Here is a 226,151-nt window from a genome sequence, read left to right on the forward strand (position 1 = left end):
CCGTGCTGGCCATGGCCGACGTGCGGGAGAAGTTCGATGCTTTCGGTGTGGAGGACGGCGGCGGGTCACCGGAGAAATTTGCCGAGCTGGTGCGAAGTGAAATCGCCAAATGGGCCAAGGTGGCCCAGGAGGCCAACGTACGGGTCGACGGCTGACCTGCCCGCCGCTGTGCCGCAGGGCCGGGCGGCGGCGTTGAAACCCTGTTCTCGGTACTGGAAGTATTAGAGCTGAACCGACGCCTCACCCACGCCGTCGAAGCTCGCCTGCACCAGTTCACCCGGCGCGGCGGGCAATATGCCGCACCAGGTGCCCGTGGTCACCACCGTGCCGGCCGGCACCGTCTGCCCGTCACGCGTGGCATGCCGCAGCCATGCCGGCAAGACCCAGGCCGGGTCCTGCATGGAGTGCGTGCCGCGCCGCTCGACCACCGGCCGCGCGCCAATCCGGATGGTGCAGGACTGCGCGTCCCAGTCACGTGGCGCAAAAGGCACCCATTCGCCCAGCACCAGGGCGCTGTGCGATTGCAGGTCCGCCAGTTTCAGCAGGGCCGGCGCGTCCAGGGCCTGGCGCCAGCGCGAATCGACCAGCTCAATCGACACGGCCATCGCATCGACCAGCGCGGCTGCTTGCGCATGCGTCAAGCCGGCGGCTTCGGTAGCGGTCACGTCGCGGCCGATGCGCAAGGCAATCTCGACCTCGATCAGGCAGATATTGAAATGCCATGCGCCCGCCTGGGCCGGGCTGGGCCACACGCCTTCAGGCGGCAGCGGCGCGTGCGTGAGTGTCGCGTCGCGGGACGGGCCGCCCGATTTCCAGTAGCGGGGGAAGGGCGCAGCCGGCCCCTGCATGGCCCGGGCCACCAGGGCTTGCACCGCATAGGCGTCATCGGCTGTGGTCAGGTGATCGGCGAGCGCTTGCGCGTCAACGGGTTGGTGGCTGCGGCGTGCCTGCAGGATGGCTTCGGCTACTGCGGCCTGGTTTGGTTTGGACATGGGGTTTCTCGTGGTAAGTCGTGGCTTGGGGTGGCTTGGGTATTGTCGCTTTGCCCGGGCGCCTGGCAATGCGCAGAAAGCAATAACAGTTGTGACATCAATGATGCGAAATGCGGCGCTCCACAGGCCTTTCGCATCAACCTCAGGGCTCGCAACCCGGCGGCTTGCATCTACCTGCATGCAGTTTCCCGCGACCTTGTTCCCGCCAAAGCCGGGGCGGGAACCCTGGGGGCGATGGGCAGGCCTGAGTGGCGCCCGGGTTGTGCTGCAACTCTGTGATTCTTTCGCCGCGCAGTGCTGACCGGCATGAGGCAGGAGAGCTGCCCTCATGGGACGACTGGCGTACGGATCACACGGTATTCCCCAGGAGGGCTGGAGGCATGCCGCAGACACTGCAGCAAAAGACTTTCAGCGAAAAGGCCCCGGTTCAGGCGACATGCGCGGTGGCCAGTGCCGCCGCTGCGGCTCGCGTCTCAACCCCCAGCTTCTCGAAGATGTGCTCCAGATGCTTGTTCACCGTGCGGTGGCTCATGCCAAGAATGTCTCCAATATCTTTGTTGGTTTTTCCCTTGGCCAGCCATGACAGGACTTCGGTTTCACGCGGTGTCAAGGCGGCATTGGCCAGGCGTGAGGGGGCCATGCCGTTGGCGCCACGCTGTTCCAGAAGCAGCATGGTCTCCCCGATGCCGACCCTGCCCATGTTGCGCACGGACAGTTGCCTGCCGGCCAGGGTCATCAGTACCTGATCAGTTTTGCCGCCCAGCGCGGCATGCACCGGATCGGGCAACTCACCAGCTGCCGCCAAACCTTCGGGCGTTTGAAGCCACAGGGCGGCCTGCGGTGAGCGCCATGCGACACGTCCCTTGGCATCCACCAGCACCACACCGAATCCGGCCACGTCCACAGCCTCGCGGGCCAGCCGGGTCATGCGGGCGTTGCGGGTATGGGTGTGCAGGCGCGCCACGACTTCCTGCGCGCGCAGGGGCTTGACCACGTAGTCCACACCGCCGCAGGCAAAGCCTTCCAGCACATGAGGCGTTTCAGACAGGCCTGTCATGAAGATCACGGGAATGTGTGCCAGTGCCGGGTTTGCCTTGATGCGCCGGCAGGTGTCAAAGCCGGACAGGCCGGGCATGACGGCATCGAGCAGGATGGCGTCGGGCGCCACCAATTCAAGACGCTGCAGCGCAGCGTCGCCGTCCCTGGCCACCAGCACGGTGTAGCCCTCGCCTTCCAGCGAATCGCAGAGCATGCCCAGGCTGCTGGGGGCATCGTCGACCACCAGGACGACGGGGCGCTGCGGGTCAGGGTTCGCAGGCATCTTCCTCCTCCGTCAAATGATCCAGCAGGGCTTCAAGCTCGCAGCGGCTGACGAAGCCGCGCAGCCTGGCGCAACTGGCGGCGAGTGTGGGGTCTTCGGCCGTAAATCGGTCCAACAAGCGGTGCAGGCCATGAACATGGCCAAGCCGTACCAGCCGGATGAGTTCGGCACGGGCGTCATCCGGAAGGTGGAGGACTTCCCCGGCAGGGCTGCTGGAGAGCAGGACCGGCAGCACGCCAGAAGTCATCCACTCCAGTCCCAGGTGGCGCTGCAAGGCGTCCATCAGCTCCGACTCCAGCACCGGCTTGCCCACAAACGCCTGGCATCCCGCGGCCTTCAGCAGTGCCGCCTGGTTCTCGAACACATTGGCTGACACCACAATAATGGGCACGGTGTCATAGCCCTGGTCGCGGATCTGTGCCGCTGTTTGCCAGCCGTCCATGTCATCCATGCTGATGTCGAGCAGGATCGCATCGGGCAGCTCATCCTTGAGGCTATCTATGCACTCCATGCCGCTGGCAGCCTCATGGACTTCAAATCCCAGGGGGGTGAGCATGCCTGCCAGCATCTGGCGCTGCACCGGCTGGTCGTCGACGACCAGCAGGGTTCTTCGTTTGCCGAAGAAGCCTGCGATCTGGTGGGGTGGATCCGCCAGCGGGCCGGGGTCATCAATCTCTCGCAGGTACAGGCGCACGCTAAAGGTACTGCCTTTGCCTTGCTCGCTTTGCAGTGAAAGGTCACCGCCCATCAGTGCGGTGAGCAAGCCCGTGATGGTCAGTCCCAGGCCGGTTCCCGGCTCGCCCCGGCGGCGGCCGGCAGCCCCGCGCTCAAACGGCAGGAAGATACGCTGTTGGTCCTGCGGCGCAATGCCGATGCCGGTATCCACCACGTCAAACCGGATCACTTCACGCCGGCAATCCACATGCAGGGTCACGCTGCCTGTATCGGTGAAGTGAACCGCATTGCTGAGCAGGTTGATGATGATTTGACGCAGACGCTTGGCATCAGCCTGCACCCAGGCTGGCATGCGGCCGCTGTGGGTGTAAATGAAATCCACGTCTTTGGCCTCGGCCTGGGGGCGCACCATGTTCACCAACCCGTCAAGAAAATCCGGCAGGGGCAGGGGCGTTGGCTCAAGCCGCAGCCGGCCCGCCTCAATGCGGGCCAGATCCAGCAGCCCGTCCACCAGGGCCAGCAGGTGCTCTCCGCTGCGCTGGATGGTTTGCACCGCTTCGCGCGGGGTGTTGGCCAGCGCCTCGCTTTTGAGCAGGATCTGCGAATACCCCAGGATGCTGTTGAGCGGCGTGCGCAGTTCGTGCGTCATGCCTGCCACGTAGCGCGTCTTGGCCTGGTTGGCGGCCTCGGCAAGTTCCTTGGCGGTTTGCAGGGCGGCATCCGTGCGTTGATGCGCCTCGATCTCGCGCGAGAGCAACTGGTTCTGCCGGTTGGACTCGTCTTGCGCCATGCGCCGGCTTTCGCTGCCCAACACCACCCACCAGCTGCAGACCGCCGCGATCAGCAGCAACACGGCGAACACCTTGACGAATGCCGACCGCAACATGTCAAAAGCGTCAGTGGAGGCGGATAGCGCTGTTTCCTGCAAGTACACCATGCCCATGACCGTGGCAATCAGGGCGCACAGGGACAGCGTGACGACCGTGAAGTGGCCCACGCGGAAGTTGACCCGGCTCGATAACGACTTCGGCAGCAGTGAACCGAGAAACTGCTCGGCCTGCTCGGCGGCCCGTGACCGGGTCTTGCAGCGGTCGTGGCAGCGGGACTCCAGTGTGCAGCACAGGGAGCAGATGGGCGCTCCATAGGCCGGGCAAGTGGCCATGTCTTCCGCTTCGAAGGAGTTTTCACACACATGGCAATTCACCATTTGGCCCGATATGCCCGAGGCCTGCGGCTGGCGGGCGATGTAGTAACGCCCATTGGTGAGCCAGGCCAGCAGAGGTGACAAAACCAGCGCGGTACCGAGTGCAATGAACGGTGAAAAGGCCTCTGCCTGCCGGCCCATGGCGCCGGTGTAGGCCACCACTGCGACCACGGCAGCCAGCAGCATGGAGCCCAGACCCACCGGGTTGATATCGTATAAATGCGCCCGCTTGAACTCGATGCCCCGTGGGCTGAGCCCCAGGGGTTTGTTGATGACCAGGTCAGCCACCAGCGCGCCCACCCACGCAATGGCCACATTGCTGTAAAGCCCCAGAACTTTTTCCAGCGCAGAGAAGACTCCCAGCGTCATCAACAGCAGTGCAATGGCCACGTTGAACACCAGCCACACCACACGGCCTGGATGGCTGTTGGTCAAGCGCGCAAAAAAATTGGACCAGGCGAGCGACCCGGCATACGCATTGGTGAGGTTGATCTTGAGTTGGGACACCACGACGAACACCACCGTGGCAGCAAGCACCCAGGTCGGGTCTGTGAACACATACGCGAAGCCGGCCAGGTACATCTGTGTGGGCTCCACCGCGCTGGACGCCGGCAGCTCATGCTGCAGCACCAAAAAGGCCAGGAACGCACCACCCAGCATCTTGAGCATGCCCGGCACGATCCAGCCCGGCCCCGCCACCAGCACGGCGGTCCACCAGCGTTTTCGGTTGAGGTGGGTTTTCTCGGGCAAAAAGCGCAGGAAGTCCACCTGTTCACCGATCTGCACCACAAGCGAGAAAGCCACGGTCGCTGCCGCACCAAACATGAGCGGATCGAACTCGCTGCTGCCCGATGTGCGGCCGGCCAGACCCGTGAAATCAGAAAATGCCTGGGGGTTTTTCCAGAACACCGCGAGGTAGGGCAGCAACAGCAGCACGCCCCACAGCGGTTGTGTCCACATCTGCAGCCTGGAAATCAGCGTGATGCCGCGAACCACCAGGGGCACGATCAGCAAGGCGCTGATCACATAGCACCAGACGATCGGAATCTCCAGGTACATCTGCAGCGCCAGCGCCATGATGGCCGCCTCCAGCGCGAAGAAGATGAAGGTGAAGCTCGCGTAGATCAGCGAGGTGATGGTCGAGCCCAGGTAGCCAAAACCGGCTCCCCGGGTCAGCAGGTCCATGTCGACCCCGTAACGGGCGGCGTAGTAACTGATGGGCAAACCCGTGAGGAAGGTGATCAGCCCCACCAGCACGATGGCCCACAGCGCATTGGTGAAACCATAGTTCAATGCAATGGCGCCACCAATGGCTTCCAGCGCGAGAAATGACACGGCACCGAAGGCCGTGTTGCCGACCCGCCATTCTGACCACTTGCGAAAGCCGCGCGGTGTGTAGCGCAGCGCGTAGTCCTCGATCGATTCGTCAGCGACCCAGGCGTTGTACTCGCGGCGAATGCGAAATATTTTCTGCGTGGCAAGGGTCAAGGGTGAACTCCGTCGAACGGATGAGATATCCGCAACAAGTGGGCAAGCAGTGCGCAAGAAGTGTGCCCGTCACTGGCGAGACCAGGCAAGGCCGGCGACTACGTTGATTGACGTATGGGGCCCCGGCGCCTTTGTGCACATGATCCATTCACCCCTGACCCTTCAACCCGTTCCATTCAACTCTTTCCATCAACCGCAGGAGCTCACCATGTCCAAAGACGATCGCGATACACCTTCCCTCATCAACCGCCGCCGCCTGGTGCAGGGCATGGCGGCCGCGCTGCCGCTGACAGGCCTGCCCCTGTGGGCGCAGGCTCAGCAGTTCCCTACGGCCAAGGTGAATACGACGAAGCTGGCCATCACTGACACGGAAGTCACGGTGGGGCAGCTGCATTCGTCCTCCGGCACCATGGCGATTTCGGAGACGGGATCCATCCAGGCCGAGCAGCTTGCGATTGACCAGATCAATGCCATGGGCGGTGTGCTGGGCCGAAAGATCAAGGTGATCAAGGAAGACGGCGCGTCTGACTGGCCCACGTTTGCCGAGAAGTCCAAGAAGCTGCTGGTGAACGACAAGGTCGCCGCCGTCTTCGGCTGCTGGACATCGGCCTCCCGCAAGGCTGTGCTGCCGATCTTCGAGAAGGAAAACGGCATGCTGTACTACCCGACGTTCTACGAAGGCCTGGAGCAGAGCAAGAACGTGATCTACACCGGCCAGGAGGCCACGCAGCAGATTCTTTACGGCCTGGACTGGGCGGCCAAGGAGAAAAAGGCCAAGACCTTTTTCCTCGTCGGCTCCGACTACATCTGGCCGCGCACCTCGATGAAGATCGGGCGCAAGCACATCGAGGGGCATCTCGCCGGCAGCAAGGTGGTGGGCGAGGAGTACTACCCGCTGGGCCACACCAACTTCAACTCGCTGATCAACAAGATCAAGGTGGCCAAGCCCGACTGCATCTTCATCGCCGTGGTCGGTGGCTCCAACGTGGCGTTCTACAAGCAGCTCAAGGCCGCCGGCGTCACCGCCGACAAGCAGTTCCTGCTGACTATCTCGGTGACTGAAGATGAAGTGCTGGGCATCGGCGGCGAGAACATGAACGGCTTTTACGCCTCGATGAAGTACTTCCAGTCGCTGGACAACGCCAACAACAAGGCCTTTGTGTCGGCCTTCAAGGCCAAGTACGGCAAGGACGCGGTGATCGGCGACGTGACGCAGGCCGGCTACCTGGGCCCCTGGCTGTGGAAGGCCACGGTCGAGAAGGCCGGCAGCTTCGATGTGGACAAGATCGCCGCCGCGTCCACGGGCATTGAGCTCAAGACCGCGCCCGAAGGCTACGTGAAGCTGCACGACAACCACCACCTGTGGAGCAAGGCACGCATCGGCCAGGCGCAGACCGACGGGCAGTTCAAGGTGGTGGCCGAGTCTTCGGCACTGATCGAGCCCAACCCCTTCCCCAAGGGCTATCAGTAAAAACCTGACTTCTGACCGGTTCGTTCCCGCCATCCGCGGGTGCGGGCCGGCAGGGGTATTCAAGAGCGCGCACTGTCACTGCGCCACGCCACGCCACGCCAGCCGAATTGGAGTTCACCATGACACTTTCTGAAATGCTCAACATTGGCCTGATGCAGGGCTTTGCCGGTTTGAGCCTGTTTTCCGTGCTGTTGCTGATGGGTCTGGGACTGGCCATCATCTTTGGGCAGATGGGTGTCATCAACATGGCGCATGGCGAGTTCATGACCATAGGCGCTTACACCATCTACCTGTTTTCGCACCTGGCCGAGGCCTACGCGCCCAGGCTCGTGCAGTCCTACTTCCTGTTCGCCATCGTCGCGGCCTTCCTGCTGGCCTTCGCCGTCGGCTGGCTGGCCGAATGGGCCTTCATCCGGCATCTCTATAAACGCCCGCTCGACACCCTGCTCGCCACCTGGGGCCTGTCGCTGGGCATGCAGCAGATCTTTCGCTCGTCGTTCGGCGCCAAGGAAGTCAGCCCCACGCTGCCCGACTGGCTGATGGGCTCCTGGGCCCCGGCCCCGGGCCTGGACATTCCCATCAACGGCATGTTCGTGATGGCGCTCACCCTGGTGGTGACCTGTGGCGTGCTGCTGGCGCTTTACAGGTCGCGCTGGGGCCTGCGGGTGCGTGCCACGGTGGCCAACCGCGTGATGGCCAATGCCACGGGCATCAACACCCGCAAGACGGACCGCCTGACCTTTGCGATTGGCTGCGGCATTGCCGGTGTGGCCGGCGCGGCCTTCACCACCATCGGGTCAACCGGCCCTACCAGCGGTTCGCTGTACATCGTGGACGCGTTCCTGGTGGTCACCTTTGGTGGCGCTGCCAGCCTGCTCGGAACCGTGGTCTCCGCCTTTGGCATCGCACAAACCCAGTCCATCGCCGAGTTTTTCATGACCGGCTCCATGGCCAAGGTACTGACCCTGATGACCATCGTGACCATTCTGATGCTGCGCCCCCAAGGCTTGTTTGCGGCCAAGGTGCGGCGCTGATGGCGTCCCAGCAACTGATATTCAACCGGAGTTTCCTATGAACAGCCTCAAGCAGTGGGTGGAACGAAACAGGATGGGCAGCGTGCTGTTGCTGGCGGTGGTTCTGCTGGTGATATTTCCATTGAGTCTTGACCTGTTTCGCCTGAACCTGGTGGGCAAGTATTTGAGCTACTCATTTGTAGCCCTGGGTCTCGTGATGCTCTGGGGCTATGGCGGCGTGCTGAGCCTGGGGCAGGGAGTTTTCTTTGGGCTGGGCGGTTACGGCATGGCCATGTTTCTCAAGCTCGAAGCCAGCGATCCCGTCACCACCAAGATTCAGTCCACGCCCGGCATTCCCGATTTCATGGACTGGAACCAGATCACCGCACTGCCGCTGTGGTGGGAACCGTTCCGCTCCTTTCCCCTGACCCTGTTGCTGATCCTGGTTGTGCCTACTTTTTTGGCTTTTATCATCGGCTATGCCATGTTCAAGCGGCGTGTGGGCGGGGTCTACTTCGCCATCATCACGCAGGCCGTGGCCCTGATCCTCACGGTGCTCATCATCGGCCAGCAGGGCTACACCGGCGGCGTCAACGGCATGACGGACCTCAAGACCATACTGGGCTGGGATACCCGCACCGACAGCGCCAAATACATCCTGTACTTCGTCACGGCCGGCCTGCTGCTGGGTGCCATCGTACTGTGCACCTGGATCCAGAAGAGCAAGCTTGGCACGCTGCTGCTGGCCATGCGGGACAAGGAGGACCGGGTGCGTTTCTCCGGCTACGACGTGGCCATGTTCCGGGTGTTTGCCTTCTGCTTTGCCGCCATGCTGTCTGCTGTTGGGGGCGCCATGTTCACGCTGCAGGTGGGGTTCATGTCGCCTTCGCTGGTGGGCATTGTGCCGTCGATCGAGATGGTGATTTTTGCCGCGGTCGGCGGGCGGATGTCGCTGGTGGGCGCGGTGTACGGCGCCTTGCTGGTGAATTTTGGCAAGACCTATTTTTCCGAGAGCTTTCCCGACCTGTGGCTGTTCCTGATGGCCGCCATGTTCCTCGGCGTGGTGCTGGCTTTTCCGGACGGGCTGGCCGGCGTCTACAACAACCGCATCAAGCCCTGGTTGGCCAGGCGCTGGGCGGCGCGCCAGAGCATCCAGGCCCCACCCGCAGGACCCACCGAATCGCCAGCCATGCCCGTGACCGCAGCAGGCTTGAGTCAGCCCAGCCCGGCAGCCGTGAGCATGGCCCAGCCGCTGCCAGTCATGCCTTCGGGCCTGAGCGGCCAGCAAACCTGAATCCGCGGAGCCTGCGATGAAAAATACTGATTTCGTGCTGTCGGTAGAAGACCTGACCGTATCGTTCGACGGCTTCAAGGCCATCGACAGCCTGAACCTCTACGTCGACCAGAACGAGCTGCGCGTGATCATCGGCCCTAACGGGGCCGGCAAGACCACGCTGCTGGATCTGATTTGCGGCAAGACCCGCGCCAGCGCCGGCCGCATCAAGTTCAAGAACGACGAGATGACCAGGCTGCCCGAGTACCAGATTGTCCGCTCGGGCATTGGCCGCAAGTTCCAGACGCCTTCCATCTACGAAAACCTCAGTGTGTTCCAGAACCTGGAGGTCTCGTTCCCCCGCGGGCGCGGCGTGTTTGGCGCCTTGTTCTTCAAGTGCAGCGAGGAAGTCAAGAGCCGTGTGCAGGCCGTGGCCATGGAGATTGGCCTTGCAGCTCAGTTGGACACGGAAGCCGGTTTGCTGTCGCACGGTCAGAAGCAGTGGCTGGAGATCGGCATGCTGCTGATGCAGGACCCCGAGCTGCTGATGCTGGACGAGCCCATCGCCGGCATGAGCGTGCGCGAGCGGGAACTCACGGCCGAACTGCTCAAGCGCATCTGCAAGGGGCGCGCCATGATCGTCATCGAGCATGACATGGAGTTCGTCAAACGGATCGCCGACAAGGTGACCGTCATGCACCAGGGAAAGATCCTGGCCGAAGGTTCGATGGAAAAAGTGCAGGCCGATCCGCGCGTGATCGACGTCTACCTGGGCCACTGAGGAATCAAGGGGAATCACCATGCTGAACGTCAACAAGCTTCATGTCAGCTACGGGCAAAGCGAGGCGCTGCACGGCATCACCTTCTCTGCCAAGAAGAATGAAACCGTGGCCATCATGGGCCGCAACGGCATGGGCAAGACCACGCTGTTCAAGTCGCTGATCGGCATCCTGCCGCTCAAGTCGGGAACCATAGACATCGACGGCAAGGACATCTCCAGGGACGAGAGCTATCAGCGGGTCGCCAAGGGGGTGGCCTATGTGCCGCAGGGCCGCATGATTTTCCCGACGCTCACCGTCGAGGAGAACATCCAGACCGGGCTGGAAAATGCGCGCCACAAGCAGATTCCGGAAGAAATCTATGCGCTGTTTCCGGTGCTTTTCGACATGCGCGGCCGCAAGGGCGGCAACCTGTCGGGCGGGCAGCAGCAGCAGCTGGCCATTGCCCGCGCGCTGGTCACCAACCCCAAGGTGCTGCTGCTGGACGAACCTACGGAAGGCATTCAGCCCTCCATCATCAAGGACATCGCCAAAGCGCTCAACGAAATCCGCAAGATGCGTGAAATCACGATTGTGGTTTCTGAGCAGGTGCTGAGCTTCGCGATGGATGTGGCCGACCGCCTGTTCGTCATCGAGGGCGGGCAACTGGTGCACGAGAGCACGCGGGCCGGCACCGATACGGCGCGCATCAAGCAATTCCTTTCTGTCTGAGTTCGCTTTTCCTCCTTTTTATCTTCCTTTTTTTCTCTTTCCTCACCACCCGTTTCAGGAGTCATGACATGACAGATACCTTGATCAAAGTTGACCTGACCAAGTCGCCCACCGAAAACGAAAACATCCACAACCGCTGGCATCCCGACATTCCCATGGCCTGCTGGGTCAATCCGGGCGACGACTTCATCCTGGAGACCTTCGACTGGACCGGTGGTTTCATCAAGAACAACAACAGCGCCGACGATGTGCGCGACATTGACCTGACCACGGTGCATTACCTGTCGGGTCCGGTCGGCGTGAAGGGTGCCGAGCCCGGCGACCTGCTGGTGGTGGACCTGCTGGACATCGGCGCGAAACAGGACAGCCTGTGGGGCTTCAACGGCTTCTTCAGCAGGAACAACGGTGGCGGCTTCCTGGTCGACCACTTCCCGCAGGCGCAAAAGTCGATCTGGGATTTCAAGGGCATGTTCACCAGCTCGCGTCACGTCCCCGGCGTCAACTTCGCGGGCCTGATCCACCCCGGGCTCATCGGCTGCCTGCCCGACAGGCCCATGCTGGACATGTGGAACAAGCGGGAGATGGACTTCATCGCCACCGACCCCGACCGGGTGCCGGCCCTGGCCGTTCCCCCCTCGGCCGGTACGGCCCACATGGGCAATATGACCGGTGCGGCGCGCGACAAGGCCGCCGCCGAAGGTGCGCGCACCGTGCCGCCACGTGAACACGGCGGCAACTGCGACATCAAGGATTTGTCGCGCGGCTCCAAGGTCTTTTTCCCCGTCTATGTCGACGGCGCGGGTCTTTCAGTCGGTGACCTGCACTTCAGCCAGGGCGATGGTGAAATCACGTTTTGCGGCGCCATCGAGATGGCCGGCTGGGTGCACATGAAGGTCAGCCTGATCAAGGGCGGCATGGCCAGGTACGGTATCAAGAATCCGATCTTCAAGCCCAGCCCGATCACGCCCCATTACAACGATTACCTGATTTTCGAAGGCATCTCGGTCGACGAGAAGGGCAAGCAGCACTACCTGGACGTGCACGTCGCCTACCGCCAGGCCTGCCTGAACGCCATCGAGTACCTCAAGAAGTTCGGCTACTCCGGCGCGCAGGCCTACTCCATCCTTGGCACGGCGCCGGTACAGGGCCACATCAGCGGCGTGGTGGATATTCCCAACGCCTGCGCCACGCTGTGGTTGCCCACGCAGATATTCGACTTTGACATCAACCCGAACGCGTCCGGGCCGGTCAAGCACATCGATGGCTCGATTGACATGCCCTTGTCGCCCGACCTGGTCTAACCTGAAGCAAGGCAAGCCCCATGCCCACCTATGACTACGCCTGCCCCCGGTGCGGAGGCTTCGATGCGCTTCGCCCGGTGGCTGCGCGCAACCAGGCGGCCGCCTGCCCCGTCTGCGGCGGCGTCTCGCCGCGGGTGCTGGCCAGCGCGCCGGGGTTGGCCCTGATGGAGGGCAGCACGCGACGTGCGCTGGAGACCAACGAGCGCGCCCGGCACGAGCCGAAAAACTCTGGCGACTATGCGCGGCTGCGACATCCTGCGGGCTGTGGGTGCTGTTCGACGGGCAAGCGCGGGGCCACGGTCACGGCGCCCAACGGCAACAAGGCTTTCCCGAGCAAGCGCCCCTGGATGATCAGTCACTGATCCCAACCCTGTCAAAACCCATGAGGCCAACATGATTCACGGCGATATTTCAAGCAGCAAGGACACTGTCGGCGTCGCGGTGGTCAACTACAAAATGCCGCGCCTGCACAGCCAGGCCGACGTCATGGAGAATGCGCGCAACATTGCCCGCATGGTCGAGGGCATGAAGCAGGGGCTGCCCGGGCTGGACCTGGTGATCTTTCCGGAGTACAGCACCCACGGCATCATGTACGACAGCAAAGAGATGCATGAGAACGCGGCCACAGTGCCTGGCTTCGAAACCGATATCTTTGCAGCCGCCTGCCGAAAGGCCAAGGTTTGGGGCGTGTTCTCGCTCACCGGTGAACGGCATGAAGACCATCCGCGCAAGGCGCCGTACAACACCCTGATCCTGATGAACGACCGGGGCGAGATTGTCCAGAAATACCGCAAGATCATGCCCTGGACTCCTGTCGAAGGCTGGTACCCGGGTGACCGCACCTACGTCAGTGAGGGACCCAAGGGCCTGAAGGTCAGCCTGATCATTTGCGACGACGGCAACTACCCGGAGATCTGGCGTGATTGTGCAATGCGGGGGGCCGAACTGATTGTGCGCTGCCAGGGCTATATGTACCCGGCCAAGGAGCAACAGATCCTGATCTCCAAGGCCATGGCGTTTGCCAACAACACCTATGTGGCCGTGGCCAATGCGGCGGGCTTTGATGGCGTGTACTCCTATTTTGGACACTCTGCGCTGATCGGCTTTGACGGCAGAACGCTGGGCGAGTGTGGCGAGGAGGAAATGGGCATTCAGTATGCGGCGCTGTCCAAGAGCCTGATTCGCGACTTTCGCCGCAATGGCCAGTCAGAGAACCATCTCTTCAAGCTGGTACACCGCGGCTATACGGGGGTGATCAATTCGGGTGATGGGGACAAGGGTGTGGCCGCCTGCCCCTACGACTTTTATGCCAACTGGCTGCGTGATCCCGAGGGCACGCGCAAGATGGTGGAGTCGTTTACCCGCACAACGATAGGCACGGATGAAGCGCCTATTGACGGGATTCCCCATCAGGGCACCGAAGTCGCGTAGGGCCGGCACCCGGCCAGGGTGATGGTCGGTGCACAGCACACGGTTTGCCCGGAGGTTTGAATTTCCTGAACTGATGAAAGTGGCTCAGGAATGGCTGCCATCCACGCCGCACACCAGGTCGCCTTCCGGATTAGCCGCTACGGCGCGCTCGTTCTTGGCCCGGGCCACTTCCATGTCGCGCGGCAGCGTCACGCCATTTTTTACGGCCAGAACCTCCGCCATCACACTGACGGCAATTTCCGGCGGTGTCTTGCTGCCGATGTAAATGCCGATGGGGCCGCGCAGGCGCGACAGCGTGGCTTCGGTCTGGCCGAAGTGCTCGATCATGCGCTGGTGCCGTGCCTCGTTGTTGCGCCGCGAGCCGATGGCGCCTACATAGAACGCATCGGTGCCCAGGGCTTCCAGCAAAGCCAGGTCATCGAGCTTGGGGTCGTGCGTGAGCGCAATCACGCAGCTGCGCCGGTCGGGCTTGAAGGCCACCACCACATCGTCCGGCATGTCGCTGAGCACTTTGGCGCCCGCTACCTGCCACGCGCTGCGGTATTCTTCGCGCGGATCGCAGACAGTGACGGCAAAGCCGCTGAACAGCGCCATCGTGGCGAGGTATTCGGTCAACTGGCCGGCGCCAATCAGCAACATGCGGTATTCAGGGCCGAAGGTGTTGACGAGTTCCGTGGCCGAAACGCTGAGCGCTGCAGGTGCCGTGGCCTGCGCCAGCGTCACCGAGCCATCGGCCAGGTGCACGCTGCGCTGCATCAGCTGCCCGGCTTCCAGCGCCTCGACCAGCTGCGCCAGGTGGCCGACATCGGGGTCGTACTCCAGCACCAGCTCCAGCGTGCCGCCGCAGGGCAGGCCAAAGCGGTGCGCCTCGTCGGCGGTGATGCCGTACTTGATGAAAGCGGGCGGACCCGACGGGATCTGCTGGCTGCCAGCACCAGCACCGCCGGGCTGGGCGGCCGCCGACGCGTAGGCGCGTGTGTACTGGTAAATCAGGTCGTCTTCGATGCAGCCGCCGGAGACCGAGCCCACCACCGCGCCGTCTTCACACAGCGCCATGATCGAGCCCACCGGTCGCGGCGACGAGCCCCAGGTGCGTACCACGGTGGCCAGCAAGGCGCGCTTGCCCGCCGTGCGCCAGTCGCGCAAGGTCCGCAGCACCATCACATCGAGATTTTCCATTCACTATCCTTGACCGACATTGCCGAATTTTCAACGGGGCCACAATGCCACGAGCGCAAGCAGCACGACCACCACCGCACCGCCGACCCAGACCCACATGGGCACGCCCGCATTGTGCGCGCCGCCCGCCGGTTCCGCATCCACATCGCCCATCACCATTTTGGCCGCATAACTTTCAGGGTGCTGGCGTTGCATTTCTCCGTCAAAACGTTTGAAGAAATCTTCCGCCATCGATTTGGCCGCACCGTCGATCAGCCGCTGCCCGAGCTGCGCAATCTTGCCGCCTACGGTGGCATTGACCGTGTAGGACAGCTCGCAGCCGTCCGCGTCCGGCGTCAGCGTGACCGCCGCGCTGCCTTTGCCAAAGCCGGCCGGGCCGCCTTGCCCTTCAAACGACAGCCGGTAGCTGGCCGGCGGGGTGATGTCGCTCAGCGTGATCTTGCCGGAGAATTTGGCCGACACGGGGCCAATCTTCAGCGCCATGCCGATCGCATACTGGTTCTCGCCAGCGGCTTCGACCTTGTCGCAACCCGGTATGCAGGTTTTGAGCACGGCCGGGTCGTTCAGCGCATCCCACGCTTGTTGCTGGGTCACGGCCAGTTGACGGCTTCCTTGCATGTCCATGGGGAGATTCTTTCAAGTTTTCAGTTTTTTTTCAGGTTTTCATCAGGGCGGCCAGGCTGGCCGCCAGCTCTTCGAGCTTGGCTAAATTGTGCACGGCCAGCATGCCATGCGCGTGGGCATGCAGCACGGCCGCGCCGCGTGCCAGCGGCGCGTAGCCGTCAAAGCGCAGCAAGGGGTTGAGCCAGAGCAGGCGGCGGCTGCGCCGGCGCAGCCAGGCGAGCTCTTTCGCCAGATCGGCCGGCTCGCCGGTGTCCAGCCCGTCGGTGATGACCAGCACAATGGTGCGCCGGCCTACCAGGCGGCGCGCATGGTGCTCGCGCAGGCTGGCCAGCGACGCGCCCAGCTGCGTGCCGCCGGCAAAGTCTTCAATCGCCAGACTGGCATGCGCCAGCATCTCGTCGGTGTCGGACTGGCGAAATGCCGGTGTCAAATCGGTCAGGTGCATGCCGAAGGCAAACACATCGCGGTGCGGATGACGGCGCGTGGCCGCGTGCAAAAAGGCCAGCAGCAAACGCGCATAGCGCTCCATTGAGCCCGACACATCGACCAGCACCAGCAGCGGCAGGGCCTGCTCGCGCCGCTGCCGCCGCGGCAGTTGCATCAGCTCGCCGCCGGTTTGCGCGGCCCGGTGCATCACGCCCGGCCAGTGAATGCGCGCGCCCGAGGTGGCGGGGCGGCTGCGGCGCGAGGCAAACATGGGCAAGGGCAGTTTGATGTCGCGCGCCAGCCGCTCGACCAGGCGGTACTCGGTGGCCGACAGCGCGTTGAAGTCGGCATGCTGCAGGCGTTCAATGTCGCTGGCCGTCATGGCCGCATCGAACTCCACCTTCTGGTCTTCGGCGCGGGGCTGGGCCTGCTGGCCAAAGGTCTTTTGCGGCGACAGCGCCTCGCGCACGCGGGGCCGGCGCTTGCTCGGTTCGGCCTTGCCTTCGGCGCTGGGCAGCAACTGCGCCAGCAGCTTGTTGGCGACTTTCGGGTCCTGGAAGTACACATCGAACAGTTCGCGAAAGACCAGACGGTCCTGCTCGCGGCTGACCATGACCGCTTCAAAGGCGGCGCTGAGGTCTTCCTTGTCGGCAACGCCGACCGCCAGCGCGGCCTCCTTGGCCAGCGCGATGCGCTGGCTGTCAATTTTCACGCCGGCGCGGCGCAACGCCCGGCCAAAACCGGTGATGTTGTCGGCCAGCTTGCCGGCTCTGGCGTCGCCTAACAGCACGGGGGAGCCCTCACCCCAGCCCTCTCCCGGAGGGAGAGGGAGTGAACCCGGTGAAAGAGAGAGGGACGTGCGGACTTACTCCCTCTCCTGCGGGTACTCCGGCATAGAGGATGAAAAGCGGACTTGCTCCCTCTCCCCCTGGGAGAGGGTTGGGGTGAGGGCGAGTGCGCATCATCCCGCCACCTCCTCGGGCTTCAGCAACTCAACCGCCATCCCATGCGTCAGCGCCGCTACATCTTCACGCTGCTTGAACAGAATGCCTGCCGTATCGGCCACCACTTCGGGGTCAACCACCAGTGTGTCGAGCGCGACCAGCGCCCTGGCCCATTCGACGCTCTCGGCAATGCCCGGCGCCCGCTGGAAGGCATTGCCGAACGGCGAGCGGCGCAGCCGGTCGACAAAGCCGGCCACCTGCGCAGACAGCTGCTCACCGGCCTCGGGAACCTGGGCCCGCACAATCGCGAGTTCGCGTTCGCGGTCCGGGTAGTCGAGCCAGTGGTACAGGCAGCGCCGCTTGACGGCGTCGTTGAGTTCGCGCGTGCGGTTGCTGGTGAGGATGGTGACGGGCGTCACCTCGGCGCGCACCGTGCCGATCTCCGGAATGCTGACCTGGTACTCGCCCAGGTATTCCAGCAAAAAGGCTTCGAAGGGTTCATCGGCCCGGTCCACTTCGTCGATCAGCAGCACCGCGCCCGGCGGGGGCGTTTGCAGCGCCTGCAGCAGCGGGCGCCGGATCAGGTAGCGGTCCTGGTAGACCTCGCGTTCCACGTCGGCGGCGTTGTCGTGCCCGCCGCCGCCGGGCCGCCCCAAGGCGGCGGACGCCCCCTCGGGGGGCAGCGAGGACACGCCAGTGCCGAGCGTGGGGGCTCTCAATTCCACGGCCCGCATGTGCAGCAACTGGGCCGCATAGTTCCATTCGTACAGGGCTTCGCGCTGCTCCAGCCCGTCGTAGCACTGCAGGCGTATCAGTTGCCGCTGCAGCGCCACGGCCAGCGCCTTGGCCAGCTCGGTCTTGCCCACGCCGGGCTCGCCTTCCAGCAGCAGCGGACGCTGCAGCCTGAGGGCCAGAAAGACCGCCGTCGCCAGCCGGCGGTCGGCAAAGTAGCCGGCGCCCTGCAGCGCCTGCATCAGCGCATCAATGCTTGGGAAAGGTGTCATAGAAATCGGCCTGCCGGTTTTTCATGGGCTATCAATTAAATAGCTACTTGCGCCCGTAAATCAAGGGCTGAGAGCAATTTGGTTCAGTGAGGCCCTTGCCCCGGTTGTCATCCCGGACTTGATCCGGGATCCATGCATCCGCATTCTCCAGCCAAAAGCCGGGTTCATGGATTGCGGGTCAAGCCCGCAATGACAGCCTTCGCCACCCCGCCTTGGCCTTGCCCGGTTAGCCCAGCGCCTTCGCCACCCCGCGCTGCGCCTGCACGCTGATCAGGTTGGCGCGGTACGCCGCTGTGGCGTGGATGTCGCTGTTGAGGTCTGTTGCGTCAATCTTCACGGCGGCGGCTGCTTCGGGCGTGAAGCTTTTGCTCAAGGCAGCTTCCAGGCCGGCATGGCGGAACACGCCGTTGGCCGCCCCGGTGATGGCCACGCGCACACCGGCATCAAACTGCGCAATGAACACACCGACCAGCGCAAAGCGCGAGGCCGGCTGCTTGAACTTCATGTAGGCCGCGCGCTTCGGAATCGGAAAGCTGATCGCGGTGATCAACTCGCCTTCGTTGAGCGCGGTCGCGAACATGCCGAGGAAGAAATCGTCGGCGGCAATCTTGCGCGCCGTCGTGTGAATGGTCGCGCCCAGCCCCAGCACCGCGCTGGGGTAGCAGGCGGCCGGGTCGTTGTTGGCCACCGAGCCACCCAGCGTGCCCATCGCGCGCACCTGGCGGTCACCGATGTGCGCTGCCATGTCCGCCAGCGCGGGCAAGGCCGCTTTCAGTTCGGCGTTGTCGGCCACATCGGCGTGGCGCGTCATCGCACCGATCACAAAAGCATTGCTGTCGCGCTTGATGCCGGCAAGTTCCTTGATGCCGCTCAGGTCGGCCAGTTGCTCCGGGCTGGACAGGCGCATCTTCATCGACGCCAGCAGGGTCTGGCCACCGGCCAGCGGCTTGGCGCCGGCGGCTGCGAGCTTCGCGGCGTCAGCCAGGGTGGTGGGGCGTTCCAGGGTGAATGCATACATGGTGGGTGCTCCTTGGAAGGGTTCAGTGTTTGGCGGCCTGGATGGCTTCCCAGACACGGCCGGGCGATGCAGGCATGTCGAAGTCGGTCACGCCCAGCGGCTTGAGCGCATCCAGCACGGCGTTGATCACCGCCGGCGGCGACCCGATGGCGCCCGCCTCGCCGCAGCCCTTGGCGCCGAGCGGGTTGTGGCTGCACGGTGTGCACAGCGTGGCCAGCGTGAAGTTGGGCATGTCGTCGGCACGCGGCATCGCGTAGTCCATTAGCGAGCCGGTCAGCAGCTGGCCGGATTCTTCGTCGTACACGCAGTTTTCCATCAACGCCTGGCCAATGCCCTGCACCAGGCCTCCGTGCACCTGGCCTTCGACGATCATCGGGTTGATGATGTTGCCGAAGTCGTCCACCGCGGTGAAGCGGTCCACCCTCACTTCACCGGTGGCGGGGTCGACCTCGACTTCGCAGATGTAGGTGCCGGCCGGGAAGGTGAAGTTGGTCGGGTCGTAAAACGCCGTCTCGTTGAGGCCGGGCTCCAGCTTGTCGAGCGGGTAGTTGTGCGGCACGTAGGCCGTCAGCGCCACCTGGCCGAAGGTCACTTTCTTGTCGGTTCCCTTGATGGTGAATTCGCCATTGGCGAACTCGACGTCGGCGTCGCTGGCCTCCATCAGGTGGGCGGCGATTTTCTTGGCCTTGGCCTCGATCTTGTCCAGCGCCTTCATGATGGCCGTGCCGCCGACCGCCAGGGAGCGGGACCCATAGGTGCCCATGCCGAAAGGCACTCGCCCGGTGTCGCCATGCACCACGTCCACCTGCTCGACCGAAATGCCCAGGCGGGCGGCCACGACCTGGGAGAACGTGGTCTCATGGCCCTGCCCGTGGCTGTGCGAGCCGGTGAACACGGTGACGCTGCCGGTGGGGTGAACCCGCACCTCGCCGCACTCGAACAGGCCGGCCCGGGCACCCAGCGCGCCGGCGATGTTGCTGGGCGCCAGGCCGCAGGCTTCGATGTAGCTCGAGTAGCCCATGCCGCGCAGCTTGCCCTTCGCCTCGGTGGCCGTTTTGCGCCGGGCAAAACCGGCCACGTCGGCCAGTTCGTTGGCGCGCTCCAGCAAGGCGCGGAAGTCGCCCACGTCGTACTGCAGCGCCACCGGCGTCTGGTACGGGAACTGGGTGACCATGTTGCGCCGGCGGATTTCATCCTGCGCCAGGCCCAGCTCCCAGCCGGCGCGCGTGACCAGCCGTTCCAGCAGGTAGGTCGCTTCGGGACGGCCGGCGCCGCGGTAGGCGTCCACCGGCGCGGTGTTGGTGAACCAGGCATCGACCTCGACATAAATCTGCGGCGTGGTGTACTGGCCGGCCAGCAGCGTGGCATACAGAATGGTCGGGATGGCCGGCGCAAAGGTTGACAGGTAGGCGCCCATGTTGGCGTCGGTGTGCACGCGCAGCGCGAGGAACTTGCCGTCCTTGTCGAGCGCCATTTCGGCATGGCTGGAATGGTCCCGGCCGTGGGCGTCGCTGACAAAGGCTTCGCTGCGGTCGGCCGTCCACTTGATGTTGCGGTTGAGTTTTTTCGAGGCCCAGGTCAGGCAGACATCTTCGGCATACAGGTAGATCTTGGAGCCGAAGCCGCCCCCCACATCGGGCGCAATCACGCGCACCTTGTGCTCCGGCAGGCCCATCACAAACGCGGTGAGCAGCAGGCGCTCGACGTGCGGGTTCTGGTTGGCCACGTACAGCGTGTATTCATCCGTCGCCCGGCTGTAGGATCCGATCACGGCGCGCGGCTCCATCGCGTTGGGCACCAGCCGGTTGTTGGTCAGGTCAAGTTTGGTCACATGCGCCGCCCCGGCAAAAGCCGCATCGACCTGCGCCTTGTCGCCTATCGCCCATTTGTAGCAGTGGTTGTCGGGTGCGGCGTCATGCAGGGCCGTGGCTTTCGCGGCATCCGTGACCTTGACCACGGCGCTCAGCACGTCGTAGTCCACCTCGACCAGCTCGGCGGCATTTTTGGCCTGCTCCAGCGTTTCGGCCACCACCATGGCGACATGGTCGCCGACATAACGCACCTTGCCCTGCGCCAGGATGGGGTGCGGCGGCTCCTTCATCGGGGTGCCGGAGGTGGAGGTGATCAGCCAGCCGCAGGGCAGGCCGTTGATCTTGTCGGCCGCGACGTCCTCGCCGACAAACACGCCCAGAACGCCCGGCGCGGCCTTGGCCTGCGCGGTGCTGATGCTGTTGATCCGGGCATGCGCATGCGGCGAGCGCACAAACACCGCGTAACTCTGGTTGGCCAGCGTGATGTCATCGGTGTATTGGCCGCCACCGGTGAGAAAGCGGTAGTCTTCCTTGCGGCGAACGGACGTGCCGATCGTCGGCAGGTTGATGAAGTCGGATGCACCCATGTCGTGTACTCCCTGGGAAAGATGGCTAACTTGGTTTGGCCTTGGCTCTCGCGCTGGCGGGACGTTTCATCCATGCCGGTAGCGGGAACCGGCAGTGCTGTTGCCTCCGGTCTCTCAGGTCGCCATCGCCACCGCGCCTTGCTGCACGGCCTTGACGATGTTCTGGTAGCCCGTGCAGCGGCAGATATTGCCTTCCAGCAGTTCGCGGATTTCGGCTTCCGTGGCCTGGGGGTGGTGCGTGCACAGGTCCACGGCGTTCATCACCATGCCGGTGGTGCAAAAACCGCATTGCAGGCCGTGGCACTCCTTGAAGGCGGCCTGCATCGGGTGCATCGTGCCATCTGCCTTGGCCAGGCCTTCAATGGTGGTGATCTCGGCACCGGCCGCCTGGGCCGCCAGGATGTTGCATGACTTGACGGCCCGCCCGTTCATGATGACGGTGCAGGCGCCGCATTGGGCGGTGTCGCAGCCCACATGGGTTCCGGTGAGCTTGAGATGCTCCCGCAACACCTGCACCAACAGGGTGTTGGGCGGGGCCTCAATGCTGGACGATTTCCCGTTGACTGTGAGTTGAACTTGCATGGGCGAGTCTCCTGTCTGCTATTGGCTTTGGCTGAGGATGTTGCAGGCTCATTGTTGGATCACTGACGACAGACATCCCTAGGTTAAACCCTAGCATGCGTGCCGGGCCCGGGTGAAATTCTCAAATTGGAACAATACGTGTCAGGCTTGCAGGCCGGCCAAGCCGGCCAGGCCGGTTGCGTGCGAAGTTTCCACGCAGCCCGTCTGGCACTGTACGCCTGCCGCTGGATTTGACAGGGCGTACCCGGTGCGCATTGCGCGCAAGGTACCCAAGGCCCTCAATGGGGCGCTTGAACGGTCACCAAGTCATCCCCGCCGCCCTGGCCGCCTGGCGTGTCAACGGGGCGGCGTCTTCAACGCGCCATGACATCAGGCGCTGGCCGCCGCCATCCAGCTTGGCTGCGGGCCAGATTCATGCCCAATTGCACCACCGGGCCATGATGATGGCCAGGCGGGATGCAGTCGGGCTCAAATCCGGTTCAATCGGCGTACACGCCAGCCTTCTTGATCACCGGGCTCCATTTGTTGATCTCGGCCTCCAGGTGGCTCTTCAGGGCGGCCGGGGTCATCTTGTCCAGCGGCACGATGTCCGAGCTCAGTTCGGCCAGGCGCTGCTTGACCGTCGGATCCTGCATGGCCGCGCGCAGAGAGGCGTTGATCTTGTCGAGCACCGGTGCCGGCGTGCCCTTGGGTGCGTAGATGCCGTGCCACACCTTGACCTCAAAGCCCTTGAGACCCTGCTCGTCCAGCGTGGGCACATTGGGCAAAGCCGACAGGCGCTTGAGCGAGGTCACGCCGAACACCTTGACGCGGCCATCCTTGATCATCGGCACGGTTTGCGTGGTCTGGTCGCACAGCAGGTCCACCTGGCCGCCCAGCAGGTCATTGATGGCGGGGCCGGTACCCTTGTAGGGAATGGTGTTGAGCTCCACGCCGATCTGGCTCATGAACAGCAGGCCGCACAGGTGCGACACGGCGCCCAGCCCGGCATTGGCCAGCGACACCTTTTCCTTGTTGGTCTTGACGTAGGCCAGCAGCTCATTGAAGTTGTTGGCGGGAAAGTCCTTGCGCGCCAGCAGCGTCATCGGCACATCCACCACCTGGCCGATGTACTCGAAGTCTTTCAGCGGATCGAAGCTGAGCTTTTTGTACAGCGCCGGCGCGGTGGCCATGCCCATGTGGTGAATAAAGAGGGTGTAGCCATTGGGGGTGGATCGCGCCACCCGGGTGGCCGCAATCGTGCCGCCGGCGCCGACGGTGTTTTCAACGATCACCGTCTGGCCCAGGGACTTGCCCATGGGAATGGCGATCATGCGGGCCAGCACGTCGGTGGGGCCGCCGGCAGCGAACGGCACCACCAGGGTGACGGGTTTGTCGGGGAAGGCCTGGCTGAAAGCCGGCAGGCTGGCCGACAGCGCGAGCGCTGCCGTACAAGCCGCCAGCGCGGTTTTGACGGTGTTGAGTTTGATCATGATGTGTCTTCCTTGCTGTAAATGCTGTAAATGGTTGCTGCCGGGCCGGCCGGCGAGAGCGGGGCGCTGCCACCCTGTGATCTCATCTTGGGCGCTGAGGCCAGACTGCGCAATCGGAAAAACCCCTTGCCTGATCCCTTGCCAGAGACGGTCCGCCGGTTCATCGATTCATGGATTACCGGGAGCCTGCGCCAGCAGCTGGCGGGCCCGCCGCACCACCGGGGCGTCGACCATCCGGCCATCCAGCACGAACACGCCGCCGCGCTCGCTGTCATTGCCTTCAATGACCCTACGCGCCCAGTCCAGCTCGGCCGCGCTGGGCGCCAGCGCCGCATTGACCGGGGCCACCTGGGCAGGGTGAATGCACAGCTTGGCGCCAAAGCCGCCGCGCCGGCTGCGGGCAGCGGTTGCCTGCAGCGCTGCGAGGTCGCCGATGTCGGGGGTGACGCCATCGACCGGCGCCGCCAGTCCGGCGCGGCGCGATGCCAGCACCAGGGCCAGGCGTACCGACACCAGCTCGGCCTCGTCCGGTTCGCAGGCCAGCCCCAGGTCGGCCTGAAAGTCGAGGTTGCCAAACGCCAGCCGGACGACCTGCGGGCTGTGCGCCAGCGCATCCGCGGCCGCCAGTCCGGCGGCCGACTCCACGAGCGGCAGCAGGCCGCACGCCGGGCCAACCGCGGCGGCCACCTGCGCGAGGTCGGCGGCGGATTCGGCCTTGGGCACCATCACGGCAGCCAGGCCCTGCGCGGCCAGCCGGCCCACCAGTGCCAAATCGCCGGCATGCCAGGGCGTGCTGCCGGCGTTGATGCGTACCAGCAGGCGCGCGCGTTCCGCCGCGCCCAGGCTAGAGAACACCTGCACCAGCTGGTCGCGGGCGGTTGCCTTGGCATCCGGCGGCACGGCGTCTTCCAGGTCCACGATCACCGCACCGGCGCCGCTGGCCAGCGCCTTGGCAATGCGCTCCGGCCGGTTGGCGGGCACAAAAAGCAGGGCGTGCGCGCGCGCCACTGCGGGTGCGATAGCTATAGTGGTTGCGAGGGCGGGCGCCGGGACGGTGGTCATGCCACACCTCCGAGCAGCGGCCCGAGCCGCGGGCACTGCGCCACCGCCCACAGGCCATCGATGGCTGCCTGCATGTCGGCGGGCGCGGCGGCACTGCTGTAAGCCGCCAGCCGCAAGGCCTTGGCGGTGATCTCCTCGCGGCTGAGGGTGTTGCCGGGGTCGCCCTTGGGCTCATCGACGCGGCCCTGCAGCACCCGGCCATCGGTCGTGGTCACCGTGACCTTACCAATCCAGCGCTGCGGGTAGGCGCGGTCCACTTCGGCGTCCAGCACCATGCTCACACGGTCGCGCAGGCTTTGCGTGGCGGCATCGTCGAAGTGCTGGTCGAACTCGGCCAGGCCGGCGTGCTTGAAGCGCGCCACCAGCGCCAGCACCGTGCCCATGGAGAATTTGCTCTGGTGCACGGTGGCGGGATGCGTCACCGGCCCGAGGACGTCAAGGGCGCCCTGATGCACATGGGTGACCACGCTGGCCAGGTCGTCGGGCCGGAGGTGGTGGGTTTGCATCACCTGCAGCAGCGCGTCGGCGGCCGGGTGCGTGTGGCGGCACGAGGCGTGGTACTTGAACGAGGTTTCGGCCGTGGCCCAGCGGGTGCCGAGACCCGCGGTGAGCCGGGCGGGGTCGGCATCGCTCGACATGCCGGCCGCCATGCCCTGCGGGCCTTCGAAGATCTGCGCCGCCCCGGTAAAGCCGCCCTGCGCCAGGTAGGCCGACATCAGCCCCGCGGCGGCGGCATGCGCGGTGTGCAGCTGCTTGGAGTCGGCCGCGGTACGCAGGAATTCCCACAGGCCGGCCGACTGCGTGCCGGCCAAACCGAAGGCGTGCCGCATCTGCTGCGCCGTGAGCCCCAGCAGATGGCTCACCGCTGCGGCGGCGGCCAGCGTGCCGGCCGTTCCGGTGGTGTGGAACACCTTGTAATGCGAGCGGCCCAGGAACTCGCCCACCCGGATCCCGACCTCGTAGCCTGCCACCGAGGCCGTCAGCAGCTGCCGGCCGCTGGCGCCCAGCGCCTGGGCCACCGCCAGCGCCGCCGGAAACACCACCGTGGCGGGGTGAAACACCGAGCCATTGTGGACGTCGTCCTGCTCGGCCACATGCGAGGCGGCCGCGTTGACCATGGCCGCCAGGTAGGGGCTGGTGCAGCTGCGGTTGATCAGCACTTCGGAGGCGCCGGCGGGCAGCGCGCTGCCGCTGCGCGTTGGCTGCGGCCCCATCTGCGCGGCAAAGCGCGCGATGGTCTCCACCGGGCGCGCGCCCTTTCCGGCAAGCGCCGAGCCGAACCAGTCGACCAGCAGGTCTTCGGCCTTGCGCACCACCGGCGCGGGAATGGCCTCGAAAGTCAGGCTGGCGGCAAACGCGGCCAGCTGGGCGGTGGGAGAACTCATCGGGTCATCCTTGTGAATGCAATCGGTACAAGGCCCATAGGGTTAAACGGCCTGGGCCGCGTACAGTTGGGCGATGGCGGCCTCGTCACGACCCAGCTCGCGCAGGATGGTGTCGGTGTGCTGGCCGACGGCGGGGATGGCGTCCATGCGGTAGTCAAAGCTGCTGTTGCGGCCCGGCGGCAGCAGCGCCGGAATGTCACCCGCCGGTGAACCCACGTTTTGCCAGCGCTCGCGCGCCTTGAGCTGCGGGTGCGCCCAGACCTCGGCCATGCTGTTCATGCGGGCATTGGCAATCTGCGCTTCGTCCAGCCGTGCCACGACCTGGGCGGTGCCGAGCTGGGCAAAGGTGGCCAGGATGATGGCCTTGAGCGCATCGCGGTTTTCGTTGCGACGGGCGTTGCTGTCAAAGCGCGGGTCGGTGGCCAGGGGGGCATTTCGCAGCACGACCTCGCAAAAGACTTTCCATTCGCGTTCGTTTTGCAGGCCCAGCATCACCGTGCCGCCGTCACCGGCCTGGAACGGGCCATAGGGGTAGATGCTGGCATGCGAGGCGGCGGTGCGCGGCGGCGGCGGGGCGCCTTCAAATGCGTAATACAGCGGGTAACCCATCCATTCGGCCAGCGATTCGAGCATGGACACGTCGATGTGCGAGCCTTTGCCGGTCCCACCCCGTTTATCGCGCAGCAGCAGCGCCGCCAGCACGCTGGTGTAGGCGTACATGCCGGCGGCGATGTCGGCCATCGAGTTGCCGGCCTTGGAGGGCTCTTCGGCCGTGCCGGTGATCGACAGCAGGCCGGCCTCGCTCTGGATCAGCAGGTCGTAGGCCTTCTTGTCGCGGTAGGGGCCGTCTTCGCCGTAGCCCGAGATGTCGCAGACGATCAGGCCGGGATGGTCCTGGCGGAGCGCTTCATAGCCCAGCCCCATGCGCGCGGTGGCGCCGGGCGCGAGGTTTTGCACCAGCACGTCGGCCTTGGCCAGCAATGCCTTCAGCACGGCCAGCGCCGCGGGCTGCTTCAGGTCGAGTGTGAGGCTTTCCTTGGAGCGGTTGGTCCAAACAAAGTGCGAGGCCTGGCCGCGCACGCGCTGGTCGTAGGCGCGCGCAAAGTCGCCCACGCCGGGGCGCTCGATCTTGATCACGCGGGCGCCGAGGTCGGCCAGCTGGCGGGTGCAGAACGGCGCGGCGATCGCGTGTTCGAGGGAAACGACAGTGATGCCGTCAAGCGGTCGGGTCATGGAGGCCTCCGGAAATCAGAAGGAGCGGGGCAGGCCCAGCAGGTGCTCGGCCACGTAGCTCAGGATCAGGTTGGTCGAGATCGGCGCCACCTGGTACAGCCGCGTTTCGCGGAACTTGCGCTCCACGTCGTATTCGTTGGCAAATCCGAAACCGCCGTGGAACTGGATGCAGGCATTGGCCGCCTCCCAGCTCGCCTTGGCCGCCAGGTACTTGGCCATGTTGGCCTCGGCGCCGCAGGGCTGGCCGGCATCGAACAGCGCACACGCCTTGTAGCGCATCAGGTTGGCGGCCTCGACCTCGATGTAGGCCTCGGCAATCGGGAACTGCACGCCCTGGTTCTGGCCGATCGGGCGGCCGAACACCACGCGCTCGCCCACATATTTGGTGACCCGGTCGAGAAACCAGTAGCCGTCGCCGATGCACTCGGCGGCGATCAGCGTGCGCTCGGCATTCAGTCCGTCCAGGATGTACTTGAAGCCCAGCCCTTCCTGGCCGATCAGGTTCTCTTCGGGGATTTCCAGGTTCTCGAAAAACAGCTCGTTGGTCTCGTGGTTCACCATGTTGGGAATCGGCCGCACCGTCATGCCGGATTTCTCGGCCTGGCGCAGGTCGACCATGAAGATCGACATGCCTTCGGATTTTTTCTTGACCTCGGCCAGCGCTGTGGTGCGCGCCAGCAGGATCATCCAGTCGGAGTGCTGCACGCGCGAGATCCAGACCTTCTGGCCATTGATGACGTAGCGGTCGCCCTTCTTGATGGCCGTGGTCTTGATCTTGGTCGTGTCGGTGCCGGTACTGGGCTCGGTCACGCCCATCGACTGCAACCGCCATTCGCCGCTGGCGATCTTGGGCAGGTACAGCTCCTTTTGCGCGGTGGAGCCGTGGCGCAGCAGCGTGCCCATGTTGTACATCTGGCCGTGGCAGGCGCCGGAGTTGCCGCCGGAGCGGTTGATCTCTTCCATGATCACCGAGGCCTCGGCCAGGCCCAGGCCGGAGCCGCCATATTCGCCGGGGATCAGCGCGGCCAGCCAGCCGGCCTTGGTCAGCGCATCGACAAAGGCCTCGGGGTAGGCGCGCTGCTCGTCGATCTTGCGGTGGTATTCGTCCGGGAACTCGGCGCACAGGGCGCGCACGGCATCGCGGATGTCCTGGTATTGGTCGGTGGCGGTCTTGATCATGACGGTCGTAGGGTGTTTGGTTGGAGGACTGTTCAGGCGAGTTCGGCCGTGCCCTGCATGGTGAGCCAGCCTTCGTGGTCGGCGGCCCAGAGCTTCACGGTTTTGCCATCGGCCGAGGGCTGGCCATGCAGGCGGAACGGGTGCAGGTCAAAGGTGGGCAGCACCGCCTTGAAGGAGAAGCTTTTGACAAAGGCACCCGGCACATGGCGGCGCACCAGGTCCACCAGCAGCGTGGCAATCAGCGGGCCGTGCACGATCAGGCCGGGGTAACCCTCGACTTCGGTCACATAGCGGCGGTCGTAGTGGATGCGGTGGCCGTTGAAGGTCAGCGCCGAGTAGCGGAACAGCAGCACGTCGTCTGGCACGATCTCGCGCTGCCAGGCGGCGCCCTGTTCCGCGGCGGCGGGTGGCGGCACCGAGTCACCGGGCAGCGGGTTGGCGCGGTACACAATGTCGTGCTCCTCGGTCAGCGCCAGGCCGTGGGTGTTGTGCAGCTCATGCCTGACCAGCACAAACAGCAGGTCGCCGGTGCGGCCGGCCTTGTGCGTCACGGACTCGATGCGCGAGACGCGCCGGGCCGCATCGCCCACCACCAGCGGGTTGCCCGGCTGCCAGTTGAGACGGCCGCCGGCCCACATGCGGCGCGGCAGCGGCACCGGTGGCAGGAAGCCGCCGCGTTTCGCATGGCCGTCCGGGCCGATCTCGCTCTGGCGATGCTGCGGCAAAAAATACAGCCAGTGCCACAGCGGGGGCAGCGCCGTGCCGGGCACGGGCGGTGCATCGTCGCGGTCCAGCGTGGCCGAGAGCGCGCGGACCGGCGCGGCGGTGATGTCGTCGGCCAGGGTTTCGGTCTTGCCGACCCAGCCTTGCAGGTGGGCGAGGGTGGCGGCGTCGAGGGTGCGGATGTCAGTGCTCATGATCAGGTGGGGGTGGGTGCGAGGTTGAAGTTCAGGGCAGTCCAGAATCAATTCACAGGGTCAATCGACCGAGGCGCCGGAGGACTTGACGATGCGCGCCCATTTGGCGATGTCGTCGTTGAGCACCGCGGCGAACTGCTCCGGCGTCACCGGCCGCTCGGGCGGGCCCGCCAGTTCGACGCCCTGCTGCTCCAGCTTGTCGCGCAGGTCTTTGGCGGCCAGCGCTTTGGCCATGCCGTCCTGCAGCCGGGCCAGCACGTCCGGCGGCACGCCGGCGGGGGCGAACAGGCCGATCCACAGCGTGCCGTTGTAGCCGGGCACGGTTTCGGCAATGGTCGGCACATCGGGCAGCACCGGCGAGCGGTTGGCGCCGCTGACGGCCAGCGCACGCAGCTTGCCCGCCTTGATGTGCGACAGCGCGGACGGCAGGCTGGCAAACAGCATGGGCAGCTGCCCGCCCAGCACGTCGTTCAGCGCCGGGGCCACGCCCTTGTAGGGCACATGCTGCAGGTTGATGCCGGCCATGCTGCCCAGCATTTCACCCAGCAGGTGGTTCAGCGTGCCGTTGCCGGCCGAGGCGTACTGGTACTGGCCCGGTTTGCCCTTGTTGGCCAGCGCGGCCAGCTCGGCGACCGACTTCGCCGGAAACGAAGGGTGCACCAGCAGCACATTGGGCACGGCGCCAATCAGGCTGACGGGTTTGAAATCGCGGACCGGATCGAAACCGGCATTCTTGTAGAGCGCCGGGTTGATGGCCTGGCTGCTGCTGATGGTCATGAGCAGGGTGTAGCCGTCTTTCGGCGCCTTGGCCGCCGCCTGGGTGCCGATGTTTCCGCCGGCGCCGGGGCGATTCTCCACGACGGCCGGGGTGTTCAACACCTCGCCGAGTTTCTGGCTGACCAGCCGGCCCACGATGTCGTTGGTGCCGCCGGCGGCCTGCGGCACGATCATGACGATGGGGCGGTTCGGGTAGGGGGACTGGGCGAGCGCGGACGTGCCCACCGCCAACAGGCCCGCGGCTGCCGTTGCGGCAGCGGCGATAAAAAACCGGCGGACTGATATTCGATGACAGACCCCATCAGGCATTCTTTTGTCTCCTTGAAGGTCCGTATGGTCGCCGCAGCCACTCCCCAGCGCAATCACTGATTTTCAAACCAAGGCTTCGGATTTATTGAAGGCTTGCCGGGTTTGCGCTAGCATGACACGATGAAATTTGATCTCACCGATCTAAGGCTGTTTGTGCTGGTTGCGGACGAGGGCAGCCTGACGCGGGCGGCCCAGCGCCAGCATCTGTCACTGGCGGCGGCCAGCAGCCGCATCAAGTCGCTGGAAACCCAGGCGGGCCAGCCCCTGCTGTACCGTGAAGCCCGTGGCGTGCGCCTGACGCCGCCCGGCGAGGCGTTTTTGCACCACGCCCGGGGGGTGCTGCGCCAGGTGGACCAGTTACGCGTCGACCTGCAGGAATACGGGGGTGGCCTGCGCGGCCATGTGCGGGTTTTCGCCAACACCACGGCGGTGACGGATTTCCTGCCGGAAATCCTGCCCGGCTTCCTCGCGGACAACCCCCGCGTGAACGTGGACCTTCAGGAAAAACCGAACGCTGAAATCGCCCGGGGCGTGCTGGACGGCCGTGCCGACATCGGCATTGTGGCCGGCAGGGTCGACACGCTGGGGCTGCAGGCCATTCACTTCAGCACCGATCGCCTGGTGCTGGTCACGTCGCGCCAGCACCGCTTTGCCGGGCGCAAGACCATCGCTTTTGCCGAGACACTGGACGAAGACGCGGTGGGCATGCACCACGGCAGCACGCTGCAGACTTTTCTGGCCACGGTGACGGAGTCACTGGGCAAGCCGCTCAAGCTGCGCATCCAGCTGGCCAGCTTTGATGCGATGTGCCGCATGATAGGCAGCGGTGTGGGCGTGGGCATCGTGCCGGAGTCGGCGGCCCGGCGCAACCGGGATACGATGAACCTGGCGCTGATCGAGCTCACCGACGAGTGGAGCGTGCGCGAGCGCTACATCCTCGTGCGCGACCAGGCCGCCTTGCCGGCCTACGCCCTGGCGTTGATCGACACTCTGTGCGCGCATTACCAGGCCTGACGCGGCTGACGCGGCTGACGCGGCTGATGCGGCCTCAGTCCGGCAGCACGGCCGTCACTTCAATCTCGACCCGGGCCCGCGCTTCCACCAGCCCGGCGACCTGCACGCAGGTCATGGCCGGGAAGTTTTTGCCCATGATTTCGCGGTAGACGCCGCCCAGCTCCCTGAGGCTGGCCACATACTCGTCGCGGTCCACCACGTACCAGGTCATGCGGACCATGTGCTCGGGCCCGGCGCCGCCGGCCTTCAGAACGTCTGCAATGTTTTGCAGCGTCTGGCGGGTCTGCGCGACGAAATCATCGCTTTCAAACTCCTGCCGGGCATTCCAGCCGATCTGGCCGCCGACGAACAGCAGCGCGCCGCGCGCGAGGATGCCGTTGGCGTAGCCCCTGGGTTCGGCCCAGTCGGGCGGTTGGATTTTGGTGATCATGTGGTCTCCGGGGGTGTTTTCAGGTAGGGCAGCAGGGCGTCGCGCAAGGCGTCGGGAATGGGCACCGGCTTACCATGCGGGACTTCCGAATACACCACGACGCCATGGGCCCTGACCCGCAGGCTGCTGCCCCCGTGGGCGGACGGCTCGCCGTGAATTTCATAGTGCATGCCCACGCTGGCGTTGCCGACTTTGGTCAGCTCCAGCGTCATCGTGAGCTGGTCGCCGTGGCGGCACATGCCCAGGAATTCGGTTTTCAGGTCCACGATGGGCACGCCTGCGCCGCCGGCGATCAGCACGTGTTCGGGAAAGCCGATGTGGTTCAGAAAATCCTCCTGCACCTCATGCAACAGGTAGAAAAACTGCGGGTAAAAAACAATCCCCGCCGGGTCGCAGTGGTGAAACCGGACCTGCTTTTGTGTCGTGAATTTCATGATTGACGCAATTTGAAACGTTGCAGTTTGCCGGTTTCGGTCCGCGGCAGGCTGCCCACGAATTCGATCTGGCGCGGGTATTTGAAGGGCGCGAGCGTGGCCTTGACGTGGTCCTGCAGGCTCTTGACCAGGGCCTCGCCGGCCTCGTGGCCGGGCCGCAGCACCACAAAGGCCTTGACGATCATGCCGCGTTCCTCGTCGGGCAGGCCGATCACGCCGCACTCGGCCACGGCCGGGTGCTTGAGCAGCGCGTCTTCCACCTCGGGGCCGCCCACGTTGTAGCCCGACGTGATGATCATGTCGTCGGCGCGGGCTTGGTAGAAGAAGTAGCCGTCATCGTCCTGCACAAACGCATCGCCGGGGTAGTTCCAGCCGCCCTTGACATAGTTCGCCTGGCGCGCATCGTCCAGGTATTTGCAGCCAGTCGGCCCCATGACCGCCAGCTTGCCGACGGTGCCATGCGGCACTTCCGCACCCTGGTCGTCCACCACCCGGGCGGTGTAGCCGGGCACCACCTTGCCGATGGCGCCGCGCCGTACCTCGGCACCGGCGGACGAGATGAAGATATGGAACATCTCGGTCGCGCCTATCCCGTCGATCATTTCAATGCCGGTGGCGTCCTTCCAGAGCTGGCGTGTGGCGTCCGGCAGGCCCTCGCCCGCACTCACGCAGATGCGCAGGCTGGGCACGCCGAGCTGTTTGGCAAACGGCGCCATCTGGCGGTAAAAGGTGGGCGCCGTGTAGCACAGGGTGGCGCCGACCTGGTTCATCAGCTTGACCATGACCTCGGGCGTGTAGGCCACGCTGGGGTAGTACACCGAGGCACCAGCCCACATCGGGAAGATCAGCATGCCGCCCAGCCCGAAGGTGAAGGCGAGTGGCGGCGAACCCATCACGATGTCGTCAGGCCTGGCCTTGAGCACATGGCGCGGCCAGGCTTCGCAGGCGGCGAGCACATCGCGGTGCGTGTGCACGGCGGCCTTGGGCTTGCCGGTGGTGCCGGACGTGAAGGCCATCATCGCAATGTCGTCGGCGGCCGTCGGGCAGGGCGTGAAATGGCCGTCTTTCTGTGCGGAAAGGACCGCCAGCGAACCGGGCTCGTTCATCAGGTTGAACGGCACGATGGTGCCGAGCAGGCCGCCCTGATCCCTGGCGGCCTGCAATTCCTGCAGCAGGCTGGCATCGCACAGTGCCAGCGACGGCCGGGCCTTGTCAATGATCTCGCCGAGCTCCTTGGCGCGCAGCAGCGGCATGGTCGCCACCGCCACCAGCCCGGCCTGCACCACACCCAGCCAGGCCAGCGCCATGCCGATGGAGTTGCCGCCGCGCAGCAGCACGCGGTTGCCCGGCACGAGGTGAAAGTCTTCCGTCAGCACCTGGGCGATGCGGTTGACGCGCTCCAGTGCGTCGGCATAGCTCAAGGTGATCCGGTCCGAACGCAGGAAGGGCTTGTCGGCATGTCCTTGCGCCCTGGCCCGGGAGAACAGCACGTCCACCAGATTGGCCTGGTCGGGAATGCGCAGTTCGGGCGGGTAGACCAGTTTCGGCCACTGGTCGGGCGTTGGCAGGCGGTCGTGCACGAAGCAGTCGGTCTGCGCAGAGGGCGCCTTCGAGGCTGGTGCGTGTGTGGGCGTATTCATGATTGCAACACCGCCTTGCCGATGATGAGTTGCTGGACCTCGGTGGCGCCTTCGTAAATCCGCAGCGAGCGGATGTCACGGTACAGGCTTTCCACCTTGCTGCCCACCTTCACGCCCTGGCCGCCATGCATCTGCAGCGCCATGTCGATCACCCGCTGGGCGTTTTCGGTGGCCGTCATTTTGGCCATCGCGGCAGCCACGGTGCGGTCCCGGCGGCCTTCGGCCTCCGTGGTGGCGGTGATGGCAGTGGTGGCAGTGGTGGCGGCGTTGTCCGGATGCTCGCCCGGAGCGTTGTGATGGTCGCGCATCCAGGCGGCGCGATAGGTCAGCAGCGCCGCTGCGTCCACCAGGGCCGCCATCTCGCCGAGTTTGGCCTGGGTCAGCTGAAAATCCGCCAGCGTCTGACCGAACATTTTTCGCGCCTGGGCAAACTGCACGGCCTCGGCGAGCGCGCGGCGCGCCATGCCCAGCGCGGCGCCGGCCACGGATGCCCGGAAAATGTCCAGCGTCTGCATCGCCAGCTTGAAGCCGCCGTGCAGCGTGCCCAGCTGCGTGCTGTCGGCCAGCCTGCAATGGGTGAATTTCAGCGTGGCCAGCGGGTGGGGCGAGATCACCGCGATCGCCTCGCCGCTGTCCAGGCCCTGTGTCGGGGCATCGACGATGAAGGCCGTGATGCCGCGCGTGCCGGCGTCGGGTTCGGTCTTGGCAAAGGTGACGTAGAAATCAGCGATGCCGCCGTTGCTGATCCAGGTCTTGCTGCCGTTGAGGGCCCAGCCGTCGCCCGTGTGGGTGGCGCTGGTTTGCATGGCGCCGACGTCGGAGCCGGCGTCGGCCTCGCTCAGCGCAAAGGCGGCGATTTTCTCGCCGCGGGCCACCTGTGGCAGGTAGGCGGCCTGCTGCTCGGGTGAGCCGGCCAGCGTGATGGCGCCGCTGCCCAGCCCCTGCATCGCAAACGCGAAGTCGGCCAGCGGCGAGTGGAAGGCCAGCATCTCGCGCAAAATGACGAGCGCCCGCGAGTCGAGCTGGTCGAGCGCGCCGCCCAGCACGCCGTCTTTGCCCGCGGGCACGCAGTAGCGCAGCCACTGGTGGGCGCCCAGCAGCCGGACCCACTCCCGGCAGGCCTGGCGGTCGTCACGCTCGTCGATGTGCTGGTGGGGGATCCACTCGGCCAGCCGCTGGCCGAGATCACGGTGCACGCCGTCAAAAAACGGCAGTGCCAGATGTGCTGTCGTCGGGTTCATGCTGAAAACCTCCTTATGACTGTGGACTGTGCCCGGCGCTCAGTCGCCCTGGAACACCGGTTTTTGTTTGGCGGCAAAGGCTTCGTAGGCGCGCGTGAAGTCGCCGGTCTGCATGCAGATGGCCTGTGCCTGGGCTTCGGCTTCTATCGCCTGGTCCAGCGTCATGGCCCATTCCTGGTGCAGCATGGTCTTGGTCATGCCGTGTGCAAAGGTCGGGCCGCTGGCCAGTTCATGGGCCAGCTTGTGGGCCTGGGCCAGCACCTCACCGGGCTCATGCAGGGCATTGAAAAAGCCCCACTGCAGGCCTTCCTGGGCGTTCATGGCGCGGCCGGTGAACAGCAGTTCGGAGGCGCGGCCCTGGCCGATCAGGCGCGGCAGCAGCGCGCAGGCGCCCATGTCTGCGCCCGCCAGGCCGACGCGGGTGAACAGGAAGGCGGTCTTGGCCTGCGCGGTGCCCAGCCGCATGTCGGCCGCCAGCGCCATCATGGCGCCGGCCCCGGCGCAGATGCCATCGATGGCCGCGATGACGGGCTGAGGGCACAGCCGCATCGCCTTGATCAGGTCGCCGGTCATGCGCGTGAACTCCAGCAGTTCGGGCATGCTCATTTTGGTCAGCGGGCCAATGATCTCGTGCACATCGCCACCCGAGCAGAAATTGCCGCCTGCGCCGGTGAGCACCACCGCCTTCACGTCGGTGGCGTAGTTCAGCGCGCGGAACAGGTCGCGCAGTTCGGCGTAGGAGTCAAACGTCAGCGGATTTTTGCGCTCGGGGCGGTTCAGCGTCAGCGTGGCCACGCCGGCGTCGAAGGCGTAGGCAAAGTGCCGGGCGTGGTAAGTGGCCAGCGCATCGAACTGCGCGTGCATGGGGTTGGCGGGGACTATGTAGTGTTTCATGCGGTTTCCAGTTTGGTTTCGTTCTGCTGCATATGGTGGTGCTTGACCTTTCCCAGCAGCTTGTGGAGCGATTCGACTTCACGCGGCGACAGGCTTTCAAAGGCCGCCACAATCCAGGCCTCGTGCTGGCGCGCCATCTCGTCAAACAGCTTGCGCCCGCGCGGCGTCAGGCGCACGCGGTAGGCACGGCGGTCGCCTTCTACGTCCACACGTTCCACCAGCCCTTCGGTGACCAGCTGGTCGGTGATGCCGGTGACGTTGCCGCCGGTCACCATCATGCGGCGCGACAGCTCGTTCATCTTCAGGCCCTCGGGGCTGCGCTCCAGTTGGGCCATCAGGTCAAATCTCGGGAGCGTCGTGTCGAACTGCTCGCGCAACTGGGTGCGCACCTGTTTTTCCACCAGCTGGGTGCAGGTCAGCAGGCGCAGCCAGAGCCGCAGGGCTTCGGGGTGTTCGCTGTGGCCTCGTGCTTCCATGTCCATAGAGCTGCTCCTTTTTGTTCTGCTGTTTTCCTGAAGGCTGCCTGCCTTGGTCATGACTGGGCCGCAAGCGCTTGTTGTTTTGAAATTTCACGGTACAGCTGATCCCGGCCGCTCAGGTACTGTTTGGGCCAGTCCACGGCCTGGCTTTGCAGCTTGGCGGCTTCGTGCAGCGTCCAGGCCGGATCGGCCAGGTGCGGTCGGGCCAGCGCGCACAGGTCGGCACGGCCGGCGGCAATGATGCTGTTGACATGGTCGACTTCGGAAATTGCACCCACCGCAATGGTCTGTATGCCGACCTCATTGCGGATGCGGTCGGCAAACGGCGTCTGGTACATGCGGCCATACACCGGTTTGGCCTGGCGCGTGGTTTGGCCCGAGGACACGTCGATCACATCGCAGCCCGCGTCCTTGAACAACCGGGCCACCACGATCGCGTCGTCGGGCGTGTTGCCGCCCGGCGCCCAGTCGTGCGCGGAGATGCGCACGCTCATGGGCAGGTGTGCGGGCCAGACCGCGCGCATGGCGCGAAACACCTCCAGCGGGTAGCGGCAGCGGTTCTCGATGTTGCCGCCGTACTCGTCGCTGCGCAGATTGGTCAGCGGCGTGATGAAGGCCGACAGCAGGTAGCCGTGCGCGCAGTGCAGTTCCAGCCAGTCGAAGCCGGCGGCGGCGGCGCGCCGGGTGGCGTCCACAAACTGCTGCTTGAGCGTTTCCATGTGGCTGTGCGTCATGGCCTGTGGCGTCTGGTTGCGCTCGCCATAGGGCACGGCGCTGGCCGACACCACCGGCCAGTTGGCATGCGCGCCCCCTGCGGGCAGCGGTTCATCCATCTCTTCCCAGCCCACCTGGGTCGAGCCCTTGGGGCCGCTGTGGCCGAGCTGCATGCCGATTTTGGCCGTGCTCTGGCCGTGCACGAAATCCACAATCCGCTTGAAGGCGGCTGTTTGCTCGTCGTTCCACAGCCCGGTGCAGGCCGGTGTGATGCGGCCCTCGGGATTCGGGCTGGTCATCTCCACCATCACCATGGCGGCGCCGCCGAGCGCGCGCGCGCCCAGGTGCACCAGATGAAAGTCTTGCGGCACACCGTCAATGGCGCTGTAGGTTGCCATCGGCGAGCACACAATGCGGTTCTTGAGCTCGGTGCCGCGCACCTTGAACGGCGTCAGCATCGGCGGAATCACCGGGCCGCCCGACAGCCAGGATTCATAGCTTTCGATCCATTTCGCATCGCGCAGCCGCAGGTTTTCGTGGCTGATGCGCTGTGAGCGGGTCAGCAGCGAATAGGCGAACTGCTCGATCTCCATGCCGCTGTAGCGGTTGACGTTCTCGAACCACTCGGTGGAGTTGCGCGCCGCGTTCTGGATCTTCAGCACCTCGACGGAGCGCCGCGCCTCATAAGCCTGCAGTACCTCGTCCATGCCGTGGCCGGTGTTGAATTCCTCAGCGCTCGCGCTGAATTCATTCGCCAGGTCGATCGCGTCTTCGAGCGCCAGCTTGGTGCCGCTGCCAATCGAGAAATGCGCGGTGTGGGCCGCGTCGCCCATGAGCACGATGGGCACGCGCTTTCCCTCCACGGTTTCGTGGTGCACCCAGCGCTCGCAGACCACGCGCGGAAAGCGGATCCAGATCGCCGAGCCGCGCACATGCGTGGCATTGTTCATCAGGGCATTGCCGTCCAGGTATTTGGCAAACAGGCGCTCGCAAAAGGCGATGCCTTCCTCCTGGCTCATCTGGTCCAGGCCATGGGCCTTCCAGACGGCTTCGGGGGTTTCGACGATGAAGGTCGAGGTGTTCTCGTCAAACTTGTAGGCGTGCGCGGCAAACCAGCCGTGCTCGGTTTTCTCGAACGCGAAGGTGAAGGCGTCGAAGGTCTTGCGCGTACCCAGCCAGACAAAGCGGCAGGCGCGCAGCTCGACATCGGGCTTGAAGGTCTCCGCGTAGCGGTTGCGGATGCGGCTGTTCAGCCCGTCGCTGGCCACCACCAGGTCAGCCTGGTACTGCGCGGCAATTGCCTGGTCGTCCTGCACGTCGGTTTCAAACACCAGTTCGACACCCAGTGCCAGGCAGCGCTCTTGCAGGATATTGAGCAGGCGCTTGCGGCCGATGCCGCAAAAACCATGGCCACCCGAACGCACGCTGCGGCCCTTGAAGAACACCTCCACATCATCCCAGTGGTTGAAGGCGTCGCCAATCAGCTGCGCGCTGACCGGGTCGGCCACCCGCAGATTGCCCAGCGTCTGGTCTGACAGCACCACGCCCCAGCCAAAGGTGTCAAAGGGACGGTTGCGTTCAACCACGGTCACCTGGTGTGCCGGGTTCTGCAGCTTCATCAACAGGGCGAAATACAGACCTGCGGGGCCGCCGCCAAGGCAAAGGATGTGCATGAATGTGTGCTCGTTCGATTAATCTGACCTTAATTGTTTAGGTTTAAAGTAAATTCGTCAAGCGGTTTTTTACCGGCCGGCCATGGCGGCTTTCCGGCCAGTCAGAAAGACGGAAAAGTTGATTCTGAAAAAGAGGAGCAGGGGCGCCGGGCACCAGGCGTCAAGGCGCCAGGCCGGGTCAGGGCGCCTGAAAGCCCCCGGCGCGGTAGGTCAGCACCAGCGTGTCCCGGTAGCCGTCTTCTGCAGGGCCGTCGCCCGGCAGGATGGGCGTGGTTTCGTGAATCACGCGGGCATCGTCCAGCAGCAGCGTAGTCAGCGGCTCCTGCATCACAAAGCGCACGCCGTCCGGGCCGTTCGCGTCAAACACCCGGGTCTCGCCGCCCTTGACGCCATGGCGTGCCACCAGCAGCACCACCACAAAGTCGACGCCATCGCGGTGCGCGCCTTCCGGCGTCGGGCGTCCGACGCCGCCGGCGGTGTCGATGCGGAACTGGTGCGCCTCGATATACCAGCGCGGCACGGGACGGACCTGGGCAAACAGCTTTCCCAGGCTGGCCAGCAAATCTGTCCAGGCGGGCGCCTCGGCCACGGCCGGCTCCACCGGCTCGAACCAGCGCTCAAAGCCACCATGCAGGGCGTTGTAGTCGGTGGGCTGCCAGTGGGCGCGGTGCGGCGCCTGCGTGAGCGCGCCACCCGGCAGTTCCTGGACAAAGCAGGCATGCCGGCGCTTGCGGTAATGCCCGCCGTCCTTGAGGTGGGCGTCGGGCGGCAGGCGGTTCCAGGAGTCGGTCAGCTGTTGCCAGCCCTGCCTCCATGCGGGGCTGTCGAGGTGCAGGCTGGTGGTGAGGCCGGCCGGGTAGAGCAGGCTCAGGCCATCCTGGCGAAGGGCCTGATCAGCGGGTTTTTGAACGGTGGCGATATTGAACATGCTGGCTATTTTGCTTTACCGCGCGCTTCGGTTGCCGTTCAGGCGCCAGGTGGGGCGGGAAGTGGTACCGGAGCAGGCGCGGGAAGGCCGAAAAGAGATGGCAAAAACGGACCAAAAAAGATATCAAAAAAGAGATGGAAAAAGAGATGGAAAAAGAGATGAACCCTGGCTGCAGACAGAGGTCAAAAAGCTGCTCATAATGAAGGTGCTGTTTATCAGAGGAGTCTTTCATGCTGTACAAATTCAAATCCAAAGATGCCGGCAACGTGATCATGCTGGAGCCCAATGGCCGCCGGGTTCTTGAAATCATCGGCAAGGACGCCGGGCCCAAGGGCATCATCCTGCCCGAGGAGATGCCCGCGGCGATTGAGGCGCTCAAGGCGGCCATTGCGCTGGAATATGCAGGCGATGAACAGGTCGGTACCGTACCGGGCGATGGGCTGGGCCTGCATCAGCGCGCCCTGCCTTTCATCGACATGCTCGAGCGCAACCACAAGGCCGGCCACGAAGTGGTCTGGGGCGTGTAGGGTTTGCCGCAGGGCGCCGGTTCATCCCGCAAAAAAAGCCCCGGTGACGGGGCTTTTTTGCATGCGGCGGCAAGTGCGATCCCCGCACGGGCCGCGCTTTTTCCGGCTAGTCGATCTTGGCGCCGGAAGCCTTCACCACCTGGGCCCACTTCTTGTGCTCCGCGTCGATGAAGGCCGTGAACTGTTGTGGCGTGTTGCCGCCCGGAATCGCGCCCTGGGCCAGCAGTTTTTCCTTGATGGCCGGCGTGTTCAGTGACTTGGCCACTTCCTGCTGGATGCGGTTGACGATGTCGGGCGGCGTGCCCGCAGGGGCAAGCAGGCCAAACCACGAGCTGGCATCAAAGCCCCTCAGCGGGCCGGCCTCCGCCACAGTGGGCGTATCGGGCAGGGCGGCAGACCGCTGCGCGCTGGTCACGGCGAAGGCCTTGAGCTTGCCAGCCTTGATCTGCGGCAGGGCCGAGGGCAGGTTGTCAAACATCACATCCACATTGCCGCCAACCAGATCCAGCATGGCCGGGCCGGAGCCACGGTAAGGAATGTGCGGCATGAAAGTCCCGGTCATGCTCTTGAACAGCTCCCCTGCCAGATGAATCGATGTGCCGTTGCCGCTGGATGCCATGCTCAACTTTCCAGGATTGGCTTTGGCGTACTTGACAAAGTCGGCGACGTTGTGGATGTTCAGCGCGGCTGCCTTGTCTGCGTTCATGACCATGACGTTGGGAACGCCCGCCACCAGTGTGATGGGCGCGAAATCTTTTTGGGAGTCAAACGGCATCTTGCTGTAAAGCGCCTTGTTGATGCTGTGCGTACCCACCGTTCCCATGAGCAGCGTGTACCCGTCGGCGGGTGATTTGGCCACCAGGTCTGCACCAATGTTGCCGCCGGCCCCGGCGCGGTTCTCGACCACAAACGGCTGGCCGAAGGCTTTGGACAGCTCAGGCGCCATCGCACGGGCCAGAATGTCCGTGGTGCCGCCGGGCGCGAAGGGCACCACGATTTTGACCGGCTTGGCCGGCCATGTGCTTTGTGCCCAGGCAGCGGGTGCTGCTAAAACAATAGCGGATAGCGCGCAACTGGCGAGGGCAAGGCGTCGATTTTGTTTAAAGGAAAGATTCAAGACGGTCTCCGGTGGATTGTTATGCGCTGCAGCCCGCAAAGATACTGTGCCCGCACCGGTGCTTCAAGAGGGTAAATCCGGGCATGAAAAAAGCCGCCGGGCTTGACCCCCGGCGGCTTGGCAAATACGGCGAGGGCCGGCCTGCTCAGTCGGCAAACTTTCCGGCAGCCTCGATCACGGGTTTGAGCTTGGCGATCTGGTCTGCCACGAAAGCCTTGTGGGCGGCCGGCTCGACGCGCTTGTCGGCGACAACGATCGCGCCCAGGCCTTCCTGCTTCTTGATGAAGTCAGGGTCTTTCAGTGCCAGCTTCAGAGCGGTATTGAGCTGGGCCAGCACGGCAGGGGGTGTGCCCTTGGGCGCATACAGGCCATGCCAGATGGTCAGATCAAATCCCTTCAAGCCCATGTCCTGCAGCGTCGGATAGTCCTTGAGCAGTTTGTTGCCGGACAGGGGCTTGGCCGTGGTCACGGCAAACGCCTTGACACGGCCGGCCTCGATCTGGCCGGTGGTGTTGGTGGTCTGGTCGCACATCAGGTCGACCTGACCGCCCACCAGTGCGTTCATGGCCGGCGCGGTGCCGCCGAACGGGATGGTGGTCATGGCGTCGTTGGCCTTGATGGCCGATTGCCACATCAAGCCGCACAGGTGCGAGGCGGAACCCAGGCCGGCGTGGGCGATGTTCAGTTTGCCGGCATTGGCCTTGATGTAGTTTTCAAAGTCACGGTAGTTGTTGGCCGGCAACTGGGGCTTGCCGATCAGGGTCATCGGCACTTCGTTGATCATGCCGACGTATTCGAAATCATCCAGCGGCTTGTAAGACAGTTTGCGGTACAGGGCGGGTGCGGACGCCATGCCAATGTGGTGAAGCAGCAGCGTATGGCCATCAGGGGCCGCCTTGGCGACCTTGGCCGCGCCAATGGTGCCTCCGGCGCCGTTGACGTTTTCCACCACAAAATTGGCGCCACCGCCCATGGATTTGCGCATGGCTTCGGCCAGGTCGCGCGCCACCCGGTCGGTGGGGCCGCCGGCGGCAAAAGGAACCACAAAGCTGATGGGCTTGGAGCCCGGGAAGGTTTGGGCGTTGGCGAAGAGGGCTGTCGCGGCGACGGCCAAGACTAACAAGCGTTTCATACGTGTCTCCTTGAAAATGAGCCTCGAGTGTAAGAGTGGCGCAGGGCACATTTACAGTGGGAACTACGTAAGCAATATCCTCTACACGGGGGCGATGTACCGCACGAAAAGAGTGAAAGCGTGGCCTCCCGTCTCCGGGCCGACCCCCTTCTTTCAGCCCGCTTTTTTTATTCTCCTTATTGATAGCTGCGGGCGTCCTCAATCACCTTGCCGTCGTTGGGAAGGCTTCCAGGGTCCATCAGCTGCACCGTGCCGCGCAGCTTGGTGACATCGCGTATGGCCTCGCTGATGCGCTGGTCCAGCCCCGCCTGCGCTGCGGCGCCCCCTGCGATTTCGACCTGAAGGGTCATGCTGTCATTGGCCATCTCGCCGTTGACCACCAGCCGGGCCTTGCTCACCTCGGGAAAACGCCGGGTAATGTCGGCTATCTGGCCCGGATGCACAAACATGCCGCGTACCTTGACGGTCTGGTCCGCCCGACCCATCCAGCCCTTGATGCGGGTGTTGGTGCGCCCGGTCGGGCAGCGGCCCGGCAACACGGCCGACAGATCGCCGGTGCCGAAGCGGATCAGCGGGTAGTCGGGGTTCAGCGTGGTGACCACGAGTTCGCCCACTTCACCCTCGGCCACCGGGGTGCCCGTGCCGGGACGGACGATTTCCACAATCACGCCTTCATCGAGCACCAGGCCTTCGCGCGCTTCGGTCTCGTAGGCAATCAGGCCCAGGTCGGCCGAGGCATAACACTGGTAGCCGGCAATGCCGTGCCCGGCCAGCCAGTCGCGCAGGCTGGGCGGAAAGGCCTCTGCCGAAACCAGGGCCTTGGTGACGGTGGGCAGGGCCACGCCCATCTCGGCGGCCTTGTCGACAATGATTTTCAGAAAACTCGGCGTGCCGATATACCCTGCCGGTTTTAATTCGGCCATGGCCTGCACCTGCTGCTCGGTTTGCCCGGTGCCGCCCGGAAACACCGTGCAGCCCAGCGCATGGGCGCCGCTTTCCATCATGGAGCCGGCCGGTACAAAGTGGTAGCTGAAGCAGTTATGAATCAGCTCGCCGGGGCGAAACCCGGCGGCAAACAGGGCGCGTGCCAGGCGCCAGTAGTCTTTGCGCGTACCTTCGGGTTCGTAAATCGTGCCGGGGCTGGCAAACACGTGCGGCATGTGGGGGCCATAGCGCAGCGCACTGAAGCCGCCAAAGGGGTCCCCGCTGCCGGTTGTCAGGCGTTCGGCCTGCTGCAGCGCCAGCAACTCGTGCTTGCGGGTCACCGGCAGGTGCGCCAGCGCGGCGCGGGAGGTGACGGTGCTGGCATCGACCCCCCGCAAAATGCCGGCAAAGGCCGGCGCATGGGACTGCGCATGCGCGATCTGCTGCGGCAGCGCGGCCATCAGGGCGGCTTCGCGTTGCGAAGGGGGTTGCACTTCCAGTGCGTCGTAATGTGTTGTCACTCGAAATCTCCCAAATCCTGCGGCCGGGCGGAGTTTTTCGCCCGGCCGTCCCAAGGAAAATTAGCTCCCCTGGGGGGCAGCGCAGTACGCGAAGCGACAGGCTCGCGCGCGGCATACCGAAGCGGCCCGCGGCAAGTCCTGCGTAGGCCAGTCCAAGCCGCGGAACCGGCTTTGCCGGGCCGCAGGCGGGCGGCCCCCTCGGGGGGCAGCGAACCACACGAAGTGAAAAGCGTGGGGGCCATATCAACGGAAGGTAAGGTCTTAAACCAGCAGGGGCCGCGGAACCGGCCTTGGCCTGTCCTGAGCCTGTCGAAGGGCCGGGCCGCAGGCGCAGCGGCCCCCGAGGGGCTGGAGCCCGCGGCTCCAAGCCTGCCTGCGCAGCCTTGGACGGGCGACAGAGGTGAAGCGTCTCGCGAGCCGCGGCCTGCAAGGCCTCGCGCAGTACGCGAAGCGACAGGCGCGCGCGCGGCATACCGAAGCGGCCCGCGGCAAGTCCTGCATGGGCCAGTCCAAGCCGCGGAACCGGCTTTGCCGGGCCGCAGGCGGGCGGCCCCCTCGGGGGGCAGCGAACCACACGAAGTGGGGAGCGTGGGGGCCATATCAGGCCAGCCAGCGCTTGCGGCGCTTGTAGCTCTTGACGTCCTTGAAGCTCTTGCGTTCCCCGCCGCCCACACCCAGGTAAAACTCCTTGACGTCTTCATTGCTGGCCAGGTCGGCCGCCAGCCCGTCCATCACCACGCGGCCGCTTTCCATGATGTAGCCATAGTCGGCGTATTTCAGCGCCATGTTGGTATTTTGCTCAGCCAGCAGGAAGGTGACCTTTTCTTTCTGGTTGAGGTCTTTGACGATGTTGAACACCTCTTCGACAATTTGCGGCGCCAGCCCCATCGAGGGCTCGTCCAGCAACACCATGGATGGGCTGGCCATCAGGGCCCGGCCAATCGCGCACATCTGCTGCTCGCCACCGGAGGTGTACGCGGCCTGCGAGGTACGCCGCGTTTTCAGGCGCGGAAAGTAGTTGTAGACCTTCTCCAGGTTGGCGGCCACTTCGGCCTTGCTCTTGCGGGTGTAGGCACCGGTCAGCAGGTTCTCTTCAATGGTCAGGTGGGCAAAGCAGTGCCGGCCCTCCATGACCTGCACCACGCCGCGCTGCACCAGGTCGGACGTCGAGAGGTTCTCAATGCGCTCGCCACGCAGCTCGATCGAGCCCTTGGTGACTTCTCCCCGTTCCCCTTTGAGGAGGTTGGAAATGGCGCGCAGGGTCGTGGTCTTGCCTGCGCCATTGCCACCCAGAAGGGCGACGATGCGACCCTGGGGCACCTGGAGCGACACGCCCTTGAGCACCAGGATCACGTGGTTGTAGATGACCTCGATGCCGTTGACGTTGAGAACGATGTTGTTGGAGTCCATAAGTTTTGCCTTTACCAATCGGCAGCGCTGCGCGCAATGCTGCCGATTGGCCTGTCATTGCGGGCCATCCCGGCTGTCATTGCGGACCCGATCCGCAATCCATGACAGCGCTCCTGCACGCCACCATGGATGCCGGATCAGGTCCGGCATGACACCTGAAACCCGACATGACAGGCTTACATCAGGACTGACAATCAGCCGGGGTGCGCGGCGTCAGCTTCTTCTCGGCTGCATATCTGGCGGCGGTGGATTTGACCAGCGGCTTGATGATCTGCTCATCGGCCTGCAGCCAGTCGGAGGTGAATTTCCACTGCTTGCCGTCCCAGGTGTGGATGCGTGCCCAGGCGGCACCCATGTGGTCGGTGCACGAGGTGCTGATCGGGCGCATCACGCCGGCAAAGCCCAGCGCGTCCAGCTTGGCCTGGGTCAGGTTGAGGTTTTCCAGGCCCCAGCGGACCTGCTCGCCGGTCATGACCTTGCCTTTGCCGAAGCGGTCCTGGGCGGCGCGTATGCCTTCCACGCCCAGCATGGCGCTCATGGCGCCGCGCATGTAGAGCACCTGGCCGACTTCGTCTTTCGGTCCGGTGCCCTGGCCTTTTCCATGCACCATGGCCAGCATGTCCTTGACCACCTTGGACTGGGGTTCGGCCCCGTGCTGCAAGGTCACGGCGTTGTAGCCCTTGGCGCCATCGGCGACGTCTTTTACATCGGGTTCGGCGCCGGCCCACCACACGCCGTACATCTTCTCGCGCGCATAACCGGTCGCTTGCGCTTCCTTGATGGCGGTGGAGTTCATCACGCCCCAGCCCCATAGCAAGGTGTAGTCAGGCCGGGCCTGGCGGATTTGCAGCCAGGTGGCTTTTTGCTCTACGCCGGGTGCCGTCACGGGCAGCAGTTGCAGGTCAAAGCCGAGCTGTCTGCTGCGTTCCTGCAGCAGGGCGATGGGCTCCTTGCCATACGGGCTGTCGTGGTAGACCAGCGCGATTTTTTTGCCCTTGAGTTTGTCAAGGCCACCTTCTTTTTTTCCAATCGCTTGCAGAATGGTGTCGGATGCCACCCAGTAGGTGCCGGCGAGCGGGAAGTTCCACTTGAAGGTGGTGCCATCGGCGCTTTCACTGCGGCCATAGCCGACGGTGACGACCGAGATCTTGTCTGCCGGTGCCTTTTCGGTGATGGCAAAGGTGGCGCCCGTAGACAGGGGCTGTACCAGGGCAGCGCCACCGTTTTTGCCTTTCAGGCGCTCATAGCATTCCACGCTGCGGGCCGTGTCATAGCCGGTTTCGCACTCTTCAAACGAGAGTTTGACGCCATTGAGGCCGCCACGGGCGTTGACCAGCTTGAGGTAGTCGACATAGCCGTTGGCCCAGGGCGCGCCGTTGGGCGCGTAAGGTCCGGTCCGGTATGACAGCACCGGAATGAACTGCTCTTTGGCCTGGGCCAACGCGCCGGTGGACACCAGGGACGAAGCGCCGGCAGCCACTGCCGCAACGGCGAGAATCAAATTGCGAACCTTCATTGTTGTCTCCTAATAATTAAAAGCAAAGCACCCGAAAACTGATATCCCGACAAGTGATCAATTACCAAAAAAATGCGCTCGTTTCATGGGTAGCCCCCAATCAACCCTGGTCCTAATGAGGAAACGGCCAGAGCCGCAACTTCTGTTTGCCGATCGACCAGAGCTTGGCCAGGCCGTGCGGCTCCACGATCAGGAACCAGACAATCAGGCCGCCAAAAATCATCAGCTCGGCATGGGAAATGCCTGCGGTTGAGATTTCAAATCCAAGCAGCTGTGCGAGTACCGGCAGGAACTGATTCAGCGCGATCGGCAAGACGGTGATGAAGGCCGCACCCAGAAAGCCCCCCAGGATGGAGCCCATGCCGCCAATGATCACCATGAACAGCAGCCGGAATGACTGGTCCACCGAGAATGCCGCCGGCTCCCATGCGCCGAGGTAAACAAAGCCCCAGAGCGCGCCCGACATGCCGACGATGAACGAGCTGACCGCAAAGGCGCTGAGCTTGGCGTACATGGGCCGGATGCCGATCACGGCAGCGGCCACGTCCATGTCGCGAATCGCCATCCATTCCCGGCCAATGGCGCCGCGCACCAGGTTTTTGGCCAGCAGCGCCATCACCACCAGGATGGACAGGCAGAGCCAGTATTTGCTGTGCGCGCTCTCGATCGGAAACCCGAACACCTGCAGGTTGGACACCGAGACGGAGCCAGAAGGGGAGTCCAGCGTGAACCACTTGATGCGCAGGAACATCCAGTCGGCGAAGAACTGCGCGGCCAGCGTTGCCACGGCCAGGTACAGACCCTTGACCCGCAGGCTGGGCAGGCCGAACAGGATGCCGAAGAAGGTGGCACACAGTCCGCCCAGAATCAGGGCCGGGATCAGCGGCAGGCCGGGCAGGCGCACAAAGAAGTTGTAGGCGCCGTAAGCCCCTACCGCCATGAAGGCACCCGAGCCCAGCGAGATCTGGCCGCAATAGCCCACCAGGATGTTCACGCCCAGCGCGGCCAGCGAGATGATCAAAAAGGGAATCAGGATGGCGCGAAACAGATAGTCGCTGGCCAGCATGGGTACGGCGATAAAGGCAAACAGCAGAAACAGGGCTACCACCAGCCTGTCCTGTGCGATCGGGAAGATCTGCTGGTCTGCCCGATACGTTGTCTTGAATTGGCCGTTTTCTCTGTAAAGCATATTAGTGCGCCACCGTTAGATCGCGATGAAAGAAGTGATGAGCTGGGACGGCCGCCGCGCCGGGCCGCCCCAAGCAAGGCCAGCCCCCCCCGGGGGGCAGCTCAGTACACGAAGTGAAAAGCGTGGTGGCCACATCAACGGAAGGTGAGGCCTTAAACCAGCAGGGGCCGCGGAACCGGCTTAGCCGGGCCGCAGGCGCAGCGGCCCCCGAGGGGCTGGAGCCCGCGGCTCCAAGCCTGCCTGCGCAGGCTTGGACGGGCGACAGAGGCGAAGCGTCTCGCGAGCCGCGGCCTGCAAGGCCTCGCGCATTACACGAAGTGAAAAGCGTGGGGGCTGTCATCTATACGCGATCGATTATTTTTTCGCCGAACAATCCCTGCGGCCTGAACAGCAGGAATCCGAGCGCCAGCACATAGGCAAACCAGATCTCGATGCCGCCGCCGACAAAGGGGCCGAGGTACACCTCGGACAGCTTTTCGCCGACACCAATGATCAGCCCGCCGATGATGGCGCCCGGCACCGAGGTCAGGCCGCCGAGAATCACCACCGGCAAGGCGCGCAGCGCCACCGTGGTGAGCGAGAACTGGACACCCAGCTTGCTGCCCCAGATCATCCCGGCCACCAGTGCCACCACGCCTGCCACGCACCAGACGATGACCCAGATGCGGTTCAGCGGAATGCCGATGGACTGCGCGGCCTGGTGGTCATCGGCCACCGCACGCAGGGCGCGGCCCGTCGCGGTTTTCTGGAAAAAGAGGCTCAGCAACGCGACCAGTGCCGCGGCAATCACAGCGGCAATCAGGTCTTCCTTGTTGATCAGGATGCCACCCGGGAACATGCCGTCGGCGACAAAAATCGGCTCCTTGGGCATGCCGATGTCGATCTTGTAGATGTTGCTGCCAAACAGGGTCTGGCCCAGGCCTTCCATGAAGTAGGCGATGCCCAGCGTGGCCATCAGCAGCGTCGCGCCCTCCTGGTTGACCAGGTGGCGCAGCACCAGCCGCTCGATCAGCCACGCTACCGCAAACATGATGAGGCCGGCGATCACGAAGGCGGCCGCGTTGGCGAGGATGAGGTTGTCGATGCCCGTCCATTGCGGGATCCATTCGGAGAATCGGGCCATGGCCAGCGCGGCGAACAGCACCATGGCGCCCTGCGCGAAGTTGAAGACGCCCGATGCCTTGAAGATCAGCACAAAGCCCAGTGCCACCAGCGAATACAGCATGCCGGCCATCAGGCCGCCAAAGAGTGTTTCCAGAAAAAAGGCCATCTCAATACCCGTGTAATGTGGCGCTGCCACGTGGTTTTATCGCTTCCCGCCTTTGGGGGGAGGTCGACATGGGGGCTCGCAAGCTTTGAGCGAAGGCGTGCAGCTTGGCGCCCACATCAGCGGCCGCCGCAGAACCGGCTTTGCCGGGCTGCAAGCGGCGTCCCCTGCAAGGGGAGAGGCGGCTACGCGCAGCGAGCCCGCAACAGGGGTGTGCCATTTCCATCAGTGCTCCACACCCAGGTAAGCCCGGATCACGTCGGGGTTGTTGCGGACTTCATCGGGGGTGCCGTCGCCAATCTTCTTGCCGTAGTCCAGCACCACCACGCGGTCGGAAATGTCCATCACCACGCCCATGTCGTGCTCGATCAATACCACGGTGGTGCCGAACTCGTCGTTCACGTCGAGGACAAAGCGGCACATGTCCTGCTTTTCTTCGACGTTCATGCCGGCCATGGGCTCGTCAAGCAGCAGGACCTGCGGCTCCATGGCCAGCGCCCGGCCCAGGTCGACGCGTTTTTGCAGTCCGTAGGGCAACTGGCCGACCGGTGTTTTGCGGAAGGCCTGGATCTCGAGAAAGTCGATGATTTTCTCGACCGCCTCGCGGTGCATGATTTCCTCTTTCTCGGCCGGGCCAATCCGCAGCGCCTGCAGCAGCAGGTTGCTTTTGATCTTGAGGTTGCGGCCCGACATGATGTTGTCCAGCACGCTCATGCCCTTGAACAGCGCCAGGTTCTGGAAGGTGCGGGCCACACCCATCACCGCGACCTGGTGGCTGTTCATGTGCTTGAAGGTCTGGCCGCGAAAGGTGATGGCTCCCTGCTGGGGCGAATAGACGCCGTTGATGCAGTTGAGCATGGAGCTCTTGCCTGCGCCGTTGGGGCCGATGATGGCGCGTATCTCGTGCTCCTTCACATTGAAGGAAATATCGGACAGCGCCTTGACGCCGCCAAAGCTCAGGGAGATGTTGCTGACGTCGAGAATGACGTCGCCGATTTTCTTGTGCATCAGATAGGTACCCCCACGCTTGTCACTCCGTGTACTGCGCTGCCCCCCGAGGGGGCCGCCCGCCTGCGGCCCGGCAAAGCCGGTTCCGCGGCTCGAGCTGGCATTTGAGGGGCGTGCTGTCGGTTGTTATTCATGCTGCTGCCTTCACGGGCGCGAAGGTTTGGGTGTCGCTGATCTTCAGCGTGGCGCTGACGCTGCCGCTGCGGCCGTCTTCAAACTTGACCACGGTTTCAATGAACTGCTCGGTTTTGCCGCCGTACAGGGCATCGACCAGCGGCTGGTATTTCTCGGCGATGAAGCCGCGGCGCACCTTGTTGGTCCGTGTCAGCTCGCCGTCATCGGCGTCGAGTTCCTTGTGCAGTATCAGGAAGCGGCTGATCTGCGAGCCGGCCAGCAGCGCATCGACGCTGAGGTCGGCATTGACCTTCTCGACGCACTCCTTGATGAGCTGGTAGACCTCCGGCTTTTGCGCCAGGTCGGTGTAGCCCGCATAAGGCAGGTTGCGCCGCTCGGCCCAGTTGCCCACCGCGTCGAAGTCGATGTTGATCATCACGCAGACCTTTTCACGGCCGTCGCCGTAGGCCACGACTTCCTTGATGTGCGGGAAAAACTTGAGCTTGTTCTCCACGTATTTCGGCGCAAACAGGGCGCCGTCATTGGCGCCACCCTTGATACGGCCCACGTCCTTCACCCGGTCAATGATCTTGAGATGACCGCTGGCATTCAGAAACCCGGCGTCGCTGGTGTGGTACCAGCCGTCGGCGGTCAGCACCTCGGCCGTGGCCGCCGGATTTTTGTAGTACTCCTTGAGCAGGCCGGCCGACTTGACCAGGACCTCGCCGTTGTCGGCCACCCGGATCTGCACGCCTTGAATCGGCACGCCGACCGTGTCGGCCCGCGCCTCGTTGTCGGGCTGCAGGCAGACGAACACGGCGGTTTCCGTGGAGCCATACAGCTGCTTGAGGTTGATGCCGATGGAACGGTAAAAAGTGAAGAGGTCCGGGCCAATGGCTTCGCCGGCGGTGTAGGCCACCCGCACGCGCGAAAAGCCCAGGTTGTTGCGCAGGGGCCCGTAGACCATCAGGTTGCCCAGGCCATAAAGCAGGGTCTGGATGAAATTGACCGGCTTGCCGTCCATGAGGGCGGGACCCACTTGGCGAGCCACCCCCATGAAGTAATTGAACATGCCGCGCTTGAGGCGCCCGGCGTCCTCCATGCGGATCATGACCGTGGTGAGCATGCCTTCAAACACCCGCGGTGGCGCAAAGTAATAGGTCGGTCCGACCTCCTTGAGGTCAATCATCACCGTGCTGGCACTCTCGGGGCAGTTCACCACATAGCCGCAGGCCAGCCACTGCGCGTAGCTGAAGATGTTCTGGCCAATCCACGCCGGCGGCAGGTAGGCCAGCACTTCTTCGGCGCTCGTGAGCTTGTCAAATTCTGCGCCGGCCTGCGCACGGTCCAGCAAGGTCGCGTGCGTGTGCACCACGCCCTTGGGATTGCCGGTGGTGCCCGAGGTAAAGAACATCGCCGCCACGTCGTCGGGGGAGGCCTTGTCGACTTCCATGCGGAACCAGCCAGGCTGGCTCACCGCCAGCGCCTGGCCGGACTCAATCAGCCGGTCCAGGGATGTGAGTCCGGGCTCTTCGTAATTGCGCAGGCCGCGCGGGTCGTCAAAAATGATGTGGGCCAGGTCCGGGCAGCGGTCACGGATTTCCAGCAGCTTGTCGACCTGCTCCTGGTCTTCCACCATGGCGAAGCGTACGTCGGCATTGGTGATGGGGAAGACGCATTCGGCGCCCACGGCATCCTGGTACAGCGGAATGGGAATCGCCCCCAGCGACTGCGCGGCCAGCATGGTGGCATACAGGCGCGGCCGGTTGGCACCGATCAGCGCCATGTGTTCGCCACGCCCCAGGCCGGCCTCGTGCAGGCCGCAAGCAATGTGTTCCACCAGCTCGGCCATGCCGGCCCAGCTGTGCGCCTGCCAGATGCCATATTCTTTCTCGCGCATGGCCGCGGCGCCCGGACGCTCGGCAGCATGTTTGAGCAGCAATCGTGGGAACGTGGTCTGCATTCCGGTTCCTTGTCTCTTTCTTTTTTGTGCAGCCTTTCTGTCGGAAAAGCCGCTGGTGTAGAGCGAATAGTAGGACTGCATTTGACGTCATGGTGTCATTGCGACGACAATTTGCGGGTAAGTCCTAGTGGGGTGTCCCCGGTCCGGACTATCCCTGACGCGAAGCAATACCCAATACCCAATACCTGATACCCAATACCCGTTGCCCTGATGCGAACCCCGAACCTAGTACTTCGACACAGAGGCATCGGAACAAAATGAAAGCGATGGATTCGAGCCCAAGCCCAGGCGCAAACCGCAGACATAGCTGTAGCTATGGCGAGGATTTGCAACGACGGCATGGGTTCGAAGGCGCGCTTTCATGTTTCGATATTTCTGGGTCGGAGTACTAGTGCGCACCATGTCCACCGACACCTCCCTGCATCAGCGCCGCAGAACGCCCACCGCGGATGAGCTGCAGGGCATTCCGTGGCTGCGTCTTCTGCAGCCGCCTGAGCGCGCGCGTGCTGTCGCACAGTTGCAGGTGGGCGATGCGGCCCCCGGCGACTATGTCTGCCGCATCGGCCGGCCCGTCACATACTGGTTCGGCGTGGTGGAGGGGCTGCTCAAAATGAGTACCGACAACGCGCAGGGAACGACCATCACCTTTGCCGGCTTGCCGCCCGGCGGCTGGTTTGGCGAGGGCACAGCGCTCAAGCGCGAGCCCTACCGCTACAACATCCAGGCCCTGCGCAAGAGCGTTGTGGCCGGTCTGCCCATCGACTCGTTTCACTGGCTGCTGGACCATTCCATCGGGTTTAACCGCTTTGTGATGAACCAGCTGAACGAACGGCTGGGGCAGTTCATTGCCGCGCGTGAAATCGACCGCATGAACAACCCCGACCTGCGCGTGGCGCGCAGCCTGGCGGCACTGTTCAATCCGGTGCTGTATCCCGGCGTGGGCGATATCCTGCGCATCACGCAGCAGGAGATGGCCTACCTGGTCGGACTGTCGCGCCAGCGCGTCAACGAAGCGCTGAGCGCACTACAGGCGCAGGGCTTCATTCGCGTTGAATACGGCGGCTTGCGCGTGCTGGATCTTGCGGCCCTGCGCTCCAGCATCGCTTCAGACAAGAAGTAAATGCCGCCCTTCATGCAAGAGCCAGGCAAGCTATAAAATAAATAGCAAATGCAAGATCCATCCAAACCCGGAGCGGGGCCCAAACCAGGTGGCACGGCCGTGCGTATCCCGAAGGCCGCCGCCCCGGCCGCCACCGCTTCCGCATCGTCCACCGTGCGGCTGAACAAACGCATGGCCGAGTTGGGCCTGTGCTCACGCCGCGAAGCCGACGACTGGATTGCCCGTGGCTGGGTGCTGGTCAATGGCGCGCCCGCCGTGATGGGCCAGCCGGTCGCCCCTGACGCGCGCATCGAAGTGGATCGCCAGGCCGAGCAGCAGCAGCGCCAGCAGGTCACCATCCTGATCAACAAGCCCGTTGGCTATGTCAGCGGCCAGGCTGAAGACGGCCATGAGCCTGCGGTGGTGCTGGTACAGCCGCAAAACCGCTGGCGCGAGTGCAACAGCCGCATGCGCTGGGGTCCCGAGCAGTTGCGCGGCCTGGCGCCGGCCGGTCGCCTGGACATTGACTCCATCGGCTTGCTGGTGCTGACACAGGACGGGCGCGTGGCGCGCCAGCTCATCGGTGAAAACTCGGAGATAGAAAAAGAGTACCTGGTGCGGGTCAGCTATGGCGCCGAAACGAGCAACGTGCAGGCGGTGTTCCCGCGTGAAAAGCTGGCCTTGCTGCGCCATGGCCTGAGCCTCGACGGGCAGGCCTTGCGGCCGGCGCAGGTGGACTGGCAAAACCCCGAGCAACTGCGGTTTGTGCTCAAGGAAGGCAAGAAGCGCCAGATTCGCCGCATGTGCGAGCAGGTGGGGCTGTTTGTGACCGGACTCAAGCGCGTGCGAATCGGTCGGGTCAACCTCGGCCATTTGCCGGTAGGCCAGTGGCGCTACCTGGCTGCGCACGAATCTTTTTAGCCTTTGCCATCAGGGTAGTGATCGGCAGCGGTCGGTAGCGCTGCGGGAACGCCAGAGTTCCCCCCTCTCATTGCGTCGGGCAGCGCTGCAGGCTCACTCTGTCCTACGGCAATGCACGTCAAAGGCTGTCAACCTTTTCCCTGACGCGGCCTAAAGTGTCTTTAAGGGCCTGGCCATGTCCCACAGGCGCAGCAGCCCGGCGACGTCATTAAATCACCCGCCCACCCACTCTCACTCACTCACTCACTCTCACCCCCACCTGCCCTCACCATGCCACTCATTACCTACCTCGCGGAAGACAACGAGACGGTCCTCGAGAATCTGATCGAGACGCTGCAGGAAATCTGCGCGCTGAAGGTCAACGGTTTTGGCGCCACCGAGGCGGAGGCCCACCGCTGGCTCACCTCGCACAACGGTGACTGGCACCTGGCGATCGTCGACCTGTTTTTGAAGGAGGGCAGCGGTCTCGGTGTACTGGCGGGCTGCCGCAACCGCGAGGCCTTCCAGAAGGTGGTCATGCTGACCAACTACGCCACTCCCGAGATCCGCAGGCGGGCCACCGCGCTTGGCGCGGATGCCGTGTTTGACAAGTCCGGGGAGCTGGATGACCTGTTTGCTTACTGCATCAAGCAGACGGAGCAGCAAGAGCAACGGCGATAGCGGTGGCCGGATTCCGCGCTTGATGCCGATGGCCCGTCAATGCCCCACAGATAGGAGCATGGCGGCCATTTCAGTGCATCACCAGGAAATTGTCAGTTCAATCGGGTTGAGGGAATTCATGGGCTGGCCGGCAACGACCGCCAGCTGCGTGCGGTCGGCCTGGCCGGCCGCGGCATTCTGAGGGTATTGAGCTGTTTTGCGGGTCGAGGCGCTGGCAATGGCCTGCACATCCACAGTGGCCGGGCAGCTGATGCGCAGGGTGCCGGCCTGTCCTTCGGCCTGCCCGCGGTGGGTGCAGCGGTGGTCTGCAGTGGCCTCTTCGCTGAAGGTACGCAACACAATGGTGACGCCAAACGTTCCGGAACTGCTGCTTTGCGCGTGGGCCGGGCTGAACATCGCCAGCAGGCACTGGAGGGTCAAAACGGCAAAGGCGGTTGTGAAGGTTCGCATGGCACTGACTCCCTGAAACTATCAACGATTGCCTGAATTCTAATTAAATTGATAAATTCGAGCAATATCTATTTTGAGTTGTCAGTTTAGGTTATCCGTGTGAATTCTCACGAAAACAGGCAAAAATATGGGGATTTGCCTTTTAAATTGATAAATACACAAAGCATCCATCGAATTTGTCAATTTATGGCGTGCTCAGGAGGTCCCTGAAAACCGTGTGAATCGGGAGCGGGCCCGAGCCCGGGTGGTTTTCCTTGCGAACTGTTCAAGATCAAGAAATGGCTTTAACCCAAGCGAGAAGGGGTTTTATTGCTATAAAAATAATAGCTATTGATGGCCCTTGGCTTGACCAGGAGCGGTTTTCAGCAGGGAATCAGCGAGTTGGCGATATTCCCCGTCGGCCGCAGGTGCAAACCGGTGAGGGATTGGGGTCGGGATACTGGCCGTGTCGAGGCCGGCTGATGCGCGGTGGACGACAGCGGCACGGCGCCGCTGCCCTGCCAGCCCGTAGCCGGCGCAGCGACCCCAACGACTCAGTAGCTGATGGTGATGGTCTGGGGGGCGGAGGCGGAGCAGGCCGATGTGGCGCAGATGCCTGCCTGGTTGGCAGCGATGTTGCCATTGACCAAGTAGGTCTGGGCGGCGCCGGTGCCTGTGCCGCTGGCAGCGCTCAGCGACAGGCTATAGGCCAGGCCGAGTAGTGTGCCACCGGTGGCGCCCAGGCTCATGGTGTATGGCAGTCCGCTGGTGCAGCGCGTGGCGAACTGCGTGCTGCCTGTCGCGGCCGTCGACTGGAACGAGGTATAGCTGAAGCTCATGGTGCCAGGCGGTGTGCTGAACTGGCACTGCGGATTGGTGGTGATGATCACCGGCATGGTGGCTGGCGTGGCTGTCGCATTGACCCCCGACGTCACCGAATAGGTGAGGGTCGCGGTCATGGTGTCGGTGTAATCCGCCGCGACGGCCGACTGCTGGGCAGCCACCCGGTTGTAGTAGGGAAGGGTCAACGAGGCCGATGTGCCGCTGCCAAAGTTGAGTGTTCCGGTGAACGGCGCGCTCCCGCCGGGCCCCCAGCGGCTCGAATAGGCGGCATCCTTGTAGATGTCGTATTTGAGGTATTTGTTCGTCGGGTAGTAGGCGCGATTGTTTTGTCCCTGGGGGTAGAGCCCATTGGTGCTTGCCAGTGAATAGGTGGTCGTGGTGGGGTCACCCGACGCGCGTGAGCAGTTGATGGTGACACTCGACACATTGTCGTTCGGCACTGTCGAGATCGGATCGTAAACCGATGTGAATCCATTGCCAGAGACGCTGCAGCTGATCGTGGCGTGGGCGGTGCCCGCGGCCAGGAGTACGCCCCAGGTCGCTGCCGCCAGCAGGAAATGGTGCAGAGTCACCGCTGCACTCCCCCGATCCGGCACGGCATCGCGGTGTGTTGCTTCGGAAACCTTTTTACACATGACAATCATGATGGGTAACATTATGTTACGTAAGGGGTGACTTCGGTCCATTTCCAGTGTGAGTCGGGGTAGATGGTTGAGCAACTCGTGACAAAAGCCTCAATGCGCGGGGTAACTGCAGACCCTGTTCGCGGATTATCACGGCGCGCGCCCCCTTTGCGCAGTTTTCTGGAGCTGGCCATCCGGAGACGCTTCACCGTTTGACGCCGATGCAGCGGACGGGGCCCACCCGGGTGATGTCCTCCAGATTGCCGGGCGGCAAGGCCACGTCGAAGGTACAGCTGTTGCCGTTCCACTTCAGCCGCAAACGGTTGGCAGATTGCAGGCCGGTAACAAAAGCCTCCCCACGCCGGGCGACAAAGAATTCCTTTTTGTCGCCCACCAGTTCGATTTCTGCACCGGCGGGCGCGGGTTCGCCGTCGTCGAATTCAATGCGGATCAAGGCGCCCCGGCCGGATCGCACGGGGAAGGTGATCTTGACCGCGCTGCGCAGGGCCGGCACGGCTTCCTGTTCAATTGAGTCCAGCTCGGCGCTGATCGGCAGTTCGGTCGGATCCAGGCGCACGCTGTTGCGCTGGAACGGCAGCAGGCGCGGCAGGAGCGCTACGCCGCTGCTGTTGGTGCGGGTCAGCGTGCTGCCCTGAAAGCCCACACCCACATTCGCATAGCCCGGTACTTCGACAATCGCAAAGCTGTCTTGCACGCGGCGTGTGGCGAAGACTTGCCCATCGGCCATGACGACGCCGCCGAGCAGGCCCAGGCGCACGTTCTGCTGGTTTTTCGCACCACTGACGTCGGCTGAGAACAGTCCTTTGGTTCCCTGGTAATAAGCGCCGCCCTCGGCGTAGCCTCCGTCGACGCGCGAGCCCAGCGCGGTTCGCCAGCCCCAGCCGGTTTCGGCACTGAGGGCCCGGCTGGCGTTCACATAGCTGTCGGTGCTGCCGCTTCGGCGGGTCGCACCGGAGGCGATCGTGATGCGGTTGTCCAGCGGCACGATCAGGAACGCACCGAGCGAATTGCCGGAAGACACGCCGCTGAGCCGGGTGGCGCTCAACGTCAGGGCGCTGCGCTGCCCCAGCCGGATGGTGTAGCTCAGGCTCACGGTATTGAGCTTGCCCAGCTCGTAATTGTCAAAGCCGGCATAGCTCAGGTTCAACGCCCCGAACTTGTCGCTGCTGTAGCTGTAGCTGGCGGTGGTTTGCAGGCGGGGCGATGCCGTGTCAATACCGAGCTGCCGGTAGCCACGCGATGCGCCTTGCGCGCTGAAGGCCACGCCGTGGCGCAGGCCGCTGCGCTCTACGCCGACCAGCCAGTTGTGGCCATTGCCAACCGTGTCGCTGCGGCTCACCGCCAGTGCGGTTTGGCCCAGCATCTGGAACGGCAGCGCGTAGCTCACACCCGCGCCCGCACGGCTCAGCGAGGAGGACCACTCCCCGTTGCCTTCCACCGTCAGGCTCTTGCTCAGCCCCTTGCGCCAGAGGCCGGCGATGAAGCGCGGGCCATAGTTGGCATTGTCAGTGCCCAGGTTGTTGCGGACGGCGCCCAGCTCGAAGCTCCAGTCCGTCAGGTTCTCCTCCAGCAGATTGGCATTGCTGAAAAAGGACTGGGTGATCACGGTTTCGCGGCCCAGGATGTCGCGCACCACGACCCGCGCTTCGCCCGCGCCCGTCAGTGCCGGGAAGTTGTCGATGCTGAAGGGCCCCGAGGGCACCCGGGAGGTTTGCCGGAGCGCATCATTGACATACAGCTCCACGGTGCTGGGCGCGGCAGACAGCCCGGTGACGGTGGGGATGGGCTGCGTCACGAAGCCCGGTTGCAGGGCAAAATTCTTGGCGAACTGAAAGCCGCCAAAGTAAACGGAGCGGCCCGAGATGCCCGTGCGCGTGATGCTGTCGCCCAGCCGCAGCGTGCTGTTGCTGTCCAGGAAGTTCCGGGTGTAGGTGGTCTCCAGCCGCCGCCACGAGGCATTGAGCGTGGGGTCCTGGCTGACCAGGTTGCGGCCAACGTAGCTGCTGGTCACCAGGCCCCATTGCCCCGAAAACCCGAGCTCCGTCAAGGCGCCCAGGTCCTTGGTGCGCAAGTCATCGCTGCCCGTGACGCGGCTGCGGCTGGTGGTGTAGTTCAGGTCGTAGTTGGCAAAGACGGCGGGAATGGTGGGCGACAGCGGGGGGCGCAGTGCGGCTTCCTGCGTCAGGCGCACGGCGTTGAAGGCCGCCGGCGAAAACACCAGATCGACCGACTGGGTGGCAAAGTTGAGTCGCGCTTCAAATCCCGGAATCGCCGAAAGCGGGTACCACTGCTGGCCCTGAAACTGGATGTCCTGGGCGCTGGGCTGGTGGTTCAGGCGCCACTCGTCGAAGGCGTCTGACGGCGCATACAAAATGCCATTGCGCTCGAGCAGGGTCCAGACGCCGCCTTTGGTGTTGTTGATGAACACTTCCAGCGGAAGCAGCCGGTCATTGGCTGACCGGGCAGTGGCCGGAACGTTGGACGGCGGTGTGGTCTGGCCCTGCGCTGCGGCGCCCGCGCAGAGACTTGCCATGACAAGGCAGGCGCGCACATGTAAAAGCCGGCAACGCCCCCTTGTCATACGGTGCTGGATCAGGGCAGCGTGATGCTGGTCGTCAGGCTCTGTCCGTCGTCGAATGTCACGACCAGCTGCGCCGGGCCTGCGGTGACGGCTTTCTCGCTGCGCAGGCTGATGGTTTTGCTGGCGCCGGGCAGGATGTAGCTGCCGCCCTCAAACCGCGCCAGCGCCTGGTCGCCGCGCATGACCGCGGCCTCGCGGATCTGCGCATAGGCGGTGCCGCTGTTGCTGCACTGCAGACTGATGGTTTTGGCGTCCGCACGGCCGGTGTTGCAGTTCATCTGGCGCTTGGCGGCCGGGGGCGTGATGAAGACGGGCATGCTCAGGGCCAGCGCAATGGGGACCTGAATGCCCGATGCGGGCAGGGCTTCAGGTACTTCGCGGATGATCATGCGGTAAGTCAGTTGCCGGCTCGCATCGGCCGGCTTCAGCAACGCGAGCCGCACCACCTGCCTGGCTTTGGGCGCCAGCTTGATGATGGGAGGAGCCAGAATCAGGTCCTCGGTGAGCACCAGTTCATCGGTCCCGTCCGGTTTCTGGCTCCAGGTATTGATGTCGGCCTGCAGCACGACTTCGGTATCGGCTTCGTTGGTCAGCGTCACGGCGATGGCCCGGTCGCGGGGCTTCATGTAAAGCCGAACGGGGGTCACGGAAAAAACACCAGCAGCGGCAGGGGCCCAGGGGGCCATGAGACTTAACAGGAGGAGGAAGCTGACAAGGTGAAGGTGGCTTCGGCGCTGCAGGACGTTCATCCTCAGAAGGATACCAGCATCTCAACGGGGCCCGAGCGGCCATCCGCACTGGCCAGACGTATGGAAGTCAGGGTGCCGTGGTCGTCTTCAACGCGTGAGCGCGCCTGCATTTGCAGCGGCGTGTCTTCGGTATTCACCGCGTAGAGCCGGCTCTCAAAAGCCCAGCCCTCGTCCCCTTCATCGCCGGCTGCGGCAAACTGGCGCCGGTCATCGAGGCGGCAGGTCAGGCCGGCGACCCGATCGGCGCGGGACAGCTCGCTGCGGCAATAGTCCGGCAGCAGGGAATCGCGGGCCGGCCGATAGCCGGGCATGAACCTGCTGGTGCTGGTGCTGGTGGTACTGGTGCTGGTGCTGGTGGTTGTGCGTGCTGCAATCTCGACAAACACGTTCGTCGTGCACCGCACCTGGACCGAAGAACTGGCCGTGCCTGAATCGCTCGCACTGGTGCAGCTGTTACTGCCGGCACTGTTCAGCGTGATCTGCACGCTGAACTGTCCACTGGCGCCACCCGCAAGGCTGCTTGCGGCTGCCAGCATCAGCGAAACCCCGAGGATGAGCTTGTTGGACATATGCATTGACGCCGGGAGCGGGCGATCCTGCGGTCTATATTAGTTAGATAGCGGCCAGGTAGATCAGCTTCTTAGTAGGTGATGGTCAGGGTACGGGTTTTGTTGGTCGCCGCGCTGTTGGTACAGGCGCCGCCGGCGGTGGCACATTTACCGGCCTGGTTAGCGGCGATAGAGCCGGTCACGCTGTAAGCCTGGGCAGCGCCGGAGCCGGTGGCACCGGAGCCGCTCAGTGCCAGCGTGTAGGCGAGGTCAACGGCATCATCGGTAACCGAGGTTGAGTCCAGGGCCAGGGTATAAACCAGGTCTTTCGTGCACTGGACGGTGAAGCCGCCTGCGGTGGTTTGTGCCTGGGCGCCAGTCTGGAGCGAGGTGTAAGTAAAGGCAACGTCCGAGGTTTTGACGTATTTGCAGGTGCCGGTCAGGCTGATGGAAACATCGAACTGGCCGGATGCGGTGGCGGCCTGAACGGGCAGGGTTGCAACGCTGACAAGGGCCAGGGCAAGCAGTGCGAGAAGTTTTTTCATGAGGATCTCCGGTTGAATGAAGCGAAAATAAGAAAGGGTTGAATCTGTATGTGACTGAACTGTAACCAGACATTTCACAATTTTCCAGTTCAAGGGCGGTTAAAACCCGCATATGTCGGGAATTTGTCACGCTAAACCATTGAAATTATTGGGTTTATGCCAAATTACGACAGAACAGGCCGGCGCCAGGAGTTGTAAATAATCCCCAACCCCGTGCGCATCACCCAGATTCTGCCATTCAACATGTAACAAGCTAATTACATTTAATCCTGACCATGCACAAACAAACCTTGTCCTTTCAAGCCGAAGTTGCCCAGCTCCTGAACCTGGTCACGCATTCGCTGTATTCGAACCCAGACATCTTCCTGCGTGAACTGATCTCCAATGCCTCCGACGCCTGCGACAAGCTGCGTTTTGAGGCGCTCAATGACGCCGCACTGTATGAGGGTGACTCCGAGCTCCAGGTGCGCCTGCGCTACAACAAGACGGCCAATACCCTGACCATTACCGACAACGGCATCGGCCTGTCCGAAAGGGAGGCGATCGAGAACCTCGGCACGATTGCCAAGAGCGGCACGCGGGATTTCATGGCCAAGCTGTCCGGCGACCAGAAAAACGATGCGCAGCTGATCGGGCAGTTCGGCGTGGGCTTTTATTCGGGCTTCATCGTGGCCGACCGGATCACCGTGGAAAGCCGCCGTGCCGGCCTGCCGGCGACTCAAGGCGTGCGCTGGAGCAGCGAGGGCACCGGCGAGTTCGAGGTGAGCGAGATGGAGCGCGCCGAACGGGGCACCAGCATCATCCTGCACCTCAAGGACGACGCCCGCGACTACCTGAACGCCTGGAAGCTCAAGGGCATCATCAACAAATACTCCGACCACATCTCGCTGCCCATCCTGATGCAGAAAGAAGAGTGGAAAGAAGGCGAAAACGGCCAGCCCGGCGAAATGGTCGTCACGGGTGAATGGGAAACCGTCAACCAGGCCGCCGCGCTCTGGACCCGTGCCAAGAAAGACATCACGCCCGAGCAGTACGACGAGTTTTACAAGCAGATCAGCTACGACAGCCAGGCGCCGCTGGCCACCACCCATAACCGGGTGGAGGGCGGGACCGAATACACCCAGCTGCTGTTCATTCCGGCCAAGGCGCCCATGGACCTGTTCAATCGCGACAAGGCCGCGGGCGTGAAGCTGTATGTACGCCGTGTTTTCATCATGGACGACGCGCAGGCGCTCATGCCGACCTACCTGCGTTTTGTGAAGGGCGTGGTGGATTCCGCGGATCTGCCCCTGAATGTGTCACGCGAGCTGTTGCAGGAAAGCCGCGCCGTCAAGGCGATTCGCGAAGGCAACACCCGGCGCGTGCTGTCGATGATTGAAGACCTGGCCGCCAATGACGCCGACAAGTTCAAGGCGTTTTATGCCGAGTTTGGCGCCGTCCTCAAGGAGGGCCTGGGCGAGGATTTTGCCAACCGCGAGCGCCTGGCCAAGCTGCTGCGCTTTGCCAGCTCGACGACCGACACCGTCAGCGTGGGCTTTGCCGACTACAAGGCCCGCATGAAGGAGGGGCAGGACGCGATTTACTACGTCACGGCCGACACCCTGGCTGCCGCAAAGAGCAGCCCGCAACTCGAGATCTTTCGCAAGAAGGGCATTGAGGTCCTGCTGATGGCCGACCGCGTGGACGAGTGGGCGCTGAACTACCTGCACGAATTCGACGGCACGCCGCTGCAGTCGGTGGCCAAGGGAGCGGTAGACCTGGGCAAGCTGCAGGATGAAGACGAGAAGAAAGCCGCCGAAGAAGCGCAAACCCACTTCAAGCCCATCCTCGACAAGCTCAAGGAAGCCCTAAAAGACAAGGCCAAGGACGTGCGTGCCACCACGCGCCTGGTGGATTCGCCCGCCTGCCTGGTCGTGCAGGATGGCGACATGTCGACCCAGCTGGCCCGCATGCTGAAGCAGGCCGGCCAGGCTGTGCCGGAGGTCAAGCCGATCCTGGAGGTCAACGCACAGCATCCGCTGGTGAAAAAGCTGGAGGCCGGTGAGCACTTTGACGATCTGGCCCACATCCTGTTCGACCAGGCCTTGCTGGCCGAGGGCGGCATGCCGGAAGATCCGGCTGCGTATGTGAAGCGGGTCAACGCGCTGCTGGTTTGACCTTGGTTTAAGGCTCGCCCAGGGCTGGTTTAATTGCCGGATGCTTACTGGTGAATGGTGAATGGTGAATGGTGAATGGTGAACTTAAATCAAAAATAGACCAAATCTGGAATGCCTTCTGGTTGGGAGGCATTGCCAACCCGCTGAAGGTGATTGAGCAGATCACCTACTGCTGTTTCTGCGCTGGCTTGACGACCTGCACACGCTCGAAGAAAACAAGGCCAACCGACTCAAGCGGCCCATGGAGCGCCGCGTCTTTCCTGAAGGCACCCACCGCGCCGCGCTGGCCGAACTCGATGCGCTGTTCGCCTCGCTCCAGCGGCGAGCGTTCAGTGGTGAATTGACCCGGCCTGTTGCATCGGCCATCTCGGAGCGCGAAGCTCTAAAGCATGTTTGACGGAGCCCGTCAAAAACGCTGCAGCATTAAAACGTTTAATAGTTGTTCTTATGAGCTCAAAAATATCTCTGTTTGACTTGCTAAGAGATATTTTTGTTCTTTAAGGAACAGTTTCTCTACTCGTAGGAATTTCTAATGCTGGCAAAAACTCTAAGCAATAGAAACTGTTCTTAGGAGGTCAAAATTCTAGACAAGGACTGAAATTTACAGTAAAGTGACCTTATAGGGTCAAATAATGCAGCTTAAGGTTCAAAATCTTTCCGAATTGGCGCAAGGGCTCATCGTGGAGCGAAAGCGCCAGGGCTTGTCTCGGGAGCAGGCTGCCGCAGTGTGCAATGTGAGTGAGTCTTTTATTCGCGACGCTGAAAGCGACCCGGGCCGCTGTTCGCTGACGAAGTTATTGCAGCTGACCCAAGGGCTGGGCCTGACGCTGACGCTGACAGGCTGGCAGATTGGGGGAACTACCAGTGATTCCCACCCCAATACCAAAGTCAGCACCTCATGATCCGCCTGCGCGTCTGGGCCAACGTCAGGCCCATGGGCTGGTTTGGCCATGAAGCTGGCGAATACTTTTTCGAGTATGACGCGCAGTGGCTGGAGCAGCCGGGTGCTTATGTGCTTGCACCGCAATTTACGCTGGTTGGCACTCGCTTCACAGGGCCGCTGGTCCGCAGTTTTTTTGAAAATCTGCTGCCCGAGGGCACTGCACTGGACGACGTCATCGCCGCTTTGGCCTTGCGTGACCCTTCGCCGTTTGAGCTATTAGGTCAATTGGGCAAGGAGTTGCCGGGCGTTTTGTCCTTGCTGCCTGAAGATGGGCAGTCTGCCATGCTTCAGCAATATCGTCCCTTGCCCTATGAGGAGTTGAGTGAACGCATCCGTGGCCAGAAGCCACTGCTGGTGTCCAACGAGCAGACCACCATGTCGCTGGCCGGTGCGCAGGAAAAGATGGGGTTGCGCTTTGACAAGCGCACAAACCAACTGTCTGAAAGTGTGGGTACGTCGCACACCACCCACATACTCAAACCCGATACACGTCAGAAGCGCTACCAGCCCAGCGCGCTGAATGAATACGCGTGCATGAAGCTGGCGCGGGCCCTGAAGTTGCCGGTGAATGACGTCTGGTTCCTGCGTGTGCCTGAACCCGTGTACCTCGTGGAGCGCTATGACCGCGTGAATCTGGCCGGCAACATCGTTGGCCTGCATCAGTTTGACGGTTGCCAATTGCTGGGCCATGGGTCGGGCTGGAAATATGAGCGGCAGGGTGGCCTGGCGAGTGTCCCCAAACTGGTAGCCGCCTTGCGCGCTTTACCGGTCCGCGGCAGCGATCTGCTCAAGCTGCAGCAGTGGGTCATGTTCAATTACCTGATCGGCAATGCCGACGCGCATGCCAAAAATCTGTCGGTGCTGGTGGACGAAAAAGGTTTCCGCCTGGCTCCGTTTTACGACCTGCTGTGCGTGCGGGCGTACGGCGACACGGGTCTTGCGCTGCATATTGGTGACGAGGACGCGTTCGATGCGGTGGGCGCGCACTCATGGGAAGCCCTTTGCAAAGACTGCGGGTTTCGCCTGCCCGAGACATTAAAAGGTTTCCGCAAAATGGCGCAAGATCTTTTGCCGGCCTGGCAAAAGACAAAAGCGGCCATCATCAAGGACGTTGCACCCGAAAAACGTGAGCTTGAGTTGCTGGAAAAAATGACAGACGTCTTTGAAATGCACAGTGCGCATGCGATCTCGATGACAGGCGGCTGAGTTCACGGCACAAAAGAACGGGAAAAGAGTGAAAACAAAACCATGGCAAGCTCCAATTTGCCTCACCCCCTAGACGTCCGCAGCGCCCCGCAGGTGAAACTTGTCCGGTGAGTACCCGGCGAGTGTCCGGCGACCCATGCGTCAGCACCGCGCGGTGCAGGGGGCATGCCGGCTTATCGGCTTATCGTGAAAGTGAAAGTGAAAGTGAAAGCACTCGTTAAATCACTCGGGTCGAGTCACTCAAAGCCGCACAGCTGGCGTGCGGAAGCGGCCTCCGGGCTCGCCAGCAGGCTGATCAGGTCACGCGCGGCCTGCGGCTGCCGTGCCCTGGCGCAAAGCGCGGCGGTATAGGTGGTGGCCAGCTCGAGCGCCTTGGGCAGGGGCGCCACCAGCATGACGCCCGGCGTATAAATGATCTCGGTGATCTGCGTGCAGCCGAGCAGCCCCGGCTCGTTGGTGTCGGCCATCGCGCGCATGGCGGTCGCGCCGTTGGGAAACACGCGCAGCCGGTCGGCCAGCTCGGTGTCCAGGCCCAGTTGCTTAAGGACGTTCATGACGTGAATGCCCGCCGTCGCCTTGACCGGGTCGGGAAAGTAGATGCCGCGGGCCGCGCGCAGTGCGGTCTTGAGTGCCGCTGGATTGTCGACGTCGGGTACGTCCTCGCCGTTTTTCACGGCAATGCCGGTCTTCACCACCCCCAGTGTCAGCGCGCTGCCGGGCACCACCTCGCCGCTCGCCATCAGCTGGGCGATCAGCGCTTCGGTGAGTATCAGCACATCACAGGGCGTGCCCGCCAGCAGGTTGTCCCTCATCATCCCGACCGCACCGAAGCATGCGTCTATGCTGACCTGGTGCTGCGTCTCGAAGCGTTGTTCCAGTTGCGTGACCAGGCCCTGGGCTGCGCCACCGCTCAACAGGTGAAGGATTGTCATGGTTCGCTTGCCTTGAAGTCCAATGAGGGAGTCCGGGCCATCGGGCGCATCTCGCCCTGTGCAGTTTTTTCCGCCTTTTCAGTCTACCTTGATGTTGGCGCTCTTGATCACGCCCGCCCATTTGGCAATGTCGTCGCGGGCATATTTGTCAAACGCCTCGGGTGTCATCACCAGGGGCACGGCGCCCTGCTTGCCCCAGAGCTGCCGGATCTCCGGCTGGCCCACAATTTTGGAGATCGCGCCGTTGAGCTGGTCCACCACCGCCCTGGGCGTGCCGCGGGGCGCCATCAGGCCGAGCCAGATGGTGGCCTCGTAACCCGGCACGCCCGCCTCGTTCAGGGTGGGCACATCGGGCAGCACCTCGGAGCGCTGCCTGCCGGTGGTGGCCAGGGCCTTGACCTTGCCGGCCTTCACCTGTTCCGACATGGTGGTGACCGCGTCAAACATCACATCGACCTGGCCGCCAATCACGTCGGTACGCGCGCCTGAACTGCCGCGGTAGGGAATGTGCACCAGGTAGACGCCCGCCATGCTTTTGAACAGCTCGCCGGCCATGTGATAGGGCGTACCCGGGCCCGACGATGCGTAGTTGAGCTTGCCGGGCCTGGCCTTGGCGTCCCTGAGCAGGGCTTGCAGCGTGGATGCCGGCAAGGCCGGGTGGGCCACCAGCACGAGGTCGGAGTAGTTCAGGGGTGCAATCGCCACAAAGTCGCGCATCAGCTGAAACGGCTTGTTCGGAATCAGCGACTCGTTGACGGTGTGGGCATTGGACATCAGCAGCAGCGTGTAGCCGTCGGGTGCCGACTTCGCCACGGTATCGGTGCCAATCACCGAGCCCGCACCGGGCCGGTTGTCGACCACAAAGGACTGCCCCAGCGCATCCTGCAGCCGCTGGGCCATGAAACGCCCATACACGTCGGCCGGGCCGCCCGCTGCAAAGGGCACCACGATGCGGACTGGTTTGGCCGGGTAGGTCTGGGCCAGCAGCGGCGCGGTGGCCACGGCAGACGCCAGGCCGATGCCCAGCGCCAGGAAGCGGATGAAATCACGACGCATGAACTTCTCCAGTGGGAAAACAGGGCCGGGAATGGCGGGGCGGGGGCGAGGTGAAAAGTGAACAGTGAACAGTGAGACGGAGAAAGCAGGGGCAGGGTAGCTCTATTCCACCTTGCCGATGCGCTTGACGACCTCCGCCATGCGCTTGGCATCTTCCTTTACATACATTTCGAAGTCCGGGCTGTCCTGGTACAGCACCGGGCTGCCCGCACCCAGAATCACTTCCTTGACGCGGGCGTCCTGTGCGGCGGCCTTCGCCGCGGCGCGCAGGCGCTGGGCAATCGGCTCCGGCGTGGCCTGCGGGATGAACAGCCCCGACCACTGCGCATACTCGGCGTTGAAGCCGGCGTCCTTCAGGCTGGGTACCTCGGGCAGCGTGCTCAGCGCGCCGTTGCCCCAATGCGCCAGCACGCGCAGCTTGCCGGCCTTGACCTGCTGCAGCACGGTGGCGGGCCCGGATGACACCGCATCAATCTGGCCGCCCAGCAGCGCCACCACGGCCGGGCCGGCGCCGGTAAACGGCACGTGCGTCATTTTTATGCCGGCCGTTTGCGCCAGGATTTCCATCGGCACATGCATGGTGCCGTAGTTGCCCGAGGAGCCGTAGTTGATGGCGCCGGGGCGTTTTTTGGCATCGTCAATGAACTGCTGCGCGGTTTTCCAGGGCGCATCGGCACGCACGGCCAGTACCGTGGGGTCGGCCGTGAAGCGGGCAATCGGCCGCAGGTCGGGCAGGGCAAACATGGCGGGCCGACCCAGCAGGGTATCGGCTTCGGGGATGACGGTCAGCGACGACAGCGCCAGCAGGACGGTGTAGCCATCGGGTTTGGCCTTGGCGGCCATGCCCATGCCAATGCCGCCGCCGGCGCCGGCCTTGTTCTCGATCACCACCGGCTGCCCCAGCTCCCGCGACATCGCTTCAGCCACAGGCCGCGCCACCAGGTCGGCCAGACCGCCAGGCGGGAAGGGCACGATCATGGTGATGGGTTTGGCGGGCCAGGCACCCTGCGCCGCGCACCACCCGGCTGCAGACATGAGAAGGCTGGCGAGCAGCAGCGACCGACGTTTCATGCAATGTTCCTTGTAGAGCGGCAAGCTCCGACGGATTCGGAGGGGCTAATGGAAGCATGCTAACGTCTGACCGCGGTTTTGGCCTCATCGCAATCCCTAGGAGTCCGATTGGCTAAATCATCAGCGGTGTCTCCTGCATCGCTTCGGTCTGCTCTTCCAGCATGTCGACCTGGCCTTTCCAGTAGTCGCTGGAGCCAAACCAGGGGAAGTTGATGGGAAAGATCGGGTCGTGCCAGCGCTGTGCCAGCCAGGCGCTGTAATGCACCAGACGCAGCGTGCGCAGCGGCTCTATCAGGGCCAGTTCACGCCGGTCGAATTCGCGAAACTCTTCGTAGCCATCCACCAGGGCGCCGAGTTGCCGGGTGCATTGCGCGCGGTCTCCCGACAGCAGCATCCACAAGTCCTGCACGGCGGGGCCGGAGCGGGCGTCGTCCAGGTCGACAAAATGCGGCCCCGCCAGCGGCAGGCCCTCGGGCGTCCACAGGATGTTGCCGGGATGACAGTCACCGTGCAGGCGCAGGCTTCGCGCGTCGCCCACGCTTTCAAACACGGTTTGTGCCACCAGCATGGCTTCTTCAAAGGCCTTGCGCCAGCGTGACTCCATGTCCAGGGGCAAATAACCATGGGAGCCATGAGAGCCGTGGGCGCCACCCGCCAGCAGAATATCGCGTGAGGCGTAGCCAAAGGTCTGCAGGTTCAGCGCGGGCCGGTGCACGAATGGCTGGGCGCTGCCCACGGTGTGGATGCGCGCGAGGAAGCGGCCTATCCATTCCAGCACCTCGAGGTTGTCGAGTTCGGGCCGGCGCCCGCCGCGGCTGGGCGAGACGCTGAAACTGAAGCCGCCGAAGCGGTGCAGCGTGGCGCCTTCCAGCACCAGCGGGCCGACCACCGGAATTTCGGCCGCCATCAGCTCGGCGGCGAAGGTGTGCTCTTCGACAATCTGCGCATCGCTCCAGCGCCCGGGCCGGTAAAACTTGACAACCACGATGTCGCCGGCCAGGTCGTCGGAGCCGACCGTGTTTTCCAGATGGACCTGGTAGACCCGGTTTTCATAGCTGGACAGCGCCATCAGGCGTCCATCGCCGGCCAGGCCCACGCTGGCCAGTGCGTCCAGCACCAGATCGGGGGTCAAGGGCTCATAGGCGTGCAGCGCTGCGGGAGCCGTGGCCTTGCTTTTTTCAGTCATACCGCATTGTCGGCGCAGATCGTGGTGCGGGAAAGTGACCGGTTTGGGAGTCCGCTATTCCTGCCTGCCGGCAGCCCAAATGAAGGTGGAGCCGGTTACAAAAGAAAAAAGAAAAGCGGCGAGGCTCGGGAGAGCCACGCCGCCTGCAGCTTGCCGCCGCGCTGGATCACGCGCGGCGGTTGACGCGCGAATCAGACCACCTTCAGCGTCACGTCGATGTTGCCGCGCGTGGCATTGGAGTAAGGGCATACCACGTGTGCTTTTTCAACCAGCGCTTGGGCTGCGGCATGGTCCATGCCGGGGATGTGCACGGACAGTTGAACCGCGATGTTGAAGCCGGTCGGAATTGGGCCGATACCGACCGCACCTTCCACCGTGGCATCGGCCGGGACGGTGATTTTTTCCTGACCGGCCACGAACTTCAGCGCGCCGAGGAAACAGGCGGAGTAGCCGGCGGCAAACAGCTGTTCGGGGTTCACGCCGCCGCCGGCGCCGCCCATTTCCTTGGGCAGCACGAGCTTGACGTCAAGCAGGCCGTCAGACGACCTGGCCTGGCCTTCGCGGCCGCCGGTGGCGCTGGCGTGGGCGGTGTAAACGATTTTTTCGGGTTTGGTCATGGTGGTTCCTTTGAAAGATGCCCCGGAATTGAGGCGGGTTGAAAAGTCAGAAATACAGAAATACAAAAATCAACAATACGGAGGGGGTCTCGGGGTGCTTGAAAGGGGTCGGGGTTTAGGCCCAATACTGTTCAGTCAAGTTAGTCACCCTGAATCGGAATGAGCAAAACCTTGACTTGTCATTGCGGGCCTGACCCGCAATCCATGGATCCCGGATCAAGTCCGGGATGACAAACCAGGGGCAAGGGCTTGACTGAACCGTATTGGGTTTAGGCCACCAGCCGCTGGCGCAGAGCCTGCATCTGCTGTGTCAGGGCCATCAGCTCGGGGATGGAGCACTGGCTGGCGCTGAGGATGCAGCCCGGGATTTTGGCCGCCTGTGCCTTGAGCTTGCGGCCCGCGGCGGTCAGGGTGATGTGCACGCGCCGTTCGTCTTCCACGGCCCGGATGCGGGAAATAAAACCCGACGTCTCAAGGCGCTTGAGCAAGGGCGTGAGCGTGCCCGAATCCAGGTAGAGCCGCTGGCCGAGTTCCGAGACCGTCAGGCCGTCCTGCTCCCACAGCACCAGCATCGTCAGGTACTGCGGATAGGTCAGCCCCAGCTCATCCAGCAGTGGTTTGTACAGCCTGGTCATGGCCAGCGAGGTGGAATACAGCGCAAAGCACAGCTGGTTGTCCAGCAGCAGCATCGCGTCGGCTGATGGGGGGGCGGTTTTGTTGGGCATGGTTGAATTGTAGCGCGCAATTAAATTGCGTGCAAGTTAATTGGTTGAAAGATGTTTCAGCGGCTTCATACGGGCTGGGTAGGGCGCTGCCAGCTTGCGCTGGTGCGCAGTGTGTCCGGCCTGCAGGTCCAGGTGCAGCCATCCAAAAAGAAAAGGCTTCAAAACCGAAGTTTCGAAGCCTTACAGGCTTTGCTCAGCGCAAGGCTGAGACAGCTGGTTTGCAACGGCATCTCTGCCGTTGACGGGGTTTGCAGGGCTTAGTAGCCGCCGCGGCCACCACCGCTGCCGCCGCCATAGCCACCACCGCCAGAACGGCCACCACCGCCGCCGCCGTAGCCACCGCCGCCAGAGCGATCGCCACCGCCGCCGTAACCACCACCACCGCCAAAGCCGCCGGTGCGGGGAGGGCGTGCTTCCATGGGGCGTGCTTCGTTCACGGTGATGCTACGGCCGCCAAGAGACTGGCCATTCATGCCGGCAATTGCGGCTTGCGCTTCGGCATCGCTGCCCATTTCGACAAAACCAAAGCCTTTGGAGCGACCCGTGTCGCGTTCCATCATGACTTTGGCGCTGGTGATGGAGCCGAAAGCGCCAAAAGATTGTTGCAGATCTTCGTCGCGCACTGTGTAAGGCAGGTTGCCGACGTAAAGTTTGTTGCCCATAAGGACTCCTCAAAAACACATAAAAACAAAAGCGATGGGGTCCCGAAAGCACAACAAACTCAAAAGTACCGCCGTAGCGCGCGAAACTGACCGATCACTAACCTGTGCGGGTGCTTTGACACCCGGACTGCTGGATTATGCGCCCAGAACCGCGGGAGTGCCTTTTTTTCATCCCCTCGCCCTTAATAAAAGGGGTTATGCCGTCATGCGCGCCGGTCTGGTGCTGCGCCAGAAGGGCTTTGCACTGCGGCAGACAAGGCCCGAGGCGCTCCCACTAAACTGGAGGCCATGCAAATCCCCAGCACCGCGCGCACCGCAAAACCTTCAAAAGGCACTGGAAAGCCTGCGCCCGCCGCGCAGGTCATTGAAGAGCTGCGCCCGGGCCAGTCGATTGAGCTGCTCAAGGAGCTGCACATCCTGACGCGCGAGGGCAAGCTCAACCAGGACACCCGGCGCAAGCTCAAGCAGGTTTACCACCTCTACCAGTTCATCGAGCCCCTGCTCAATGAGGTGTCGGCCAACAATCCCGCACCCACCCTGGCCGACCATGGTGCCGGCAAGTCCTATCTGGGTTTCATCCTCTATGACCTGTTTTTCAACGTCGCGCACCAGGGCCGCAAAGACGCCGGACACATCTACGGGATTGAAACCCGCACCGAACTGGTCGACAAGTCCCGCGCGCTGGCGGCCCGGCTGGGCTTTGAACGCATGTCGTTCCTCAACCTCTCGGTGCAGCAGGCTACCGCCTCGGCCGACCTGCCCGAGCGCATTGACATCGTGACGGCGCTGCATGCCTGCGACACAGCCACCGACGACGCCATTGCATTTGGCCTGGCCAAGCAGGCGCGGCACATGGTGCTGGTGCCGTGCTGTCAGGCCGAGGTAGCGGGTGTGCTCAGGAAGAGCCGGGCGCTGAACCTGGCCAAAACCCCGCTGGCCGAGCTGTGGCGGCATCCGCTGCACACGCGCGAGTTCGGCAGCCAGATCACCAACGTGCTGCGCTGCCTGCAGCTGGAGGCCAGCGGCTACCAGGTCACGGTGACCGAGCTGGTGGGCTGGGAGCATTCGATGAAAAACGAACTCATCCTGGCCAGCCGGCCCGCCACGCCCAGCGCGGCCAAAACCCGGGCCGCCCAGGCGCGCCTGCAGGAGGTTTTGCAGACCCTGGGGCTGGACGAGCTGACGGCGCGTTTTGCGGTGACCCCCGTGACCCCGCCGGACGCCGCCGTGTCGGCCTGAGCCCAGGCTTTCCGACCCGCCTACCCCGCGGCCGCGTCCAGGCCGCGGTGTGCCGCTGCCAGCAGGCGCAGGGCGCCAATCACTTCCGCCTGGGCCACGGTGGGCGCCATGTCGGCGCGCAGGCTCATGCCGACCAGTTCCTCGGTGCCCGCCATGCTCACGGGCAGGGCCGCCAGCAGGCCGCTGTCGAGGTCCTGCTGCACCGCGCCCCGGGGCGCAAACCAGACCGCATCGCTGCGTACCGTGTAATTGCGCGCCCCGGTCACCGACAGCGTCTCCACCGTGCGCACCAGCGGGCCCAAGCCGCGCGTCAGCAGAAAGCTGTCGGCCGTGTGTCGGATCGCCGTGCCCAGCGTGGGCAGGATCGCGGTGAAGGCCGGCAAGTGCGCCAGCGCATCGGAACTCAGGGCGGCGTCCCGGAGCAGGGGGTGATCGGGCCGCACGGCCAGCACCAGCGGGTCGGCATACAGGTGCTCAAAGGTCAGGCCCACCATGTGGACCGGCTCGGCAAAGCGGCCAATCACCAGATCCAGCTCGCGCTGGCGCAGTTGCGTGAGCAGGGCCGGATTCGGCGCGGTATGAATGCGCAGGCTGATAGCCAGGTCCGCCAGGCCCGCCGGGCGGCTGGCGCCGTTCCCCGCATCCAGTTGCAGTAGCAGCGCCGGTATGAGTTGCGGCGCCACCGTCGGCAGCACGCCCAGTGTCACCACTTCGCTGCCATGCGGGCGGGTGGGCGCAACGCTGGCCACCGCTTCGCGCAGCGCACTCACGCTGGCGCCGGCGTGGCGCGCGAAGGCATCGCCGCTTCGCGTCAGCACCGCGCCACGGCGGCCCCGCTCAAAGAGGCGCACCGCCAGCAGGGCCTCCAGTTCTTTCAGCGTTTTCGAGACCGCCGGCTGCGTGATCGACAGCACCCCCGCCGCCTTCTGCAAACTGCCATGCTGGGCCACCGCCAGAAAGCACTGCAGGTGCCGGAATTTAATGCGTTCATCAATCATGCTTAACTATAACCATTGGTTATGCAAAAGTGCAATAAATATCAATATACATAACTATTGATATTGACTAAAGTCACCCAATCACTTGAACAGGAGACCCCATGAGCACCGAACTTGACAGCAGCTATCTCGCCCCGCGCGACTGGACCGGCCACCCGTCGCATATTTACCCGTACTACAAATCAACCATGCTGCGCGGCCCCAAGCAGCCGCTGGTGCCCATCAAGCAGGCGCTGGCCCAGCTCAACGCGCCGGTCTACGGTAGCGATCAGCTCGGCCCGCTCGACCATGACCTGACCAAAAACGCGGTCAAAAATGGCGAGCCGCTGGGCGAACGCATCATCGTCACCGGCCGCGTGTCGGACGAAGACGGCCGCCCCGTGCGCAACACGCTGGTTGAAGTCTGGCAGGCCAATGCCGCCGGCCGCTATGTGCACAAGGTGGACCAGCACCACGCGCCTCTGGACCCCAATTTCCTGGGCGCCGGCCGCTGCATGACCGATAGCGATGGCCGCTACACCTTCATGACCATCAAGCCCGGCGCCTACCCCTGGGGCAACCATCCCAACGCCTGGCGGCCGCAGCATATTCACTTCTCGCTGTTCGGCGACTACTTTGCCAGCCGCCTGGTGACGCAGATGTATTTCCCCGGCGACCCGCTGTTTGCCTACGACCCGATGTACCAGGGCGTGCCGCCCGACTCGCGCGAATTGATGGTGGCCAAGTTCAGCCTCGACGTCACCCAGCCCGACTTTGCGCTGGGCTATGTGTTTGACATCGTGCTGCGCGGCCCCAAGGCTACGCGTTTCGAATAAGCAGGAACAGCAGCAATAGCAGGAACGCAACCATGACCCAACTCAAGCAAACCCCCTCGCAAACCGTCGGCCCCTACTTTGCCTACGGCCTCACCCCCACACAGTACGGCTACGACCTCAAAAGCCTGTTCACCCCCGTGCTGGCCCAGCCGCATGCGCAGGGCGAACACATCCGCATCACAGGCCAGGTGTTCGACGGCGCAGGCCAGAGCGTCCTTGACGCCCTGGTCGAGATCAGCCAGCCTGATGCCAGCGGCCAGCCCGTGACCTCGGTGGCTGATGCCCAAGCCAAAGGCTTCACCGGCTTTGGCCGCTGCGGCACCGGCACCCTGGCGGACCACCACTTTGCCTTTGACACCGTGAAGCCGGGTGTTGCCGCCCCGGGGCAGGCGCCTTTCATCAACGTCTGCGTCACCATGCGCGGCCTGCTGGTGCACACCTTCAGCCGCATTTATTTTGACGATGAAGCCGCCGCCAACAGCAAAGACGCCGTGTTGAATAGCGTGCCCGCCGAGCGCCGCAACACGCTGATTGCCAGGCGCACCATGACCGGCGCCGGGCCGGTTTATCGCTTTGACATCCACATGCAGGGTGACAAGGAAACGGTGTTCTTCGACCTTTGACGGAGCGTTTTGAAAGGGCGGTGCCGGGACGCGGCTGGCGGCGGGAGCCACCGGGAACACTGGCGAGCGCAGCGCCGCCCCTGCTGCCTCTGCCCTGCATCTGCCTTTACCTGAGGCGGCTTAAGGTTTTTTTAGGGTTGCCGTAGGCAATTTTTAGCAATGCCGGCAGGTGCATCTTTCTAGACTTTGGCATGGTTTTTCGGTACTGCTGGCGCGTGGCGCTACGCCGGGGAGCCTCCAAGCAGGCAGTCGCCTGAGAAAGAAAAGCCCCATGAATATCAACTCCCAGGAAATGCAACAGGTCGCCGCGCAGGAGGCGCCGCGCCTGGACCTGTACGCCGGCATTCACAAGGCCTTGCGTGCACTGATGGCCGATACCCTGCTGGCGCTGGGCCGCACGGACACCGACGATGCGCTGGAGCTGGCCCAGGCCAGCCAGCGCGTGATGGAGCTGCTGGATTTTTGCGCCTCGCACCTCCAGCACGAGAACGACTTCATTCACGCGGCCATGGAGGCGCGCGCCCCCGGCGCCAGCGAGGTCATCGCCCATGAGCACGAGGAGCATGAGCGGCACATTGGCGAGCTGGGCGGCCTGGCCTGCGCCCTGCTCAAGCTGGAGGCGAAACAGCGCGCCGGCGCGACGCTGGAGCTGTACCGGCAACTGGCGCTGTTCATTGCCAGCAACTTCCAGCATATGCACGTGGAGGAAACGGCCCATAACGCCGTGCTCTGGTCGCGCTACACCGACGCCGAACTGGCCGAGCTCCACGCCGCCCTGGTCGCCTCCATCCCGCCGCAGGAAATGATGTACGTCGTGCGCTGGCTGGTGCCCTTCATGAACCCGGCCGAGCGCATCGCCATGATGGCCGATATGCGGGCGCACGCACCGGCGCCGGCTTTTGCCGCGGCACTGGACACCGTCAGGCCGCACCTGAGCGGTCAGGAATGGGCCAAGCTCACCCGCGGCCTCGGCCTGCCGGCCGTACCGGGGCTGGTTCAGGCCTGAAGCTGGGCGGCTGGTTCAGGCCGCCACGTCCGCCAGCACCAGCGGACGCTGCACCGCCAGCCTGAAGCGGCCACGCCCGGTTTTCTCGATGCGGATGTGCGGGCCGCGCTCAGCCAGGCGGCGCTGCAGCAGCAGCAGGCGCGCTTCGAGGTTGTCTGTCACATCGGGCAGGTGAATGGCGGGGTCCAGCCGCAACTCGCGGTTGGAAAACTCGGTCCGGCCCTGCCGGACATGGTCTGTCACCAGCTTCCAGAAGATCGCGCCCGCCACGCCCTTGATCAGGTAGCTGTCGTTGACAAACACGCTGTCGTTGCTTGTGAAGCGCCGCAACTGCAGGGCCGCACCACCTGCCTTGGCGCCGGGGCCTTCAGCCTGCCTGTTCACCGCTGCCGCTGGCGGTGCGGCGTCCGCCAGCTCGGCGGCCTCCGGGCCGGCCTGCATCAGGTCGATGGCCGCCCCCAGATGGCCGGCCAGCGCGACCAGCGCGTCCTCCTCTTCAAAGCCAAACTGCAGGTCGTTCGGGCTCTCGGCAAACAGCACGCCCAGCAGCCGGCCAACAGAAACGATGGGCACCGCCACCTGGCTGTGCGGCTCGGCCAGGCCCGGGTAGGGAATGTCGGTCTCCAGCATCAGCTCAGGCGCGCTGGCGCCCAGGCTGGTTTTAATGGCCCGGTTGTAGGCGTAGGCGCTGCTCATGTGCACGATGCGAACCGGAGTGCGTTCCCGCGCGGCCACGCCAATCACGCCCTGGCCCATTTCAATTTCCGAGCCCACGCCCGAAGTGGCATAACCGCAGCTGGCCACGGTGTAGAGCCGTTGGGTGGCCGGATCCAGCATCAGCACCATCGCATGCTGAATGCCCACAAAGTCGGTCAGCGTCGCCAGCGCGGCATTGAGCAGCTCCCCCAGCCCGGTGCAGCGCGACAGCCGCTCGCTGCCGCGGCGCAGCCCCGTCAGCATGCTGGCGCGCGGTGGGGCGGCGGGCAGGGGCTCGCCGGCAATGCACTCGATCGCCTGCACTTCGTAGATGTCCGAGCCCTGCAGCCTGAACACGCCCGCCATGCCGCTGTGCGACGCGATGCCGGCCAGCTGGGCCTTCATGCCCTCAAATACCGGGCCTTCGGTTTCGGTGCGCAGGTAGCGGATGTGCATGCGGAAAAACGCCGCCGTGACCGGGTGCAACACCAGCACCGTGGCGTAAGGATTGGCCAGGATGTTTTTTCGCGTCTTGTTGAAGAACTGGAAAGACAGCGCCACGTGGCGCTCGTCCACATAAAACACCTGCGAGATATAGGCCACGTTGGGCGTGCCGTCCATCGCGCAGGTGGCCATGACGGCCGGGATGGCGCCCTCCAGACAGGGGCGTATGTCCGCGAGGCAGGGTTCCGGGGCCAACTGCGCCAACTGTGACAATTGCGCCGATTGAGCCGCGTTCATGACGGGCTCCCGGGGCCATGGGGCAGCGGCGCACCGGCTTGGGGGCCGGGCGTCTGGTCAAACGCCTGCGCCGGCTCAAAGCTGATGGCCACCAGGTCATCCAGCCGGCGCGCCAGCATGGCCCGGGTAAACACCGGCGCGTAGCCGACCCGCTGGATTTCTTCTTCCATGGACGCCACATAGCACTCCAGCGCCGGCTCGTCCGAAGCCTCGGCGCAGCGGATGCGCGCACGCGCGGCCTTGACCTGAACCGTGCGGTGCGAACTCGGCTCGGAAAACACCACGGCGATGCGTCCGGTGCTGGCAATGTCCTGGATCAATTGCCGCGACTGCTGCCGCGACAGATACACCGTGATGCTGTGCCCCCTCGGCGCGATCGTGCAGCCCACCGCGCGCATGATGCTGGGCCGCATGTCGAGGCTGCAGGCGCTCACGATGACGGACACGCCCTTGCCCATCATGGTGACGAGCTCTGGCGGCAGCAGCGGCGCCGGTGTATCGGGCATGGCAGCGTTCATGCGGCCAAATTGTAGGAGCGTTGAGGTGCCACCACCTGCTTAGTTACGAAACCGCTTGCGCGTCAGCACCAGCGCAACCCAGAAACCCGCCACCGCATACCCCACCAGCAACGCCAGGTGCGACAACCCCTGCGTGGGCCATTGGCCCAGAAACAAGGGGCGCACCAGCTCCACCGCCGCCGTCAGCGGCAGCCAGTCCGAGATCACCCGCATCACGCCCGGCAACTGGTCGCGTGGGAAAAACACGCCGCTCAGGAACATCGTCGGCGTGAGAAACAGCGTGAAGTAGTAGGTGAAAAAGTCATAGCCCTTGGCCAGTGCGTTGAAGATCAGCGCAATGCTGGAGAAGGTAATGCCCACTAAGCCGAGCAGCGGCCAGGCCAGCAGCAGCATGGGGCTGTGGCTGATGCCCAGCGCCAGCATCACCACCAGGATGATGCTGGTGGTGAACAGCGACTTGAAGGCGGCCCACAGCATTTCGGCAAACACCACGTCATCGAGCCGCACCGGCGCATTCATGATGCCGTCCCAGGTGCGCTGCACCTGCATGCGCGAAAACGCCGAATACAGCGCCTCAAACGACGCGGCGTTCATCGCACTCATGCAAATCGAACCGCTGGCCAGGAACAGGATGTAGGGCACGGTCGTGCCGTTGAGCTGCACCTGCCCGACCAGTGCGCCGAGCCCGTAGCCGAAGGCCACCAGCGTGATCAGCGGCTCGGCGATGTTGCCGACGAGGCTGGGAATGGCCAGCTTGCGCCAGACCAGCAGGTTGCGGCGGAAGACGGGCAGCCAGCGCAGGCCGATTTGCGGTGGTCTGAACAGCGCCTGTCCTCTCGTTGGGGTGTGGGGTACGGCAGACATCACGCATCCTCCCTGATTTGCCGGCCGGTGAGCTTCAGGAACAGGTCCTCAAGATTGGCCGGGCGGTGCAGCGTGCGCAACTGCGGAAAGTCTGTCAGCGCGTTCAGCAGGCGCTTGGCATCCAGCGTGTAAAAGAACACCGTCTCACCGCTGACTTCGGTGCGCGCCGCCAGCGCTTTGAGGGGCGAATCGGCCAGCGCCAGGGCGCCGTTTCCATAAACCTCCACCACATCGGGTTCGAGGTTCTGTGCAATCAGTTCGCGCGGCGTGCCTTCGGTCATTTTCTTGCCGTGGTCCAGCACCAGCAGGCGGTTGCACAGGCGTTCGGCTTCGTCCATGAAGTGGGTCGTCAGCAAAATCGATTTGCCCTGCTGAACCAGCCGCTGCAGGCGCTCCCACATCAGGTGCCGGGCCTGCGGGTCCAGGCCGGTGGTGGGCTCGTCGAGCATCAGCAACTGCGGGTCATTGACCAGCGCGCGCGCCAGGCTCAGGCGCCGTTTCATGCCGCCGGAGAGTTCACTGAGCTTGGCATTGGCCTTGTGCGTCAGCGCTGCAAACTCCAGCAGCCGTGGAATCCGCTCCCGGATCACCGCGTCCTTGAGACCGAAATAGCGGCCGAACACCAGCAGGTTTTCCGCGCAGCTGAAATCCGGGTCCAGGCTGTCGAACTGGCTAACGATGCCCAGGCGCGCCTTGATGGCCAGAGCGTCCTGCGGCATCTGCAGCGTGCCTGCCGCATGACCGTTGGAATAATAGGAAACACTGCCGGCATCGGGGGCGGTCAGTCCCAGGCACATGCGTATGGTGGTGGTCTTTCCGGCGCCGTTGGGGCCTATGACCCCCAGGCATTCGCCCGGTGCGATGTTGAAAGACAGCTGGTTGACGACGATGGCATCGCCGTAATGCTTGCTCAGGCCGGCGACTTCAAACAGGGGCTTGCTCATGCGGCCATTGTGCCCACTCTATAACCACACCCCCGTCCAGGCTCACTGCGTGTAGCCTGTTCCCCCCTCAAGGGGGCGGCGCCTGGGGCCGGCAAAGCCGGACCCGCGGCCTCCACTGGTGAAATACCCTACTGGGTTACGCCACTGAACTCTTGAACCAAGCATGAGCCGCGGGACTGGCTTTGCCAGACCGCAGGCGGGCGGCCCCCTCGGGGGGGCAGCGACCCACACGAAGTGGGGGAGCGTGGGGGCTCAATCTTCGCCGTAGTCGTGGTCCGGGTGATTGACCGTGCCCAGCTTCCAGTAGCCGCGGCCCACGATGCGGCTGCGCTCCACGCCAAGTTCTTCAATGAGCAACTGGCGTATGCGGCGCATGGCGGCGGCTTCGCAGGCCAGGTAGATGCGGGCATCCGCGGCGGGCGCGCCGGCTTTGCGCAAGGCGGCTTCCAGCGCCTGGCCGGCCCGGGTGTTGTCGGCGCCGCGCGCCACCCAGCGTGCGTCCACTTTCGCGGCGCTCTGCAGCGGGCGCTCTTCGGCGGCATCGACCACTTCGACCAGCACCTCCGCCTGAGCGCTTGCGGGCAAGCTCGCCAGAATGGTTTCAAACGCGGGCAGGGCGCTGTCGTCGCCTATCAGCACGTGCACGGGCGCGTCCAGCGCGAGTTTGTAGCCGGGGCCGGGCCCCATCAAAAACAGCACCTGGCCCGTCTGCGCCTGCGCGACCCAGGTGGACGCGGGGCCGTCGCCGTGCAGCACAAAGTCCACGTCGACTTCGTGCACGTCCGCACGCACGGCCAGCGGCGTGTAAGTGCGCATGGACTTCGGCTTCGGGCCGTCGGGCAGTGGGCGCTCCGGCTCGGTCTGCCCAGGCTCGGGAAAAATCAGCTTCATATAGCTGGCTGGGTCGCCCACCTCAAAGCCTTCAAGCTCCGCGCCTTGCAAGGTGATGCGGCGCATCAGCGGGCTCAGGGTCTGCACGCGGGTGACCTGCACGCGGCGCGGCGGCCGGCGCTTGCGCGGCGCGGCCTCGGATACAGGGGCGGCGGGTGTGGAGGGTGAAGTGGGTGTGGTGGACATTCTGTCTTTCAGAGGAGCGGCGCATCGTGCGCTGCTTGAGGGAGAAACGGAGAAACGTTCTAATTGAGAATTATTATCATTTGATTGCAATGACCGGTGCTTTGCAGGGGCAAAGCGGGCCGGCGTCCTACCCGGGGCCGCGTGGCTGGTGCAGTAAAGTAAGCCCAGGCGGTGCCCAGGCGCCCAGCCTTGCGGCCGCCGTTCCCCTTTTCTCCCATTTCTCCCACTTCTACCTTCAGCGCTTATGACCACTTTCGGAACCCCTTTGTCCCCCCATGCCACCAAAGTCATGCTGCTCGGCTCCGGCGAGCTGGGCAAGGAAGTGCTGATCGCGCTGCAGCGCCTGGGCGTGGAAACGATTGCCACCGACCGCTACGACAATGCGCCCGGCCAGCAGGTCGCCCACCATGCGCGCACCATCACCATGAGCGACCCGGCGCAGCTTAAAAGCCTGATTGAAAAGGAAAGGCCGCACCTGGTCGTTCCCGAGATCGAGGCCATCGCCACGGCCATGCTCGAGGAACTCGAAGCCGCTGGCACGGTGCGCGTGATTCCCACGGCCCGCGCCGCCCGCCTGACCATGGACCGCGAAGGCATACGCCGGCTGGCCGCCGAGACCCTGGGCCTGCCGACCAGCCCCTATGTGTTCTGCGATTCGCTGCAGGAGCTGCAGGCCGCCATCGACACCAACATCGGCTACCCCTGCATCGTCAAGCCCGTCATGAGTTCCTCGGGCAAGGGCCAGAGCAAGATCGCCGGCCCCGCCGACGTGAAAACCGCCTGGGACTACGCGATGGCCGGTGGCCGCGTGAGCCACGGCCGGGTGATCGTCGAGGGCTTCATCGACTTTGACTACGAGATCACGCAGCTCACCGTGCGCGCCCTCGGCGCTGACGGCCAGGTGGAAACGCATTTTTGCGAACCGATTGGCCACATCCAGGTCAGTGGCGACTACGTGGAGAGCTGGCAGCCGCATCCCATGCGCGAGGCCGCCCTGCAGAAAAGCCGCGCCATCGCCAAGGCCGTGACCGACGACCTCGGCGGCCAGGGGCTCTTTGGCGTCGAGCTGTTCGTCAAGGGTGACGAGGTCTGGTTCAGCGAAGTCAGCCCGCGCCCGCACGACACTGGCATGGTGACGATGTGTACGCAATGGCAAAACGAATTTGAACTGCATGCACGCGCCATCCTGGGCCTGCCGGTCAACACCGCGCTCAAGAGCTCCGGGGCCAGCGCGGTGATTTACGGCGGTGTGGACGCCAAAGGCATTGTGTTCGACGGCGTGGCCGACGCGCTGCGCGTGCCCAACACCGACATTCGCCTGTTCGGCAAGCCCGAGAGTTTCGTCAAGCGCCGCATGGGCGTGGCACTGGCGTTTGATGCCGATGTCGAGGTGGCGCGTGCCAACGCCAAGCTGGCCGCGTCCCGGGTCAAGCCCCGGGTGGCGAAGGGCTGATGCATGCTGACAGGGCTGCGGTATGAGGCTGCGGTATGAACCTGTCTGAGCTCGTCGCCTGGATGGACGACTCGTCGCTGCGCATCGTGCTGGCAGCCGGTGTCAGCGTTGTGCTGGCGCTGGTGGTGGCCCGCATCGGTGCCGCCATCGTGCTGCGCGTGACGCGTTCCATGCCGGTGCTGGCCAAGGTGGCGGAGCAATGCCGGTCCCCTGCACAGTTCCTGCTGCCATTGATTGCCTTGCAGGCCGTGTGGCACAGCGCACCCGATGCCTTCCCGCTGATCGGCGGAATACGCCATGCCAATGGCCTGTTGCTGCTGGCAACCCTGACCTGGGCGGGCATGCGCGCGGCACGCGGGGCAGCGCTGGGTGTGATCGGCTTGCACCCGGTCGATGTGGCTGACAACCTCAACGCCCGCCGCATCCACACGCAAACCCGCATGCTGGCTCGCACCCTCATGTTCGTCGTGCTGCTGGCCGGGCTGGCCCTGATGTTGATGACCTTTCCCGGCGCCCGGCAGTTTGGGGCCAGCCTGCTGGCATCGGCCGGTGTGGCGGGGCTGGTGGTCGGCATTGCCGCGCGCCCCGTCTTCAGCAACCTGATCGCCGGCTTGCAGATTGCGCTGGCGCAGCCCATCCGCATTGACGACGTCCTGATCGTTCAGGGCGAGTGGGGGCGGGTCGAGGAAATCACCGGTGCCTATGTGGTGCTGAAGATCTGGGATGAGCGGCGCATGATCGTTCCGCTGCAATGGTTTATTGAAAACCCCTTCCAGAACTGGACGCGCAGCAGCGCGCAAATCATCGGCACCGTGCTGCTCTGGGTGGATTACCGCATGCCGATGGAGCCGCTGCGCCACGCCGCACTGCGGGCCTGCGAAGCGGCCCCTGAATGGGACAAGCGGCTGTGCCTGCTGCAGGTGGTGGAGGCGGGCGAGCACAGCATGCAGTTGCGCCTGCTGGTCACGTCGGCCAACTCCAGCCTGAACTGGGATTTGCGCTGCAAGGTGCGCGAGGCGCTGGTGGATTTCATGCAGCGCGAGTACCCGCAATACCTGCCCCGCATGCGGGCAGAGCTGGCGCAAGCGCCGCAGCCCGGGCAGAACGCGGCGGGCGGGCTGGCCGGCTGAGCCAAAGCCCGCGGGCCCGCAGCCCAAGGCAGGCAAAGCGGGCAGGCAGGGTGCGCATGCGATGATCAGGGGCATCACGAAAGGTGATGGTTGAACCTAGAAACAGCAGTTGACCGCTCACAAACTTCAGGAAAGCCGCATGCCCATTGACTTTCCCCTCTTCGATCGCGTTCACCTTCTGGGTGACAGCGCTATGCGTCCGATTGCACCATGCCGGGCGCGCCATGCGGCGTTGTTCCGCCTTGCGGGCAAGAGCCCACTGCGTTGTCACCCTTGCAGGGCGCGGCTCAGTCGCAGTCTGAGCCCGTTCGCGCTGTCCACGGGCACGCAGGTGCCAGCGGAGCCGCAGCGCTCACCCTTGCCTGGCACGCCGATCACGGCGCACTCAGACGCATCCAACTGCCGTTTCTAGGTTGAACCCACCGGAGGATTTTGCATGGAACTGCGCCAACTGCGTTACCTGGTCCGGGTGATCGAGCTGGGCAGCATCAGCCGCGCCGCACTGGATATGGACCTCGTGCAATCGGCCTTGAGCCAGCAGATCAGCCGGCTGGAGAGCGAGCTCTCCACCCGTTTGCTCCAGCGCAGCCCCAAGGGCGTGACCCCGACCGAGGCCGGCATGGCGTTTTTCCGCGAGGCGCAACTGGTGCTGCGCCACGCCGAGCAGGCGGCGCGCGCGGCGCAGCAGTCGCGCCTGTCGGGCAGTGTCAGCGTGGGCATGGCGCCCACCACGGCAGCCGTGCTGGGGCTGCCGCTGCTTCGCGCCATGCGTGAACGTTACCCAGATGTGCGCCTGCACATGGTGGAAAGCCTGTCGGGCCATCTCACCACCATGCTCAATGCCCGTCAGCTGGACCTGGCCATGCTGTTCAACACCCAGGCGGGGCGCCGCTGGAGCGTGATGCCCCTGCTCGAGGAAAAGCTGTTCCTGATCCGGTCACGCCGCACGCTGGCGGGCCAACCCGCCGACCGCATCCGTGTCGCGCAGCTGGCGGGCCTGCCGCTGATACTGCCCACCGGCACGCACGGCTTGCGCAGCACGATCGAAAGCGCCTTTGCCCGGGCCAAATGCAAGCCCACGCTGGTGGCCGAAATCGACTCACTGGCCATGTTGATGGATGCGGTTGACAGCGGCCTCGGCTGCACGCTGCAGCCCTGGGCCGCGGTGAGCCGGTTCAGCGATGCGGCGCAGCGCTTTCATCTGGCGCAAATCACCGACACGCTGGCACGCCGCGTCAATTCACTGTGCAGCCTGTCGGACGACGAACTCTCGCCCGCCGCCCTGGCTGCGCGCGTGGTGCTGGCCGATTGCGCGACCGAGGCCGTGCGCTCCGGCCGCTGGCTGGGTGCCCGGCTGGTGGACGCCTGAGGCCATCCCAGGTCTTGGCCATCACGGTTTGTGATGCCCCCATGCCGCCGACCCGCTAGGCGTGCCGGTGTTTTGGGGCTAAATTCCAGCGTGGCTGACAAACCGGCCGGTTGATCAACGCCGGCGCTCCCGGCGTCACGGGTGCCCCAGGTGTCACAGGCGTCATTTCCTGATGACGTTCGCCGCGCTTCAGCTTCAATTACTACAAGGAGACCGTCATGATGAGCCCTTCAATTTCCCGGCGTATGCTGTTGCAGGTCGCTGGCCTTGGCGCCTCGGCGCTGGCCTTGCCGCATGCACTGGGGCAGTCGACATGGCCGTCGCGGCCGGTTCGCTTTGTGGTGCCGTTTGCACCGGGGGGCACCTCCGAAATCGTCGCGCGCTCGGTGGCCGCCGAGCTCAGCAAGCAGCTTGGGCAAAGTGTCTATGTCGAAAACAAGCCGGGCGGGGCGGGCACGGTGGCGATGCAGGAGGTGGCCAAGTCCCCGGCCGACGGGCACACCATCATCCTCGGGCATGTGGGCACGCTGGCCGTCAATCCCTACATGCTGAAAAACCAGCCCTATGACGTGAACAAGGATTTCATTCCGGTGACCCTGCTGGCCAAGGTGCCCAATGTCTTTGTGATCCACCCGGATGTACCGGCCAAGAATTTCCAGGAGTTTGTCGCCTATGTGAAGAAAAACCCGGGCCAACTCAACTATGGCTCGGCCGGCAATGCCAGCGCCGGGCATCTGGCCATGGAGTATCTGAAGCTGGTCACCGGCATGTTCATCACGCACATTCCTTACCGCGGCACCGGCCCGCAGCTGACCGATCTGATTTCGGGCCGTACCCAGGCCTCGTCAGCCGGCCTGCCGGCCCTGAGCGCGCACATCAAGAGCGGCAAATTGCGCGCTATCGCGGTGGGCACCGCGCAGCGTATTTCCGGCCTGCCCGATGTGCCCACCGTGGCCGAGATGGGCTTCAAGAACTTTGAGACCTCGCAGTGGTACGGCATTCTGGCGCCGGCCGGCACGCCCGCGGACGTCGTCAGGCATCTGCAGGAAGAGTCGCTGAAGGCGCTCAAGTCCTCGGCCGTCACCGCCCGCTTCGCCACCGACAATGCGGTCGGCGGCGGCGGGCCGTCCAGCGAATTTGCCGCGTTTATCGCGAGCGAACAAAAGATCTGGAGCGATATCGTCAAGCGCGCCGGCATCCATGCTGATTAAACGTCAAAGGGAGTCGCAAGAGACGCTGGATGTCCTGGTGATTGGCGGGGGCAATGCCGCGCTGTGCGCCGCGTTGATGGCGCGGGAGGCCGGCGCCAGCGTGCTGGTGCTGGAGTCGGCGCCGCGCGAGTGGCGTGGCGGCAATTCCAGCCACACGCGCAACCTGCGCTGCATGCATGAGTCGCCGCAGGACGTGCTGACAGACGCCTACCCCGAAGAAGAGTACTGGCAAGACCTGCTCAAGGTCACAGGAGGGCAGACCAACGAGCAGCTGGCGCGCCTGGCGATACGCGAATCGTCGCGCTGCCGCGACTGGATGCGCCGGCACGGGGTGCGCTTTCAGCCTTCGTTGTCGGGCACGCTGCACCTGTCGCGCACCAATGCCTTTTTCATGGGCGGCGGCAAGGCCTTGATGAACGCCTACTACCGCAGTGCCGGGCGCCTCGGTGTACAGGTCCGCTACGACGCGCCCGCCGATCGCCTGGAGCTGCGCGATGGCCGCTTCGTGGCCGCGCACTGCGGCGCCGAGCGGATTGAGGCCCGCGCCTGCGTGGTGGCCAGTGGCGGCTTCGAGTCCAACCGGGAGTGGCTGCGCGAAGCCTGGGGCCAGAATGAAGCGGGCGAGTGGCCGGCCGACAACTTTGCCATCCGCGGCACGCGCTTTAACCAGGGCGTGCTGCTGCGCGACCTGATGGCCCAGGGGGCGGACACCATTGGCGATCCGACGCAAAGCCACTCGGTCGCCATTGACGCGCGCGCACCGCTGTACGACGGCGGCATCTGCACCCGCGTCGACTGTGTGTCGCTCGGTGTGGTGGTCAACAAACACGCCCAGCGTTTTTACGACGAGGGCGAGGACTTCTGGCCCAAGCGCTACGCCATCTGGGGCCGGCTGGTGGCGATGCAGCCCGGGCAGCTGGCTTACTCGGTGATCGACGCCAAGGCCGTGGGCCGCTTCATGCCGCCGGTGTTCCCCGGCGAAAAAGCCGATTCATTGGAGCAACTGGCGCGCCAGCTGGGCCTGGAGGTGCAGGCGTTTATGCGCACGGTGAATGACTACAACGCGGCCTGCCACGTTGGCAGCTTCGACCATGCCGTGCTCGACGATTGCCATACCGAAGGCTTGTCCCCGGCCAAGACCCATTGGGCCCGGCCCCTGGATACGGCCCCGTTTTACGGCTATGCGCTCAAGCCCGGCATCACCTTCACCTACCTGGGCATGAAGGTCAACGAACAGGCTGCCGTGCACTTTGGCGGCCAGCCCAGTCCCAACCTGTTTGCCGCCGGTGAAATCATGGCCGGCAACGTGCTGGGCAAGGGCTACACCGCCGGCGTCGGCATGACCATAGGCACAGCGTTTGGCCGGATTGCCGGCACCCAGGCCGCCCGTGCGGCGCTGAACCACGGAGCGCGACATGCAGCAGCTTGAAGCCCTGACCCGCGAAGCGTGCGCGCTGGCGGTCGGTGACCTGCCATTGACCCCTGTCGAGGCCGAAGTCGGTCGGCAAATGCAGATCTGCAACGCCTGCCGCTACTGCGAAGGTTTTTGCGCGGTGTTCCCGGCCATGACACGCCGGCTGGAGTTTGGCAAGGCCGACATCCACTACCTGGCCAACCTCTGCCACAACTGCGGCGCCTGCCTGCACGCCTGCCAGTACGCGCCGCCGCACGAGTTTGCCGTCAACGTGCCGCAGGCCATGGCGCAGGTGCGCGCCCAGACCTATGCCGACTACGCCTGGCCGCCGGCCCTGGGCGCCCTGTACAAGCGCAACGGCCTGACGCTGGCATTGGCGCTGGCCACCGGACTGGCACTGTTCCTGGTGCTCGCCCTGGTGATGAAGGGCACGCTGCTGCATGAACCGCTGGCGGGCAACTTCTACGCGATCTTCCCGCACAAGCTGCTGGTCTCCATGTTCGCGCCGATCTTCCTGTTTGCCGCGCTGGCGCTGGGTTTGGGCGTGCGCAGGTTCTGGCGCGATGTGTCGCCGGGCGACGCATCGGGGGCCACCGCGGTTGATGCCATGACGCGGGAAGCGGCAGTCGAGGCCGCCACGGATGCACTGCGCCTGAAGTACCTCGACGGCGGGCATGGCGAAGGCTGCAATGAAACAGACGATGCCTTCACCTTGTGGCGCCGGCGTTTTCACCACCTCACGTTTTACGGTTTCATGCTGTGTTTTGCAGCCACCTGCGTGGCCACGCTTTACCACTACCTGTTGGGCCTGCAGGCGCCTTATGCGCTGAACAGCCTGCCGGTATTGCTGGGGACAGTGGGGGGCGTGGGCCTGCTGCTGGGTCCGGCGGGTTTGTTGTGGCTCAACCTGCGGCGCCACCCGATGCACGGCGATGGCGCCCAGAAGCCGATGGACCGCGGCTTCATCGCCCTGCTGTTTCTCACCAGCCTGACCGGCCTGGCCCTGCTGGCCTGGCGCGATACATCGGCCATGGCCCTGCTGCTGGCGGTTCACCTGGGCGCGGTGATGGCCCTGTTTGCCACCCTGCCGTACGGAAAATTTGCGCATGGGGTGTACCGCTGTGCCGCCCTGCTGAAGTGGGCGACGGAAAAACGCCTGCCGACCGGGCTGCGGCTCGGCGAAGACTGAGAGGCTGAGAGTCTTTTGTTCCTACCCGCTTATCACGCCAAAACGCACCCACTCGTCGTTGCAAATGCGCGCCATAGCCCAAGCTATGGCTGTGCTTTGCGCCTCGATTGGGCACGTTTTGACGCGCTACTCGGGCACGACCAAAAAACTCTCAGCCTCTGAGCGCCCCATCAACGAAACGGCAGTTTGGATGGACGGGGGATGCGGGATATAGTCCAGCCCATGACTGATGCCGTTCCCCGTCATGTGCTGCCCGTGCTGGTGCTGGCGCAGTTTGCCGGCACCTCGCTGTGGTTTGCGGTCAATGCGGTGATGCCCGACCTGCAGCGTGAACTCGGCTGGCCGGCATCCGCCGTCGGCACCCTGACCTCGTCCCTGCAGCTCGGTTTTATTGTGGGTACGCTGGTTTTTGCCGTGCTGGCCGTCGCCGACCGCTTTCCGGCCCGGCGGGTCTTTCTGGTGTGCTCACTGTCCGGTGCCCTCTGCACCGTGGGTGCCTGGTGGATGGTGCGCGAGTTCACGGCCCTGCTGGTCTGGCGAACGGCGACCGGGTTTTTTCTGGCGGGCATTTACCCGGTGGGGATGAAGATCGCCGCGCAGTGGTACACCCGGGGTCTGGGTGGGGCGCTGGGCCTGCTCATTGGCGCGCTGGTGCTCGGCTCCGCCAGCGCCCATGCGCTGCGTGGGCTGAGCGGTGAATTGCCCTGGCCCAGCGTCATGCTGGGTGTCGCTGCTTTGGCCGCTACCGGCGGTGTGCTGCTGTACGGCCTGTTGCCCGAGCCGCCTGCGGGCCCAGTGCGGCGCAGCACACTGGAATGGCGCGCGTTGGCCACGCTGTGGACCGACTGGCGCGTGCGGTCCTCGGTGCTGGGCTATTTTGGCCACATGTGGGAGCTCTACACCATGTGGGTACTGGTGCCCCTGATTCTGGCCAGCCGGCTCAACGGCGCGGCGCTGTCGCTGGCTGCGTTTGGCGTCGTGGGTGCCGGTGCCATCGGTTGCATGGGTGGCGGATGGGTCGCACAAAGAGTCGGCAGTGCGCGGGTCGCGTGCGGCCAACTGGCGGTCAGCGGCCTGTGCTGCCTGCTTGCGCCCTGGCTGTTTGACGCGCCGGCCGTATGGTTCGCGCTGTGGCTGCTGGTGTGGGGCATCACCGTGGCGGGAGACTCGCCGCAGTTTTCCGCGCTCACCGCCAGCAATGCGCCGCGCCAGGCGGTGGGCAGCGTCCTGACGCTGACCAACAGCATAGGCTTTGCGATTTCCATCGTCAGCATCGAGCTGTTCACCGGCCTGTCGCAGCGGCATGCGCTGGCATCGCTGCTGCCCTGGCTGGGCCTGGGGCCGGTGCTGGGCCTGCTGGCCATGCGACCCCTGTTGCGCCGGCAGCCGGTTCCCGTTACTGAAACGCCACCTCGGCAAAGCTCCTGAGCTTGCGGCTGTGCAGCTGGTCGATGCCTTCGCCGCGCAGCAGTTCCACCGCGCGGATGCCGATGCGCAGGTGCTGATCGACCCGCTCGCGGTAAAAGTGGTTGGCCATGCCGGGCAGTTTGATCTCGCCGTGTAGCGGCTTGTCGCTCACGCACAGCAGGGTGCCATAAGGGACGCGAAAGCGGAAGCCGTTCGCGGCAATCGTGGCGCTTTCCATGTCAAGCGCAATGGCCCGGCTCTGGCTGAAGCGGCGCTGCGGCTGGTTGGCTGGCAGCAGCTCCCAGTTGCGGTTGTCGGTCGAGGCCACGGTACCGGTGCGCATGATGCTTTTGAGCGCCGAGCCCTTGACTTGGGTCACGTCGGCCACGGCGCGCTCCAGCGCGACCTGGATTTCGGCCAGCGCCGGGATCGGCACCCACAGCGGCAGCTCTTCGTCCAGCACATGGTCTTCGCGCACATAGCCATGGGCCAGCACGTAGTCGCCCAGCTGCTGGCTGTTGCGCAGGCCCGCGCAGTGGCCCAGCATGATCCAGGTGTGAGGTCGCAGCACGGCAATGTGGTCGGTGATGGTCTTGGCGTTGGCCGGGCCCACGCCGATGTTGACCATGGTGATGCCGCTGCGGTCGGCGCGCATCAGGTGGTAGCCCGGCATTTGCGGCAGCCGGGGCGGTGGTGTTCCCAGCGCGTCACCTGCTTCAACGGGCAGGCCGGTGCGGCGCGTCACCACATTGCCGGGCTCGACAAAGGCGATGTACTCGCTGTCGGGCTTGGCCATCTCTTCGTGGCCAAGCCGAACGAACTCGTCAATGTAGAACTGGTAATTGGTGAACAGCACAAAGTTCTGGAACCAGTCGGGCGATGTGCCGGTGTAGTGGCGCAGCCGCTGCAAGGAGTAATCGACCCGGGCCGCCGTGAACAGCGACAAGGGCTGGGGTTCGCCAGGCTTGGGCTCGTGCGTCCCATTGGCAATGCCGTCATCCATCGCCGCCAGATCGGGCAGGTCAAACACATCGCGCATCAGCATGCGGCGCGCCACGCTCAGGTTGCCTTCGATGTGGTCGTGTTCGGCAAACGAAAAATGCACCGGAATCGGCTGCGTGCTGGTGCCTATTTCCAGCTCGACCCGGTGGTTTTGCAGCAGCAGGCGGAACTGCTCCAGGTAGTAGTCGCCATAGAGGTCGGGGCGTGTCAGCGTGGTTTCAAAACGGCCGGGGCCGGCGACAAAACCGTAACTCAGCCGGGCGCTGTCGGGGGCGGCCGGGGTGCGCGCCACCGTGTCGGTGTGGACGCGCACAAAGGGGTAGCAGGCGCGCACATGGCCGGGCAGCGTTTCACCGGCCACATAGCGCTGCATGGCATCGCGCAGGTGCGCAATCTGCTGGTCGTAGATGGCACACACCTGCGCCAGCGCGGCAGCGGGGTCGGAGTAGCGGGTCGGGGCAATGAAGGGGGGCAGGTAGGGCATGGCGGGGGATTCTTGATTTCATTCCATCATAGAGCTATCGCCCGCAGGCTCTCAGGCCTTGACCGGCTCCCGCATGGTCACAAACTCTTCGGCGGCCGTCGGGTGGATGCCAATGGTGCTGTCAAACACGGCCTTGGTGGCCCCGGCCTTCATGGCCACGGCAAAGCCCTGCACGATCTCGCCTGCGTCCGGTCCCACCATGTGCAGGCCCACCACGCGGTCGGTGGCATCTTCAACCAGCAGCTTCATCAGTGTGCGCTCGGTGCTGCCGCTCAAGGTATGTTTGAGCGCCTTGAAATCGGTGCGGTACACACGGATGGCGCCGAATTGTTCGCGGGCATCGGCTTCCGAATACCCGACCGTCCCGATATTGGGATGGGTGAACACGGCGGTGGGAACGAAGTCGTAGCTCATGCCCCTGGGCTTCTTGCCGTCGGTCGGGCCAAACAGATGGTCCACCACCACCATCGCCTCGCCCAGCGCCACGGGCGTCAGCTGCAGGCGCGCGGTCACGTCCCCGAGCGCGTAGATGGACGGCACGGAGGTCTGGTACTGCGCATTCACCTGGATCGCGCCCACCCTGTTCACCGCCACACCCACGGTTTCCAGCCCGATCCCGCTGGCATTGGGCACGCGGCCGGTGGCATACAGCACGCTGTCCACCAGGAAGCTGGCCGGCTTGTCCTGCGAGTCTTTCACCTCCACCTGCAGCCCGTCGTCTGTTTTGGTGATGGCGCTGATATGCGTGCCCAGTTGCAGATTGATGCCGGTTTTGCTCATTTCCCCGGCAATGAAGCGGCGCACGTCGTCGTCAAAGCCCGTCAGAAGCTTGTCTCGGCGATGGACCTGGGTGACCTGGGAGCCCAGGCCGTTGAAGATCGAGGCGAACTCGCAGGCGATATAACCGCCGCCCACCACCAGCAGGCGCTTGGGGAAGGGGCTGAGGTCGAACATCTGGTCGGAGGTCACCACATGCTCACGGCCGGTGATGGCGGGCACGGTGGGGGTGCCGCCGGTCGAGACCAGGACGTTTTTGGCCGTGAATCGCCTGCCGTCGACTTCCACTGTGTGCGCATCCAGCAGGCGGGCCCAGCCCTCGATGATGGTCACTTCGGCGCTCGTGAGCAGCTGCACATAGACGCCGTTGAGCCGTGAAATCTCGCGGGCCCGGTTGGCCTTGAGGAGGTCCCAGTCGAAGGTGGGGGCCTCGCCGACCCAGCCAAAGCCATGCGACTCTTCAAAACTGTCGCCGTAATGGGCGGCGTAGCTGTAGAGCTTTTTCGGGATGCAGCCCACATTTACGCAGGTGCCGCCCATGGCGGCGACTTCGGCCAGCGCCACGCGGGCACCGCGCTGTGCCGACATGCGGGCGGCGCGCACGCCGCCGCTGCCGCCGCCGATGACGAAAAGGTCAAAATCAAAAGTTTGCATGCGCTCTTTCCTTTTTCAGTCTTCAGGACTGGAAGTCCTTGAGTTCCTTCTTGATCCACTCGATGAACACCCGGGTGCGCATGGGCAACAGCCGGGCGTGCGGGTAGACCACGTTGATCGGGCGAACCGCCGGCTCAAAATCCTCCAGCACGGTGCACAGTTGTTTGCTTTGCAGAAACGGCGCCACCTGGTAGGACAGAAACATGCCCAGGCCCGCGCCGGCCACGCAAGCCGCAACGGCCGGCGCATTCTGGTTGAACTCCAGATTACCACTGACGGCCAGGCGCAGTGGCCGGCCCTGGTCATTGAACGGCCCCCATGTGAGGGCATGCTCGGTCACGCGCACGCAGTTGGCCTTCAGCAGGTCTTTGGGATGCCGCGGCGTGCCATGGCGTTTCAGCCAGTCGGGGCTGGCTACCACCAGGCGCCGGATGTGGCCGACCGTCTGCGCGACCAGCGTGGAGTCTTCGGGCTCGCCAATGCGGATGCCTACGTCAATGCCTTCTTCCAGCAGGTTGACCACGCGGTCCAGCAGCACCATGCTGCAGCGCATCTTTTCGTATTGCTGCACAAAGCGCGTCACGGCAGGGGCAACATGCATTTGCCCGAACAGCACGGGCGCGGTGATGGTCAGGTGGCCCGTTGGTTCGCCGGCCTCCGCCGTGAGCGCTGCTTCCGCATCGTCCAGCGCGGCCAGCAATTGCCGGCAACTCTCCAGGTGCCGCCGGCCTTCCTCGGTCAGCGAAATGCGTCGCGTGGTCCGGTTGAACAGGCGCACGCCCAGTTGCGCTTCGAAGCCGGCCAGCGTGCGCACCATGGCGGGCAGCGACGACTCCATGACGCGGGCCGCAGCGGTCAGGCTGCCTTCTTCGGCAATATGAATGAAGGCCTGCATGGCCCTGAGCTTGTCCATGGCGCCATGGTAACCCCGTGCTTGAAATTAATCCGATTTAAGGATTAGTTAAATCCTATGTCAGCTATTTATTCAAATTAACGGATCAAACAGAATCCACCGTAGTCGAATCCCTTGTTCCATTTCATTAACCCCCTTGAAAGACCCCGCATGAACGCAGTTGCCGCCTCCACCCCCAACGCAAGCCTCAAGGCGCTCCCGGCGCAGCCCATCAAGCTTTACCGTGTCGCCATTTCCGGCCACGCGCACCGGGTGGAGCTGTTCCTGTCGCTGCTGGGCCTGCCGTTTGAACGGGTGGAGATTGACCTGGCGGCCAAGGCGCATAAAACACCTGAATTCCTGGCCATGAACGCATTCGGTCAGGTACCCGTGATCCAGGATGGCGATGTGACCCTGGCCGACTCCAACGCCATCCTGGTGTACCTCGCCCGGCGCTATGCGCAGGACGCAGACGCGTGGATGCCGACCGAGCCCGTGGCTGCGGCCGCCGTGCAGCGCTGGCTGTCGGTAGCCGCCGGCCCGCTGGCATTCGGGCCTGCCGCGGCACGCGTCATCCAGCTGTTCAAGCGGCCCGACAGCCCGGACGCCGCCATAGCTCGCGCGCATGCCCTGTTTGCCGTGATGGAGCAGCAGCTCGGGCAGTCCGCATTTCTCGCCGGCAACACGCCCACGCTGGCCGATATTGCCAACTACAGCTATACCGCCCATGCGCCCGAGGGCAATGTTTCGCTGGAACCTTACCCCAGGCTGCGCGCCTGGCTGGCCCGCATCGAAGCCCTGCCGCGCTTTGTCCCCATGGTCAAAACGCCCACCGGGCTGGCAGCATGAGCGTATCCGCGTTTCACGAGGGCGAGCGTGCGGTGCAGGCCCGGGTGGGCGTGCAGGAGCGGATGGCGCAGCTCGGCCCGCGCGTCATCCGGGACTTCATGCCCGATCAGCACCGCGAGTTTTTTGGGCAGCTGCCTTTTGTGATTGCCGGCACGGCGGACGCGTCCGGCCAGCCTTGGGCCTCGGTGCTCGCGGCACCACCCGGTTTCATTCACTCGCCCCATCCGCAGCGGCTGGTGCTGCAGGCGCAGCCCCTGCCGGGCGATCCGCTGCAGGACACTTTGGCGGAAGGCGCGGCCATCGGCCTGCTGGGCATGGAGCCGCACACGCGGCGGCGCAACCGCATGAATGGGGTGGTGCAGGGCCTGGGTGCTGCGGGTTTTTCGGTGCAGGTGAGCCAGAGCTTTGGCAACTGCCCCAAGTACATCCAGGCCCGTGAGCCGGTGTATGACGCGGGCCTTGCGCCTGTACCGCCCGTGGTGCACCAGGCGGGCCAGCTCGACGATGCGGCGCGCGCCATGATCGCGGCGGCCGATACCCTCTTCATCGCGACGGCCTATATGGGTGACGGTGACGACGCGGGGCGGGCCGGCGGGGTGGATGTGTCGCACCGCGGTGGCAAACCCGGCTTTGTGCGGGTGGGCGCCGACGGCACGCTCACGGTGCCGGATTTCATGGGCAACTTTTTTTTCAACACGCTGGGCAATATTGCGGTCAATCCGCGGGCCGGCCTGCTGTTCATCGACTTTGACAATGGCGACCTGCTCTATCTGGCCGTTACGGCAGACATCATCTGGGACGGCCCTGAGGTGCAGGCCTTTGCCGAGGCGCAGCGCCTGCTGCGGTTCAAGGTGGGATCGATGCGCTTGGTGAAGGGCTCATTGCCCCTGCGCTGGGGCGAGGCGGAGCTGTCGCCGGTGCTTGAGACCACGGGCACCTGGGCCTGATCTGTAGCGTTGACACGAGCTCAGCCGATGGCTTCCAGCGCGAGCTCTCGCTCCAGCCATGCGCGAAATTTCTGCACAGCCGGCCGATCCGCGCTGTGGGCTGAGGTGACGATGCGGTAAGCCATGCCCTCGACCGTCTGGCCGGGCAAGACCACCTTGAGCTGGCCGCTGCCCAGCAGGGGCAGCACCAGCGGCGTGCGCCCTATGGCGATGCCGGCGCCCTGAACGGCGGCGGTCAGCACATGCTCGTACTGCGAAAAATACAGGCAGGGCTGCTGGGTCGACTGCTTCAGCTCCAGCCGTTCGTACCAGGCCGTCCACGACATCCACGAAAAGCGCGTGGCCGGGTCGTAATAAACAAGCAGCGGCGTGTGCAGGATGTCGGCGACAGCGCTGATGCGCGCCGCGACGGCCGGCGCGGCCACCAGCAGGGCTTGTTCTTGCAGCAAGGGCGGCGGGCCTTCGCCTCCGGGCGGAGGCGGGCTTAGCCGCACGGCCAGGTCGATGCCTTCGCGCTCCAGGTTCACCTTGGCTTCCGAGGCGTCGACGCGCACGTCAATGGCGGGCTCCAGCAGCTGGAACTTCGCCAGCTTGGGCGCCAGCCACAGCGCGGCGAAAGACGGCGTGGTGGTGATCGACACCGACACCCGGTCTACGGCCAGCAGGCGGTCGACGGCCGAGGCCAGTTGCGCCAGCGACGCACGGGCCGCTTCATAAAGCTGCCGGCCCTCGGGCGTCAGGCTCAGCCCCTTGCCGCCGCGCAAGAACAGCGCTGCGCCCAGCGCGTCTTCCAGGCTCTTGACCTGCTTGCTCACGGCCGATTGCGTGATGAACAGCTCTTCGGCCGCAGCGGTGAAGCTCAGGTGACGCGCGGCCGCTTCGAAGCCGCGTATCGCATCAAGCGACATGGCGCGCAGCGCGCTGGAGGAAGAACTGTTCAGCATGGCATGAATGATTGGAATACCCCGGATGACAAACCATCCGGCCGCGCGGGCCGGGTACAGGGAAGAATCAAACCACACTTTCCAAGGAGTCCGCCATGCATGCCCTGCAAACCCCGCTCAAGCTCGGGCCCATCCCCAAACCCCTGCGCCTGCGGCGCGGCCAGGCTCTGACCTGCACCGAGGGCTGCCTCTGGATCACCAGCGACGCGCTGGCCGGGCGCGGCCGGGACAGCGACGTCGTGCTGGAGAGCGGCCAGTCCTTTGTCACGCCGCAAGCCGCGACCTACTTTGTTGGCGCCCCGCGTGGTTGCGGCGTCCTGTCATTTTTATCCCCGGACACCCCTGCCCGAAACCCTCTGGAGGCTACATGCTGATAGAAGCCGAGCGCCGCGGCCAGCACGTGGTGCTGACGCTGAACCGCCCCGAAAAACTCAACGCCCTGAGCTACGAACTCATCGATGAGCTGATGGACCGGCTCGATGCGCTGGAGCGCGACGAGAGCGTGCGCTGCCTGGTGCTGACCGGGCGGGGCGACAAGGCCTTCAGCGCCGGCGCCGACATCGCGGGCTTTGCGCCGGATGTTGCCGCATCGCCCGAAACAGCAGCGCGCCGCTTCGTCGCGCGCGGCCAGGCCATGACGCGCCGCGTCGAGAACTACCCCAAGCCCATCATCGCGGCTGTGAACGGGATTGCCTTTGGCGGCGGCTGCGAAACCATGGAGGCCTGCAGCCTGGCGATTGCGGCGGAACATGCGACTTTTGCCAAGCCTGAAATCCGGCTGGGCTTTCCGCCGCCGTTCGGCGGTACACAGCGCCTGCCGCGCCATATAGGCCGCAAGCGCGCCAACGAAATGATCCTGACGGGGGAGGCCATCAGCGCGGAAGAGGCATTGCTGATCGGGCTCATCAACCACGTGGTGCCTGCCAGCGACCTGTTGCCTGCCTGCCTGCGCATGGCGGACCTGATCGCCGCCAATTCGGCCGTAGCCGTCACGGCCTCGCTGCGTGCGGTCACACGCGGGTTGAACGTCTCCATCGACGAAGGCCTGGCCATCGAAGCCGCGCAGTTCATGATCGCCGCGGCCTCGCCTGATGCGAAGGAGGGCACGGCGGCCTTTGTGGAGAAGCGCCAGCCGGTGTTTTGCCATCGCTGAGGCCACCGGCCCGTGGGGCCACAGTAGGGCCACAGTGGGGCAATAGTGAGGTTATTGAGCGGCTGGCCGGGCCTCGCGCCGATAATCGGCGCATGACTTCTTCTTCCTCCGACTTCAGCGCCCTGTCCCTTCCGGCCCATGTGCTGGCCAATCTGCAGCAGCTGGGCTACCTCAGCATGACGCCGATCCAGGCGGCCAGCCTGCCGGTGGCGCTGCTCGGCAAGGACCTGATTGCGCAGGCCAAAACCGGCAGCGGCAAGACCGCGGCGTTCGGGCTCGCGCTGCTGGCCAACCTCAATGCACGCCGCTTCGCCGTGCAGGCCATGGTGCTGTGCCCGACGCGCGAACTGGCCGACCAGGTGGCCACGGAAATCCGCCGGCTGGCGCGCGCCGAGGAAAACATCAAGGTCGTCACGCTGTGCGGCGGCGTGCCGCTGCGCAACCAGGTGTCGAGCCTGCAGAACGGCGCACACATCGTGGTGGGCACGCCGGGCCGCATCATGGACCACCTGGAGCGGGAGACGCTGGACGTCGACGCGCTGAACACCCTGGTGCTGGACGAAGCCGACCGCATGCTGGACATGGGCTTTTACAACGACATCGCCACCGTGGCCAAACAGTGCCCCGACGAGCGGCAAACCCTGCTGTTTTCGGCCACCTACCCCGAGGGCATTGCCAAGCTCAGCCAGCAGTTCATGAAGGAGCCGCAAACCATCACCGTGCAGGCGCAGCACGAGAAAAGCAAAATCCGCCAGCGCTGGTATGAGGTGCCGGAGAGCGACCGCGACGAAGCGCGCCTGAACGCGGTGGCGCTGCTGCTCAACCATTACCGCCCGGCCAGCACCCTGGCTTTTTGCAATACCAAATCGCAGTGCCGCGCGCTGGTCGCCTATTTGAAGAACAAGGGCTTCAGCGCGCTGGCGCTGTACGGCGAGCTCGAGCAGCGTGAGCGCGACCAGGTGCTGGTGCAGTTTTCCAACCGCAGCTGCTCGGTGCTGGTGGCCACCGACGTGGCCGCGCGCGGCCTGGATATTTCGCAGCTGGAGATGGTGATCAATGTCGATGTCACGCCCGATGCCGAGGTGCACATTCACCGCATCGGCCGCACCGGCCGCGCCGATGAGGAGGGCTGGGCCATCAGCCTGGCCAGCATGGACGAGATGGGCTCGGTCGGCAAAATCGAGCAGTTGCAGAACGCCGAATCCGAATGGCACAAGCTGACTGAGCTCACACCCACCAGCACCGAGCCGCTGCTGCCGCCCATGGTCACTTTGCAGATCGTCGGCGGGCGCAAGGAGAAAATTCGCGCCGGCGATGTGCTGGGAGCGTTGACCGGGGAAGCGGGTTTTACCCGCGAGCAGGTCGGCAAGATCAACGTCAACGAGTTCTCGACCTATGTGGCGGTGGACCGCGCCATCGCCAGCCAGGCGCAGCAAAAACTCGCCAGTGGCCGCGTCAAGGGCAAGAGCGTCAAGGTCCGCTTCATGGACGAGACCTGAAGCCCCGCGGGCAAGCTGCTCCTTACCTTGATTCCTGCCTGCTACTTTCCACTTTCCACTAGTGTGGTGCGCTCGAAGTTCTAGAACTTATGGGGGCGCCGGCAGTATCGGCGTTTGCGGGTGTCGAACTCACGCTCCCGGCCAGAAGGGGCCGCTCGTCAGCGACGGCTTAACGGCCGACTGACGCAGCGAGCGATCGTTGCCCAGAAGCAGTTAATAATTGGAACAATCATGCGCCAGCGCGTAATCTTCACGAACAGTCCCGCAGTCAGCGAGTTATACCGTTGCTTCGAGATCTCCCACGGGGCGCTTCACCACTACACGACAGCATATGCCGCTGCTTCCATCTCAAGTAATGGGGAACTGTGGCTTACGCGTGCCGACTCGTTCCTAGATCAAAGCGAAGTGGACTACGGGACCAGTATCTTGAAGGCGGCCGTCAAAGCGATCTTGACGGGTGAGGACCAAGCACGCCTCCTTGACCTTCTCGCACACATGAACGGCTCACTCCGCAAGTGTTATGTGCTTTCCCTCTCGAGCAATTCGTCATCTACTTACCTAGCCAACACATACGGACCAAGCAATCTTGAGCTTCGAGAAAACTTTCCAATCGATCTCACGTACTCCGCGCGGCACTGCGTTCCTGACGGGGACGGATTTCTCCTCCACCATTTTTCCCAGCTGTATGAGGCGGTAGAAGGCTATGTCGTCTACGACGAAGACGAGCAATTGAGGATTGCTGGAAAGGCGATTGCCGCGGTTCAGGAGTTGGCCCATGCGAACGCGGACGTTGGGGATCTATTCCACATGCGTCAATTACTGATCGCTTGCATCACCCTCTTCAAACAGAAGCACTATGAGCAGGAAGAGGAGTACCGGATCGTCCTGCATCGCCTTGGCGAGATCGAGGTCCCTGACTTCGACGAACAGAGAGTCACCAACGGTCGAACGATCAGCTACATCAGGGCGCAAGTTCCATGGTTCGAGCGCGACTGTGTCGTTGCCGTTCATGCCGCGACGTCAAATGCACACCATCCCGTCATTTCAGCGGATCAGTAGTCGAGGCGGCTTCGGGTAGCACCGCAAAGCCGCTTGGAGGAGCGCTTTGGGTCGTGATTGACTGTTCGATCCGACGCCGGAAAGCCGACTATTCTTGCCAAGTCTGACGCGGCAGCGGGGCCTGTCAGCGGTTGTCATTCCGGGAGCGCCGGCTGATCAGCGACGAGGCCCACGGGCCTCGCCATCATATAAGTACAGAATAGAGTGGCGCACCACACTAGCTACTTTCTGATCAGGGCAAATCCTTGTTCACCTCGGGCAGCGACGCATCGCGTGGCCCGACCATGCCCAGCCGCGCTTTCAGGGACTGTGGCTGCCCCGTCAGGATGGCCGCGTAGTTGGTGGTGTTTGAAAGCACTTTCTTGACATAGTCGCGGGTCTCGCCGAAGGGCACATTCTCGGCCCAGATGGCGGCATCGAGCACCGGGCTGCCGGGTTGCCCGCGCCAGACGCGGGGCCGGCCCGGCCCGGCGTTGTAGGCGGCTGCAGCCATGGCCATCGAGCCCTCGAAGGCGTCCAGGGCGAGCTTCAGGTAGCCGGTGCCTATCGTGATGTTGGTGTCGCGGTCATTGATCTGGTCGGGCGTGAAACCCGCCAGGCCGATTCGGCGTGCGGTTTCGCGCGCCGTGGCGGGCATGATCTGCATCAGGCCCGAGGCCCCCGGGCCGGAACGGGCATCCATGATGAAACGGCTTTCCTGGCGGATCAGCCCATAAACGTAGGCCGGGTCGAGGCCGACTTCGCGGCTGCGCTTGACCACGGCCTCGCGGAACGGCACGGGGAAGCGCTGATCGAAATCGGTCTCGGTTCTGGTGCGCTCGCTGGTGTTGATGCAGCGGTCCCAGATCTGCCGGTCACAGGCAAACTGGGCGGCTGCCAGCAGTTCGCGGTCGCCCATCCCGGCGCGTTCGCCCTCGCCGTTGCGCTTGTGCAGGTTGGTGCTGTAGTTCCATTCGCGCACGCCCTCCGGCCGCAAACCTATCGTGATGGCATAGGCGGCGCGGTTCAGCCCGGGGTTGAGCCGTGCGGCTTCCTTTTCTGCCGCCGTGAGTGGCGCCGGCTGGGCCGGCACCGTGATCTTCTGGCCCAGTTCCTCCAGTGCCAGCTGCTCATAAAAGCCGCGCGGGGAGGCCAGAGCCTGCAGCATCGCCAGCGCCTCGGCGCGCTGGGGCGCGATGCTGATGGTCTGCGTGACACCCTGTGGCGTGCTGACCGCGGTGGGAATGTTGGGCGGCGCCGTGGCCAGCAGCGCGCGCGCCTTCCAGTAGCTCCAGGCCGGGTCCTTGCGGGCCTCCTCGCTCATTGCGTTGATGGCCGCCAGCACCTGCGGCCATTGGGCCTGGGTGCCCGCGCGCAGCGCTGCACGGGCCTTCCAGGCCAGCATGTCATCCGTCAGGTCGCTGTCGTTGTTGACCCTGGCAAAGTACTGCAGCGCATCGCTGCCCGGCACCGTGCCCAGGCGGGTTGCCGCCTGTTTGCCGATCACGCCCCAGACCCAGTTGCGCTCCTCGGCGTTGAGCTGGACGGCCCACTTGCTTTCCAGCTGGAAAGCGGCACCTTCCACGTCGGTGGTGGCCATCTTGATCAGTGCCAGCGTGATGATTTCCTTGCGCACTTTCCGCAGGGCCAAGTGTTTGCCGGCAAGAAACCTGATGGGGCTGCTGTTCAGCTCGGTCAGCAGGTCCATGGCCTCCGGAGCAATGATCTGCACCGCACCCGCTGCGGCCCGTGGCCGGTTGGCCTCGGTGGCGATGCGGGCTTTTTGCCAGACATCCTGCGTCGTGAGGTTTTGGGCGCCGACCAGCCGGTCGGCGGCGGCGGTGCAGCCGTCGTCGGCGTCGCGCTGCGCGTACCAGTTTTTTCGCACTTCGTCCGACAGGCGCGCATCGAGCGCCGGATTCTTCAGGTGCTCCACCAGCAGGGCATAGCAACGCACTTCCCTGTCGTCGTTCATGCGGTAGTTCGGGTACTCGGCCGCAAAGGCGGCCCAGTCGCGGCGCTGGCCCAGCAGCAGCAGCCAGTCATTGCGCAGGCGGTCTTCCTGGTAGGTGCCGGCGTAGCGGGCGAGAAAGTCCTGCACCTCCTGCGCGCTGGCCTCGCCCAGACGCGTTTTCAGCTCCCAGTAGGCCGCCCAGGGCTCCAGCGCATGGCCTCTGGCCTGGGGCAGCATCTGGGCCAGCCGGCCCTTGTCGCTGCGCCTGAAGGCCTTGTTCATTTCGAGAATCAGGTTGTCGCCATTGCTGCCGTTGCCGTTTGAGGAGGTGTTTTGGGCGGCGGCGGGGACCAGCAAACTGAGCGAGAGGGTGGCATACGCCGCAGCAAAGAACGCGGCGTTGAAATTTTTTTTGTATAGCATCGGGACATTATGGACAAATTAAGCACACGAAAAGCACTGGTGCAAGCCCGCCTCGATATGCCCGACCGCCTGCAGCGAGCCGATTTGCTGCAGCGGGTGATGCGCATCTGGCTGGTGGGCTCCCCCCATGAGGTGATAGGCGCCTATTGGCCCATCAAGGGGGAGTTTGATCCGTTGCCCGCGCTGTACCGCTGGCAGGAAGACGCCATCCTGAGCCGGGATTCCCAATCAAACCAGGGTTCGGACCTTGAGGAACCGGCACAAATTGCGACGGAAAGCATAGCGAGCCGCTCGCCCCGCAAGATCGGCCTGCCGGTTGTCAACAAACTGCACAAGACCCTGACCTTCCATGCCTGGTACCCGGGCTGCCCCATGGAAGAGGACGCCTACGGCATTCCCAAGCCCAAGGACACGGAAGTGATCGTGCCCACACTGCTGTTTGTGCCCTGCGTGGGCTACGGCCCGGGGGGTTACCGGCTGGGCTACGGCGGCGGCTTTTATGACCGCACGCTGGCGACGCTGCAGCCCCGGCCCGTGACGGTGGGGCTGGGCTTTACCAACGGGTGGCTGCCCGATATGGAGCCTGAGGCGCATGACATTCCGCTGGATGCGATTCTTAATGACAATGGGGTGGTTTGGCCGGTTTGAATGGGTTGGTGGCGGCTTAGGGCGCTGTTGAATTGATAGCCTGCTGGCTTTTCTGAGGGCGGCTGGCCGGGGGTAGCCCGGCGGCTAGTAACTTTCTTTTGCTTCGCCAAAAGAAAGTCACCAAAGAAAAGGCGACCCGCAGTCTGGGTCCCTTCGCTGCGCTACGGGCAACCTGCGCTGCTCGACTCCGGCGGGGGTCCGCAGAACTCGCTACGTTGCACTTCGCTCAAACAACTGCGGCCCTGATCCCGCCTCCATCTGCGCTGCTCGGCCCAGCCAGAACGGGGCAGTCCGAATACCAAAATGCCGAACCCCAAGACAAAGATGACCAAGACAAACAAGGACACGCCATGGCGTGTCCTTGTGGTTTCAGGTATTCGGGTTTGGTATTCCTTGCCCCATCCCTTGTATGCTTAAAAATTAGCGATTCAGACATGTTGATGTGCTTTGTTTTGGGAAGTTATTCACAGCCTGTTTGCCCCTTGAGCATGTAGCTCGTACAGAAGCTTTTGGCGTGGATCACTTGCCGCTCGTTGTAAGCCCGAACAGTTGCTAGTTGGCCATATTGATTTTTTGGACCCCGTATTTGCAAGGATGGGATTTATGAGTGCTACTTCAGAACAAATATTCATTGGTATCGATGTCTCCAAAGCAACGCTTGATCTGGCCGTTCGCGGTCAAGCCAAAGCACAGCAGTTTGTCAATACTGATGCAGGCGTTGGCGCCTTGATAGACAGCCTGGCAACGCGTAAGGATAGTGTGGCGGTAGTCTTGATGGAGGCCACGGGAGGCCTGGAGCGGCTGGCGGCAACGGCGCTGTGCCTGGCCGGTTATGCCGTCATGGTGGTCAACCCCAGGCAGGCCCATGACTTTGCCAAGGCGCTTGGATTTTTGAGCAAGACCGACAAGAGCGATGCCCAGGCGCTGGCCCAGTTCGCCCACACCCTTTACAGCAGTGACAAGCGGGACAAGTTGCTGCTCAAGTTGCCAACAGTGCAGCAGGACATGCTCGCGGCAATGGTCACCCGGCGCTCCCAGCTCGTGGTGATGCGCGTGGCGGAGGGTAACCGGCTGGCAAGCAGCCATCCGACGCAGAAAAAAAGCATTCAGGCTGTACTCAAGGTCATTGACCGTCAGGTCAAGGAGCTTGATGCAGACATTGCAGGCAGTCTGGGCAAGCATTTCAAGGAAAAGCTCGATTTGCTCAAAGGTATGAAAGGTGTGGGGATCTCGACCCAGGCTGCCTTGATGGCGTCGTTGCCAGAGTTGGGCAGTTTGAGTGCGCGCGAGATTGGCAAGCTGGTAGGGGTGGCACCGCTTAACTGCGATAGTGGCACGATGAAGGGCAAAAGAGTCACTTGGGGTGGGCGTGCTGACATGCGCTCGGCCCTGTACATGGCCAGCCTGAGTGCGGTGCGTCATGACCCGTTGATCAAGGCTTTTTATCAGCGCTTGCGTGCGGCAGGCAAGCCTGCGAAGGTGGCGTTGGTGGCCTGCATGCACAAGCTGTTGACGATCATGAATGCCATCATCAAGTCGGGCAAGCCCTGGCAGGCGGGCTATGGTTGTCCACAGGCTGGAGACGCTTGAAATTTCATTCAAAATCGTTTGACTTTGAACACAGTTGCTTCTGTCTGCGCCGAGGAGCGGAGGTTCAGGCGGATCAGGGATCGCGATTGTCTGAGCGAAGTGCAACGTAGCGAGTTCGAGCGAGACCCCGCCTGGACGGAGCACCGCAGGCTGCCCGTAGCGAAGCGAAGGGACGCAGACAGCAGGGTCGCCTTCTCTTTGCTTACTTTCTCTTGGCGACGCAAGAGAAAGTGAGTCGCCCGCCGGGGCGAGTCCCGGTCAGCAGCCCCAGAGAAGCTAACTCGCTACCAATTGAATAGCAGATGGGGCAGGTGACCAATGGGCTGTCACTCGAAAGCCCCAAGCCCCTCGAGGCGTTCTATCCACGCGGCTTGTAAGCCACCACATCAATCTCCACCCGCGCATCCACCATCAACCGCGCCTCGGTCGTAGAGCGCGCCGGCTTTTTATCACCGAAGTAACTCATGTAGACCCGGTTGAAGCTGCCAAAGTCACGTGCGTCCTGCAGCCACACCGTGGTCTTGCAGACATCGTCCAGCGTGCAGCCGGCCAGCGCCAGGGCCGCAGAGAGGTTTTTCATGACCTGGCGCGTCTGCACCTCAATCCCGCCCTGCACGATTTCGCCCTTTTCATCGGCCGGCACCTGGCCCGAGACATAAACAAAGTCCCCGGCGCGCACGGCGGGTGAAAACGGACGCGGCTGGTGGTCGGAGGCCATCGGGGGGTTGCCAAAGTATTCAAGTGCGGACATGTGAAAAGCTCCTGGTTAGGGTGAACAGGGGTAAACAGCAGAAAACACCAGACTGGTGCGAAGGGGGGAGGGCGCCGCGCCCCAAGGTCATGCAGCTTAAACCCAAAACTGAAATATATTTTCATATTTATAGATTTAACCTAGGGTTTTTACCGATTTTCTGCGAATTATTGCTGGCATATTCTTTGCAAGTTGAAAAATACTTTCACTTTTAAGGAGATCGGCATGCTGCAAAAATTCTGGATCAGCCGTCGCAAGGCGGTGGCTTTGGCGCTGGTGGTGGGCGGTTCGGCCTTGTTGCCGATGGGTATGGGTGCCCAGGCGCAGGCGCTTTCAAAAGCGCCTCTCAATCTGGCGATGATCGCCGAGCCGCAGACGCTGGACCCGATGGCGTCCACCGCCGACCTGGTGGGCACCATCATGCAGCATGTCTACGAGCCGCTCTACACCTTTGATGCGAACTGGAAAATGGTGCCCATGCTCGCCGAGAGCCTGCCCAAGGTGTCGGCCGACGGCAAGCGCTACAGCATCACGCTGCGCAAAGGCGTGCAGCTGCACAATGGCCGCGAACTCAATGCCGACGACGTGGTGGCCAGCCTGAAACGCTGGATGGACGTGTCGCCGCGTGGCAAGGCGCTGTCCAAGGAAATTGCCGACCTGTCGGCCAACGGCAGCCACGGTGTCGAGATCACCCTCAAGGCGCCGTATGCCCCCCTGTTGCCGCAGCTGGCGATGCCCTCCGGCATGGCCGCCATCATGGCCAAGGAGTCGATCGCCACGCCGCTGAAGGAATACGTCGGCACCGGCCCCTACAAGTTCAAGGAGCGCCGTCCCGACCAGTATGTACTGCTCACACGCTTTGACCAGTACAGTGCGCGCAAGGAAGCGCCCAGCGGCTACGGCGGCAAGAAAACCGCGATTGCCGACGAGCTGCGTTTCATTCCCGTGCCCAATGCGAATACGCGTGTCGAGGGCTCGCTGGCCGGCCAGTACCACTTTGCCGACCTGCTGCCCACCGAGGCGCTGAACCGCCTGGAGAAGTCGGCCGGCAAGACCGTTCCCATCCTGACGCCGTCGTTTGGCTTTCCGTATTTTGTGTTCAACACCAAGGAAGGCGTGATGGCCTCGCTGCCGGTGCGCAAGGCCGTGCAGACCAGCTTCGGCGAAGGCGAAATGCTGGCCGCCGGTTTTGGCGACACGCGTTTCTTTGTGGCCGAACCCAACCATTTCCCCAAGGGCACGCCGTTTTATTCGGCCGCCGGTTCGGCCAGCTACAACGAGCGGGATGCCGCCAAGGCCAAGGGCCAAGCCGCGCAGGCCGGCTACAAGGGCGAAACCATCCGCATCCTGACCAGCCGCCAGTACGACTTTCACTACAACATGGCGCTGATCATGGCTGAGCAGCTCAAGCGCGCCGGCTTCAAGGCCGAGCTCAATGTGGTCGACTGGGCCACGCTGGTGCAGCGCCGCAACGACGCCAAGCTCTGGGACATCTACATCACCCATTCGGGCCAGTTCCCCGAGCCCATGCTGTCGCCGCCGCAACTCGGTGACGGTGCGCCGGGCTGGTGGTCGTCGCCGGCCAAGCAGGCCGCACTGGCCGCCCTCAACCAGGAAACCAACCCCGCCAAGCGCGGTGCCTTGTGGGGTGCCGTGCAGCAGGTGGTGTACGACGAAGTGCCTTACATCAATGTCGGCAAATTCAACAGCCTGTCGGCGAAGTCGCCGGCGCTGCAGGGCTATGTGCCGTCGACCTGGCCCTTCTTCTGGAATACCGGCCTGAAAAATTGAGCCCCCACGCTTGTCGCTTCGCGTACTGCGCGAGGCCGTGCAGGCCGCGGCTCGCGAGACGCTTCGCCTCTGTCGCCTGTCCAAAGCTGCTCAAGCAGCTTTGGAGCCGCAGGCTCCAGCCCCTCGGGGCCGCCCGCCTGCGGCCCGGCAGAGCCGGTTCCGCGGCTTGACTGGCTTTTGTTTCGCTTCGTTTTGGGCCGGGTTTAGTGATGTTGACGGGGACACCCTCGAATGGATAAAAAGCATTCCCCCCTTTTGGATAGAACAAGGTTATGACCCGATATTTGTTGTCACGCATCATGGGCATGCTGGTCGTCATGGCGCTCGTGGCGGTCCTCGTGTTTGTGCTCACGCGCGCCGCGTCGGGTGACCCCGTCACGGTGCTGCTGGGCGACCAGGCCACGGCCGAAGACATTGCCCGCGTACAAAAAGAGTATGGCCTGGACAAACCGCTGCCGGTGCAGTTCGGCTACTGGCTCAAGGAGCTGTCGCAGGGCAACCTCGGGCAGTCCATTTTTTTGCAGCGCCCGGTCACGCAGGCGCTGTGGGAGCGGGCCGAGCCCACGACCCTGCTGGCGCTGCTGTCCCTCTTCATCGCCGCGGCGATTGGTGTGCCTTGCGGCATTGTCTCGGCGGTCTTTCGCGGCAAGTTCATCGACCAGCTGCTCACCGGTTTTGCCATGCTGGGTGCCAGCATTCCCAGCTTCTGGTTCGGCTTGGTGCTGATGCAGATTTTTGCGGTGTCCATGGGCTGGTTTCCGGTGTCCGGCTACGGTGACCCGGGTGCCACCTTGATGGCGCGCATCCATTACCTGGTGCTGCCTTCGGTGGTGCTGGGCGTGCTCAACTCCGCGCTGATCATCCGCTTCACGCGCGCTTCCATGCTCGACGTGCTGGGTGAAGACTATGTGCGCACGGCCCGGGCCAAGGGCCTGTCTGAAAAAGTCGTCGTGCTCAAGCATGCGCTGCGCAACGCGCTGGTGCCCATCGTCACGGTGTTGGGCCTGACCGTGGCGCTGCTGATCGGCGGCGCGGTGGTGACCGAAACCGTGTTTGGCCTGCCGGGTGTCGGCAACCTGGTGGTGAGCGCCGTGCTGCGCCGCGATTACCCGGTGATTCAGGGTGCCCTGCTGGTCGTTTCCATGATTTATGTGGTGATCAATTTCCTGACCGACCTGCTTTATATGGTGGTCGATCCCCGCGTCAAATACTGATCGCCATGAAAATTCCGCTCACTCTCAAAAAACTGTTCCGGCGCCGCATCGTGCTGGCCGCCGGCATCTGCCTGCTGGTCGTGGTGGCGGTCGCCCTGCTGGCCAACGTGATCACGGGCTACGACCCGAATGAAACCGCGGTGCGCGAGCGCCTGTCGGTGCCGACGGTCAGCCATCTGATGGGCACCGACGAGCTGGGCCGCGACCTGTTTGCGCGCATTGCCTTCGGCGGCCGCTATTCGCTCACGATTGCCGCGCTGACCGCCATGGGCGCTATTGTGTTCGGCACGCTGTTCGGCCTGGTGGCGGGTTTTTTCCGGCGGCTGGACGCGCCCATCATGCGGGTCGTGGACGCCATGATGTCTTTGCCCGACATCCTGCTGGCCATTGCCCTGGTGGCCATTTTGGGCCCCTCCATGCTCAATGTGGTGCTGGCTCTGGTGCTGGTGTACTCGCCGCGCGTCGCCCGCGTGGTCCGCGCCTCGACGCTGGTCGTGCGTGAACTGCTGTTTGTCGAAGCGGCGCGGGCCGTGGGTGTGTCGACGCCCCGCATCCTGTGGCGCCACATCCTGCCCAACCTGATGTCGCCCATCCTGGTGCAGGCCTCGTTCATCTTTGCCTATGCCATTTTGGCGGAGGCCGCCCTGTCTTTCCTCGGTGTGGGTGTGCCGCCCGAGATTCCGACCTGGGGCACCATGGTGGCCGGCAGCCAGCAGTATGCGCATGAAGCGCTCTGGATCGTTTTATTTCCCGGCCTCGCCATCATCCTGACCGCGCTGTCGCTGCAGTTGCTGGGCGACGGTGTGCGCGACCTGCTGGATCCGCGGCTCAAGAAGTCGCTGTGAACAATCAGAGGCCAGACCCCATGAATTCGCCCATCACCTCTTCCAATGCGCCGTCTACCGCGTCGATTACCCCGCGGCTCGATGTCCGCCATCTGAGCACCTTTTTCGACACCGACGAGGGCCTGATCCGTTCGGTGGCCGACGTCAGCTTCAGCATTCGCCCCGGCAAGACCACGGCGCTGGTGGGCGAGTCTGGCTCCGGCAAATCGGTGACCAGCCTGACCCTGATGCGCCTGCTGTCACGCACCGCCGCCACGCAGGTCAGCGGTCAGGCGCTCTTCACCAACCGCGCCGGCGAAACCCTGGACCTGCTGGCCCTGCCCGAGCCGGCCATGCGCCGCATCCGCGGCAATGAAATCGCCATGATCTTCCAGGAGCCCATGACCAGCCTGAACCCCGTCTTCACGGTGGGCGAGCAGATTGCCGAGTCGGTGCGCCTGCACATGGGGCTGGACCGCAGCGCCGCGCTGGCCCATGCCCTGCGCATGCTGGAGCTGGTGGAGATTCCGGCCGCCGCGCAGCGCCTGCACGAGTACCCGCACCAGCTGTCGGGCGGCATGCGCCAGCGCGTCATGATTGCGCTGGCCATGGCTTGCAACCCCACGCTGCTGATTGCCGACGAGCCGACCACGGCGCTGGATGTGACCATCCAGGCGCAGATCCTGGAGCTGATGCGGCGCCTGCAGGCCGAGACCGGCATGAGTATTTTGTTCATCACGCACAACCTCGGCGTCGTCGCGCACCATGCCGATGACGTGGCGGTGATGTATGCGGGCCGCATCGTCGAGTCGGCGCCCGTGCGCGAGCTGTTTGCCTTGCCGCGCCATCCCTACACGCAGGGCCTGCTGGCCTGCCTGCCGGCGCAGCAGCGCAAGCGCGAACTGGCCGCCGGTGAGGTGGGTTCCAGGCGCCGCTTGTACGCCATTCGGGGCCAGGTCTCCAGCCCGCTCGCGCCGCCGCCCGGCTGCGCGTTCGAGCCCCGCTGCGACCATGCCCTGGCGGCCTGCCGCGAGGCCATGCCGGCGCTGGAAAGTGCCGGCCCGCACCGCAGCGCACGCTGCATTCTGGTCCGCGAGCCTGCAACTGTTCCAACTCTTCCCGTGGAGACCGCATGAGTGCCCCGCTGATCGAAGTCAAGAACCTGCACCGCTATTTCGGTGCGCCGGCCAAACCCGTGCGCGCGGTGGACGATGTGTCCTTCACGATCCAGCCCGGTGAAACGCTGGGGCTGGTCGGTGAATCCGGGTCCGGCAAAAGCACCATAGGCCGCACCCTGCTGCGCCTGATCGAGAGCACGTCGGGCCAGGTGCTGTACCGGGGCGAAGACCTCGGGGCCGCCTCCAGCAGCCGCATGCGCACGCTGCGCAGCAAGCTGCAGATGATTTTTCAGGACCCCTACGCCAGCCTGAACCCCAAGATGCGCGTCAAGGACATCCTTGGGGAGGCGCTGCAGGTGCATGGCCTGGCCAAAGGCAAGGCGGCGCGCGAGCGGCGGATTGCCGAGTTGCTGGCCCTGGTCGGCCTGCGCGCCGAACACGCCGACCGTTACCCGCATGAGTTCTCCGGCGGCCAGCGCCAGCGTATCGGCGTGGCGCGCGCCCTGGCCGTCGAGCCTGAATTCATCGTGGCCGACGAGCCCCTGTCCGCGCTGGACGTGTCCATCCAGGCGCAGGTGGTCAACCTGCTGTGCGACCTGCGCGACCGGCTCTCGCTGACCATGCTGTTCATCTCGCATGACCTGGACGTGGTGGAGTATTTGTGCGACCGCGTGGTGGTGCTGTACCTCGGCCGCGTGATGGAAGTGGCGCCCACCGCCGAGCTGTTCGCGCGGCCGCTGCATCCCTACACGCAGGCGCTGCTGGCTGCCTCGCCCAAGCCCGATCCGGAGCACAAGAGCGAGCGCGTCGCGCTCAAGGGCGACATTCCCAGCCCCGTGAATCCGCCTTCCGGCTGCGTGTTCCGTACCCGCTGCCCGCACGCAATCGAGGCTTGCGCGGGCGCCCGCCCCGAGTTGCGCGACATGGGGCAGGGCCGCTTCAAGGCCTGCATCCGCGACGACATCGTTATCAACGCATCGTTGATGGCCGCCTGATAATCTGGATTGATTCATGACCACACTGCAAGACATTCTCGATCCGCAGATCGACCGCTCCTTCAAGGGATTTCCGCACACCAGCCCTGCGCTGCGCCGTTCGCAGATTGCCGCCCAGCACTGGCGCGTGCTCGACGGCGACCTGCCGCTGCCCGTGGCGCTGGTCAAGCAGCAGGCCCTGCAGCACAACCTGTCCTGGATGCAGCGCTTCGCCACCGACCGGGGCATCGACATGGCGCCGCATGGCAAGACCACCATGTCGCCGCAACTGCTCAAGCGCCAGCTCGATGCGGGCGCCTGGGGCCTGACCTTTGCCACCGTCGCCCAGTTGCGTGCCGGCGTCTTGGCGGGCGCGCGCCGCTGCATGATTGCCAACCAGGTCTTCACCGCGGCAGACCTCGCCGGCATTCAGGACATGCAGCGCGAGTACGCAGGCTTGCGCATTGCCTTTCTGGTGGATTCGGCGGCACAGCTGGAGCTTATTGAGGCCTGGCATGCGTCGCAACAGGATGCGCAAACGCCGGTGCGGCCTTTTGAGGTGCTGCTGGAAATCGGTGTCGAGGGCGGCCGCACCGGCTGCCGCAACCAGCACGATGCCCTGACGCTGGCCCAACGCGTTCATGCCAGCCCGGCTTGCCGCCTGGTCGGCATCGAGTGTTACGAAGGCCTGGGCGCGACCGGTCAGTCCGACCCGGACGAGGCCTATGCGGGGGCGCTGATGCAGCGCGTGTGCGACATCGCCATTGCCTGCGACCAGCAGCATTTTTTTGACAATGAGGAAGTGCTGGTCTCGGCCGGCGGTTCGGCGATTTTTGACCTGGTGGCCAACCGCCTCAAACCCGAACTCTCGCAACCTGTGCGCGGCCTGTTGCGCTCGGGCTGCTACGTCACGCATGACCACGGTTTTTACAAACGCATGGTGAGCACGGTCAATTCACGCCTCGGCTGCGGCGATGGCCTGCAGGCCGCGCTGGAAGTCTGGGCGGCGGTGCAGTCCTGCCCCGAGCCGGGTCTGGCGATTCTTGCGGTCGGCAAGCGCGACATTTCCTACGATCTGGATTTGCCCGTGCCGCTGGGCTTTTGCAAACCCGGCGACCGCGGCGTTACCGGTGCACCCGCCGACTGGAAGATCGGCGGCCTGAACGACCAGCATGCCTACTTGCGCGGCACCGGCCCCGAGCATGCGGCGCTCAAGGTGGGCGACCTGGTGGCGCTGGGCATTTCGCACCCCTGCACCACGTTTGACAAATGGCGCTGGATGCCCGTGGTGGATGAGAACTACACCGTGTGCGATGCCCTCGTAACCTGTTTCTGATTTTTTGATGTTCCCCTGCTTTTGATGTTCCCCTACCTTTCCTACCTCACGCCATGACTTCCAAAGTGCTTGCCAAAATTGCCGAGGTCATCGCAATCGCGCCCACCTCCCGGCGCAAGGTGCTGGCGCTGATCCTGCAAGACCCGCAACGGGTGCTCGATGAAAGTTTTGAGCAGCTGGCGCAGCGCGCCGGCAGCTCGGTGCCCACGGTGATGCGCACCTGCCGCGATCTGGGCTACCCGGGCCTGCGCGAGTTCAAGCTCGCGCTGGCGCAGGAAATGGCCGTCAGCGGCTCGCCCCTGCACCGCCGGGTGCAGCTGCATGACGACGCAGAGGAGGTCATCTCCAAGGTCATCAAGGGTGCGGCCACGGCCGTCAGCGGCGTGCAGGCCCAGCTCAGCGTGGCTGCGGTGGAGGCGGCGGCCGACGCCATCGTGCGTGCCAGCCGGGTCGATTGCTACAGCGTCGGCGTGACCTCCAGCTTCATGGCCTCCGACATGCAGGCCCGGCTGTTCCGGCTGGGGCTGGTGTCCAACGCCTACCTCGACATTCATTTGCAGCTGGTGTCCGCGGCCACCATCGGCAAGCAGGGCGTGGTGTTTGCCATCTCGCACGTGGGCGGCATGCCGTCGTTGCTCGAAGCGGTAGACGTGGCCCGCTCGCAAGGCGCCACGGTGATCGCCCTGACCCAGCAGGGGACCGCGCTGGCCGAGCGGGCCGACATTGTGCTCGGCATCCATGTGCCGGAAGACCCGGTCATGCATGTGGGCACCGAGGCCTACCTGGTCCACCTCACCGTGATTGAAATCGTCACCGTGCTGGTGGCGCAGCGCCTGGGTGACCTGGCCGTCAAACGCCTGGGCGGCGTGCGCGACGTGCTCAGCACGCGCGGCGTGGACATGCGGCACTATCCCAGGCTCGATTGGGACACGGTCACCGCCGTCAAGGAAAGCAAACTCAAATGACACGTGCGACCCTGCTTGAAAGCGGGCTGGTGATTGACGGTACCGGTGCTGAAGGCTGGATTGGCGACGTTCTGCTGATGGACGGCCGTATTGCGGCGCTGGGCAAAAATCTCAGTGACCAGCTGCCCGAAGGCCTGAAGCCCGAAGAGGTGGCCCGTATCGATTGCACGGGCCTGGCCATCGCCCCGGGCTTTATCGATGTGCACACGCACGACGATGCGATCGTGCTCAAGCAGCCCGACATGCTGCCCAAGGTGTCGCAGGGCATCACCACCGTCATCACCGGCAACTGCGGCATTTCGCTGCTGCCTTTCATCGTCGACAACCCCGAACCCCCGCTGAATCTGCTCGGGGCCGATTCGTTTCGCTTTGACTCCGTTCAAAGCTATGAGCGCGCCATCATCCAGGCGCAGCCGGCAGTGAATGTCGCCGTGCTGATTGGCCACACCACCCTGCGCTTTGCCTGCATGGGCGACCTGACCCGCGCCGCCAGCGCCAGCGAGCTCGACGCCATGTGCGCGCTGCTCACGCAGTGCATGGAGAGCGGCGCCACCGGCATGTCGTCAGGCCTTTTTTACGAACCGGCCTTTGCCGCGCCGGCGCAGGAAGTGGTGCGCCTGGCCCAGGTGGTGTCGCGTTTCGGCGGGGTGTACAGCACCCACCTGCGCGATGAAATGGCGACCATCGTGGAAGCGCTGCACGAGGCGGGCGATACCGCTTTCAGCGCCGGCGTGCCGCTGATCGTGTCGCACCACAAATGCGCCGGGCCCGCCAACTGGGGTCGCACGCAGCAGACCCTGCCGCTGATTGAATCGCTCGCCCGCCGCCAGCCGGTGGCCATGGACGTCTACCCCTATGTGGCCGGCTCCACCGTGCTGCGTGAAGACCTGGTCGATGGCGTGATCGACGTGCTGGTGAGCTGGTCCACGCCGCACCCCGAAATGACGGGCCGCACGCTGGCCTCGATTGCGGCCGAGTGGGGCGTTGACCAGAAGGCGGTGTGCCGCCGCCTGCAGCCCGGAGGCGCCTGTTATTTCCAGATGCACGAAGACGACGTGCGGCGCGTCGTGGCCCACCCGCTGACCATGATCGGCTCGGACGGCTTGCCGCATGACCAGCATCCGCATCCGCGCCTGTGGGGCGCGTTTCCGCGCGTGCTGGCGCGCTACTGGCGCGAGGAGAAACTGTTTTCGCTGGAAACCGCCATCTACAAAATGACCGGCCTGTCGGCCCGCAATTTCCGCCTGCACCAGCGCGGCCAGCTGCAGCCCGGCTGGCATGCCGATGTAGTGGTGCTGGATCCGGCCCGCGTGCGCGACGTGGCCACCTACGAGAACCCGATCGCGCTGTCTGAAGGCATCGAGAAGGTGTTTGTCAACGGCGAACTGGCCTATGTGGCCGGCTCCGCCGATGCGGCCAACGCCAAGGTGCAGGCGCGCGCTGGCCGGTTGCTAAAACGGCACGTAACCCAGCCCTGAAAAGGTTCCCCGCCCAGCAGGGGCCGCGGGACTGGCTTTGCCAGACCGCAGGCGCAGCGCCCCCTCGGGGGGCAGCGAACCACACGAAGTGGGGAGCGTGGGGGCTGTATCTTCCCAGCCAGGGCCGCGGAACCGGCTTTGCCGGGCCGCAGGCGCAGCGCCCCCTCGGGGGGCAGCGAACCACACGAAGTGGGGAGCGTGGGGGCCCTACTTCTCCACCGTGTCGGCGTCGGGCACATCGCCAATGGCCTTGCGGGTCTGCGCGCCTTGCGCCTTGAGCCACTCGCAGAACGCCAGCACTTCGGGGCGCGCCACATTGCGTGGGCCGATGATCAGCCAGTAAGCCATGGGGGACTCCATGCGCAGGTGCGGCAGGGGCTCGACCAGGTCGCCCGAGGCCAGGCTTTCGGCAATCAGCGGCAGGCGTGCCAGCACCACGCCCTGGCCCGTCAGCGCCGCCTGCACCATCTGGTAGGCGTAGTTGAAGTAAAGCCAGCGCTTGGCCTCCAGCTTGGGTGTGGCGTGTTGGTCCATCCAGCGGCGCCAGGTCAGCCATTCAAAGTGCGTGCGGTGCGCGTCGCCTGCTTCGATCAAGGTGAAATGCGCCAGGTCATCCGGCTTTTTCAGGCGCGGGCCGCTCTTGAGCAGCCAGGGGCTGATCACCGGCGTGATCTGCTCGCCAAACAGGCGGATGGCGTGCGGCGGCATGTGGCTGGCCGGGGCATAGCGCAGAGCCAGGTCCAGGTCCGAAACATCGAGGTCCACCGCCACGTCCGACGCATCAATCCGGATGTCGATGTCGGGGTTCTCGCGCTGAAAAACCTCGAGCCGGGGAATCAGCCACATCGAGGCAAACGACGCAAAGGTGGTGAGCGCAACGCTTTTGCGCCCGGCGCTCTGGCGGATCTGCCGCACCGCGCCGTCAATGCGCTCCAGCGACGGTGTGACCGCCCGCAGCAGGGTGCCGCCCGCACCGGTGAGCTCCACCGCCCGGGTGTGACGGTGAAACAGGCTGACGCCGACATCTTCTTCCAGCGCCTGGATCTGGCGGCTCACGGCCGACTGCGTGAGCGCCAGCTCTTCGGAGGCGGCGCGGAAATTGAGGTGGCGGGCGACTGCCTCGAAGGCGCGCAGCTGGCCGGCTGAAATCGGCCGGGAGCGTAAATGGGTTTGCGAATGCAGCATGCGGAGTGGGGTGGGGGTGGGTGGGAGGTGGGGTGATTGATGCGTTTATGGAATGAATAGCGTACCGCGATTTCATTGGACGGGGAAGCCCCCCGGCGAGATCATTCATTCCCGTCAACGAATTCAGGTCTTTTTCTGGAGAACACCATGGACCACGCAATTGCTCATCATTCAGGCAACCACTACCTGCCCCAGGCGACCGATGCCGCGGCGGCCCGGGCTGAAGGACTGCCCGGCTGCTGGAAGCTGGGCGCGGGCCGCGTGCTGACCCTGCATGCCCGCCAGGCCGGCGTGCTGCGCATCGCGCACGGCCGGGTATGGGTGACCTTCAACAACGCCGGCGACGACCTGCGTGTGCGCGCCGGCGACCATTTTCTCAGCCGCGGTGAAAGCCTGCCACTGTCGGCTGGCGAGGCCGTGGTGATGGAATCTTTTGGCGTGGGGCATGCGTCGTCGGCCTACTTCAACTGGGAGCCCGCGGCGGCCGCCCACCCCGTGCCGGCGAAGGCCACAGGCTGGCGCGCGGGCGTGGTTCAGCCCCTGCTTGACTTGCGCCTGGCGCTCGGCCTGGTGGGCGGTGCGGTGGGCCGGCTGGCCCGTGGCCTGGCCGGCGGTGTGGCGGCGGCGGTCGAGGTTGCGCTGACCGGTTTTGCGGTGGTTTTTCTGGCGACCCGGGCCCGCGGTGATTTGGCAGAACGCGCTTTCAACGCGCAATCGAGAGACACCCGCGCCCACTGCAGCATCAACTGAGCGGACTCCATCGCCTCCTCGGGGGCGCTGTAATAATTCAGGCTGTGCGCCAAGCGCTCGCCGTTTCGGGTGATGTCATAGGTAAACCGTTCACAGCCCGCGGCTTCAAACCGGCCGCGGGTATCTGCATCGGCCTTGAGCCAGAGCTTTTCCCCGCCCCCGAGATCGGCCACCAGCGCCAGCGTCAGGCCTGAGGTGCTGATGCCGTAGCCGCCAAACATGCGCCTGGCAACGCACGGCCCGACGCCGGACAGCAGTTCACAGCAGTAGATTGCAAAATCGTCTTTGGGAGTCGCCATACCGCAACCTTAGCGCAAGCCCGGCGAAACCGTGGCGAAACCTTCACGAAAGGGTGAGTGTTCGATGCTTTCCCATGTGGCCGCATGGGTAGTGGTTTAACAATGCGTAACTGATTACGTTTACGTAAAATGGCGTGCATTCGCCACCGCAGCGCCCTGGGCGGTATTGAGCAGCATTGAGCGGCCCCCACACCGGAAAACAGGAACCCCATGTCCAAAGCCTTCGCCTCGCAGTCCGACCTGACGGACAAGACCATCACCTTTGAGCAGCTCAGCGCCCACTGCTGGGCCTACACCGCCGAGGGCGACCCGAACTCGGGCGTGATCATCGGCGACAAATTCATCATGGTGAGCGACGCCACGGCCACGCCCGCCATGGCGCAGGACCTGATCGCGCGCATCCGCACCATCAGCGACAAACCCATCAAGTACGTGCTGCTGACGCACTACCACGCCGTCCGCGTGCTGGGCGCCAGCGCCTACTTTGCCGAAGGCGCGACTGAAGTGATCGCGAGCCAGGGCACCTGTGAGCTGATTGCTGAGCGCGGCGCGCAGGACATGCAAAGCGAGATGGAGCGCTTTCCGCGCCTCTTTCGCAACGCCGAGAGCGTGCCCGGCCTGACCTGGCCCACCCTGGTCATTGCCGGCGGCAACCCCGCCAAAGGGGAGGTGCCGGGCAGGCTGGTGCTGGACCTCGGCGGCGTCAAGGTGCAGATCTGGCACCCGGGCCCGGGCCACACGCGCGGCGACACCATCGCCTGGGTCGAAGAAGAAAAAGTGCTGTTCTCGGGCGACCTGGTCGAATACGAAGCCGGCGTGTACACCGGCGATGCGCAGCTGGAGGAATGGCCCGCCACACTCGAGGCCCTGCGTGCGCTGAAGGCCGAGGCCATCGTGCCCGGCCGCGGCGAGGCGATGAAGGGCGCCGCCAACGTCAACAAGGCGCTGGACTACACCAGGCGCTGGGTCGAGACCCTCTATCAGGCGGGCAAGGAGGCCGCCGCTGCCGGCATGGACCTGAAAGCGGCGATGGACCACACCCGCAGGAGCATGGACCCGGTGTTTGGCCACGTATTCATTTACGAACACTGCCTGCCGTTTGATGTGAGCCGCGCCTTTGATGAAGCCAGCGGCATCAAGAACCCGCGCATCTGGACGGCCGAGCGGGACAGGGAGATGTGGGCTGCGCTGCAGGGGTGAGCTACACCACAAGCCTGGCTTGTCAAGGCGCGGGCCCTGCGCCTGGGTCTGGTTCAGGAATCAAGATCCAGCGTGGAGAGAATTTCCACAAAGGCATCAACGGCGGCTTGCCCTTCCAGCTGTTCCAGCCTGCCCAGCACCTCGACATCCTCCACGGGTGCGTAACCCATGCTGAAGCTCTTGAATCTGCGTTCGGACAGGGGACCATGATGCAGCAACTTGATACTGGTGTGCCGCGGGTCCTGGCGAATCCGCTCCAGTAGCGCCAGAGTGTCTTCTTCAAGGCCTTCGAGTTGCTCGCAAAAGCGGATGCCGTCAAAAATGAGCAGCCCCGTGATGTCGCGTGCCTTGTTGGCAATGCGCGCTTTGCCCGCGATCTGCGCGACGATGCTGATGGGCGCCTCGGGCGCGATGGTGCTGACGAAGAGAACTTCGTGCAAGGGGGCTGGTTTTTGCATCATTGATGAAAAATGTAGCCGGTAGCAACAAACGGGGCAATGTCAAAAGACACAGGTCTCCTGCCTGAAATTCACCTCCTATGGCCAGCGCGCCTTCACCCTCTTCAAGCTGCCCACCGGTTTGCAACGCCTGCCGCCTTCGCCAGACGGGGGCCTTTCGCTACAAGACCCTGAGTGACGGTCGCCGGCAGATCCTGAATTTTCTTTTGCCGGGCGATCTCATCGGTTTGCAGCAAAAATTTTCGGATGGCCCCATCCATGGCATTGAAGCGGTAACCGATGTGACATTGTGTGTGTTCCCCCCGCGATGGTCTTTGGGCGCTGTTTCGCCAATATCCCAGCCTGGGCTATGACATCACCTGGCTGTCGGCGCGCGAGGAAGGCATGGTGGACGACAACCTGCTGACCGCCGGCCGGCGCAACGCGACCGAGCGCGTTGCGATGCTGTTGATGCATCTGTACCGCAGGCTGGACCGCATCGGGCTGGCGCAGGGCGGCTGCGCCTGCTCAACACCAGGGCGCTGGAGCGCATTGCAGATTACTACGACACGCCGCCCAGTAAAGTACCGCTGTTGTAGGCGCGGGCTGGCAGCGAGGGCCAAGGTGGATGCAGATGTGAAGTCAGATGCCAAAGCGGCCAGGCGGGCTACTCCCGAGGAAGCGGCGTGACAGCCAAGAGCAAAAAGCGAAGAGCGAAGAGCGGCGCGCGCCGGTCGCCAGCGTATCGCTGGAGCGCCTGCTGCTGGATGGTCATGATTTCTGGACGCTTGACAAAGCCCTGAGGTCCTGCTCGTAAGCGTCAAGGGTCTCGACCGCCTGGGCGCGTTGGGCCGGGGTGGTGCTGTTGTGCAGGGCGGCAAATGTTTGGCAGCCTTCCCGCGTCAACCCTTCCAGATGGTCGCGATGTGCGGGGATGGGCGAGTGGAGCCATCGCTCCAGCAGCCCGCGTACGGCCAGCCGCGTTTTTTCCGCGCTGGGCCGCTCCGCAACCAGGACGCGCAAGGTCTGCAGGACATCCTGCTGGCGCCGCAGTTTCTCGGCATAAAACAGGGCCGCATCAAAGCGCGACTGGTCGATCCGCTGGCCAATCACGGCGAGCTGTTTTTCCTCCAGGGTTCCATACAGCCGCTCGGCGCGGCTGACCGCCTGCTTGTAGCGCTTGTCGCGTCCTTTTTGGGGCGGGCCGTCGAGAAAGGTGTCCCGGTAATCTGCATTGCCCTTGGCCCACTGGCGCTCCAGTTGCGTCAGCTGGCTGGTTTGCAGCGTGCCCACGAGTGCCACAGCCACCGGCTCGGCCCGGTGAGAAACCGCGACCAGCTTGCTGCGCACATCGGCAAATACCGCGCAGGCCTGGGCGGCGTCCATGTCAGCGGGCATGCGCTGCCGCAGCTTGCGAAGGGTGTCGATATAAGCCGGCAACTGGGTCTGACGGTGCCAGGCCTGGAGCTTGCCAAGGTCGTCCTTGACCTGCAGGCTTTGCGCGCCGGTGAAGTCGATATAACCATCCAGGTACCAGTAGGCAAAGTCCGGCGCCTGGTTGTAGAAAATTTTCAGGGCGCTGCAGGCCGGCAAGAGGCAGGCCAGTGCCAGCACACCGATAATCCGGATGAAACGGTTCAGCCTTGTCTGTGCCGCCGGGCCCGAATGCCCCTTCATCCCAAAATTAACAGGAAACTTCATGGCAACCCCAATTGATGTCGTCATCATGGCCGCGGGCAAAGGCACGCGGATGAAAAGCGCCTTGCCCAAAGTGTTGCACCAATTGGGCGGTCGTGCCTTGCTGGCGCATGTGATCGATTGCGCTGCCCGATTATCGGCCCGCCAGGCGGTGGTCATCGCGGGGCACGGCGCTGCAGATGTTGAGGCCGCCTGCGCCCACCTGACGCGGGCTGCAGGCGATGCGCGCCAGGACCTGAGCCTGAAGTTTGCGCGGCAGGAGCCGCAGCTCGGCACCGGCCACGCGGTGCAGCAGGCCCTGCCGCTGCTGGCCGACGACGGCGTCACGCTGGTGCTGTCGGGCGACGTTCCGCTGACGCAGCCCGCCACGCTGCGGGCCCTGCTGGAGCAGTGCGACGGCCAGCGGCTGGCGCTGCTCACGCTGAACATGGCCGATCCCACCGGCTACGGGCGCATCGTGCGCGCCGGGACGCAGGCCACTGCCCAGGCTTCATCACAGGTCAGGGCCATCGTCGAGCACAAGGATGCCACCGAGGCCCAGCGCGGTATCCATGAAATCTACAGCGGCATCATGGCCGTGCCCACCCGCTTGCTGCGCGGCTGGATCCATCGGCTGGACAACAAGAATGTGCAAAGCGAGTACTACCTCACCGACATCGTGAAGTTCGCCGTGGCCGATGGGGTGGCTGTGGTGGCGCACCAGATCACCGATGCGGCGCAGGTCGCGGGCGTCAACAGCCCGGTGCAGCTGGCCGAACTGGAGCGCGTTTACCAGCTGAGGCAGGCCACGGCCCTGATGGAGCAGGGCGTGCGGCTGGCCGACCCGGCCCGTTTTGACGTGCGCGGTACGCTGCAATGCGGCCAGGATGTCGAGATTGATGTGAACTGCGTGTTCGCCGGCCAGGTCAGCCTGGGCGAAGGCGTGCGCATCGGCGCCAACTGCGTGATTGCCAACGCCACGATTGCGGCCGGCGCGGTGATCCACCCATTTACCCACATCGACGGTGAAAAGCTGGGCGTGCAGGTGGGCGAGGGTGCACTGATTGGCCCGTTTGCCCGGCTGCGGCCGGGTGCCCAGCTGGGCGCTGAAGTGCACATCGGCAACTTTGTCGAAGTGAAGAATTCCACCCTGGCCAAAGGCGCCAAGGCCAACCACCTGGCCTACCTGGGCGATGCCACCGTGGGCGAGCGCGTCAACTACGGCGCGGGCAGCATCACCGCCAACTACGACGGTGCCAACAAGCACCGCACGGTGATTGAGGCCGATGTGCATATCGGCAGCAACTGCGTGTTGGTGGCGCCGGTGACGATAGGGCAGGGCGGCACGGTGGGCGGCGGCTCCACCATCACCAAGGACACGCCCCCGGGCGCGCTCAGCGTGGCGCGCGGCAAGCAAGTCAGCCTGCCCAACTGGAAAAGGCCTGTGAAGGTTAGCAAGGGATAAGGCTTCTTTCCTCTTCCTCAGTTCGGGCTGGGCTTGTCGAGGCTGTTTTGTTCTGGTGAGTGCGCTTTTTGCTGAGGGCTGCTGGCCGGGTCTCGCCCCGGCGGGCGACTCACTTTCTCTTGCTTCGCCAAGAGAAAGTAAGCAAAGAGAAGGCGACCCTGCTGTCTGCGTCCCCTGCGCTTCGCTTCGGGGCAACCTGCGGTGCTCGGGCCAGGCGGGGTCTCGCTCGAACTCGCTACGTTGCACTTCGCTCAGACAATCGCGATCCCTGATCCGCCTGGCCCTGCGCTCCTTGGCGCAGTCAGAAGGGCTGGAGAGAAAGAAATACCTACAGCCAAATACCGAATACATAAATCCACAAGGACACGCCGCGGCGTGTCCTTGTTTGTCTTGGTGTTTTTCTGTGTGTATTCGGTATTGGTATTCATTCCCCACCCGTCCTGGCTGGGCCGAGCAGCGCAGATGGAGGCGGCCTAAAGGGGCCGCAGTTGTTTGAGCCGCAGGCGAGTTCTGCGGACCGCCGCCGTAATCGAGCAGCACAGGTTGCCCGTAGCGAAGCGCAGGGACCCAGACTGCGGGTCGCCTTTTCTTTGGGTACTTTCTTTTGGCGAAGCAAAAGTAAAGTGCCTCGCCCGCCGGGGCGAGTCCCGGCCAGCAGCCCTCAGCAACCTCAGCAACCCTCAGCAGCGAACCCACCGCCGGAGCAAACCAAAAGCCCGCAACAAACTCACTCCTTTACCCGATTCACCAAAAACACCCCAAAAATAGCCAATCCCCCACCGGCCAGCAGGCTGGCACTCAAAGGCTCCCCCAAAATCAGCCACCCCAGCAGCACACCAAACACCGGCACCAGGTTATTGAACACCACGGTGCGCGCCGCGCCCAGCTGGCGTATGCCTTCGTAGTACCAGACAAAAGCCACCGCAGTGCCCAGCACGCCGAGGAAAACCAGGCCTGCCCACACCTCTGGCGTGAAAGACCCGGCATGCACGCTGGAGATGTCGCGCAAGGCCAGCAGCCCCAACAACAGCGTGCCCCAGATGGCCGCCCACAGCGTGGCCAGCAGGGGCGACAAGCTCTGCAGCAACTTGCGGCCCAGCAAGGTGTACACCGCCCAGGCACACACCGCGCCAAACATCGACAGCTCGCCCTTGCCCAGCGATTGCATGATTTGCGAGAGGTCGCCGCGCGTGACGACCACCCATACCCCCAGCAGCGCCAAGCCCACACCCAGCCAGCGCACTGCCGAGAGCCGGTCGCCCAACAGTGCAGCGGCGAGCAGCAGCGTCACCACCGGGTTGAGCGCGATGATGAGCGAGGTGCGGCCTGCCGGCAGCACCGACAGCGCAGTGAAAAACAGCAGGTTGTAGATGAAGATGCCGGTGGCGCCGAGCGCCAGGGTGCCCAGCAACTGGCCGCGCGTGACCTGCGTGATGGCGCGCAGGCCCTGGGTGAAATGCAGCGCCACCAGCAAGGCCAGGGTGGCAAACACAAAACGCACGAAGCCCGCGGTGGCCGGGGGCAGGTGGGCCGAGATGACGCGGCCGGCGATAAAAGTCCCGCCCCAAAGAATGGGCACGCAAGTCAAACGGAGGTAAATGCCCAGCAGCCTGGTGCCGGCAGGCACCGCGCCGGATGTGGCGGCCGGCTGCGCGATGGCGGCGGCAGTGGAGGCCACAGTGGGTGGCGTGGTGGCAGTCGTCATGGTGGTTCTTGTTGTTGGAAAGCGGTGAATGGGGTAAATTGATACATGAGATTAATTGTTAAATTGCTCACTATCAAATGAGTATTCATTCATCATGAAATCATGACCCTGGCCCAACTCGAAGTGCTGATCACCCTGGACGAATGCCGCAGCTTCTCGCGTGCGGCCATGCGTCTGGGCACGACACAGTCAGCCGTCAGCCACGCCCTGCGCGCACTGGAAACGCAGTTCGGCGTGAAGCTGGCGCAGCGCGATGCCTCCGGCGTGGCCATGACAGACGCCGGTGAACGCCTGCTGCTGCGAGCCCGCGAAATGACGGCCCTGGCGGCCACCATGACACAGGAGCTGGGCGATGCCCGGGAGCTGAAAACCGGCACGCTGCGCATCGGCTCGTTTGGCCCGACTTCCACCGTGAACCTGTTGCCGCCCCTGCTCGCGGCGTTCAAAAAGCGCCACCCGGGCGCGCAGGTGCGCATCGAGGAAGAAAGCGACGAGGTGGTGGACGACTGGCTGCTGCAAAAGCGCGTGGAACTGGGCTTTGTCGTGGTGCCCGACGAACGTTTTGAAGTGCAGCCGCTGGTGCAGGATGAATTCGTCGCCATCCTGCCGACCGGGCATCCGCTGGCCAAACACAAGGCGGTGCCGATCAGCGCGCTCACGGGGCTGGACTTTGTGCTGACCGAAGCCGGTTGCGGCCCGGTCATCGTGCCCATCCTCCAGAAAAACATTGCACTGCCCAAGGTGCTGTATCACTTCACGCAGGTCATCTCCATCCTGCAGTTTGTGCAGCGCGGCCTGGCGGTATCGGTGGCGGCCCGCCTGGCGCTGCCCGACGCACCCAAAGGCGTGGTTTACCGGCCCCTGCTGCCCGCGCAGCCGCGTACGGTCGGACTCGCTTGTCTGGATGCGGCTAGGCTGTCGCCGCTGGCACGTGCATTTTGGGACCTGGCCAAAGCGCAGACTAAAGCTTGAGGCCGTGCCCGTTTGCTATCGTTTGCTCTCTATTGGATGGTTTTTTTGACAGCTGTTTTTGTCTGCTGTTGTCAGGCTGGCAGCAATACTGTTCAGTTAAGTTATTCACCCGGAATCGGAATGACCAAAACCATGACTTGTCATTGCGGGCCTGACCCGCGCAATCCATGGATCCCGGATCGGGCCTGCCCCGGACTTGATCCGGGGTCCGGGATGACAAACCAGGGGCAAGGGCTTAACTGAACCGTATTGAGGCCAGCAGCACTTTGGGTTCGAACTTGGCCCGCTTGGTGCTGAAGAAGGCCTTGACGTTGCGCACATTGGCGTCGCTGGTAAAAAGCCGCTGCGCCAGCGCCAGGTAGCTGGGCATGTCGGCCACGTGCACCATCAGCACAAAGTCTGGCCCCGGCGACACCCGGTAGCACTGCTGCACGGCCGCATCGGCCGCTACCCGCAGCTCAAAGGCATCCAGATGCTCGGCGCCTTGACGGTCGAGCGTGATCTCGACAATCGCGGTCAGGCCGTGCCCCAGCAGGGCGGCCAGCTTGTCGCCGCTGAGCAGGGCCACTTCCCGCTCGATCAGTCCCGCATCGCGCAGGCGCTTGACGCGGCGCAAACAGGTAGGCGGCGAGATATGAACGCGTTCGGCCAAAGCCTGGTTGCTCAGCGATGCATCGGTCTGCAGGCTGTCCAGCAACTTGAGGTCTGTTTCGTCTATCGATATTTGTTCCATAAAATTACTGTAAATGGAATTAAATTCAATTATCAAAGAATATTGAAATTAAATTCCATAAATCAAGAAAAATCAATCACATAAGAAAACAACATGCACGTAGCATCGATGCATTGTTTTTCAGGAGACGTCCATGTGCGGCATCGTTGCGTCGGTTTCGACGAGAAATATTGTTCCCATCCTGGTGCAGGGCCTGCAGCGGCTGGAATACCGCGGTTATGACTCTTGCGGCGTCGCCGTGTATGCCGATGGCCTGAAGCGCGCGCGCAGCACCTCGCGCGTGGCCGAGCTGCAAAGCCAGGTCGACCACGATCACCTGCAGGGCAGCACCGGCATTGCCCACACCCGCTGGGCCACGCACGGTGCGCCCGCGGTGCACAACGCGCATCCCCACTTCAGCCATGGCGCCGGCGCCAACCAGGCATCGCGCCCCGGCAAGGTGGCGCTGGTGCACAACGGCATCATTGAAAACCACGACGAGCTGCGCGTCGCGCTGCAGGCCAAGGGCTATGTGTTCGCCAGCCAGACCGACACCGAAGTCATCGTGCACCTGATGGACAGCCTGTACGACGGCGACCTCTTTGAAGCGCTGAAGGCAACCGTGGCCCAGCTGCATGGCGCCTATGCGATTGCCGCCTTCTGCAAGGACGAGCCGCACCGCGTGGTGGGCGCGCGCGCGGGCTCGCCGCTGATTCTTGGCGTCGGCAAGGGCAACTCCGAAAACTTCCTGGCCAGCGATGCGATGGCACTGGCCGGCGTGACCGACCAGATCGTGTACCTCGAAGAAGGCGACATGGTCGACATGCAGCTGGGCAAATACTGGGTGCTTGACCGCCAGGGCAAGGCCGTGCAGCGAGTGGTCAAAACCGTGCAGGCGCACAGTGGTGCCGCAGAGCTGGGGCCGTATCGCCACTACATGCAGAAGGAAATTTTCGAGCAGCCGCGCGCCATTGCCGACACGCTCGAAGGCGTGCAGGGCATTGTTCCGGAACTCTTTGGCGATGGGGCTTACCGCGTGTTCAAGGAGATCGACTCGGTGCTGATTCTGGCGTGCGGCACCAGCTACTACAGCGGCTGTGCGGCCAAGTACTGGCTCGAATCCATTGCCGGCATTCCCACCCAGGTGGAAGTCGCCAGCGAGTACCGTTACCGCACCTCGGTGCCCAACCCCAGGTCGCTGGTCGTCACCATCACGCAAAGCGGCGAGACCGCCGATACGCTGGCGGCGTTGCGCCACGCGCAGAGCCTGGGCATGCAGCATACGCTGACCATCTGCAACGTGGCCACCTCGGCGATGGTGCGCGAGTGCAAGCTCGCCTACATCACGCGCGCCGGTGTTGAAATCGGCGTGGCCTCCACCAAGGCCTTTACCACCCAGCTCGCCGGGCTGTTTCTGCTGACGCTGGCGCTGGCCCAGAGCAAGGGCCGGCTGACCGACGAAGCAGAAGCGGAACACCTCAAGGCCATGCGCCACCTGCCCGCCGCCCTGCAGGCCGTGCTGGCGCTGGAGCCGCAGGTCATCAGCTGGTCAGAAGATTTCGCGAAGATGGAAAACGCGCTGTTTCTCGGCCGTGGCCTGCACTACCCGATTGCGCTGGAGGGCGCACTCAAGCTGAAAGAGATCAGCTATATCCACGCCGAGGCCTACCCGGCCGGCGAACTCAAGCACGGCCCGCTGGCCCTGGTGACCAGCGCCATGCCCGTGGTCACGGTCGCACCCAACGACGCCCTGCTGGAAAAGCTCAAGAGCAATATGCAGGAAGTCCGCGCCCGCGGCGGCGTGCTCTACGTGCTGGCCGACGCAGACAGCCACATTGAAAGTGGCGAGGGCCTGCACGTCATCCGCATGCCCGAGCACTACGGAGCCTTGAGCCCGCTGCTGCACGTGGTGCCGCTGCAGCTGCTGGCGTATCACACGGCGTGTGCGCGGGGGACGGATGTGGACAAGCCCCGCAATCTTGCAAAGAGCGTTACCGTCGAATGACGGTCACAGTGCGCGCAAGCTGATTGCGAGGAATAAAGTACGTCGGGTTAAATAAAAGTCCGTCGGGCATTATTCATAATGTGAAATCTTCTGAGCGTCACCGAAGGTTAGACGGAACAATCACCATACGGCGGCGATTCAGATGGCTTTTTCGTTGTCTACTCCTCAAGAACAAGGATGCGCATCGCCGCATGCTCAGGCATAGTCCTGCTGCGTGAGGCAAGCACTAAGAACACAAGCGGAGGGTGGTAGATGTATAAATGGATCGGCATAGAGTGTGAAGCCGACTATCAAAAACTCGAAGTCGCCCTTGGCGGCGAAGAATTTGGACTACGACCTGTCATCGAGAAGCTTCAGCTTTATATGAATGCTCAGGTTCGCGGCATTCTGGTCGAGTAGCCGTGTGCAAACTGTAAATTTAACTTGTTTACGACTTTATGCTGTCATGTTGTTAAATCGAAACGCCGCGAACCCGCATGGATGCTACGGTGCCGTTTACGACTTTAATTACGCGGAATACGAATGTTGCATGGGAATAAGGTCTGTCGGGAGCGGAATAACGTCTGTCGAAGGCTGGCTGTGTGGCGCTCTGCGTTGTTACAGATGCGGTTCTCGGCAGCTCGTCAGCGCTGCACAGCTACCCGAGATAGGGCAGCACACCCATGGCAAATCGCCTATTCGATGGGGATATCGTGTCCCGCCTCTCGCAGCACCTTCGACCATCGACGGATCGCTGCGCGCAGGCTGCGCTGCTCTTGGGCGGCGAGAGGCATCGTCGAGACCAAAGCCAGCACCTGCGCCGGCGTGACATAGCCGTACTGAAGCAGCGCCATGCAGAACTCTCGATCCTTCTCGCGGCCGGCCGTTGCTTTGGACAGGAAAAGGTCGGCCAGATCCAGGCAGTAGCCAATCCGACCGTTGGTGTTGGCGTTCTGCACCTTGTGCGCGCGGCTGAGCCATTCCGCAGGCAGCGTCGCCGTCTCCGGGCCTACGCCCTGGGCGTAGTAGCCGAAGGTGTCCTGGAAGTGCGAACCTTCCCCGATCGCGCCGTCGATCTTCTCAGCCAGCTCGGGAGCATCCTTCGGATAGATGTCGGCTTCCATCGACACCGTGAACACCGGTTCGGGATGGGGCACCGCGCCGAGAATCGACTGGCTGCCGATGATGATGAACTCGTAGTAGTCGGTGATGTCCGCGGCCGCGCGAATGATGTGTTCGAGTTCTTCGCGCGTCATGGAGTCCCCTTCTTGTGCAACTCGCTCTGAGGCAATGATGACTCGGCTCCTCCGAGCACAACACCATTCCGTAGGTCATTCACCTGGTCAAGGATAGCGCCGCGCACATCGTCAGGCAGAACGGTGGCAAGCGGCGAGGCCTGCCGAAGCTGCTGGGCATGTCGGGTACGGCCGAGCGCCTTTCTCCAGGTTCCAGCGTTCAGGATCTGCAGCCACTCTCGCCACAGGCTGGCCGAGCGGGGATCTCCGGCCTGAAGCCAGCGGTCGACCGTTGCCTTCGCCTTAAGGAGCAGCGAGGGGTCAGCCTTGACCCGGCGCACTGCTTCCTCGTGGAGCGCTATGCTTTGCAGGTCCTGCAGGCGGTGCTGACCGGCCTTCGCCGACACGTTCACCTGGACGATCGGAGGTTCGCGCCGCGATCGCGCCGCGGCAGACCCCGCCGGCGGTGGCAGCAGGGTGTCCCCTGCGAGCAGCGCCAGCTCGCCGCTGACGCCCAGCACCGACATTACCCGCAGGTAGGTCCCGATCGCCGTGGCCGGATCTCCAGCCTCGACGCTGCGAAGAGTGTTTCTTGTGATCCCAACACGGTTGGCCATCTCAACCGTACCCAGGCCCTGCGCTTTGCGCAACCGCCGCAGCCGGTCGCCCAGCTGCAGCAGCAGATGTCGGTCGAGGACAGAGGTGATTTCGGGAGTGCTCATCTGGTCAATATAATAACCAAAATTAGCCTTTTTGAATAGTCTGTTGACCAATTTGCTTCCGAGGTCCCGCATCTCGTAGTCGACATAGAGCTTGATGAGTTCGGGCGGGCCAAAGGCGGCGGACATGCGGCGTACTTCGAGTCCGACCACGACCCACGGGCTATCTAAACCATTGAGAATCCGGACGCATCATCCGACAGACCTTATTCCTACCGATCAATTGGCCGCGTTTTTAGTGCCCTAGAAGAGCTGCTGCAGGTAAAGGTCTCCTGGATGCCCAAGCAACATGTAACACGCGCCAAAGCAGGACCAATCTCCGACAGACCTTATTCCGCGCCCGACAGACGTTATTCCCACGGAACACTGCTGTTACAAATCCCGACAGACGTTATTCCACGGCAGTAATATTTGCGCCAATTTCGACGAGGTTTCGACAGCCTTTTAGAGCTTTCCGCAACTCATGCCTTACTGGGTGAAAGCCCGACAGACGTTATTCCCACGGATCACGAATTGTTCCGCGCAATTAAAGTCGTAAACAGGTTATTAAAGTCGTAAACACATGCTCTACCCAGGGTGTCGATACCCGTCGAAAAAAGAGTTCAACATAAATGAGCAGGCGGTACGACCGCCAATGCGACGGAACCCTTTTAAGACCTATCCTCTGAGATCACGCAAGGTCGAAGCGATCAAGGTTCATCACTTTGTTCCAGGCCGCCACAAAGTCACGCACGAATGACTTCTGCGAGTCGCTGCACGCATAGACTTCCGCGAGGGCTCGGAGCTGGGAGTTCGAACCGAAGACGAGATCCACGATGGTGCCCGTCCACTTGAGCTCGCCCGTTGCCCGATCGCGCCCCTCCAGCACGCCTTCAGAGGTGGCGGACTTCTGCCACTTCGTGCTCATGTCGAGGAGATTCACGAAGAAGTCATTGGTCAATGTTTCGGGTTGCTTGGTGAAAACACCGTGTTTGGACTGGCCGACGTTCGCATTCAGGGCGCGCAGGCCGCCGATCAGAACCGTCATCTCAGGGGCGGTCAGCGTCATCAACTGCGCCTTGTCCACCAGCAGCTCAGCCGCCGATCCTTCGAGTCCCTTGCGGGCATAGTTGCGGAACCCGTCTGCGGCCGGCTCCAGTACGGCGAACGAGTCCACATCGGTCTGCTCCTGCGACGCATCCATGCGCCCCGGCGAGAAGGGAACCTTCACGTCTTGGCCGGCCTTCTTCGCCGCTGCCTCGACGGCTGCGCAGCCGCCCAGAACGATCAGGTCTGCAAGCGAAACCTTCTTGCCGCCAGACTGTGCGCTGTTGAAGTCCTTCTGGATCGTTTCCAGCTTCTGCAGGACCTTTGCCAGTTCAGCCGGCTGGTTGACTTCCCAATTCTTCTGCGGCGCCAGGCGAATACGCGCGCCGTTCGCTCCACCGCGCTTGTCGCTGCCGCGGAACGTTGCAGCAGAAGCCCAGGCCGTGGTGACCAGTTGGGAGATGGACAGGCCAGATGCGAGGATCCTGGTCTTCAGGGCGGCAATGTCCTGCTCGTCGACCAATTTGTGATCCACTGCGGGGATGGGATCCTGCCACAGCAGCTGCTCCTTGGGAACAAGCGGGCCAAGATAACGCGACAGGGGGCCCATATCGCGGTGCGTCAGCTTGAACCACGCCCGGGCGAATGCGTCGGCTAACTGATCCGGATTCTCGTGGAAGCGCCGCGAAATCTTTTCGTAAGCAGGGTCCAAGCGCAACGACAGGTCGGTGGTCAGCATGGCCGGCGCGTGACGCTTGGACGGGTCGTGGGCATCCGGCACCGTGCCGGCGCCTGCGTCGCCCTTTGGTTTCCACTGCTGCGCACCGGCCGGACTCGTGGTCAGTTCCCATTCGTAGCCGAACAGGTTATCGAAGTAGTTGTTGCCCCATTTCGTCGGCGTGGTGCTCCAGGTAACTTCCAGGCCGCTGCTGATCGTGTCACCCCCTTTGCCGGTGCCAAAGCCGCTGTTCCAGCCCAGGCCCTGCTCCTCGATGCCGGCAGCTTCCGGCTCGGGCCCCACATGTTTCACATCGCCGGCGCCGTGGGTTTTGCCGAAGGTGTGACCGCCAGCGATGAGCGCAACCGTCTCTTCGTCGTTCATCGCCATGCGAGCGAAGGTCTCGCGGATATCCCGCGCCGCAGCGATCGGATCCGGGTTACCGTTCGGGCCTTCCGGATTGACGTAAATCAGACCCATCTGCACGGCACCGAGCGGATTTTCGAGATCGCGGTCGCCGGAGTAGCGTTTGTCATCCAGCCAGGTGTTCTCAGAGCCCCAGTAGACGTCTTCTTCCGGTTCCCAGATGTCCTCACGCCCACCGGCGAAACCGAACGTCTTGAATCCCATCGATTCCAGCGCGACGTTGCCAGCGAGGATCATCAGGTCGGCCCAGGAGAGCTTGCGGCCATACTTCTGCTTGACCGGCCAAAGCAGCCTGCGCGCCTTGTCAAGGTTGACGTTGTCCGGCCAGCTATTCAGGGGAGCAAAGCGCTGGTTGCCACTCCCTGCGCCGCCGCGACCGTCGGAGACACGGTACGTGCCGGCGCTGTGCCATGCCATGCGAATGAACAAAGGTCCGTAGTGGCCGAAGTCCGCCGGCCACCAGTCCTGTGAGTTGGTCATCAGCGCCAAGAGATCCTTCTTCACGGCCTCCAGGTCGAGGCTCTTGAACTCCTGGGCGTAGTTGAACGCCTCGCCCATGGGGTCGGACATTGCGGAATGCTGGTGCAAGATGTTCAGCTTCAGTTGATTGGGCCACCAGTCTGCGTTCGATGGAGCTCCTGCCGCCGTGTGTTTGCGAGCGTTGCCCGAGAATGGGCAGTTGGGTTCGGTTGACATGGTTTTCTCCTTGGGTTGTTTGCAACTGATTACGCAATCCAGTCTAGGGTTTGGGTACCGATCGATCAATGAAATTTTGCTAATGGGAGCGATAGTCCGGTCTGACAAACTCACCGGACCTACCTCTGGGCCTGCGCATAGCGAAGATAGTCGGCGCTGATCCGCCTTGAATGGGTGACCAGCGCGCGAACGAAGGGCAATCGCGCCACCTCGTAGCGGGCCAGAGCGGCGGAAACGGGTTCGTTTGCGCGCCGGTCTGCCAGCATTTGGGCCAGCACCGCCGCATCCTCCACCCCGGTAGCGAAGCCACGTCCTGTCATGGGTGAAACGACGTGGGCATCCGGGAAACCTAGATCTAGGGGCGAAGCTAGCGGGGGTACTCAGTGAAGGCAGCGCGGCGCAGGGTCGCAGCCCACTCGCAAGTGGGCAAGGATGGCCGGTACCACTGGTTCTACGGCTGCGCGTTCAAGACGCGGAGAACGGCCGCATGCTCGACGGCCAAATCAGGTGACCCATGGAAATGGCGCATGTAGTGAGATGAAAAATCATCGACCTGCCCTTGCTCCTGCCCACCGTCCAAACGCAGCAACTGACGCGTTCGCTCCGCCACGATCACAGGCGCCACCGAGAGATCTCCCTTGGGGTCCAGTGCCTCGTCAAGCATGACGATTAAGCGACTCAGAGGCTCCAGCCACCGCATAGACTCCCCGAACGCAACCAATTGCAGGAAGTCGCCAGCTGACTGTCTGCCATGCACCTTCTCATACTCGCGTCGCTCGAGCTCGATCAAGGTGCGATGCAAGTCCAACAAGACTGAACGTAACAACACGCATTGTTCGTCTCTGGTATGTGGTGTTTGAAGGCTCATGACGTTACCCAGGTTATGTGCTTCCAATAGCGGTAACTTCGAGAATACCAGCGCAGATATCGGCTACAGCCTGGACAGATGACGCGTCATCTGTAAGCGGCCACTGCTGAAACCCATGCCGACTGTATTCCCTGCAACTTGATGATGTATTGGCGCGTGAATGCCCTGAACCAGCATTCGCTCATCCCATAATCATTGTGCTTTCACGCACCGAGCGCAAATTTTTTCAACCCTTCGAGGTCCACTACCTCGATCGATCCGTATTGCACCCTTATCAAACCGGCATTTTCAAGTTCGTGCAAAGCACGGTAGGCAGTCTGTCTTACCATCCCGGTAAGTCGACCAATCTCCTCCTGGGAAATGTCTATGCGGAGTTGCGTGTTCGGATAGAGCTGTGGGTTGAAGAGTTCGGCCAGGCAGTACGCCACCCGGGTATTCACATCCCCCAGGCGCAGGCCTTCGACCAGCGCCACGTAGTAGCCTAAACGGGCGTTCAGTTGGTCGATAAGCCAGCGGCTGAACGAATGGCTGTTGTCCAGCAGCCAGAGAAAGGTGGCCCGAGGCACGAAAGCGACAGTGCTGTCGCGAATGGCCACGACGGCATACGGGCGTGGTTCGCCTTTCAGTACTGCTCCTTCGCCGAACCAAGCGCCGCCGGGAACGCCGGCAAACGTCGTCGCCCGGCCATCGGCAGAAACCGTGTCAACCTTGACCAGGCCATCAACGACGGCCAGCCAGTGCTCAGAGGGCGATTCGCGAAGGCAAATAGTGGCCCCAGCCGTGAAAGTACGCGTCACGGCGTCGCCACAGACACGATCAAACTGATCTTGGGAAAGTCCCTCGCGCCATGGAGAAGAGGCGAGAAATTTCAGCAATTTGTCGCGTTGGGCTGTCTGGTGAGCATTCATTTCGTTACCACCGATCGAAAATTTTACCGATGAATGATCGGCTTCCAAGGTCGTCAATCTCCCCGAAGCAGCATCCGATGCCGGGTAGCGGCAGGACGGCTAACGATCGCAATACTAACCAGCTATAGCTGCGTCGCCAAGAATGTTATCCAGAGAACATTCATCTCGCTCCACTTCTCCGACAATTTTCAGTCGCTTAACTCAATCCCGGTTTTTAATCACGGTTTTCAATGAGCGACGAACCAGATCGTGTTGATGGGATTCTTACCTGGAAGATGAAATATGAGTATCCGGCTGGCCTCTCCGCCAAGTATCTCAACCGACTCGTTACGAGGCGCTGTCGACTGGGCGCTCGTTACACGCCGTTCCACGCGCGCCTTCCTTCCTACACCGGTTCCACGCACGGATGTGGAGGCTATCCTGGATGTGGCGCGGTATTGTGCTTCCGGGGTAAATACGCAGCCCTGGCATGTTCACGTCCTCATGGGGGCTGCAAAGCAGCGCTTGAGTGAAGCGATCATGCAAATACATGACGATCCGTCGCTGGCGGCCACGCTCGACGAGCCCTACGATTACTACCCACAAGAGTGGATATCACCCTACATCGACAGGCGGCGCAAAGTCGGTTGGGACCTGTATGGCTTGCTTGGAATCCAGAAAAGTGACAAGGAGCGCATGCATGCCCAGCATGGCTGCAACTACAGCTTCTTTGGCGCCCCGGTCGGGCTGATGTTCACCATTGATCGGGGCATGGGGCGGGGTAGTTTGATCGACTACGGAATGTTCCTGCAAAGCATCATGGTCGCCGCACGGGCGCGCGGCCTTGACACCTGCCCTCAGGCGGCGTTCACCACGTTTCACCGCGTTATTTCCAGGGAATTGGCTATTCCAGAGCAGCAAATGTTCGTCTGCGGCATGAGCCTGGGTTACGCAGATCCCAGCCGCATTGAGAACTCACTCGTTACCGACCGTGAGGTGGTCAGCAGTTTCACCACTTTTCACGAAACCACCTACAAGGAGACAGAGCAATGAGTGCAAAAGCCTACGCAGAGGGCCTTGACAGGAATGCCGCCAACCATGTACCTCTGACGCCACTAAATTTTCTTGATCGTACGGCTGACGTTTTTCCGCATCGAACCGCCATCATCCATGGAACCTTCCGCCAAACCTGGGCTGAAACACGCGACCGTTGTTACCGTCTCGCTTCTGCGCTCGTCAAGTTGGGAATACAAGCCGGCGACACAGTGTCGATCATCGCGCCGAACACGCCCGCCATGCTGGAGGCTCACTTCGGCGTTCCTTTGTCAGGGGCCGTACTCAATGCCATCAACTGTCGCCTTGACGCTGACGGGATTGCTTTCATCTTGCGGCACGGTGAGTGCAAACTGTTGTTGGTGGATCGTGAATTTTCGCCGCTGGTAGTTAAAGCCCTTCAAGGCGTGTCCAACCCACCCCGTGTGATCGATATCAACGATCTCGAGGCGCCTGCCGGCGCCGCCATCGGCGAGACGGATTACGAGTCATTTTTGGCCGGCGGAGACCCGGCATTCCCCGGCCGTTGGCCAACTGATGAGTGGACACCGATCGCGCTCAACTACACGTCAGGCACGACGGGTGACCCCAAAGGCGTGGTGCCAAGCCACCGGGGTACCTACCTCATGAGTCTCCTGCAGATGACCGACTGGGCACTGCCGCGCGCGCCGGTCTATTTGTGGACGCTGCCGATGTTCCATGCCAATGGCTGGTGTTTTACCTGGGCGATCACCGCAGCGGCAGGCACGCATGTGTGCCTCCGCAAGGTGACGGCGGCTAATGTGTTCACTGCCATTTCGGATCACGGTGTTGATCACTTCTGCGCAGCACCGATAGTGATGGCTGGCATTGCCAGTACACCTGAGGCGGAGCGCCGGCCGCTGCCGCGCCGCGTGCGTGTATTGACAGCCGGGTCTCCTCCGCCGGCTGCTGTTCTTGAAGCTGTCAGGGCCATGGGCTTTGATGTGGACCACGTCTTCGGCATTACCGAGATCTCCGGCACTCCGGTTAGTTGTGCTTGGCAGACCGAATGGGACGAGCTACCCGCTGACCAGCAAGGTCGCCTCCAGGCACGTCAAGGCGTGCGTGCAGCAGCCCTGGAGAATCTCCGGGTTGCTGACCCTGATACGCTCGAACCCGTACCAAGAGATGGCGTCGCCACGGGCGAAATTCTGATACGTGGCAACACCGTGATGATGGGCTATCTGAAAAACCCTGGCGCTACCGCCAAGGCTTTTGCGGGTGGCTGGTTCCACACGGGCGACGTGGCCGTTGTGCATCCGGACGGCTATATGCAGATCACGGACCGTTCGAAGGACATCATTATTTCTGGCGGAGAAAACATATCGTCGGTAGAAGTGGAGGAGGTTCTGTACCGGCTCGCCGGTGTGCTGAATGCCGCGGTAGTCGCGCAGCCTGACGACAAATGGGGCGAAGTGCCCTGTGCCTTCGTTGAACTCAAACCGGATGCGCCGCTCCTCACTGAGGTCGATGTGATCTCATTCTGCCGTGACCGCCTGGCCCATTTCAAGTGCCCCCGTCGCGTGGTATTTGCAGAGTTGCCGAAGACTGCCACGGGCAAGATTCAGAAGTTCCGCTTGCGCGAGCTGGCTGGCAGCCGCAATGCGATTACACAGTTGGCTGCATGAGTGTAGGGCTGCGAAGGGGTACCCGCTGCGGGGAGGTCGGGTCCGCCCTGGGCGGCGGATTCAGCGGCCGCTGAATGCGATCTGGTAGCCAATCCCTGCCTAAAGGTCTCCGCAGGCGGTCTGCCTTGTTTGCACTTGGCACGCGCCCGGCTTGATTGCTCAGACCTGCTGCCAGCCCTTAAAAGCGTTGTCGTTCAAACGACAGATGTGCGACTACGCTGGGCTTTAGTAGGAATCGAACGAACGTTGAGGCAAGTGATCTCATGGTCTGTCGCTCGTGAACGCATCCACTGATACCGGTTTTAATTAAATCAGCATTGAACTTTTTCATCTCACCCCTGTCAGATTTCCTTTTTAACGGAGGGAATCCATGACTTTTTCCAGCAACAACGAATTCACTTCACGCGCACTCTCAGTCCTGCGCATTGTTTCGGCTTATTTGCTTATTCAGCATGGCGCGGCCAAGCTGCTGGGCTTTCCTCATGTAGCTTTTTTTGACGGGCTGCAGATCTTTTCCATGCTCGGTGCCGCAGGCATCCTTGAACTCGTTGGCGGGGCGCTGCTGTTGATAGGCTTGTTCACGCGTCCCGTGGCTTTTGTATTGTCTGGCTTGCTGGCGTTTGCCTACTTCATTGGCCATGCGTCCAAGGGCTTTGTGTTGTCGCCCATGCTCAACCAGGGTGAGGCTGCCGTGCTGTTCTGCTTTGTCTTTTTGTTCATTGCGGTGGCAGGTGCCGGCGTCTGGAGCGTGGATGCCATGCGCCTGGCGAAGAAGGGTGCCTAAAGTAGGACCGTGCGCAGGACCGTGCGCAGGACCGTGCAAGGGTCCGCCAGAAAGTCTTGAATTCGACCTCGAATCGGACGAGGCCTGCATAGCCCATCAACGATATGCACGCTTCGGGGTCAACAAGAATTTGCGGCTCGATCCGCGGTTGACGGTCGAGGTCGGCGTGCGAACACTGCGTGGTGATGCCGTTTCAGGCGCGAACCAGTCACGCCCGCGGACAGCAAGCGCAAGCGCCGCCATGCCGCAGGCGCTGATAGCCCGCGCCGTCCCGCTCCGCCGCCTGACCGAGCTCGGTCTGGGGACGTCGCGCGCCCAGCGAGGCCGGCACGCTTAGCGCGCGAGCAGCATCAGCGCCGCATGCGGGGCAAGGCACCGGTTGGTCGAATACGGCCAGCGGCCGCCGCGCGGTGAAAGGGCCGCAGCGCGTACAAGCGTAGTCGTAGGTTGGCACGGACGCTCACCAGCCGCCCGATTCGCCGCGCGGCACGAAGCGCCCGCTGCCGGCCCTGCCCAGCCACCGGTCGCCGTCGACGATGAGTTCGCCGCGCAGCAGCACCTTGCTCACCTGGCCGGTGATGCCCTTGCCTTCGAAGAGTGTGAAATCGCAGTTGCCGTGCTGGGTGCTCGCCGAAAGGACGTGCTGGGCGCCGGGATCGAACAGCACGAGGTCGGCGTCGCTGCCGACCGCGACGGTGCCTTTGCGCGGAAACAGGCCGAAGAGCTTCGACGGCGCCGTCGAGGTCAACTCGACGAAGCGGTTGAGCGAGATGCGACCGGACCGCACGCCGCCGTCGTGGAGGGTCGCCATGCGTGTTTCGACGCCCGGCACGCCATTCGGGATCTTCGAGAAATCGTCGCGCCCGTACGGCTTCTGGTTGACGCGGCCAAGATGGCCTTCCTTCATGCAGAACGGGCAATGGTCGGTCGACACGAGCTGCAGGTCGTCGGTGCGCAGTGCGGTCCAGAGCGCCTGCTGCGATTCCTTGGAGCGCAACGGTGGGCTCATCACGTAGCGCGCCAGATCGAAGTCTTCGTTGTCGTAGGCACTGTCGTCAAAGAAGAGGTAATGCGGGCAGGTTTCGGCGAACACCGGCACGCCCATGTCGCGCGCTTCGATCACGTGCTTGAGCGCTTCCCTGGCCGAAAGATGCACGAAGTACACCGGCGCGCCGGCGAGTTCGGCGAGCTTGATGCCGCGGTGCGTGGCCTCGCCCTCCATGATGGCGGGCCGCGTGAGCGCATGGTACTTTGGCGCCGTGTGGCCCTGCGCCAGCGCTTCCTTGATGAGAAGCTCGATGATGGTGCCGTTCTCGGCATGCAGAGCGATCATCCCGCCGTGCTGGCCCACCATGCGCATGGCCTGGAAGATGGCCGCGTCGTCGACCATCACCGAGCCCGGATACGCCATGAACATCTTGAAGCTCGACACGCCTTCATGCCGGATCGCGTGCTGCATGTCGGCCAGGGTCTGGTCGTTGACGCCGGTCACGATGACGTGAAAGCCATAGTCGATGCAGGCTTCCACGCCCTTGGCCTGGGCGCGCTCGATCGCTTCGAGCACGCTCACGTCTTTGCGCTGGAACGCGAAGTCCACGATCGTCGTTGTGCCGCCGAAGGCCGCCGAACGCGTGCCGGACTCGAAACTGTCGCAGGTGGTGGAGTCGCCGAAAGTGTTGTCCATGTGCGTGTGGCAGTCCACGCCGCCAGGCAGCACGAGCAGACCGGTGGCGTCGATGACTTCCACCCCGGGGTCCGCATTGAGGGAGCGGCCGATAGCGACGATCCGGCCGTCGTCGATCAGCAGATCGGCGATGTAGTCGTCCACGGCCGTGACGATGCGGCCGTTGCGTATGATCTTGCGGGACATGGCAGTAGCTCCTAAAGATTCGAATTACGCGCCGACGCCGGCTTCGGCCAGCGCACGCTCCAGTGCGGCGACCTCTTCGGCCGGAAGCAGCCCGATCGGCGGCCGCATGGCGTCGCTCGGAAAGCGGCCGAGCAACCTCAGGCAGGTCTTGAGCCGCGCCGTCGCATAGCCGCCGGGCGGGGTGCCGTAGATCGCCTTGGCAAGCGGATAGATGCGCTCGTTCAGGCGGCGCGCCTCGTCGAGGTCCTTGCGCTGGATCGCCTGGTCGAGCGCGATCACGAGCTCGGGCACTACGGCGGCCAGGCTCACGAGGCTGCCGTCGCTGCCGATGGCGAAGCAGGTGAACAGATGCTCGTCACCCGAGGCCATCATGGCCACGTGCGGCGCCACGCGCTTCACGAGGCGGCGGTTGGCCTCGTAGGCCGCGGTCTCCCAGCTGCCCTCCTTGACGCCGACCACGTGGGGCAATTGCGCGAGCTCGGCCAGCACCTCGGGGCGATAGGCCATCGCGCCTGCATTGATGCCGGCCTGGTAGAGCATCAAGGGCATCTGTGCGTTGGCATTGGCCGTCCGGTGATGCGTCACGGCCATGCGCGAATCCTGCGAGAGCGCCCAGGAGAACGGCGGGAAGACCAGCACCGCGTCGGCGCCGGCGGCCTTGGCGTCGTCGACGTGGCGCTGAGCCTCGAGGCTGTCTTCGGCGTTGATGCCGCAGACGAGAATGGCGTGGTGGCCACAGACCTCGAAGGCGATCTCGGTCACGCGGCGCTTCTCTTCGCGAGAGAGCGAGAAATTCTCGCCGGCATGGCCGTTGATGAGCAGGCCCGTCATGCCTGGAACGAAGGCGTTGGCCTCCAGGTGGCGCGCCAGCGTGGTCTCATCGATGCGGCCATCGCCATGCAGCGGGCACAGGGTGGCGGCATAGATGCCTTGAAAAGCGTCAGGTCGTTTGGGAATCATGGAATGGAATGGAATGGGAGATTTCAAGCGCCGGGCATCGGCATGCCCACCAGGCGGGCGGGATCGAAAAGAGGCAGGTCGGGCTGCTGGCCGAGGATGTGCTGGGCCATGATCCGGCCCATGAACGGGCCGCTGGTGTAGCCCGAGTGCGCGCTGCCCACCACATAGGCCTGTGGCACACCGGGCACGTCGCCGATGATCGGCATCGCATCGGCGGTCTCGGCCTCAAGGCCCAGCCAGATGCGCGCAATGCGGGCCTCGGCCAGCGCCGGCACCGCGTATGCGGCCAGGCGCATGTTGCCCACGAGGTTCTGCGGTCGGACCTCGACACCGCCGCGCTCGCGGTCGCCCTCGCCCTGCCAGCCGCCACCGATCAGTACGGTGCCATTGGCAAATTGCTTGAGTGACAGCAGGCCGTTGGCGACGCTGAGCACGGTCCGCATCACGGGACGGATGCGCTCGGTGATGATGAGCTGGTTGATCAGCACCTTGATCGGCATCTGCACGCCGAGCCAGGCCAGCATGTTCTCGAGCCACACGCCGCCGGCCAGCACCACCCGCCTGGCGTGCAACGGCGCGCGGCCGGTGGCGGCGGCAAGACGGATGACGTGGCCCGCGTCGCCTGAAGCTATGCCTTCGACGGGCGCGTTCTCCAGCACCTCGACGCCGGCAAGCTTGAGCGCATGCCCGAACGCCCGGCCCGTGAGGTAGGCGCTCGCGAAACCGTCCATCCCGCAGTAACCCGCCTTCAGCAGGCCAGGATGCAGGCCGGGCTCGATCACGCGCGCCCGCTCGGGCGTGATGACCTCGATCGGCGCGCCTTGTTCGCGGCGGGCTTTGGCGCGCAGCTCGACGAGTTCGCACTCGGCCTCGGTGAAGGCCAGCGTGAGCCCCGGCACATGGGTCGCGAGCACGCCCATGCCGAGCCACTTTTCGGCGTTCATCCACATCTGCCAGGCGCGCATCGCGTAGGGCACGAGCGCGGCGCGCGTCATGTGCAGTGTCAACGTGCCGGCGTTGACGCCCGAGGCTTCGCGACACAGCGGCCCGCGATCGACCAGGGCCACCCGCATGCCGCCCTGCGCCAGATGCAACGCGGTCGAGCAACCCATGACGCCGCCGCCGATGACGATCGCGTCGTAGGCGGTTGCGTTGTGCGTGGCGTTGCTCATAGCGGAGCCGCCTTCGGAATCGGGATGTCGGCGTAGGTGTAGTCGCCCGCCACCTCGGCGAGCGAAATGGGGCGCAGCGGCGCGCGGCCCGTGAAGCGACCGACCGCCTCGCGGCTGCCGCCGACCTGCGCCGCGAGCAATGCCCCGGCCACGTCGCCGCAGGTGCGGCCCTGGCACGGCCCCATGCCGCAGCGGGTCCAGGCCTTGAGCTGGTTCATGTCACGTGCGCCGTCGCGCGCCGCCGCGTCGATCTCGGCGCGCGTCACGTCTTCGCAGCGGCACACGATGGTGTCGGCCGCGATGCCCGCGACGGCGCCGTCGCGCAAGGCCATCAGGCCGGCCATGGCGCGCCCGAAACGGGCAGACTTGCGCCATTGCGCTTGCAGGCGATCGCGCTCGCGGACATAGGCCTCTGTCGTCACCCGGCCGAGGTCGTGCGCGCAGGCCAGGGCGGCCAGTTCGCCATGGGCACCGGCCGCGGCTGCGCCGGCGATGCCGGCACCGTCGCCCGCGACATAAAGGCCTGCCACCGAAGTGCGGCCATCGGTGTCGGCGTCGGCGATCCAGCCGCCGCGCTCGGCGGCGTAGCGATGGCGGGCGCGCAGCAGACGGGTCACGTCGGTGCCCGGCACCAGGCCGTGCCCGACCGTCACGCCGTCGGCCATGAAGACAGTGGCCGCATCGCCGGCGAGTGGTTTGCCGGTCGCATCGACACGCTGCGAACGAACCTCGAACCCATCGCCCACCGCTTCGACCGACTGGATGCCGTGCCGGTACAGCACAGGCACGCCAGCCATGCGCAGCCCGGCTTGCCATCGCACGCCTTGCCACAACAGATCGGGCCGACCCGCGAGCGAAGGGAGCGTGCGCAGCCAATCGCCCTTGCTGGCGAGGTCGAGCACCGCAGCCACCTCGCCGCCCGCCTTGAGGATGCCGTTGGCGACCGCCAGTAGCAGCGGCCCGCTGCCGGCTACCATGGTGCGGCGGCCGGGCAGCATGTTTTGGGACTTGAGCAGGATCGTCGCCGCGGCCAGGCCCATCACGCCAGGCAAGGTCCAGCCGGGGAAGGGCACGACACGCTCGGTCGTTCCTGTCGCCACGAGCAGCGCGCGCGGTTGCCAGCTTGCGGATCCATCCGGGCCGATCAGGTCTGTGCGAAGGTTCGTGCCAACGTTCCACACCTTGTGGCCGAAGAGGCAGCGCACGCCGGCGCGGCGCAGATCCGCGCGCAAGGCATCCCCCTGGCGCGCGTCTGCGGACAGCGCGGTGCCGGTCGCACGTGTGAATCCCGCGGGAATCGGCCGCCACACCTGTCCGCCCGCGTCATGGTTCTCATCAACCAGCAGCACGGCAAGACCGCAGGCCTGCGCACGTAGCGCCGCCCGCGCGCCGGCGGGGCCGGCACCGATCACAAGCAGATCGATCGACTCGGGCGCGGCCTCAACCATGGCACCGGTCCCGATATGAAAGCGTTTCGATCTCCAGCGCAGCCGTCACCGGTACCTGGCAGGCCGCAAGCTTGCGCGTTGCGACCCACACGAGGCACTCCTGGCACGAGCCCATGAGGCAGAACAGCCCACGGGGCGCACCGTCGCGCGGGCTGCGCCGCAACTCGCGCTGGCCGGCGGCGAACAGTGCCGCCGCGACGCTCTCACCCTCAAACGCCTCGACGATGCGGCCATCGACGAGGAACTGCACCGCCGCGCCACGTCGGACCGCCTGATCGGCGCGTAGCGAAATTGATTCGGGAGATGGGTTCGTCATGAAAAAGGAACTTCGGATGGTCTGGGAGATGGAGCGGGAAAGCTCCAATCGGGTTCGTCGGATTTCATTGTATACATTAAATATATAAATATTGTTATTGCTGGACTCGCCAGTTTCTAATGTATACAATTTATATATTGTTTCTATTTTTTTGCTGATGCCACCTGAACTGGCACTCGTCTTGCGTTCGTTTCCGTAGCATGCGAGCCGCAACCGCGGTTCGAGCCCAACCTTCAACCTCTAGGAGCTCTTTTCGATGAAGCAAATCAGAAACATGGCCCGTCGCACCCTTCTGGTCGCCGGATCTCTCGCGCTCGGCTCGACCCTGCTGGGCCTGCCGGCATCAGCGTCGGCGCGAACGCTCGACGAGATCGTGGCGAGCAAGAAAATCGTCATCGGCGTCAACCCCACGCTGCCGCCGCTGGGCATCTTCAACGACAAGAACGAGATCGATGGCTTCGATGTCGACGTCGCCCGCAAGCTCGGTGAACTGCTGGGCGTGAAGACCGAGATCGTCCAGGTCGGCTCGCCCGACCGAATTCCCTTCGTCAGCAGCGGCAAGATCGATGCCGTGCTGGGCGCCATGACCATCACCGCCGAGCGGCAGAAGGTCATCGACTTCACCGTGCCGCTGCACACCGAGGTGCTGGGCGTGCTGACCACCAAGGCCAAGCCATACAAGGACTGGATGGAGCTCAACGACACCGCGGTCAGGCTGGTGGAGGTACGAGGTTCCACCCCTGTGAAACTGGCGCAGGAAAAGCTGCCCAAAGCGCAGTTGCTGCTGCTGGACAATTACCCCGATGCCGTGCGCGCCATAGCTCAGGGCCGCGCCGACGCGATGATCGACGTGATGGACTTCATGACCGAGCACACCGCCAAGCACAAGGTCGACTGGCGCATCGTGGACGCGCCTATCGATGTCTATTTCTGCGCCGTCGGCGTGCAGAAGGGCAACGACGCGCTGCGCGAAAAGCTCAGCGGCGCCATCAAGGAACTGCACCGCAACGGCTACGTGGACGAGCGCTGGAAGAAGTGGTTCGGTGGCCCGATGCTGCATGACCCGCGCACCGCACCGACCTACAAGTAAGCGTCGCACAGAATGAATCCGCGCCGCGCGCAGCCTGCGCGCGGCGCCGGTTTTCGAGCCAGACCCCATGCAATTCGACTACACACCGGTTCTCGAGCGACTTCCCTATCTGATCGGCGGCGCGTGGCTGAGCCTGCAGATCGCGTTTCTCGCCTTTGCCTTCGGCATGCTGATCGGCCTGGGCGGTGCATCGGTACGCGCCTACGGCCCACCCTGGGCACGCCGCATCGTCGGCGCCTACGTGGTGTTCTTCACCAACACGCCGCAACTGGTCCAGATCTTCTTCATCTTCTTCGCGCTGCCTGACGCGGGCATCCTGTTGTCGCCCTACCAGGCCGTGCTTATCGGCATGGTGCTCAATGCCGGTGCATACCTCACCGAAATACAGCGCGCAGGCTTTGAATCGGTGCGTCAGCTCGAACTTGAGGCGGCCGAGACTCTGGGCTTCTCGCGCATCCAGACCATCCGCTACGTGATCCTGCCGCACATCGCGCGCGTGCTGTTCCCACCGCTTTCCAATCAGTACATCCTGATGACGCTCGGCAGCTCGATGGCCGCGGTGTTCGGGGTCGAGGAACTCACGGGCCGGGCCTACAACATCAACTCTGAAACCTTCCGCTCGATCGAGGTGTTCTCGGTGGCTGCGGTGCTCTACATCGTGCTCACACTGATCGCCACCTTGTCGCTTGCCTTCGTCGGCAAGCGCTTCTTCCGCGCCAAGATGAGGTGGTTCTGATGTGGGCGCAGATCGTCGAAGAGCTGCCGCGCTTCTTCAGCTACTACAACCTGATCTTCTTTGCGAAGGCGCTGGGCGTGACCTTCGCGCTGTCGGCCATCGGCTGCATCGTCGGCTTCTCGCTAGGTTTCGTGCTGGCCGCCGTGCGCCTCACGACCCGCCCTGCGACCAGGCCGCTACGCGTGGCGGTGACGGTGTTCATCGAACTGTTCCGGCGCATTCCATTCCTGGTCACGCTGATGCTGGTGTTTTTCGTCTTCCAGGGCATGCATGCCGACCTCAGCATGTTCAACGTGGCGCTGATCAGCGTATGCCTGATTGCCACGGCGTTCATCGCCGAGATCGTGCGCAGCGGGCTCGAGTCCGTGCACCGGAACCAATGGGACGCGGCCGTCACACTCAACTTCAGCTACCTGCAGACGCTGCGCCTGGTGATCGTCCCGCAAGCCTGGAAGGTCATCCTGCCGCCCGTGTTCGGGTTCTTCGTGCTGTTCATCAAGGACACGGCGCTCGCATCGCAGATTGGCGTGGTCGAACTGGCCTTCGCCGGCAAGGCGATGAACAACAAGGGCTTCTCGGCCGCGCTCGTCTATGGCACGGTGCTCGCCCTCTATTTCATGCTGTCGTATCCGCTGGCGCATTTCGGCAAATACCTGGAGAGAAAACTTGCCCCAACTCGAAATCGTTGACCTCAAGACCAACTATGGCGCGCACACGGTGCTCGAACGCATTAACCTGTCGGTCGAGAAAGGTGAAATCGTCAGCCTGATCGGGCCCTCGGGCTCGGGCAAGAGCACGCTGCTGCGCGTGCTGATGGGCCTGCTGCCGCCAATCGCCGGGCAGGTGCGCATCGACGGCCAGGCGCTCGACTACAACGACCGCGAGCAGTTGCGCCGCGTCCGCTCGCAGATGGCCATCGTGTTCCAGCAGTACAACCTGTTCCAGAACATGACGGTGCTCGACAACGTGACCGTCGCGCCCATCAAGGTGAAGGCCCGGCCGCGCAGGCAGGTGGAGGACTACGCGATCCAGTTGCTCGAGAAGGTCGGCATGGGCGGCAAGCTGCAGTCCTACCCCGACCAGCTGTCGGGAGGTCAGCAGCAACGCGTGGCCATCGCGCGTGCGCTCGCGCTGCAGCCGGGCATCGTGCTGCTCGACGAGGTGACGGCGGCGCTGGACCCCGAACTCGTCAACGAGGTGCTGGACACCGTCCGCCTGCTGGCGGCCGACGGAATGACCATGTTCATTGTCTCGCACGAGATGGGGTTCGTGCGCGAAGTATCAAGCAAGGTCGTGTTCATGGACGGCGGGCATGTCGTCGAGGTCGGCGACCCGCAGCAGATCTTCGACCGGCCCCGCGAGGCGCGCACCCGCGAGTTCGTCGGGAAGATCCTGCGCCACTGACCGTGGCTGTCGGGCTACGTCGGGCTATGGCGAGAAGTCGCTCACCAGCCCGTTGCTGAGCCGCGAGAGCGTGTAGCGCGCAAGATTTCGCAGGTGCGCCACGACCGCCTCCTCGGCCGCCTTCTCGTTGCCCGCAATGTATGCGTCCAGGATGGCCAGGTGTTCCGTCCGGTCGTCCTCGATGCGTTTGAAGGGATCGACCACCTCGAACAGGCGGCACAGCACGCGCAGATGGGCGATGGTATCGGCCAGCATCGCGTTGCCGGAGGCGCGCGCGAACAGCCCGTGGATCTGGTCGTCGGCCTGCCAGTGGCTGGAGCCTTGCTGGCTTGAATCCAGCGACAGGATACTATCGCGTAAGCTCTGCACCGCAGCCGCCGGAACGCGCCCCATGGCGAGCGACACCGCCTGCGACTCCAGGCGCTCGCGCACCTGCAGGCACTGGAAGTAGTGCGAGGCCGTTATGCGCCGCACCGCATACGATCGCGCACTGGCGCGCACCAGCAGACCCTCGCCTTCGAGCCGCAGCAATGCTTCGCGCAACGGCGTGCGGGACATCTGGAGCCGATTGGCCAACCGCCCTTCCACCAGAACTTCCCCGCCGGACAGCTCTCGCTGGAGGATGAGCTGGCGCACGACGGCGTAGGCACGATCCGTAAGATTCGTCGACAACTCAGCCAGCGCGTCTGTCGCCGGCGCAACGGCGTCCGCGCGCTGAACCCGCTGAACCGACACCCGGCCAGCGGCGGGCCGCACGGCCTTGCGCAAGGTATTTGCGTGCGTGGCGGTGGCGACCACGCGGGCTACGGACTTCTTGGGCCGACCAGGCTTCTTGGCTGCCGCATGCACTGATGCCTTTGTCGTGATTTTGGATTTCATATGCTTTGTCTACAAACTGTGTGCAATTAAACGATACCACAGCACACACAGCACAGGGTGTTCTCGCGCTCGCATCAACGCTGCGTGTCCGCCCTTCAACCACTCGCGCAGGCTCTCGTTCTTGAGCCGGCGCTGCTTGACTCCGTGGGTCGGCCGGTTGGGGCAGGACACATGTGGCGACACAGTCGAGCAGTTCCTGTAGCGGGGTAGGTGGGCCAGCGCATCGGCACGGCCCATGTCCGGGCTGCGATGCCGCTGCGCCCTGAGTATCAGCATGCCTTCCTGGGTGATTACGCGTAGTAGTGCAACTGGCCAACGGGCGGGCCGGGGCCGAAGAAGCCCCGGCTTGCTCAGATCTTTATTCCTCATGAGGGCTACTGCAGGCAAACCAGCTCACGCCGATTCCGGAGATTGAGAAAATTCGATCGGGTTTTGCGTTGAAGCAGGTGCGATACAAGACGGCGTTGCCGTTGCCCTCGGCTATCCGGCTGCAGGCGCGCCACCACAAGCCGATCGCATCCGGAGAATCACTACCAACGCAAGGCCGGCGTTGTCACCGGAGCATCCCAAAGCGCCTTCAACTCTTCGTTCAGTAGCGTCACGGTCAGGGAGGCGCCGGCCGTTTCGAGCGAGGTGGTGTAGTTGCCTACCAGCGACCGTGCCGGAACCAGGCCGGCATGGCTCAGGCGCTCGCTGGCCAGCTGGTACAGCAGGTAAAGCTCCATCAACGGCGTTCCGCCGAGGCCGTTGACGAGCAGCAGCACCTCCTGCCCCTGCTTCGGGTTCAAGTCTTTCAGGATTTCGTCCATCAGCTCTTCAACAATAACGGTGGCGGATTGGAACGCCCCGCGCCGGCGCCCGGGTTCGCCATGAATGCCCACGCCGATCTCCATTTCGTCAGGGCCGATCTCGAAAGTCGGCACGCCCGCCTCCGGCACGGTGCAGCTGCTGAAAGCCACCCCCATGGAGGCCGTGCAGGCGTTCACGCGGTCACCCAGGTGCTTGCAGGCGGCCAGGTCGGCGCCGCGCTCCGCGGCCGCGCCGACCATCTTTTCGACCACCAGCGTTCCGGCAACGCCGCGGCGGCCCGTGGGATGCCCGGCCGAGTCGACCGATACGTCGTCGTTGACCAGGACCCAGGCATAGTCGCCGTCCATCATGTCCATGGCCATCTGGAAATTCATCACGTCGCCGGCATAGTTCTTGACAATGAAAAGTACACCCGCCTCGCCGCCGACGGCCTTGGCCGCAGCCAGCATCTGGTTGGGTGTTGGCGAGGTGAACACCTGGCCGGGACAGGCGGCGTCGAGCATCCCGGTGCCGACGAAGCCGGTGTGCAGCGGCTCGTGGCCTGATCCACCGCCGGAGATCAGTGCTACCTTGGACGGCGTGGGGTTCTTGCGCGTGACGAACAGCGGGTCCAGATGCACGGCCACCAGCTGGGCATGGGCGGCCCCGAACCCCAGTATGCTTTCAAACACGAGGTCGCTCGGGAGGTTGGTGAATTTCTTCATCGCGGCTCGTAGTGGATAGTGGGCCGATTATGGTCACCGCGGGCGTGCTTTGTCACGCGAGGTTCTCCGCCGTGATGATTTCTATTCGGGGGTTGCTCACGGCCAGCGCGCCGCGCACGTCTTCGCACAGCAGCCGCAGTACCTTGGCGGCGGTCATGATGGCGTAGTACACGTCCTGCTGCAGCACATAAGAGACGACGTTGGCCACCAGCAGCGAGCGGTGCATCTCCAGCAGGTCGTGCACCACGAATCCCAGCGAGCTGTCGTAACCCAACTCCTGCAGGGCGCGGCTGACGCCATGCGAGCCCGGGCCCAGGTTGTACAGGGCGTGCAGCTTCCCGTCGGTTTGAGCCGGATCGAGGAATTGCCGGGCAAATGTGTAGGCCTGATCTTCCGATTCCGGCATGTCGGACAGCTCGATCAGCCGGGCATTGGGAAAACGCTCCTCCAGCACCTGGGCAAAGCCGATGCGCCGGTCGATCTCGGCGGCGAATCGTGTAGCCGGCGACAGCATGGCGCAGCGCCCGGGCTCGCCGTGCGGCAGGCAGCGGCCCAGCAGGATGCCCGCAGTCCGTCCGGCGGCGCGGTTGTCGGCGCCGACGAAGGTCTCGCGTAGCGAACCGGCGACGTCGGAAAACAGGGTGACCACATGCACGCCGCTGCGCGCCAGTTCATTGATGGCCAGCTTGACCTGCGGCACGTCAGGGGCCAGGAGGGCGATGCCGTCCAGATCGGTCATCTTGGCCAGTTCCTGAGCGAAGTCGGCGCCGTCCTGGTTCGGCAGGCGATGGGTGATTTCAGTGATGTGCTGGTGCCTGAAATCACCGGCTGCCTGGGCGACGACGCGGTCGATGATGTCGAAAAAACCGCGCCGCGAAGCGGGCAGCACAAACCCGAACCGGTAGTTGGGCGTGGACCGTGGGCGGCCGCGGACTGGACTGGCGGCGCCCAGCGCCTGCATCACGGTGCGGACCCGGTCCACGGTGGCCGGGTTGACGCCCGGCCGATTGTTCAGCACGCGATCGACCGTTGCGGTGCTCACGCCCGCAGCTTCCGCTATCTGGTTGATGGTGGCTGCCATTGGATCGATGGGTTTGCGGCCAAGGTGATTGGCAAATAAATCAATCTTTCGGTCGCCCTTCCTGCCAAGAATGTACCTCAATTTCGATCAGCAGAGGCAGAGCAGCCTCCTAAATACCTGGAATTTTGATCTATTAGGGTTTCTATTGATTGATGTATTAAATGATGTAATTACCATCAATCACATCAGACCGGTCAATGACCTGGGCTGATCGGCGGATGAGGCCGAAAAAACAAGCGGGCAGATGCACCCGAATCGCCGCTTCCATTTGCAACCCAAGCGTGGCCCGCCACGCACCGTAAGGAGACGAACACATGAGCAAAGCCAAATCAACCCTCTGGCGCCTGCTGGCCGGGGCCGCACTGGGATTGACAGCGCTGGGCGCAAGCGCGCAGGACAAGCAGCTGACCTTGTGCTGGGCCGCCTGGGACCCGGCCAACGCGCTGGTGGAACTGTCCAAGGACTTCACCGCCAAGACCGGTATCCAGATGAAGTACGAGTTCGTGCCGTGGCCGAACTTCGCGCAGCGCATGCTCAACGAGCTCAACTCCAGGGGCAAGCTGTGCGACCTGCTGATCGGCGACAGCCAGTGGATCGGCTCGGCCGCCACTGAGGGCCACTACGTCAAGCTCAACGACTTCTTCGACAAGAACGCCATCAAGATGGGCGACTTCATGCCGGCCACGGTCGAGGGTTACTCGACCTGGCCCAAGGGCACGAAGAACTACTGGGCGCTGCCGGCCATGGGCGACGCGGTGGCCTTCACCTACCGCAAGGACTGGTTCGCCCGCCCCGAGTTGCAGGCCGAATTCAAGCAGAAGCACGGTCGCGAGCTGGCACCGCCCAAGACCTGGGACGAGTTCAAGCAGATCGGCCAGTTCTTCCAGAATCGTGTCATTGATGGCAAGAAGGTTTACGGCGCCGCGCTGTACACCGAGCGCGGCTCCGAAGGCATCACGATGGGCGTGGCAAACACCATGTACGCCCATGGCATGGAGTACGACAACCCGAAGAAGCCATACGACATGAACGGCTACATCAACGGCCCCGGCGCCGTGAAGGGGCTGAAGTTCTACAAGGACCTCTACGACTGCTGCGTGCCGCCCGGCCACAGCAATGCCTACATGACCGAGGACCTGGACGCCTACAAGTCGGGCCAGGTGGCGATGCAGATGAACTTCATAGCCTTCTTCCCTGGTATCTCCAAGGACCCGCAGGTCGGCGGCGAGAAGACCGGCTTCTTCCCCATCCCCAAGGGTGACAAGCAACTCGCGCAACTCGGCGGTCAGGGTATCTCGGTGGTCAAGTACTCCGACAAGAAGGACATGGCGCTGCAGTACATGAAGTGGTTCGCGCAGCCTTCCATCCAGAAGAAGTGGTGGGATGGTGGTGGATTCACCTGCATGAAGTCCATTCTGGAAGCGCCCGGCTTCGAAACCAGCACGCCCTATGCCAAGGTGTTCCTTGACTCGATGAAGATCGTCAAGGACTTCTGGGCCGAGCCGAGCTACGCGCAGTTGATGCTGGCCATGCAGGCCCGCGTGCATGACTACGTGGTCGCCGGCAAGGGCACCCCCAACGCCGCGCTGGACGCGCTACTGAAGGACTGGGTCCAGGTGTTCAAGGAAGACGGGAAAATCAAGTGAAATCCACGGAATTCACGCAATGGGTACCGCCGCAGGCGGCGGTACCCAGCGCCAATCTCCCGGAACCGGTGGGCTCCGCCCATCGGGCCGCCCCCGCCGCGTCAGGGCGGCGTCCGCTCCTGGCCTTGCGGGGGCTGTCAGACCGGGCGCTGGCCTGGCTCTTCGTGGGCCCCACTATCCTGCTGCTGCTGGCCTTCAACATCTTCCCGTTGCTGTGGACGATCTATCTCTCATTCACCAACTTCCGTGCCAACCGGCCCAATGCAGAAGTGGTGTGGCTGGGCTTGTCCAACTACCAGCGCGTACTTGGCGATGAGGCAATCTGGGAGAACATGCGGACCACGGCGCACTTCCTGTGCTGGTCGATTGCCCTGCAACTGCTGCTGGGCTTCGCATTGGCCCTGCTGCTGAACCGCAAGTTCAGGTCGCACAGCTTCTGGAGCACGGCGATCCTGCTGCCCATGATGCTGGCGCCGGCGGTGGTCGGCACCTTCTGGAAGTATTTCTTCGAGCCGCAGTACGGCATCTTCAACGCCATAGCGCGCCTCTTCGGCGGCGCCGGCAACTTCACCATGCTGGGCGACACGCAGCTCTCGCCCTGGGCCATCGTGCTGGTGGACACCTGGATGTGGACGCCTTACGTGATGCTGCTGCTGCTGGCCGGGCTGCGCTCCATTCCTCCCTATCTGTACGAGGCGGCCGAGATCGACCGGGCCTCGGAGTGGACAAAATTCTGGCGCATCACGCTGCCGATGGTCATGCCCTTCATCATCCTGGCACTGCTGTTCCGCTCGATCGAGAACTTCAAGATGTTCGACCTGGTGGACAACCTCACCAATGGCGGCCCCGGCTCGGTGACCGAGCTGGCATCGATCCACCTCAAGCGCGAGGCTTTCGAGAAATGGCGCACCGGCTACAGCTCGGCCTTCGCCATCATCCTTTTCGTCGCGATCTACGGCATGTCGCTCGTGACGGTGCGTTTCCTGGACAAGGTGAAACAGAGATGAAAACCATCCCCCACAGCCCGCTGGAGCCGACGGAACTCGCCAAATGGTTCGCCGGCGTCCTGGTCATCACCTACACCATCATCTCGCTGGTCCCGTTGGCGTGGATATTCATGACAAGCCTGCGCACCCCGCAGGACGCCATTGCCTATCCGCCCAAGGTGGTGGCCGAGGCGTCCCTGGTTGGCTACGTTAACCTGTTCACCACACGCTCACGCGTGTCCGCAGAAGAACTGGCGGCGCAACCACCGGCCACGAGCTGGTACGAAGGCCTGGTGCGTGAACAGCAGATGATCCTGGCCGGACCCTCGCGCTTTTCAGACCGGTACCTCAATTCGCTGCTGATCGGCTTTGGTTCGACCCTGCTGTCGGTGGTGCTGGGCACGCTGGCGGCCTATGCGTTTTCGCGCTTTCGGGTGCCGGGCAAGGACGACTGGCTGTTCTTCATCCTGTCCACCCGGATGATGCCGCCGATCGCGGTGGCCATCCCGATCTACCTGATGTTTCGCCACCTGGGGCTCAACGACACCCACCTGGGCCTGATCCTGCTGTACACCGTCGTGAACCTGTCGCTTGCGGTGTGGCTGCTCAAGGGCTTTATGGATGAAATCCCGCGCGAGTACGAGGAGGCGGCCATGGTGGATGGCTATACGCGCTGGCAGGCCTTCCTGAAGGTGGTGCTGCCGCAGGCGGCCACCGGCATCGCCACCACCTCGATCTTCTGCCTGATCTTTGCCTGGAACGAGTACGCGTTCGCGCTGCTGCTCACCAGTGGCACGGCGCAGACCTCGCCACCTTTCATCCCCACCATCATCGGTGAAGGCGGTCTCGACTGGCCCGCCATGGCGGCCGGCACGACGCTGTTCCTGCTGCCGGTGCTGGTGTTCACCGTGTTGCTGCGCAAGCACCTGCTGCGCGGCGTGACTTTCGGAGCCATTCGAAAATGAAGTCCCGCAAATCCCCCCGCTGGCTGCGCCGCGCGCCCTGGGAACGTGGCACCGCCACCCTGATCGGCCTGGGCCTGGTGATGTTGATGCAGCCCTGGTCCATCGAGGTCTACAGCTATGCCTTCACAGTGCTGCTGGCCGGCGTGATCGGCTATTCCATCGCCGGCAAACTGCCGCAAGGAAGGCCCACCCCCGAAGCGCCTTCGGCGCCCAGCACCGTCGCCAGAGGCGGCGGTTCTTCGGAGCCGTCCAAGCCTGCGCAGGCAGGCTTGGAGCCGCGGCCCTCAGCCCCTCAAGGGGGCGCCACCAGCGGCCCGGCAAAGCCGGTTCCGCAGTGGCCCGCGAACGAGTCCGCCGTCCTGCGCCCGGAGTTTGACCATGAGTGAAATCAGAATCCGGAATCTGCAGAAGCGCTTTGCCGACTTCACTGCAGTGCGCGGCTCCTCGCTGGTGCTCGAAAGCGGCAAGTTCGTCGTGCTACTCGGCCCCTCGGGCTGCGGCAAGACGACCACGCTGCGCATGATCGCCGGCCTGGAGTACCCCACGGGCGGCAGCATCACGCTGGACGACCAGGACGTTACATATCTCAGGCCGCGCGAGCGCGATATTGCGATGGTGTTTCAGTTGTTCGCGCTCTATCCCCACATGGGGGTGCGCGGCAACCTGGAGTTCCCGCTGCGCAATGAGGGCGTGCCGCGCGCCGAGATAAACCGACGCGTCAATGAAGTCGCCGCCATCCTGCGTATCGAACACCTGCTGGGGTCGCGGGTCACCGGCCTGGCCGGTGGCGACCGGCAGCGCGTGGCGCTGGGCCGCGCCATCGTGCGCCAGCCCAAGGCCTTTCTGATGGACGAGCCGCTGGGCACGCTGGACGCCGAATTCCGGGAACTGATGTGCGTGGAACTGCGCAGGCTGCACGACCGGCTGAAGACCACCACCGTGTTCGTTACCCATGACCAGAACGAGGCGATGGCGCTGGCCGACCACATCGTGGTGATGAACGAGGGCGAGATCCTCCAGGCCGACGACCCGCACGGCATCTACAGCTTTCCCTCCTGTCTGTTTGTGGCGCGATTCATCGGCCGCCCGCCGATGAACCTGCTCAAAGTCGATGCGCCCGTGGTCCGCGGCGACACCGGTGTGCGGGTGGCGAGAGGAACTATTGATGTGCCCGTGGTCGAAGCTCCTTCCCCGTCAGTACTGCTGGGCGTGCGACCCGAACACGTGCGCCTGCGGGCGCCAGGCGAGGGCAGCCTGAGTGGTCGCGTGCAGCACGTCGAGTACTTCGGCTCGCACTGGGTCGCCGAGGTGCAAACCGATGCGGGGCCGCTGAAAGTGCTGGCCGACAAGTCTGTACGGCCGGTCTTGCAAGAGCAGGTCGGCCTCGCCTTCGACACCCAACGGGTGGTGCTTTTCGACGCGGCCACTGAACGGTTGCTGCCCAGCGCCACCACTATCGCCCACCAACCGAGTATGTGCCATGGCTAGTATTTCCCTACACGGCATCCACAAACACTTCGGCGACATCGCAGCGCTGACCGACCTGCAGCTGGAGATCGCCGACGGCGAGTTCTTCGTGCTGCTGGGGCCCAGCGGCGCCGGGAAAACCACGACCCTGCGCATCATCGCCGGGCTGGAGCAACCCGAGACCGGCCTGGTGCGAATGGACGGCGAAGACGTCACCACTGCAGCGCCGGCCCAGCGCGACTGCGCCTTCGTCTTTCAGCAGTATTCGCTGTACCCGCACCTGACGGTGTTCGACAACCTGGCGTTTCCGCTGCGCGCACCGCTGCGCCGCATTCCCGAGGCCGAAATCCGGCGACGGGTGGAGCGGGTTGCCGCCACGCTGCACATCGAAAGCAAGCTGCAGCGCAAGGCTACGGCCCTGTCGGGCGGTGAGATGCAGCGCGTAGCCATCGGCCGCGCCCTGGTGCGCGAACCACGCGTCTACCTGATGGACGAGCCACTGTCTTCGCTGGACGCGAAGCTGCGCGAGGAACTGCGCGTGGAACTCAAGCGCCTGCAACGCCAAAGCGGCACCACCGTGGTCTACGTCACGCACGACCAGGTGGAGGCCACGACGCTGGCCGACCGTATTGCCATCCTGGAAGCCGGACACATCCGGCAGATCGGCACACCCGAGGAGATCTACGAGGCGCCTGTGTCGGTGCAGGTGGCGCAGCGGCTCGGTTCGCCGGCGATCAACGTGTTGCCGGCGGGCTGGTTCGCCGGCCAGCATCCGGCAGCGGCGGCCAGCGTCGGCATTCGGCCCGAGGACGTGGAACTGGCAGGTGAGAACGATGGCTTCGAGTGCACAGTCATCGAGTCCTCCCTGCTCAAGCATCACGTCATCGCCGAGCACGCCGGCGTTGAGGTGCGCGCCCGTCTGATGCAAAGCGTTGCACCTCCTCCCCAGTCCCGTATCCGCCTGTGTTTTCCGGCTGGCCAGCGCCTGCTGTTCGACCAGGCCGGAAAGCGGCTTGCAGCCTGAGACCCTATTCCTGACGAGACCCACCCCATGAACACTCAAGACATCATCACGGCCGCCCGGGCGGTACATGCCGCCATCCTGACCAACGAGCAGCAGATCGAATCGCTGGATCGCGCCATCGGCGACGGCGACCACTTCATCAACGTACGGCGCGGCTGCGAAGCCATCGCCGCGATCACGCCCGAACTGGTGCCGCTGTCGCCGGCACAGGCGTTCAACCGCATCGGCATGAAACTGCTCAGCACCATAGGCGGCGCCTCGGGGCCGCTGATCGGCAGCTTCTTCATCTCCATGGGCAGGGAGCTGGAAGGCTCGGTCGAGCCGGATGCGAAGCACTTCGCGCGCGCCCTGGCCGCAGGCGTCGAAGCCATCAAGAGCCGCGGCAAAGCCGACCTGGGTGAGAAGACGATGCTGGACGTGCTCATCCCCGCCTCGCGGCTGCTGCTGCGCCTGGCCGAGGAGGGATGCGACCAGGGCACGCTGTGTGCCCGCCTCAAGGAAGAAGCGGAGCTCAACATGCTGGCCACCCGCGACATGATTGCGACCAAAGGCCGAGCCCATTTCCTCGGTGAGCGCGCCCTGGGACATATCGATCCTGGTGCGAAGACCAGTCAGGTCGCGCTGTTCGCTGTGTGTGACATGCTGACCATCGGAGCAGCATCATGAAAAAATTCGTCAACGATGTGGAGCAACTGCTGCAGGAGTCGCTGCAAGGAATGGCCGCCGCGCACAGCGACCTGCTGACCCTGCACCTGGATCCAACATTCGTCACGCGCAAGCAGTTGCCGCAACCCAAGGTGGCCCTGATATCCGGTGGTGGTTCAGGCCACGAGCCGCTGCACTGCGGCTTGATAGGCACAGGCATGCTCGATGCGGCCTGCCCCGGTCAGGTGTTCACCTCGCCGACGCCGGACCAGATGATGGCCGCGGCGGCGGCGGTGGACCGCGGCAAGGGCGTGCTGTTCATCGTCAAGAACTACGCGGGCGACGTGATGAACTTCCAGATGGCCGTGGAAATGATGCAGCAGCCCTGCGCGACCGTGCTCGTCAACGACGATGTCGCCGTGGAGCGTTCGACCCACGGCACCGGGCGGCGCGGCGTGGCCGGCACGTTGATCGTGGAAAAGCTGGTGGGCGCGGCAGCCGAGGCCGGTGCCAGCCTGGATCAATGCAAGATGCTGGGAGACCGGGTCAACAGCCGTACCGCGTCGATGGGCGTGGCATTCACCAGCTGTACCGTGCCGGCGGCAGGGCGGGCGACCTTCGACATCGCCGAGGACGAGATGGAATTCGGCGTGGGCATCCATGGTGAGCCCGGGCGCCGGCGCGGGCCGGTGCGCCCTGCGCAGGAACTGGTCAACGAGCTGATGGCTGCCATCCTGGGCGACCTGCAGCCCCAGCCCGGCACAGAGGTCCTGCTGCACGTCAACGGCTTCGGGGGCACGCCCCTGATCGAGCTGTACCTGCTGTATCACTGCGCGAATCAACTGCTTGAGGGCGAGGGCCTGAAGGTGGCAAGGTCGCTGGTCGGCAACTACACGACCGCGCTGGAGATGGCCGGCGCCTCGCTGACCGTCACGCTGTTGGACGAGGAAATGAAATCCCTGTGGGATGCGCCTGTGCACACGGCTGCGCTTCGCTGGTAGGCCGGCCGCCGGTCCAGGGCTGCTGCATAAAAAAAAGACGCATCATGATGAACCGAAGAAAGGCCATCACGTTGGCCTGCGCGGCGGCGGCCGGGCTGTCGAGGCCGACCTTGGGGATCGCGACCAGGAAGCCATCCGCGGATGGCGTGGTGCGGCTGGGCCAGTCGACCGCGCTGACGGGCGTCAACGGCGCGGTGGGGCGACAGTTCCGCGACGCCGCGTTGGGATGGTTCAATGTGGTCAACAGCCAGGGCGGCGCGGGGGGCTATCGCATCGAACTCATGACGCTCGATGACGGTGGTGTGGTTGAGCGCGCAACCACCAATTCCAAGCTCCTGACCAGCACGCACGGAGCCGCGGGTTTCTTCGGTTTCGCCGGTCCAGGTGCCAACCGCGAAGGAATGCAGGGAGCGATGGAAGAAGGCGTGCCTTTCATCGCGCCGGTCAGCGGCATGGACGTGCTGCGACAACGCGACAATACCAACGTCTACCTGCTGCGTGCCGGTCACCGCGACGAAATCCGCCAGATCATTCGGCACACCAGGTCCACCGGAACCACCCGGGTGGCACTGCTGTTCGATTACGAATCGGCGGGATGGGAGATCAGGGATTCGTTTGCCCAGTCGGCCGAGAACGCCAAGCTCGCCAGCAGCGTTAGCGCAAGCGTTTCCCGGGGCAGCGTCGACGTGGACCCGGCCGTTGCGGCACTCGTGGCAGCCAATCCCCAGGCCATCATCCTGGCGGCCAACCCGAGCGCCAGCGCGGCTTTCGTGCGGGCTGCGCGCAAGGCTGGTTTCGGCGGCAGTTTCTACACCGTGTCCACCGTGGGTGGACAGGTGCTGCTCGATCAGCTGGGTCAGCTCGCAGTCGGAATATCCGTGGCGCAGGTCGTGCCGTTTCCGTGGGGCGGCACCACAGCGATCTCACGCGAGTTCCTGGGCTTTTGCGCCGCCAGTCAGCTCAAGCCCGACTTCGCCAGCATGGAAGGGTACATTGCCGCCCGCTGGCTGACGGAGGCCTTGAAGCGGGCAAAACCCCGTGAGCCGAGCGCCGCGGCTTTGGGCACGGCGTTGGAACAAATGCCGGCCTTGAGCCTCAGCGGCTTCCCCTTGGCCTTCAGCAGCGACACGCGAAGCGCCTCATCGTTTGTGGAGCTGACGGTGGTTTCGAGCCAGCTGAAGTTTTTGAAATAGCAGGCCGAGGCGGTCCCGGGCGGCCCGCGCGAAAGTATGGAAAAGGCAGCTGGTGTGGTTACAGTGTTTGCGCCGATGCCAATTTAACCAGTTTGAGTGGCATGTGCCGACTTTGCACTGACCATGGTCTTTACTCGGAGCAGGTTTCCCTGTGTGGCCCACAGAAGAATTGCCCTGGTTATTTGGAGATCGGCGCAGCTGGTCAATTTTGGTTCGGCACCAACACACCCGCTATAGTGAAGTGAGCGCGACGCGCAACACATGGGAAATAGTTGGCTATTTTCAATAACTATTTTTTACCAACTTGCCGCACAATTGTGGCAGCAGCCGGCTACATTGCCATCGTATGTTGTCCAACCGCCCTCGCGGCCTAGCCGATGCGGAATATCTCAAGCTGAAATTTATCAACTCGGTACCTCGGCTTGAACCAGCCCGGATCGCTTCATGGAGAACAATGGAACAGGTGCCCACTTTTCTCCTCCGTTTGACGGGTGTCACCTTGTTGTATGCCGCCGCGGCAATAGGAGGGCTGATGTATGCCGTTGTCGGCAGCACGGTCACGCTGGTCTGGGCGCCGAGCGGGATCGCGCTGGCTGCACTCCTGGCCTACGGCTACCGCCTGTCTTTCGGCGTTGCGCTGGGCGCCTTTCTGGCGAATGCCTGGACCGGCATACCGCTTGCCGCCTCCGCAGTCATCGCCATGGGGAACACTCTGGAGGCCTTGGTCGGCGCATTTCTCCTGGTTCGCCTGGTCCGCTTTCGCAATGCCCTGGACCGACGTCGGGATGTATTCGCATTAATCGTGCTGGCCGCCATTTTCAGCACGATGTTGAGCGCTTCTGTGGGGGTGGCAACCCTGGCCCTGGGCGGCATTGTGTCCTTTGGAGAGTACGCCGCGGTGTGGTTGAAATGGTGGCTTGGGGACATGATGGGCGTGCTGGTGGTAACCCCGCCACTGCTGCTCTGGCTCAGCCATTCCCGCCCTGTCCTGTCACCCCTGAAAGCCGTCGAGGCCTTGTGTCTGGTCGCGGCACTCGTGCTTGTCAGCCACAAAATCTTTGGTGCGCCGGAATTGGCAGGCCATGGCTACTATCCGGCCTCACTTGCCGTGTTCCCTTTCGTCATTTGGGGGGCGCTGCGCTTTGGTCGATGGGGCGCCAGCCTGGTCACGCTGGTTGTCTCCGTGCTGGCCATTTGGGGCACCACACAAGGAACAGGGCCATTCGTGGTCGATCAGCCCGTGGACAGCCTGGTGCGCTGGTGCGCGTTCGCGATTGTCGTGGCGGTGACCGGCCTCCTGCTGGCCGCATCCGTGGCCGAACAGCGGCGCGCGCAGGCGGATCTCAAAAGCTCGCACGACGGCCTGGAGCAACGCGTGAAGGAGCGCACCCAGGCTATCGCCGACATCAACGCCGATCTGCGGCGGGAAATGGCGGCGCGTCGGCGCCTGGAGAAAGCGCTGATCCGGGTCAGCGAAGAACAGCAGCAAGCCATCGGCCGGGAATTGCACGATGGCCTGGGTCAACACCTGACCGGCCTCGCCCTCTTCAGTGCGACCTTGCAGCAAAAGCTCCACGAGCGCGCGCAACCGGAGGCCGAAGCCGCGCGTCGGATCGTCGAGTTGGTCAATCAGGCGACAGCCATGACCCGCTCCGTGGCCAGGGGCCTCTACCCGGCGGCACTGGAGGTCGGCGGCCTGTCCGCCGCGCTGGAGCAGCTGGCGGAGTACACCCGCTCGCTGCAAGGCATGGCCTGCGTTTTCCGCTGCGGTGCGGACGTGCAGGTGCGCGACCCGCTGGTCGCCATCAACCTGTACCGGGTCGCCCAGGAAGCCGTCAATAATGCGGTGAAATACAGCCAGGCCAACCATTTGCGGATAGACCTGACCCGCGTCGAGGACAGGCACCGGCTCGCCATCAGCGATGACGGCATCGGTGCCGACCCCGAGCGCATCTGGCATGGCCAGGGCTTGGGAATGCACAGCATGCGTTATCGGGCGAGCCTGCTCGGCGGTACCTTTGCCATCGAGAGAAATGCCCACAGAGGCACCACCGTCGCCGTCATGTATCCGGACCAGGGGGAACAGAATGAACAACAACGACAACACGGCTCGTAGGCAGGAGAAGACCCGAATCATGATGGTGGACGACCATCCCCTCGTGCGGGAGGGCATGGCCCGGTTTCTCAATCTGCAGGGGGATCTCGATCTGTGCTGCGAGGCCGGCAGCGTCGAGGAGGCCTTGGCCGTCGTGGCGGACTGCAACCCCGCCCTGGCGATCATCGACATCTCGCTCAATGGCGAGTCGGGGCTGGAGCTGATCAAGACCTTGCGGCGTCGTTACCCCGGTCTGGCATTGCTGGCCATCAGCATGCACGATGAATCCGTTTTCGCGGAACGCGCCTTGCGCGCCGGCGCGAACGGCTACCTCATGAAAAAGGAGGCAACCGGGAATATCCTGCTGGCCGTGCGCCGGGTCCTGGCCGGAGATATCTACCTCAGTGCCGCGATGCACAGCCGGCTATCGCAACGGCTGCTGGCGCCTCAGGCAGGCGCCCCCAGCCCGATCGCCGGCCTGAGCGAACGCGAGTTCGAAATTCTGCACCTGCTCGGGCTCGGCTTTGGCACCCGCCAGGTCGCCGACAAGCTCAACCGCAGCATCAAGACCATCGAAACCCACCGCGCCAGCCTCAAGGAAAAACTGCAGCTGAAGAGCGGCGCAGACCTGGTCCGGTTTGCGATTCAGTGGCTGGAAGATCGCTAAGGCCACACGACCCTTTCCTGGGGCTACGCTGAATAAGCCCCGTCAAAGAGCCCACGCGGGTCAATGACGGAGCGATTGGGTTCAAACGGGTCGCTGAGCGACCTTTCTTGAGGCCCCCTGGGCCTGTTTCTTGGGCCTCTCGGCCCGTTTGCCACCCTCATGGGCGCACCTGTGTCATCAACCTTGATCGGCTGAGGTAGATGTTGGCCAGTGCCAGGGCTGTGAACGCGCGCGTGGCGTTCTTGGCCAGGCCCCGATAGCGCACCTTGGCAAAGCCCCACAGCCGCTTGAGCACGCCGAACCCCGCGAGCGAATGCGTGACTTGTTGCGGTTCTTCGCTTTGAGTGCCTCGTCCACGATGCCCTTGCGCCGCGTACGCTGGTTCGTGAAGTCTTTGGCCTTGGGTGCCTTGCCCTCAATCAGATTCTTTTGGCTGGAATAGGCCGAGTCACCGTACACGCGCCTCTCCTGCCCATGCAGCAAGTCGGGCAGCGGATGCTTGTCATGCACATTGGCCGCGGTGAACACAGCACTGTGCGTCAGGCCGCTTTGGCTGTCTACCCCGATGTGCAGCTTCATGCCTAATGTGGCGTTGGTCCATATGTGGCGGCCGGCGGCGGCGTCCTCGGGAGGCCCGTCGCTGAGCACCACATAAATTTCATCGGCGGCGTAGAGTCGGGTCCCTTCATTTCATAAGGGGATCCGATCATGTTCGAGAATCTGTATCGGTATTCGCGCGTCCTGGCCCGGCATCTCGATGGACCGGCGGCCGAGGAGCGAGACCGCTTTGTCGCGCACTTCGCAGCGTCGGGGGCCACGAGAGATTCGGTTTCAAACCTGGCGAGTGAGCTCCTGGTCGTCGCGCAGCGCCTGGACGTCAGCGGTACGCGGGCCGTCACGCCCGAGGAGGTCGCCTCGGTCGCCGATCGTTGGGTCCGGCATCACCGACGACGCGGCCGCCGCATCTCACCCGATCGGCGTCAGAGATTCGTGCAAGTAGCCACCGACTGGCTGCGATTCATGGGGCGCCTGCAGTTGCCGCCTGCGAAGCCCGGGGCCGGCACTGATCTCATTGACGAGTTTGCCAGGCACATGCAGCGAGAGCGTGGCTTGTCCCCGATCACCATCAACAACCGCTGCTGGCATGTTCGAGCATTCCTGACCTGGCTCGCCGAGCAACACCGTGGCGCCGAAGACGCCACCTTGCACCAAGTGGATGCCTTCTTGTCGATGAGAGGCGTGCAGGGTTGGTGCCGGGCGTCCATCGCGACGGCTGCCACTGCCCTGCGATCCTTCTATGCCCACATGACCGCGACGGGTCGTTGCGCAGAAGGCTTCGTCGCCGGGATCGAGGGGCCACCCCTGTTCAAGCAGGAAGCGCTGGCTGTCGGTCCATGCTGGGATGACGTTCAGCGGTTGATCGCCAGCACCGACACGGATCAACCCCGGGACATCCGCGACCGAGTCATTCTGATGCTACTTGCGATCTATGGCCTGCGGCGAGGCGAGGTGGTTGCGCTGACTCTGGACGACATCGACTGGGAGCGTGACATCCTTCACGTCGCACGTCCCAAGCAGCGTTGCAAGCACGACTACCCGCTGACCACCGAGGTCGGCAATGCGATCCTTCGCTATGTGCGTGAGGTGCGACCGCGCTGCGCCTCGCGCAGGCTGTTCTTGACGCTCAAGGCACCGCTGGTGCCGCTGGCGCCAAATGGCTTGCATCACGCTGTGGCGTCGCGCCTGGAGGCACTGGGTATCCGCTGTCCCCGAACGGGACCTCATGCGTTGCGCCATGCCTGCGCAACTCATCTTGTGGCCGAAGGCCTGTCTCTCAAGCAGATTGGCGATCATCTCGGCCACCGCAGTGCCTCCGCCACGCGCACCTACGCCAAGGTGGATCTCGTTGGCCTGCGTCAGGTTGCCGACTTCAGTCTGGGGGGACTGCTATGAAGATCGAGCAAGCCGTCGCGACCTACGTGGGCTACAAGCAATCTCTGGGGATGCGCTTCGCGACCCAGGCGCGCATGCTGAAGTCATTCAGCAAGAGTCTGGGAAGCATCGAAGTCGACCGGATCGGGCCGGAGTCGGTGCGTGCCTTCCTCGATGGCAACGGGCCGATGACGCGGTACTGGCATTGCAAGTTCGGCACCCTTGCCGGCTTCTATCGCTTCTGCCTCGCCCGCGGGTACGTCTCCAGCGTGCCGCTGCCCACCACAGAGCCGAGGTGTCCCCAGACGTTTACGCCCTACATTTACTCGGAGGATGAGATCAAGCGGCTCCTGCAGGCCGCCGCTGGTCGTGCTTTCTGCAAAATCGATGCGCACACCAGCCGAACCCAGCTCTTGTTGCTCTACGCAACGGGACTGCGTATCAGTGAAGCGCTGAATCTGAACCTGGCCGACGTCGACCTGAACGACCGTGTCCTCTACGTGCGCAGGTCCAAGTTCTACAAGACACGACTCGTGCCCATAGGCACCGACCTGACACAGGTCTTGCGCGAGTACGCGCGGCGACGTTACAAGCGTTCGCCGCTGGATCCCGACGCGCCGTTCTTGCTGACATCTCGAGGTGAGCGCGTCTCGCGGGCGGGCGCCGAGCAAGCCTTCCGTCAGATGCGATCGCAAGCCAAGGTCCGTCGCCACGACGGTGGTCGCTACCAGCCGCGGTTGCATGACCTACGCCATACCGCGGCCGTGACGCGTCTTGTGCGCTGGTATCGCGAAGGCGTCGACGTGCAGCGCTTGCTGCCGCAGTTGGCGACGTATCTGGGTCACGTGCACATCAGCGGCACGCAGTGCTATCTGAGCATGACGCCCGAGTTGCTGCAGCAGGCCAGCGCGCGCTTCGAGCAATTCGCTCTCGGGGAGACCAGCCATGCGTGACACCAGCACCCTTGGACCGTGGATTCGCCGATTCCTCCTGGAGCACCTGGTCAGTGAGCGCAATCTGGCGGCGAACACGCGGCGCAGCTACCGAGACACGATGTGCCAGTTGCTCCCCTTCGTGTCGGGGCGCCTGCACAAGGCCGTGGACCGACTGGCGGTGGTCGATGTGTCGCCGCAGTTGGTGCGGGAGTTCCTCAGTGACGTCGAGACTCACCGCGGCTGTGGCATCGCCACGCGCAATCAGCGCCTGGCGGCCATTCACGCCTTGGCCCGATTCGTCGGTGAACATAGCCCCGAACACATCGCCTGGTGTGCACAGGTCCGCTGCGTGCCCTACAAGAAAGGGACTCAAGCGTCAGTGCCATACCTCGACAAGGCGGAAATCGACGCGCTGCTGGCCTGTCCGAACCGGCGAACGGAGCAAGGCGGTCGGGACTACGCGCTGCTCCTATTCCTCTACAACACGGGCGCGCGCGCCAGCGAGGCTTCGGAGCTGATCGTCGGCGACCTGCATCTTGATCAGGCGAGCGTCGACATTCTCGGCAAGGGGCGTAAACGCCGCCAATGCCCCCTGTGGCCAGCGACGGTGCGCGAGTTGCGCGCCCTCGTGGGCGAACGTTCCCGGCACGAGCACGTCTTTCTCAACCGGTGTGGCCAGCCGACGACGCGCTTCGGCGTCCACGCACTGGTCGAGCGCACCGCCGCGAGAGCCAAGGACTTCATGCCATCGCTCGCGATGAAGAGAGTCAGCCCGCACTCCATTCGCCACTCCACGGCCTCGCATCTGCTCAGTGCGGGCGTCGACATCAACACCGTGCGAGCCTGGCTTGGACATGCATCGCTCGACACGACCAATGTCTACGCCGAAATCGACCTCGAGGGCAAGGCGCGAGCGCTGGCGAAGTGCGAGATCTCCGCGGCCCAGAAGTCAGGCAAGAGGTGGCATTCCCAACCGCACATCATGGAGTTCCTAAGATCGCTGTGACCGGAATTTATGTGCCACTCAGCGACGGTCCTCCCGAGGGCGACGCCGCCGGCCGCCACATATGGACCAACGCCACATTAGGCATGAGATGTGGTCGACCACATCTCATGCCGAAATACCATTGCTGGCCCTTGCGGGTTTGATGCATCTCGGGGTCGCGCGCCCTGTCCGCGTTCTTGGTCGAACTGGGCGCGCCGATGATGGTGGCGTCCACGATGGTGCCGGTGTTGAGCTTGAAGCCTCGGGCCTGCAGTTCTTGCCCCACCTTGGCGAACAGGGCCTCACCGAGCTTGTTGTCGTTCAGCAGGCGGCGAAACTTCAGCAGGGTGGTGGCGTCGGGCACCGGCTCGCGGCCCAGATCGATGCCCACGAAGCGGCGCAGGCTGGCGCTGTCGTACAGGGCCTCCTCGCAGGCCAGATCGGCCAGGTTGAACCAGTGCTGGATGAAGTGGATGCGCAGCATGCGCTCCAAGCCAATTGGCGGACGGCCGTTGCCGGCCTTGGGGTAGTGCGGCTCGATGACTTCGCACAGCGCTGCCCACGGCACGATGGCTTCCATGGTCTTCAAGAACTCGTCTCGCCGCGTGGGCTTGCGGTGTTGTTCGAATCCCGATCCTTGATCGGCAGCCATGGCAAGGGGTTGTTGTTTCATCGGCATGTAACGCTTCAGTCTGCGTGATCGTGGACCTTATTCAGCATTGCCCTAGGGGAAGCCCCTATCCCAAAATAAGGGTTTCCCCAAGCCCGAAACGGGGGCCCATCCCCGATGGTCCGCCCCGCGCGCGGGCGATACAGTGGGCTTCGGGCTATGGCGGCGACGAGAACTCATCCTTCATGCGGTGATGGCCTGGGATGCCCAAGCCGCGGCAGCCCCCATCTCGATACAAAAAGGAAAAACAACCATGACCAAGCCAAAATATTAAGGAGCTGAATATGAAAAAGAAACCCCATGCCGGAGACAGCGAACGGCAACGCCGGTCGATCGCTTCCATCGCGCTGATAACTGGCAGCTTGATCGGCGCCGTGATTCTCGGTGGACAGTACGTTGCCTCCCTCGCTTCAGGCGTGACCGTCGTTGGCACAGCCGTGGCTGCCCCGACCCGTGCCGAGACCGAAACAGCTGCAGCAACACCATTGCTCCTTGGGCGGCTCGATCACACGGTGGTGAATCAACACAGCACCGCGCACGATTCCGACTTGCCCGGAGCGTCCATCGCCGCCTACGGGATGTAGTGCGCGCCATTGCCAATGGGCCACACCTTTTGAAACTACCGGACTAGCGGCAGCCCTGGAAGACGCCCAACGACAGCAGTAGCCGCATCATCGCTTCCGATGACGCGGCGGCCAGGGTGATTGCCTAAGCTCACAGCCTGACCAAGACGCTCTGTGCTCATCGCGGCGGCGATGCCGCATTCACGAGGTGCGAACGGATTCACTACAACACTTCACACCAGGAGCTGCATATGACAAACAAACCCATCCCGGCTGCTGCCACGGCCATGACAATCGGTGGCAACTACGCCGGTGACGTGGCGTCGGTGAAGGTGCAGGGCGTGTACTTGGCAGCTAACCCGCTTGTCGCGGCGCTCTTGCTGGGCGGCGCGGCGTTCGGTGCATTGTCCAGCGCAGCGGCCAACGAGAAGGCGGCAGCGACCACCATTGACGGCAAGCGTCTGCAAATCGAAGCGTTGACCGCCCGTGTCAAAAAGCTCAACGACGACATGCAGGCCACGGACAACGAGGGCGACAAGGCCGCTCTACGTGCCAACGCATCGCGCGTGCAGGGTCAGAATGACAGACTCAAGGCTCGTTGAAAAAGATGAGCTTGTGATAACTGCGCTCGACCCAGCTGCGTGGTGCGCGGTAGATCTCGCCGGGAAGCACCGTCACGGCCGCAGAGATCGGGATGTCCACGGCGCTGAGGTTGCTGGCCATCGTGCGTCAAATGCAACGAGCTGCATTCCGCCGCCGCGCCTGTCGAAGACTGTCAGCGACACGACGCCCATGAGGCCGCTTGCGGGTCGCCTCGCAGAGTGGCGCGTGTCCTGCCCGGCAGCGTCGTCCGACTCGACCGGGAGCTATTCAGCATCCCTGTGCACGCGCCTGAATGGAGTATTAATGTGAGCGCTCGCTATCGATGCAATCGTCAATGCAAAAGCAAAAGCAAGAGCAAGAGCAAGAGGCATTCAGAAAGATTGTCGAAGCCCCGGAGCAGTGCGTCGGACAGGCCTTGCATCAGTTCGCCCGGACCGACGTCGCGCTGGTTCGATATTTGCTTCATACTCCGATGTTTCCGGATGTTTCCAAAAACATCGGGACCGAACGGTAGCGACGTTGCTTGTCAGGATTCATGACAAGTTTCAATTCTACGGGGGGGGTATGCGGGAGTTGATAAAAATAAGTCGCGCCGATATGCGCGGCGGTGTTCAGGCGTCACTGCGGGGATTGACGACCACGGTCGCCCCTGTTTTGCTCTTCATGACCATGCTGGGGCCTGAATCGATGGCTGCGGGCTTTTGGGCCACTATGATCACCGCTACCTTGATACCCGCAGTCAACCTCCTTCTTCGGGGGCAGCCTGCTGTGATACCGGGTGCGCGCATGGCCTCCCTGGCGGCCTATGTCTGGCTGGTGATAAGCCTGACTGCCGCTGCAGGCGATGCGGCGGGGCATGCCCCCCGACTGCACCTGACCGTGGCGCAGCTCGCCGTTGGGCTGGCGGCTGGCAGTCTCATGTTTATGGTGGCAAGCGCTCTGGTGCTGCTCTGTGGCCTGCTGAAAATCGGCAATCTGTTCAAGATGATCCCCATGCCTGTCACCGCGGGTATCAGCAATGGCACGGCCCTGCTTCTGTTGATGCTGGGTATTCAGACGCTCACGGACAATGGCCGGCTGGCCGCTTTTACTGCTGTCGGCATGGTGGCCTGTTTTGTGGTTTGGCCCCGCCTGCTGGTGCGGGCGAAGGCGCTGAATTTCATCCCGGGCGTTGTGGCGGCCCTGCTCGCGGGAGTGCTCATCTCCATGTTGCTGATGGAGTCCCCCTTTCGGTCGTCTGGCGCGTGGCTCGCGCCAGACTGGGCGTGGATGTCGGTGCGACTCTGGTCTGAACTGCCGCAACATGATTTCGCGCGCCTGCTCAAGATCGGCTTGCCCGGCGTCATGACGCTCGCACTGGTGATGATCCTGGAGACCTTCACAGCCGCCAACGAGATGGAGCAGCGCTTTGGCATCCGCATCAATCCAAACCGCGAACTGGTGGTGCTCGGTGGTTGCAACATCGTCAGTGCCCTGTTGGGGGGCGTGCCCTGTACGGGTCACAATTCCCGAAGCATTTCCAGCTGGCTGGCCGGAGGGCGCGGCGTGTATGTGGCGCTGGTGGGTCTGGTGTTCACGGGAGTGCTGTTGTTGGCCTTCGGCACCTGGCTTGTGATCTTGCCGGTCGGCATGGTGGCCGGGATACTGCTCCTGCAAGCCCTGCTCATGGCCGAGCGCGAGTTTTTTCACCGGCTCTGGGAGATCGTGCGCACGCGGCACTGGCGCCGTGAAGGAACGTCCGATCTGGGCTTCTGGACCACGGTTGTCATTTCCATCGTCGAATATTTCGGCAACATGATCTGGGCCTGTTTCATGGGCATCGGCTTGTCGTGCCTGGTCATTCTTCGACGTGTGTCGGACAGTCTCACCACGAAGTGGAATTACCTTGATCGTTATCGTTCGCGGCGGGTCAGGACCTTTGAGGAAAGCAACCTGCTGACTCACTCGTTCAACCGGGTGGGCATTTTGAAGCTCAATGGCCATCTGTTCTTTGGCAACAGCATCCGGCTGACTCAATTGGTCGACGAACTGAACCCCAACGCCAAGGCGGTTGTCATCGATGTCAGTCACGTTCTTGATGTGGACCCCAGCGGCCTGAATGCCCTGACCTGGCTCATTCGTGCGGTTGTTGAACGGGACCTGACCGTGGTGCTCACCGGCATGAACCGGACCCGATCGTCGGAACTGCACGAGGCCCTGCAGGCCATACCAGGGGTTCAACGCTGCATCGACATGGACCGCGGCCTGGAGCTTTGTGAGGATGTGGTTCTTTCGGAGGCCTCCACAAAATCGGCCGAATCGCTTGTCGTATCTCTCCAGGAAAACAGTTTGCTGGACGGCCTGACCGCAGAAGAAGTCACCGAGGTCCTGCTGCTGGGCGAGGCCCGCCAGGTGGACAAGGGAGAGGTGTTGTTCTTCAAGGGCAGTGAGGCGGACGGCGTTTGGTTGCTCGAAGAAGGCAATGTCAGTATCTTGTCGGGCGGGGATCAATCCACCCGGCTGTCCACTTTGGGGCCGGGCCAGTTCCTCGGCGAAATGAGCCTGATCGACGGGAAGCCCCGCTCTGCCACCGCCCAGGCGGATAGCCCGCTGCGCGCCTTGTTGCTCGACAAACAGGCCATTGCGGCGCTGATGAGCCGCGAGCCGGAGGCCACCCTGAAAATCATGCGAAATATTGTCAAGTACCTGTCTTACCGGATACGCAGCACCTCTGCGCTGCTGGCCGAAGAAACCAGCGAACCCGTCTCAACCAGCGAACCAGCCTCGGGCTGGTCGAACAGCATACAGAGCAATCTTTCCCGGCTTTGACGCACGTTGGCTCACTTTGGCCCGGGTGGCGCGGGAGTAGTTGAAAAAACGGCTTTTTTGTTTTCCTTGCGCATGAGAAGCTGCAATGCAAGGAGTTAAGAGCGTCAAATGGCGTGAAAATTGACTTGTGCAGGATATCGCAAGTCGTCCAAAATGTTTTTTTGGGGAGTTATATGCAATGAATGACCTTCGAAACATCGTCAGCGCGCTGGTGGTCTCGGTTTTTGCCTGGGCTCCATTGATGTCGCATGCCCAAACTGAACCCGTCGGTTTTGTCAAAACCGTGAAGGGCGAAGCCTGGATCACCACGGCAGGGCAACGCGTCCCTGCGCAGCTGGGCACTCCCGTCATGCAGGGCAGCCAGCTCAAGACGGGCCCGGCCGGTACGCTGGGTGTCACCTTCAAGGACAACACCGTGATGTCCTTCGGCCCCGATACCGAGATGACGGTCGACGAATACCTTTACGCGCCTGCCCAGGGGCAGCTCAAGCTCGGGACGCGCCTGGCCAAGGGCAGCCTGAATTACGTATCGGGCATGCTTGCCAAGCTCAAGCCAGAGGCCGTGACGGTCAAGACGCCGGGCGGCATCATTGGCGTGCGGGGGACCCAGTTCGCGGCCACCGTGCAGGAAACGCCTTGAATCGCCGGCCGATCGAGTGAGGCATGGTTCGGCAGCCTTTTATGGGCCGGGTTTTTACTGGGATGGTGTCTGACGCGTGTATTGGAAGCATCTGAGCTGCCCATCTGCAGGGCAGGCTTCAGATCAATTGGAAAAGAGAAAAAGAGGGCAAGAGCGGTGCAGTCTGCGTGACCGGGTTGTGCGGCTTGTCGTGCAGCAGTGTTGCCTCCTCATCTGATCAACTGCCTTGAGCTTCGCTTGCCTGTTCAGACTTTTCGCCGGGCTCAATGGGCGGTGCGGGTATTTGGCCTCGGAAAGATATTGGAAGACAAGAGAAGGGCGGTCTGCCGTTTTGGGGGTGCTTGCGGCAGGGCCGGGTGAGCTATCTGTTGTTAATTGATGTAAAAACTGATAAAAAAGCTCTAACGAGCTGCATTTTTTGGGGAATGGGAATGATCAAAAAGAAGCAATTTTCACTGCTGATGCTGGCAATACTGGCTGGTCTGGGGGTACAGGCGCAAGCCCAGGCACCCGCCCAAACCCTGCCCGAGCCCATGATTGACGCAGCCCGCAAGGCGGTGGTCAGCAACCCCGAGGTGCAGGCCCGCTGGCACGGCTTCCAGGCTGCCGGCAACGAGCGCGACGTGGCCCGTGGCGGCTACTTTCCCCAGATCGACCTGCGCGCCGGCACCGGCCGCGAGAGCCGCGAGACGCCATTGACCGACTATGGCCGTTACAACTTCCGTGGCACGACGCTCACGCTCAACCAGATGCTGTTTGACGGGCTGTTCACGCCCAACGAGGTCAAGCGGCTCGGTTATGCCAAGCTCACCCGCTACTACGAACTGCAGGAAGTCTCCGAGACCGCCGCGCTCGAAGCCGTGCGCGCCTACGCCGACGTCGTGCGCTACCGCGAGCTGGTCGATACGGCCACGCAAAACTACGTCGTGCACAAGCAGACCACCGGCCAGGTCGAAGAGCGCTCCAGTGCCGGCGTGGGCCGCCGCGTCGACGTCGAGCAGGCCACCGGCCGTCTCGCGCTGGCCGAGGCCAACCTGCTGACCGAGCTGACCAACCTGCACGATGTGAGCGCACGCTACCTGCGCATTGTTGGCGAGAAGCCGCCGGAGGCCCTGCCAAAGCTGCCCGCCAAGTTTCAGATCGGCCCCATGCCCGCCTCCACCGAAATGTTGATGAAAGACGGCCTGCCGGGCAGCCCCACCATCAATGCCGCGCTGGAGAACGTGCGCTCCATGAAAACGGCCATCGCCTCACGCCAGGCTGCCTACATGCCGCGCGTGGACCTGCGGCTGTATGACTCGCGGGACCGCAACCTGCAGGGCGTGACCGGCACCACCCGCGTCAATGGCATCGAGCTGGTGCTCAACTACAACCTGTTTCGCGGCGGCGCCGACAAGGCGCGCGAGCGCCAGGCGGTCGATCTGCACGAGCAGGCGCGCGACCTGAAGGAAAAGGCCTGCCGCGACGTGCGCCAGACCCTGTCGATCGCCTTCAGTGACGTGAGAACCCTCAACGAGCAGCTGGCCTACCGCGACCAGCACCGGCTGTCGACCGAGAAATCGCGCGAAGCCTACCTGCAGCAGTTCGAGCTGGGCCAGCGCACGCTGCTGGACCTGCTGGACAGCCAGAACGAATACTTCCAGGCCAACCGCTCCTACGTCAACGCCAGCTACGACCAGATCATTGCGCAGGCGCGCACGCTGGCGGGCATGGGGCAGCTGGTGACGGCGCTCAACGTCAAGCGCGGCGATGTGCCCAGCGCCCAGGATGCCGGGCAGGACCGCACCGGCATCGACCCGGCCGAGCTGTGCCCGCAGGATGAGACCGTGGTCGCTACCGTGGACCAGATCAAGGCCCGGTTCGCCGTGGCGCCCAGGCGTACCGGCTCCTATGTCGTGCTGTTGCCCAATCCGGACAATAGCGTGGGCCGTGTGGTCGTGCAAGGCAACCGCGGAGAGCAGACGCTTGCCCAGGCCCAGCAGGGCACATTGCTGGATGGCAGCGTGAAGCCTTTCGAAGTCAGCAAGGTGCAGGTGGAGCGGGATTTCGGCGCCGCCATCGCCGCCCGCCCACCGCTACCCGAGTCGTTCACGCTCTACTTCCAGCGCGGCAGCACCGAGTTGACTGCCGCATCGAAGGCCGTGATGTCGCGCATCAAGGAACTCGCCAAGGCCCGTAAAGCGTTGGATATCACGGTGATCGGCCATACCGACACCATGGGAACGGCTGAATCGAACGAAGTCCTGGGGCTCAGGCGAGCGAATGCCATTGCCAAACAAATGCAGCAGCTCGGTCTGAGAAATACCGCGATCATTGTGGAGTCCAACGGCGAGCGCAATCTTTTCGTGGCTACACCTCAAAATACCAATGAGCCGCGTAACCGCCGGGCAGAGATAACGGTGCGCTGACGGGGGACTTCACTTCTCGGTCATCACGATGAGGTCATCTGCAGCACCCTCGCGCAGCCTGCGAAGGTGCAGCGCCACCAGCGGGTCATCCGGGTGGCGTTCGGCCAGGGCCTCAAAATATTCACAGGCGAGTGTCGGGTGATGCATCTCGCCGGGTTGCAGCAGGCGCATCGCCGCGTCATAGTCGGCGGGGGCGGCGCAGTTGGCGGCATTGGTGGTGGCCAGCGGCTCAAACACCAACAGCGGTTTGCTCTTGCCTTTGAGCACCAGCTGCCCGACGCGCCGCACTGGCACATCCGTACAGCCATCCAGAATGGCCTGTGACACGCAGACGCGCGTGCCCAGGTGCTTGTTGACGGTCTCCAGCCGTGCTGCGGTATTGATCGGGTCACCCAGCGCCCGGTAGTCAAACAGCGTCTTGCCGCCAAAATTGCCGACGATCACCTCGCCACTGTGGCTGCCGATACGGGTGTGTCCCCAGGGAATGCCCTGAGCCTGCAGCCGGGCCGCGTAGGCTGACGCAAAGGTGTCCATCTCCAGCACGCAGTTGAGGGCGCGCTGGCGATGATCGGCTTGCTGCACCGGCGCCGAAAACAGCACGGCCACCGCGTCGCCCACGATGCGGTCCAGCGTGCCTTCGTGCTTGAAGACGATGGCGAGCATGGCGTCCAGATAATCGTTGAGCAGGGCCACCGCCCGGCTCGGGTCGTCAGCTTCCATCATGCTGGTAAAGCCCGCTAGGTCGGTAAAGACGAAGCTGCAGACCTGGCGCTGGCCCCCCAGTTCCAGCTGTTCCCGGTGCGCCACCAGATGCGCCACCCTGTTGGGCGACACATAGCGTGAAAAAGCCTGGCGTACCCAGCGCTGTTCACGTTCACTGACCAGATGGTGCATACCGCTGGCCAGACCGAAGCTCACCAGGATGACCAGTCCGGGATTGATCGCATCGAGCAGCAGGTGTTCGGCCACGAACGCATACCAGGCGCCGCCGAACAGGGCGGCCAGCACCCCGACTGCCGCCAGGGTTGCCCACTTGGCGGGAGTGCCCAGCGCCAGCAGGCCGACGACCAGGGAGCCCAGCACCAGCGTGAGCACCTCGACCCCGCCGGCCCAGGCGGGTCGCTGCAGATACTGATTCGACAACACCTGCTCCAGCGCCAGCGCGTGGGCCTGAACGCCAGGCATCATCCTTCCCATCGGGTTGAAGCGCAAATCCATCAACCCGGCAGCCGAACTGCCGATCAGCACGATGTGTCCGTCCAGCAGTTTTCTGTCGGTCTTTCTGCCCAGCACCTGGGCCGCTGACACGAAGCGATCGGGTTGATCCTCCGTGTAGTGAAGCCAGATTTCGGCCTGCGCATTGGTGGGCACGGTGACGCCGCCGATGCGCACGTCCTGCACGCCGGCCTCGGTACTGCGCAGCAGGTGGTTGCGCTCACCCTGAGCGACACGCAGGGCCTCGGCGCTCAAGGTGGGCACAATCTGCTGGCCCAGGCGCAACAGCAGGGGTACCCGGCGCACCACACCATCGGCGTCCGCCGCAAAATTCAGCGCACCCAGTCCGGCTGCACCGCTCTGCAACACCGGCAATGGCCAGAGCCCGATGTCAAAGCCGTGAAGCCATTGCGCCGGATTGCTGGCGCCGCTGCTCACAATGCGGTAGGGCAGTGCGGAGGGGACGTTGGCGGCGGGCGCCGCGGATGCGTTGGCCTCGCCGCTTCGGGACAGGCTGCTGCCCAGCACCACGTTCCGGCCGTCCAGCATTTTGCCCAGAACCTCGTCATGGTCGGGGAGCCGCTGCAGCGCGGCGCCGACCCTCGGGTTGTTCCAGAGTTGTGCCATGGCCGCCGGCGAGGTGCGATCCGGCTCGGTCAGCAGCACGTCAAAGGCGATGGCTGCCGTGCCGGCCTCATCCAGACGCTGTACCAGTTCGGCCAGGCGGGTTCGTGGCCAGGGCCATTGGCCGTAGGCTTTCAGGCTGGCCTCATCAATGTCCACCACACGCACGGCCGCTGGCGTATAGGGGCGTGGATGCCAGCGCTGGAACTGGTCAAACTGTGCCAGCCGCAGGCTCTGCACCGGTATCGGATCGGTGAACCACAGTGCCAATCCGCTCAGGGCAATCAACAGCACCAGCGTGACTGCCGCGGCATTGGACAAAACACCGGGAAGCCTGCGTAACGATAAGCCTCGGAACATGGTCGATTCCTGTGGGACGTTGCCGCCTATTATGTGGGGCGGACCCGGATAACAGGCGGTTTATATCGAGGGGTGTTCGAAAGGCGATGTCGATTGTCCGGCCGGCATGGAGCGGACCCGATGGCGAAAGATCAACCGCCGGCCGCATTGACTGCCACGGCTTGGCCTATGGCTTGGGCTTGCTTGCCGCCGGGCGTTTCGAGAATGACAGTGCCGCAAAGTCAACGAAGGCCCGGACGCGCGCAGATAACTGGTGGCGCTGCGGATAGACCGCGTGGATGTCCGCATCAGGCGTGTAGTAATGAGGCAGCACCTGCACGAGGTGGCCGTTTTTCAGGTGGCGCTCGATGTCCCATTCGGCGCGCATCAGGATGCCGTGGCCGTCGAGCGCCCAGTTGACGGCGATCTCGCCATCGTTGGTGGTCAGGTTGCCGCGGGTCTTGATGGCTTCGGTGGTCACGTTGCGGCCACGGCCACTCGCCAGGCGCCACAAGCCGTACGCCTCCTCGCCCTGCCGGATGCCGATGCAGTTGTGCCGCGTCAGGTCATTGGGTACCTTGGGTGTGCCGTGTTTGGCCAGATAGGCCGGTGACGCGCACAGCAGCCGCCGGTTTGGCGCGATGTGCCTGGCGATCACGCGCGCGTCCGGCGGCGCGCCGAATCGGATGCAGACGTCGAACGAGTCGTCCGTCAAGGGTGGAGGATTGACCGACAGCTGCAGCTGCACCTCGACCTGCGGATATTTGCGGACGAACCTGGAGATGATCGGTGCCACGTGCGTGCGCCCGAAGCCGAGTGTCGCATTGACCCTGAGCAGACCCTTCGGCGTTGACCTGGACACGCCGAGCAGTTCCGCCATGTCGTTGATCTCGCCCAGAATGCGACGCGCGTGCTCCAGGTAGAGCTCGCCTTCGGGCGTCAGGCTCATGCGCCGGGTCGTCCGGTTCACCAGCGGCACACCCACGCGGGACTCCATCAGCGCCAGATGCTTGCTGACGGCGGGCGTGGTGATGCCGAGTTCCCGTGCGGCGGCGCTCAGGCTGCCGGCAGCAGCGAGCACCGAGAAAAAACCCAGGTCAGCAGGTTGAATTTCAGGGGTCATGAAAGCTCAATTGTTAAATGCAGGTAAACAATGGCTTCACTATATCGGTGTGCGCGAGGACCGTCCAATTCTTGCGGTCGAGAGGAGAAACCGCCGCCTGCTTGACAATTGTCATGGGCACATCGTTCTCCGCGCGTAGCCTTATGGTTGCAGACGATGCCGCCTGGAGAAACGACTTGGACAAGAACCTGGACAAGAAGCAGATATGGAACCTGGCCTACTGGGCCATTGCCATCCTGGTGTTGTTGCTGCTCCAGAACCTCTGGCAAACCGCCAGCCAGGCATTGCCGGTGCCGTACAGCGAGTTCGAGAAAGCCCTCAGTGACGGACGTGTCGCCGACATCACGGTGACCGACCGCGCACTCATCGGGCGCCTGAAAACCCCCGAGGGGAACAAGACCACACTGGTGGCGAACCGGGTGGAGCCCGACCTGGCGACCCGATTGGCGACCTACAACGTGCCTTACACGCGGGTCGTGGAGAACACGCTGATCAGGGACCTGATGTCGTGGATCGTGCCGGCCCTGGTGTTCTTTGGGCTGTGGTTTTTCCTGTTCCGCCGCTTCGCCGACAAGCAGGGGATGGGCGGTTTCCTGTCGATTGGCAAGAGTCGCGCCAAGATTTACATGCAGACACAAACCGGCGTCACCTTCGCCGACGTGGCTGGCGTCGACGAGGCGCGGCATGAACTTGAAGAGGTGGTGGACTTCCTCAGGCACCCGCAGGAATACGGGCGTCTGGGTGCGCATATTCCCAAGGGCGTGCTGCTGGTTGGCCCGCCTGGCACGGGCAAGACGCTGTTGGCCCGGGCGGTGGCGGGTGAAGCCGGCGTGCCTTTCTTTTCGATCTCGGGCAGCGAATTCGTCGAGATGTTCGTGGGCGGCGGCGCAGCGCGGGTGCGCGACCTGTTCGAGCAGGCGCGCTCGATGGCCCCGGCCATTATTTTCATTGACGAACTCGATGCACTGGGCCGCGCACGCGGCGCCTTCCCGGGTCTGGGCGGGCACGACGAGAAAGAGCAGACCCTGAACCAGCTGCTATCGGAAATGGATGGATTTGACGCATCGGTCGGGCTGATCATTCTGTCGGCGACCAACCGGCCCGAGATCCTGGACCCGGCGCTGTTGCGGGCCGGCCGTTTTGACCGCCAGGTGCTGGTGGACCGGCCTGACCGAAAGGGCCGAACCGACATCCTGAAGGTGCATGTGCGAAAGATAGCGCTGGACGCCGGTCTGCAGCTCGAAGATGTAGCGGGTTTGACCCCGGGTTTCACCGGTGCCGACCTGGCCAACCTTGTGAATGAAGCAGCCTTGGTAGCCACCCGGCGCAAGGCGGACCGGGTGACGCTGCCGGACTTTACCTCCGCCGTGGAGCGCATCGTTGCCGGTCTGGAACGCAGGAGTCGGGTACAGAGCTCAAGGGAGCGGGAGGCCGTTGCGTTTCATGAGATGGGTCATGCGCTGGTTGCGCTGGCCATGCCGGGCGCCGACCCGGTGCACAAGGTCTCCATCATCCCGCGCGGCATTGGCGCCCTGGGCTACACCATCCAGCGGCCCACCGAAGACCGCTACCTGATGACCACTGTCGAGCTGGAGCAGAAAATCGCCGTGCTGCTTGGCGGGCGGGCAGCCGAGAAGCTGGTATTCGGCCTCCTTTCAACCGGTGCCGCCGACGACCTGGCGAAAGCCACCGACATTGCCCGCGACATGGTCGTTCGCTACGGCATGAATGAAGAGCTGGGGTATGTTGCCCTTGAGCCCAAGCGGCAGCAGATGCTTGATCTGCCTGCGGACATGCTGCCCCGAAGCAACCTGGTTTCGCAAGCAACGCAAGGCCGCATCGACGAAGCGATCCGGGGCATCGTGATGGCCGGCTTTTCCCGGGCGACCGCCATTCTGGATGCCAACCGCGCGGTACTGGAGCGAGGTGCGCGGGCCTTGCTCGCGCAAGAGACGCTGGACGAAACTGCCATTCGCGCCCTGGGCGCAGACCTGCGCAAAAACTAGCGGCCTGCTAACCCCTGTGCCAACAACCCCTGTGCCAACGCGAGCGGGTTTAAAAACGTCACCCTGGGGTGCAACTTGCACTCACCTGTTCGCAGGTGTATAAATTGATTGCGGTTTGATCTGTATCTCCACAATCACCCAAAGTGATGAAAGGGAGGGGCTTATGAGCAGGCGAATTTATTGGTTGTTGCCGGATGTTGCCAGCGCGAGGCGAACGGTGAATGACTTGCTGGTGGCTCGCGTGCCGGTGCAGCACATTCATTGTTTCGGGCGTGAGGGAATCAACCTCTCGGGTCTCCATCCTGCCAATGTCTTTCAGACGACGGACGTGATTTACGCGGCCGAACTGGGTCTTCTGATCGGCGGTGTGATCGGTGTCGTGGCCGGTGTGCTGGTGGCCATGTACTATCCCCTCGGATTTGCTTCATTGCAGTGGGGTGTGGTTGCCATACTGGGTGTGCTGGGTGCCCTGTTTGGAGCCTGGTCCTCCAGCCTGATTGGCATTTCCGTGCCGAGCCACCGGCTCAAGCGTTTTGAGGCCGCCATCGAACGCGGCGAAATCCTGCTGATGGTGGATGTGTCAAGTTTGCAGGTCAAGGAAATCGAAAACCTGCTGCAGGCTTCGCACCCTGAAGCGCGGCTGGAAGGCGAGGACCCGGACACCCCGGTGTTCCCCTGAAGCACCGGGATTGCGCGCGGGTCATACCGGACACGCGCGCAATCCCTCAAACTGGCGGAGGTGGCCATGGACCTTCATCTGCATTCCTACCAGCGGCAGCACCAGCCGGACTGGCCTGCGGCGGCGGTCGCCGGACTGGCGGCCGGGGCGGTGCTGATGGTGCTGGAGCTGTTCTGGTTGACCCTGGTTTCTGGCGGCAGCCCGTGGGCCGTGTCGCACATGATCTCTGCGATCGTGCTGGGGCCGTCTGCCCTGCAGTCGTCGGATTTCAGCCTTACTGTGGTGGCCGTGGCCCTCGCGGCCCACTATGTGCTGGGTGTCCTGTTTGGCTTGGTGCTCGCGGCCATCATCGTGCCGTTCCGGCTGGATTCGACAGTGGGCATGGTGTTGCTGGCGGGCGCGGTGTTCGGCGTGGTGCTGTACCTGCTGAACTTTTACGGCATGACTCGCTTCTTTCCCTGGTTCGCCGAGTTGCGTGGCGCGCCAACCGTGATGACCCACCTGATCTTTGGGATGACGGCCGCATTTTTGTACTGGAAGTTCAATCGGCATTGAAGAGGTGGCCGGCGCCGAACCGAGAGGATGCGAATGGTTTTTGCTTATGTCCTCATTGTCATCGTCATCGGGTCGGTGCTGTTCCACTTTGTCAGTCCCTGGACGGCGACGCCGCTGGCCTCGAACTGGCAGTCGATGGACGATACGCTGACGATCACGCTGGCAGTCACTGGCCTCTTTTTCGTCGTCATCAATTTTTTCGTCGCTTACACCCTGCTGCGCTATCGCCACCGCGAGGGCAGCCGCGCCGCCTATGAGCCCGAGAACCGGAAACTGGAGCGCTGGCTGATCGGGATCACCTCGGTAGGCATCGCATTGCTGCTGGCACCCGGGCTGCTGGTCTATGCGAAATACGTCAATGCGCCGGGCGATGCCATCGTGCTGGAGATACTGGGCCAGCAGTGGCAGTGGTACTACCGCTTTCCCGGCACGGACAGCAAGCTGGGCCTGACGGACGCGCGCTTCGTCAGCGCCGCCAACCCGTTCGGGCTGAACCCCGGCGACCCGGCCGGGCAGGACGACTTTCTCATCGCGGGCACCGAGGTACACCTGCCACTGAACAAGCCGGTCAAGGTGCTGCTGCGCTCACACGATGTGCTGCACGATTTCTTCGTTCCGCCGTTCCGCGCGCGCATGAACATCGTGCCCGGCCAGGTGAGCACGTTCTGGTTCACCCCCACGGTGATTGGCCGTTACGAGGCGATGTGCGCCCAGCTGTGCGGCATCGGTCATCCCAATATGCGTGGCCATGTGGTGGTGGAGGACGACGCCAAATTCCAGACCTGGTTGAAGGCGCAATCCACCTTTGCGGTGGCGCTGGCCAGCGCCAGCCGCGCCGCGAACGCGCCACCCGCTGGTGCCGACAACCGGGTGGCCCAGGGGCAGGCGCTGGCCCAGTCCAGGGGCTGCGCCGCCTGCCATACCGTCGACGGCAGTGCCCGTGTCGGGCCGACCTGGAAGGGACTGTACGGCGCAACGCGCCCGCTGGCGGACGGCTCGACGGTGCTGGCCGATGAGGGCTATTTGAGGCGCTCCATCCTCGAGCCCCAGGCCCAGGTGGTGCAGGGCTTCCCGCCCATCATGCCGCCGGCCAGCCTGGGCGACGAGGAGATGGCCGCGTTGCTGGCCTACATCCAGTCGCTGGGCGGCGTCACTCCGGCTGCACCAGCTCCCGCAGCCGGGCAGAAGGCGCAGCAGTGAACGCCACGCCACACAACGAGGAACTCCATGGCCTACGCTGAAGATACTTCGCATCACCCGCAGAGCTTCTGGACCCGCTATGTCTGGAGCCAGGACCACAAGGTGATTGCCGTGCAGTACGCCTGCGTCGCCATCGCGGTGGGGCTGGTGGGCGTCATGCTGTCCAACCTGATGCGGCTGCAACTGGGTTTCCCGGGGCAGTTCCAGTTCATCAACGCCGAGCGCTACTACCAGTTCGTCACCATGCACGGAATGATCATGGTGATCTATCTGCTCACGGCGCTGTTCCTTGGCGGTTTCGGCAATTACCTGATCCCGCTGATGATAGGGGCGCGCGACATGGTGTTCCCCTACATGAACATGCTGAGCTTTTGGGTCTACCTGCTGTCGGTGCTGGTGCTGATGGCAAGCTTCTTCGTGCCCGGCGGTCCGACCGGCGCCGGCTGGACGCTGTACCCGCCGCAGGCCATCCTGCCCGGCACGCCAGGGCATGACTGGGGCATCATCCTGATGCTGGTGTCGCTGGTGATCTTCATTGTCGCCACCACGATGGGCGGCCTGAATTACGTGACCACGGTGCTGCAGGCGCGCTGCGAGGGCATGACGCTGCTGCGCATGCCGCTGTCGGTCTGGGGCATTTTCGTCGCGACGATTCTCGCGCTGCTGGCCTTCCCGGCGCTGTTCGTAAGCGGCGTGATGATGCTGCTCGACAAGACGCTGGGCACCAGCTTCTTCATGCCGGCGCTGGTGTCGATGGGACAGGTGACCGGCTACAAGGGTGGCAGTCCGCTGCTGTTCCAGCACCTGTTCTGGTTCTTCGGCCACCCCGAGGTCTACATCGTGGCGCTGCCGGCTTTCGGCGTCGTGTCCGACCTGATCAGCGTGCATGCGCGCAAGGCCATCTTCGGCTACCGCATGATGGTCTGGGCCATCGTCATCATCGGGGCGCTGAGCTTCGTCGTGTGGGCACACCATATGTTCGTGAGCGGCATGAATCCGTGGTTCGGCTTCTTCTTTGCCACCAGCACGCTGATCATCGCGGTACCCACCGCCATCAAGGTCTACAACTGGGTGCTGACGCTGTGGCGTGGCGACATTCACCTGACCGTGCCCATGCTGTTCACGCTGGCCTTCATCCTGACCTTTCTGGCCGGCGGACTGACCGGGCTGTTCCTGGGCAATGTCAGCGTCGACATCCCGCTGTCAGGCACCTACTTCGTGGTGGCGCACTTCCACATGGTGATGGGCGTGGCGCCGCTGCTGGTGGTGTTTGGCGGCATCTACCACTGGTTCCCCAAGGTGACCGGCCGCATGCTCGACGACCGGATCGGCAAGCTGCATTTCTGGATCACCTTCATCGGCACCTACCTGATCTACTTCCCGATGCACTACCTGGGCGTGCTGGGCATGCCGCGGCGCTACTACAATTTTGACGGCTACCAGTTCATCCCGGCCTCGGCGCACGCGCTGAACACCTTCATCACCGTGGCCGCACTGATCGTCGGTGCGGCGCAGCTGTTGTTCATCTTCAACCTGGCCTGGAGCACCTTCCGTGGCCGGCGGGCCAGTGCCAACCCCTGGCGCGCGGCCTCGCTGGAATGGCAGACGCCCGAGACGCCGCCGCTGCACGGCAACTGGGGGCCACAGCTGCCGGTGGTTTACCGCTGGGCCTACGCCTACAGTGTGCCGGGCGCGCCGCAGGACTTCATTGCACAAAACGCACCCCCCGAGGACGGCGGCCAGGAGCCTGAGCCGCACCCCCGCCCCGACAGAGCCACAGGAGCGATCGCATGAGTGCCGCCGTGGCATCTGGCGCCTGGCCGCCCGACCGCCGCGCCGCCAGCACGGGTACCGGCCTGTGGACGTTCATGGGTGTTGCCACCGCCTTGTTCACGCTGTTCATTCTTGCCTACGCGATGCGCATGGACAGCGGCGATTGGTCGCCGATTGCGATGCCCTGGCAGTTGTGGCTTAGCACGGCGCTGCTGGTGGCCGGCAGCCTGCTGCTGCGGCGCGCCGCGGTGGCTGCGCGGAGTGGCCATTGGGCCGCGGTCCGCATGCAACTGGGGGCGGGCGGCGCCTGCGCGCTGGCGTTTCTGGGTGTGCAACTCTGGGCCTGGCAGGTGCTGCAAGCCGCGCAGGTGATGCCGGCCGGCAACCCGGCGGCCAGCTTCTTTTACCTGCTGACGGCCATGCACGGGCTCCACGTGATCGGGGGCCTGGCCGGCTGGGCGGTGACGGCGCGTGGCGTGGGCCGCGTGGCCGGCCCGGCCTTCGCCTGGCGCGTTGCGCTGTGCGCGCGCTACTGGCACTTCCTGCTGGGGGTGTGGGTGGTGCTGTTTGCGACGCTCGGCTGGCTGACGCCGGAAGCCGTGCGCTGGATCTGCGGCACGGGCTGACGGCCGGCATGAACTTCTGGAGGCTCCATGGACACCACGATACCAATGGCTTCACCCCCAAGCGCTGCCGTTAGCGCCGCCAGCGCGGGAGTCGGCTGGCGCGGGCTGGTGTCCGACTGGTCGTCCGACCGCGAGGCTTTCCACGTCTCGTGGGGCAAGGCGATGATGTGGATCTTCCTGCTCAGCGACACCTTCATCTTCAGCTGCTTCCTCACGGGCTACATGACGGTGCGCGTCTCGACCACCGTGCCCTGGCCCAACCCCAGCCAGGTGTTCGCCCTGCACGTGGGCGGCACGGAGGTGCCCCTGCTGCTGATCGCCATCATGACCTTTGTGCTCATCAGCAGCAGCGGCACCATGGCCATGGCGGTGAACTGCGCTTACCGGCGTGACCGCATCAACGCGGCCGTGCTGATGATTGTGACTGCCACGCTGGGCGAGACCTTCGTCGCCATGCAGGCCTTCGAATGGTCCAAGCTGATACTCGAGGAGGGCGTGCGGCCCTGGGGCAACCCCATGGGCGCGGCCCAGTTCGGCTCGGCCTTCTTCATGATCACCGGCTTTCACGGCCTGCACGTGACCGCCGGCGTCATCTACCTGCTGGTGGTGGCCACACGCCTGCTGCGCGGCCGCTACGAACAGTCGGGCAACTACCAGATCGTGGAGATCGTCGGCCTGTACTGGCACTTCGTCGACCTCGTCTGGGTGTTCATCTTTGCGTTTTTCTATCTCTGGTGACAGTCCCTGCTGAAAGCTTGACCATGTCCTCCTCCCCATCGCCATCCTCATCGCCATCCTCCACCGGCCAGCAGCATCCGATCGGCCTGTACCTCAAGGTCTGGGGTCTGCTCTTCGTGCTCAGCACCATGTCCTACCTGGTGGATTATTTCCACTTCCAGGGCTATCTGCGCTGGGGCCTGATCCTGGTCTTCATGCTGCTCAAGGCAGGGCTCATCGTTGCGGTGTTCATGCACATGGCCTGGGAGCGGCTGGCACTGGTCTATGCCATCCTGGTTCCGCCGCTGGCCGTGCTGGTGCTGGTCGGCCTGATGGCTGCCGAGGCTGACCACACCTTCCTCACCCGGTTGCTGTTTTTCCGCTAGGGCCAATACTGTTCGGTTAAGTTATTCACCCTGAATCGGAATGAGCAAAACCTTGATTTGTCATTGCGGGCCTGACCCGCAATCCATGGATCCCGGATCGGGCCTGCCCCGGACTTGATCCGGGGTCCGGGATGACAAACCAGGGGCAAGGGCTTAGCTCAACCGTATTGCCGCCAGGGCTGGGTGGCGAGGGACTGGCTGGGAGTCATGGCGGGGGAGTGACGGCAGGAGCGTGACTCTGTGCGAGGTGCGCGCCGGGAATCCGGTGCATCATTGCTACATCTACCTCCATGGAGTTTCCAATGCCACAGACCCCGGTCATCCCGCTGAACCCAGAAGTCATCGAAACACTCAAGCGCATCACCACCGCCACGCTGACCACGGTCCTGCTCAAAAAGGGCCTGCGCAATGTCTGGATGCGCGGCACGCGCCCTCTGCGCCCGGACCAGCCGCGCCAGGTGGGGCGTGCCTTCACGCTGCGGTTTGTGCCGGCCCGTGAAGACTTGGCCACGCCGGCCTCGTGGGGCGCTCCGATTTCGACGCGCGCGGCCATCGAGGCCATGCCCGAGGGCGTGGTTGCGGTGGTGGGCGCCCTCGGCGTGACCGATGCCGGCATCTTCGGCGACATTCTCTGCGCCCGCATGCAAAAGCGCGGTGTGGCCGCGCTGGTGACCGATGGCGTGGTGCGCGACCTGTCGGGCGTGCTGGACACCGGCTTGCCTGTCTGGTGCCAGGGCACGGCCGCCCCCGCGTCGGTGGCGGGACTCACGTTTGTCAACTGGCAGGAGCCCGTGGGCTGCGGCGGTGTCGCAGTGTTCCCCAACGATGTGGTCGTTGTCGATACCGACGGCGCGGTGCTGATTCCGGCAGCGCTGGTCGACGAGGTGGTCGAAGCGGCGGTGGAGCATGAACGCCTCGAGGAGTGGATCATGCAGCAGGTGAGCCAGGGCTCGCCGCTGCCCGGCCTGTACCCGCCGAACGAGGAAAACCGGGCACGCTATGACGCCTGGCGGCGCGGCGCCTGAACCACTGCGGGAACTGCCGTGTCGGCCGGGGCTGTAGCGTGGCTCAGCTGAACCACTTCTTCACGTCCACCGTTGACCGTCGTCCAACACCCTCGTAGTGCGTCGAGAGCCAGGCCGCCGCCCGTTCGCGCCCCTGGTCCCGCAACAGTTCCAGAAACGGGCCGTGCGCCAGCAGCTTGGTCTCGCTGCGCTGCAGGCTCACCAGCTCGGCGGAGTCGACCATGTGAAAGCGCATCTTCTGCAATCGCCGCTCCAGCCGTCCCATGGTCAGGAAGGTCGGGCTTGCAAACTCCGTCGCATGGGCGAACATGCGCATCTCGCGCATGAAGGTGGCGTTGAACGCCAGCTCCACAATGCGTGCCTCGATCTCCTCCACGCTGCGCGGCGTGCCATCGCGCTCAAGCGGGCTCAGCAGGACCAGCAACACATCGCGTGACTCGCAGTCGTAGAACAGCGGAAACACTGCCGGATTGGCCGAGTAGCCGCCGTCCCAATACGGCTGGCCATCGATTTCCACCGAGTGATGGATCTTGGGCAGACAGGCGGAGGCCAGCAACACCTCGGCCGTGAGTTCATGTTCCCGAAACACGCGCAGCTTGCCGGTGTTCACCTGTGTGGTGCCAATGAACAGCTTGAACGGACTGCCTGCACGCAGGCGCTCGAAGTCGACCTGCCGGTTGAGCAGGTCGCGCAAGGGGTTCAGTTCCAGCGGGTTGAGCTGCGAGGGCGAGAAATACCCGGCCCAGTTCGCCAGCATCTTGCTGGCCGGCGACAGGCTGATGGCGTCGCCCTGTCCCTGGGTCATCATGCCCCAGGGCATCTGCTTTCCGACCTCGCCCCAGAAGTCGGCCAGGCCCTGGCGCGCGCCCTCACGCTGGCCCTTCATCCAGCCGTCTGCAAAAACCACGGCATTCATGGCCCCGGCGCTGCTGCCGCTCAGGCCCTCGAACTGGACGCGCGGGTCTTCGAGCAGCGCGTCCAATACGCCCCAGGTGAAGGCCCCGTGCGCACCACCGCCCTGAAGCGCCAGGTTGACCCGGTCCGGTGAAGAGCGCCGACCCAGCCAGTTTTTTGAGGCTGTACCCGGGCTGGATTCCGGGGCTGGCGCGGGGCGGGGGCCCAGCAGGCGCTTGAGTCGCGCGAGGCTTGACTGCTTCGGGGCCTTGGCGCGTCGCGGTGTTGCTCCACTGTCGATCAAATGAACTCCTTCCCGGCGGGCGAAATGCCCTGTGGGTGTCGGTTCAGTATAGGGTTTTCCCGTATAAAACAGCGCAAACTCATTTGACCTTGCAAAAAAGGGGTTGAATGGCCGGCAGTACGGCCCGGTGACGAGCCGGGGCCTCGCAGCGCTGTAGCATTGGGGTTGCAAGCCATGAAATTGCGCATCCTCCCCTTGTCAAAATACGGTTATCCGTACCGCCCGTAATCACCCGTAACCCCCGTTAATCCGCGTTCCATTCGCCACACCACCATGAAAAATTTATTGAGCCTGTCCGCGACCCTGCCTGTTGACGCCCCCGACGCACTGCTGATTGGCCGGGTCTGGGTCGAGGGTTCCGGCCCCGTGCTGGCGCTGGTCAATCCCGGCGGCGTGTTTGACCTCTCCAGCCTGGCGCCGACTGCGAGCCAGCTGCTGGAGTTGCCGGACCTGGCCAGGGCCGTGCGCGCTGCCGCGCCGTCGTTGCCGCGCCTGGCGGGCACGGCCGAGGTGCTGGCCAATTCGCATGCGGACGCGCACGACCCGAAACTGCCCTGGCTGCTCGCGCCGTGCGATCTGCAGGCCATCAAGGCGGCGGGGGTCACGTTTGTCGCTTCCATGCTGGAGCGGGTGATTGAAGAGCAGGCCGGCGGCGATGCCAGCAAGGCCGAGTCCGTGCGCCGCGCGGTGGTTGATGTGATGGGCGAGAACCTCAGCAGCATCAAGCCCGGTTCGCCGGAGGCGGCCCAGCTCAAGGAGGTGCTGATTGTCCAGGGCGTCTGGTCGCAATACCTGGAGGTCGGCATTGGGCCCGACGCGGAGATCTTCACCAAGAGCCAGCCCATGAGCGCGGTGGGCACAGGCGCTGAAGTCGGTCTGCACCCGCACAGCCACTGGAACAACCCCGAGCCTGAAATCGTGCTGGCGGTGAATTCGCGCGGCGAAGTGCAGGGCGCCTCGCTGGGCAATGACGTCAACCTGCGTGACTTTGAAGGGCGCAGCGCGCTGCTGCTGGGTAAGGCCAAGGACAACAACGCTTCATGCGCCATCGGACCTTTCATTCGCCTGCTGGACGACCACTTCACCATGGACGATGTGCGCAGCAGCGAGCTGGCCATGACGGTGACCGGGCCGGAGGGTTTTGAAATGAAAGGCGGCAGTTCGCTGAGCCTGATCAGCCGCGACCCGCTGGACCTGGTGGCCCAGGCGATTGGCGCCAACCACCAGTATCCCGACGGCTTCATGCTGTTTCTGGGCACCATGTTCGCCCCCACGCAGGACCGGCACGGCCCCGGCCAGGGCTTCACCCATGTGGTGGGCGACCTGGTGACGGTGGCGACGCCGCAGCTGGGCAGCCTGGTGAACCGCGTCACCACGTCGGACAAGGCCGCGCCCTGGACTTTTGGCGTCACGGCGCTGATGCAGAGCCTGGCGGGCCGCGGCCTGCTGTAGAAAGGGGTGGAGCCGGCCATGCATACCTCCGCACTCGTGCTGTTTTCCGGGGGGCAGGATTCGACCACCTGCCTGGCCCAGGCGCTCTCCAAATACGAGCGCGTGGAAACCGTCGCCTTTGACTACGGCCAGCGTCACAAGGTCGAGCTTGACGCACGCCTGAATGTGCTGCGCGAAATCAAAAGCCGGTTTCCGCACTGGGCGCCCAAGCTGGGCGAAGACCATCTGCTCGACCTGGCCGTGCTGGGGCAGGTGAGCGACACCTCGCTGACGCGCGACGTGGCCTTCAAGATGGAAAACTCGGGCCTGCCCAACACCTTTGTGCCGGGGCGCAACCTGCTGTTTCTCACGCTGGCGGCCGCGCTGGCTTACCGGCGCGATTTGCAGGTGCTGGTGACGGGTGTTTGCGAAACCGATTTTTCAGGCTACCCCGACTGCCGCGACGACACCATCAAGGCCATGCAGCTGGCGCTCTCGCTGGGCATGGACAAGCGCTTTTTGATCGAGACACCGCTGATGTGGATCGACAAGGCCGACACCTGGCGCCTGGCCCATGCGCTGGGCGGCCAGGCGCTGGTCGATCTGATCATCGAGCACACCCACACCTGCTACCTGGGTGACCGCACGCACCGGCAGGCCTGGGGTTATGGCTGTGGGGCATGCCCGGCCTGCGAGCTGCGGGCGCGCGGCTATGAGCGCTATGCGGCGGCCTTGTCGAAGCCGTAATCGCGTTCAACCTTTGCAATGCGCGTTTTGTACTGGGTGTACCAGTCGCTGCGACCGGTTTGTTGTGCAATCAGGTGCTCGGCATGGGCCTTCCAGGCTTTGATGGATGCGAGATCCTGCCAATAGCTCACGGTAATGCCCACGTCTTCACGGGCTGACTCCGCGCCGAGAAAACCCGACTGCTGAACAGCGAGCTCCATCATGCGGTCCGACATGTCGCCGTAACCCTTGTCGCCCTCGGCGCGCAGTGAGGTGAAGATGACGGCGTAGTAAGGGGCTGGGGGAGTGGCTGCAATCACGATGGCTCCGTGGGTTGGTGGGGACTTGGGTCCCGGAGTTTAGCCCCGCCCTGGCGACTCGACCACGCTGCGGGTCACCAGTGGCGGCTCGTCGCCGATATGAAAGGCGAGTTTGCGTTCGCGCAAGGCCACGTCGCTGGCGGTCACGCGGTCAAAGCGCCGCAGGTGTTCGGTCCATGACTCGTCAATGATCTGTTCGATGTAGCGGCCCGGGTTGCCGATGTCGCGCAGCAGCGCCCAGTCGAGTGCTCCCTGGCGCAGGCGGCTGCGGCGGCTTTCCTGCATCAGCGCGCGAAAGTCGTCGGCACGGGCCGGGTCTATCAGGTATTCAATGGTGACCACCACATGGCCCGCACCGGGCGGCACGTCGGCCACCGGCACCTTGAATTGACGTGATGGTGTCAGGTCTTCCTCGATGCTGAGGTCCGTGACCCAGCGCTGGGCCAGCAGCATGGTGACGGTGCCGCTCAGCGCGGCCACCAGCAGGCCCGTCGGCACGCTGGTGAGCGTGGCTACCTGGCCCCACAGCGCGGCGCCGAGGGCGCTGGCGCCCATGATCGCCATCTGGTACATCGACATGCCGCGTGCGCGCACCCAGTCAGGCAGCGACAGTTGGGCCGAGACGCTGAGCGAATTGGCGCAGGAGATCCAGGCCATGCCATTGAGCAGCATGGCCGGCACGGCGATATAGATATTCGGCGCCAGCGCCATGACGGCGGTGGAGGCCGACTGCAGCACGGTGGCGCGCAGCACCAGCGTGTCGCGCGGCATCATCTGGCGCAGGCGCGGCAGGTACATGGCGGCGATGATGGCCCCCGCCCCCATCGAGGCCAGCAGCAGCGTGAAGGTGCCGGCACCGCCGCCGTGCAGGTTGCGCGCCACCAGCGGCAGCAGCGCCAGCAGGGCGGTGGAATGCAGGAAAAACAGCGAGACGCGTACCAGCACGGCCCGCAGGCGGTGCGACTGACGGACAAACTGCAGTCCCACGCGCATGGCGCTGACCAGGCGCTCACGCCCCAGCGGGCTGGGTACATGGTCGCGCCGCCAGCGCATGATGATGAAGCCCGAGATGACCGACAGCACGGCATTGAGCACAAATACCCAGGCGGTGCCGGCACCGGCAATCAGTGCGCCGGCCACCAGCGGGCCGATGATGCGCGAGGCATTCATGGACACACCGTTCAAGGCCAGCGCGGCCGGCAACTGCGGGCGCGGCACCAGTTCGGGCACGATGGCGGCGAACACTGGCCAGCGCATGGCCAGCCCGATGCCGTTGGCGAAGGTCAGGGCCAGCAGCAGCGGCGGCGTCATCACGTCCGAGATCACGGCGATGCACAGCAGCGTCGCCACGCCGGCAATCCAGAACTGCGTCATGATGAAGTAGCGCCGCCGGTCCAGGATGTCGGCCAGCGCGCCGCTGGGCAGGCCGAGCAGGAACACCGGCAGGGTCGAGGCCGACTGCACCAGCGCCACCCAGAGCGGCGTGGTGGTCATGGACGTCATCATCCACGCGGCGGCCACGTCGTTCATCCACATGCAGATGTTGGCCACCAGCCAGGTGCTCCACAGCATGCGGAATACCGGGTAGGTGATGGGCGTCCACGGCGACAGCGATTCAGCGGCGGACAGTGGCGTTGCCTTGAGTGGTTCTTCGGGCATTCAGTGATTTTTCCGTTTTCTGCCGAGTTGTGTCCGATTTACTTCCAGGTTCTTCCGGGATTTTTCAGAGGGTCTGCTGCGGCCGGCTTTCATGCAGCCGGTAGAGCACGGGTCCACCCGGCGGCAATTTTTCCAGCTCCCAGAGTCGGCTGTGAAAGGCCGCCGCCGTGGGGCGGTGGGCAATCGAGACGATGCCGCCATGCAGGGCCTTCACATGCGCCAGCAGTTTTTCATACAGCGTTTTCTCGGCCGCTTCGTCCAGCGCGCTGGTCGCTTCGTCGGCAAAGATCCAGGCGGGCTTTTTCAGCAGCACCCGGGCAATCGCCAGCCGCTGCTGCTCGCCGCCTGACAGCTTCTGGGTCCAGGCATCCTTGTCGTCCAGCCGGCTGGCCAGCTGGGGCAGCAGCGCGTCCGCCAGCGCCTGCTTCAGGGCGTCATCACTGTACTGCGCGGCCGGTTGCGGGTAAGCCAGCGCATCGCGCAGCGCGCCGTCGGGGAAGTAGGGCCGCTGCGGAATGAACATCGCATCGTGCGGCAGCTGGGTCTGGCCCCGCGAGAACGGCCAGATGCCCGCCAGCGCCCGGAACAGCGTGGACTTGCCGCTGCCCGACGGCCCTTTGATGAGCACGCTTTCGCCAGGACCGGCCTGCACGGACACGCCGCTCAGCAGCGTGGCGCCCGAGGGCAGAGCCAGGGTCAGGTCGCGGGCGGCCAGCGTGTCGGCGGCAGCCAGGGGGGCCGCCTCGTTCGCAACCAGATTGGTCGCCAGCTGCGCGCGTCCTTGTTGGGTCATCGCCGCAATGTTGTCTTCAAAACTGGTCAGGCGGTCGGTCGTGGCGCGCCACGCGGCCAGGCTGCTGTAGTTGTCGACCAGCCAGCTCAGCGAGTCCTGCACCCGCCCGAACGCCGACGCGATCTGCATCAGCTCGCCCAGCTGGATGGCGCCGCTGAAAAAACGCGGTGCCGCGACGACAAAGGGAAACACCACGGCGGCCTGGCCAAAGAAGTTGGTGAACCACACCAGGTTTTTCTGCTTTTTGATCAGCAGCAGGTAGTTGGCCAGCACGGCGGAAAAGCGGGTGTCCAGGTGCGCACGCTCCACGGTTTCGCCCTTGTCCAGCGCGATCGCCTCGCTGTATTCGCGCACCCGCACCATGTGGTGGCGAAAATCGGCTTCATAACGCTGCTGCAGGAAGTTGAGCCTGATCTGCGGGCGGCCGATGTAGTGCGTGAGCACGCTGCCCAGGGTGCAGTAAAGCACCGCCATCCAGACCATGAAACCCGGAATGCTGTAGCTGGTGCCGCCCAGTGTGAATGCGAAGGCGCCCGACAGCGACCAGAGAATGCCGACAAAGCTGAGCAGCGTGACCACCGCATTGAGCAGGCCCATGCTCAGTGAAATGCTGTAGGAAGTGAAGAGGTTGATGTCTTCCTGGATACGCTGGTCCGGGTTGTCCGGGTTGTCCTTCGTGTTCAGCGCGTCTTTGGCTGCGCCGGTGAAGCGGCCCAACTCCAGCTTGTAAAACGCGTGGTCGGCGAGCCAGCGTTTCAGGTAGTGTGTCGTCATCCAGGCGCGCCAGCGCACCTCCAGCAACTGGGTGAGGTAGAAGCGGTAGACCGCAATCAGGATGAAGGCAAACGCCAGGTAGGTAAAGCGGCCCAGCTGCGTCCAGAACACCGCCGCATCCTTGTTTTGCAGGGCGTCGTAAAAGACCCGGTTCCACTCATTGAGCAGCACCAGCATGTACACCGCGCCCAGGTTCAGCACCACGATGGCCAGCAGCAGGCCGCGCGCTTTCCATTTGTCTTCCGACTTGAAGTAAGGCGCCGACAGGGCCCAGACGCGTGCGCCGAACAGCCTGAAGGCGCTGAATTTGGCTAGGAAGCCGGCGGGGCTTGGAACATTCATTCTGGCAAACCTTTTGGTGACAACTGGTTGGATACGCCGCTGGCCACGTGGCCCGAGGGCACATGCTGGGCCGCCGAGTGCACATGGCCAGTCTGGTCGTCAAAGAAAAAATCGGGCTCGAACTCGCGCAGGAACTCGCCCTTGGCCAGCCCGCCCAGGAACATCGCTTCATCGACTTCGATGTTCCAGTCCATCAGCGTGCGGATGGCGCGCTCGTGCGCCGGGGCGCTGCGCGCGGTGACCAGCGCGGTGCGTATGCGCATGCGCGAAGTGCCCGCCTGCTGCAGGCGGTGCAGCGCCTCCAGCAGCGGTTTGAACGGCCCGGCCAGCAGCGGCTGCGTGGCCTTGTCGCGTTCGTGCTGCTGGAAGGCCGTGAGGCCCTGCGACTGGAAGACGCGCTCGGCCTCGTCGGAGAACAGCACCGCATCGCCGTCAAAGGCAATGCGCACTTCATGCGGATGCGCGTCGCTGGCGCGCACCGAGTGCGGGTATACCTGCGCGGCGGGCACGCCGGCAGCCAGTGCGTCGCGCACATCGCTGAGGTGGGCCGACAAAAACAGGTTGGCATGCAGGGGCTTCAGGTAGCGCCATGGCGCCTCGCCGCGGTTGAAGGTGCCGCGCTCAATTTTCAGGCCGTAATGCTGCGCCGATCGGAACACCCGCATGCCCGAGACCGGGTCGTTGCGCGACAGGATCACCACTTCCACCCGCTGGCTCGGCGCGGCCGGGCTGGCCGCTTCGCCCTGGCTTTCAGGGGCGTCATTGAACGCCAGCAGTTTCTTGACCAGCGAGAACGCCACGCCGGGCTTGGCCGGCACGTCGAGCCGCTCCAGCTGCAGCTTCATGTAGGCTGCATCTTTTTTGGCGCCCGGCGCCGCATCCTGCGTCAGGCCGGACTCAAAAATACGGTTCTCTTCCTCGAAATCAAACAGCGCGCGCGATGAGATCGCCACCACGAGCTGACCGTCCAGATTTGCTGCCATGTTGTGATGCCTTGGTGTTGTTAGGTCGGTTTTTGGTATGGCTTCATTTGGCGTTGATCGCCCGGGTGTGGCGCGATACCAGCAGACGCCGCGGAACTGGCTTTGCCAGGCCGCTGGCGTCGCCCCCTGCAAGGGGGAGGCGGTTACACGAAGTGAGCAAGCAACGGGGGTGTTTCATTTGAGATCCAGTGTGCACCATTGTCCATAAGCTGGCGCGTCCGCCGGCCACTGGTCAGCGTGCGCGACCTGGCGCACGCCGCGCATGAGCAGATGCACGGCCCGCATGACGCCCGCATGCGTGATCCACAGCGTGTCTGCCGGGCCCTGCAATGCGTCGAAGGCAGAGGCGACGCGCGCCATCACCTGGCTGACGCTTTCCCCGTCGCCACCGACGGCGTAGTTCGCAAAGTCGTCGGTCCATGCCTGCAACTCGGCCGGGGCAATGTCCTGCCAGGCGCGGCCTTCCCACTGGCCGAAGTCCATTTCCTGCAGGCGCGGGTCGGTTTCACAGGCCAAATCGGGTCGCAGCCTTTGCAGAACCAGGGAGAGCTGCGCACATCTTTGCAGCGGTGAGCTGGCCACACGGGTGCCACCGGGCAGCACGTGCGCCAGTGCCCGCGCACACTGCGCCGTCGCGTCGGCGTCAGCCGCCACCGGGTGCCGGCCATAGCAAATGCCCGGCCCAATCAAGGGCTGTGCGTGACGGACCAGCCAGAGCTTCATCGAGGAAAGGCCCTCTGGCGCATTTTTGAAGCGACAAGCGTGGGGGGCCTATCAAGGTAAGGTGAGGTCTTAACCCAGCAGGGGCCGCGGAACCGGCTTTGCCGGGCCGCAGGCGCAGCGCCTCCCCGGGGGGCAGCGAACCACACGAAGTGGGGAGCGTGGGGGCCAGGACTATTCCAGCAGGGGCCGCGGGACTGGCTTTGCCAGACCGCAGGCGCGGCGGCCCCCTCGGGGGGCAGCGAACCACACGAAGTGGGGAGCGTGGGGGCCATATTCACAAACTAACGGCCAGACCCAGGTAGAAGGCGATTTCGCAGACCTGCTGCGTGGCACCCAGGCAGTCGCCGGTGAAACCTTGCAAGCGCCGTTTGAAGAGCGCCCCCATCCACAACAGCGCCAACAGGGAAAAGCTGCAGGCCACGATCAAACTGATGGCGTCCAGCGCAAGGCCGGCCAGGGCCAGCACGACAAATGACCAGATGAATGCAACCAGCAGGCTGCCCTGGGAGATCTGGTCGGCCAGCGGCTTGGATTTGGAGCTGGCGGTGTTGCCGACGTGCGGCAGCAGCCAGATCAGCAGCAGCGGCAGGCCGCGCGAAACCACGTGGCCCGTCAGCAGCGCCGCGCCGATGTACCAGCTGCTGAAAGAAGCGTCGTCCCCGAGTTCGGCCGGGCTGACATCGACCGAGCCCAGCATCGCCAGCAGCGCCGTCTTGCCCAGCAGCGCGAGCATCAGCGCCATGGCGCCAAAGGCTCCCACGCGCGAGTCCTTCATGATCTCCAGCGCGCGCTCCCGGTCCTGGCTGCCGCCCAGGCCATCGGCCACATCGGCCAGCCCGTCTTCATGAAAGCCGCCCGTCAACAGCACGGTGGCGGCGGTGGACAGCACGGCAGCCACCAGCGGCGTGAAGGGGGTGTTGGGCAGCAGGGCCTGTATCAGCCCATACACCAGCGCGGCCATGACGCCGACCAGGATGCCGACGCCTGGAAAGTGACCGGCGCTGGCGCGCAGCAACTCGGGGCTGTAGCCGACCCAGTCGGCCAGCCGCCCCACGACGGGTATGCGGGTGAAGAACTGGACGGCGAGCAGGTATTCGCGGACAAACTGGCTGATCGGATTCATGGGGCGGTTATCGCAGGGTCTGGCGGATTCAGGGGTTCTCCTTGCCACTCACGCCGGCCGAGTCAAAGCTGGCCATCTCGTCCAGGAACAGCGCCGCCGACTGCACCAGCGGCCAGGCCAGCAGGGCGCCCGTGCCTTCTCCCAGCCGCAGATCGAGTTCAAGCAGTGGCGTGGCCTTCAGGTGGGCCAGCAGCAGGCCGTGGCCACGCTCGGCCGAGCGGTGGCAAAACACCAGGTAGTCGCGCACCTGCGGCGCCAGCGCGTGGGCCACCAGCGCTGCGGCGCCGGCAATGAAACCGTCGACCAGCACCACGCGGCGTTCGCTGGCGGCCTGCAGCATCGCGCCGCTCATCATGGCAATTTCAAAACCACCGAGCGCGGCGAGCGCGTCAAGCGGCCGGGTGGCATCAGCATGGCGTTCCAGGGCGCGCAGCAGCACGCCCTGCTTGTGCTGCAACTGTGGGTCGGTCAGGCCCGTGCCGCGCCCGGTGGCGTCCTCCAGGCTGGCGCCGGCCAGCCGCGCAAATAGCAGGGCCGCCGCCGAGGTGTTGGCAATTCCCATTTCGCCCAGCGCCACCACATTGCCGGGCAGGGCCCGCACGACGGCCATGCCCGCCTGCAGCGCCGCATCGGCCTCGGCCAGCGACATGGCGGGCTCGCTGCAGAGGTTGCGCGTGCCGTGCGCGATCTTGCGCTGCAGCAGCTGGGGATGCGCGGGCAGGTCGGCGGCGACGCCGGCGTCGACCACGTGCAATGCAAAGCCGTGCTGGCGCGCAAACACATTGATGGCTGCGCCGCCGGCCAGCATGTTGCCCACCATCTGCACGGTGACGGCCTGCGGATAGGCGGACACGCCTTCTGCGGCAATGCCGTGGTCGGCCGCAAACACCACCATTTGCGGCGCGTGCAGCGTGACGGTGTCGCGGCGCTGGATCAGGCCCAGCTGCAGCGCCAGGCCCTCCAGCGCGCCCAGTGCGCCCACGGGCTTGGTCTTGTGGTCGATCTTGCGCTGCAACCGGTCCGCCAGCACGGCGTCGGCGATGGGCGCGATCGCCGGAATGTGCAGGGCCGGGTGAGAAGAGGAGACAGGGGGGGAAGAGGTGGTGGCGGTCATCGGGCTCGGTTCGCGGTGATCAGCTGGAGGCAGGCCGGGCAGTAGCACGAGGCGGCGCTGTCAGCGCTTGCCTCCTGGCCCTGCGGGGGCGTTGAAGCAGGCACGGGCATCACGTGCGGCAGCTTGACGCACCAGCACTGCGCATCGCCGGCCACCATGCCGCAGCGAAAGCCGGCGCCGCAGCGCGGGCACACCGAGGTGGGCGAGGTGTCGGGCAAGCCGGCTCCCGGTGTTTCTGGTGATGGCGAGCCTTGTGAAGTCATGCGTTTGTCCGGTCAGCTCTGCAGAAACAGCCGGTAGACGGGGTTGTCGGTTTCTTCCACGTGGGGGTAGCCCAGGGTGTCCAGGAAGGCCTTGAAGGCCTTGTTGTCGGCCTTGGGCACCTGCAGGCCCACCAGGATGCGGCCGTAGTCGGCGCCCTGGTTGCGGTAGTGAAAGAGGCTGATGTTCCATCCCGGCTGCATGCTGGACAAAAATTTCATCAGCGCGCCGGGCCGCTCGGGAAAGATGAAGCGCAGCAGGCGTTCGTCCTTGGACAGTGCGCTGTGCCCGCCCACCATGTGGCGGATATGTTCCTTGGCGAGCTCGTCATGCGTGAGGTCGAGCGCCTTGAAGCCGTGGCGGGAGAAGTTGGCCGCGATCTTGCTGCTCTCGCCCTTGGCCGAGGTGGTCAGGCCCACAAAGACATGGGCTTTCTCGTCGTCGCTGATGCGGTAGTTGAATTCGGTCACGCTGCGCGGGCCGCCGGGCAACTCGCCAATCAGTTCGCAAAAGTGCCGGAAGCTGCCGCGCTCTTCGGGAATCGTCACGGCAAACAGCGCCTCGCGTTCCTCGCCCACTTCAGCCCGCTCGGCCACAAAGCGCAGGCGGTCGAAGTTCATGTTGGCGCCGCACAAAATGGCTGCGTAGGTTTCCCCTTTGGTCTTGTGCGTGGCCACGTACTGCTTGATGGCGGCCACGGCCAGCGCGCCGGCAGGCTCCACGATGCTGCGCGTGTCCACAAACACGTCCTTGATGGCGGCGCACACCGCATCGGTGTCCACGGTCATGAATTCGTCGACCAGTTCGCGGCTGATGCGAAAGGTTTCCTCGCCCACCAGCTTGACGGCCGTGCCGTCTGAAAACAGGCCCACGTCATTCAGGGTGACGCGCTTTTTCGCGGTCACCGACTGCATCATCGCGTCGGAGTCGTTCATCTGCACGCCGATGACTTTGATCTCGGGTCGCACCGCCTTGATGTAGTTGGCCACCCCGGCAATCAGGCCGCCGCCGCCAATGGCGACAAACACGGCGTCCAGCCGGCGCGACCCCAGGCTTTGCAGCTGCATCAGGATTTCCATCGCAATCGTGCCCTGGCCGGCAATCACGTCCGGGTCGTCGAAAGGATGTACAAAGGTCAATCCACGCTTTTTTTCCAGCAGCACGGCGTGGGCGTAGGCATCCGAGTAGCTGTCGCCGTGCAGTACCACTTCTGCGCCCCAGCCCTTGACCGCATCGATCTTGACCTGTGGCGTGGTCGTCGGCATCACCACCACGGCGCGGGTGCCGAGTTTTTGCGCGCTCAGGGCCACGCCCTGGGCATGGTTGCCGGCCGAGGCGCAAATCACGCCTTTCTTGAGCTGGGCGCTGCTGAGGTGCGCCATCTTGTTATAGGCGCCGCGCAGCTTGAAGCTGAAGACGGGCTGCTGGTCTTCACGCTTGAGCAGCACGGTGTTGTTCAGCCGGCGGCCCAGGTTTTTGGCGGGCTCCAGGGCCGATTCCAGCGCGACGTCGTAGACGCGCGCGGTGAGGATTTTCTTCAGGTAATCCGCGGGCGTGAGGCCTTGCGCAGACACTTTGCGTGCGGTTTTGGCCGCTTGAGGGGAGGGGTAGGCAGCAGGGGGGGTGTGGGTTGGCATGTTTTTCTCGCAGTCCAACATCATAGTGGGCAAGAAAAAAGACCCAGACCTTGCGGTCTGGGCCTGTAAATCCACCCTTAGAGGAGTGGAGGAGACAACCAGTGCAAAAATACAAAACCGTTGCGGATTGTTTTTGTATTGGTGCGATGATTTCAGTATAGCCGGAGCCATGTTGCGCTGCACAATATGTGTGGCAAAAATTCGACATTTCCAGCGTTTAGTTATAAATTTTTTGCATAAGGAATGGTGTTTATGGAATGCACAGTGAGTTGGACAGGTCCCAGCGCAACGACCGGGTCACGTTCGGGCATGACGTTTCTGGCCGAAACCGGCAGCGGCCACACCCTGGTGATGGATGGCGCGCCCGATGCGGACAAGCCGGAGAACGGCGGTGCCAACCTGGCGCCGCGGCCCATGGAGACCGTGCTGGCCGGCACCGGAGGGTGCACGGCCTATGACGTGGTGCTGATCCTCAAGCGCGGCCGCCACGACGTGCGGGGCTGCTCGGTCAAGCTCAGTTCAGAACGGGCGCCGACGGATCCCAAGGTGTTCACCAAAATCCACATGCATTTTGTCGTGACCGGGCGCGGCCTGGCTGCCAGTGCGGTCGAGCGCGCCATTGCCATGAGCCATGACAAATACTGCTCGGCCACCATCATGCTGGGCAAGACGGCCGACATCACCACCAGTTTTGAGTTGCAGGAGGCGTGAGAGAGTGAGAGTTTTTCGATTTCACTCCCTCTCCCTCTCCCTCTGGGAGAGGGCGGGGGTGAGGGCCGGCGAGTGGCCACAGCACTGGAGCACAGCCCCTCACCCCAACCCTCTCCCCAAAGGGGCGAGGGAGGAAATGCCGTCGCTTCGAAAAACTCTCAGCCTCTGAGTCGTCGGGCCGCTCCCAGGGCGAATGGCACCGCAGCATGTCGTGCGGAGGTTCGTGCGGAGGTTAAAGACGGCTGGAGCGAACCCGGCTTCAGGGGGCAGAGATTCAGAGGTAGTGGGCCGTGGTGGTCATGAGCCTGGCGGAGGCCTGCATCAAGGCCTTGACGGGCGCAGGCATGGGCAGGGCGCCGGCGTTTTGCGCATCCTGCGCATGGCGGGCTTCATCGTCCTTCATTTGCGCCACAATGGCCCGCGAGTCGTGATCGCCTTCGGGCAGGCGCTCCAGGTGGCTGGCCAGATGGGCTTCCACCTGCCGCTCGGTCTCCACGACAAATCCCAGGCTGACCCGGTCACCCAGACGACCTGCCAGCAGCCCGAGGCCAAAGGCCCCGGCGTACCACAAGGGGTTGAGCAGTGAAGGCCGCGCGCCGAGCTCGTCGAGCCGTTCACGCGTCCAGGCCAGGTGATCGCCTTCTTCCCGGCTGGCCGCCAGAAAGTGCCGGCGCAGCGCCGGATCCCGCGTGGTGACGGCCTGCGCGGCATAAAGCGCCTGCGCGCAGACCTCGCCCACATGGTTGACCCGCATCAGCGCGCCCGACAAGGCCTTCTCCTGCGTGCTCAGCTCTGTGCGCTGGCCCGCCACGGTGGGGCAGGTCCGGCTGGCCTGCGGTTTGGCAAACAGGGTGCGCAGCGCGCCATCTGCAGCATTCAGCGCGGTATCGAGTGCGGGTGTCATGGCCTTTTCTCTCATCTGGACAGTAGGTTCCAGTATGTTAGCGCGGCGGGACGGGCGGGGACAAGCGGGGGGTATATGGCGTGCGGGCAGGTGCCGCGGCGGCCGGGAAACAAAAAAGCTCCCAAAAGGGAGCTTTTATGGTGTTTGACCGAGAGGCCCGCTGCTGGCGGGCCTCTGCGGCGTTTCTGCGGTGTTCCTGGACCTGATCAGAACGTGTGACGGATACCGAAGGCGATGTTGGTGGAGTCCGTGCCCGCGGTGGACGTCACGCCGCCCAGGAAGCCGTTGCCGCCAGGAGCCGCCTGACCCAGGCCCTTGTTGTTGAAGCGGGTCAACACCGCATTGAGGTTGGTGCGCTTGGACAGCGCATAGGTGTAGGTCGCGCCGTAGGAGGCGGTGTCCGCGTTGTTCGGGCGCTTGTCATCCAGCCGGTTGTAAGCCACCACGACCGTGTGAACGCCGCGGGTCAAGCGATAGCCAATGTGCATGAGGTTGGCGTCCTGCTTGAAGCCGTTGATGTAGGCGTTTTGAATCAGGGCGGCGGTCGCTGCGCCAACCGAGGGGGTCACCGTCGCAGCGATGGTGGACAAGCCCGTGGGGTTGTCGTCCTTGATCTTGGCATACTGGCCATAGACGGTGCCGGGTCCCACATTGACCGTAGCGCCAAGGACGGTGTCGGTCAGGGATTTTTGACCCAGTTCGTTGTTGCGCGTGTTGTGGCCCACGCCCACCGAGAAGCCGGTGCCCTTGTACATGGCCATGCCGCCATAAAAACGACCCTTGGCATTGTCGCCGGCGACTTCGCCCGCGCCATACATCAGCGTGGCGGTCACGCCGCTCATCTGAATGCCGTACTGCACGGTATTGCTCAGGCGAATGTCGACGGAGGGTGGGAAGGTGGCGATCTGGCCCATGGCTAGGCTCGACTGGGTCTGTGTGGCGTCGAACGTTGCGCTGGTCAAATAGCCTGGCGTGTACTGGCGGCCAAAGGTGAATGCACCCACTGGCGTGATCAGGCCGGCAAAGGCCTGGCGGTCAAACAGGTTGCCGGCGATGTTCACGCCCACCGTGGAACCAATGCTCGCGCCGACGGCGTTAAGGACTGGCTGCACGGCGCCAGGCAGGCCCATCAGCGCGGCATTGCTCAGGCGGTCAGGCAACTGGGCGCCGGAGTTGGGTCGGTTGGTGACCGATCCGGTATCCAGTTCGAAGCGGTTTTCGAGGGTGAAGATGGCTTTGTAGCCGCCGCCGATGTCTTCCGTGCCGCGAAGGCCGAAGCGTGAACCTTCCATGATGCCGCTGGCGATCGTGTTGACGCTGCCCTGCCTGAGGCCGGAGACGTGGTTGTAGCCACCGTCAAGCAGGCCGTAAAGAGTCACGGTGCTTTGGGCCATGGCGGCCGTGGTGGACAAAAGTCCCATCACTGCGGTGGCGACAAGGGTCAGTTTTTTCATGGAGTCTCCAAAAGTTCTAATTGACAAGAAAAGCAAAAAGCAAAAAGCAAAAAACAAAAACCGAAAGAAAAAATGAGCGGCCAATATGTCCTGTCGTAGGCGATTGACTGGATTGTTTGGACGAGGGCGAGATTAAGGGCGATGCCTGGAGCCGTAAAGACTGGCGCTCCCCGATTTATCGCTTCGGAGACAGGGGAAAACCCTTTGCCAGGCGGGACGCCGGCACGTCAAAAAAGGCGTGGGGTGCTGGGCCGCTTTCCCGGGTTTTCTCCTCTGAGGCGTCAAGGCTTTTTGCCGTACGCGGCCCTCTGCCAGCCGCGTGTATTTTCCGGCCGCACGGCCGGTTAGGCTTTTACCTCTAGTTTCGGGGTCGCGTGGCATGCATGCGACAGCCTGCGCAGGTGACCGGCTGTCCGGCTGGCGGGTTGTGACCGAATGGGTTTTTGCCAAAGCTTTCAATCCAGATTCAGCACGCCGCCAGAGGCAGGAACTTTTGCCTTACATACGGTGTTTTGTTGTATCAGCTCCACGGGGTGCATGAGAGTTGTTGTGGGCATGCAACGGATGATGGGTTTTTGGGTCGATTCCTTTGCGAAACGGGGCCGGGTCTGGTGCAATAGACCCAACTTCCCGAAAGGGGGTTGGCCCGGGTCTCTGGTGGAGCCAAAAAGCGCAAGCTGATTGGCCCCCGTACCGGAGCCCTATGTTTAACCTTGGAGAAACTCTCAAATGAAAAAGACCCTTATCGCTTTGGCCGCACTCGGCGCAATGGCTGGTGCAGCACAAGCTCAGTCGACCGTGACCCTGTACGGTCTGCTGGATGCCGACTTCGGCAGCTTCAAAACCAACGTTGGCGTTGGCAGCTCTGTTCAGAGCCTGAAACAGGTCAAAATTGACGGCGGCGGCCTGAACGGCAACCGTTGGGGCCTGCGCGTTAAAGAAGACATCGGTGGCGGCATGGCTGTGATCGGTAACATCGAAAGCGGTTTCGATATTTCTACCGGCGCATCTTCGCAAGGCGCCCTGTTTGGCCGTAAAGCCATCGTCGGCCTGGCCGGTGGCTTCGGTACCGTGACCCTGGGTCGCAACACCAGCTCCTACGACGACGTGGCCGCTGACCACGCCATGATGGGCGCAACGATTTTTGATCCGTCCAACACCAACACCAACAACGGCAACAGCACTACTACTGCCTCAGCAGCTCTTCTGGGTCTGACGGTACCTTCCGCTGCAGGCGCTACGGCTCTGGCTTCTTTCCTCGGCCGCAACACGACCTGGATCGGCTACAACAGCCGTTTCAACAACAGCGTGAAATACGCCAGCCCCAGCTTTGGCGGCTTCAGCGGCGGCCTGATGTACGGCCTGGGCGAAGACAAGACCACGACGAGCAGCGCCAGCAAAACCGTTTCGGCCAACCTGAAATACGCCAACGGCCCTCTGTTGATCTCTGGTGGTTACCAGTCCGAAGCAGTCAGCCGTACCGCTACGGCCAAGCCTGCTCTGGAAAACACCCTCTTGAACTTTGCCTACAACTTCGGCGTGGCTAAAGTTGGCCTCGGCTTCAACCGTGCCAAGTACAAAGACGTCATCAATCCATCTACCGGCACTGAGATTGATCCCCAGAAGGAAGTGAGCTTGAGCGTTGCCGTGCCTTTGGGCGCTACCACCCTGAGCGCAGGTGTTGCCCGTTCCAAGGGTGACGATCTGGGCAAGAGCACCGGCTTCGGTGTTCAGGCTCTGTACTCTTTGAGCAAGCGCACGACCCTGTACGCAGGCGCCCTGAGCACCAAGGCCTACAGCGATCTGGCTGACGAAACCAAGTTGGTTTACCCAACCAGCAACATCGGTCGCACCACGACCTACGCTGCCGGCATTCGCCACACGTTCTAATCTGAGGCTGGCTTGAGCCAGCTTTTGATGAAAACCTAAAAGCCGTTTCGGGGAAACCCGAGGCGGCTTTTTTTATGGATGAAGGTAAATAAGGTAAACGCAATGTGGTCGAAGGCGTTTTGTCATGGTGGCTGGTGATTTTTCAACCTTGCAAGCACGTGATGTTCCCCGGTACCTGTCAATCCTTGTTGAAGTCGCTTCCGCGCCCAATTCTCCTGACTCTCCCAACCTGTCGGCAACCAGTCTGCATCCTTATGTTCCTGCCTGATTGCTGTTCACCCGGTCTGCTGTCGCGCCTGGGCGCGGCACTTTCCCTGTGCCTGCTGACGGCCTGCGCAGGGGTGGCGCCCGTTGAACGCGCGGCTGATCAGGATGTGGCTTGGCTGTCTACCTTGCGTGCCAACGGCGGGCCTTCAAGCAGTCCCGCCATGTGGCAGCACTGTACTTTTCCGGGTAAAAAGCCCACGCACTATCGCGCCCTGCGCATCGATGGCCGCGACGCCGTCCAGAGCGACTCGAGCAGTGCCGCCAGCATGCTGCGGCAAAGCCTGCGTGTGGAACCCGGCGAGCTCGGCCGGCTTGGTTTTTCCTGGAAGGCGACGGCACTGATTGCCGGAGCGGACCTGACGGAGCGTGACAGCGGCGACTCGCCGGTGCGGCTGGTGCTGGCCTTTGAGGGTGACCGCTCGAAGCTTTCCGCCAAAAACGCCATGTTGTCCGAATTGGCGCAGGCCTTGACCGGCGAGCCTATGCCCTACGCGACCCTGATGTATGTCTGGGGAAATCAGCGCCCGCCGGGTAGCGTCATAGTCAATTCGCGCACAGACCGTATCCGCAAGCTGGTGCTGGAGTCCGGACCGGGCCGGCTCGGCCGCTGGCTCGACTACAAGCGCGACATTCGCGCCGATTATGAAAAAGTGTTTGGCGAGCCTCCCGGTGCGCTGGTAGGTATTGCCATCATGACGGACACGGACAACACCCGGCAACAGACCCGGGCGTGGTATGGCCCCGTCACCTTGCTCGCCAAATCGGCGCAGTCCGCAGCGGCTGATTTTGCCGATTCTGCCTTGAGCGGAACTGCCGACAGCGCGCTCGAGCCCTGAGGGGCTGCCAGGCAATAGTCGTGTAGCCGCATAGCCGTCATAGCCGCATAGCCGTAATAGCTGTCCAACCGTTGTAACCACCATGACCGCAACTGCGATTTACACAAACTCAACACGGGCTTCATGACTCGACGCTAGTATTGGTATTTGCTGAACCGAGGATCTATCTCCATGCGCGCTCCGGCCACCATTGATGCCAGCTCTCTCGCCATCGCATCTGACGCTTCTGCCTCCGCCGTCACTTCAGTGCAAGCCGGCCGACCGGGCCAGCTGCGCGCCAGTGGCCGGGCCTTTGCGCAAATCTCGCAGTTCCATCCGGAGTTGACGGCTTTTCGCCGGGACCTGCACGCCCACCCCGAACTGGGCTTTGAAGAGGTCTATACCTCAAGCCGCGTGGCGCATGCGCTCAAACTATGCGGCGTGGATGAAGTGCACACCGGCATTGCGAAAACCGGCGTGGTTGCCGTCATCAAGGGCCAGCAAACCGGCACCGCGTTCACGTCCGGTGCCCGGCCCATGGTGGGCTTGCGCGCCGACATGGATGCCCTGCCCATGACGGAGCACAACGAGTTTGGCTGGAAGTCCTCCAAAACCGGGTTGATGCATGGCTGTGGCCACGATGGCCACACCACCATGCTGGTAGGCGCCGCCCGCTACCTGGCCGAGACACGCCATTTTGCCGGCGATGCGGTGCTTGTTTTTCAACCGGCGGAAGAGGGGCGCGGCGGGGCAGAGGCCATGATCCAGGCCGGGCTGTTCGAGCGTTTTCCGGTGCAATCGATTTACGCCATGCACAACTGGCCCTCCATGCGTCCCGGCACCATTGGCATCAATCCCGGGCCCATGATGGCTGCGGCCGACCGCGTCACCATCGAGATTGCCGGCAAGGGCGGCCATGGCGCACATGCCTACCTCACGGTCGATCCGGTGCTGGTGGCCGCTCACATCATCACGGCGGTGCAGAGCATCGTCTCGCGCAACGTGAAGGCCATGGACAGCGCCGTGATCAGCCTGTGCGCCATGCACGCGGGGGACCCCGGGGCGATGAGCGTGGTGGCCGGCAGTGCCACGCTGGTGGGCACGGTGCGCACCTTCAGGCCCGACGTGCAGAACCTGGTGGAGCGGCGCCTGCAGGATTTGTGCACGTCGGTGGCGCAGGGCTTTGGCGCCACGGCGACGGTGACCTACGAACGCATTTATCCGGCCACCATCAACTCGCCCGCCGAGTACACATTGGCGACGGCCGTGGCCGACCAGCTTGTCGGCCCGGAAAACGTGGTGCGCGATCTGGAGCCCAGCATGGGCTCGGAAGATTTCTCTTTCATGCTCCAGGTCAAGCCGGGCGCCTACCTGCGCCTGGGCCAGGGTGAGCAGCTCCCGGATGGCAAGGGCGCCAGCATTGGCGGCGTGGGCAGCCGCTTTCTGCACAACAGCTGCTACGACTTCAACGACAGCGTGCTGCCGCTGGGCTCGGCCCTGTTTGCGGGGATTGTGGAACGCTCCCTGCCGCTCAAGCCTCAGGCGGTGTGACTCCTTCTTCCTCCAGGAGAGTGCAGGCGACATGACTGCCTCGCCCTCTGGGAGAGGGCAGGGGTGAGGGCTTGCGGCGGCTGAAAAAATCCGGCCCTTTTTTCATAGGCAGCGGCCCTCACCCCAACCCTCTCCCAGAGGGAGAGGGAGCAAGCAATGCGAGGGGCAGGCCTCAGGCGTAGCGCTTGTTGCGCAGGTTGTTTTTCATTTCCTTGAGCAGCGGCTGCAGCTTGGCGCCTATGCGCAGCGCCACGCAGGTGGCCAGGATGTCGATGATCATCAGGTGCATCAGGCGCGACACCATGGGGCTGTAGCGGTCGTAGCCTTCGGGATGGTCGGCCGCCAGGTGGATGTTTCCGGCGGCTGCCAGCGGCGAACCGGTCACGGTGATGACAATCGTGGTCGCTCCGTTCTTGCGGGCAATGTCGCAGGCATCCATCAGGTCGCGGGTGCGGCCGGAGTTGGAAATCACCACCACGCAGTCGCCGGGGCCCAGCAGCGAGGCGCTCATGACCTGCATGTGGCCGTCGCTGTAGGCGATGCTGGTGATGCCCAGCCTGAAGAATTTGTGCTGGGCGTCCTGAGCCACGATGCCGGAGTTGCCCACGCCGAAAAACTCGATGCGCTTGCCGGTGTTGTAGGTAGCCAGCAGTGCATCGGCGGCTTTCTCAATGGCCAACGAACTCGCGTCGTTGCGGTACTTCAGAAACGCGGCCACGGTGTTATCGATGACCTTCACGAGCACATCGCTGGTCTTGTCATCGGCATCCACGCTGCGGTGAATGAAAGGTACGCCCTCACTCACGCTGCCCGCCAGCTTGAGCTTGAAGTCCGACAGGCCGTCATAACCCATGCTGCGGCAAAAGCGCACCACCGTCGGCTTGCTGACATGGGAGCGGTTGGCCAACTCGGTGATGGGCAGGTTGGCAAACGCCCGCGGATCAGTCAGCACCAACCGGCCCACGCGTTGCTCCGCGGGGGCCAGTGAGGGTAACGAAGCTTTGATTCGGTCAAGCATGTGGATGGCCCCCACGGTCGTTCACTTCGTGTAACTCCCTGCCCCCCGGGGGGGCCGCTGCGCCTGCGGTCTGGCAAAGCCAGTCCCGCGGCCCCGGCTTGCCGTATGCATCCCTACGAAGGCTTGCTGCGTGTGGCGCTCTGTACGTTGCAAGTCGCTGGCCCTCAAAACACCAGTCCGAGCCGCGGAACCGGCTTTGCCGGGCCGCAGGCGGGGCGGCCCCCCCGGGGGGCAGCGAACCACACGCAGTGGGGAGCGTGGGGGCTAACATTCCTCGCTCCAGCAATAGCCATCGCGCGCAATCATGGCACTCGCCGCGCTGGGGCCCCATGTGCCTGCCGCGTAGGGGCGGGGTCCGGCTGGCTGGCTGCTCCAGCTGTCCAGAATGGGTTCGACCCAGCGCCAAGCTTCCTCCTGCTCATCGCTGCGCACAAAGAGGTTGAGCCGCCCGGCGATCACGTCGAGCAGCAGCCGCTCGTAGGCGCCCACGCGCTCCGCGCCGAATCGCTTGTCGAAGTCCAGGTCGAGCTGCACCGGCACCAACGAGGGGGTGCCGCGGTCATGGCGCTGGTGCGAGCCCTGGGCCAGCAGATGCAGCTCCAGGCCGTCCTTGGGCTGCAGGTTGATCACCAGGCGGTTGCCGACATTCGACTCCACCAGGGGGGACTGGAAAATGGCGTGCGGCGCCGGCCGGAAGTTCACCTCGATATGCGCATCCCGGCCCGCCAGCCGCTTGCCTGTGCGTATGTAAAAGGGCACGCCCGCCCAGCGCCAGTTGGCAATCTCGGTACGCAGGGCCACAAAGGTCTCCGTGGCGCTGTCCGGATCGACCCCCTTTTCATCGCGGTAGCCCGGCACGGCCTCGCCGTCGATGCTGCCAGCGGCGTACTGGCCGCGCACGACGTGCTGGCTCAGGGTTTCCGGCGTCCAGGCCTTGAGTGAGCGCAGCACCTTGAGCTTTTCATCGCGGATGGCATCGGCGTGCGAGTTGATGGGCGGCTCCATGCCGATGGCACACAGCAATTGCAGCGCATGGTTTTGCACCATGTCGCGCAGCGCCCCGGTGCTGTCGTAAAACGCACCGCGTTTTTCAACACCGAGGTCTTCGGCAATCGTGATCTGGATGTTGGCAATCGTCTCGCGGCGCCACAGCGGCTCGAACAGCGAGTTGCCAAAGCGCAGTGCAAACAGGTTTTGCACCGATGGCTTGCCCAGATAATGGTCAATGCGGAAGATCTGATCCTCCTGCAGCACGCTGCGCACTGTCTTGTTGATGGCGCGGTTGGAGGCGAGGTCGTGACCCAGCGGCTTTTCAAGCACCACGCGGGTCTGCGGACCATTCAGACCTGCGGCCGCCATCTGCTCGCACACCGTGGTGAACAGGCTGGGGGCGGTCGCCACATACATCACCACCACCTCGGCCGGCCGTTGCTGCAGCTTGGCTGCAAGGCTTGCATAGTCGGCCGGGTTGGATAAATCCATGCGCAGGTAGCTGAGCAGGGCCGCAAAACGCGAAAACTCCTCCTCGCTGGGTCGCTTGGCCAGTTCCACCTGGTCGAAGCGGCTCTTGATCAGGGCACGGTACTGGTCGTCGGACAGGGCGTCACGTGCCACACCCACAATGCGACCCCCCGGGGGGAGTGAGCCGTGCCGGAAGGCCTGGAACAGCGCGGGCATGATTTTTCGCCACACCAGATCGCCGGTGCCGCCAAACAGGATGAGATCAAAACTCATGAAAAAACCTTGTCGAGGTGATTAATCGGAAGTTGCCGGAAAGCTGCCAGAGCTGCTTTGTAATTTAGTTTCACATTAATTTGGCATAATGGTAACTCAAACGGGCTGTCTTCTGACAGCGCTTTTTATCCCTGCCACCTACACTTTTGGCCATGAATCAGCTCGAATCCCTCAAACAATTCACCACCGTGGTCGCCGACACCGGTGACTTCAGGCAACTGGGCCAGTTCAAGCCGCAGGACGCGACCACCAACCCGTCGCTCATCCTCAAGGCGGTGCAAAAGGCCGACTACCAGCCCCTGCTGAAAGAGACGGTGGCCCGGTTCAAGGGCCGGGCGCTGGATGAAGTCATGGACCGGCTGCTGGTGCGCTTTGGCTGCGAAATCCTCTCCATCATTCCCGGACGCGTGTCCACGGAAGTCGATGCCCGCCTGAGCTTTGATGCCAACGCCAGCTATACGCGCGGCGAGCGCATCGTCGAGCTGTACCAGGCCGAAGGCATTCACATTGACCGCGTGCTGATCAAGGTGGCCGCCACCTGGGAGGGCATCCAGGCGGCAGAGCGGCTGGAGCGGCGCGGCATCCATACCAACCTGACGCTGCTGTTTTCGTTCTGCCAGGCGGTGGCCTGCGGCCAGGCCAGGGTGCAGCTGATTTCGCCCTTTGTGGGCCGCATTTACGACTGGTACAAGAAGTCGGCCGGCGCCGCGTGGGACGAAGCCGCCAATGCTGGCGCCAACGACCCCGGCGTGAAGTCGGTACGCCAGATCTACAACCATTACAAGCACTTCGGCATTGCCACCGAGGTCATGGGTGCGAGCTTTCGCAATGCAGGCCAGATCACCGCGCTGGCGGGCTGCGACCTGCTGACCATCAGCCCAGAACTGCTGGCGCAGCTGGCCGCGTCCGAAGCGCCGCTGGCCCGCTCGCTGGACGCCGGGGCTGCCAGGTCGCTCGACTTGCCCGCCGTGAATTACGACGAAACCGGTTTCCGCTACGCGCTCAACGAAGACGCCATGGCCACCGAAAAGCTGGCCGAAGGCATACGCGCCTTTGCGGCCGATGCGATCAAGCTTGAGCAGCTGATGGTGGCGGCATGAGTCAGTCCATGAAACGCCTTCGTTGTGATCAGACCCCGGCCTGGGCGGCGCTGCAGGCCAGCTTTGAAGCCGGCGGAAAATCCTTCGATCTGCGTGAGGCATTTGCCGGCGACGCGGAGCGGTTTTTCCGCTTCAGCCAGGAAGCGCCCTACGTTTTTGCCGATCTCTCCAAGAATCTTCTGGATGTGACCAGTGAGGCGCTGTTGCTGGACCTGGCCGTCCAGTGCCAGCTGGAGCAACACCGCGACGCCATGTTTGCCGGCGACAGGATCAACAGCACCGAGCAACGCGCGGTGATGCATTTCCTGTTGCGACAACCGGCTCTTCCCGCTTTGGAGCAGGCGCAGTCGGCCATAAAAAACACAGCGCATGAGCTGAGCCAGGTCCACGCCACGCTGGACGCCATGCTGGCTTACGCAGAAGAGGTGCGCGCCGATGAGGCCATTACCGATGTCGTCAACATCGGCATCGGTGGCTCGGACCTGGGGCCGCAAATGGCGGTGCTGGCGCTGGGCGAATTTGCCACCACGGGCAAACGCTTTCACTTTGTCTCCAACGTTGATGGCCAGGAACTGGCCGGCGTGCTGGCGCAGTGCCAGCCGCACAGCACGCTGTTCCTCGTCGCATCCAAGACCTTCACCACCAACGAAACCATGAGCAATGCGCATTCCGCAAAGCGCTGGTTTGAGGCGGGTGGTGGCCGCGACATCAACCGGCATTTCGCCGCGCTGACGACCAATGTCGTGGCGGCCAATGCATTTGGCATACGCAGCACCTTCGGGTTTTGGGACTGGGTGGGCGGCCGCTACTCGCTGTGGTCGGCCATTGGTTTGCCGGTTGCCATCGCCATTGGCGCTGTCGGCTTTCGCGAGTTGCTGGCCGGCGCGCACGCGATGGACGAGCACTTTCGCACCGCCGCGCTGGCCCGCAACCTGCCTGTGCGCCTTGGCCTGCTGGATGTCTGGTACCGCAATTTCCACGGCTTCGGCAGCCGCAGCATCGCCCCCTACAGCAGTGCCTTGCGGCGCCTGCCGGCGTACTTGCAGCAGCTGGAAATGGAGAGCAATGGCAAACGCGTGGATACGGACGGCCAGCCCCTGCCGTTTGCGACCGCGCCGGTGCTGTGGGGCGAGCCCGGCACCAATGGTCAGCACGCCTATTTCCAGATGCTGCACCAGGGCACTTCCGTGGTGCCGATCGAGTTCGTGGCCGTCAGGAAGGCGGCGCATGGCTTGCCCGGGCACCATGAACAATTGCTGGCCAATGTGCTGGCGCAGGCACAGGCGCTGATGCAGGGCAAAAACGACGAGGGTGGCCACAGGCATTTTCCCGGCAACCGGCCCAGTACCTTTTTACTGCTGGACCAGCTCACGCCCGCCAGCCTGGGCGCGCTGATCGCCCTGCAGGAGCACCGTGTGTTTGTGAGCGGCGCCCTCTGGGGCATCAACAGCTTCGACCAGTGGGGCGTTGAGCTCGGCAAGGTGCTGGCCAAAGACATTGAGCCGCGTTTGCGCAGCGGGGATACATCGGGGCTTGACGGCTCCACGGCCGGGCTGTTGCAGCGCCTGCGCTAGATGTAGTTTCCCAAGAGGTTGTTCACCCGAGGTGAAGGAAGATGGAGGTTCTGACATCTCCCAAACCCCTTCAGGACTCCCCGGATGAACATCCACAAGAATGCCTCAATGACGCCCAAAGGTCGAGCCCATTTGGTTCAAGAAATTGCCCGGATTGGTCTGAAGCCAGCGGCTGCAGCCGCTGGCTTGAGTCCCCGCACGGCCCGCAAGTGGCAGCAACGTTATGCTCAGGAAGGCCGCGCCGGACTGCTTGACCGCAGTTCCCGGCCTCTGGTTTGCCCGCAGCGCAGCTGCGCCAGCAAAATCGAGCGGGCCGTGCGCTTGCGCAGGACTCAGCGCCTGACCTATGAGCGCATTGCCGAGCGAGTGGGGCTGTCGCGAAGCGCTATTGCACGGGCCTGCAAGGCCGCCGGCGCAGCCAAGCTGCCCGCCTTTCAGAATGCGCCACCTGTGGTGCGCTATGAGCGCGCCAGCCCCGGTGAGTTACTGCACCTGGACACCAAGAAACTACACCGCTTTGACAAGCCGGGCCACCGCGTCACGGGTGACCGCACCCAGAACACGCCCCGGGCGGGCTCACAGGCGCTGCATGTGGCCATCGACGATCACTCCAGGGTGGGGTTTAGCCTGCTGCTGCCTGATGAGACGGCGCGCTGTGCCTGCGCTCACCTGCTGGCAGCGCTGCGCTACTACAAGGCCTTGGGGGTGCGCGTTGCGCAGGTGATGACCGATAACGGCTCGGCTTACAAATCAAAGCGCTTTGCCAAGCTGCTGCGCCGCCTGGGGATCAGGCACATCCGCACGCGCCCTTACACCCCACGCACCAACGGCAAAGCCGAACGATTCATCCAGACCTTGCTGCGCGAATGGGCCTACGCCTTCATCTACCCCGATTCAGATGCTCGGGCCCATGAACTGGAGCCCTGGATGCATCACTACAACTTTCGCAGGCCCCACTCAGCGACCTCCCACCGCCCTCCAGCTTCTCGCCTCGGATTTGATGGGAACAACGTCGTGAGAAACTACAGCTAGAGCGCCGGGCTTGCGCATATCATGGCGCGGGGAACTTGCCCCGGTATCAATCCTGTGAGGAGGACACGCACCATGAATTTCGGCCAAGCCATTTCCACCTGCCTTTCCAAGTACGCAGACTTTTCCGGTCGCGCATCCCGCCCCGAATTCTGGTGGTTCTTCCTGTTCCAGATTCTGGTGTCGGTTGCCGCCTCCATGGTGAGCGATCTGCTCAACGGCTTGATGGTGCTCGGCTTGCTGTTGCCGGCGCTGGCTGTGGGCACGCGCCGCCTGCACGATATTGGCAAAAGTGGGTGGTGGCAGCTCATCATGCTCACCGGCATCGGTTATTTCCTGCTGATTTACTGGTGGGTACAGCCTGCGTCCGACGACGCCGGTGTTTACGACGCCGCCTCAGTCTGAAGATTCAAGGTTCGTGAAAAAAGAGTTGCAGCGTGTAAGCGCTGCGGCCCTTCCTGCCTGCCTGCCTCGGGGGTATCAGCGGCTTGCAGGGCGCCGGCCGGCACGGGGTGTGCTTACATTCCCGCCGCCCCTGTACGCCGCGATGATGCGGTTAGCCCTAGTAGCCAACGCGACCGGATAGCGATTCAATCCAGTCCTTTTGCAACCCACTTTTGCAATTTTTTTATTGCAATCCTTTATTGCAATCCTTTTGTGCAGTCCTTGTGATCATGACGCTCAATTACTCTTTCTCATACTTCATGCAAAAACCAATCCGCTACAGCCTGACCGCCGCTGCCTGCCTTCTGGCCTTTTCGGCCCAGGCCCAGCTCATCAGCAATCTCTACTCTGTCGGCGACAGCCTGACCGATGCCGGCACCTATGCGCCGACCACGCAATTGTTCGTACCCGATTCCGGCCGCTTCACCACCAACCCTGGCCTGGTCTGGACGCAGTACCTGGGCCAGTCGCTGGGGCTTTCCAGCGAGGCGGCGATCGTCAATCAATTTGGCGCACCGACCCGGACGCCCAACGGCGGAACCAACTATGCGCAGGGCGGTTCGCGCGTCTTGCTGAGCCCTGGCGTGGGAGTCGGTGCCGGCGTCTGGTTTACGGCCGACCCGGTCAGCAGCCAGGTTGACCGCCTGCTGGCCGACACCGGCGGCCGCATTGACGGCAAAGCCCTGGTCACGGTCTGGGCGGGAGCCAACGACGTACTTACCCAATATGGCGCGGTGGGCTTGGGCTTGCCGGTGCCCTCGGCGCTGGGCAATGTCGGCACCTCGGCCGGCGACCTCAACGCCCAGATCATGCGCCTGCAGGCGGCGGGGGCCAAACTGATCCTCGTCAACACACTGCCGGATCTGGGTGTCACGCCATTCGGACTTTCTCAAGGGCCGGCGGGCGCCGGCTTGCTGACGGCGATGTCTGACACCTTCAACCAGCAACTGCTACAGGCCACCGCCGGGCGCAATGTGCTGGTGTTTGACACCAACAGGGTGCTCAACGATCTGCGGGCGCGGCCGGCTGCATACGGCTTTACCGCACTGAATGCGGCGACCCAGCCGGCCTGCCTGCCGTCCGGCAGCTCATCGCTCCTGTGCGTCAATCCCCCGGAGGCCGATACCTATGTGTTCGCCGATGGGGTGCATCCGACCTCGGCAACGCACAAGGTCTTTGCCCAGGTGACGCTGGCAAGCATGCGTGCCGCAGGCCAGAACAGCACGCTGGCGGTCGCGCCCCTGGTGGCCATCCGGCAGCATGCGCAAACGCTGGAAGGGCGCCTGACATCGGGTGCGCTGGTGGTCGAGCAGCCCGATGACAGCAAAATCGTGCTTCGTCCAAAGGGTCATCTTGAGATGTACACCGCGCTGGAGAGCGGCCGCTTTGGTGCTTCGACGCTGGGCGTGCGCATGGGCAACGAAGCCAAAACCACCGTGGTGCTGGTCGGCGGCGACATCACGCTGGCGCCCAATGCACTGGCCGGGCTGGTGCTGTCGCATGCGGAGGGCGATTTGTCATTCTCCGAAAACACCGGCGGCTTCAAGACCCGGCAGACCACCGTCGGTACCTATGCTACCGTGGCCCTGTCGCCCGAGTGGTACCTGAATGCGGCGCTGGCTTACGGCGACCTTGACTTTGACAACATTCACCGCGATGTGCGGCTGGGATCCACGCAGTTGCTGGTGTCCTCGACGGGACAAACCACCGGCAGCTATGCGTCAGCGCGCGTGGGCGGCGGCTACATCTTGAAGGCGGGCCGGTTCTTTGGCGGTCCCACGCTGTCGCTGACCGAAGAGCGCGTGAAGGTGAAGGCTTACACCGAAGCGCCCGGCCCGCTGGCCTTCAGCTTTGGCGATACCACATACAGGTCACGACGCGTGTCACTGGGTTTCAATGGCACTTACGACGTGGGGCGCATCAAACCCTTTGCCCGTGTGAGCCTGGAAAAAGACCTGAACCATGACCCCTTGCGCGTGACGATGGGCAGCTATGCGAGCAACGCCATCACCGTCGATGGCGACAGGCCGGATGGCTTGTTTGCGCTGGCAACGCTGGGCGTCAAGGGCCTGCTGGGCGGTGGCATGCAATGGAGCCTGCTGTACAGCACCACTGTGTCGCAAAACGACATCCGCGGCTGGTCGGTGGGCGCAGCCCTGCAAGTACCTTTTTAACCAGACCCCGAAGTTCTGCGCACGGACGCTGACCCGTCCTGCCATAGGTTGACACCTATGAAACACAAATAGCTGAGCCGTGAAGGCCAGCCAGAGACGCCCGGTGAACCTCACCGGGCGTTTTCAATTGTAGGGATAGGTGTGGTCTTTCCTGGTTGTAGATATGCACGGATTGCTGAACCATTTTTCTGGCCTGATCGAGGTCGGCCGGTCTTTGAAGCAGGAACTCCATCTTCAGAATCCCGTTGACGCGCTCGGCCAGCGCATTCTGGTAGCAGTCGTAGCCATCGGTCATCGAACACACAATGCCGTGGCGCGCGTGAATCGCCTGATACTCGCTCGAGCAGTACTGGATGCCGCGGTCCGAGTGATGCACCAGCGCCTGCCTGGTCTGCCGGCCCTTGAGCGCCGTCTTCAAGGCCTGGCTGACCTGCTCTGTGCGCAGGCTGTCATGCACGTGGTGCCCGACGATCTTGCGTGACCAGGCATCCGTGACCAGGCTGAGGTAGACGAACCCCTGGTCGGTCGGCAGGTAGGTGATGTCGGCCACCCAGACCTGCTCGCCAGCGCTCGGGCGCACTTGCCGGGGCCCCGCCTTGAGCAGGTTCGGGTGCCGGTGAAACCGGTGGCAGCTGTTGGTCGTCTTGTGATACGCCCTGCTGGGCGCCACCAGCAGGCGGGCCTGGCGCAGCACGTCAAACAGCGCATCGCGCCCCAGGCTGGCCTGCGCCTGTCCCAGGGGCTGGCTGAGCATGTGGTGCAGCTTGCGCGTGCCTATCCTCGGCTGGCGCAGCCGCACCGAGCGCACGAGCTCGATCACGGTGTCCGCACGCTCACAGCGGTGCCGGTCATGCTGCAACTGCTGGTAGTAGGCCTGGCGGCTGACGCCCCAGTGGCGGCAAGCCTTCGCGACGCTCAACTGCGGGAGGAGCTTTTGCGCGAGGACTTGCCCAAAGGCTTTTTTACGACACGCACGCCGTAGTCCTTCTTCAGGACATCGAGCACGGCTTCGAACAGTTGGGCCTTCTCGCGCGCCTCGCGAAGCTGCACTTCGAGCGCTTTGATCTTCTGCTCGGGCGTGAGCGGCACGTCTGATGCGGATCGGGGTGATTTGGGGGATATCGGCATGGTCGGCCTTGATGATGCCGCACCTCCCCACGCCTGGCGTCCGTGCTTGCGCAGCCACACCAGCACCGTCGAGCGGCCCTGGATACCGTAGCGGTGCTGGGCCTGTTTGTACGTGAGATCGCCTTTTTCTACCTGCTCGACCACCGACAGCTTAAAAGCCAGCGTGTAATCGCCCTGCTTGCGTTTAATGCCTGATTCCATTGACTTGCCTTTTCCTGGATAGAAAAGTGTCAACCTTATTCAGGACGGGTCACGCACAAAAAAAAGGCCGCGGTGCGAAAGCACCGCGGCCTTTTGGCCTGTTGGCGTCTGAGCCAGGGTGAGCCGGCTCAGCGGGATATTACATGCCCATATCGCCCATGCCGCCCATTCCACCCATGCCGCCTGGCATGCCGCCACCGGCGCCAGACTCATCTTTCGGAGCCTCGGCCACCATGGCTTCGGTCGTCAGCATCAGCGATGCGACGGAAGCAGCGTTCTGCAGGGCCGTGCGGGTCACTTTCGTGGGATCCAGAATACCCATTTCGATCATGTCGCCGTAGGTGTCGTTGGCTGCATTGAAGCCGTAGTTGCCCTTGCCGGCCAACACAGCGTTCACCACCACAGAGGCTTCGCCACCTGCGTTGTACACAATCTCGCGCAGAGGCGCTTCGATGGCGCGCAGCACCAGCTTGATGCCGGCTTCCTGGTCAGCGTTGTCGCCCTTGATGGCGCCAGCAGCCTGCTTGGCGCGCAGCAGCGCCACACCGCCACCAGCCACAATGCCTTCTTCCACGGCAGCGCGGGTAGCGTGCAGGGCGTCTTCGACGCGGGCTTTCTTTTCTTTCATTTCGACTTCGGTGGCAGCGCCAACCTTGATCACGGCAACACCGCCGGCCAGCTTGGCCACGCGCTCTTGCAGTTTTTCACGGTCGTAGTCGCTGGTCGCTTCTTCGATCTGCACGCGAACCTGCTTGACGCGGGCTTCGATGTCCTTGGCTTCGCCGGCACCGTCGATGATGATGGTGTTTTCCTTGCCCACTTCGATGCGCTTGGCCGTGCCGAGGTCGGCCAGCGTCACTTTTTCGAGCGACATGCCAACTTCTTCAGCGATCACCTTGCCGCCGGTCAGGCAGGCGATGTCTTCCAGCATGGCTTTGCGGCGATCGCCGAAGCCTGGCGCCTTGACAGCAACCACTTTCAGGATGCCGCGCAGGGTGTTGACCACCAGCGTAGCCAGGGCTTCGCCTTCAACTTCTTCGGCAATGATCAGCAGCGGACGGCCAGCCTTGGCGACTTGTTCCAGGGTAGGCAGCAGGTCACGGATGTTGCTGATTTTCTTGTCATAGAGCAGAACAAACGGGTTGTCCAGAATCGCCGACTGCTTTTCAGGGTTGTTGATGAAGTAAGGCGACAGGTAGCCGCGGTCAAACTGCATGCCTTCAACGACGTCGAGTTCGCTTTCGAGTGATTTGCCGTCTTCCACGGTGATCACGCCTTCCTTGCCGACTTTGTCCATCGCATCGGCAATGATTTTGCCGATGGCTTCGTCAGAGTTGGCAGAAATCGAGCCGACCTGGGCGATTTCTTTGGAGGTGGTGGTGGCTTTCGATGCTTTCTTCAGCTCTTCGACCAGTGCCGTGACGGCCTTGTCGATACCGCGCTTCAGGTCCATCGGGTTCATGCCGGCGGCGACATATTTCATGCCTTCGCGAACAATGGCTTGAGCCAGAACGGTAGCGGTCGTGGTGCCGTCACCTGCGATGTCAGACGTCTTGGAAGCGACTTCCTTGACCATCTGGGCGCCCATGTTCTGCAGCTTGTCCTTGAGTTCGATTTCTTTAGCAACGGACACACCGTCCTTGGTCACGGTGGGGGCGCCGAAGGAGCGCTCGAGCACCACGTTGCGGCCTTTGGGGCCCAGGGTTACCTTGACGGCGTTGGCCAGGATGTTCACACCCTCGACCATGCGTGCGCGGGCTTCGCCGCCGAAAATGACGTCTTTTGCTGCCATGTTTAATTCTCCAGATTCAGTTAATGAGGGATTGAAAGAGCCGAGAAATTACTTCTCAACGACCGCAAACAGGTCTTCTTCTTTCATCACGAGCAGCTCGTCGCCGTCGACCTTGACGGTCTGGCCGCTGTATTTGCCAAACAGCACGCGGTCACCGATCTTGACGGCCATAGGGCTCAAATCGCCCTTGTCGTTTTTCTTGCCTGGGCCCACGGCCAGGACTTCGCCCTGATCAGGCTTTTCAGCGGCGCTGTCAGGAATGACGATGCCAGAGGCGGTTTTGGTTTCGTTTTCCACGCGTTTGACGATCACGCGGTCGTGCAAAGGACGAAGTTTCATGAGAGCTCCTTGTTTGAGGACAATGGTTTTTGAGAATCAAAAAGCACCCAACAGAAGTGGGTGCTTGTTAACTTGGTGGCTTGAATACGCTTTGTTAGCACTCAATACCATCGAGTGCTAATCATAGAGGCATTTGTGGGGCTTTTCAAGGCGGCAAGCTGCAAGAGGGCTGTGAAATGATGTCGATTCTCGGCTAACTTTGAACTTTTCTCACTTAACTCTGAACTTTTGGTGGATGCGATGTTCTTGTAACCTATTGATTTAAATAGGAATTTTCTGTCAAGGCCTGTTCGCCAGGCTTGCCGCCGTCCCAACGCACACTGGATGGCACGCCACAGGGGAAACCTGGCCGCGCATGGCCATTCCGTGCGGCGCTGCGAGTCCTGGAAACCGTGCCCGCCACACCCGCGCAACACTCCACGAGGCTCGGCACCGATGTTTCGTGCAGTTTTGTCACCTGAACTCTCCCGCCAGGGCGGGGCCGTGCGGAGGGGCTCCATTTGCAATGTGTTTAACAGCCCTCCGTCCGGTGCAGGGGATACCGGAACCACTGGGCAGTCCGTTCATTGCGATTGATCAAGTGCCGCGTTGCCACGCGGGGCTAAGCTGCTAAACGGCTGGATCAACTCGTTGAAGGGGGTGCCCATGGAAAGACCTGATGTCATCAGGAAAACTCCGCACGATCTGCGCGTGCCTCCCAATCTTTCCAGCTACGGTGACGAATGCCGCGGGTTTTCCTGGGATTTGGCGCGCCAGGCCTTGTCGGGCCTGCCCGGCGGCGGCCTCAATATCGGCTTCGAGGCTGTAGACCGGCAGGCGGCCGGTGCGCTGCGCGACCATATTGCGCTGCGTTTTGTTGCGCGCCATGCGCCTGCGCTGGACCTGAGCTACGGCGAACTCGCGCGGCAGACCAGCCGGTTTGCGAACGTGCTGCAGGGACTGGGTGTCGGCAAGGGCGACTGCCTGTTTGTCATGGCCGGTCGCATTCCGGAACTCTACATCGCGGTGCTGGGGGCGCTGAAGAACGGTACGGTGGTGACGCCCATGTTCTCGGCCTTCGGCCCCGAGCCAGTCGCCACGCGCATCAACATCGGCGCTGGCCAGGTGCTGGTGACGACCGACCTGCTCTACCAGCGCAAGGTCAAGGCCATGCGCGGGCAGATGCCCACGCTGCGGCATGTGCTACTGGTGGCTGAAGAGGGCGGTATCACGAACGAGCCGGGTACGCTGGACCTGGCCACCCTGATGCTCAACGCGTCGGATGGGTTCAGCACGGTGGAGACGAAACCGGACGATCCCGCGCTGCTGCATTTCACCAGCGGCACCACGGGCACGCCCAAGGGCGCGATCCATGTCCATGACGCGGTGGTGGCGCACCATGCGACCGGGCGCTTTGCGCTCGACCTGCACCCCGACGACCGCTACTGGTGCACCGCCGACCCGGGCTGGGTCACCGGCACGTCCTACGGCATCATCGCGCCGCTGCTGCATGGCGTGACCTCGCTGATCGACCGCGAGGAGTTCGACGCCGAGCGCTGGTACACGCTGCTGCAGCAGGAGAGCATCACGGTGTGGTACACGGCGCCCACGGCCATTCGCATGCTGATGAAGTCCGGCCTGGAACTGGCCAGGCGGCACCGCTTCCCCGACCTGCGCTTTGTCGCCAGTGTCGGTGAGCCCCTGAATCCCGAGGCGGTCTGGTGGGGCATGGAGGCGTTCGGACTGCCGATTCACGACAACTGGTGGCAAACCGAGACCGGCGGCATCATGATTGCCAACACGCCGGCCTTTGACATCAAGCCCGGCTCCATGGGCCGACCCCTGCCCGGCATCGCGGCCTGCATCGTCGAGCGCCTTGAAGCCGAGGGCGAGCCGCCGCGCGTGCGCGTGATCGAGGCGCCCGATGTGGAAGGCGAGCTGGCGCTCAAGGCTGGCTGGCCTTCGATGTTTCGCGGCTACCTGAACAATGAAGCGCGTTACCGCAGGTGTTTTGCCGGCGATCTCTACCTCACGGGTGATCTGGCCCGGCGTGATGCCGATGGCTATTACTGGTTCGTCGGCCGGGCCGACGACGTCATCAAGTCGGCTGGCCACCTGATTGGTCCCTTCGAGGTCGAAAGCGTGCTGATGGAGCACCCGGCCGTGGCCGAGGCGGGCGTGATTGGCAAGCCCGATCCGGTGGTGGGCGAAGTGGTCAAGGCCTTTGTTTCGCTCAAGGATGGCCATGCACCTGATGAGGCGCTTCGCCTGGACATCCTGGCGCATGCACGCAAGCGACTCGGCGCCGCCGTCGCGCCCAAAGAGATCGCCTTCCTGCCGGTATTGCCGCGCACGCGCAGCGGCAAGATCATGCGCCGCCTGCTCAAGGCCCGCGAGCTCGGCCTGCCTGAGGGCGACATCTCGACGCTGGAGGGTGGAGCATGAGTCACCTGCCGGTACCCCCGCCACCGAGTGGCCCGGTGCCTTGGGACAAGGCCTTTGCGCTGGCGGTGCTGGCCGGCATGCTGCGCATCCGCCGCATGGAAGAGAAGTGTGCCCAGCTCTACGGCGAGCAGAAGATCCGCGGCTTTCTGCATCTGTACATCGGCGAGGAGGCCGTGGCTGTCGGCGCGCTGCGCGCTCTCCAGCCGCAAGACAACGTGGTGGCTACCTACCGCGAGCACGGTCATGCGCTGCTGCGCGGCTTGGCCATGAACGGCATCATGGCCGAAATGTACGGCAAGCGCGAGGGCTGTTCGCGCGGGCGCGGCGGCTCCATGCATTTGTTCGACCGTGCGACCCGTTTTTATGGCGGCAATGCGATTGTGGGTGGTGGCCTGCCATTGGCTGCAGGACTGGCGCTGGCCGACAAAATGGCGGGGCGCCAGGCACTCACCGCCTGTTTTTTTGGTGAGGGTGCGATCGCCGAGGGGGCCTTTCATGAAGCGGCCAACCTTGCCGCGCTCTGGCAGCTGCCGGTACTGTTTTGCTGCGAGAACAATCTATATGCCATGGGCACGGCGCTGGCGCGCTCCGAGGCGCAGACCGATCTGTGCATGAAGGCGGCGTCGTACGGCATGGCCACCGTGCAGGCTGACGGCATGGATGTGGTGGCCGTATTTGACGCTGTGCAGCGCAGCGCGCAGCAGGTGCGCAGCCAGGGCCGCCCGGTGTTTGTGGAACTGAAGACCTACCGCTTTCGCGCGCACTCGATGTTCGACCCCGAGCTGTACCGCGACAAGGCCGAGGTGCAAGCCTGGAAGACGCGTGGCCCCATCCACACATTCACCGCGCGCCTGAAGGCGCAGGGCAGCCTGACGGAGGACGAGTTCCTGGTGCTTGATGCGGCGGCGCAGGCAGAGGTCGATGCCGCCGCGGCCTTTGCCGAAGCCGGCACCTGGGAGCCGGTTGAAGACCTGCTGCGCGATGTCCATACACGGGAGGGAGCAGCCTGATGGCCCGCCGCACCATCACATACCGGGAAGCCCTGCGTGAAGCGCTGCGCGAAGCCCTGTACGCCGACCCGCGTGTCTTTCTGATGGGCGAGGACGTGGGCCGCTACGGCGGCACCTATGCTGTGTCCCGGGGGCTGCTTGACGAGTTCGGCCCTGAACGTATCCGCGACACACCGCTGTCCGAACTTGGATTTGTCGGTGCCGGCGTCGGCGCGGCGCTCGGTGGCATGCGTCCGATTGTCGAGGTCATGACGGTCAACTTCAGCCTGCTGGCGCTCGACCCCATCGTCAACACCGCGGCCATGTTGCACCACATGTCGGGCGGTCAGCTTTCCGTGCCCATCGTGATCCGCATGGCCACCGGTGCCGGGCGCCAGGTGGCGGCCCAGCACTCCAACAGCTTTGAAAACTGGTATGCCCATGTGCCTGGACTCACGGTGCTGGCGCCAGCGACAGTGGAAGATGCCCGCGGCATGCTTGCGGCTGCGCTGGCCGACCCGGACCCGGTGGTGATATTTGAGCATGCGCAGCTTTACAACATGGAAGGCGAGGTGCCGGACGGCGAATGGCCGGGTGTGGACATCCGCAGCGCCAGGGTGCGCCGCGCGGGCACGGATGTAAGCCTGATCACCCACGGCGGCAGCCTGCCCAAGGCACTGCGGGCGGCGGAGGAACTGGAGCAGCAGGGTATTTCCGCCGAGGTCATCGACCTGCGCGTGCTGCGCCCGCTCGACGATGCCACCCTGATGGCCTCAGTGCGGAAATGTCGCCGCGCCGTGGTCATTGACGAAGGCTGGCGCTCAGGCAGCCTGGCGGCCGAGGTCATGGCGCGCATCATGGAGCAGGCCTTCTTTGACCTCGATGCCCCGCTGGCGCGCGTGTGCAGCGAGGAGGTTCCGATTCCGTATGCCCGCCACATGGAAGAGGCCGCGTTGCCGCAAGTCCCGAAAATTGTCGCCGCCGCGCGAGCGCTGTTGGGGAGCGCACCATGATCGAATTCAAGTTGCCCGCGCTGGGCGCTGACATGGACGAGGGCACACTGCTCAAGTGGCATGTGCAACCGGGAGACGCCGTCAAGCGTGGCCAGGTGGTGGCTGTGGTGGACACCTCCAAGGCCGCGGTGGATGTTGAAATCTGGCAGGACGGGGTGATGACCGAGTTGCGGGTGCAGCCCGGCGAGAAGGTGCCGGTGGGTACGGTGCTGGCCAGGCTGCTGGCGCCGGGAGAGGTGGCGGCGCCTGCGGCCACTTCTCTCACTGCTTCCACTGTTCCCACCGTTCCGGTCGCCGTACCGCAGTCCGTGCCCGCAGCCCCGCCGCAGCCTGCGTTACCACGTGTGCCGGAGATCGAAAAAGCACTTCCTGCGGCACGGCATCCGGTGTCGCCTTCGGCACGCCGGCACGCCAGGGAACATGGCATTGACCCCGACAGTGTGCATGGCACCGGTCCGCAAGGCTCGGTCACGCTGGCCGATATCGAAGCCGCCGTGGCTGCGCGCAGGCCACCTTTGCCGGTGGCGGCGGCGCCAGACCGGCAGACGGAAATGCGCAAGGCCATTGCCGCGACCATGAGCCGCTCCAAGCGCGAGATTCCGCACTATTACCTCAGCGAGCCCATTCCCATGGCCAGGGCGCTGGCCTGGCTGCTGCAGCGCAACGAAGGCCTGCCGATCACCGAACGTATCCTGCCTGCGGTGTTGCAGCTCAAGGCTGTGGCTGCGGCCCTGCAGCGCGTGCCTCAGCTCAACGGGTTGTATCGCGACGGCGCGTTCCAGCTGTCCACGGCCGTGCACGCCGGTGTGGCGATCTCCCTGCGCGGCGGCGGCCTGGTGGCGCCGGCGATCCATGATGTTGGCGCCAAACCGCTGGAGCTGCTCATGCGCGAGCTGGCCGATCTGGTCAAACGCGCGCGAGCCGGTTCCTTGCGCAGCTCCGAGATGAGCGACCCGACCATCACCATCACCAACCTGGGCGACCAGGGCGTGGAAGCCGTCTTTGGCGTGATCTATCCGCCGCAGGTGGCGCTGGTGGGTTTTGGCCGCGTGGCAGATGGCCCCTGGGTGGAGGAGGGGGAAGTTCGCGCGCTGCCGCTGGTCACGGCCACGCTGGCCGCCGATCACCGGGTGTCCGACGGGCACCAGGGCGCGCTGTTTCTGGCCGAGCTGCGCGATCTTCTGCAGCAGCCTCAGGCGCTGGCTGAACGAGTCACGCCAGCCCCCGGCCAGGGCGGCCAGGCAGGAGGCCCGACATGAGCTATGACCGTCCGGCGTTGAGCCGCATCGTCCTGGATATCCTGTGCTCGATTGCACCAGAGGTCGTTCCCGCCACCATTGAACCCGACCGCCCGCTGCGCCATCAGGTCGATCTGGACTCGATGGACTGGCTCAATTTTCTGGTGGCGCTGCATGAACGCTTTGGCGTCACCATCGCGGAGGCGGACTACGCCCAACTGGTTACCCTCGGCAACGTGCTCGACTACCTGCTGGCCCGGCTCGGCCGTGAGGGCGCATGAAACAGCCAGCAGTGGATGCCGCTGCCGCTGGCGCTGCGCTCACGCTTTGACAGGGCGCGCACGCCGGTCAAGGGGACGTTCCTGTTGCAGGATATGCGGTATGCCGATCGAAGCTGCGACGGCACCGCAGGTCTAGCTGGGGCTTTTTGTGGCGGCGCCGCTTTCGTCCGCCATGGCGGGCTGCTCGGGCTTTTTGCGGGATACGGAGGGAAACACCGCCCGGATGGTGGTACTGCCCACCGACTCTATGGTGAGGCGGCCGCCGCAAGCCTCCACCCGGTGACGCATTCCCAGCAGGCCATAGCTGGAAGCGCCTATTGCCTTCGGGTCAAACCCCTTGCCGTCGTCGCGCACGGTGACGGTGACGTGGGCCTTGTAGTTGAGCACGGCAATTTCCACGTGTTGCGCTTCGGCGTGTTTGCCAATATTGGTCAGCGCTTCCTGAGTGATCCGGTACACCGTCAGTTCCGTTGGCTCATCCAGGTCAACCGGTTCAAGATCGGTCGTGATGGCCAGGCCGGAACGCTGGCCAAACTCGCCCGCCAGGATTTCCAGGGACGGTAGCAAGCCCAGGGTGGCCAGGGAGGAGGGGCGCAGATCTTCAATGATGCGCCGCTTGAGCGCAATGCCGCTGTTGAGTGTTTCAACCAGATGCTGGATGCGCGCCTGCAGGTCGCTCGCGTCGCCGCTCAATTTGGCCTTGA

The 226,151-nt window shown here is 63.7% G+C and carries 204 protein-coding genes and 7 pseudogenes (2 of these 211 cut by a window edge); 107 read left to right on the top strand and 104 right to left on the bottom strand.

What is annotated here, in order from left to right:
• Positions 1–155 carry the final stretch of a Bug family tripartite tricarboxylate transporter substrate binding protein gene (locus BPRO_RS02745; protein WP_011481523.1) on the top strand. It extends 823 nt beyond the left edge of the window, so the window shows 155 of its 978 coding nt (coding positions 824–978); the start codon falls outside the window, past its left edge; its stop codon occupies positions 153–155.
• A 66-nt stretch (positions 156–221) separates the two neighbouring features.
• Here the strand turns inward: BPRO_RS02745 and BPRO_RS02750 are convergent, their stop codons facing one another.
• From BPRO_RS02750 to BPRO_RS02760, 3 genes are all read right to left on the bottom strand, one after another.
• On the bottom strand, positions 222–992 hold the full coding sequence (locus BPRO_RS02750; RefSeq protein WP_011481524.1) for a fumarylacetoacetate hydrolase family protein: 771 nt from the start codon (positions 990–992) through the stop codon (positions 222–224).
• Between the two features lie 427 nt (positions 993–1,419).
• Positions 1,420–2,313, bottom strand: coding sequence for a response regulator transcription factor (locus BPRO_RS02755; protein WP_011481525.1), 894 nt, complete (start codon positions 2,311–2,313; stop codon positions 1,420–1,422).
• Entirely contained in the window at positions 2,297–5,680 is a 3,384-nt protein-coding gene (locus BPRO_RS02760) for a hybrid sensor histidine kinase/response regulator (protein ID WP_011481526.1), read from the bottom strand. The genes BPRO_RS02755 and BPRO_RS02760 overlap by 17 nt, the downstream gene beginning before the upstream one ends.
• Positions 5,681–5,888: 208 nt before the next feature.
• Between BPRO_RS02760 and urtA the strand changes: the two genes are divergently transcribed.
• The 8 genes from urtA (at position 5,889) to BPRO_RS02800 (ending at position 13,659) form a co-directional block, all read left to right on the top strand.
• Entirely contained in the window at positions 5,889–7,151 is a 1,263-nt protein-coding gene (gene urtA, locus BPRO_RS02765; protein ID WP_011481527.1) for an urea ABC transporter substrate-binding protein, read from the top strand.
• A 119-nt stretch (positions 7,152–7,270) separates the two neighbouring features.
• Complete coding sequence (gene urtB, locus BPRO_RS02770) at positions 7,271–8,185, top strand: urea ABC transporter permease subunit UrtB (protein WP_011481528.1); 915 nt, start codon at positions 7,271–7,273, stop codon at positions 8,183–8,185.
• Positions 8,186–8,222: 37 nt separating this feature from the next.
• Complete coding sequence (urtC, locus tag BPRO_RS02775) at positions 8,223–9,458, top strand: urea ABC transporter permease subunit UrtC (RefSeq protein ID WP_011481529.1); 1,236 nt, start codon at positions 8,223–8,225, stop codon at positions 9,456–9,458.
• Between the two features lie 16 nt (positions 9,459–9,474).
• Positions 9,475–10,218: an urea ABC transporter ATP-binding protein UrtD gene (urtD, locus tag BPRO_RS02780; protein WP_011481530.1), complete on the top strand. Its 744-nt coding sequence runs from the start codon at positions 9,475–9,477 to the stop codon at positions 10,216–10,218.
• A 19-nt stretch (positions 10,219–10,237) separates the two neighbouring features.
• Positions 10,238–10,927, top strand: a complete 690-nt coding sequence (urtE, locus tag BPRO_RS02785; RefSeq protein WP_011481531.1) for an urea ABC transporter ATP-binding subunit UrtE — start codon at positions 10,238–10,240, stop codon at positions 10,925–10,927.
• 68 nt (positions 10,928–10,995) lie between these two features.
• Positions 10,996–12,228: a formamidase gene (fmdA, locus tag BPRO_RS02790; protein WP_011481532.1), complete on the top strand. Its 1,233-nt coding sequence runs from the start codon at positions 10,996–10,998 to the stop codon at positions 12,226–12,228.
• 20 nt (positions 12,229–12,248) lie between these two features.
• Entirely contained in the window at positions 12,249–12,590 is a 342-nt protein-coding gene (locus tag BPRO_RS02795; RefSeq protein ID WP_011481533.1) for an FmdB family zinc ribbon protein, read from the top strand.
• Between the two features lie 31 nt (positions 12,591–12,621).
• Positions 12,622–13,659 (top strand): aliphatic amidase, encoded by a 1,038-nt coding sequence (locus BPRO_RS02800; RefSeq protein ID WP_011481534.1) that lies wholly within the window; start codon positions 12,622–12,624, stop codon positions 13,657–13,659.
• 84 nt (positions 13,660–13,743) lie between these two features.
• On the opposite strand, the gene BPRO_RS02805 is transcribed toward BPRO_RS02800, so the two are convergent.
• The 14 genes from BPRO_RS02805 to BPRO_RS02870 form a co-directional block, all read right to left on the bottom strand.
• Complete coding sequence (locus BPRO_RS02805; RefSeq protein WP_011481535.1) at positions 13,744–14,838, bottom strand: XdhC family protein; 1,095 nt, start codon at positions 14,836–14,838, stop codon at positions 13,744–13,746.
• A gap of 30 nt (positions 14,839–14,868) precedes the next feature.
• Entirely contained in the window at positions 14,869–15,462 is a 594-nt protein-coding gene (locus tag BPRO_RS02810) for an SRPBCC family protein (RefSeq protein ID WP_011481536.1), read from the bottom strand.
• 31 nt (positions 15,463–15,493) lie between these two features.
• On the bottom strand, positions 15,494–16,678 hold the full coding sequence (locus BPRO_RS02815; protein WP_011481537.1) for a vWA domain-containing protein: 1,185 nt from the start codon (positions 16,676–16,678) through the stop codon (positions 15,494–15,496).
• Positions 16,679–16,849: 171 nt separating this feature from the next.
• Entirely contained in the window at positions 16,850–17,836 is a 987-nt protein-coding gene (locus BPRO_RS02820; protein WP_011481538.1) for an AAA family ATPase, read from the bottom strand.
• Between the two features lie 226 nt (positions 17,837–18,062).
• A complete protein-coding gene (locus BPRO_RS02825) occupies positions 18,063–18,854 on the bottom strand; it encodes an FAD binding domain-containing protein (protein WP_011481539.1) in 792 nt (263 codons plus the stop codon).
• Positions 18,855–18,876: 22 nt separating this feature from the next.
• On the bottom strand, positions 18,877–21,252 hold the full coding sequence (locus BPRO_RS02830) for a xanthine dehydrogenase family protein molybdopterin-binding subunit (protein WP_011481540.1): 2,376 nt from the start codon (positions 21,250–21,252) through the stop codon (positions 18,877–18,879).
• A gap of 114 nt (positions 21,253–21,366) precedes the next feature.
• Positions 21,367–21,834, bottom strand: coding sequence for a (2Fe-2S)-binding protein (locus tag BPRO_RS02835; RefSeq protein WP_011481541.1), 468 nt, complete (start codon positions 21,832–21,834; stop codon positions 21,367–21,369).
• Positions 21,835–22,313: 479 nt separating this feature from the next.
• Positions 22,314–23,306 carry a tripartite tricarboxylate transporter substrate binding protein BugD gene (locus BPRO_RS02840; protein ID WP_011481542.1) on the bottom strand — a complete coding sequence of 331 codons (993 nt, stop codon included), beginning with the start codon at positions 23,304–23,306 and terminating at the stop codon, positions 22,314–22,316.
• Between the two features lie 168 nt (positions 23,307–23,474).
• Positions 23,475–24,368 carry an HpcH/HpaI aldolase/citrate lyase family protein gene (locus BPRO_RS02845; protein ID WP_011481543.1) on the bottom strand — a complete coding sequence of 298 codons (894 nt, stop codon included), beginning with the start codon at positions 24,366–24,368 and terminating at the stop codon, positions 23,475–23,477.
• On the bottom strand, positions 24,365–25,753 hold the full coding sequence (locus tag BPRO_RS02850; RefSeq protein ID WP_011481544.1) for an MmgE/PrpD family protein: 1,389 nt from the start codon (positions 25,751–25,753) through the stop codon (positions 24,365–24,367). The genes BPRO_RS02845 and BPRO_RS02850 overlap by 4 nt, the downstream gene beginning before the upstream one ends.
• A 42-nt stretch (positions 25,754–25,795) precedes the next feature.
• Positions 25,796–26,986 carry a CaiB/BaiF CoA transferase family protein gene (locus BPRO_RS02855; RefSeq protein ID WP_011481545.1) on the bottom strand — a complete coding sequence of 397 codons (1,191 nt, stop codon included), beginning with the start codon at positions 26,984–26,986 and terminating at the stop codon, positions 25,796–25,798.
• Positions 26,987–27,001: 15 nt separating this feature from the next.
• Positions 27,002–28,165: an acyl-CoA dehydrogenase family protein gene (locus BPRO_RS02860; protein WP_011481546.1), complete on the bottom strand. Its 1,164-nt coding sequence runs from the start codon at positions 28,163–28,165 to the stop codon at positions 27,002–27,004.
• A gap of 32 nt (positions 28,166–28,197) precedes the next feature.
• Positions 28,198–29,082, bottom strand: a complete 885-nt coding sequence (locus BPRO_RS02865) for an FAS1-like dehydratase domain-containing protein (RefSeq protein ID WP_011481547.1) — start codon at positions 29,080–29,082, stop codon at positions 28,198–28,200.
• Positions 29,083–29,142: 60 nt separating this feature from the next.
• Positions 29,143–30,168, bottom strand: a complete 1,026-nt coding sequence (locus BPRO_RS02870; protein WP_011481548.1) for a tripartite tricarboxylate transporter substrate binding protein — start codon at positions 30,166–30,168, stop codon at positions 29,143–29,145.
• Positions 30,169–30,288: 120 nt separating this feature from the next.
• On the opposite strand from BPRO_RS02870, the gene BPRO_RS02875 reads away from it, so the two are divergent.
• Positions 30,289–31,182, top strand: coding sequence for a LysR substrate-binding domain-containing protein (locus tag BPRO_RS02875; protein WP_011481549.1), 894 nt, complete (start codon positions 30,289–30,291; stop codon positions 31,180–31,182).
• A 34-nt stretch (positions 31,183–31,216) separates the two neighbouring features.
• On the opposite strand, the gene BPRO_RS02880 is transcribed toward BPRO_RS02875, so the two are convergent.
• The 9 genes from BPRO_RS02880 to BPRO_RS29395 form a co-directional block, all read right to left on the bottom strand.
• Entirely contained in the window at positions 31,217–31,612 is a 396-nt protein-coding gene (locus BPRO_RS02880; protein WP_011481550.1) for a RidA family protein, read from the bottom strand.
• Complete coding sequence (locus tag BPRO_RS02885; protein ID WP_011481551.1) at positions 31,609–32,046, bottom strand: acyl-CoA thioesterase; 438 nt, start codon at positions 32,044–32,046, stop codon at positions 31,609–31,611. The genes BPRO_RS02880 and BPRO_RS02885 overlap by 4 nt, the downstream gene beginning before the upstream one ends.
• Positions 32,043–33,686 (bottom strand): benzoate-CoA ligase family protein, encoded by a 1,644-nt coding sequence (locus tag BPRO_RS02890; protein ID WP_011481552.1) that lies wholly within the window; start codon positions 33,684–33,686, stop codon positions 32,043–32,045. The genes BPRO_RS02885 and BPRO_RS02890 overlap by 4 nt, the downstream gene beginning before the upstream one ends.
• Complete coding sequence (locus tag BPRO_RS02895) at positions 33,683–34,927, bottom strand: acyl-CoA dehydrogenase family protein (protein WP_011481553.1); 1,245 nt, start codon at positions 34,925–34,927, stop codon at positions 33,683–33,685. Before BPRO_RS02895 ends, BPRO_RS02890 begins: the two co-directional genes overlap by 4 nt.
• 39 nt (positions 34,928–34,966) lie before the next feature.
• Positions 34,967–35,821: an enoyl-CoA hydratase family protein gene (locus tag BPRO_RS02900; protein ID WP_011481554.1), complete on the bottom strand. Its 855-nt coding sequence runs from the start codon at positions 35,819–35,821 to the stop codon at positions 34,967–34,969.
• Entirely contained in the window at positions 35,818–36,303 is a 486-nt protein-coding gene (locus BPRO_RS02905) for a MarR family winged helix-turn-helix transcriptional regulator (protein WP_011481555.1), read from the bottom strand. Before BPRO_RS02905 ends, BPRO_RS02900 begins: the two co-directional genes overlap by 4 nt.
• A 50-nt stretch (positions 36,304–36,353) precedes the next feature.
• Entirely contained in the window at positions 36,354–38,687 is a 2,334-nt protein-coding gene (locus BPRO_RS02910; RefSeq protein WP_011481556.1) for a bifunctional salicylyl-CoA 5-hydroxylase/oxidoreductase, read from the bottom strand.
• Between the two features lie 178 nt (positions 38,688–38,865).
• Positions 38,866–39,615: a 2OG-Fe dioxygenase family protein gene (locus BPRO_RS02915; RefSeq protein ID WP_011481557.1), complete on the bottom strand. Its 750-nt coding sequence runs from the start codon at positions 39,613–39,615 to the stop codon at positions 38,866–38,868.
• Entirely contained in the window at positions 39,581–39,847 is a 267-nt protein-coding gene (locus BPRO_RS29395; RefSeq protein WP_157045711.1) for a hypothetical protein, read from the bottom strand. The genes BPRO_RS02915 and BPRO_RS29395 overlap by 35 nt, the downstream gene beginning before the upstream one ends.
• On the opposite strand from BPRO_RS29395, the gene BPRO_RS02920 reads away from it, so the two are divergent.
• A complete protein-coding gene (locus BPRO_RS02920) occupies positions 39,846–40,142 on the top strand; it encodes a DUF1840 domain-containing protein (RefSeq protein WP_011481558.1) in 297 nt (98 codons plus the stop codon). The two genes, BPRO_RS29395 and BPRO_RS02920, sit on opposite strands and share 2 nt — an antisense overlap.
• Before the next feature lie 106 nt (positions 40,143–40,248).
• On the opposite strand, the gene BPRO_RS02925 is transcribed toward BPRO_RS02920, so the two are convergent.
• The 9 genes from BPRO_RS02925 to BPRO_RS02965 form a co-directional block, all read right to left on the bottom strand.
• Positions 40,249–41,259: a Bug family tripartite tricarboxylate transporter substrate binding protein gene (locus BPRO_RS02925; protein ID WP_011481559.1), complete on the bottom strand. Its 1,011-nt coding sequence runs from the start codon at positions 41,257–41,259 to the stop codon at positions 40,249–40,251.
• 145 nt (positions 41,260–41,404) lie between these two features.
• Positions 41,405–42,391: a tripartite tricarboxylate transporter substrate-binding protein gene (locus tag BPRO_RS02930; RefSeq protein ID WP_011481560.1), complete on the bottom strand. Its 987-nt coding sequence runs from the start codon at positions 42,389–42,391 to the stop codon at positions 41,405–41,407.
• A 176-nt stretch (positions 42,392–42,567) separates the two neighbouring features.
• Complete coding sequence (locus BPRO_RS02935; RefSeq protein WP_011481561.1) at positions 42,568–43,836, bottom strand: phenylacetate--CoA ligase family protein; 1,269 nt, start codon at positions 43,834–43,836, stop codon at positions 42,568–42,570.
• A 600-nt stretch (positions 43,837–44,436) separates the two neighbouring features.
• On the bottom strand, positions 44,437–45,246 hold the full coding sequence (locus BPRO_RS02940; RefSeq protein WP_011481562.1) for an ABC transporter ATP-binding protein: 810 nt from the start codon (positions 45,244–45,246) through the stop codon (positions 44,437–44,439).
• Positions 45,247–45,427: 181 nt separating this feature from the next.
• The gene (locus tag BPRO_RS02945; RefSeq protein ID WP_011481563.1) at positions 45,428–46,762 is read right to left on the bottom strand and encodes an ABC transporter substrate-binding protein; all 1,335 of its coding nucleotides are present in this window, start codon (positions 46,760–46,762) and stop codon (positions 45,428–45,430) included.
• 112 nt (positions 46,763–46,874) lie between these two features.
• Positions 46,875–47,951, bottom strand: a complete 1,077-nt coding sequence (locus BPRO_RS02950) for a branched-chain amino acid ABC transporter permease (protein WP_011481564.1) — start codon at positions 47,949–47,951, stop codon at positions 46,875–46,877.
• Between the two features lie 340 nt (positions 47,952–48,291).
• Positions 48,292–49,221 (bottom strand): branched-chain amino acid ABC transporter permease, encoded by a 930-nt coding sequence (locus BPRO_RS02955; RefSeq protein ID WP_011481565.1) that lies wholly within the window; start codon positions 49,219–49,221, stop codon positions 48,292–48,294.
• Between the two features lie 222 nt (positions 49,222–49,443).
• Positions 49,444–50,229: an ABC transporter ATP-binding protein gene (locus BPRO_RS02960; RefSeq protein WP_086003083.1), complete on the bottom strand. Its 786-nt coding sequence runs from the start codon at positions 50,227–50,229 to the stop codon at positions 49,444–49,446.
• 127 nt (positions 50,230–50,356) lie between these two features.
• Positions 50,357–52,303, bottom strand: coding sequence for an AMP-binding protein (locus tag BPRO_RS02965; protein ID WP_011481567.1), 1,947 nt, complete (start codon positions 52,301–52,303; stop codon positions 50,357–50,359).
• Positions 52,304–52,703: 400 nt separating this feature from the next.
• On the opposite strand from BPRO_RS02965, the gene BPRO_RS02970 reads away from it, so the two are divergent.
• The 3 genes from BPRO_RS02970 (at position 52,704) to BPRO_RS02980 (ending at position 54,983) form a co-directional block, all read left to right on the top strand.
• Positions 52,704–53,423, top strand: coding sequence for a Crp/Fnr family transcriptional regulator (locus BPRO_RS02970; protein WP_041389168.1), 720 nt, complete (start codon positions 52,704–52,706; stop codon positions 53,421–53,423).
• Between the two features lie 48 nt (positions 53,424–53,471).
• Positions 53,472–54,323: a pseudouridine synthase gene (locus BPRO_RS02975; RefSeq protein ID WP_041388283.1), complete on the top strand. Its 852-nt coding sequence runs from the start codon at positions 53,472–53,474 to the stop codon at positions 54,321–54,323.
• 270 nt (positions 54,324–54,593) lie between these two features.
• On the top strand, positions 54,594–54,983 hold the full coding sequence (locus tag BPRO_RS02980) for a response regulator (RefSeq protein ID WP_011481570.1): 390 nt from the start codon (positions 54,594–54,596) through the stop codon (positions 54,981–54,983).
• Between the two features lie 78 nt (positions 54,984–55,061).
• Here BPRO_RS02980 and BPRO_RS02985 read toward each other — a convergent pair whose 3' ends face one another.
• From BPRO_RS02985 to BPRO_RS03015, 6 genes are all read right to left on the bottom strand, one after another.
• A complete protein-coding gene (locus BPRO_RS02985) occupies positions 55,062–55,433 on the bottom strand; it encodes a hypothetical protein (RefSeq protein WP_011481571.1) in 372 nt (123 codons plus the stop codon).
• Between the two features lie 533 nt (positions 55,434–55,966).
• On the bottom strand, positions 55,967–56,890 hold the full coding sequence (locus tag BPRO_RS27895; protein WP_198140976.1) for a Csu type fimbrial protein: 924 nt from the start codon (positions 56,888–56,890) through the stop codon (positions 55,967–55,969).
• A 193-nt stretch (positions 56,891–57,083) separates the two neighbouring features.
• Positions 57,084–59,432 carry a fimbria/pilus outer membrane usher protein gene (locus tag BPRO_RS03000; protein ID WP_232291481.1) on the bottom strand — a complete coding sequence of 783 codons (2,349 nt, stop codon included), beginning with the start codon at positions 59,430–59,432 and terminating at the stop codon, positions 57,084–57,086.
• Positions 59,433–59,491: 59 nt separating this feature from the next.
• Complete coding sequence (locus BPRO_RS03005; RefSeq protein ID WP_232291482.1) at positions 59,492–60,127, bottom strand: fimbrial biogenesis chaperone; 636 nt, start codon at positions 60,125–60,127, stop codon at positions 59,492–59,494.
• A 104-nt stretch (positions 60,128–60,231) separates the two neighbouring features.
• The gene (locus BPRO_RS03010; RefSeq protein WP_041388288.1) at positions 60,232–60,798 is read right to left on the bottom strand and encodes a hypothetical protein; all 567 of its coding nucleotides are present in this window, start codon (positions 60,796–60,798) and stop codon (positions 60,232–60,234) included.
• A 71-nt stretch (positions 60,799–60,869) separates the two neighbouring features.
• A complete protein-coding gene (locus BPRO_RS03015) occupies positions 60,870–61,322 on the bottom strand; it encodes a spore coat protein U domain-containing protein (protein WP_157045713.1) in 453 nt (150 codons plus the stop codon).
• A gap of 275 nt (positions 61,323–61,597) precedes the next feature.
• On the opposite strand from BPRO_RS03015, the gene htpG reads away from it, so the two are divergent.
• From htpG to BPRO_RS03030, 4 genes are all read left to right on the top strand, one after another.
• Positions 61,598–63,478 (top strand): molecular chaperone HtpG, encoded by a 1,881-nt coding sequence (gene htpG, locus BPRO_RS03020; protein ID WP_011481577.1) that lies wholly within the window; start codon positions 61,598–61,600, stop codon positions 63,476–63,478.
• A 241-nt stretch (positions 63,479–63,719) separates the two neighbouring features.
• Entirely contained in the window at positions 63,720–63,875 is a 156-nt protein-coding gene (locus BPRO_RS30060) for a hypothetical protein (RefSeq protein WP_198140977.1), read from the top strand.
• A gap of 235 nt (positions 63,876–64,110) precedes the next feature.
• A complete protein-coding gene (locus tag BPRO_RS03025) occupies positions 64,111–64,380 on the top strand; it encodes a helix-turn-helix domain-containing protein (protein WP_011481578.1) in 270 nt (89 codons plus the stop codon).
• Positions 64,377–65,627 carry a HipA domain-containing protein gene (locus BPRO_RS03030; RefSeq protein WP_011481579.1) on the top strand — a complete coding sequence of 417 codons (1,251 nt, stop codon included), beginning with the start codon at positions 64,377–64,379 and terminating at the stop codon, positions 65,625–65,627. The genes BPRO_RS03025 and BPRO_RS03030 overlap by 4 nt, the downstream gene beginning before the upstream one ends.
• Before the next feature lie 236 nt (positions 65,628–65,863).
• Here BPRO_RS03030 and BPRO_RS03035 read toward each other — a convergent pair whose 3' ends face one another.
• The 7 genes from BPRO_RS03035 to BPRO_RS03065 all read right to left on the bottom strand — a co-directional run bounded on the left by BPRO_RS03035 (position 65,864) and on the right by BPRO_RS03065 (position 71,876).
• Positions 65,864–66,559 carry a molybdate ABC transporter substrate-binding protein gene (locus BPRO_RS03035; RefSeq protein ID WP_011481580.1) on the bottom strand — a complete coding sequence of 232 codons (696 nt, stop codon included), beginning with the start codon at positions 66,557–66,559 and terminating at the stop codon, positions 65,864–65,866.
• A gap of 78 nt (positions 66,560–66,637) precedes the next feature.
• Positions 66,638–67,615 (bottom strand): tripartite tricarboxylate transporter substrate binding protein, encoded by a 978-nt coding sequence (locus tag BPRO_RS03040; protein ID WP_011481581.1) that lies wholly within the window; start codon positions 67,613–67,615, stop codon positions 66,638–66,640.
• 102 nt (positions 67,616–67,717) lie between these two features.
• The gene (locus BPRO_RS03045; RefSeq protein ID WP_011481582.1) at positions 67,718–68,686 is read right to left on the bottom strand and encodes a tripartite tricarboxylate transporter substrate binding protein; all 969 of its coding nucleotides are present in this window, start codon (positions 68,684–68,686) and stop codon (positions 67,718–67,720) included.
• A gap of 112 nt (positions 68,687–68,798) precedes the next feature.
• Positions 68,799–69,872, bottom strand: coding sequence for a serine/threonine protein kinase (locus BPRO_RS03050; protein WP_011481583.1), 1,074 nt, complete (start codon positions 69,870–69,872; stop codon positions 68,799–68,801).
• Positions 69,873–70,063: 191 nt separating this feature from the next.
• Positions 70,064–70,489 (bottom strand): organic hydroperoxide resistance protein, encoded by a 426-nt coding sequence (locus BPRO_RS03055; protein ID WP_011481584.1) that lies wholly within the window; start codon positions 70,487–70,489, stop codon positions 70,064–70,066.
• A 269-nt stretch (positions 70,490–70,758) separates the two neighbouring features.
• Positions 70,759–71,214, bottom strand: a complete 456-nt coding sequence (locus tag BPRO_RS03060) for a MarR family winged helix-turn-helix transcriptional regulator (protein ID WP_011481585.1) — start codon at positions 71,212–71,214, stop codon at positions 70,759–70,761.
• 257 nt (positions 71,215–71,471) lie between these two features.
• Complete coding sequence (locus tag BPRO_RS03065; protein ID WP_011481586.1) at positions 71,472–71,876, bottom strand: RNA recognition motif domain-containing protein; 405 nt, start codon at positions 71,874–71,876, stop codon at positions 71,472–71,474.
• A 288-nt stretch (positions 71,877–72,164) separates the two neighbouring features.
• Here BPRO_RS03065 and BPRO_RS03070 point away from each other — a divergent pair, with 288 nt between their 5' ends.
• Positions 72,165–73,115, top strand: a complete 951-nt coding sequence (locus BPRO_RS03070) for a class I SAM-dependent methyltransferase (RefSeq protein WP_011481587.1) — start codon at positions 72,165–72,167, stop codon at positions 73,113–73,115.
• A gap of 20 nt (positions 73,116–73,135) precedes the next feature.
• Here BPRO_RS03070 and pcaQ read toward each other — a convergent pair whose 3' ends face one another.
• Complete coding sequence (gene pcaQ / locus BPRO_RS03075) at positions 73,136–74,113, bottom strand: pca operon transcription factor PcaQ (RefSeq protein WP_011481588.1); 978 nt, start codon at positions 74,111–74,113, stop codon at positions 73,136–73,138.
• 101 nt (positions 74,114–74,214) lie between these two features.
• Between pcaQ and pcaH the strand changes: the two genes are divergently transcribed.
• The 3 genes from pcaH to BPRO_RS03090 all read left to right on the top strand — a co-directional run bounded on the left by pcaH (position 74,215) and on the right by BPRO_RS03090 (position 76,557).
• Complete coding sequence (pcaH, locus tag BPRO_RS03080) at positions 74,215–74,928, top strand: protocatechuate 3,4-dioxygenase subunit beta (RefSeq protein WP_011481589.1); 714 nt, start codon at positions 74,215–74,217, stop codon at positions 74,926–74,928.
• A 32-nt stretch (positions 74,929–74,960) separates the two neighbouring features.
• A complete protein-coding gene (gene pcaG / locus BPRO_RS03085) occupies positions 74,961–75,551 on the top strand; it encodes a protocatechuate 3,4-dioxygenase subunit alpha (RefSeq protein WP_011481590.1) in 591 nt (196 codons plus the stop codon).
• Between the two features lie 271 nt (positions 75,552–75,822).
• Positions 75,823–76,557, top strand: coding sequence for a hemerythrin domain-containing protein (locus BPRO_RS03090; RefSeq protein ID WP_011481591.1), 735 nt, complete (start codon positions 75,823–75,825; stop codon positions 76,555–76,557).
• Between the two features lie 15 nt (positions 76,558–76,572).
• On the opposite strand, the gene BPRO_RS03095 is transcribed toward BPRO_RS03090, so the two are convergent.
• From BPRO_RS03095 to BPRO_RS03115, 5 genes are all read right to left on the bottom strand, one after another.
• The gene (locus BPRO_RS03095; RefSeq protein ID WP_011481592.1) at positions 76,573–77,994 is read right to left on the bottom strand and encodes a GAF domain-containing protein; all 1,422 of its coding nucleotides are present in this window, start codon (positions 77,992–77,994) and stop codon (positions 76,573–76,575) included.
• A complete protein-coding gene (locus BPRO_RS03100) occupies positions 77,991–78,500 on the bottom strand; it encodes a hypothetical protein (protein ID WP_157045714.1) in 510 nt (169 codons plus the stop codon). The genes BPRO_RS03095 and BPRO_RS03100 overlap by 4 nt, the downstream gene beginning before the upstream one ends.
• Positions 78,501–78,551: 51 nt before the next feature.
• Positions 78,552–79,376, bottom strand: a complete 825-nt coding sequence (locus BPRO_RS03105; RefSeq protein ID WP_011481594.1) for an ABC transporter permease — start codon at positions 79,374–79,376, stop codon at positions 78,552–78,554.
• Positions 79,376–80,320 (bottom strand): ATP-binding cassette domain-containing protein, encoded by a 945-nt coding sequence (locus tag BPRO_RS03110; protein WP_011481595.1) that lies wholly within the window; start codon positions 80,318–80,320, stop codon positions 79,376–79,378. Before BPRO_RS03110 ends, BPRO_RS03105 begins: the two co-directional genes overlap by 1 nt.
• A gap of 252 nt (positions 80,321–80,572) precedes the next feature.
• The gene (locus BPRO_RS03115) at positions 80,573–81,397 is read right to left on the bottom strand and encodes a siderophore-interacting protein (RefSeq protein WP_011481596.1); all 825 of its coding nucleotides are present in this window, start codon (positions 81,395–81,397) and stop codon (positions 80,573–80,575) included.
• Positions 81,398–81,641: 244 nt separating this feature from the next.
• On the opposite strand from BPRO_RS03115, the gene purT reads away from it, so the two are divergent.
• The 7 genes from purT to BPRO_RS03150 all read left to right on the top strand — a co-directional run bounded on the left by purT (position 81,642) and on the right by BPRO_RS03150 (position 90,591).
• Complete coding sequence (gene purT / locus BPRO_RS03120) at positions 81,642–82,850, top strand: formate-dependent phosphoribosylglycinamide formyltransferase (protein WP_011481597.1); 1,209 nt, start codon at positions 81,642–81,644, stop codon at positions 82,848–82,850.
• 35 nt (positions 82,851–82,885) lie between these two features.
• The gene (locus BPRO_RS03125) at positions 82,886–83,980 is read left to right on the top strand and encodes a mechanosensitive ion channel family protein (protein WP_011481598.1); all 1,095 of its coding nucleotides are present in this window, start codon (positions 82,886–82,888) and stop codon (positions 83,978–83,980) included.
• A gap of 436 nt (positions 83,981–84,416) precedes the next feature.
• On the top strand, positions 84,417–85,349 hold the full coding sequence (locus tag BPRO_RS03130) for a LysR family transcriptional regulator (protein WP_011481599.1): 933 nt from the start codon (positions 84,417–84,419) through the stop codon (positions 85,347–85,349).
• A 218-nt stretch (positions 85,350–85,567) separates the two neighbouring features.
• Positions 85,568–86,560 (top strand): Bug family tripartite tricarboxylate transporter substrate binding protein, encoded by a 993-nt coding sequence (locus BPRO_RS03135; protein ID WP_011481600.1) that lies wholly within the window; start codon positions 85,568–85,570, stop codon positions 86,558–86,560.
• On the top strand, positions 86,550–87,989 hold the full coding sequence (tcuA, locus tag BPRO_RS03140; RefSeq protein WP_011481601.1) for an FAD-dependent tricarballylate dehydrogenase TcuA: 1,440 nt from the start codon (positions 86,550–86,552) through the stop codon (positions 87,987–87,989). Before BPRO_RS03135 ends, tcuA begins: the two co-directional genes overlap by 11 nt.
• Positions 87,976–89,163 carry a tricarballylate utilization 4Fe-4S protein TcuB gene (gene tcuB, locus BPRO_RS03145; RefSeq protein WP_011481602.1) on the top strand — a complete coding sequence of 396 codons (1,188 nt, stop codon included), beginning with the start codon at positions 87,976–87,978 and terminating at the stop codon, positions 89,161–89,163. Before tcuA ends, tcuB begins: the two co-directional genes overlap by 14 nt.
• 222 nt (positions 89,164–89,385) lie before the next feature.
• The gene (locus BPRO_RS03150) at positions 89,386–90,591 is read left to right on the top strand and encodes an MFS transporter (RefSeq protein WP_157045715.1); all 1,206 of its coding nucleotides are present in this window, start codon (positions 89,386–89,388) and stop codon (positions 90,589–90,591) included.
• On the opposite strand, the gene BPRO_RS03155 is transcribed toward BPRO_RS03150, so the two are convergent.
• From BPRO_RS03155 to BPRO_RS03165, 3 genes are read right to left on the bottom strand one after another with little or no spacing between them, the layout of a single operon-like run.
• Positions 90,560–92,056 carry an AMP nucleosidase gene (locus BPRO_RS03155; protein ID WP_011481604.1) on the bottom strand — a complete coding sequence of 499 codons (1,497 nt, stop codon included), beginning with the start codon at positions 92,054–92,056 and terminating at the stop codon, positions 90,560–90,562. The genes BPRO_RS03150 and BPRO_RS03155 overlap by 32 nt on opposite strands.
• Positions 92,057–92,107: 51 nt before the next feature.
• On the bottom strand, positions 92,108–93,487 hold the full coding sequence (gene gorA, locus BPRO_RS03160) for a glutathione-disulfide reductase (RefSeq protein WP_011481605.1): 1,380 nt from the start codon (positions 93,485–93,487) through the stop codon (positions 92,108–92,110).
• 22 nt (positions 93,488–93,509) lie between these two features.
• Entirely contained in the window at positions 93,510–94,400 is an 891-nt protein-coding gene (locus tag BPRO_RS03165) for a LysR family transcriptional regulator (RefSeq protein ID WP_011481606.1), read from the bottom strand.
• Positions 94,401–94,550: 150 nt separating this feature from the next.
• On the opposite strand from BPRO_RS03165, the gene BPRO_RS03170 reads away from it, so the two are divergent.
• Positions 94,551–95,228: a glutathione S-transferase family protein gene (locus BPRO_RS03170; RefSeq protein ID WP_011481607.1), complete on the top strand. Its 678-nt coding sequence runs from the start codon at positions 94,551–94,553 to the stop codon at positions 95,226–95,228.
• Positions 95,225–96,175 (top strand): pyridoxamine 5'-phosphate oxidase family protein, encoded by a 951-nt coding sequence (locus tag BPRO_RS03175; RefSeq protein ID WP_011481608.1) that lies wholly within the window; start codon positions 95,225–95,227, stop codon positions 96,173–96,175. Before BPRO_RS03170 ends, BPRO_RS03175 begins: the two co-directional genes overlap by 4 nt.
• 20 nt (positions 96,176–96,195) lie before the next feature.
• Here the strand turns inward: BPRO_RS03175 and BPRO_RS03180 are convergent, their stop codons facing one another.
• Positions 96,196–97,119, bottom strand: coding sequence for a LysR substrate-binding domain-containing protein (locus tag BPRO_RS03180; protein WP_011481609.1), 924 nt, complete (start codon positions 97,117–97,119; stop codon positions 96,196–96,198).
• A gap of 95 nt (positions 97,120–97,214) precedes the next feature.
• On the opposite strand from BPRO_RS03180, the gene BPRO_RS03185 reads away from it, so the two are divergent.
• The 4 genes from BPRO_RS03185 to BPRO_RS03200 all read left to right on the top strand — a co-directional run bounded on the left by BPRO_RS03185 (position 97,215) and on the right by BPRO_RS03200 (position 100,830).
• Positions 97,215–97,493, top strand: a complete 279-nt coding sequence (locus tag BPRO_RS03185) for a DUF2917 domain-containing protein (protein WP_011481610.1) — start codon at positions 97,215–97,217, stop codon at positions 97,491–97,493.
• The gene (locus BPRO_RS03190; RefSeq protein WP_011481611.1) at positions 97,487–98,272 is read left to right on the top strand and encodes a crotonase/enoyl-CoA hydratase family protein; all 786 of its coding nucleotides are present in this window, start codon (positions 97,487–97,489) and stop codon (positions 98,270–98,272) included. The genes BPRO_RS03185 and BPRO_RS03190 overlap by 7 nt, the downstream gene beginning before the upstream one ends.
• Before the next feature lie 92 nt (positions 98,273–98,364).
• Entirely contained in the window at positions 98,365–99,771 is a 1,407-nt protein-coding gene (dbpA, locus tag BPRO_RS03195) for an ATP-dependent RNA helicase DbpA (protein ID WP_011481612.1), read from the top strand.
• A gap of 231 nt (positions 99,772–100,002) precedes the next feature.
• Entirely contained in the window at positions 100,003–100,830 is an 828-nt protein-coding gene (locus tag BPRO_RS03200) for a hypothetical protein (RefSeq protein WP_041388292.1), read from the top strand.
• A 232-nt stretch (positions 100,831–101,062) separates the two neighbouring features.
• On the opposite strand, the gene BPRO_RS03205 is transcribed toward BPRO_RS03200, so the two are convergent.
• Complete coding sequence (locus BPRO_RS03205; RefSeq protein WP_011481614.1) at positions 101,063–103,186, bottom strand: lytic transglycosylase domain-containing protein; 2,124 nt, start codon at positions 103,184–103,186, stop codon at positions 101,063–101,065.
• Positions 103,187–103,195: 9 nt separating this feature from the next.
• Here BPRO_RS03205 and BPRO_RS03210 point away from each other — a divergent pair, with 9 nt between their 5' ends.
• Both BPRO_RS03210 and BPRO_RS03215 read left to right on the top strand, forming a co-directional pair.
• Positions 103,196–103,834, top strand: a complete 639-nt coding sequence (locus BPRO_RS03210) for a 5-formyltetrahydrofolate cyclo-ligase (protein WP_011481615.1) — start codon at positions 103,196–103,198, stop codon at positions 103,832–103,834.
• Between the two features lie 603 nt (positions 103,835–104,437).
• Positions 104,438–105,424: an IS110 family transposase gene (locus tag BPRO_RS03215; RefSeq protein WP_011481616.1), complete on the top strand. Its 987-nt coding sequence runs from the start codon at positions 104,438–104,440 to the stop codon at positions 105,422–105,424.
• A 358-nt stretch (positions 105,425–105,782) separates the two neighbouring features.
• Here BPRO_RS03215 and BPRO_RS03220 read toward each other — a convergent pair whose 3' ends face one another.
• Positions 105,783–106,175, bottom strand: coding sequence for a RidA family protein (locus tag BPRO_RS03220; RefSeq protein ID WP_011481617.1), 393 nt, complete (start codon positions 106,173–106,175; stop codon positions 105,783–105,785).
• 225 nt (positions 106,176–106,400) lie between these two features.
• On the opposite strand from BPRO_RS03220, the gene BPRO_RS03225 reads away from it, so the two are divergent.
• The 8 genes from BPRO_RS03225 to BPRO_RS03260 all read left to right on the top strand — a co-directional run bounded on the left by BPRO_RS03225 (position 106,401) and on the right by BPRO_RS03260 (position 115,875).
• On the top strand, positions 106,401–107,966 hold the full coding sequence (locus BPRO_RS03225) for an ABC transporter substrate-binding protein (RefSeq protein WP_011481618.1): 1,566 nt from the start codon (positions 106,401–106,403) through the stop codon (positions 107,964–107,966).
• A 272-nt stretch (positions 107,967–108,238) separates the two neighbouring features.
• Complete coding sequence (locus tag BPRO_RS03230) at positions 108,239–109,180, top strand: ABC transporter permease (protein ID WP_011481619.1); 942 nt, start codon at positions 108,239–108,241, stop codon at positions 109,178–109,180.
• 5 nt (positions 109,181–109,185) lie between these two features.
• Positions 109,186–110,025 carry an ABC transporter permease gene (locus BPRO_RS03235; RefSeq protein WP_011481620.1) on the top strand — a complete coding sequence of 280 codons (840 nt, stop codon included), beginning with the start codon at positions 109,186–109,188 and terminating at the stop codon, positions 110,023–110,025.
• A 20-nt stretch (positions 110,026–110,045) separates the two neighbouring features.
• Positions 110,046–111,140, top strand: a complete 1,095-nt coding sequence (locus BPRO_RS03240; protein WP_011481621.1) for an ABC transporter ATP-binding protein — start codon at positions 110,046–110,048, stop codon at positions 111,138–111,140.
• Positions 111,137–112,117, top strand: coding sequence for an ABC transporter ATP-binding protein (locus BPRO_RS03245; RefSeq protein WP_011481622.1), 981 nt, complete (start codon positions 111,137–111,139; stop codon positions 112,115–112,117). Before BPRO_RS03240 ends, BPRO_RS03245 begins: the two co-directional genes overlap by 4 nt.
• Positions 112,118–112,133: 16 nt before the next feature.
• Positions 112,134–113,432: an amino acid deaminase gene (locus BPRO_RS03250; RefSeq protein ID WP_011481623.1), complete on the top strand. Its 1,299-nt coding sequence runs from the start codon at positions 112,134–112,136 to the stop codon at positions 113,430–113,432.
• Between the two features lie 53 nt (positions 113,433–113,485).
• Positions 113,486–114,397, top strand: coding sequence for a MurR/RpiR family transcriptional regulator (locus tag BPRO_RS03255; protein ID WP_011481624.1), 912 nt, complete (start codon positions 113,486–113,488; stop codon positions 114,395–114,397).
• The gene (locus BPRO_RS03260) at positions 114,394–115,875 is read left to right on the top strand and encodes an N-acyl-D-amino-acid deacylase family protein (protein ID WP_011481625.1); all 1,482 of its coding nucleotides are present in this window, start codon (positions 114,394–114,396) and stop codon (positions 115,873–115,875) included. The genes BPRO_RS03255 and BPRO_RS03260 overlap by 4 nt, the downstream gene beginning before the upstream one ends.
• Before the next feature lie 207 nt (positions 115,876–116,082).
• Here BPRO_RS03260 and BPRO_RS03265 read toward each other — a convergent pair whose 3' ends face one another.
• Entirely contained in the window at positions 116,083–117,060 is a 978-nt protein-coding gene (locus tag BPRO_RS03265) for a LysR substrate-binding domain-containing protein (protein WP_011481626.1), read from the bottom strand.
• 147 nt (positions 117,061–117,207) lie between these two features.
• On the opposite strand from BPRO_RS03265, the gene BPRO_RS30360 reads away from it, so the two are divergent.
• A complete protein-coding gene (locus BPRO_RS30360) occupies positions 117,208–117,810 on the top strand; it encodes a DUF2917 domain-containing protein (RefSeq protein WP_049764066.1) in 603 nt (200 codons plus the stop codon).
• 17 nt (positions 117,811–117,827) lie between these two features.
• Here BPRO_RS30360 and BPRO_RS30365 read toward each other — a convergent pair.
• Positions 117,828–118,109: pseudogene (locus tag BPRO_RS30365) on the bottom strand (TfoX/Sxy family protein); the annotation flags it as partial.
• A 210-nt stretch (positions 118,110–118,319) separates the two neighbouring features.
• Here BPRO_RS30365 and BPRO_RS03275 point away from each other — a divergent pair.
• The gene (locus BPRO_RS03275) at positions 118,320–119,309 is read left to right on the top strand and encodes an MBL fold metallo-hydrolase (RefSeq protein ID WP_011481628.1); all 990 of its coding nucleotides are present in this window, start codon (positions 118,320–118,322) and stop codon (positions 119,307–119,309) included.
• Between the two features lie 53 nt (positions 119,310–119,362).
• On the opposite strand, the gene BPRO_RS03280 is transcribed toward BPRO_RS03275, so the two are convergent.
• Positions 119,363–119,770: a BLUF domain-containing protein gene (locus BPRO_RS03280; RefSeq protein ID WP_011481629.1), complete on the bottom strand. Its 408-nt coding sequence runs from the start codon at positions 119,768–119,770 to the stop codon at positions 119,363–119,365.
• A 77-nt stretch (positions 119,771–119,847) separates the two neighbouring features.
• On the opposite strand from BPRO_RS03280, the gene BPRO_RS30825 reads away from it, so the two are divergent.
• Positions 119,848–120,120 (top strand): cyclic nucleotide-binding domain-containing protein, encoded by a 273-nt coding sequence (locus BPRO_RS30825; RefSeq protein WP_369794694.1) that lies wholly within the window; start codon positions 119,848–119,850, stop codon positions 120,118–120,120.
• Positions 120,059–120,436, top strand: coding sequence for a hypothetical protein (locus BPRO_RS30830; RefSeq protein WP_369794695.1), 378 nt, complete (start codon positions 120,059–120,061; stop codon positions 120,434–120,436). Before BPRO_RS30825 ends, BPRO_RS30830 begins: the two co-directional genes overlap by 62 nt.
• 81 nt (positions 120,437–120,517) lie before the next feature.
• Here the strand turns inward: BPRO_RS30830 and BPRO_RS03290 are convergent, their stop codons facing one another.
• Entirely contained in the window at positions 120,518–121,447 is a 930-nt protein-coding gene (locus tag BPRO_RS03290; protein ID WP_232291483.1) for a DUF6279 family lipoprotein, read from the bottom strand.
• Here BPRO_RS03290 and glmU point away from each other — a divergent pair.
• Entirely contained in the window at positions 121,446–122,888 is a 1,443-nt protein-coding gene (gene glmU / locus BPRO_RS03295) for a bifunctional UDP-N-acetylglucosamine diphosphorylase/glucosamine-1-phosphate N-acetyltransferase GlmU (RefSeq protein ID WP_011481632.1), read from the top strand. The two genes, BPRO_RS03290 and glmU, sit on opposite strands and share 2 nt — an antisense overlap.
• Before the next feature lie 727 nt (positions 122,889–123,615).
• Here the strand turns inward: glmU and BPRO_RS03300 are convergent.
• Entirely contained in the window at positions 123,616–124,593 is a 978-nt protein-coding gene (locus BPRO_RS03300) for a DMT family transporter (RefSeq protein ID WP_011481633.1), read from the bottom strand.
• A gap of 102 nt (positions 124,594–124,695) precedes the next feature.
• On the opposite strand from BPRO_RS03300, the gene BPRO_RS03305 reads away from it, so the two are divergent.
• Positions 124,696–125,565, top strand: a complete 870-nt coding sequence (locus BPRO_RS03305; RefSeq protein ID WP_011481634.1) for a LysR family transcriptional regulator — start codon at positions 124,696–124,698, stop codon at positions 125,563–125,565.
• Between the two features lie 235 nt (positions 125,566–125,800).
• Here the strand turns inward: BPRO_RS03305 and BPRO_RS03310 are convergent, their stop codons facing one another.
• Entirely contained in the window at positions 125,801–126,298 is a 498-nt protein-coding gene (locus tag BPRO_RS03310; RefSeq protein ID WP_011481635.1) for an Lrp/AsnC family transcriptional regulator, read from the bottom strand.
• 133 nt (positions 126,299–126,431) lie between these two features.
• Between BPRO_RS03310 and glmS the strand changes: the two genes are divergently transcribed.
• Together glmS and BPRO_RS29405 are read left to right on the top strand one after the other, a co-directional pair.
• A complete protein-coding gene (glmS, locus tag BPRO_RS03315) occupies positions 126,432–128,282 on the top strand; it encodes a glutamine--fructose-6-phosphate transaminase (isomerizing) (RefSeq protein ID WP_011481636.1) in 1,851 nt (616 codons plus the stop codon).
• Between the two features lie 252 nt (positions 128,283–128,534).
• Positions 128,535–128,681 (top strand): hypothetical protein, encoded by a 147-nt coding sequence (locus BPRO_RS29405; protein WP_157045716.1) that lies wholly within the window; start codon positions 128,535–128,537, stop codon positions 128,679–128,681.
• A 275-nt stretch (positions 128,682–128,956) separates the two neighbouring features.
• Here the strand turns inward: BPRO_RS29405 and BPRO_RS03320 are convergent, their stop codons facing one another.
• The 6 genes from BPRO_RS03320 to BPRO_RS03340 all read right to left on the bottom strand — a co-directional run bounded on the left by BPRO_RS03320 (position 128,957) and on the right by BPRO_RS03340 (position 134,857).
• The gene (locus BPRO_RS03320) at positions 128,957–129,517 is read right to left on the bottom strand and encodes a DUF6036 family nucleotidyltransferase (protein ID WP_011481637.1); all 561 of its coding nucleotides are present in this window, start codon (positions 129,515–129,517) and stop codon (positions 128,957–128,959) included.
• A complete protein-coding gene (locus BPRO_RS03325) occupies positions 129,514–130,218 on the bottom strand; it encodes a helix-turn-helix transcriptional regulator (RefSeq protein WP_049764202.1) in 705 nt (234 codons plus the stop codon). The genes BPRO_RS03320 and BPRO_RS03325 overlap by 4 nt, the downstream gene beginning before the upstream one ends.
• Before the next feature lie 667 nt (positions 130,219–130,885).
• The gene (gene katG, locus BPRO_RS03330) at positions 130,886–133,081 is read right to left on the bottom strand and encodes a catalase/peroxidase HPI (RefSeq protein WP_011481639.1); all 2,196 of its coding nucleotides are present in this window, start codon (positions 133,079–133,081) and stop codon (positions 130,886–130,888) included.
• Positions 133,082–133,200: 119 nt separating this feature from the next.
• Positions 133,201–133,401, bottom strand: coding sequence for a putative hydrolase/monooxygenase (locus BPRO_RS28360; RefSeq protein ID WP_011481640.1), 201 nt, complete (start codon positions 133,399–133,401; stop codon positions 133,201–133,203).
• A gap of 131 nt (positions 133,402–133,532) precedes the next feature.
• The gene (locus BPRO_RS03335; RefSeq protein WP_041388298.1) at positions 133,533–133,949 is read right to left on the bottom strand and encodes a hypothetical protein; all 417 of its coding nucleotides are present in this window, start codon (positions 133,947–133,949) and stop codon (positions 133,533–133,535) included.
• Positions 133,950–134,152: 203 nt separating this feature from the next.
• The gene (locus tag BPRO_RS03340) at positions 134,153–134,857 is read right to left on the bottom strand and encodes a Crp/Fnr family transcriptional regulator (RefSeq protein ID WP_011481642.1); all 705 of its coding nucleotides are present in this window, start codon (positions 134,855–134,857) and stop codon (positions 134,153–134,155) included.
• 282 nt (positions 134,858–135,139) lie between these two features.
• Here BPRO_RS03340 and BPRO_RS03345 point away from each other — a divergent pair, with 282 nt between their 5' ends.
• From BPRO_RS03345 to BPRO_RS03355, 3 genes are all read left to right on the top strand, one after another.
• Positions 135,140–135,889, top strand: coding sequence for a nitroreductase (locus BPRO_RS03345; RefSeq protein WP_011481643.1), 750 nt, complete (start codon positions 135,140–135,142; stop codon positions 135,887–135,889).
• Positions 135,886–137,538 (top strand): AMP-binding protein, encoded by a 1,653-nt coding sequence (locus BPRO_RS03350; protein ID WP_011481644.1) that lies wholly within the window; start codon positions 135,886–135,888, stop codon positions 137,536–137,538. The genes BPRO_RS03345 and BPRO_RS03350 overlap by 4 nt, the downstream gene beginning before the upstream one ends.
• 370 nt (positions 137,539–137,908) lie before the next feature.
• On the top strand, positions 137,909–138,322 hold the full coding sequence (locus BPRO_RS03355; RefSeq protein WP_011481645.1) for a DoxX family protein: 414 nt from the start codon (positions 137,909–137,911) through the stop codon (positions 138,320–138,322).
• A 208-nt stretch (positions 138,323–138,530) separates the two neighbouring features.
• Here BPRO_RS03355 and BPRO_RS28365 read toward each other — a convergent pair whose 3' ends face one another.
• The 6 genes from BPRO_RS28365 to BPRO_RS03380 are packed head-to-tail and all read right to left on the bottom strand — an operon-like array spanning position 138,531 to position 144,088.
• Positions 138,531–138,776 (bottom strand): zinc ribbon domain-containing protein, encoded by a 246-nt coding sequence (locus tag BPRO_RS28365; RefSeq protein WP_011481646.1) that lies wholly within the window; start codon positions 138,774–138,776, stop codon positions 138,531–138,533.
• A gap of 6 nt (positions 138,777–138,782) precedes the next feature.
• Positions 138,783–140,192 (bottom strand): dihydropyrimidinase, encoded by a 1,410-nt coding sequence (hydA, locus tag BPRO_RS03360; RefSeq protein WP_011481647.1) that lies wholly within the window; start codon positions 140,190–140,192, stop codon positions 138,783–138,785.
• Between the two features lie 24 nt (positions 140,193–140,216).
• Positions 140,217–141,152, bottom strand: a complete 936-nt coding sequence (locus BPRO_RS03365; RefSeq protein ID WP_011481648.1) for a dihydrodipicolinate synthase family protein — start codon at positions 141,150–141,152, stop codon at positions 140,217–140,219.
• A gap of 23 nt (positions 141,153–141,175) precedes the next feature.
• Positions 141,176–142,324 (bottom strand): NAD(P)/FAD-dependent oxidoreductase, encoded by a 1,149-nt coding sequence (locus BPRO_RS03370; protein ID WP_011481649.1) that lies wholly within the window; start codon positions 142,322–142,324, stop codon positions 141,176–141,178.
• Complete coding sequence (locus BPRO_RS03375) at positions 142,321–143,772, bottom strand: NAD(P)/FAD-dependent oxidoreductase (protein ID WP_011481650.1); 1,452 nt, start codon at positions 143,770–143,772, stop codon at positions 142,321–142,323. The genes BPRO_RS03370 and BPRO_RS03375 overlap by 4 nt, the downstream gene beginning before the upstream one ends.
• A complete protein-coding gene (locus BPRO_RS03380; RefSeq protein ID WP_011481651.1) occupies positions 143,765–144,088 on the bottom strand; it encodes a (2Fe-2S)-binding protein in 324 nt (107 codons plus the stop codon). Before BPRO_RS03380 ends, BPRO_RS03375 begins: the two co-directional genes overlap by 8 nt.
• Positions 144,089–144,362: 274 nt before the next feature.
• Between BPRO_RS03380 and BPRO_RS03385 the strand changes: the two genes are divergently transcribed.
• The 4 genes from BPRO_RS03385 (at position 144,363) to BPRO_RS03400 (ending at position 147,318) form a co-directional block, all read left to right on the top strand.
• Positions 144,363–145,178 carry a transporter substrate-binding domain-containing protein gene (locus tag BPRO_RS03385; protein ID WP_232291484.1) on the top strand — a complete coding sequence of 272 codons (816 nt, stop codon included), beginning with the start codon at positions 144,363–144,365 and terminating at the stop codon, positions 145,176–145,178.
• Between the two features lie 67 nt (positions 145,179–145,245).
• Positions 145,246–145,914, top strand: a complete 669-nt coding sequence (locus BPRO_RS03390; protein WP_011481653.1) for an amino acid ABC transporter permease — start codon at positions 145,246–145,248, stop codon at positions 145,912–145,914.
• Positions 145,914–146,603 (top strand): amino acid ABC transporter permease, encoded by a 690-nt coding sequence (locus tag BPRO_RS03395; RefSeq protein WP_011481654.1) that lies wholly within the window; start codon positions 145,914–145,916, stop codon positions 146,601–146,603. The genes BPRO_RS03390 and BPRO_RS03395 overlap by 1 nt, the downstream gene beginning before the upstream one ends.
• Positions 146,581–147,318, top strand: coding sequence for an amino acid ABC transporter ATP-binding protein (locus BPRO_RS03400; RefSeq protein ID WP_011481655.1), 738 nt, complete (start codon positions 146,581–146,583; stop codon positions 147,316–147,318). Before BPRO_RS03395 ends, BPRO_RS03400 begins: the two co-directional genes overlap by 23 nt.
• Before the next feature lie 24 nt (positions 147,319–147,342).
• Here the strand turns inward: BPRO_RS03400 and BPRO_RS03405 are convergent, their stop codons facing one another.
• Entirely contained in the window at positions 147,343–148,197 is an 855-nt protein-coding gene (locus BPRO_RS03405) for a GntR family transcriptional regulator (protein ID WP_232291485.1), read from the bottom strand.
• A 389-nt stretch (positions 148,198–148,586) separates the two neighbouring features.
• On the opposite strand from BPRO_RS03405, the pseudogene BPRO_RS30370 reads away from it, so the two are divergent.
• Positions 148,587–148,676: pseudogene (locus BPRO_RS30370) on the top strand (ArsR family transcriptional regulator); the annotation flags it as partial.
• Positions 148,677–148,727: 51 nt separating this feature from the next.
• Here the strand turns inward: BPRO_RS30370 and dhaK (BPRO_RS03410) are convergent.
• Together dhaK (BPRO_RS03410) and BPRO_RS03415 are read right to left on the bottom strand one after the other, a co-directional pair.
• Positions 148,728–149,711: a dihydroxyacetone kinase subunit DhaK gene (dhaK, locus tag BPRO_RS03410; protein WP_011481658.1), complete on the bottom strand. Its 984-nt coding sequence runs from the start codon at positions 149,709–149,711 to the stop codon at positions 148,728–148,730.
• Positions 149,712–149,763: 52 nt separating this feature from the next.
• Positions 149,764–150,753, bottom strand: a complete 990-nt coding sequence (locus BPRO_RS03415; RefSeq protein ID WP_198140978.1) for a LacI family DNA-binding transcriptional regulator — start codon at positions 150,751–150,753, stop codon at positions 149,764–149,766.
• A 353-nt stretch (positions 150,754–151,106) separates the two neighbouring features.
• Here BPRO_RS03415 and BPRO_RS03420 point away from each other — a divergent pair, with 353 nt between their 5' ends.
• The 11 genes from BPRO_RS03420 to BPRO_RS03470 all read left to right on the top strand — a co-directional run bounded on the left by BPRO_RS03420 (position 151,107) and on the right by BPRO_RS03470 (position 162,481).
• Positions 151,107–152,438: an ABC transporter substrate-binding protein gene (locus BPRO_RS03420; protein ID WP_011481660.1), complete on the top strand. Its 1,332-nt coding sequence runs from the start codon at positions 151,107–151,109 to the stop codon at positions 152,436–152,438.
• On the top strand, positions 152,435–153,445 hold the full coding sequence (locus BPRO_RS03425) for a carbohydrate ABC transporter permease (RefSeq protein WP_011481661.1): 1,011 nt from the start codon (positions 152,435–152,437) through the stop codon (positions 153,443–153,445). The genes BPRO_RS03420 and BPRO_RS03425 overlap by 4 nt, the downstream gene beginning before the upstream one ends.
• Positions 153,442–154,389 (top strand): carbohydrate ABC transporter permease, encoded by a 948-nt coding sequence (locus BPRO_RS03430; protein WP_011481662.1) that lies wholly within the window; start codon positions 153,442–153,444, stop codon positions 154,387–154,389. Before BPRO_RS03425 ends, BPRO_RS03430 begins: the two co-directional genes overlap by 4 nt.
• The gene (locus BPRO_RS29410) at positions 154,386–154,775 is read left to right on the top strand and encodes a hypothetical protein (protein WP_011481663.1); all 390 of its coding nucleotides are present in this window, start codon (positions 154,386–154,388) and stop codon (positions 154,773–154,775) included. The genes BPRO_RS03430 and BPRO_RS29410 overlap by 4 nt, the downstream gene beginning before the upstream one ends.
• Positions 154,768–155,877 (top strand): ABC transporter ATP-binding protein, encoded by a 1,110-nt coding sequence (locus BPRO_RS03440; RefSeq protein ID WP_011481664.1) that lies wholly within the window; start codon positions 154,768–154,770, stop codon positions 155,875–155,877. The genes BPRO_RS29410 and BPRO_RS03440 overlap by 8 nt, the downstream gene beginning before the upstream one ends.
• Positions 155,870–156,880, top strand: coding sequence for an ABC transporter ATP-binding protein (locus tag BPRO_RS03445; RefSeq protein ID WP_011481665.1), 1,011 nt, complete (start codon positions 155,870–155,872; stop codon positions 156,878–156,880). The genes BPRO_RS03440 and BPRO_RS03445 overlap by 8 nt, the downstream gene beginning before the upstream one ends.
• Before the next feature lie 27 nt (positions 156,881–156,907).
• Positions 156,908–157,546 (top strand): dihydroxyacetone kinase subunit DhaL, encoded by a 639-nt coding sequence (gene dhaL / locus BPRO_RS03450; protein ID WP_011481666.1) that lies wholly within the window; start codon positions 156,908–156,910, stop codon positions 157,544–157,546.
• Positions 157,543–158,526: a dihydroxyacetone kinase subunit DhaK gene (gene dhaK, locus BPRO_RS03455; protein ID WP_011481667.1), complete on the top strand. Its 984-nt coding sequence runs from the start codon at positions 157,543–157,545 to the stop codon at positions 158,524–158,526. Before dhaL ends, dhaK (BPRO_RS03455) begins: the two co-directional genes overlap by 4 nt.
• A gap of 44 nt (positions 158,527–158,570) precedes the next feature.
• Positions 158,571–159,719, top strand: coding sequence for an ABC transporter substrate-binding protein (locus BPRO_RS03460; RefSeq protein WP_011481668.1), 1,149 nt, complete (start codon positions 158,571–158,573; stop codon positions 159,717–159,719).
• 532 nt (positions 159,720–160,251) lie between these two features.
• Entirely contained in the window at positions 160,252–161,835 is a 1,584-nt protein-coding gene (locus BPRO_RS03465; RefSeq protein ID WP_232291486.1) for an MASE1 domain-containing protein, read from the top strand.
• A complete protein-coding gene (locus BPRO_RS03470; protein WP_011481670.1) occupies positions 161,807–162,481 on the top strand; it encodes a response regulator transcription factor in 675 nt (224 codons plus the stop codon). The genes BPRO_RS03465 and BPRO_RS03470 overlap by 29 nt, the downstream gene beginning before the upstream one ends.
• Before the next feature lie 157 nt (positions 162,482–162,638).
• Here the strand turns inward: BPRO_RS03470 and BPRO_RS03475 are convergent.
• Positions 162,639–163,063, bottom strand: a pseudogene (locus BPRO_RS03475) (transposase); the annotation flags it as partial.
• 126 nt (positions 163,064–163,189) lie between these two features.
• Here BPRO_RS03475 and BPRO_RS03480 point away from each other — a divergent pair.
• From BPRO_RS03480 to BPRO_RS03490, 3 genes are read left to right on the top strand one after another with little or no spacing between them, the layout of a single operon-like run.
• A complete protein-coding gene (locus BPRO_RS03480; protein WP_011481671.1) occupies positions 163,190–164,434 on the top strand; it encodes a tyrosine-type recombinase/integrase in 1,245 nt (414 codons plus the stop codon).
• Complete coding sequence (locus BPRO_RS03485) at positions 164,431–165,366, top strand: tyrosine-type recombinase/integrase (RefSeq protein WP_011481672.1); 936 nt, start codon at positions 164,431–164,433, stop codon at positions 165,364–165,366. The genes BPRO_RS03480 and BPRO_RS03485 overlap by 4 nt, the downstream gene beginning before the upstream one ends.
• Positions 165,359–166,354, top strand: coding sequence for a tyrosine-type recombinase/integrase (locus BPRO_RS03490; protein ID WP_011481673.1), 996 nt, complete (start codon positions 165,359–165,361; stop codon positions 166,352–166,354). Before BPRO_RS03485 ends, BPRO_RS03490 begins: the two co-directional genes overlap by 8 nt.
• Before the next feature lie 103 nt (positions 166,355–166,457).
• On the opposite strand, the pseudogene BPRO_RS03495 reads toward BPRO_RS03490, so the two are convergent.
• Positions 166,458–167,006 (bottom strand): annotated as a pseudogene (locus BPRO_RS03495) (IS5 family transposase); the annotation flags it as partial.
• 281 nt (positions 167,007–167,287) lie between these two features.
• Between BPRO_RS03495 and BPRO_RS03500 the strand changes: the two are divergent.
• Positions 167,288–167,587 (top strand): hypothetical protein, encoded by a 300-nt coding sequence (locus BPRO_RS03500; RefSeq protein ID WP_011481675.1) that lies wholly within the window; start codon positions 167,288–167,290, stop codon positions 167,585–167,587.
• Between the two features lie 230 nt (positions 167,588–167,817).
• Complete coding sequence (locus tag BPRO_RS03505) at positions 167,818–168,168, top strand: hypothetical protein (protein WP_011481676.1); 351 nt, start codon at positions 167,818–167,820, stop codon at positions 168,166–168,168.
• Here BPRO_RS03505 and BPRO_RS30375 read toward each other — a convergent pair.
• Positions 168,161–168,286, bottom strand: a pseudogene (locus BPRO_RS30375) (epoxide hydrolase); the annotation flags it as partial. The gene BPRO_RS03505 and the pseudogene BPRO_RS30375 sit on opposite strands and share 8 nt — an antisense overlap.
• Positions 168,287–168,503: 217 nt before the next feature.
• Between BPRO_RS30375 and BPRO_RS03510 the strand changes: the two are divergent.
• From BPRO_RS03510 to BPRO_RS03525, 4 genes are all read left to right on the top strand, one after another.
• Positions 168,504–168,683 (top strand): hypothetical protein, encoded by a 180-nt coding sequence (locus BPRO_RS03510; protein WP_041388303.1) that lies wholly within the window; start codon positions 168,504–168,506, stop codon positions 168,681–168,683.
• 272 nt (positions 168,684–168,955) lie between these two features.
• Positions 168,956–170,977 (top strand): SulP family inorganic anion transporter, encoded by a 2,022-nt coding sequence (locus BPRO_RS03515; protein ID WP_198140979.1) that lies wholly within the window; start codon positions 168,956–168,958, stop codon positions 170,975–170,977.
• A 178-nt stretch (positions 170,978–171,155) separates the two neighbouring features.
• Positions 171,156–171,617, top strand: coding sequence for a FecR family protein (locus BPRO_RS03520; RefSeq protein WP_011481678.1), 462 nt, complete (start codon positions 171,156–171,158; stop codon positions 171,615–171,617).
• Between the two features lie 431 nt (positions 171,618–172,048).
• Entirely contained in the window at positions 172,049–174,025 is a 1,977-nt protein-coding gene (locus BPRO_RS03525) for a TolC family outer membrane protein (RefSeq protein WP_011481679.1), read from the top strand.
• 9 nt (positions 174,026–174,034) lie between these two features.
• Here the strand turns inward: BPRO_RS03525 and BPRO_RS03530 are convergent, their stop codons facing one another.
• Both BPRO_RS03530 and BPRO_RS03535 read right to left on the bottom strand, forming a co-directional pair.
• Complete coding sequence (locus BPRO_RS03530) at positions 174,035–176,224, bottom strand: CHASE2 domain-containing protein (protein WP_011481680.1); 2,190 nt, start codon at positions 176,222–176,224, stop codon at positions 174,035–174,037.
• A 166-nt stretch (positions 176,225–176,390) separates the two neighbouring features.
• Positions 176,391–177,326: a LysR substrate-binding domain-containing protein gene (locus BPRO_RS03535; RefSeq protein ID WP_011481681.1), complete on the bottom strand. Its 936-nt coding sequence runs from the start codon at positions 177,324–177,326 to the stop codon at positions 176,391–176,393.
• 188 nt (positions 177,327–177,514) lie between these two features.
• On the opposite strand from BPRO_RS03535, the gene ftsH reads away from it, so the two are divergent.
• The 9 genes from ftsH to BPRO_RS03580 all read left to right on the top strand — a co-directional run bounded on the left by ftsH (position 177,515) and on the right by BPRO_RS03580 (position 186,293).
• Positions 177,515–179,332 carry an ATP-dependent zinc metalloprotease FtsH gene (gene ftsH, locus BPRO_RS03540; RefSeq protein ID WP_041389190.1) on the top strand — a complete coding sequence of 606 codons (1,818 nt, stop codon included), beginning with the start codon at positions 177,515–177,517 and terminating at the stop codon, positions 179,330–179,332.
• Positions 179,333–179,495: 163 nt separating this feature from the next.
• A complete protein-coding gene (locus BPRO_RS03545) occupies positions 179,496–180,011 on the top strand; it encodes a hypothetical protein (RefSeq protein WP_011481683.1) in 516 nt (171 codons plus the stop codon).
• Positions 180,012–180,077: 66 nt separating this feature from the next.
• Positions 180,078–180,566 carry a hypothetical protein gene (locus BPRO_RS03550; protein ID WP_011481684.1) on the top strand — a complete coding sequence of 163 codons (489 nt, stop codon included), beginning with the start codon at positions 180,078–180,080 and terminating at the stop codon, positions 180,564–180,566.
• 33 nt (positions 180,567–180,599) lie between these two features.
• A complete protein-coding gene (locus BPRO_RS03555) occupies positions 180,600–181,766 on the top strand; it encodes a cytochrome c oxidase subunit II (RefSeq protein WP_011481685.1) in 1,167 nt (388 codons plus the stop codon).
• Between the two features lie 27 nt (positions 181,767–181,793).
• Positions 181,794–183,560 carry a cytochrome c oxidase subunit I gene (gene ctaD / locus BPRO_RS03560; protein ID WP_011481686.1) on the top strand — a complete coding sequence of 589 codons (1,767 nt, stop codon included), beginning with the start codon at positions 181,794–181,796 and terminating at the stop codon, positions 183,558–183,560.
• Positions 183,557–184,165 (top strand): bb3-type cytochrome oxidase subunit III, encoded by a 609-nt coding sequence (locus BPRO_RS03565; RefSeq protein ID WP_011481687.1) that lies wholly within the window; start codon positions 183,557–183,559, stop codon positions 184,163–184,165. Before ctaD ends, BPRO_RS03565 begins: the two co-directional genes overlap by 4 nt.
• Before the next feature lie 27 nt (positions 184,166–184,192).
• Entirely contained in the window at positions 184,193–184,903 is a 711-nt protein-coding gene (locus tag BPRO_RS03570; protein WP_011481688.1) for a heme-copper oxidase subunit III family protein, read from the top strand.
• Between the two features lie 23 nt (positions 184,904–184,926).
• Complete coding sequence (locus tag BPRO_RS03575) at positions 184,927–185,268, top strand: cytochrome C oxidase subunit IV family protein (protein ID WP_049764067.1); 342 nt, start codon at positions 184,927–184,929, stop codon at positions 185,266–185,268.
• A 302-nt stretch (positions 185,269–185,570) separates the two neighbouring features.
• Positions 185,571–186,293 carry a ribonuclease activity regulator RraA gene (locus BPRO_RS03580; RefSeq protein WP_011481690.1) on the top strand — a complete coding sequence of 241 codons (723 nt, stop codon included), beginning with the start codon at positions 185,571–185,573 and terminating at the stop codon, positions 186,291–186,293.
• A gap of 43 nt (positions 186,294–186,336) precedes the next feature.
• On the opposite strand, the gene BPRO_RS03585 is transcribed toward BPRO_RS03580, so the two are convergent.
• A complete protein-coding gene (locus tag BPRO_RS03585) occupies positions 186,337–187,491 on the bottom strand; it encodes a patatin-like phospholipase family protein (protein ID WP_011481691.1) in 1,155 nt (384 codons plus the stop codon).
• A 273-nt stretch (positions 187,492–187,764) separates the two neighbouring features.
• Between BPRO_RS03585 and BPRO_RS03590 the strand changes: the two genes are divergently transcribed.
• Both BPRO_RS03590 and queC read left to right on the top strand, forming a co-directional pair.
• Entirely contained in the window at positions 187,765–188,943 is a 1,179-nt protein-coding gene (locus BPRO_RS03590; RefSeq protein ID WP_011481692.1) for a fumarylacetoacetate hydrolase family protein, read from the top strand.
• A gap of 18 nt (positions 188,944–188,961) precedes the next feature.
• Positions 188,962–189,669 carry a 7-cyano-7-deazaguanine synthase QueC gene (gene queC / locus BPRO_RS03595; RefSeq protein WP_011481693.1) on the top strand — a complete coding sequence of 236 codons (708 nt, stop codon included), beginning with the start codon at positions 188,962–188,964 and terminating at the stop codon, positions 189,667–189,669.
• On the opposite strand, the gene BPRO_RS03600 is transcribed toward queC, so the two are convergent.
• The 9 genes from BPRO_RS03600 to ilvA form a co-directional block, all read right to left on the bottom strand.
• Positions 189,642–189,968 (bottom strand): antibiotic biosynthesis monooxygenase family protein, encoded by a 327-nt coding sequence (locus BPRO_RS03600; protein WP_011481694.1) that lies wholly within the window; start codon positions 189,966–189,968, stop codon positions 189,642–189,644. The genes queC and BPRO_RS03600 overlap by 28 nt on opposite strands.
• Positions 189,969–190,007: 39 nt before the next feature.
• Positions 190,008–191,627, bottom strand: a complete 1,620-nt coding sequence (locus tag BPRO_RS03605) for an MFS transporter (protein WP_011481695.1) — start codon at positions 191,625–191,627, stop codon at positions 190,008–190,010.
• A 64-nt stretch (positions 191,628–191,691) separates the two neighbouring features.
• Entirely contained in the window at positions 191,692–193,536 is a 1,845-nt protein-coding gene (locus BPRO_RS03610) for an ABC transporter ATP-binding protein/permease (protein WP_011481696.1), read from the bottom strand.
• A complete protein-coding gene (locus BPRO_RS03615) occupies positions 193,533–194,519 on the bottom strand; it encodes a 5'-nucleotidase (protein ID WP_011481697.1) in 987 nt (328 codons plus the stop codon). Before BPRO_RS03615 ends, BPRO_RS03610 begins: the two co-directional genes overlap by 4 nt.
• Positions 194,520–194,693: 174 nt before the next feature.
• Positions 194,694–195,242 (bottom strand): histidine phosphatase family protein, encoded by a 549-nt coding sequence (locus BPRO_RS03620; protein ID WP_011481698.1) that lies wholly within the window; start codon positions 195,240–195,242, stop codon positions 194,694–194,696.
• A gap of 274 nt (positions 195,243–195,516) precedes the next feature.
• The gene (locus BPRO_RS03625) at positions 195,517–196,365 is read right to left on the bottom strand and encodes an adenosylcobinamide-GDP ribazoletransferase (protein WP_011481699.1); all 849 of its coding nucleotides are present in this window, start codon (positions 196,363–196,365) and stop codon (positions 195,517–195,519) included.
• A 28-nt stretch (positions 196,366–196,393) separates the two neighbouring features.
• Positions 196,394–197,479 (bottom strand): nicotinate-nucleotide--dimethylbenzimidazole phosphoribosyltransferase, encoded by a 1,086-nt coding sequence (gene cobT / locus BPRO_RS03630; protein WP_011481700.1) that lies wholly within the window; start codon positions 197,477–197,479, stop codon positions 196,394–196,396.
• A complete protein-coding gene (locus BPRO_RS03635) occupies positions 197,476–197,742 on the bottom strand; it encodes a cysteine-rich CWC family protein (RefSeq protein WP_011481701.1) in 267 nt (88 codons plus the stop codon). Before BPRO_RS03635 ends, cobT begins: the two co-directional genes overlap by 4 nt.
• A gap of 12 nt (positions 197,743–197,754) precedes the next feature.
• Positions 197,755–199,377: a threonine ammonia-lyase, biosynthetic gene (gene ilvA, locus BPRO_RS03640; RefSeq protein ID WP_086003107.1), complete on the bottom strand. Its 1,623-nt coding sequence runs from the start codon at positions 199,375–199,377 to the stop codon at positions 197,755–197,757.
• A gap of 252 nt (positions 199,378–199,629) precedes the next feature.
• On the opposite strand from ilvA, the gene BPRO_RS03645 reads away from it, so the two are divergent.
• The gene (locus tag BPRO_RS03645) at positions 199,630–200,088 is read left to right on the top strand and encodes an OsmC family protein (RefSeq protein ID WP_011481703.1); all 459 of its coding nucleotides are present in this window, start codon (positions 199,630–199,632) and stop codon (positions 200,086–200,088) included.
• A 274-nt stretch (positions 200,089–200,362) separates the two neighbouring features.
• On the opposite strand, the gene coq7 is transcribed toward BPRO_RS03645, so the two are convergent.
• Positions 200,363–200,992 (bottom strand): 2-polyprenyl-3-methyl-6-methoxy-1,4-benzoquinone monooxygenase, encoded by a 630-nt coding sequence (gene coq7 / locus BPRO_RS03650; RefSeq protein ID WP_041388313.1) that lies wholly within the window; start codon positions 200,990–200,992, stop codon positions 200,363–200,365.
• A 206-nt stretch (positions 200,993–201,198) separates the two neighbouring features.
• Positions 201,199–202,446: a porin gene (locus BPRO_RS03655; protein ID WP_011481705.1), complete on the bottom strand. Its 1,248-nt coding sequence runs from the start codon at positions 202,444–202,446 to the stop codon at positions 201,199–201,201.
• Positions 202,447–203,175: 729 nt separating this feature from the next.
• Here BPRO_RS03655 and BPRO_RS03660 point away from each other — a divergent pair.
• The 4 genes and pseudogenes from BPRO_RS03660 (at position 203,176) to BPRO_RS03670 (ending at position 206,969) form a co-directional block, all read left to right on the top strand.
• Positions 203,176–204,336: a porin gene (locus BPRO_RS03660; RefSeq protein ID WP_011481706.1), complete on the top strand. Its 1,161-nt coding sequence runs from the start codon at positions 203,176–203,178 to the stop codon at positions 204,334–204,336.
• 428 nt (positions 204,337–204,764) lie between these two features.
• Positions 204,765–205,289, top strand: a pseudogene (locus BPRO_RS30835) (DUF3047 domain-containing protein); the annotation flags it as partial.
• Positions 205,290–205,303: 14 nt separating this feature from the next.
• Positions 205,304–205,387 (top strand): annotated as a pseudogene (locus tag BPRO_RS30840) (hypothetical protein); the annotation flags it as partial.
• A gap of 223 nt (positions 205,388–205,610) precedes the next feature.
• On the top strand, positions 205,611–206,969 hold the full coding sequence (locus BPRO_RS03670) for a M20 aminoacylase family protein (RefSeq protein ID WP_081430473.1): 1,359 nt from the start codon (positions 205,611–205,613) through the stop codon (positions 206,967–206,969).
• A gap of 172 nt (positions 206,970–207,141) precedes the next feature.
• On the opposite strand, the gene BPRO_RS03675 is transcribed toward BPRO_RS03670, so the two are convergent.
• Entirely contained in the window at positions 207,142–207,987 is an 846-nt protein-coding gene (locus tag BPRO_RS03675; RefSeq protein ID WP_011481709.1) for a MurR/RpiR family transcriptional regulator, read from the bottom strand.
• Positions 207,988–208,251: 264 nt separating this feature from the next.
• Positions 208,252–209,721: a glucose-6-phosphate dehydrogenase gene (zwf, locus tag BPRO_RS03680; protein ID WP_011481710.1), complete on the bottom strand. Its 1,470-nt coding sequence runs from the start codon at positions 209,719–209,721 to the stop codon at positions 208,252–208,254.
• Between the two features lie 152 nt (positions 209,722–209,873).
• On the opposite strand from zwf, the gene tal reads away from it, so the two are divergent.
• The 5 genes from tal to BPRO_RS27900 all read left to right on the top strand — a co-directional run bounded on the left by tal (position 209,874) and on the right by BPRO_RS27900 (position 216,042).
• The gene (tal, locus tag BPRO_RS03685; protein WP_011481711.1) at positions 209,874–210,821 is read left to right on the top strand and encodes a transaldolase; all 948 of its coding nucleotides are present in this window, start codon (positions 209,874–209,876) and stop codon (positions 210,819–210,821) included.
• A gap of 8 nt (positions 210,822–210,829) precedes the next feature.
• The gene (gene pgi / locus BPRO_RS03690; protein ID WP_086003084.1) at positions 210,830–212,395 is read left to right on the top strand and encodes a glucose-6-phosphate isomerase; all 1,566 of its coding nucleotides are present in this window, start codon (positions 210,830–210,832) and stop codon (positions 212,393–212,395) included.
• 84 nt (positions 212,396–212,479) lie between these two features.
• The gene (locus tag BPRO_RS03695) at positions 212,480–213,427 is read left to right on the top strand and encodes an IS481-like element ISPosp6 family transposase (RefSeq protein ID WP_011481713.1); all 948 of its coding nucleotides are present in this window, start codon (positions 212,480–212,482) and stop codon (positions 213,425–213,427) included.
• A gap of 72 nt (positions 213,428–213,499) precedes the next feature.
• Entirely contained in the window at positions 213,500–213,829 is a 330-nt protein-coding gene (locus tag BPRO_RS03700; RefSeq protein WP_011481714.1) for a DUF805 domain-containing protein, read from the top strand.
• Between the two features lie 299 nt (positions 213,830–214,128).
• A complete protein-coding gene (locus BPRO_RS27900; RefSeq protein WP_198140980.1) occupies positions 214,129–216,042 on the top strand; it encodes an autotransporter domain-containing protein in 1,914 nt (637 codons plus the stop codon).
• 55 nt (positions 216,043–216,097) lie between these two features.
• Here the strand turns inward: BPRO_RS27900 and BPRO_RS03710 are convergent.
• From BPRO_RS03710 to groES, 3 genes are all read right to left on the bottom strand, one after another.
• Positions 216,098–217,371 (bottom strand): IS3 family transposase gene (locus BPRO_RS03710; protein WP_198140981.1). Its coding sequence is split into 2 segments (ribosomal slippage): positions 216,098–217,006 and positions 217,009–217,371, totalling 1,272 coding nucleotides; the frame shifts between segments, so codons are not numbered across the junction.
• Positions 217,372–217,510: 139 nt separating this feature from the next.
• The gene (gene groL / locus BPRO_RS03720) at positions 217,511–219,163 is read right to left on the bottom strand and encodes a chaperonin GroEL (RefSeq protein WP_011481718.1); all 1,653 of its coding nucleotides are present in this window, start codon (positions 219,161–219,163) and stop codon (positions 217,511–217,513) included.
• 48 nt (positions 219,164–219,211) lie between these two features.
• Positions 219,212–219,502 (bottom strand): co-chaperone GroES, encoded by a 291-nt coding sequence (groES, locus tag BPRO_RS03725; protein WP_011481719.1) that lies wholly within the window; start codon positions 219,500–219,502, stop codon positions 219,212–219,214.
• Between the two features lie 645 nt (positions 219,503–220,147).
• Here groES and acsA point away from each other — a divergent pair.
• Genes acsA through BPRO_RS03750 form a run of 5 tightly spaced genes read left to right on the top strand, consistent with a single transcriptional unit; the run spans position 220,148 to position 225,447 of the window.
• Positions 220,148–221,926, top strand: a complete 1,779-nt coding sequence (gene acsA / locus BPRO_RS03730) for an acetate--CoA ligase (RefSeq protein ID WP_011481720.1) — start codon at positions 220,148–220,150, stop codon at positions 221,924–221,926.
• Entirely contained in the window at positions 221,923–222,936 is a 1,014-nt protein-coding gene (gene pdhA / locus BPRO_RS03735) for a pyruvate dehydrogenase (acetyl-transferring) E1 component subunit alpha (protein ID WP_011481721.1), read from the top strand. Before acsA ends, pdhA begins: the two co-directional genes overlap by 4 nt.
• Positions 222,936–223,928: an alpha-ketoacid dehydrogenase subunit beta gene (locus BPRO_RS03740; protein ID WP_011481722.1), complete on the top strand. Its 993-nt coding sequence runs from the start codon at positions 222,936–222,938 to the stop codon at positions 223,926–223,928. Before pdhA ends, BPRO_RS03740 begins: the two co-directional genes overlap by 1 nt.
• A complete protein-coding gene (locus BPRO_RS03745; RefSeq protein ID WP_011481723.1) occupies positions 223,925–225,187 on the top strand; it encodes a dihydrolipoamide acetyltransferase family protein in 1,263 nt (420 codons plus the stop codon). The genes BPRO_RS03740 and BPRO_RS03745 overlap by 4 nt, the downstream gene beginning before the upstream one ends.
• Positions 225,184–225,447: an acyl carrier protein gene (locus BPRO_RS03750; protein ID WP_011481724.1), complete on the top strand. Its 264-nt coding sequence runs from the start codon at positions 225,184–225,186 to the stop codon at positions 225,445–225,447. The genes BPRO_RS03745 and BPRO_RS03750 overlap by 4 nt, the downstream gene beginning before the upstream one ends.
• A gap of 132 nt (positions 225,448–225,579) precedes the next feature.
• On the opposite strand, the gene BPRO_RS03755 is transcribed toward BPRO_RS03750, so the two are convergent.
• Positions 225,580–226,151, bottom strand: partial view of a sensor histidine kinase gene (locus tag BPRO_RS03755; RefSeq protein ID WP_011481725.1) — the 3' portion only. Its footprint extends 823 nt past the window's final position; the window shows 572 of its 1,395 coding nt (coding positions 824–1,395); its start codon lies off the right edge, out of view; the stop codon is at positions 225,580–225,582.

The sequence above is a fragment of the Polaromonas sp. JS666 genome (assembly GCF_000013865.1).
Lineage (GTDB): Bacteria > Pseudomonadota > Gammaproteobacteria > Burkholderiales > Burkholderiaceae_C > Polaromonas.

Excerpts from the sequence above, each read along its gene's own strand:
- BPRO_RS03635 (WP_011481701.1), bottom strand. The coding sequence starts at position 197,742 with ATGACTTCACAAGGCTCGCCATCACCAGAAACACCGGGAGCCGGCTTG.
- BPRO_RS03030 (WP_011481579.1), top strand. The coding sequence starts at position 64,377 with ATGATCCGCCTGCGCGTCTGGGCCAACGTCAGGCCCATGGGCTGGTTT.
- BPRO_RS02895 (WP_011481553.1), bottom strand. The coding sequence starts at position 34,927 with ATGAACCCGACGACAGCACATCTGGCACTGCCGTTTTTTGACGGCGTG.
- BPRO_RS03420 (WP_011481660.1), top strand. The coding sequence starts at position 151,107 with ATGAGCAAAGCCAAATCAACCCTCTGGCGCCTGCTGGCCGGGGCCGCA.
- BPRO_RS03060 (WP_011481585.1), bottom strand. The coding sequence starts at position 71,214 with ATGCCCAACAAAACCGCCCCCCCATCAGCCGACGCGATGCTGCTGCTG.
- BPRO_RS03135 (WP_011481600.1), top strand. The coding sequence starts at position 85,568 with ATGATGAGCCCTTCAATTTCCCGGCGTATGCTGTTGCAGGTCGCTGGC.
- BPRO_RS02805 (WP_011481535.1), bottom strand. The coding sequence starts at position 14,838 with ATGGAAAATCTCGATGTGATGGTGCTGCGGACCTTGCGCGACTGGCGC.
- BPRO_RS03695 (WP_011481713.1), top strand. The coding sequence starts at position 212,480 with ATGAACATCCACAAGAATGCCTCAATGACGCCCAAAGGTCGAGCCCAT.
- BPRO_RS03430 (WP_011481662.1), top strand. The coding sequence starts at position 153,442 with ATGAAAACCATCCCCCACAGCCCGCTGGAGCCGACGGAACTCGCCAAA.
- BPRO_RS03130 (WP_011481599.1), top strand. The coding sequence starts at position 84,417 with ATGGAACTGCGCCAACTGCGTTACCTGGTCCGGGTGATCGAGCTGGGC.
- BPRO_RS03325 (WP_049764202.1), bottom strand. The coding sequence starts at position 130,218 with ATGAGCACTCCCGAAATCACCTCTGTCCTCGACCGACATCTGCTGCTG.
- BPRO_RS03220 (WP_011481617.1), bottom strand. The coding sequence starts at position 106,175 with ATGTCCGCACTTGAATACTTTGGCAACCCCCCGATGGCCTCCGACCAC.
- BPRO_RS03525 (WP_011481679.1), top strand. The coding sequence starts at position 172,049 with ATGATCAAAAAGAAGCAATTTTCACTGCTGATGCTGGCAATACTGGCT.
- BPRO_RS03620 (WP_011481698.1), bottom strand. The coding sequence starts at position 195,242 with ATGAAGCTCTGGCTGGTCCGTCACGCACAGCCCTTGATTGGGCCGGGC.
- BPRO_RS03520 (WP_011481678.1), top strand. The coding sequence starts at position 171,156 with ATGAATGACCTTCGAAACATCGTCAGCGCGCTGGTGGTCTCGGTTTTT.
- BPRO_RS03590 (WP_011481692.1), top strand. The coding sequence starts at position 187,765 with ATGAAAAATTTATTGAGCCTGTCCGCGACCCTGCCTGTTGACGCCCCC.
- BPRO_RS02795 (WP_011481533.1), top strand. The coding sequence starts at position 12,249 with ATGCCCACCTATGACTACGCCTGCCCCCGGTGCGGAGGCTTCGATGCG.
- BPRO_RS03180 (WP_011481609.1), bottom strand. The coding sequence starts at position 97,119 with ATGCTGAACAGTTCTTCCTCCAGCGCGCTGCGCGCCATGTCGCTTGAT.
- BPRO_RS03740 (WP_011481722.1), top strand. The coding sequence starts at position 222,936 with ATGGCCCGCCGCACCATCACATACCGGGAAGCCCTGCGTGAAGCGCTG.
- katG (WP_011481639.1), bottom strand. The coding sequence starts at position 133,081 with ATGTCAACCGAACCCAACTGCCCATTCTCGGGCAACGCTCGCAAACAC.
- BPRO_RS03670 (WP_081430473.1), top strand. The coding sequence starts at position 205,611 with ATGCGCGCTCCGGCCACCATTGATGCCAGCTCTCTCGCCATCGCATCT.
- BPRO_RS03530 (WP_011481680.1), bottom strand. The coding sequence starts at position 176,224 with ATGTTCCGAGGCTTATCGTTACGCAGGCTTCCCGGTGTTTTGTCCAAT.
- coq7 (WP_041388313.1), bottom strand. The coding sequence starts at position 200,992 with ATGACACCCGCACTCGATACCGCGCTGAATGCTGCAGATGGCGCGCTG.
- BPRO_RS03190 (WP_011481611.1), top strand. The coding sequence starts at position 97,487 with ATGCTGATAGAAGCCGAGCGCCGCGGCCAGCACGTGGTGCTGACGCTG.
- BPRO_RS03240 (WP_011481621.1), top strand. The coding sequence starts at position 110,046 with ATGAATTCGCCCATCACCTCTTCCAATGCGCCGTCTACCGCGTCGATT.
- BPRO_RS03745 (WP_011481723.1), top strand. The coding sequence starts at position 223,925 with ATGATCGAATTCAAGTTGCCCGCGCTGGGCGCTGACATGGACGAGGGC.
- purT (WP_011481597.1), top strand. The coding sequence starts at position 81,642 with ATGACCACTTTCGGAACCCCTTTGTCCCCCCATGCCACCAAAGTCATG.
- pcaG (WP_011481590.1), top strand. The coding sequence starts at position 74,961 with ATGACCCAACTCAAGCAAACCCCCTCGCAAACCGTCGGCCCCTACTTT.
- BPRO_RS03100 (WP_157045714.1), bottom strand. The coding sequence starts at position 78,500 with ATGCCCGATACACCGGCGCCGCTGCTGCCGCCAGAGCTCGTCACCATG.
- BPRO_RS03215 (WP_011481616.1), top strand. The coding sequence starts at position 104,438 with ATGAGTGCTACTTCAGAACAAATATTCATTGGTATCGATGTCTCCAAA.
- glmS (WP_011481636.1), top strand. The coding sequence starts at position 126,432 with ATGTGCGGCATCGTTGCGTCGGTTTCGACGAGAAATATTGTTCCCATC.
- BPRO_RS03555 (WP_011481685.1), top strand. The coding sequence starts at position 180,600 with ATGGTTTTTGCTTATGTCCTCATTGTCATCGTCATCGGGTCGGTGCTG.
- BPRO_RS03660 (WP_011481706.1), top strand. The coding sequence starts at position 203,176 with ATGAAAAAGACCCTTATCGCTTTGGCCGCACTCGGCGCAATGGCTGGT.
- BPRO_RS03465 (WP_232291486.1), top strand. The coding sequence starts at position 160,252 with ATGTATGCCGTTGTCGGCAGCACGGTCACGCTGGTCTGGGCGCCGAGC.
- pcaH (WP_011481589.1), top strand. The coding sequence starts at position 74,215 with ATGAGCACCGAACTTGACAGCAGCTATCTCGCCCCGCGCGACTGGACC.
- BPRO_RS03615 (WP_011481697.1), bottom strand. The coding sequence starts at position 194,519 with ATGGCAGCAAATCTGGACGGTCAGCTCGTGGTGGCGATCTCATCGCGC.
- zwf (WP_011481710.1), bottom strand. The coding sequence starts at position 209,721 with ATGAGTTTTGATCTCATCCTGTTTGGCGGCACCGGCGATCTGGTGTGG.
- htpG (WP_011481577.1), top strand. The coding sequence starts at position 61,598 with ATGCACAAACAAACCTTGTCCTTTCAAGCCGAAGTTGCCCAGCTCCTG.
- BPRO_RS03170 (WP_011481607.1), top strand. The coding sequence starts at position 94,551 with ATGAACGCAGTTGCCGCCTCCACCCCCAACGCAAGCCTCAAGGCGCTC.
- acsA (WP_011481720.1), top strand. The coding sequence starts at position 220,148 with ATGGAAAGACCTGATGTCATCAGGAAAACTCCGCACGATCTGCGCGTG.
- BPRO_RS02955 (WP_011481565.1), bottom strand. The coding sequence starts at position 49,221 with ATGGCCTTTTTTCTGGAAACACTCTTTGGCGGCCTGATGGCCGGCATG.
- BPRO_RS03505 (WP_011481676.1), top strand. The coding sequence starts at position 167,818 with ATGACAAACAAACCCATCCCGGCTGCTGCCACGGCCATGACAATCGGT.
- BPRO_RS03260 (WP_011481625.1), top strand. The coding sequence starts at position 114,394 with ATGACACGTGCGACCCTGCTTGAAAGCGGGCTGGTGATTGACGGTACC.
- BPRO_RS03500 (WP_011481675.1), top strand. The coding sequence starts at position 167,288 with ATGAAAAAGAAACCCCATGCCGGAGACAGCGAACGGCAACGCCGGTCG.
- BPRO_RS03300 (WP_011481633.1), bottom strand. The coding sequence starts at position 124,593 with ATGACGACTGCCACCACGCCACCCACTGTGGCCTCCACTGCCGCCGCC.
- groL (WP_011481718.1), bottom strand. The coding sequence starts at position 219,163 with ATGGCAGCAAAAGACGTCATTTTCGGCGGCGAAGCCCGCGCACGCATG.
- tal (WP_011481711.1), top strand. The coding sequence starts at position 209,874 with ATGAATCAGCTCGAATCCCTCAAACAATTCACCACCGTGGTCGCCGAC.
- groES (WP_011481719.1), bottom strand. The coding sequence starts at position 219,502 with ATGAAACTTCGTCCTTTGCACGACCGCGTGATCGTCAAACGCGTGGAA.
- BPRO_RS03040 (WP_011481581.1), bottom strand. The coding sequence starts at position 67,615 with ATGCGTCGTGATTTCATCCGCTTCCTGGCGCTGGGCATCGGCCTGGCG.
- BPRO_RS03035 (WP_011481580.1), bottom strand. The coding sequence starts at position 66,559 with ATGACAATCCTTCACCTGTTGAGCGGTGGCGCAGCCCAGGGCCTGGTC.
- BPRO_RS03245 (WP_011481622.1), top strand. The coding sequence starts at position 111,137 with ATGAGTGCCCCGCTGATCGAAGTCAAGAACCTGCACCGCTATTTCGGT.
- BPRO_RS03610 (WP_011481696.1), bottom strand. The coding sequence starts at position 193,536 with ATGAATGTTCCAAGCCCCGCCGGCTTCCTAGCCAAATTCAGCGCCTTC.
- BPRO_RS02810 (WP_011481536.1), bottom strand. The coding sequence starts at position 15,462 with ATGGACATGCAAGGAAGCCGTCAACTGGCCGTGACCCAGCAACAAGCG.
- BPRO_RS03535 (WP_011481681.1), bottom strand. The coding sequence starts at position 177,326 with ATGACCCCTGAAATTCAACCTGCTGACCTGGGTTTTTTCTCGGTGCTC.
- tcuB (WP_011481602.1), top strand. The coding sequence starts at position 87,976 with ATGCAGCAGCTTGAAGCCCTGACCCGCGAAGCGTGCGCGCTGGCGGTC.
- BPRO_RS03350 (WP_011481644.1), top strand. The coding sequence starts at position 135,886 with ATGAGTGCAAAAGCCTACGCAGAGGGCCTTGACAGGAATGCCGCCAAC.
- BPRO_RS03050 (WP_011481583.1), bottom strand. The coding sequence starts at position 69,872 with ATGACTGAAAAAAGCAAGGCCACGGCTCCCGCAGCGCTGCACGCCTAT.
- dhaL (WP_011481666.1), top strand. The coding sequence starts at position 156,908 with ATGAACACTCAAGACATCATCACGGCCGCCCGGGCGGTACATGCCGCC.
- BPRO_RS03065 (WP_011481586.1), bottom strand. The coding sequence starts at position 71,876 with ATGGGCAACAAACTTTACGTCGGCAACCTGCCTTACACAGTGCGCGAC.
- BPRO_RS02840 (WP_011481542.1), bottom strand. The coding sequence starts at position 23,306 with ATGATCAAACTCAACACCGTCAAAACCGCGCTGGCGGCTTGTACGGCA.
- BPRO_RS03250 (WP_011481623.1), top strand. The coding sequence starts at position 112,134 with ATGACCACACTGCAAGACATTCTCGATCCGCAGATCGACCGCTCCTTC.
- queC (WP_011481693.1), top strand. The coding sequence starts at position 188,962 with ATGCATACCTCCGCACTCGTGCTGTTTTCCGGGGGGCAGGATTCGACC.
- BPRO_RS03605 (WP_011481695.1), bottom strand. The coding sequence starts at position 191,627 with ATGCCCGAAGAACCACTCAAGGCAACGCCACTGTCCGCCGCTGAATCG.
- BPRO_RS03625 (WP_011481699.1), bottom strand. The coding sequence starts at position 196,365 with ATGAATCCGATCAGCCAGTTTGTCCGCGAATACCTGCTCGCCGTCCAG.
- BPRO_RS03575 (WP_049764067.1), top strand. The coding sequence starts at position 184,927 with ATGTCCTCCTCCCCATCGCCATCCTCATCGCCATCCTCCACCGGCCAG.
- BPRO_RS03200 (WP_041388292.1), top strand. The coding sequence starts at position 100,003 with ATGCGCCAGCGCGTAATCTTCACGAACAGTCCCGCAGTCAGCGAGTTA.
- BPRO_RS03095 (WP_011481592.1), bottom strand. The coding sequence starts at position 77,994 with ATGAACGCGGCTCAATCGGCGCAATTGTCACAGTTGGCGCAGTTGGCC.
- BPRO_RS03440 (WP_011481664.1), top strand. The coding sequence starts at position 154,768 with ATGAGTGAAATCAGAATCCGGAATCTGCAGAAGCGCTTTGCCGACTTC.
- BPRO_RS03105 (WP_011481594.1), bottom strand. The coding sequence starts at position 79,376 with ATGTCTGCCGTACCCCACACCCCAACGAGAGGACAGGCGCTGTTCAGA.
- BPRO_RS03255 (WP_011481624.1), top strand. The coding sequence starts at position 113,486 with ATGACTTCCAAAGTGCTTGCCAAAATTGCCGAGGTCATCGCAATCGCG.
- BPRO_RS03335 (WP_041388298.1), bottom strand. The coding sequence starts at position 133,949 with ATGAGCCTTCAAACACCACATACCAGAGACGAACAATGCGTGTTGTTA.
- BPRO_RS02850 (WP_011481544.1), bottom strand. The coding sequence starts at position 25,753 with ATGAGTTCTCCCACCGCCCAGCTGGCCGCGTTTGCCGCCAGCCTGACT.
- BPRO_RS03550 (WP_011481684.1), top strand. The coding sequence starts at position 180,078 with ATGGACCTTCATCTGCATTCCTACCAGCGGCAGCACCAGCCGGACTGG.
- BPRO_RS03345 (WP_011481643.1), top strand. The coding sequence starts at position 135,140 with ATGAGTATCCGGCTGGCCTCTCCGCCAAGTATCTCAACCGACTCGTTA.
- BPRO_RS03320 (WP_011481637.1), bottom strand. The coding sequence starts at position 129,517 with ATGACGCGCGAAGAACTCGAACACATCATTCGCGCGGCCGCGGACATC.
- BPRO_RS02880 (WP_011481550.1), bottom strand. The coding sequence starts at position 31,612 with ATGATCACCAAAATCCAACCGCCCGACTGGGCCGAACCCAGGGGCTAC.
- BPRO_RS03125 (WP_011481598.1), top strand. The coding sequence starts at position 82,886 with ATGAACCTGTCTGAGCTCGTCGCCTGGATGGACGACTCGTCGCTGCGC.
- BPRO_RS03545 (WP_011481683.1), top strand. The coding sequence starts at position 179,496 with ATGAGCAGGCGAATTTATTGGTTGTTGCCGGATGTTGCCAGCGCGAGG.
- BPRO_RS03010 (WP_041388288.1), bottom strand. The coding sequence starts at position 60,798 with ATGTCCAACAAGCTCATCCTCGGGGTTTCGCTGATGCTGGCAGCCGCA.
- BPRO_RS03645 (WP_011481703.1), top strand. The coding sequence starts at position 199,630 with ATGGAATGCACAGTGAGTTGGACAGGTCCCAGCGCAACGACCGGGTCA.
- BPRO_RS02835 (WP_011481541.1), bottom strand. The coding sequence starts at position 21,834 with ATGCAAGTTCAACTCACAGTCAACGGGAAATCGTCCAGCATTGAGGCC.
- BPRO_RS02980 (WP_011481570.1), top strand. The coding sequence starts at position 54,594 with ATGCCACTCATTACCTACCTCGCGGAAGACAACGAGACGGTCCTCGAG.
- BPRO_RS03700 (WP_011481714.1), top strand. The coding sequence starts at position 213,500 with ATGAATTTCGGCCAAGCCATTTCCACCTGCCTTTCCAAGTACGCAGAC.
- BPRO_RS03565 (WP_011481687.1), top strand. The coding sequence starts at position 183,557 with ATGAGTGCCGCCGTGGCATCTGGCGCCTGGCCGCCCGACCGCCGCGCC.
- BPRO_RS02940 (WP_011481562.1), bottom strand. The coding sequence starts at position 45,246 with ATGGACTCCAACAACATCGTTCTCAACGTCAACGGCATCGAGGTCATC.
- BPRO_RS02970 (WP_041389168.1), top strand. The coding sequence starts at position 52,704 with ATGTCCACCGACACCTCCCTGCATCAGCGCCGCAGAACGCCCACCGCG.
- BPRO_RS29395 (WP_157045711.1), bottom strand. The coding sequence starts at position 39,847 with ATGAAAGACTCCTCTGATAAACAGCACCTTCATTATGAGCAGCTTTTT.
- hydA (WP_011481647.1), bottom strand. The coding sequence starts at position 140,192 with ATGTCCCGCAAGATCATACGCAACGGCCGCATCGTCACGGCCGTGGAC.
- BPRO_RS02920 (WP_011481558.1), top strand. The coding sequence starts at position 39,846 with ATGCTGTACAAATTCAAATCCAAAGATGCCGGCAACGTGATCATGCTG.
- gorA (WP_011481605.1), bottom strand. The coding sequence starts at position 93,487 with ATGCAAACTTTTGATTTTGACCTTTTCGTCATCGGCGGCGGCAGCGGC.
- BPRO_RS03510 (WP_041388303.1), top strand. The coding sequence starts at position 168,504 with ATGCAAAAGCAAAAGCAAGAGCAAGAGCAAGAGGCATTCAGAAAGATT.
- BPRO_RS03375 (WP_011481650.1), bottom strand. The coding sequence starts at position 143,772 with ATGGTTGAGGCCGCGCCCGAGTCGATCGATCTGCTTGTGATCGGTGCC.
- BPRO_RS02915 (WP_011481557.1), bottom strand. The coding sequence starts at position 39,615 with ATGTTCAATATCGCCACCGTTCAAAAACCCGCTGATCAGGCCCTTCGC.
- BPRO_RS03445 (WP_011481665.1), top strand. The coding sequence starts at position 155,870 with ATGGCTAGTATTTCCCTACACGGCATCCACAAACACTTCGGCGACATC.
- BPRO_RS27895 (WP_198140976.1), bottom strand. The coding sequence starts at position 56,890 with ATGTGTAAAAAGGTTTCCGAAGCAACACACCGCGATGCCGTGCCGGAT.
- BPRO_RS03175 (WP_011481608.1), top strand. The coding sequence starts at position 95,225 with ATGAGCGTATCCGCGTTTCACGAGGGCGAGCGTGCGGTGCAGGCCCGG.
- BPRO_RS02930 (WP_011481560.1), bottom strand. The coding sequence starts at position 42,391 with ATGAAACGCTTGTTAGTCTTGGCCGTCGCCGCGACAGCCCTCTTCGCC.
- BPRO_RS03185 (WP_011481610.1), top strand. The coding sequence starts at position 97,215 with ATGCATGCCCTGCAAACCCCGCTCAAGCTCGGGCCCATCCCCAAACCC.
- BPRO_RS03210 (WP_011481615.1), top strand. The coding sequence starts at position 103,196 with ATGGACAAATTAAGCACACGAAAAGCACTGGTGCAAGCCCGCCTCGAT.
- BPRO_RS03000 (WP_232291481.1), bottom strand. The coding sequence starts at position 59,432 with ATGGCAAGTCTCTGCGCGGGCGCCGCAGCGCAGGGCCAGACCACACCG.
- BPRO_RS02910 (WP_011481556.1), bottom strand. The coding sequence starts at position 38,687 with ATGCACATCCTTTGCCTTGGCGGCGGCCCCGCAGGTCTGTATTTCGCC.
- BPRO_RS03395 (WP_011481654.1), top strand. The coding sequence starts at position 145,914 with ATGTGGGCGCAGATCGTCGAAGAGCTGCCGCGCTTCTTCAGCTACTAC.
- BPRO_RS03280 (WP_011481629.1), bottom strand. The coding sequence starts at position 119,770 with ATGATGCAAAAACCAGCCCCCTTGCACGAAGTTCTCTTCGTCAGCACC.
- BPRO_RS03380 (WP_011481651.1), bottom strand. The coding sequence starts at position 144,088 with ATGACGAACCCATCTCCCGAATCAATTTCGCTACGCGCCGATCAGGCG.
- BPRO_RS02820 (WP_011481538.1), bottom strand. The coding sequence starts at position 17,836 with ATGACACCTTTCCCAAGCATTGATGCGCTGATGCAGGCGCTGCAGGGC.
- BPRO_RS03365 (WP_011481648.1), bottom strand. The coding sequence starts at position 141,152 with ATGATTCCCAAACGACCTGACGCTTTTCAAGGCATCTATGCCGCCACC.
- glmU (WP_011481632.1), top strand. The coding sequence starts at position 121,446 with ATGGCAACCCCAATTGATGTCGTCATCATGGCCGCGGGCAAAGGCACG.
- BPRO_RS03290 (WP_232291483.1), bottom strand. The coding sequence starts at position 121,447 with ATGAAGTTTCCTGTTAATTTTGGGATGAAGGGGCATTCGGGCCCGGCG.
- BPRO_RS03460 (WP_011481668.1), top strand. The coding sequence starts at position 158,571 with ATGATGAACCGAAGAAAGGCCATCACGTTGGCCTGCGCGGCGGCGGCC.
- BPRO_RS02965 (WP_011481567.1), bottom strand. The coding sequence starts at position 52,303 with ATGCAGACCACGTTCCCACGATTGCTGCTCAAACATGCTGCCGAGCGT.
- BPRO_RS03385 (WP_232291484.1), top strand. The coding sequence starts at position 144,363 with ATGGCCCGTCGCACCCTTCTGGTCGCCGGATCTCTCGCGCTCGGCTCG.
- BPRO_RS03225 (WP_011481618.1), top strand. The coding sequence starts at position 106,401 with ATGCTGCAAAAATTCTGGATCAGCCGTCGCAAGGCGGTGGCTTTGGCG.
- BPRO_RS02860 (WP_011481546.1), bottom strand. The coding sequence starts at position 28,165 with ATGATCAAGACCGCCACCGACCAATACCAGGACATCCGCGATGCCGTG.
- BPRO_RS02900 (WP_011481554.1), bottom strand. The coding sequence starts at position 35,821 with ATGAAACACTACATAGTCCCCGCCAACCCCATGCACGCGCAGTTCGAT.
- BPRO_RS02830 (WP_011481540.1), bottom strand. The coding sequence starts at position 21,252 with ATGGGTGCATCCGACTTCATCAACCTGCCGACGATCGGCACGTCCGTT.
- BPRO_RS03490 (WP_011481673.1), top strand. The coding sequence starts at position 165,359 with ATGCGTGACACCAGCACCCTTGGACCGTGGATTCGCCGATTCCTCCTG.
- BPRO_RS02855 (WP_011481545.1), bottom strand. The coding sequence starts at position 26,986 with ATGACCCGACCGCTTGACGGCATCACTGTCGTTTCCCTCGAACACGCG.
- BPRO_RS03750 (WP_011481724.1), top strand. The coding sequence starts at position 225,184 with ATGAGCTATGACCGTCCGGCGTTGAGCCGCATCGTCCTGGATATCCTG.
- tcuA (WP_011481601.1), top strand. The coding sequence starts at position 86,550 with ATGCTGATTAAACGTCAAAGGGAGTCGCAAGAGACGCTGGATGTCCTG.
- BPRO_RS03340 (WP_011481642.1), bottom strand. The coding sequence starts at position 134,857 with ATGAATGCTCACCAGACAGCCCAACGCGACAAATTGCTGAAATTTCTC.
- BPRO_RS03230 (WP_011481619.1), top strand. The coding sequence starts at position 108,239 with ATGACCCGATATTTGTTGTCACGCATCATGGGCATGCTGGTCGTCATG.
- BPRO_RS03570 (WP_011481688.1), top strand. The coding sequence starts at position 184,193 with ATGGACACCACGATACCAATGGCTTCACCCCCAAGCGCTGCCGTTAGC.
- BPRO_RS29410 (WP_011481663.1), top strand. The coding sequence starts at position 154,386 with ATGAAGTCCCGCAAATCCCCCCGCTGGCTGCGCCGCGCGCCCTGGGAA.
- BPRO_RS03115 (WP_011481596.1), bottom strand. The coding sequence starts at position 81,397 with ATGTCCACCACACCCACTTCACCCTCCACACCCGCCGCCCCTGTATCC.
- urtC (WP_011481529.1), top strand. The coding sequence starts at position 8,223 with ATGAACAGCCTCAAGCAGTGGGTGGAACGAAACAGGATGGGCAGCGTG.
- BPRO_RS03390 (WP_011481653.1), top strand. The coding sequence starts at position 145,246 with ATGCAATTCGACTACACACCGGTTCTCGAGCGACTTCCCTATCTGATC.
- BPRO_RS30060 (WP_198140977.1), top strand. The coding sequence starts at position 63,720 with ATGGAGCGCCGCGTCTTTCCTGAAGGCACCCACCGCGCCGCGCTGGCC.
- BPRO_RS02865 (WP_011481547.1), bottom strand. The coding sequence starts at position 29,082 with ATGAGCACTGACATCCGCACCCTCGACGCCGCCACCCTCGCCCACCTG.
- BPRO_RS02890 (WP_011481552.1), bottom strand. The coding sequence starts at position 33,686 with ATGAATACGCCCACACACGCACCAGCCTCGAAGGCGCCCTCTGCGCAG.
- BPRO_RS02845 (WP_011481543.1), bottom strand. The coding sequence starts at position 24,368 with ATGACCACCGTCCCGGCGCCCGCCCTCGCAACCACTATAGCTATCGCA.
- BPRO_RS03675 (WP_011481709.1), bottom strand. The coding sequence starts at position 207,987 with ATGCTTGACCGAATCAAAGCTTCGTTACCCTCACTGGCCCCCGCGGAG.
- BPRO_RS03090 (WP_011481591.1), top strand. The coding sequence starts at position 75,823 with ATGAATATCAACTCCCAGGAAATGCAACAGGTCGCCGCGCAGGAGGCG.
- pcaQ (WP_011481588.1), bottom strand. The coding sequence starts at position 74,113 with ATGATTGATGAACGCATTAAATTCCGGCACCTGCAGTGCTTTCTGGCG.
- dhaK (WP_011481667.1), top strand. The coding sequence starts at position 157,543 with ATGAAAAAATTCGTCAACGATGTGGAGCAACTGCTGCAGGAGTCGCTG.
- BPRO_RS03205 (WP_011481614.1), bottom strand. The coding sequence starts at position 103,186 with ATGCTATACAAAAAAAATTTCAACGCCGCGTTCTTTGCTGCGGCGTAT.
- dbpA (WP_011481612.1), top strand. The coding sequence starts at position 98,365 with ATGACTTCTTCTTCCTCCGACTTCAGCGCCCTGTCCCTTCCGGCCCAT.
- cobT (WP_011481700.1), bottom strand. The coding sequence starts at position 197,479 with ATGACCGCCACCACCTCTTCCCCCCCTGTCTCCTCTTCTCACCCGGCC.
- BPRO_RS03470 (WP_011481670.1), top strand. The coding sequence starts at position 161,807 with ATGAACAACAACGACAACACGGCTCGTAGGCAGGAGAAGACCCGAATC.
- BPRO_RS03485 (WP_011481672.1), top strand. The coding sequence starts at position 164,431 with ATGAAGATCGAGCAAGCCGTCGCGACCTACGTGGGCTACAAGCAATCT.
- urtD (WP_011481530.1), top strand. The coding sequence starts at position 9,475 with ATGAAAAATACTGATTTCGTGCTGTCGGTAGAAGACCTGACCGTATCG.
- BPRO_RS29405 (WP_157045716.1), top strand. The coding sequence starts at position 128,535 with ATGTATAAATGGATCGGCATAGAGTGTGAAGCCGACTATCAAAAACTC.
- BPRO_RS03110 (WP_011481595.1), bottom strand. The coding sequence starts at position 80,320 with ATGAGCAAGCCCCTGTTTGAAGTCGCCGGCCTGAGCAAGCATTACGGC.
- BPRO_RS03265 (WP_011481626.1), bottom strand. The coding sequence starts at position 117,060 with ATGCTGCATTCGCAAACCCATTTACGCTCCCGGCCGATTTCAGCCGGC.
- BPRO_RS02875 (WP_011481549.1), top strand. The coding sequence starts at position 30,289 with ATGAAATTTGATCTCACCGATCTAAGGCTGTTTGTGCTGGTTGCGGAC.
- BPRO_RS03165 (WP_011481606.1), bottom strand. The coding sequence starts at position 94,400 with ATGGACAAGCTCAGGGCCATGCAGGCCTTCATTCATATTGCCGAAGAA.
- BPRO_RS02950 (WP_011481564.1), bottom strand. The coding sequence starts at position 47,951 with ATGCTTTACAGAGAAAACGGCCAATTCAAGACAACGTATCGGGCAGAC.
- BPRO_RS28360 (WP_011481640.1), bottom strand. The coding sequence starts at position 133,401 with ATGACAGGACGTGGCTTCGCTACCGGGGTGGAGGATGCGGCGGTGCTG.
- BPRO_RS03235 (WP_011481620.1), top strand. The coding sequence starts at position 109,186 with ATGAAAATTCCGCTCACTCTCAAAAAACTGTTCCGGCGCCGCATCGTG.
- BPRO_RS02750 (WP_011481524.1), bottom strand. The coding sequence starts at position 992 with ATGTCCAAACCAAACCAGGCCGCAGTAGCCGAAGCCATCCTGCAGGCA.
- BPRO_RS02985 (WP_011481571.1), bottom strand. The coding sequence starts at position 55,433 with ATGCGAACCTTCACAACCGCCTTTGCCGTTTTGACCCTCCAGTGCCTG.
- BPRO_RS30825 (WP_369794694.1), top strand. The coding sequence starts at position 119,848 with ATGGCCAGCGCGCCTTCACCCTCTTCAAGCTGCCCACCGGTTTGCAAC.
- ilvA (WP_086003107.1), bottom strand. The coding sequence starts at position 199,377 with ATGCCAACCCACACCCCCCCTGCTGCCTACCCCTCCCCTCAAGCGGCC.
- BPRO_RS03025 (WP_011481578.1), top strand. The coding sequence starts at position 64,111 with ATGCAGCTTAAGGTTCAAAATCTTTCCGAATTGGCGCAAGGGCTCATC.
- BPRO_RS02975 (WP_041388283.1), top strand. The coding sequence starts at position 53,472 with ATGCAAGATCCATCCAAACCCGGAGCGGGGCCCAAACCAGGTGGCACG.
- BPRO_RS03055 (WP_011481584.1), bottom strand. The coding sequence starts at position 70,489 with ATGACCAAACCCGAAAAAATCGTTTACACCGCCCACGCCAGCGCCACC.
- BPRO_RS02755 (WP_011481525.1), bottom strand. The coding sequence starts at position 2,313 with ATGCCTGCGAACCCTGACCCGCAGCGCCCCGTCGTCCTGGTGGTCGAC.
- BPRO_RS03015 (WP_157045713.1), bottom strand. The coding sequence starts at position 61,322 with ATGAAAAAACTTCTCGCACTGCTTGCCCTGGCCCTTGTCAGCGTTGCA.
- BPRO_RS02825 (WP_011481539.1), bottom strand. The coding sequence starts at position 18,854 with ATGTATGCATTCACCCTGGAACGCCCCACCACCCTGGCTGACGCCGCG.
- pdhA (WP_011481721.1), top strand. The coding sequence starts at position 221,923 with ATGAGTCACCTGCCGGTACCCCCGCCACCGAGTGGCCCGGTGCCTTGG.
- BPRO_RS03580 (WP_011481690.1), top strand. The coding sequence starts at position 185,571 with ATGCCACAGACCCCGGTCATCCCGCTGAACCCAGAAGTCATCGAAACA.
- ctaD (WP_011481686.1), top strand. The coding sequence starts at position 181,794 with ATGGCCTACGCTGAAGATACTTCGCATCACCCGCAGAGCTTCTGGACC.
- BPRO_RS03275 (WP_011481628.1), top strand. The coding sequence starts at position 118,320 with ATGTCCAAAGCCTTCGCCTCGCAGTCCGACCTGACGGACAAGACCATC.
- BPRO_RS03310 (WP_011481635.1), bottom strand. The coding sequence starts at position 126,298 with ATGGAACAAATATCGATAGACGAAACAGACCTCAAGTTGCTGGACAGC.
- BPRO_RS03405 (WP_232291485.1), bottom strand. The coding sequence starts at position 148,197 with ATGAAATCCAAAATCACGACAAAGGCATCAGTGCATGCGGCAGCCAAG.
- urtB (WP_011481528.1), top strand. The coding sequence starts at position 7,271 with ATGACACTTTCTGAAATGCTCAACATTGGCCTGATGCAGGGCTTTGCC.
- BPRO_RS03370 (WP_011481649.1), bottom strand. The coding sequence starts at position 142,324 with ATGAGCAACGCCACGCACAACGCAACCGCCTACGACGCGATCGTCATC.
- BPRO_RS02905 (WP_011481555.1), bottom strand. The coding sequence starts at position 36,303 with ATGGACATGGAAGCACGAGGCCACAGCGAACACCCCGAAGCCCTGCGG.
- BPRO_RS03305 (WP_011481634.1), top strand. The coding sequence starts at position 124,696 with ATGACCCTGGCCCAACTCGAAGTGCTGATCACCCTGGACGAATGCCGC.
- BPRO_RS27900 (WP_198140980.1), top strand. The coding sequence starts at position 214,129 with ATGCAAAAACCAATCCGCTACAGCCTGACCGCCGCTGCCTGCCTTCTG.
- urtE (WP_011481531.1), top strand. The coding sequence starts at position 10,238 with ATGCTGAACGTCAACAAGCTTCATGTCAGCTACGGGCAAAGCGAGGCG.
- BPRO_RS03515 (WP_198140979.1), top strand. The coding sequence starts at position 168,956 with ATGGCCTCCCTGGCGGCCTATGTCTGGCTGGTGATAAGCCTGACTGCC.
- fmdA (WP_011481532.1), top strand. The coding sequence starts at position 10,996 with ATGACAGATACCTTGATCAAAGTTGACCTGACCAAGTCGCCCACCGAA.
- BPRO_RS03480 (WP_011481671.1), top strand. The coding sequence starts at position 163,190 with ATGTTCGAGAATCTGTATCGGTATTCGCGCGTCCTGGCCCGGCATCTC.
- pgi (WP_086003084.1), top strand. The coding sequence starts at position 210,830 with ATGAAACGCCTTCGTTGTGATCAGACCCCGGCCTGGGCGGCGCTGCAG.
- BPRO_RS03155 (WP_011481604.1), bottom strand. The coding sequence starts at position 92,056 with ATGCCCTACCTGCCCCCCTTCATTGCCCCGACCCGCTACTCCGACCCC.
- BPRO_RS30360 (WP_049764066.1), top strand. The coding sequence starts at position 117,208 with ATGGACCACGCAATTGCTCATCATTCAGGCAACCACTACCTGCCCCAG.
- dhaK (WP_011481658.1), bottom strand. The coding sequence starts at position 149,711 with ATGAAGAAATTCACCAACCTCCCGAGCGACCTCGTGTTTGAAAGCATA.
- BPRO_RS03045 (WP_011481582.1), bottom strand. The coding sequence starts at position 68,686 with ATGAAACGTCGGTCGCTGCTGCTCGCCAGCCTTCTCATGTCTGCAGCC.
- BPRO_RS02800 (WP_011481534.1), top strand. The coding sequence starts at position 12,622 with ATGATTCACGGCGATATTTCAAGCAGCAAGGACACTGTCGGCGTCGCG.
- BPRO_RS02945 (WP_011481563.1), bottom strand. The coding sequence starts at position 46,762 with ATGAAGGTTCGCAATTTGATTCTCGCCGTTGCGGCAGTGGCTGCCGGC.
- urtA (WP_011481527.1), top strand. The coding sequence starts at position 5,889 with ATGTCCAAAGACGATCGCGATACACCTTCCCTCATCAACCGCCGCCGC.
- BPRO_RS03070 (WP_011481587.1), top strand. The coding sequence starts at position 72,165 with ATGCAAATCCCCAGCACCGCGCGCACCGCAAAACCTTCAAAAGGCACT.
- BPRO_RS02885 (WP_011481551.1), bottom strand. The coding sequence starts at position 32,046 with ATGAAATTCACGACACAAAAGCAGGTCCGGTTTCACCACTGCGACCCG.
- BPRO_RS03355 (WP_011481645.1), top strand. The coding sequence starts at position 137,909 with ATGACTTTTTCCAGCAACAACGAATTCACTTCACGCGCACTCTCAGTC.
- BPRO_RS02870 (WP_011481548.1), bottom strand. The coding sequence starts at position 30,168 with ATGCCTGATGGGGTCTGTCATCGAATATCAGTCCGCCGGTTTTTTATC.
- BPRO_RS03150 (WP_157045715.1), top strand. The coding sequence starts at position 89,386 with ATGACTGATGCCGTTCCCCGTCATGTGCTGCCCGTGCTGGTGCTGGCG.
- BPRO_RS03655 (WP_011481705.1), bottom strand. The coding sequence starts at position 202,446 with ATGAAAAAACTGACCCTTGTCGCCACCGCAGTGATGGGACTTTTGTCC.